The 230,686-nt window shown below is 40.8% G+C and carries 193 protein-coding genes, 2 tRNA genes, 3 rRNA genes, 1 pseudogene and 1 riboswitch (2 of these 200 only partly in view); of the genes and pseudogenes, 91 read left to right on the top strand and 108 right to left on the bottom strand.

Annotated features, from left to right (window positions below; translation table 11 throughout):
- The 3 genes from ABE954_RS02340 to ABE954_RS02330 all read left to right on the top strand — a co-directional run.
- Positions 1–466, top strand: the end of a protein-coding gene (locus ABE954_RS02340) for a TonB-dependent receptor plug domain-containing protein (protein WP_371025717.1). It extends 1,529 nt beyond the left edge of the window; the window shows 466 of its 1,995 coding nt (coding positions 1,530–1,995); the start codon falls outside the window, past its left edge; it ends in the stop codon at positions 464–466.
- A 454-nt stretch (positions 467–920) separates the two neighbouring features.
- The gene (locus ABE954_RS02335) at positions 921–1,757 is read left to right on the top strand and encodes a transcriptional regulator (RefSeq protein ID WP_371025716.1); all 837 of its coding nucleotides are present in this window, start codon (positions 921–923) and stop codon (positions 1,755–1,757) included.
- Entirely contained in the window at positions 1,758–2,234 is a 477-nt protein-coding gene (locus ABE954_RS02330) for a FidL-like protein (RefSeq protein ID WP_129466974.1), read from the top strand.
- 70 nt (positions 2,235–2,304) lie between these two features.
- Here the strand turns inward: ABE954_RS02330 and ABE954_RS02325 are convergent, their stop codons facing one another.
- The 7 genes from ABE954_RS02325 to ABE954_RS02295 all read right to left on the bottom strand — a co-directional run bounded on the left by ABE954_RS02325 (position 2,305) and on the right by ABE954_RS02295 (position 8,736).
- Entirely contained in the window at positions 2,305–3,162 is an 858-nt protein-coding gene (locus ABE954_RS02325; RefSeq protein ID WP_042848508.1) for a hypothetical protein, read from the bottom strand.
- A gap of 63 nt (positions 3,163–3,225) precedes the next feature.
- Positions 3,226–3,765: a fimbrial protein gene (locus ABE954_RS02320; protein ID WP_042848509.1), complete on the bottom strand. Its 540-nt coding sequence runs from the start codon at positions 3,763–3,765 to the stop codon at positions 3,226–3,228.
- Complete coding sequence (locus ABE954_RS02315; protein WP_042848511.1) at positions 3,765–4,259, bottom strand: fimbrial protein; 495 nt, start codon at positions 4,257–4,259, stop codon at positions 3,765–3,767. Before ABE954_RS02315 ends, ABE954_RS02320 begins: the two co-directional genes overlap by 1 nt.
- Positions 4,260–4,269: 10 nt before the next feature.
- Positions 4,270–4,719 carry a fimbrial protein gene (locus ABE954_RS02310; protein WP_226693422.1) on the bottom strand — a complete coding sequence of 150 codons (450 nt, stop codon included), beginning with the start codon at positions 4,717–4,719 and terminating at the stop codon, positions 4,270–4,272.
- 68 nt (positions 4,720–4,787) lie between these two features.
- Entirely contained in the window at positions 4,788–5,525 is a 738-nt protein-coding gene (locus ABE954_RS02305; protein ID WP_042848512.1) for a fimbria/pilus periplasmic chaperone, read from the bottom strand.
- Between the two features lie 34 nt (positions 5,526–5,559).
- Positions 5,560–8,046 carry a fimbria/pilus outer membrane usher protein gene (locus ABE954_RS02300; protein WP_129466971.1) on the bottom strand — a complete coding sequence of 829 codons (2,487 nt, stop codon included), beginning with the start codon at positions 8,044–8,046 and terminating at the stop codon, positions 5,560–5,562.
- 93 nt (positions 8,047–8,139) lie between these two features.
- Positions 8,140–8,736 carry a fimbrial protein gene (locus tag ABE954_RS02295; protein WP_042848515.1) on the bottom strand — a complete coding sequence of 199 codons (597 nt, stop codon included), beginning with the start codon at positions 8,734–8,736 and terminating at the stop codon, positions 8,140–8,142.
- A gap of 939 nt (positions 8,737–9,675) precedes the next feature.
- Here ABE954_RS02295 and zur point away from each other — a divergent pair.
- Entirely contained in the window at positions 9,676–10,191 is a 516-nt protein-coding gene (gene zur / locus ABE954_RS02290; RefSeq protein WP_042848516.1) for a zinc uptake transcriptional repressor Zur, read from the top strand.
- 197 nt (positions 10,192–10,388) lie between these two features.
- Here zur and lexA read toward each other — a convergent pair whose 3' ends face one another.
- Together lexA and ABE954_RS02280 are read right to left on the bottom strand one after the other, a co-directional pair.
- The gene (gene lexA / locus ABE954_RS02285; protein ID WP_042848518.1) at positions 10,389–11,006 is read right to left on the bottom strand and encodes a transcriptional repressor LexA; all 618 of its coding nucleotides are present in this window, start codon (positions 11,004–11,006) and stop codon (positions 10,389–10,391) included.
- 135 nt (positions 11,007–11,141) lie between these two features.
- Positions 11,142–11,516, bottom strand: coding sequence for a diacylglycerol kinase (locus ABE954_RS02280; RefSeq protein WP_042848519.1), 375 nt, complete (start codon positions 11,514–11,516; stop codon positions 11,142–11,144).
- 126 nt (positions 11,517–11,642) lie between these two features.
- Here ABE954_RS02280 and plsB point away from each other — a divergent pair, with 126 nt between their 5' ends.
- Positions 11,643–14,144, top strand: a complete 2,502-nt coding sequence (gene plsB / locus ABE954_RS02275) for a glycerol-3-phosphate 1-O-acyltransferase PlsB (protein ID WP_042848520.1) — start codon at positions 11,643–11,645, stop codon at positions 14,142–14,144.
- Between the two features lie 85 nt (positions 14,145–14,229).
- Here plsB and ubiA read toward each other — a convergent pair whose 3' ends face one another.
- The 3 genes from ubiA to pgi all read right to left on the bottom strand — a co-directional run bounded on the left by ubiA (position 14,230) and on the right by pgi (position 17,706).
- Positions 14,230–15,084: a 4-hydroxybenzoate octaprenyltransferase gene (ubiA, locus tag ABE954_RS02270; RefSeq protein ID WP_042848521.1), complete on the bottom strand. Its 855-nt coding sequence runs from the start codon at positions 15,082–15,084 to the stop codon at positions 14,230–14,232.
- A gap of 152 nt (positions 15,085–15,236) precedes the next feature.
- On the bottom strand, positions 15,237–15,740 hold the full coding sequence (gene ubiC / locus ABE954_RS02265; protein WP_131680234.1) for a chorismate lyase: 504 nt from the start codon (positions 15,738–15,740) through the stop codon (positions 15,237–15,239).
- Positions 15,741–16,059: 319 nt separating this feature from the next.
- A complete protein-coding gene (gene pgi, locus ABE954_RS02260) occupies positions 16,060–17,706 on the bottom strand; it encodes a glucose-6-phosphate isomerase (protein ID WP_048608830.1) in 1,647 nt (548 codons plus the stop codon).
- Positions 17,707–18,193: 487 nt separating this feature from the next.
- Between pgi and ABE954_RS02255 the strand changes: the two genes are divergently transcribed.
- Both ABE954_RS02255 and lysC read left to right on the top strand, forming a co-directional pair.
- Positions 18,194–18,355 (top strand): hypothetical protein, encoded by a 162-nt coding sequence (locus ABE954_RS02255; RefSeq protein ID WP_155405749.1) that lies wholly within the window; start codon positions 18,194–18,196, stop codon positions 18,353–18,355.
- A 40-nt stretch (positions 18,356–18,395) separates the two neighbouring features.
- Positions 18,396–19,772, top strand: a complete 1,377-nt coding sequence (gene lysC / locus ABE954_RS02250) for a lysine-sensitive aspartokinase 3 (protein ID WP_042848527.1) — start codon at positions 18,396–18,398, stop codon at positions 19,770–19,772.
- 52 nt (positions 19,773–19,824) lie between these two features.
- Here lysC and ABE954_RS02245 read toward each other — a convergent pair whose 3' ends face one another.
- The 3 genes from ABE954_RS02245 to metH all read right to left on the bottom strand — a co-directional run bounded on the left by ABE954_RS02245 (position 19,825) and on the right by metH (position 25,805).
- Positions 19,825–21,288 carry an SEL1-like repeat protein gene (locus ABE954_RS02245; RefSeq protein ID WP_042848529.1) on the bottom strand — a complete coding sequence of 488 codons (1,464 nt, stop codon included), beginning with the start codon at positions 21,286–21,288 and terminating at the stop codon, positions 19,825–19,827.
- A gap of 175 nt (positions 21,289–21,463) precedes the next feature.
- On the bottom strand, positions 21,464–22,054 hold the full coding sequence (locus ABE954_RS02240) for a hypothetical protein (protein WP_371025715.1): 591 nt from the start codon (positions 22,052–22,054) through the stop codon (positions 21,464–21,466).
- A 67-nt stretch (positions 22,055–22,121) separates the two neighbouring features.
- Positions 22,122–25,805: a methionine synthase gene (gene metH, locus ABE954_RS02235; RefSeq protein ID WP_371025714.1), complete on the bottom strand. Its 3,684-nt coding sequence runs from the start codon at positions 25,803–25,805 to the stop codon at positions 22,122–22,124.
- Between the two features lie 202 nt (positions 25,806–26,007).
- Between metH and iclR the strand changes: the two genes are divergently transcribed.
- Positions 26,008–26,838: a glyoxylate bypass operon transcriptional repressor IclR gene (gene iclR, locus ABE954_RS02230; RefSeq protein ID WP_042848533.1), complete on the top strand. Its 831-nt coding sequence runs from the start codon at positions 26,008–26,010 to the stop codon at positions 26,836–26,838.
- 89 nt (positions 26,839–26,927) lie between these two features.
- Here the strand turns inward: iclR and ABE954_RS02225 are convergent, their stop codons facing one another.
- The 3 genes from ABE954_RS02225 to ABE954_RS02215 all read right to left on the bottom strand — a co-directional run bounded on the left by ABE954_RS02225 (position 26,928) and on the right by ABE954_RS02215 (position 29,886).
- Positions 26,928–27,785, bottom strand: coding sequence for an N-acetylmuramoyl-L-alanine amidase (locus tag ABE954_RS02225; protein ID WP_042848535.1), 858 nt, complete (start codon positions 27,783–27,785; stop codon positions 26,928–26,930).
- Positions 27,786–28,352: 567 nt separating this feature from the next.
- Positions 28,353–28,616 (bottom strand): helix-turn-helix domain-containing protein, encoded by a 264-nt coding sequence (locus ABE954_RS02220; protein ID WP_173424841.1) that lies wholly within the window; start codon positions 28,614–28,616, stop codon positions 28,353–28,355.
- A gap of 448 nt (positions 28,617–29,064) precedes the next feature.
- Positions 29,065–29,886 (bottom strand): N-acetylmuramoyl-L-alanine amidase-like domain-containing protein, encoded by an 822-nt coding sequence (locus ABE954_RS02215; RefSeq protein ID WP_272579443.1) that lies wholly within the window; start codon positions 29,884–29,886, stop codon positions 29,065–29,067.
- Positions 29,887–30,177: 291 nt separating this feature from the next.
- Here ABE954_RS02215 and edd point away from each other — a divergent pair, with 291 nt between their 5' ends.
- Both edd and ABE954_RS02205 read left to right on the top strand, forming a co-directional pair.
- Positions 30,178–32,028: a phosphogluconate dehydratase gene (gene edd / locus ABE954_RS02210; protein ID WP_048608838.1), complete on the top strand. Its 1,851-nt coding sequence runs from the start codon at positions 30,178–30,180 to the stop codon at positions 32,026–32,028.
- Between the two features lie 27 nt (positions 32,029–32,055).
- Complete coding sequence (locus tag ABE954_RS02205) at positions 32,056–32,697, top strand: bifunctional 4-hydroxy-2-oxoglutarate aldolase/2-dehydro-3-deoxy-phosphogluconate aldolase (RefSeq protein WP_166686092.1); 642 nt, start codon at positions 32,056–32,058, stop codon at positions 32,695–32,697.
- A gap of 94 nt (positions 32,698–32,791) precedes the next feature.
- On the opposite strand, the gene aceK is transcribed toward ABE954_RS02205, so the two are convergent.
- The 8 genes from aceK to ABE954_RS02165 form a co-directional block, all read right to left on the bottom strand.
- Positions 32,792–34,534, bottom strand: a complete 1,743-nt coding sequence (gene aceK, locus ABE954_RS02200; RefSeq protein ID WP_371025713.1) for a bifunctional isocitrate dehydrogenase kinase/phosphatase — start codon at positions 34,532–34,534, stop codon at positions 32,792–32,794.
- Positions 34,535–34,641: 107 nt separating this feature from the next.
- Positions 34,642–35,949, bottom strand: coding sequence for an isocitrate lyase (gene aceA / locus ABE954_RS02195; RefSeq protein WP_042848540.1), 1,308 nt, complete (start codon positions 35,947–35,949; stop codon positions 34,642–34,644).
- A 55-nt stretch (positions 35,950–36,004) separates the two neighbouring features.
- Positions 36,005–37,603: a malate synthase A gene (gene aceB, locus ABE954_RS02190; protein ID WP_042848541.1), complete on the bottom strand. Its 1,599-nt coding sequence runs from the start codon at positions 37,601–37,603 to the stop codon at positions 36,005–36,007.
- A 365-nt stretch (positions 37,604–37,968) separates the two neighbouring features.
- Positions 37,969–38,898 carry a homoserine O-succinyltransferase gene (gene metA, locus ABE954_RS02185; protein WP_048608842.1) on the bottom strand — a complete coding sequence of 310 codons (930 nt, stop codon included), beginning with the start codon at positions 38,896–38,898 and terminating at the stop codon, positions 37,969–37,971.
- 1,626 nt (positions 38,899–40,524) lie between these two features.
- Positions 40,525–40,640 (bottom strand): 5S ribosomal RNA (gene rrf, locus ABE954_RS02180).
- Between the two features lie 146 nt (positions 40,641–40,786).
- Positions 40,787–43,697: ribosomal RNA gene (locus tag ABE954_RS02175) — 23S ribosomal RNA — on the bottom strand.
- 357 nt (positions 43,698–44,054) lie between these two features.
- A tRNA-Glu gene (locus ABE954_RS02170) sits at positions 44,055–44,130 on the bottom strand.
- 133 nt (positions 44,131–44,263) lie between these two features.
- Positions 44,264–45,802: ribosomal RNA gene (locus tag ABE954_RS02165) — 16S ribosomal RNA — on the bottom strand.
- The 16S, 23S and 5S rRNA genes sit together here with 1 tRNA gene alongside, the layout of an rRNA operon.
- 731 nt (positions 45,803–46,533) lie before the next feature.
- Between ABE954_RS02165 and purH the strand changes: the two genes are divergently transcribed.
- Together purH and purD are read left to right on the top strand one after the other, a co-directional pair.
- Positions 46,534–48,123: a bifunctional phosphoribosylaminoimidazolecarboxamide formyltransferase/IMP cyclohydrolase gene (purH, locus tag ABE954_RS02160; RefSeq protein ID WP_042849013.1), complete on the top strand. Its 1,590-nt coding sequence runs from the start codon at positions 46,534–46,536 to the stop codon at positions 48,121–48,123.
- Between the two features lie 17 nt (positions 48,124–48,140).
- Positions 48,141–49,424 (top strand): phosphoribosylamine--glycine ligase, encoded by a 1,284-nt coding sequence (gene purD, locus ABE954_RS02155; protein ID WP_042849014.1) that lies wholly within the window; start codon positions 48,141–48,143, stop codon positions 49,422–49,424.
- A gap of 270 nt (positions 49,425–49,694) precedes the next feature.
- On the opposite strand, the gene ABE954_RS02150 is transcribed toward purD, so the two are convergent.
- From ABE954_RS02150 to nudC, 6 genes are all read right to left on the bottom strand, one after another.
- Positions 49,695–50,336, bottom strand: coding sequence for a DUF1481 domain-containing protein (locus tag ABE954_RS02150; protein WP_306804129.1), 642 nt, complete (start codon positions 50,334–50,336; stop codon positions 49,695–49,697).
- A gap of 74 nt (positions 50,337–50,410) precedes the next feature.
- Positions 50,411–50,683 (bottom strand): HU family DNA-binding protein, encoded by a 273-nt coding sequence (locus tag ABE954_RS02145; protein ID WP_004264522.1) that lies wholly within the window; start codon positions 50,681–50,683, stop codon positions 50,411–50,413.
- Between the two features lie 199 nt (positions 50,684–50,882).
- Positions 50,883–51,470: a YjaG family protein gene (locus ABE954_RS02140; RefSeq protein WP_042849016.1), complete on the bottom strand. Its 588-nt coding sequence runs from the start codon at positions 51,468–51,470 to the stop codon at positions 50,883–50,885.
- Positions 51,471–51,544: 74 nt separating this feature from the next.
- The gene (nfi, locus tag ABE954_RS02135; RefSeq protein WP_048605386.1) at positions 51,545–52,216 is read right to left on the bottom strand and encodes a deoxyribonuclease V; all 672 of its coding nucleotides are present in this window, start codon (positions 52,214–52,216) and stop codon (positions 51,545–51,547) included.
- Between the two features lie 109 nt (positions 52,217–52,325).
- Positions 52,326–53,390, bottom strand: coding sequence for a uroporphyrinogen decarboxylase (gene hemE, locus ABE954_RS02130; RefSeq protein WP_042849018.1), 1,065 nt, complete (start codon positions 53,388–53,390; stop codon positions 52,326–52,328).
- A gap of 92 nt (positions 53,391–53,482) precedes the next feature.
- Positions 53,483–54,274: an NAD(+) diphosphatase gene (gene nudC, locus ABE954_RS02125; RefSeq protein WP_371025712.1), complete on the bottom strand. Its 792-nt coding sequence runs from the start codon at positions 54,272–54,274 to the stop codon at positions 53,483–53,485.
- Positions 54,275–54,517: 243 nt separating this feature from the next.
- Here nudC and ABE954_RS02120 point away from each other — a divergent pair, with 243 nt between their 5' ends.
- From ABE954_RS02120 to thiH, 14 genes are all read left to right on the top strand, one after another.
- The gene (locus tag ABE954_RS02120) at positions 54,518–55,570 is read left to right on the top strand and encodes an ABC transporter substrate-binding protein (protein ID WP_042849021.1); all 1,053 of its coding nucleotides are present in this window, start codon (positions 54,518–54,520) and stop codon (positions 55,568–55,570) included.
- A 32-nt stretch (positions 55,571–55,602) separates the two neighbouring features.
- Complete coding sequence (locus ABE954_RS02115) at positions 55,603–56,424, top strand: alkaline phosphatase family protein (protein WP_042849022.1); 822 nt, start codon at positions 55,603–55,605, stop codon at positions 56,422–56,424.
- Positions 56,417–57,319: an ABC transporter permease subunit gene (locus ABE954_RS02110; protein WP_042849023.1), complete on the top strand. Its 903-nt coding sequence runs from the start codon at positions 56,417–56,419 to the stop codon at positions 57,317–57,319. Before ABE954_RS02115 ends, ABE954_RS02110 begins: the two co-directional genes overlap by 8 nt.
- A gap of 43 nt (positions 57,320–57,362) precedes the next feature.
- The gene (locus tag ABE954_RS02105; RefSeq protein WP_094301225.1) at positions 57,363–58,136 is read left to right on the top strand and encodes an ABC transporter permease; all 774 of its coding nucleotides are present in this window, start codon (positions 57,363–57,365) and stop codon (positions 58,134–58,136) included.
- Positions 58,136–59,152 carry an ABC transporter ATP-binding protein gene (locus ABE954_RS02100; RefSeq protein ID WP_042849026.1) on the top strand — a complete coding sequence of 339 codons (1,017 nt, stop codon included), beginning with the start codon at positions 58,136–58,138 and terminating at the stop codon, positions 59,150–59,152. Before ABE954_RS02105 ends, ABE954_RS02100 begins: the two co-directional genes overlap by 1 nt.
- 18 nt (positions 59,153–59,170) lie before the next feature.
- Complete coding sequence (locus tag ABE954_RS02095; RefSeq protein ID WP_131680936.1) at positions 59,171–59,833, top strand: HAD family phosphatase; 663 nt, start codon at positions 59,171–59,173, stop codon at positions 59,831–59,833.
- A 210-nt stretch (positions 59,834–60,043) separates the two neighbouring features.
- Positions 60,044–62,083: a hypothetical protein gene (locus ABE954_RS02090; RefSeq protein WP_371025711.1), complete on the top strand. Its 2,040-nt coding sequence runs from the start codon at positions 60,044–60,046 to the stop codon at positions 62,081–62,083.
- 53 nt (positions 62,084–62,136) lie between these two features.
- Positions 62,137–63,363, top strand: coding sequence for a hypothetical protein (locus ABE954_RS02085; protein ID WP_131680935.1), 1,227 nt, complete (start codon positions 62,137–62,139; stop codon positions 63,361–63,363).
- Positions 63,364–63,545: 182 nt separating this feature from the next.
- Positions 63,546–63,658: riboswitch (TPP riboswitch) on the top strand.
- A 141-nt stretch (positions 63,659–63,799) separates the two neighbouring features.
- Positions 63,800–65,773 (top strand): phosphomethylpyrimidine synthase ThiC, encoded by a 1,974-nt coding sequence (gene thiC / locus ABE954_RS02080; protein WP_048605394.1) that lies wholly within the window; start codon positions 63,800–63,802, stop codon positions 65,771–65,773.
- Positions 65,757–66,422, top strand: coding sequence for a thiamine phosphate synthase (gene thiE / locus ABE954_RS02075; protein ID WP_042849031.1), 666 nt, complete (start codon positions 65,757–65,759; stop codon positions 66,420–66,422). The genes thiC and thiE overlap by 17 nt, the downstream gene beginning before the upstream one ends.
- A 70-nt stretch (positions 66,423–66,492) precedes the next feature.
- Positions 66,493–67,251: a HesA/MoeB/ThiF family protein gene (locus ABE954_RS02070; protein WP_042849032.1), complete on the top strand. Its 759-nt coding sequence runs from the start codon at positions 66,493–66,495 to the stop codon at positions 67,249–67,251.
- Positions 67,239–67,439, top strand: coding sequence for a sulfur carrier protein ThiS (thiS, locus tag ABE954_RS02065; RefSeq protein ID WP_048605395.1), 201 nt, complete (start codon positions 67,239–67,241; stop codon positions 67,437–67,439). Before ABE954_RS02070 ends, thiS begins: the two co-directional genes overlap by 13 nt.
- A gap of 2 nt (positions 67,440–67,441) precedes the next feature.
- Complete coding sequence (locus tag ABE954_RS02060) at positions 67,442–68,212, top strand: thiazole synthase (protein WP_042849034.1); 771 nt, start codon at positions 67,442–67,444, stop codon at positions 68,210–68,212.
- Positions 68,209–69,330 carry a 2-iminoacetate synthase ThiH gene (gene thiH, locus ABE954_RS02055; RefSeq protein ID WP_048605397.1) on the top strand — a complete coding sequence of 374 codons (1,122 nt, stop codon included), beginning with the start codon at positions 68,209–68,211 and terminating at the stop codon, positions 69,328–69,330. Before ABE954_RS02060 ends, thiH begins: the two co-directional genes overlap by 4 nt.
- A 58-nt stretch (positions 69,331–69,388) precedes the next feature.
- Here thiH and ABE954_RS02050 read toward each other — a convergent pair whose 3' ends face one another.
- Complete coding sequence (locus tag ABE954_RS02050) at positions 69,389–70,690, bottom strand: uracil/xanthine transporter (RefSeq protein WP_129467290.1); 1,302 nt, start codon at positions 70,688–70,690, stop codon at positions 69,389–69,391.
- A gap of 854 nt (positions 70,691–71,544) precedes the next feature.
- Positions 71,545–72,620 (bottom strand): IS3 family transposase gene (locus tag ABE954_RS02045; RefSeq protein ID WP_104768132.1). Its coding sequence is split into 2 segments (ribosomal slippage): positions 71,545–72,371 and positions 72,371–72,620, totalling 1,077 coding nucleotides; the frame shifts between segments, so codons are not numbered across the junction.
- 139 nt (positions 72,621–72,759) lie between these two features.
- Here ABE954_RS02045 and pepT point away from each other — a divergent pair.
- Positions 72,760–74,013 (top strand): peptidase T, encoded by a 1,254-nt coding sequence (gene pepT, locus ABE954_RS02040; RefSeq protein WP_042849037.1) that lies wholly within the window; start codon positions 72,760–72,762, stop codon positions 74,011–74,013.
- Entirely contained in the window at positions 74,010–75,383 is a 1,374-nt protein-coding gene (gene dcuC, locus ABE954_RS02035) for a C4-dicarboxylate transporter DcuC (RefSeq protein WP_129467291.1), read from the top strand. Before pepT ends, dcuC begins: the two co-directional genes overlap by 4 nt.
- A gap of 70 nt (positions 75,384–75,453) precedes the next feature.
- On the opposite strand, the gene ABE954_RS02030 is transcribed toward dcuC, so the two are convergent.
- The 19 genes and pseudogenes from ABE954_RS02030 to fkpA all read right to left on the bottom strand — a co-directional run bounded on the left by ABE954_RS02030 (position 75,454) and on the right by fkpA (position 97,759).
- Positions 75,454–76,326 carry a VWA domain-containing protein gene (locus ABE954_RS02030; protein ID WP_241105347.1) on the bottom strand — a complete coding sequence of 291 codons (873 nt, stop codon included), beginning with the start codon at positions 76,324–76,326 and terminating at the stop codon, positions 75,454–75,456.
- A 423-nt stretch (positions 76,327–76,749) separates the two neighbouring features.
- The gene (gene rpoC, locus ABE954_RS02025) at positions 76,750–80,970 is read right to left on the bottom strand and encodes a DNA-directed RNA polymerase subunit beta' (RefSeq protein ID WP_042849041.1); all 4,221 of its coding nucleotides are present in this window, start codon (positions 80,968–80,970) and stop codon (positions 76,750–76,752) included.
- Between the two features lie 109 nt (positions 80,971–81,079).
- Positions 81,080–85,108 carry a DNA-directed RNA polymerase subunit beta gene (gene rpoB / locus ABE954_RS02020; RefSeq protein ID WP_042849042.1) on the bottom strand — a complete coding sequence of 1,343 codons (4,029 nt, stop codon included), beginning with the start codon at positions 85,106–85,108 and terminating at the stop codon, positions 81,080–81,082.
- A 358-nt stretch (positions 85,109–85,466) separates the two neighbouring features.
- Entirely contained in the window at positions 85,467–85,835 is a 369-nt protein-coding gene (rplL, locus tag ABE954_RS02015) for a 50S ribosomal protein L7/L12 (RefSeq protein ID WP_042849043.1), read from the bottom strand.
- A 60-nt stretch (positions 85,836–85,895) separates the two neighbouring features.
- Positions 85,896–86,393, bottom strand: a complete 498-nt coding sequence (gene rplJ / locus ABE954_RS02010) for a 50S ribosomal protein L10 (RefSeq protein ID WP_042849044.1) — start codon at positions 86,391–86,393, stop codon at positions 85,896–85,898.
- A gap of 329 nt (positions 86,394–86,722) precedes the next feature.
- A complete protein-coding gene (rplA, locus tag ABE954_RS02005; RefSeq protein WP_042849045.1) occupies positions 86,723–87,424 on the bottom strand; it encodes a 50S ribosomal protein L1 in 702 nt (233 codons plus the stop codon).
- Between the two features lie 4 nt (positions 87,425–87,428).
- Positions 87,429–87,857 carry a 50S ribosomal protein L11 gene (rplK, locus tag ABE954_RS02000; protein WP_042849046.1) on the bottom strand — a complete coding sequence of 143 codons (429 nt, stop codon included), beginning with the start codon at positions 87,855–87,857 and terminating at the stop codon, positions 87,429–87,431.
- 177 nt (positions 87,858–88,034) lie between these two features.
- Positions 88,035–88,580, bottom strand: coding sequence for a transcription termination/antitermination protein NusG (gene nusG, locus ABE954_RS01995; RefSeq protein WP_004264378.1), 546 nt, complete (start codon positions 88,578–88,580; stop codon positions 88,035–88,037).
- Positions 88,581–88,967 carry a preprotein translocase subunit SecE gene (gene secE / locus ABE954_RS01990; RefSeq protein WP_042849047.1) on the bottom strand — a complete coding sequence of 129 codons (387 nt, stop codon included), beginning with the start codon at positions 88,965–88,967 and terminating at the stop codon, positions 88,581–88,583. It abuts the gene before it with no gap.
- A 247-nt stretch (positions 88,968–89,214) separates the two neighbouring features.
- Positions 89,215–89,400, bottom strand: a complete 186-nt coding sequence (locus tag ABE954_RS01985; RefSeq protein WP_129467292.1) for a hypothetical protein — start codon at positions 89,398–89,400, stop codon at positions 89,215–89,217.
- 167 nt (positions 89,401–89,567) lie between these two features.
- Positions 89,568–90,753 (bottom strand): annotated as a pseudogene (tuf, locus tag ABE954_RS01980) (elongation factor Tu).
- 78 nt (positions 90,754–90,831) lie between these two features.
- Entirely contained in the window at positions 90,832–92,958 is a 2,127-nt protein-coding gene (gene fusA, locus ABE954_RS01975; protein WP_129466963.1) for an elongation factor G, read from the bottom strand.
- Positions 92,959–93,043: 85 nt separating this feature from the next.
- Entirely contained in the window at positions 93,044–93,514 is a 471-nt protein-coding gene (gene rpsG / locus ABE954_RS01970; protein WP_004262486.1) for a 30S ribosomal protein S7, read from the bottom strand.
- 98 nt (positions 93,515–93,612) lie between these two features.
- Complete coding sequence (gene rpsL, locus ABE954_RS01965) at positions 93,613–93,987, bottom strand: 30S ribosomal protein S12 (protein ID WP_004923923.1); 375 nt, start codon at positions 93,985–93,987, stop codon at positions 93,613–93,615.
- Positions 93,988–94,123: 136 nt separating this feature from the next.
- On the bottom strand, positions 94,124–94,411 hold the full coding sequence (tusB, locus tag ABE954_RS01960) for a sulfurtransferase complex subunit TusB (RefSeq protein WP_042847582.1): 288 nt from the start codon (positions 94,409–94,411) through the stop codon (positions 94,124–94,126).
- A gap of 39 nt (positions 94,412–94,450) precedes the next feature.
- Positions 94,451–94,780, bottom strand: coding sequence for a sulfurtransferase complex subunit TusC (gene tusC, locus ABE954_RS01955; RefSeq protein WP_208292484.1), 330 nt, complete (start codon positions 94,778–94,780; stop codon positions 94,451–94,453).
- 55 nt (positions 94,781–94,835) lie between these two features.
- Complete coding sequence (gene tusD / locus ABE954_RS01950; protein ID WP_042847585.1) at positions 94,836–95,240, bottom strand: sulfurtransferase complex subunit TusD; 405 nt, start codon at positions 95,238–95,240, stop codon at positions 94,836–94,838.
- Entirely contained in the window at positions 95,237–95,941 is a 705-nt protein-coding gene (locus ABE954_RS01945; RefSeq protein ID WP_042847586.1) for a transcriptional regulator, read from the bottom strand. The genes tusD and ABE954_RS01945 overlap by 4 nt, the downstream gene beginning before the upstream one ends.
- Positions 95,942–97,015: 1,074 nt before the next feature.
- Positions 97,016–97,759 carry an FKBP-type peptidyl-prolyl cis-trans isomerase gene (gene fkpA, locus ABE954_RS01940; protein WP_042847796.1) on the bottom strand — a complete coding sequence of 248 codons (744 nt, stop codon included), beginning with the start codon at positions 97,757–97,759 and terminating at the stop codon, positions 97,016–97,018.
- A 252-nt stretch (positions 97,760–98,011) separates the two neighbouring features.
- Between fkpA and ABE954_RS01935 the strand changes: the two genes are divergently transcribed.
- Positions 98,012–98,233 (top strand): SlyX family protein, encoded by a 222-nt coding sequence (locus ABE954_RS01935; protein ID WP_371025710.1) that lies wholly within the window; start codon positions 98,012–98,014, stop codon positions 98,231–98,233.
- 57 nt (positions 98,234–98,290) lie between these two features.
- On the opposite strand, the gene slyD is transcribed toward ABE954_RS01935, so the two are convergent.
- The 4 genes from slyD to kefG form a co-directional block, all read right to left on the bottom strand.
- Positions 98,291–98,890, bottom strand: coding sequence for a peptidylprolyl isomerase (gene slyD, locus ABE954_RS01930; RefSeq protein WP_042847590.1), 600 nt, complete (start codon positions 98,888–98,890; stop codon positions 98,291–98,293).
- An 88-nt stretch (positions 98,891–98,978) separates the two neighbouring features.
- On the bottom strand, positions 98,979–99,182 hold the full coding sequence (locus ABE954_RS01925) for a YheV family putative zinc ribbon protein (protein WP_042847592.1): 204 nt from the start codon (positions 99,180–99,182) through the stop codon (positions 98,979–98,981).
- A gap of 11 nt (positions 99,183–99,193) precedes the next feature.
- Positions 99,194–100,999 (bottom strand): glutathione-regulated potassium-efflux system protein KefB, encoded by a 1,806-nt coding sequence (gene kefB, locus ABE954_RS01920; protein WP_042847594.1) that lies wholly within the window; start codon positions 100,997–100,999, stop codon positions 99,194–99,196.
- Positions 100,999–101,553: a glutathione-regulated potassium-efflux system ancillary protein KefG gene (gene kefG / locus ABE954_RS01915; protein WP_042847597.1), complete on the bottom strand. Its 555-nt coding sequence runs from the start codon at positions 101,551–101,553 to the stop codon at positions 100,999–101,001. The genes kefB and kefG overlap by 1 nt, the downstream gene beginning before the upstream one ends.
- Before the next feature lie 222 nt (positions 101,554–101,775).
- Here kefG and ABE954_RS01910 point away from each other — a divergent pair, with 222 nt between their 5' ends.
- Entirely contained in the window at positions 101,776–103,710 is a 1,935-nt protein-coding gene (locus ABE954_RS01910) for an ABC transporter ATP-binding protein (protein WP_042847598.1), read from the top strand.
- A 75-nt stretch (positions 103,711–103,785) separates the two neighbouring features.
- Here the strand turns inward: ABE954_RS01910 and adiA are convergent, their stop codons facing one another.
- Positions 103,786–106,053, bottom strand: coding sequence for an arginine decarboxylase (gene adiA / locus ABE954_RS01905; RefSeq protein WP_129466961.1), 2,268 nt, complete (start codon positions 106,051–106,053; stop codon positions 103,786–103,788).
- Between the two features lie 109 nt (positions 106,054–106,162).
- Positions 106,163–107,023: a MurR/RpiR family transcriptional regulator gene (locus tag ABE954_RS01900; protein ID WP_042847601.1), complete on the bottom strand. Its 861-nt coding sequence runs from the start codon at positions 107,021–107,023 to the stop codon at positions 106,163–106,165.
- A 256-nt stretch (positions 107,024–107,279) separates the two neighbouring features.
- On the opposite strand from ABE954_RS01900, the gene murQ reads away from it, so the two are divergent.
- Together murQ and murP are read left to right on the top strand one after the other, a co-directional pair.
- Positions 107,280–108,191, top strand: coding sequence for an N-acetylmuramic acid 6-phosphate etherase (gene murQ / locus ABE954_RS01895; RefSeq protein ID WP_042847603.1), 912 nt, complete (start codon positions 107,280–107,282; stop codon positions 108,189–108,191).
- A 27-nt stretch (positions 108,192–108,218) separates the two neighbouring features.
- Complete coding sequence (murP, locus tag ABE954_RS01890) at positions 108,219–109,688, top strand: PTS N-acetylmuramic acid transporter subunit IIBC (RefSeq protein WP_129466960.1); 1,470 nt, start codon at positions 108,219–108,221, stop codon at positions 109,686–109,688.
- A 57-nt stretch (positions 109,689–109,745) separates the two neighbouring features.
- On the opposite strand, the gene ABE954_RS01885 is transcribed toward murP, so the two are convergent.
- Complete coding sequence (locus tag ABE954_RS01885; RefSeq protein WP_048605414.1) at positions 109,746–110,351, bottom strand: LysE family translocator; 606 nt, start codon at positions 110,349–110,351, stop codon at positions 109,746–109,748.
- Positions 110,352–110,453: 102 nt separating this feature from the next.
- On the opposite strand from ABE954_RS01885, the gene ABE954_RS01880 reads away from it, so the two are divergent.
- Genes ABE954_RS01880 through ABE954_RS01870 form a run of 3 tightly spaced genes read left to right on the top strand, consistent with a single transcriptional unit; the run spans position 110,454 to position 112,567 of the window.
- Complete coding sequence (locus ABE954_RS01880; protein ID WP_042847799.1) at positions 110,454–111,437, top strand: hydrolase; 984 nt, start codon at positions 110,454–110,456, stop codon at positions 111,435–111,437.
- The gene (locus tag ABE954_RS01875) at positions 111,434–111,643 is read left to right on the top strand and encodes a YheU family protein (RefSeq protein WP_034783253.1); all 210 of its coding nucleotides are present in this window, start codon (positions 111,434–111,436) and stop codon (positions 111,641–111,643) included. Before ABE954_RS01880 ends, ABE954_RS01875 begins: the two co-directional genes overlap by 4 nt.
- Positions 111,644–111,700: 57 nt before the next feature.
- Positions 111,701–112,567: a phosphoribulokinase gene (locus tag ABE954_RS01870; RefSeq protein ID WP_042847611.1), complete on the top strand. Its 867-nt coding sequence runs from the start codon at positions 111,701–111,703 to the stop codon at positions 112,565–112,567.
- A 90-nt stretch (positions 112,568–112,657) separates the two neighbouring features.
- On the opposite strand, the gene ABE954_RS01865 is transcribed toward ABE954_RS01870, so the two are convergent.
- Complete coding sequence (locus tag ABE954_RS01865) at positions 112,658–113,059, bottom strand: OsmC family protein (RefSeq protein ID WP_042847613.1); 402 nt, start codon at positions 113,057–113,059, stop codon at positions 112,658–112,660.
- Positions 113,060–113,414: 355 nt separating this feature from the next.
- On the opposite strand from ABE954_RS01865, the gene crp reads away from it, so the two are divergent.
- From crp to ABE954_RS01850, 3 genes are all read left to right on the top strand, one after another.
- Complete coding sequence (gene crp, locus ABE954_RS01860; protein WP_004262556.1) at positions 113,415–114,047, top strand: cAMP-activated global transcriptional regulator CRP; 633 nt, start codon at positions 113,415–113,417, stop codon at positions 114,045–114,047.
- Positions 114,048–114,238: 191 nt separating this feature from the next.
- Positions 114,239–115,225 carry a hypothetical protein gene (locus ABE954_RS01855; protein WP_371025709.1) on the top strand — a complete coding sequence of 329 codons (987 nt, stop codon included), beginning with the start codon at positions 114,239–114,241 and terminating at the stop codon, positions 115,223–115,225.
- A gap of 175 nt (positions 115,226–115,400) precedes the next feature.
- Positions 115,401–116,750 (top strand): hypothetical protein, encoded by a 1,350-nt coding sequence (locus tag ABE954_RS01850; RefSeq protein ID WP_166696966.1) that lies wholly within the window; start codon positions 115,401–115,403, stop codon positions 116,748–116,750.
- A gap of 60 nt (positions 116,751–116,810) precedes the next feature.
- On the opposite strand, the gene ABE954_RS01845 is transcribed toward ABE954_RS01850, so the two are convergent.
- The 3 genes from ABE954_RS01845 to ppiA all read right to left on the bottom strand — a co-directional run bounded on the left by ABE954_RS01845 (position 116,811) and on the right by ppiA (position 119,706).
- Positions 116,811–118,025: an aspartate aminotransferase family protein gene (locus ABE954_RS01845; RefSeq protein WP_042847617.1), complete on the bottom strand. Its 1,215-nt coding sequence runs from the start codon at positions 118,023–118,025 to the stop codon at positions 116,811–116,813.
- 129 nt (positions 118,026–118,154) lie between these two features.
- Complete coding sequence (locus ABE954_RS01840; RefSeq protein WP_042847620.1) at positions 118,155–118,730, bottom strand: aminodeoxychorismate synthase component II; 576 nt, start codon at positions 118,728–118,730, stop codon at positions 118,155–118,157.
- Between the two features lie 403 nt (positions 118,731–119,133).
- Positions 119,134–119,706: a peptidylprolyl isomerase A gene (ppiA, locus tag ABE954_RS01835; protein ID WP_042847622.1), complete on the bottom strand. Its 573-nt coding sequence runs from the start codon at positions 119,704–119,706 to the stop codon at positions 119,134–119,136.
- 330 nt (positions 119,707–120,036) lie between these two features.
- Here ppiA and yihA point away from each other — a divergent pair, with 330 nt between their 5' ends.
- A complete protein-coding gene (gene yihA, locus ABE954_RS01830) occupies positions 120,037–120,648 on the top strand; it encodes a ribosome biogenesis GTP-binding protein YihA/YsxC (RefSeq protein WP_042847624.1) in 612 nt (203 codons plus the stop codon).
- A 475-nt stretch (positions 120,649–121,123) separates the two neighbouring features.
- On the opposite strand, the gene polA is transcribed toward yihA, so the two are convergent.
- From polA to ABE954_RS01810, 4 genes are all read right to left on the bottom strand, one after another.
- Entirely contained in the window at positions 121,124–123,916 is a 2,793-nt protein-coding gene (polA, locus tag ABE954_RS01825) for a DNA polymerase I (protein ID WP_131680831.1), read from the bottom strand.
- A 422-nt stretch (positions 123,917–124,338) separates the two neighbouring features.
- Positions 124,339–124,959 carry a thiol:disulfide interchange protein DsbA gene (gene dsbA / locus ABE954_RS01820; RefSeq protein WP_226693573.1) on the bottom strand — a complete coding sequence of 207 codons (621 nt, stop codon included), beginning with the start codon at positions 124,957–124,959 and terminating at the stop codon, positions 124,339–124,341.
- A gap of 33 nt (positions 124,960–124,992) precedes the next feature.
- Positions 124,993–125,988 (bottom strand): serine/threonine protein kinase, encoded by a 996-nt coding sequence (locus tag ABE954_RS01815; RefSeq protein WP_131680830.1) that lies wholly within the window; start codon positions 125,986–125,988, stop codon positions 124,993–124,995.
- 6 nt (positions 125,989–125,994) lie between these two features.
- Entirely contained in the window at positions 125,995–126,264 is a 270-nt protein-coding gene (locus ABE954_RS01810) for a YihD family protein (protein ID WP_042847634.1), read from the bottom strand.
- Positions 126,265–126,480: 216 nt separating this feature from the next.
- Here ABE954_RS01810 and mobA point away from each other — a divergent pair, with 216 nt between their 5' ends.
- The 8 genes from mobA to ABE954_RS01770 all read left to right on the top strand — a co-directional run bounded on the left by mobA (position 126,481) and on the right by ABE954_RS01770 (position 135,099).
- Positions 126,481–127,068 carry a molybdenum cofactor guanylyltransferase MobA gene (gene mobA / locus ABE954_RS01805; protein ID WP_131680829.1) on the top strand — a complete coding sequence of 196 codons (588 nt, stop codon included), beginning with the start codon at positions 126,481–126,483 and terminating at the stop codon, positions 127,066–127,068.
- Between the two features lie 2 nt (positions 127,069–127,070).
- Positions 127,071–127,589 carry a molybdopterin-guanine dinucleotide biosynthesis protein MobB gene (mobB, locus tag ABE954_RS01800; RefSeq protein ID WP_042847638.1) on the top strand — a complete coding sequence of 173 codons (519 nt, stop codon included), beginning with the start codon at positions 127,071–127,073 and terminating at the stop codon, positions 127,587–127,589.
- Between the two features lie 232 nt (positions 127,590–127,821).
- Positions 127,822–128,658: a BglG family transcription antiterminator LicT gene (gene licT, locus ABE954_RS01795; RefSeq protein ID WP_042847639.1), complete on the top strand. Its 837-nt coding sequence runs from the start codon at positions 127,822–127,824 to the stop codon at positions 128,656–128,658.
- Between the two features lie 177 nt (positions 128,659–128,835).
- Positions 128,836–130,731: a PTS beta-glucoside transporter subunit IIABC gene (gene bglF, locus ABE954_RS01790; RefSeq protein WP_131680827.1), complete on the top strand. Its 1,896-nt coding sequence runs from the start codon at positions 128,836–128,838 to the stop codon at positions 130,729–130,731.
- An 11-nt stretch (positions 130,732–130,742) separates the two neighbouring features.
- Positions 130,743–132,137 (top strand): glycoside hydrolase family 1 protein, encoded by a 1,395-nt coding sequence (locus tag ABE954_RS01785; protein WP_042847642.1) that lies wholly within the window; start codon positions 130,743–130,745, stop codon positions 132,135–132,137.
- 175 nt (positions 132,138–132,312) lie between these two features.
- Positions 132,313–133,617 carry a carbohydrate porin gene (locus tag ABE954_RS01780; protein WP_071547625.1) on the top strand — a complete coding sequence of 435 codons (1,305 nt, stop codon included), beginning with the start codon at positions 132,313–132,315 and terminating at the stop codon, positions 133,615–133,617.
- Between the two features lie 137 nt (positions 133,618–133,754).
- Positions 133,755–134,453, top strand: a complete 699-nt coding sequence (locus ABE954_RS01775) for a YafY family protein (protein ID WP_187550763.1) — start codon at positions 133,755–133,757, stop codon at positions 134,451–134,453.
- Positions 134,454–134,502: 49 nt separating this feature from the next.
- On the top strand, positions 134,503–135,099 hold the full coding sequence (locus tag ABE954_RS01770; protein WP_042847644.1) for a glutathione S-transferase family protein: 597 nt from the start codon (positions 134,503–134,505) through the stop codon (positions 135,097–135,099).
- A gap of 79 nt (positions 135,100–135,178) precedes the next feature.
- On the opposite strand, the gene gorA is transcribed toward ABE954_RS01770, so the two are convergent.
- Positions 135,179–136,531 carry a glutathione-disulfide reductase gene (gorA, locus tag ABE954_RS01765; RefSeq protein WP_042847802.1) on the bottom strand — a complete coding sequence of 451 codons (1,353 nt, stop codon included), beginning with the start codon at positions 136,529–136,531 and terminating at the stop codon, positions 135,179–135,181.
- 139 nt (positions 136,532–136,670) lie between these two features.
- Positions 136,671–137,513, bottom strand: a complete 843-nt coding sequence (locus tag ABE954_RS01760) for a 23S rRNA (adenine(2030)-N(6))-methyltransferase RlmJ (RefSeq protein ID WP_048605429.1) — start codon at positions 137,511–137,513, stop codon at positions 136,671–136,673.
- 234 nt (positions 137,514–137,747) lie between these two features.
- On the opposite strand from ABE954_RS01760, the gene ABE954_RS01755 reads away from it, so the two are divergent.
- Positions 137,748–138,152: a DUF1090 domain-containing protein gene (locus ABE954_RS01755; protein ID WP_042847646.1), complete on the top strand. Its 405-nt coding sequence runs from the start codon at positions 137,748–137,750 to the stop codon at positions 138,150–138,152.
- Positions 138,153–138,357: 205 nt separating this feature from the next.
- Positions 138,358–139,350 (top strand): inner membrane protein YhjD, encoded by a 993-nt coding sequence (gene yhjD, locus ABE954_RS01750; RefSeq protein WP_370661209.1) that lies wholly within the window; start codon positions 138,358–138,360, stop codon positions 139,348–139,350.
- 47 nt (positions 139,351–139,397) lie between these two features.
- On the opposite strand, the gene ABE954_RS01745 is transcribed toward yhjD, so the two are convergent.
- Entirely contained in the window at positions 139,398–140,459 is a 1,062-nt protein-coding gene (locus ABE954_RS01745) for a nitronate monooxygenase family protein (protein WP_166696970.1), read from the bottom strand.
- Between the two features lie 85 nt (positions 140,460–140,544).
- Between ABE954_RS01745 and ABE954_RS01740 the strand changes: the two genes are divergently transcribed.
- Together ABE954_RS01740 and ABE954_RS01735 are read left to right on the top strand one after the other, a co-directional pair.
- On the top strand, positions 140,545–141,426 hold the full coding sequence (locus tag ABE954_RS01740) for a LysR substrate-binding domain-containing protein (RefSeq protein WP_071547624.1): 882 nt from the start codon (positions 140,545–140,547) through the stop codon (positions 141,424–141,426).
- A gap of 36 nt (positions 141,427–141,462) precedes the next feature.
- A complete protein-coding gene (locus ABE954_RS01735) occupies positions 141,463–142,470 on the top strand; it encodes a serine hydrolase (protein WP_071547623.1) in 1,008 nt (335 codons plus the stop codon).
- Between the two features lie 41 nt (positions 142,471–142,511).
- On the opposite strand, the gene ABE954_RS01730 is transcribed toward ABE954_RS01735, so the two are convergent.
- From ABE954_RS01730 to glyQ, 11 genes are all read right to left on the bottom strand, one after another.
- Entirely contained in the window at positions 142,512–144,002 is a 1,491-nt protein-coding gene (locus tag ABE954_RS01730; RefSeq protein WP_129466952.1) for an insulinase family protein, read from the bottom strand.
- 168 nt (positions 144,003–144,170) lie between these two features.
- On the bottom strand, positions 144,171–144,869 hold the full coding sequence (locus ABE954_RS01725) for a HAMP domain-containing protein (protein ID WP_071547621.1): 699 nt from the start codon (positions 144,867–144,869) through the stop codon (positions 144,171–144,173).
- A gap of 195 nt (positions 144,870–145,064) precedes the next feature.
- Positions 145,065–146,069, bottom strand: a complete 1,005-nt coding sequence (gene dppF / locus ABE954_RS01720) for a dipeptide ABC transporter ATP-binding subunit DppF (RefSeq protein ID WP_042847655.1) — start codon at positions 146,067–146,069, stop codon at positions 145,065–145,067.
- Positions 146,066–147,046, bottom strand: coding sequence for a dipeptide ABC transporter ATP-binding protein (gene dppD / locus ABE954_RS01715; protein WP_371025708.1), 981 nt, complete (start codon positions 147,044–147,046; stop codon positions 146,066–146,068). The genes dppF and dppD overlap by 4 nt, the downstream gene beginning before the upstream one ends.
- A 12-nt stretch (positions 147,047–147,058) precedes the next feature.
- Positions 147,059–147,961 carry a dipeptide ABC transporter permease DppC gene (gene dppC / locus ABE954_RS01710; protein WP_042847657.1) on the bottom strand — a complete coding sequence of 301 codons (903 nt, stop codon included), beginning with the start codon at positions 147,959–147,961 and terminating at the stop codon, positions 147,059–147,061.
- A 10-nt stretch (positions 147,962–147,971) separates the two neighbouring features.
- Positions 147,972–148,991 (bottom strand): dipeptide ABC transporter permease DppB, encoded by a 1,020-nt coding sequence (gene dppB / locus ABE954_RS01705; RefSeq protein ID WP_048605437.1) that lies wholly within the window; start codon positions 148,989–148,991, stop codon positions 147,972–147,974.
- Between the two features lie 304 nt (positions 148,992–149,295).
- Positions 149,296–150,903, bottom strand: coding sequence for a dipeptide ABC transporter periplasmic-binding protein DppA (dppA, locus tag ABE954_RS01700; RefSeq protein ID WP_042847660.1), 1,608 nt, complete (start codon positions 150,901–150,903; stop codon positions 149,296–149,298).
- Positions 150,904–151,508: 605 nt separating this feature from the next.
- On the bottom strand, positions 151,509–153,083 hold the full coding sequence (locus ABE954_RS01695) for a ShlB/FhaC/HecB family hemolysin secretion/activation protein (protein ID WP_166686798.1): 1,575 nt from the start codon (positions 153,081–153,083) through the stop codon (positions 151,509–151,511).
- Between the two features lie 228 nt (positions 153,084–153,311).
- Positions 153,312–153,388, bottom strand: a tRNA-Pro gene (locus ABE954_RS01690).
- A 220-nt stretch (positions 153,389–153,608) separates the two neighbouring features.
- Positions 153,609–155,678: a glycine--tRNA ligase subunit beta gene (gene glyS / locus ABE954_RS01685; protein ID WP_042847662.1), complete on the bottom strand. Its 2,070-nt coding sequence runs from the start codon at positions 155,676–155,678 to the stop codon at positions 153,609–153,611.
- A 9-nt stretch (positions 155,679–155,687) separates the two neighbouring features.
- Positions 155,688–156,596, bottom strand: coding sequence for a glycine--tRNA ligase subunit alpha (gene glyQ / locus ABE954_RS01680; RefSeq protein WP_004262647.1), 909 nt, complete (start codon positions 156,594–156,596; stop codon positions 155,688–155,690).
- Between the two features lie 199 nt (positions 156,597–156,795).
- Between glyQ and ABE954_RS01675 the strand changes: the two genes are divergently transcribed.
- Positions 156,796–157,359, top strand: a complete 564-nt coding sequence (locus tag ABE954_RS01675; protein WP_042847664.1) for a DNA-3-methyladenine glycosylase I — start codon at positions 156,796–156,798, stop codon at positions 157,357–157,359.
- Between the two features lie 206 nt (positions 157,360–157,565).
- Positions 157,566–158,822, top strand: coding sequence for a valine--pyruvate transaminase (locus ABE954_RS01670; RefSeq protein WP_042847666.1), 1,257 nt, complete (start codon positions 157,566–157,568; stop codon positions 158,820–158,822).
- Between the two features lie 265 nt (positions 158,823–159,087).
- Here the strand turns inward: ABE954_RS01670 and ABE954_RS01665 are convergent, their stop codons facing one another.
- Complete coding sequence (locus tag ABE954_RS01665; RefSeq protein ID WP_042847668.1) at positions 159,088–160,746, bottom strand: putative transporter; 1,659 nt, start codon at positions 160,744–160,746, stop codon at positions 159,088–159,090.
- A 387-nt stretch (positions 160,747–161,133) separates the two neighbouring features.
- On the opposite strand from ABE954_RS01665, the gene ABE954_RS01660 reads away from it, so the two are divergent.
- Positions 161,134–161,442: a YceK/YidQ family lipoprotein gene (locus tag ABE954_RS01660; RefSeq protein ID WP_042847670.1), complete on the top strand. Its 309-nt coding sequence runs from the start codon at positions 161,134–161,136 to the stop codon at positions 161,440–161,442.
- Positions 161,443–161,755: 313 nt separating this feature from the next.
- Here ABE954_RS01660 and ABE954_RS01655 read toward each other — a convergent pair whose 3' ends face one another.
- On the bottom strand, positions 161,756–163,084 hold the full coding sequence (locus ABE954_RS01655) for a DUF3748 domain-containing protein (RefSeq protein WP_048605442.1): 1,329 nt from the start codon (positions 163,082–163,084) through the stop codon (positions 161,756–161,758).
- Positions 163,085–163,206: 122 nt separating this feature from the next.
- Between ABE954_RS01655 and ABE954_RS01650 the strand changes: the two genes are divergently transcribed.
- Positions 163,207–163,821, top strand: coding sequence for a trimeric intracellular cation channel family protein (locus tag ABE954_RS01650; RefSeq protein WP_042847674.1), 615 nt, complete (start codon positions 163,207–163,209; stop codon positions 163,819–163,821).
- 111 nt (positions 163,822–163,932) lie between these two features.
- On the opposite strand, the gene ligB is transcribed toward ABE954_RS01650, so the two are convergent.
- A complete protein-coding gene (gene ligB, locus ABE954_RS01645) occupies positions 163,933–165,642 on the bottom strand; it encodes an NAD-dependent DNA ligase LigB (RefSeq protein WP_371025707.1) in 1,710 nt (569 codons plus the stop codon).
- Positions 165,643–165,957: 315 nt separating this feature from the next.
- Between ligB and gmk the strand changes: the two genes are divergently transcribed.
- Genes gmk through recG form a run of 5 tightly spaced genes read left to right on the top strand, consistent with a single transcriptional unit; the run spans position 165,958 to position 171,866 of the window.
- Positions 165,958–166,581, top strand: coding sequence for a guanylate kinase (gene gmk / locus ABE954_RS01640; RefSeq protein WP_042847679.1), 624 nt, complete (start codon positions 165,958–165,960; stop codon positions 166,579–166,581).
- Between the two features lie 56 nt (positions 166,582–166,637).
- Positions 166,638–166,913: a DNA-directed RNA polymerase subunit omega gene (gene rpoZ, locus ABE954_RS01635; RefSeq protein WP_004262665.1), complete on the top strand. Its 276-nt coding sequence runs from the start codon at positions 166,638–166,640 to the stop codon at positions 166,911–166,913.
- Between the two features lie 19 nt (positions 166,914–166,932).
- Positions 166,933–169,050 carry a bifunctional GTP diphosphokinase/guanosine-3',5'-bis pyrophosphate 3'-pyrophosphohydrolase gene (gene spoT, locus ABE954_RS01630; protein ID WP_129466948.1) on the top strand — a complete coding sequence of 706 codons (2,118 nt, stop codon included), beginning with the start codon at positions 166,933–166,935 and terminating at the stop codon, positions 169,048–169,050.
- Between the two features lie 5 nt (positions 169,051–169,055).
- Positions 169,056–169,769 carry a tRNA (guanosine(18)-2'-O)-methyltransferase TrmH gene (gene trmH, locus ABE954_RS01625; RefSeq protein ID WP_042847682.1) on the top strand — a complete coding sequence of 238 codons (714 nt, stop codon included), beginning with the start codon at positions 169,056–169,058 and terminating at the stop codon, positions 169,767–169,769.
- Positions 169,770–169,784: 15 nt separating this feature from the next.
- Complete coding sequence (gene recG / locus ABE954_RS01620; RefSeq protein ID WP_042847683.1) at positions 169,785–171,866, top strand: ATP-dependent DNA helicase RecG; 2,082 nt, start codon at positions 169,785–169,787, stop codon at positions 171,864–171,866.
- A 107-nt stretch (positions 171,867–171,973) separates the two neighbouring features.
- Here the strand turns inward: recG and gltS are convergent, their stop codons facing one another.
- Positions 171,974–173,188 carry a sodium/glutamate symporter gene (gene gltS, locus ABE954_RS01615; RefSeq protein ID WP_042847684.1) on the bottom strand — a complete coding sequence of 405 codons (1,215 nt, stop codon included), beginning with the start codon at positions 173,186–173,188 and terminating at the stop codon, positions 171,974–171,976.
- 235 nt (positions 173,189–173,423) lie between these two features.
- On the opposite strand from gltS, the gene ABE954_RS01610 reads away from it, so the two are divergent.
- Positions 173,424–174,812, top strand: coding sequence for a uracil-xanthine permease family protein (locus ABE954_RS01610; RefSeq protein ID WP_042847810.1), 1,389 nt, complete (start codon positions 173,424–173,426; stop codon positions 174,810–174,812).
- Between the two features lie 125 nt (positions 174,813–174,937).
- On the top strand, positions 174,938–176,698 hold the full coding sequence (locus ABE954_RS01605) for an AsmA family protein (protein ID WP_210814530.1): 1,761 nt from the start codon (positions 174,938–174,940) through the stop codon (positions 176,696–176,698).
- Between the two features lie 76 nt (positions 176,699–176,774).
- Here the strand turns inward: ABE954_RS01605 and fabY are convergent, their stop codons facing one another.
- The 4 genes from fabY to ABE954_RS01585 all read right to left on the bottom strand — a co-directional run bounded on the left by fabY (position 176,775) and on the right by ABE954_RS01585 (position 179,921).
- A complete protein-coding gene (gene fabY / locus ABE954_RS01600; RefSeq protein WP_042847688.1) occupies positions 176,775–177,689 on the bottom strand; it encodes a fatty acid biosynthesis protein FabY in 915 nt (304 codons plus the stop codon).
- Between the two features lie 23 nt (positions 177,690–177,712).
- Positions 177,713–178,150 carry a D-aminoacyl-tRNA deacylase gene (dtd, locus tag ABE954_RS01595; RefSeq protein ID WP_042847691.1) on the bottom strand — a complete coding sequence of 146 codons (438 nt, stop codon included), beginning with the start codon at positions 178,148–178,150 and terminating at the stop codon, positions 177,713–177,715.
- Between the two features lie 64 nt (positions 178,151–178,214).
- The gene (gene yihX / locus ABE954_RS01590; protein WP_042847693.1) at positions 178,215–178,829 is read right to left on the bottom strand and encodes a glucose-1-phosphatase; all 615 of its coding nucleotides are present in this window, start codon (positions 178,827–178,829) and stop codon (positions 178,215–178,217) included.
- A gap of 165 nt (positions 178,830–178,994) precedes the next feature.
- Positions 178,995–179,921 carry a LysR family transcriptional regulator gene (locus ABE954_RS01585; RefSeq protein ID WP_071547616.1) on the bottom strand — a complete coding sequence of 309 codons (927 nt, stop codon included), beginning with the start codon at positions 179,919–179,921 and terminating at the stop codon, positions 178,995–178,997.
- A 265-nt stretch (positions 179,922–180,186) separates the two neighbouring features.
- Between ABE954_RS01585 and ABE954_RS01580 the strand changes: the two genes are divergently transcribed.
- The 3 genes from ABE954_RS01580 to abgT all read left to right on the top strand — a co-directional run bounded on the left by ABE954_RS01580 (position 180,187) and on the right by abgT (position 184,551).
- Positions 180,187–181,509: a M20 family metallo-hydrolase gene (locus ABE954_RS01580; RefSeq protein WP_206226946.1), complete on the top strand. Its 1,323-nt coding sequence runs from the start codon at positions 180,187–180,189 to the stop codon at positions 181,507–181,509.
- Positions 181,502–182,950 (top strand): M20 family metallopeptidase, encoded by a 1,449-nt coding sequence (locus ABE954_RS01575; RefSeq protein ID WP_042847700.1) that lies wholly within the window; start codon positions 181,502–181,504, stop codon positions 182,948–182,950. Before ABE954_RS01580 ends, ABE954_RS01575 begins: the two co-directional genes overlap by 8 nt.
- A 74-nt stretch (positions 182,951–183,024) precedes the next feature.
- Complete coding sequence (abgT, locus tag ABE954_RS01570) at positions 183,025–184,551, top strand: p-aminobenzoyl-glutamate transporter (protein ID WP_042847702.1); 1,527 nt, start codon at positions 183,025–183,027, stop codon at positions 184,549–184,551.
- 46 nt (positions 184,552–184,597) lie between these two features.
- Here abgT and typA read toward each other — a convergent pair whose 3' ends face one another.
- Positions 184,598–186,421 carry a ribosome-dependent GTPase TypA gene (gene typA / locus ABE954_RS01565; RefSeq protein ID WP_042847704.1) on the bottom strand — a complete coding sequence of 608 codons (1,824 nt, stop codon included), beginning with the start codon at positions 186,419–186,421 and terminating at the stop codon, positions 184,598–184,600.
- A gap of 433 nt (positions 186,422–186,854) precedes the next feature.
- On the opposite strand from typA, the gene ABE954_RS01560 reads away from it, so the two are divergent.
- Together ABE954_RS01560 and ABE954_RS01555 are read left to right on the top strand one after the other, a co-directional pair.
- Entirely contained in the window at positions 186,855–187,667 is an 813-nt protein-coding gene (locus ABE954_RS01560) for a PadR family transcriptional regulator (RefSeq protein WP_247603825.1), read from the top strand.
- 146 nt (positions 187,668–187,813) lie between these two features.
- Positions 187,814–188,212 (top strand): hypothetical protein, encoded by a 399-nt coding sequence (locus ABE954_RS01555; protein ID WP_371025706.1) that lies wholly within the window; start codon positions 187,814–187,816, stop codon positions 188,210–188,212.
- 39 nt (positions 188,213–188,251) lie between these two features.
- Here ABE954_RS01555 and ABE954_RS01550 read toward each other — a convergent pair whose 3' ends face one another.
- The gene (locus tag ABE954_RS01550) at positions 188,252–188,518 is read right to left on the bottom strand and encodes a colicin Z C-terminal domain-related protein (RefSeq protein WP_210814128.1); all 267 of its coding nucleotides are present in this window, start codon (positions 188,516–188,518) and stop codon (positions 188,252–188,254) included.
- A gap of 443 nt (positions 188,519–188,961) precedes the next feature.
- Between ABE954_RS01550 and glnA the strand changes: the two genes are divergently transcribed.
- The 13 genes from glnA (at position 188,962) to ABE954_RS01485 (ending at position 201,609) form a co-directional block, all read left to right on the top strand.
- Entirely contained in the window at positions 188,962–190,371 is a 1,410-nt protein-coding gene (glnA, locus tag ABE954_RS01545) for a glutamate--ammonia ligase (RefSeq protein ID WP_042847713.1), read from the top strand.
- Positions 190,372–190,526: 155 nt separating this feature from the next.
- Positions 190,527–191,576, top strand: coding sequence for a nitrogen regulation protein NR(II) (glnL, locus tag ABE954_RS01540; RefSeq protein WP_042847714.1), 1,050 nt, complete (start codon positions 190,527–190,529; stop codon positions 191,574–191,576).
- Between the two features lie 9 nt (positions 191,577–191,585).
- Positions 191,586–193,052, top strand: a complete 1,467-nt coding sequence (glnG, locus tag ABE954_RS01535) for a nitrogen regulation protein NR(I) (protein ID WP_210814127.1) — start codon at positions 191,586–191,588, stop codon at positions 193,050–193,052.
- Positions 193,053–193,699: 647 nt separating this feature from the next.
- Positions 193,700–194,224: a fimbrial protein gene (locus ABE954_RS01530; protein WP_042847716.1), complete on the top strand. Its 525-nt coding sequence runs from the start codon at positions 193,700–193,702 to the stop codon at positions 194,222–194,224.
- A gap of 59 nt (positions 194,225–194,283) precedes the next feature.
- A complete protein-coding gene (locus ABE954_RS01525; RefSeq protein ID WP_371025705.1) occupies positions 194,284–194,952 on the top strand; it encodes a molecular chaperone in 669 nt (222 codons plus the stop codon).
- Between the two features lie 26 nt (positions 194,953–194,978).
- Positions 194,979–197,489, top strand: coding sequence for a fimbria/pilus outer membrane usher protein (locus ABE954_RS01520; RefSeq protein WP_048605456.1), 2,511 nt, complete (start codon positions 194,979–194,981; stop codon positions 197,487–197,489).
- A gap of 13 nt (positions 197,490–197,502) precedes the next feature.
- Positions 197,503–198,474 carry a fimbrial protein gene (locus ABE954_RS01515; protein ID WP_206226952.1) on the top strand — a complete coding sequence of 324 codons (972 nt, stop codon included), beginning with the start codon at positions 197,503–197,505 and terminating at the stop codon, positions 198,472–198,474.
- A 9-nt stretch (positions 198,475–198,483) separates the two neighbouring features.
- Positions 198,484–198,999 carry a fimbrial protein gene (locus ABE954_RS01510; protein ID WP_042847720.1) on the top strand — a complete coding sequence of 172 codons (516 nt, stop codon included), beginning with the start codon at positions 198,484–198,486 and terminating at the stop codon, positions 198,997–198,999.
- 14 nt (positions 199,000–199,013) lie between these two features.
- A complete protein-coding gene (locus tag ABE954_RS01505) occupies positions 199,014–199,511 on the top strand; it encodes a fimbrial protein (protein WP_042847721.1) in 498 nt (165 codons plus the stop codon).
- A 51-nt stretch (positions 199,512–199,562) separates the two neighbouring features.
- Positions 199,563–199,853, top strand: a complete 291-nt coding sequence (locus tag ABE954_RS01500) for a helix-turn-helix domain-containing protein (RefSeq protein ID WP_048605457.1) — start codon at positions 199,563–199,565, stop codon at positions 199,851–199,853.
- Positions 199,840–200,805 carry a fimbrial protein gene (locus tag ABE954_RS01495; protein WP_131680890.1) on the top strand — a complete coding sequence of 322 codons (966 nt, stop codon included), beginning with the start codon at positions 199,840–199,842 and terminating at the stop codon, positions 200,803–200,805. Before ABE954_RS01500 ends, ABE954_RS01495 begins: the two co-directional genes overlap by 14 nt.
- 204 nt (positions 200,806–201,009) lie before the next feature.
- Positions 201,010–201,249, top strand: coding sequence for a helix-turn-helix domain-containing protein (locus ABE954_RS01490; RefSeq protein ID WP_042847724.1), 240 nt, complete (start codon positions 201,010–201,012; stop codon positions 201,247–201,249).
- A 72-nt stretch (positions 201,250–201,321) separates the two neighbouring features.
- Positions 201,322–201,609: a helix-turn-helix domain-containing protein gene (locus tag ABE954_RS01485; protein WP_129466941.1), complete on the top strand. Its 288-nt coding sequence runs from the start codon at positions 201,322–201,324 to the stop codon at positions 201,607–201,609.
- Between the two features lie 67 nt (positions 201,610–201,676).
- Here the strand turns inward: ABE954_RS01485 and ABE954_RS01480 are convergent, their stop codons facing one another.
- Positions 201,677–202,558, bottom strand: coding sequence for a LysR family transcriptional regulator (locus ABE954_RS01480; RefSeq protein ID WP_042847728.1), 882 nt, complete (start codon positions 202,556–202,558; stop codon positions 201,677–201,679).
- Between the two features lie 182 nt (positions 202,559–202,740).
- On the opposite strand from ABE954_RS01480, the gene ampC reads away from it, so the two are divergent.
- On the top strand, positions 202,741–203,883 hold the full coding sequence (gene ampC, locus ABE954_RS01475; protein WP_166686792.1) for a class C beta-lactamase: 1,143 nt from the start codon (positions 202,741–202,743) through the stop codon (positions 203,881–203,883).
- Between the two features lie 796 nt (positions 203,884–204,679).
- On the opposite strand, the gene hemN is transcribed toward ampC, so the two are convergent.
- The 14 genes from hemN to greB form a co-directional block, all read right to left on the bottom strand.
- Positions 204,680–206,053, bottom strand: a complete 1,374-nt coding sequence (gene hemN / locus ABE954_RS01470) for an oxygen-independent coproporphyrinogen III oxidase (protein ID WP_131680891.1) — start codon at positions 206,051–206,053, stop codon at positions 204,680–204,682.
- Positions 206,054–206,384: 331 nt separating this feature from the next.
- Positions 206,385–206,900, bottom strand: a complete 516-nt coding sequence (gene yihI, locus ABE954_RS01465; protein WP_048605465.1) for a Der GTPase-activating protein YihI — start codon at positions 206,898–206,900, stop codon at positions 206,385–206,387.
- Between the two features lie 474 nt (positions 206,901–207,374).
- Positions 207,375–208,709 carry an NCS2 family permease gene (locus ABE954_RS01460; protein ID WP_042847736.1) on the bottom strand — a complete coding sequence of 445 codons (1,335 nt, stop codon included), beginning with the start codon at positions 208,707–208,709 and terminating at the stop codon, positions 207,375–207,377.
- A 184-nt stretch (positions 208,710–208,893) separates the two neighbouring features.
- Positions 208,894–209,646 (bottom strand): amino acid ABC transporter permease, encoded by a 753-nt coding sequence (locus ABE954_RS01455; protein WP_042847738.1) that lies wholly within the window; start codon positions 209,644–209,646, stop codon positions 208,894–208,896.
- A gap of 1 nt (position 209,647) precedes the next feature.
- Positions 209,648–210,400, bottom strand: coding sequence for an amino acid ABC transporter permease (locus ABE954_RS01450; protein WP_240133371.1), 753 nt, complete (start codon positions 210,398–210,400; stop codon positions 209,648–209,650).
- A gap of 89 nt (positions 210,401–210,489) precedes the next feature.
- Positions 210,490–211,329 (bottom strand): ABC transporter substrate-binding protein, encoded by an 840-nt coding sequence (locus ABE954_RS01445; RefSeq protein WP_042847740.1) that lies wholly within the window; start codon positions 211,327–211,329, stop codon positions 210,490–210,492.
- Between the two features lie 548 nt (positions 211,330–211,877).
- Positions 211,878–212,591, bottom strand: coding sequence for a phosphate signaling complex protein PhoU (gene phoU / locus ABE954_RS01440; protein ID WP_036958602.1), 714 nt, complete (start codon positions 212,589–212,591; stop codon positions 211,878–211,880).
- A gap of 13 nt (positions 212,592–212,604) precedes the next feature.
- Positions 212,605–213,381, bottom strand: a complete 777-nt coding sequence (gene pstB / locus ABE954_RS01435) for a phosphate ABC transporter ATP-binding protein PstB (protein WP_042847741.1) — start codon at positions 213,379–213,381, stop codon at positions 212,605–212,607.
- Positions 213,382–213,418: 37 nt separating this feature from the next.
- On the bottom strand, positions 213,419–214,300 hold the full coding sequence (gene pstA, locus ABE954_RS01430) for a phosphate ABC transporter permease PstA (RefSeq protein WP_042847744.1): 882 nt from the start codon (positions 214,298–214,300) through the stop codon (positions 213,419–213,421).
- Position 214,301: 1 nt separating this feature from the next.
- Positions 214,302–215,258 (bottom strand): phosphate ABC transporter permease PstC, encoded by a 957-nt coding sequence (pstC, locus tag ABE954_RS01425; protein WP_042847813.1) that lies wholly within the window; start codon positions 215,256–215,258, stop codon positions 214,302–214,304.
- 114 nt (positions 215,259–215,372) lie between these two features.
- Positions 215,373–216,416 carry a phosphate ABC transporter substrate-binding protein PstS gene (pstS, locus tag ABE954_RS01420; RefSeq protein ID WP_042847746.1) on the bottom strand — a complete coding sequence of 348 codons (1,044 nt, stop codon included), beginning with the start codon at positions 216,414–216,416 and terminating at the stop codon, positions 215,373–215,375.
- Positions 216,417–216,826: 410 nt separating this feature from the next.
- Positions 216,827–218,158, bottom strand: a complete 1,332-nt coding sequence (gene envZ / locus ABE954_RS01415; RefSeq protein WP_042847749.1) for a two-component system sensor histidine kinase EnvZ — start codon at positions 218,156–218,158, stop codon at positions 216,827–216,829.
- A complete protein-coding gene (gene ompR, locus ABE954_RS01410) occupies positions 218,155–218,874 on the bottom strand; it encodes a two-component system response regulator OmpR (protein WP_042847751.1) in 720 nt (239 codons plus the stop codon). The genes envZ and ompR overlap by 4 nt, the downstream gene beginning before the upstream one ends.
- A 116-nt stretch (positions 218,875–218,990) precedes the next feature.
- Positions 218,991–219,476 (bottom strand): transcription elongation factor GreB, encoded by a 486-nt coding sequence (greB, locus tag ABE954_RS01405; protein WP_042847754.1) that lies wholly within the window; start codon positions 219,474–219,476, stop codon positions 218,991–218,993.
- A gap of 170 nt (positions 219,477–219,646) precedes the next feature.
- On the opposite strand from greB, the gene ABE954_RS01400 reads away from it, so the two are divergent.
- From ABE954_RS01400 to ABE954_RS01385, 4 genes are all read left to right on the top strand, one after another.
- Entirely contained in the window at positions 219,647–221,977 is a 2,331-nt protein-coding gene (locus ABE954_RS01400) for a Tex family protein (RefSeq protein ID WP_042847756.1), read from the top strand.
- 332 nt (positions 221,978–222,309) lie between these two features.
- Positions 222,310–222,540: a ferrous iron transporter A gene (feoA, locus tag ABE954_RS01395; RefSeq protein ID WP_048605471.1), complete on the top strand. Its 231-nt coding sequence runs from the start codon at positions 222,310–222,312 to the stop codon at positions 222,538–222,540.
- 29 nt (positions 222,541–222,569) lie between these two features.
- Positions 222,570–224,888: a Fe(2+) transporter permease subunit FeoB gene (feoB, locus tag ABE954_RS01390; protein WP_129466936.1), complete on the top strand. Its 2,319-nt coding sequence runs from the start codon at positions 222,570–222,572 to the stop codon at positions 224,886–224,888.
- Positions 224,889–224,899: 11 nt separating this feature from the next.
- Positions 224,900–225,133 (top strand): FeoC-like transcriptional regulator, encoded by a 234-nt coding sequence (locus ABE954_RS01385; protein ID WP_042847763.1) that lies wholly within the window; start codon positions 224,900–224,902, stop codon positions 225,131–225,133.
- A gap of 238 nt (positions 225,134–225,371) precedes the next feature.
- On the opposite strand, the gene bioH is transcribed toward ABE954_RS01385, so the two are convergent.
- Positions 225,372–226,151 (bottom strand): pimeloyl-ACP methyl ester esterase BioH, encoded by a 780-nt coding sequence (bioH, locus tag ABE954_RS01380; RefSeq protein WP_131680894.1) that lies wholly within the window; start codon positions 226,149–226,151, stop codon positions 225,372–225,374.
- A gap of 54 nt (positions 226,152–226,205) precedes the next feature.
- Here bioH and ABE954_RS01375 point away from each other — a divergent pair, with 54 nt between their 5' ends.
- From ABE954_RS01375 to glpD, 6 genes are all read left to right on the top strand, one after another.
- Positions 226,206–226,889, top strand: a complete 684-nt coding sequence (locus ABE954_RS01375; protein ID WP_272663704.1) for a phosphoribosyltransferase family protein — start codon at positions 226,206–226,208, stop codon at positions 226,887–226,889.
- 63 nt (positions 226,890–226,952) lie between these two features.
- Positions 226,953–227,531, top strand: a complete 579-nt coding sequence (nfuA, locus tag ABE954_RS01370) for a Fe-S biogenesis protein NfuA (RefSeq protein ID WP_042847770.1) — start codon at positions 226,953–226,955, stop codon at positions 227,529–227,531.
- 88 nt (positions 227,532–227,619) lie between these two features.
- Positions 227,620–227,943: a thiosulfate sulfurtransferase GlpE gene (gene glpE, locus ABE954_RS01365; RefSeq protein ID WP_042847772.1), complete on the top strand. Its 324-nt coding sequence runs from the start codon at positions 227,620–227,622 to the stop codon at positions 227,941–227,943.
- Between the two features lie 16 nt (positions 227,944–227,959).
- A complete protein-coding gene (gene glpG, locus ABE954_RS01360) occupies positions 227,960–228,805 on the top strand; it encodes a rhomboid family intramembrane serine protease GlpG (protein ID WP_042847773.1) in 846 nt (281 codons plus the stop codon).
- Positions 228,806–228,833: 28 nt separating this feature from the next.
- Positions 228,834–229,592 carry a DeoR/GlpR family transcriptional regulator gene (locus tag ABE954_RS01355; protein ID WP_004262881.1) on the top strand — a complete coding sequence of 253 codons (759 nt, stop codon included), beginning with the start codon at positions 228,834–228,836 and terminating at the stop codon, positions 229,590–229,592.
- Between the two features lie 295 nt (positions 229,593–229,887).
- On the top strand, positions 229,888–230,686 hold the 5' portion of the coding sequence (gene glpD, locus ABE954_RS01350) for a glycerol-3-phosphate dehydrogenase (protein ID WP_131680895.1). It continues 707 nt past the right edge of the window; the window shows 799 of its 1,506 coding nt (coding positions 1–799); its start codon is at positions 229,888–229,890; the stop codon falls past the right edge of the window.

Below are 230,686 nucleotides of genomic sequence, written 5' to 3'. Positions count from 1 at the left end.
ACACCATATTGGCAAAAATGCTGATGGCGGTGATTTGCTACAAAACCGCAATAGTGGCAAAGTCGACTACTTTGGCATTGATATAGGAACAACAGGGCAAATCACCGATTGGTTAGAAGCAGGCTTAAGCTACGGCTATATTCATGCTGATCCAAAACACTACAGTGTCAAACATGTCGCCGAGCTACCTACCCACAAAGCCTTTGCTTGGGTGAAATTGACTCCTTACGAACCGTTTAGCATTACGCTTACCGAAGAAGCAAGAAGTTGGGCATTTAACTATGTCGATAATGACAGCAAAGTACGTGGGTTCGCCAAAACTGACCTTCGTTTCGATTATGAATTAGGGAAAGGTATTTCAGTCAACACCTCTGTAAATAATCTATTTGATAAATCCTACGAATACACCAATGGCTATATAGAAGAAGGTCGTAACTATTGGTTAGGTATTGAATATAAATACTAACATTTAATATATTAGGCAGAGATTTAATCCTTTGCCTAATATAAATTGCATTAGAGTTTAAATTATAGCATAAGTAAAACCTCAAAAACTAAGTATATTTACTTACTGCAAATCCCAAATAATGAAATTATTTCTAATGCCATCAACTCTATAGGTTTATATATTTTTTTTACAACATAGATGATTTAAATTAAGACTTAAATCTCACCAAAATAAAAAAATTCAGCGTTAAATAACGATAATCAGTTCAATTCAATAAATTTGTTAACAAACCACAAAAATGCTCACCCCACAATACTTGAAGTTAATTGATTCCCTATTTAGACTATAAGAACAAAAATAAAAACTCAAAAAATCACTTACCTCAAATTAATTAAAGATAACTTTAAATAATTATATTTTTTATAACTTAATGCTGTTTAAGCCTTTAATTTAGAGAGAACAGAAAGTATTTATGAATAATTTACATGGTTACACCATTGATGATAAATATATTTTCGAGGAAAACTCAAGTTTAATTTTCTTAAAACTTGATCGCAGTCAATATATTGAGTTATCAAAAACAGCATCTCGATTGTTCGGTGAGATTATTTCATTAAATCTGAAAAAAGGAATCGCAACACGAGATGAACTTCTTACTAATGTGTGGGAAGAGTACGGTCTTGTAGGTTCAAATAATAATTTAAACACTTACATCAGTGAAATAAGAAAAAAGCTTGAGCAGATTGGTATTGATCCTAAATCAATCGTGACGGTACCTAAAAAAGGGTTCCGCCTTGATAGTCATATTTCTATCCACGAAAATGAAATTATCGATAAAGATTTAGATAAGCAAGAAACTGAAATAAAATTTGGTCCAACTCCAGTCAATAAGCAAAAAATAATCACAGTACAAAATCATCAAGTTAAAAGTTCACAAATAAATAAAAAACCTATCAAATTGATATTACTAGCAATATCAACGTTAACAGTTTGTTACTTAGCCTATCTATTTATTTATAACTTAACACCTAAAGCTAATGCTACAAGTAGTTATTTAACTTTAAGTGCTCGGGAAAACTGTGTTATACAGACCCCCCTAGGCATGATAGGAAAGGTTTCAAATGAAAACATAAGCTTTATACAAGCCAGACTCGATAAATATAATATCTCCTGTAATGAACCAAAACGTATTATTCTTTTATCTAATTTAAACAGAACATATTCATTTGATAAAAATTTTTCCCTTAGTATCTGCAAAGAAATTAATAATAAATATGATTGTGTATCAATAAACGATCAGAGAATTTAAATGAAAAAATATATTATTGCCTCTATTCTTCTAGTCTCCACTGCATCAATCACTTCATATACCTTGAAACAAAAACAAAATGAGATAAAAATATGCCACTCTGAAATTGTTTGGATTAAAGATAATGGAACTCAAGATGGATTGAATATGAAATCAAAAGTTGCCATCCAATTAGATCAAGATAATCATGGCCGAATGAATTTATACGGTTATATTAAAAATAATGAGGTAACCTATCGTTTAGATAGAGCCGTTTACTTTGATTATCACGCCGTTGATTATAAAAATAATTATGTTATTAACTTTAAAACTTTGTCTATTACATCATCCGATAGTACACCCGAGTCCATTTTTTCCAAGTTCATTCAGTTAGAAAAAGATAAAATAAAATACTATGTCAATATTACTAAAATGGATGATAACATTTATATATTAAATGATGAAAGCTACTCTTCCTTTACCTGTAATATCAAGTAAAAAAAAGCCTACTAAATAGTAGGCAAAACCGTCAACATGGGAAAATGACGAATACAAAATATAGTTTAAATTATGGTATAGTAAGAACCAGTGTAATGCGGCCACTAAACTTCCCTGGAATAACAGTACCATTTGTTTTCAAAGTCGACTCTACACGCACAGGCCAAACTTTATTCTCTTGAACCGACTGTACAATTCCAATCGCTGCGGAACGGTTATTTAATGTAACATGTGATTTTAATGAACCATCTGGTCTTAAATTTACATCATCATATTGTAAGTTTGATGAGACTTTCACACTCATATCTTGGTTACAAATAACATAAAATAAGCTTGTTTGCATGTTGCCATTTAATTCATTAGCGTTTAATGACCCATGATTGAGTTCAAGTATACCTCCGTTACCATCAGGAGAAGTAAAGTAACATTTACCTGCTGGTGGCGGAGCAATACCACAAATTCCCCCAGGTAACATTGTTGCATAGCTTTTTTTCGCAGTTTCTCCTACAAAAATCCCCACACATTCATCAGTAGTGATCGAACCACTATGGCGGCTCTCTCCTCTACGAGGGAATGTCAACCCACACTGTGATTGTGCTGCTTCAATTATCGAAGCCATAGTAGGATAATTAGCAAAATTAATCCCACATGACCAATCAGCTCGGGAAGCTATTCCCCCTTTAGTTTTTCCTGAATGCAAATGGTTTATACTAAAATAACAATTCTTAGCCCCTTTGCTACCTAATACGGAAACACAAGGATTCGGCTCCGTAGGTGAGTTTGCTTTCCAATAATCCATCTGATAGTAATAGGTATATCCATTTCCTTTTACTATATCTTCCACATATGAAAAATATGTTGAACCATAGCTTATTGATGTAATTAAAAAAAGAGGTATAAATAGTAATTGCTGTATTCTTTTTCCCATTTTAAATCTCTTTATAGTTGAATTAGAGGTTATTTCTATAAAAGTAGGCGTCTGAAAATAGAATTACTCATACTCAAATAAAAACGTAGCGATTGCCGAAATATGCCCGGTTTTAATTTGCTGGTTAGCAATAGAATCAGGTGTCGCTTTGAGAAAAGTATCAAACTTCAACTCATTTTTTCCTGACTGAGTAATAGGAATTAATGGAGAAACCTGATTGATTTTAATTTCCTCACCACTACTGAGCTTAAAACCAATGCCTAAGCCTGGATTAGATTCTGCACCTGTCAGGGCGATAAAACCTGGCATCTGACCATGTTCAGCCCCAGAAATTTTTACTTTCATTCTCTTTGCAATACTGAGATCACAATTAGATAGAGTAAGCGTCATTTCACGTCGCGGTAATTGATATGTTGGGTCATAAATATCCAGTAAACGGATATCACCAAAATCCACCTCAACATTCTTATTTTCAGGCAAAACCACACAAGGTGAGTTAACCAACCTTCCTTTTATTTTGACATTATTTGTTGCTGCTACAACAATATGGCTAGCTGTAAAGCTAAAAAATCCGATTAATAATAGCTGGTTGATTTTTTTCATTACTCGTACTCCACAACCATCGTTGCATTGGCAACAAAATCACCTGTTTTTATTTCATTATTTCCATTACGTATTAAAACAGCCCATAAAACGCCAGGAGAACTTGGGTCAATCAAATACTTTTTTCCAAGCTCTAAATCTTGGTCTGCTAATTGAAACTTAACAGCAAGATTATCGACCCCTGTACTTATTCCATTAAGGTCAAAAGCGCTTTTCGCACCATTTAATTTTAAGTACATGGCCCAATTATTTTTATTGTCACCGCATTGAATTTGGTAATTTACTTGTTTTTTCTGATCATTACCTTGTATCGATTTAACTGAAATAGTCTCGAAATCTACTTCAATATCTTTGCCATCATCAATGTGGCATGGTGGTGGCGTGATTAAATTACCTTTTATACTGATTTCAGTCTCATAATCCTTTGCATTTGAAACAAAAGGCAATGAGACCATCAATAAGACTGCACTCATAATCATTTTTACATTCAACATGTTTCAGTCCTTATTGATATTCCACTTTCAATGTTGCTGTCGCTGTAAAACTCTTTGCAGGAAGGTCTGTTCCACTTTTTTTAACTAATATCGCATCAAGCTTTGCAGGATTTGCAAAATTAAAAGAACGTTTACTTCTAAGTGGAAAATCTTTTGAATCTGCTGTAAAACGCACAGCCAAATTTCCAACGCTTGTTTTTAATAACCCCTGATCAAATGAAGATGAGAGTCCATCAATAAATATGTTTAATTTAGGTTTAATTCCATCCTTACAACTCACCGTATACTCTATGGGCTCTTTGTAAACTTCATCTTGAACACGAGTCGTCATAACATCGCCAAAATCTATTTCGATGGTTTGTCCATTATTGATTGTGCAAGGTTTGGATAAAACTTCACCTTTAATATCAATATATAAGAATCCTGAAAATCCAAATACATTTGATATATTAAAAGTCATTAAAACCCCCAATATCCGCATTACATTTTTTCTGGATATCATAAAATTAATGGACATAATCATTAGCCTTATTTTCTAGGTACTACGGAACATTCTGTTGCTTGACAACTAAATTTCAAATCAACCGCACCACCAAAATCATTAAGATAAACTAAGGTTGGCATAGAGCCTAAGCCTCCAGAAACCTTACCTAAACTGGATTCATCAAAAGGGGCTATCATGACCGGCTCAAAATTTGTAACGTCTGTATTACCTTTTTTCAATTTAGTAATTGATAAAAAATAAGGTGATGGGTTTTTTACTAAATAATCAGCACCACGCTTAACAATTTTTATATTATTTTCTTGTGGAATAAATTCCATACGCTCTTTTATCATTATCGTTATCGGTCGATAAAAAATCTTAATTTTTGTTTGTAATGCAATTTGTAGGACATTGGCCTTTTCGCTACGTGGTGGAATTTCCCTTACATTCAAATAATAGATACTTTCCCTGTCCTTTGGTAACTGAGAAATAGCCGGCAAAGATTGGATTTTAATTTGACTTTTAGAATTTGCTTCTATTCTATGAACCGGCGGAGTCACAATAAAAGGCGATGTAACTTTCTCATTATTATCATTTTCTATCCATGCTTGTGCTAAGTATGGGCTTGTTGAGTGTTCATTTGTAAGCCCCATACTCACCGATTTATCATTTTCATTATAAATAACACGAGTTCTATCAAGCGCAATAGCCGCATAAGCCGATTGCATTAATAAAAACAAACTCATTACTGTTACTATTTTAGCATTTAGACTTATATTCATATTTTCACCGTTGACGTTAATACATTACTTATAATTATTTGCATGGTAATAATATTATTTTTTCCATGCCAATTTCTATTTTTTCAGGTATTTGAATATGACATGATGATTTATCACCCCATTTAACTTTAAGGATATCTGATTGATTAATACCTGCTAAATAAACAAACCCATTATCTGATACAATTCCAACTTCAATATTTTTCTCATTGATAACGGATGATCCAAAAGGTGGATAACTATTATTTTCTAAACTGATAGTTCCTAATATTTTTTCACCTTTAATCACATTGAATTTCCGATAACCAATCGCCCCCTCAGTTAAGGTTGCATATTGGTTTGAATCCAATGCTTCGGCATTATCCGGTATGCTATTTATATCAATCCGTAAATTATTACGGTTGAAATCCATGATACTCGTGATAACAGCCTTACCATAACGATTTGTTTTAATGGGTGTTACTCCAGTTCGAACAGGGATCCCCTCAATACCATTCGTATCGATTAAGACTCTTGACCCTCCATTTATTGAGGTATTACGATGCAATGCTCCACCTTCTGGAGTAACTGTTAGCCCACCTTTTAGTTGCATAGATAATGCAGTTTGATTGTCCTGAGTGTACGTTCCATTGATATTAACTTGTGCTGCATCACCATCATAGTTATACATACCTGATGTCGTTACTTTATTTTTATCCCACGTTCCCGCAGAAATAGAATATGTGCTTCGCTCATTAATACGGTCATAGTAATTGACATTATGACTACTATTACTAGAAAATGAGCCTGAATAACTAATACTTGCTTGATTATCATTTAATGGCACATTTAAATTTAAATAAACGCCATTATCATCATTTTGATGAGATTTGGTTTTATATGCAGTTAAACTTAAGCTTAAATTTTTTATTTTCCCTATATCAAAATAATTAGAAACCGTTAGGTTATATTGGTCAGTTGAAGAACGGTTCCAATAAGTTTGATGCGAGTAATTTAAATACATATTTGTATTATATTCAGGAAACGCCGTGCCAAATATAATGGTATATAATTCTTTACCACTATCCATCGTGCTATCATTATAACGCCTATCAATAAATTGACTCATATTCATATAGTTTCTTTCAGAAAATCGATAGCCTGCAAATGTAATTTGGCTATTGATATCATCGAACTGTTTAGAATATGTTAAATTATAGGAGTTCCCTGTCAAAGTACGATGATTATCCGCTCTTCCCATCTCCGCTCTAGATACACTAATATTACCTGAAAGCACACCAAATGGAGCGAAATCACGCCCTATCCCTAACGCAATATTTTGATATTCTGAAGAACCTAAAACCCCACCATAAACAGTCGTGTTATTTGTTGCTCCCCACGATAAAGAACCTAAACTAAATACAGGCCCTTGAGTACTATGCTCATTTTTACTTGGCTTACCCAAAACAAGTTTATAAATAAGTTGCCCTGGTCGCGTTAATGTTCCCAACCTCGAAGTTTCAACTTTATAATTTGTGACATTACCATCCTGTTCTTGAACAGAGACGTCTAATGTCCCTCCTCCAAAAGAGTTAACATCCTGAATTCTAAATGGACCAGGGCTTACTTCTGTCTGGTAAATAATTCGGCCATCTTGTTTAACAATCACCGTTGCATTTGATTTTGCAACTCCCGCAATTTCAGGGGCATACCCCTGTAAACGAGGTGGAAGCATAGATTCATTAGTTTCTAAGCTCGCTCCCACATAACGTATGCTATCGAATAATTCAGAAGATAAATATTGCTCACCAAATGTTAAGCGTGAATTTAACGCTCGAATTGCGCGATACAGGTAAAGTTGGTTCCATGACCATGATTGGCCACCTTTATTTAACTCACCCTTTTGAGTCTGCCAGTCTGCTCTAACGCGCCATGCACCGATATTTGTCCCCATGGTTCCTGTCGCAGTAATACCAGACTCAGTCCCTTTATCACCAGTACGCTTATTAACAATACGCCCAGTTGCATTGTAATCAATAAACGCACCTAAAATACCATCATCCCAACGAGATGGAGGATCCCAATTAGGGTCTTGATACTCCATAAATGCTTGAGGAATATTTATATCGACATTATTTTTTGCTAAGTCACCCTGAATACTCATATCAGGAATAGAACGAATATCTAAGCATTGGTCATTATGCAACCACGTTACTTTTTTACTCCAATTACTTTGTAAACCGAGTTGCTTATAAAGCTCTGGTGTAATACATGCAAGAGATATTTTATCGTCATAATCAGGTGTAAAAAAAATAATAGGTTGCTCCATAGAAATTTTAACTCTATTAACAGATACCGCTAATGAGTAATTTCCAGGAGGAATATAATTTGCGTGAGAGAATTTACTGAAGTCGACATTTTCAGTGCTGTCTGTTTCAAGAAAGTCCGTGTTAAAATCAATAGCCTCTTCGGAAAATACAAACATCGGCGTTAATATTAAAAGCATTAATTTTGTAATTAAATTGAGTCTTATGCTTTTCATTTAATTATGCGCCTATCAAACAAAGTAAAAAGGTATAGAAACATATGGCCTTCCATACGCCACATGTTTCTATTTATCTAACTCAAATAAGTCTTATTGATATACGATTTTGAAGTTAGCAACAGTATTGAAACTACCCGTTGTTGCTTTAGCGTTAGCATCTTCATTACCTTTAACATATGCTGCAAAATGTAGGGTTGTTTCTTTGCCATCTCCTGCATTTAACGCATAACCGTCACCAGTACCTGGGAATGCTTTACCAAATTCAACAACTTTGTCTGCACCGTTAGTAATTACGATACCTGCGTTTTTAACTTTTCCGCCTAAACCAAGTAATTCACCTGTAAAGCCTTGGAATCCAGAGATTGTTGGACCAGTAAACGTGATTTTTGCGTTTTTGTAAGTTTCAGTTGAACAATTTTTCAATACGATATCGAAATCTTTGCTGTCTGAACGATATTGGTTTGATGTCAGTTCATGTAATGCGATTTCACCAAACTCAACTAGTTGTTTTAGGTTATTTGCATCAATTGAACATGGAACATCGTTAATGAAACCAGTGAAACGGATTTCACCTTGTGAGCTTTCTACTGTTTTTGCTGGAACGACAGGATCTTCAGCTAATGCAGCTCCAGAGAAACCAATCCCAAAACCAATAGCTAGAGTTAATGCTAATTTATTCAATTTCATAAACATTTCCTTAAATAAGTAGGAAGGATTTTCCTCTTTCTGATTTTTATTGATAATTTGCGCTTATCAGTAAAGTTTTTCAGCACTCCAGCTTTATAAACTTCTTTCAGATTAGAGGGTTATATATAAATAAGGTCCTTCTCATTTATCATCTTTTTTAAAAACGTAAATCCATTACACTAGTTTTCTTGCTTTTTAATTAACAACTCAATTTTCGCTGTAACTTTTAAAAATTGACGTAGAAAACTAAATGAATATTTATACATACGCTTCAATTCTTTCTGATGTCAATTCTACAATCTCAATATATATTGTCAAAAATAACACTTAAGATGAGTTTATACAGAACAATAACCCTATACTTACTTAAATATAAAATAAAAAACCAAAATAACTCATTTATATATAAATCAAATATGTCATTTAGGAAAATTTATATAAAACCTTCACTTTCTATTTATAAGATTTTCAAAATATTTCATAATAAACAAAATTAGCCACTAAAATATAAAACTATACAGCAGAGAAAATTAATATATTTAATCTATAAATAGTAACTTAATTGAACAAAATCCAAGGGAAAAAAATTTTATCACTCATTTATAGGAAAAATAAAATTTCAGATAAGATAAATCTTAATTAAAATTTATATCAAAAGGTAACACTTAGTTTCAAAGAATTTTTTTAGACTAGTTACTCTTTTAAAAATTAAATGTTTAATTTTTGTTATTTATATATTGATAATGCTGTATATAAAAAATATCTTCTTTATCTCCTTCATGAGTTATAAATTTTATTTTTCATTTTTTATCTAACAAAGCATAGCTAGATAGCTGTCTTCATCCTTTCACTTTTTCTTTTCAAGCTATTTCAGTCAGAAAACTATGATAAACTTGTTACCATAGTTGATACTTTGTTTTCGAAGTTGGGGTCAGTAAAATGAAAAAAATGAATGAAGATAAGATACTGGTAATGGCAGAACGCATTTGCCAGTCAAGAGGCGTTAGATTGACTCCACAGAGAGAAACTGTATTACGCCTTATCGCGCAACAACACGGTGCTATCAGTGCCTACGATTTATTAGACTTATTACGTGAAGTTGAACCACAAGCAAAGCCCCCTACCGTTTATCGTGGGCTTGAGTTTTTAATGGAACAAGGCTTTATTCATAAAATAGAGTCAACCAACAGTTATGTCGTTTGTCACCACTTTGATAACCCTAGCCATATTTCAGTGATGTTAATTTGTGACCACTGCGGTAGCGTAACTGAAAGTGATTGCACAACCATTGAAGCCGCTATTATCAGCCTAGCGGAAACCAACCAGTTCCGTTTGCGTCATACTGTGGTTGAAAACCATGGCTTATGTAAAAACTGTGATGAGATTGATAGCTGCCAAGATCACGCACATTGCCACCATGACCATCAACAGCCTATTACTACAAAGAAAAAGTAATAAATAGAAGTGGTAGAGTTAACGGTGTTGCTTATATAAGAAAAGAATATTCGATGAGATGCAAAGAAAAGAGACAAAAGAAAAGGAACAAGTAAAGCAGGCAGATCTCTACACATCAATTTGAAATCTGCCAGCAATCATTGAATTATCAAACAAGCAGCGTCAACTTACCGCTTACCAACCTGATAATTTAAGAATTAATACCAATCACTATTGCGGATCACGCCAACCGCTAAACCTTCAATTGTGAAGCTTTGTTCGCGTAAATCGACAATAATTGGTGCAAATTCAGGATTTTCAGCAATTAACTCAACACGATTACCTTGCTGTTTAAAGCGTTTAACAGTCACTTCATCATCAATACGCGCAACAATCACTTGGCCATTGTGTGCATTTTGTGTTTTATGAACCGCTAGTAGGTCACCATCCATAATACCGATGTCTTTCATCGACATACCATTCACACGTAATAGAAAATCTGCGTGAGGTTTGAAGAGTTCTGGATCAACTTGATAGTGACTTTCGATATGTTCTTGCGCTAATAAAGGTTCGCCAGCGGCAACACGCCCAATCAAAGGTAGCCCTTGATCATCAGCTTCTTCTTCAAGAAGCAAGCGGATACCCCGTGATGCCCCAGAAACAATTTCAATTACACCCTTGCGAGCCAAGGCTTTTAAATGTTCTTCTGCCGCATTAGGCGAACGAAAACCCAGGCTTGCTGCTATTTCAGCACGTGTAGGAGGCATACCCGTCTGCGAAATGTGATCACGCACCAGATCATAAACCTGCTGTTGTCGAGCCGTCAGTGCTTTCATTCCGTTCCCCTGTTTGTTTATACAGTCAGACTGTGAGTATATACAGGTAAATGAAGATTTGGAACAGTTAAATTGCTGAATTTAGGCATTTGTTATCGATTGACTTCTTTTTCGACTTTAAACTGTTTTTATTAACTAGCTGGCAAAATAACGTTGCCATAAAACCAGAGCCCAAATAAAAAGTGCTAAACCAATACTGACAAACACTGCGGCAGAGCCTATATCTTTCGCGCGGCCTGAAAGCTCATGGTATTCACTACCAATACGGTCAACAACAGCTTCTACGGCACTATTTAATAGCTCAACAATCGCCACCAGCACCACTGAACTAATTAACAGTATTCTATCTATATAACTGATATCTAAGAAAAAGGCGATAATAATCGCAATTACTGCTGCAACAGATTCTTGACGAAATGCCGCTTCGTTTACCCAAGCGGCTTTTAGCCCTTTAAGGGAATATCCCGCGGCTTTAATTACACGGGTAAAGCCCTTAGTTTGACTTGCCATATTTATTCCTTAAAAAATACAAACAATAATCGATTTTTACGGTCAAAGTGAATTGTCAGTAACAGATCTGCCAGTAGATTTCTGGTATGATTGCGCAGCATTGTTAACAAGAGGCTATAATCATTTATGTCACTATGGCGTAAAATATATTACAACACGTTGAATTTACCACTTAAATTATTGGTAAAAAGTAAACTAATTCCATCGGACCCCATTGCAGAGTTGCAGCTTGATACTAACAGGCCAACACTGTATGTATTGCCTTACCACTCTAAGTCCGACCTCCTAACGCTACGGCATCAATGCTTGGCTATCGGTTTACCTGACCCTTTGGTTGATAACGACATCAATGGCACTAAGCTCCCTGCTTATGTGTTTATCGATGATGGCCCTCGCGTATTTCGCTATTATTCACCGGACCCGCGTAAAGATTCCGTCAAAACATTCCATGCTTATTTAGATTTGCACAAAAACAACCCTAATCTAGATATTCAAATGTTACCCGCGTCTGTAATGTTCGGGCGCTCTCCTGGTCGTGAAGGGCATACCCCTGCACCACCACTGAAACTATTAAATGGGGTGCAAAAGTTTTTTGCTATCCTGTGGTTAGGTCGTGACAGTTTTGTTCGCCTATCGCCACCCGTTTCTATTGGAAAAATGGCTCAGGACCACGGTACTGACACCATTATTGCCAATAAACTGGCACGTGTCGCCCGTATTCACTATTCACGCCAGCGCCTTGCTGCGGTTGGCCCGAAACTGCCGGCACGCTATGAACTATTCAATAAGCTTCTGACCTCAAAAGCAATTGAAAAAGCCGTCGAAGACGAAGCACGCAGTAAAAAAATTCCATTGAAAAAAGCGCAGCAAAACGCAGTGAATATGATGGAAGAAATTGCTGCGAACTTCTCCTATGAAGCCGTGCGTTTAACTGACCGTGTGCTCAGTTGGACATGGAACCGCCTCTATCAAGGTATTAACGTGCAGCATGCTGAGCGCGTTCGCCAATTAGCGCAAGATGGTCATGAAATTGTGTATGTGCCCTCCCACCGAAGTCACATGGACTACTTACTGCTCTCCTATGTTCTTTACCATCAAGGTCTCGTTCCACCGCACATTGCTGCTGGTATTAACCTAAACTTCTGGCCTGCCGGTCCGATTTTTCGCCGTCTTGGCGCATTTTTTATCCGCCGTACTTTTAAAGGCAACAAATTGTATTCCACGGTTTTCCGTGAATATTTAAGTGAACTGTTTGCTCGTGGTTACTCTATCGAGTATTTCGTTGAAGGTGGGCGCTCCCGAACAGGCCGTTTATTGCAGCCCAAAACCGGGACACTATCAATGACGCTGCAAGCCATGCTACGTGGCGACTCACGCCCTATTACTATTGTGCCTATCTATATTGGCTATGAACACGTAATGGAGGTAGGGACCTACGCAAAAGAACTGCGCGGGGCAGAAAAAGAGAAAGAAGGTTTATTTTCCATGATCCGCGGGTTGCGCAAACTGCGTAACTTAGGTCAAGGGTATGTGAACTTTGGTCAGCCAATTTCTCTTTCTCATTATCTGAACCAGCGTGTCCCAGATTGGCGTGACTCAATTGATCCAATTGAGCCACAGCGCCCATCGTGGCTAAACCCAACAGTTAGCTCGTTAGCGGATAACATTATGGTAAATATCAATAATGCTGCCGCCGCTAACGCGATAAATTTATGTGCAACGGCTTTACTGGCCTCACGCCAACGTTCATTAACACGTGAACAACTCATTGAGCAAGTGGAATGTTACCTGCAATTATTACGTAATGTGCCGTATACGCCTGATGCGACAACGCCTAATAAAACGCCGGAACAACTGCTCGAACATGCATTGCAGATGGATAAATTCGAGGTAGAAAAAGACAGCATGGGGGATATTATTATTCTTCCTCGCGAAAATGCCGTTTTAATGACCTACTACCGTAACAATATCCATCACTTACTGGTACTACCGTCATTAATAACCAGTATTGTGCTGCATCATGAACGCATCAGCCGTCAAGAAATTTACTATCAAGTGAGCCAAATCTACCCGTTCCTAAAAGCAGAATTGTTTATGCGTTATAACGATGAACAGCTGCGTGAAACGGTAGATACTCTAATTGATGAACTAAATAATCAAAAGCTTATCTGCTTAAGAGACGACGATATGGTAGTGTTGAACCCACGCCGTATTCGCCCATTACAGCTCTTAGCTGCAGGTGTCCGTGAAACACTACAGCGCTACGCAATCACGCTGTCATTACTCAATGCCAGCCCTGAAATCAGCCGTAATACGTTGGAAAAAGAAAGCCGTATCCTTGCTCAACGCCTTTCTGTGCTGCACGGTATTAACGCCCCTGAGTTCTTTGATAAAGCAGTGTTTTCAACTCTCGTTGAAACGCTTAGAGAAGAAGGCTATATCGATAATAATGAAAACGATATTTTTACCACTAACGCCAAGAAGCTGTATGCAGTCCTTGTGCGCTTAATGTCCCCAGAAATTCGTTTAACCATTGAAAGTGTTAGCCAAGCTGATGAATTTTCAGAAGAAAAGAAAGAAGCAATACCCGAGGTAACGGCACAAACTACTGAGCCAGAAAAAGACTAGTTCGGTTTTGTGAAGCCTATAAAGCAAAAAGGTAATGTTTTTCAACATTACCTTTTTTGTTGGCTCATGGAAAATGATTTACTCGCTAAAAATAGCTCACCATAATGCCAATAAACAAAATCAAACCAACGAAATTATTATTCATAAAGGCTTTAAAGCAAGGAGCACGCTCGCGGTTCACCATTAGTTGTTGTTGATAAATAAATAACCCTGCAACAAGCGCCAAAGAAAGATAATAAGTTATCCCTAAGCCTGCTAAAGAACCTACAACCACCAGCAAACCCACCATCAGCAATTGCAATAAGCCGATAATTAATTTGTCATATTGGCCAAATAAGATTGCTGTCGATTTCACACCGATTTTTAAGTCATCATCACGGTCAACCATGGCATACTGTGTATCGTAAATCACAGACCAAATAATATTCACTAAGAATAATAACCAACACACCAGAGGCAGTGTTTCATTGACTGCAGAGAACGACATCGGAATTGACCAACCAAATGCAGCACCTAATACTACCTGAGGTAAATGACTGACTCGCTTAACAAAAGGATACACCCATGCTAAAGCTAGGCCCGCAATAGATAGCCAAATTGTCATTGAGTTAAGCGTTAAAACGAGTAAGAAGGAAAAGCCAACAAGCCCCGCAAACAGTATTTTAGCTTCCCTTTCAGTCACATCCCCACTAGGGAGTGGCCGATGCTTAGTGCGTTCTACGTGACCATCAAAATGACGATCGGCAAAATCATTAATGACGCAACCTGCGGCACGCATAAAAAACACCCCAGCAGTAAACACGATCAAAAGATGTAAACTTGGTGTGCTTTGAGCTGCAATCCATAATGCCCAATACGTTGGCCACAAGAGTAATAGTGAACCAATGGGCCTATCTATACGCATTAAACGGCTGTATGCATGCCATTTACTTAGCGTCATACTTCCCTCCACTTTGTCGTGCTCCTTATTCGATTCCATCATACTTCAAATTGGGTATATGTTTATACCACTCAATTCTGTAAGCCACTGATTTATGTTTGTTGGTGTTGCGTACTTACTGAATTTATGAAAATTTAAAATATTTAGGATAATTAACGATATGCAGGTGATTCAGGTAAAAATATTTCTGTTAATAACAATGGTTTAGCCGATAGTTTTAATCGAGAACTGCGAACCCAACGACCAGCACTAGAACCTATGCGAATATAATCCCGAGTTAAGCCATCACGGCTGAATAAATAACGCCCTAGAGGCATTCTACCTATATCAACCAATTGCTGGTCTTCATCAGTCAATGTTTCTTCTGGAATGACAGTACGGCCTAGTAACCAAGGAATACCATCCCCATACATGACGACTTCCCTGACCCAATAACGAGGGCTTTCAGGTAAAGATTGTGCCTCTTCAGTGCTCAACATACCTTGCGATACATAGCGTTCTAAATAAGGTATCACGGTAACTTGCTGGCTGTGTTGTTCAAAGCGTTTTGTCATGGAACCAAGTTCTAACAACCAATCTAACGTATTGGCAGGAACTATTTTATCATCCTCAGCCAACCAATGAATGGGATGGGAGGTAAATAGTGTTTCATCCATTACTTAAATTTCCACCATGGATAACATGGTTATGATTTACTGTATTTCTTAGACGGTAGGATATCACGTTGTTTTGCTACAGGGTTAAAGTTAGCTAACAATTTATATAAAAAGTCACATTTTCAACACAAAATGTAAAAAAATAGTGAATAAATTTTTAATTACTAACGAGTTATAAACGATAATAAAATTTATTAACATCGTAATAACAAGAATTTATTAGGCAAGTCTCCGTCATTCATTATCTCAATAAAGCGGGAAGTTTTTACAGCTTCCCGCTTTTTCTTCATAAGACAGTGATATGACGTAATAAGAAAGGTTAACGCCAAGCTTTATAGTTATTAATCAAACCATTAGTCGAACTATCATGGCTATTGACTGTTTCGCTATTTTCTAACTCAGGCAAAATACGGCTGGCTAATTGTTTTCCTAATTCCACACCCCATTGATCGAAAGTGAAGATATTCAAAATCGCCCCTTGCGTGAAAATCTTATGTTCATACATTGCGATCAATGCCCCCAGTGAATAAGGGGTAATGGATTTCAATAAGATTGAGTTGGTTGGGCGGTTACCTTCGAATACCTTATACGGTGCCACATATTCCATGTCAGAGACATTTTTACCTTGCGCAGCAAATTCCGCATCAACAACTTCACGAGTTTTTCCAAAAGCTAGCGCTTCAGTTTGCGCAAAAAAGTTAGATAATAATTTTTCATGGTGATCGCCTAACGGGTTATGGGTCACCGCAGGCGCAATAAAGTCACAAGGGATCATTTTTGTCCCTTGGTGAATCAACTGATAAAAAGCGTGTTGACCGTTGGTTCCTGGCTCCCCCCAAATAATTGGGCCCGTTTGGTATGAAACTGGTTTTCCATCTCGGCCTATATACTTACCATTTGATTCCATATTGCCTTGCTGGAAGTACGCTGCAAAACGGTGCATATATTGGTCGTATGGCAGAATCGCTTCAGTTTCTGATTCAAAAAAATTGTTGTACCAAATGCCAATCAAACCTAACAGTACAGGGATGTTTTTTTCTAGTGGTGTTTGGGTGAAATGTTTATCCATAGCATGGGCACCATTCAATAACTGAACGAAATTGTCAAAACCCACGGATAAAATAATCGATAAGCCAATTGCTGACCATAAAGAGTAACGGCCTCCAACCCAATCCCAAAACTCAAACATATTATTAGTATCAATACCAAACTTAGCAACTTCTTCACTATTCGTTGATAGTGCCACAAAGTGTTTGGCAATATGCTGTTCGTCTTTTGCGGTAGCCAATAACCATTCACGTGCTGAATGCGCATTTGTCATGGTCTCTTGGGTCGTAAACGTTTTTGATGCAATTAAAAATAATGTCGTTTCAGGGTTCAGTTTCTTCAGCGTTTCCGCAATTTGTGTGCCATCCACATTAGAAACAAAATGCATATTTAAATGGTTTTTATATGGACGCAATGCTTCTGTAACCATAAATGGCCCAAGATCAGAACCACCAATACCGATATTAACAACATCTGTTATCGCTTTACCTGTATAACCTTTCCACTCTCCGCGAATAATGCGCTCGCTAAATTTCTGCATTTTTTCTAATACAGCATTAACATCTGGCATTACATCTTTACCATCAACATAAATCGGTGTGTTATCACGGTTACGTAAAGCCGTATGTAACACCGCTCGGTCTTCGGTACGGTTGATTTTTTCACCACTGAACATGCTCTTGATCGCGCTTTCTAGCTCAGTTTCTTTTGCTAACGCTAACAGGTTATCTAATGTTTCTTGTGTAATTCTATTTTTGGAGAAATCCACTAAGATTTGACCATCGAACGTTGCCGAAAAATGAGTAAAGCGGTCTTTATCCTGCGCAAACAAGTCACGCATATGAACATCCTTCATTTGCGCAAAATGTTGTTCTAGCGCCCGCCATGCAGCCGTTTGGCTTGGATTAATACTTTTCATGGATAACACTCTCCAAAATAATTTAAAATATAAATATATTGTACCTCGTCAAAGATACGAGACTTATCGGTTTTCTGCGTTATGTTGATATTCCCCAATTCCACGGCACTTTTCCAGACATAATTAACTCTTTCACTGAAATACACACTTTCAATGTCATTTAACTTTAACAGTAGCGCGTACACGCTAAATCATCCGAGTTGCATGTAGCCGGCAAGGGAAGATAGACCGATGAGCATACAAAAGTATGTGATTCGGCTATCTGAGCGCAGTCAACACCCATGCAGCTTGAAGGATGACCACCGCCATATACGCTAAATCATTCGAGTTGCATGTAGGCGACAAGGGAAGATAGACCGATGAGCATACAAAAGTATGTGATTCGGCTATCTGAGCGCAATCAACACCCATGCAGCTTGAAGGATGACCACCGCCATATACTCTAAATCATTCGAGTTGCATGTAGGCGACAAGGGAAGATAGACCGATGAGCATACAAAAGTATGTGATTCGGCTATCTGAGCGCAGTCAACACCCATGCAGCTTGAAGGATGACGAGTATATTGAGAAAACCGATAATGAATTACCTATCATTAGAATTACTGATTTACTTCGATTCTTGATTGACGCAACGCTAATTACCCGATAAATCTATATAAAAATATAGTTTAACGACAGGGATCGATACCATGAATACAGTAGCGTCTTTATCAGACAACAGTCAGTTTGTTATCGCAAAATTTGGCGGCACTAGTGTCGCGAACTTTGAGGCAATGAACAATAGTGCCAATATCATTCTTTCTAATCCAAATGTTCGAGTCGTTGTGCTTTCTGCCTCCGCTGGAGTCACTAATTTGCTAATAGAACTCGCTGAAGGTTGTGATATTGATAAACGCAATGAGCTACTGAAAAAAGTTAAAGATATCCAATATGCGATTATTGATAATCTGCAAACTGCTGATGTGATCCGTGAAGAAATCAATCGATTACTTGATAATATCGCTCATTTAGCTGATTCCGCGTCTCTCGCCACTTCTGACGCATTGACGGATGAAATGGTTAGTCATGGTGAATTAATGTCGACCCTATTATTCGTAGAAGTCCTCCGCCAGCGCAATACCGAATCACAATGGTTTGATGTCCGTAAAGTCATGAGAACCAATGAAAGTTTTGGTCGTGCAGAACCTGAGTTGGAGCAGTTGAAAACCCTTGCAGAACAACAGCTGTTACCTCGCTTAGCAGAATCGGTAGTTATTACCCAAGGGTTTATTGGCCGTGATCCAAAAGGCCGTACAACAACACTTGGGCGTGGTGGGAGTGATTATACCGCTGCACTGCTAGCTGAAGTCCTAAGCTTATCTCGCGTTGATATTTGGACTGACGTTCCAGGTATTTACTCTACTGACCCACGCGTCGTGCCAAATGCACAGCGTATTGATGAAATAGCTTTCGATGAAGCTGCTGAGATGGCAACCTTTGGGGCAAAAATTTTGCATCCGGCAACACTACTCCCCGCTGTACGTGCTGGTATCCCGGTTTTCGTTGGTTCAAGTAAAGCCCCAGAAGCAGGTGGCACCATTGTTTCTGATAAAACCAGTAACCCACCACAATTCAGGGCATTAGCGCTACGCCGTAAACAAACATTATTAACTCTGCATAGCCTAAAAATGCTACATGCACGTGGTTTTTTAGCTGAAATATTTACGATTTTACTACGTCATAATATCTCGGTAGATTTAATCACAACTTCCGAAGTGAGTGTCGCTCTAACCTTAGATACAACCGGTTCAACAGGGACAAATGGCAGTTTGCTAACTAATGCACTGATGACTGAGCTTTCGGCTCTATGCCGTGTTGAAGTTGAAGAAAACTTAGCCTTAGTGGCCATCATCGGTAATGAATTATCGCAAGTAAATGGGTTAGGGAAACAAATCTTTGGTGCTTTAGAATCTTTCAATATTCGCATGATCAGCTACGGGGCCAGTAGCCACAATATTTGTTTACTGGTTCCCGGTGACGATGCTGAAAATATCGTTCGTACATTACATAGTAATTTATTCGAGTAACCAAACTACCGCTCTAAAACAAAGAAGGCGATATTCATAATCGCCTTCTTATTCAATCAGTTGACTTATTTTTCGTTTTAACGCTGTCAGTGTACTTTAACATTGCGGCTTTCACACCTTTGTTCTGCTGTAATAGTACTAAATTATGTTTGGCAGTGGCATTACCGAGTTCGACTGCGCGCTCAAACCACATGACTGCACGGAAGATATTTTTTTCTCCCCCTTCGCCACGAGCATACATTACAGCAAGGTTATTCTGTGCATCACTGTTTTTCTTAAATGCCGCATTTTCCAAAAGCTCTCGGGCCTTTAACGAGTTTTGCGCAACGCCAGTCCCCGTTAAATAGAAAATTGCTAATTGGTTTTTCGCCTCAATGCTATCCCCTTGTGCCAGTATTAACCAATTTGCAATTTGCGTAACATCGGCTTCTTTCCATTCACCAGCCAAATATAATTTGGCGAGCTTAATTTGTGCTGCGTTATAATCCTGATTGGCTAAATTTTGATACCATTCTACTGCCTTTACAGGGTTCTTTTGAATGCCACCTAACCCTTTCTCATAAAACTCAGCGACCTTCATTCCTGCTTCAAATGATTTGTTTTGTGCAGCTCGTTCATACCATGTGAATGCTTCAGCTAAGTCTTTAGTTACCCCATTGCCAAGCTCATAAACTTTTGCAATAGCCAGTTGCGCCGAAGCATTGTTTTGCTGCGCAGCCCTTTTATACCAATACATGGCTTGATAACTATTTTTCTCAATCGAGTTATGGCCTTCCTGATAAAAATCGCCCATATTGACTTGCGCAATTGCTGAACCCATATTTGCGGCTTGTCGATACAAGTAAACGGCCGTATCATCATCCTGCTCTACCCCGTCACCGTTTTCATACATAACAGCAAGGTTATTAACCGCCGCTGCAACATTATTTACCGCACTTCTTTCATACCATTCACGAGCCTTTGAATAATCAACTTCGCCACCAAGCCCATCATGATAAAATAACCCCATGGCAAACTGTGCATTTGCATGCTCTTGCTCCGCAGCCTCTGAATACCACGCTTTAGCCTGCTGATAGTTTTGCTCAACTCCTACACCATGTTCATATAAATACCCCATGGCATATTGGCAATAAGCATCCCCTTTTTCAGCGCCTCGGCGATACCAGTACTCCGCTTGTTTAAATTTTTTTTGATTTTGCAGCAGCATACCTAAATAATAATCGCCATCTGTATTATCTAAATCAGAAACTTTTTTAAACCAGCGATAAGCTTCCTGATCATTGCTCTGCAAAAAATCGGTTCCATCCATATAGGCTAGCCCGACATCCACCATCGCATCGACATCCCCTTCCTTAGCAGATTTTAATTTAGCTTTAAAATCATCAGGAAATACGACATCGTTGGCCTGACTTGCGGTTTCTAGCGGCTTATTTTTTGTAGAAGGAGCTTCCGAAGTCGCTTGAGCCAAAGACGCGGTGCTCAAACACACTGCTAGAAATAAATACCGTAATTTCATCACCATTACCCATTCATTGGCGTTATGTTATTAACATAACATTCCAATAAAAAATTCATAAGGGATTCAAGCTGAAAAAACGCTATTAGGAAGAAATTTCGTCGAAAAATTTAGGTAGTGTTCATTCATCGCTAAAACGGCCACTACCTAAACCAAAGATTAACCTATCAAAGGCTTAATTAACGCGGTAACCACCATGTTTACTGGCAAATAAATTAAATTTACCCCACTCAATCAGTAAATGTTCCAGTTTTTGGTGACTAATTTTGCATAACTCAGAAATTTGCGACACAACAAAGTGGTTTTCACTCACTAATTCTGGGGCGAAAACTTCAGCTATCCATTCACATTCTTTAGTCGTGACCAACCAACCATCATTGGTAGAAAATTTATGGACTGGGATCATGCCTTCTTTACTACTTTCTTGCGATAACAGTTTGTTTTCATCTAGTTGTGCTTGATAAAATGCAGCTATTTCGTCTTGTGAAGGCACTGGTTCTACGGCTAAACGCTCTTCCAGAAATAAATAAATTTCTTCTGCACGCGCCGGTGTTAACTCGCTTTTTAGCCAAATTTGGTTAAAACAGTGCTCATCAAGGGACTCATCCGTATCGAGTTTGTCCATAATTTGTAAGATACTCATCATCGCACTGACCGCATCTTCGCTCATGAGAAATGTTTCAGGCGCCGCACTGTTTTGGATCTGATAAGGAAATGCCACTGAATGCGGCAGTTCATTTTCAATAATAAATTCATAGCTCATCATTAGACCCCTTTAATGTCTTTACCCATAAGATGGTGCCGAACACCTGAAAAATCAATACACTGTTTTATTAATCTTCTGGGTCATAGCCTAAATTAGGTGCTAACCAACGCTCAAGTTCCGTCACCGACAGCCCCTTACGTTTTGAATAATCTTCAATTTGGTCTTTCTGTAATTGAGCCACTGCAAAATATTTGCTATCTGGATGACTAAAATACCAACCTGATACAGATGCCCCAGGCCACATCGCATATGAACTAGTGAGTTTCATTCCCACTTGGTTTTCAACATCTAATAGCTGCCAAATCTTCTCTTTTTCTGTGTGCTCAGGGCAAGCTGGATAGCCCGGTGCAGGCCGAATACCTTGGTAATTTTCACGGATCAACTCGTCATTACTTAAATTTTCATCTTTCGCATAACCCCAATACTGCATACGAACCTGTTGATGTAAAAATTCAGCAAATGCCTCTGCAAGCCTATCCGCCAGCGCTTTAACCATAATTTTATTATAATCATCATGCTGTTTTTCGTATTCATCCGCCAGCGCATCCTCTTCTAAACCACCAGTAACAGCAAATGCACCGATATAATCGGCTTTACCACTGTCTTTAGGTGCCACAAAATCAGATAAACAATAATTCGGGAAATCCGTCTTTAAGGTTTGCTGACGTAGGTTCAAACTCACTGCTTGCACATGATGGCGTGTTTCGTCTGTATAGATTTCAACATCGTCACCAACACAGTTCGCGGGGAATAAGCCAAAAATACCTTTTGGTGTCAGTAAACGTTCTTTTTCGAGCTTATCTAACATCGCGTTAGCATCATTCAATAATTTACGTGCTTCTGACCCCACGACTTCGTCGTCTAAGATACGTGGGTACTTCCCAGCGAGCGACCACGTCATAAAAAATGGCGTCCAGTCAATATATTCACGTAAGGTTGTTATTGATGCATTGACCTCTTGAATACCCAAAAATTTCGGCACCGGCGGCTGATAATTAGACCAATCAATTTTCACCTTATTGGCTCGGGCAATATCAAGAGTGACTGGTGGTGTTTTTGGTCGTCTACGCCCATGTTGTAAACGTACCGTGTCATATTCACGGCGAGTACGCTCAACAAAATCTGCTTTTTGAGTATCAGACAATAACGCTGAAACCACACCAACAGTACGTGATGCATTTTGGACGTACGTGGTTGGTCCACTGTAGTTAGGTTCAATTTTCACTGCGGTATGTGCTTTCGACGTTGTTGCCCCCCCAATCAATAACGGCAACGTAAAGCCTTGTCTTTCCATCTCTTTTGCCACATGAACCATTTCATCAAGGGATGGCGTTATCAAGCCTGACAGGCCGATAATGTCGACATTTTGCTCACGTGCCGTTTTTAAAATTGTTTCGCATGGCACCATCACGCCTAAGTCGATGATTTCATAGTTATTACACTGAAGCACTACGCCAACAATATTTTTACCAATGTCGTGAACATCCCCTTTGACTGTTGCTAACAACACTTTACCAGCACTACTTCCCGATTGTTTAAGTTCTTGAATATACGGTTCTAAATACGCAACTGCTTGTTTCATCACCCGGGCAGATTTCACCACTTGTGGTAAAAACATTTTTCCTTCACCAAACAGATCCCCCACAACATTCATCCCGTTCATCAGCGGGCCTTCAATAACCTCGATGGGGCTTGATGCACGTTGGCGAGTTTCTTCTGTATCTTGAATGATAAATTCAGTGATCCCCTTAACAAGCGAATATTCAAGGCGTTTTTCTACGTCCCAACCTCGCCATTCCGCCTGTTGGATTTGCTGTTCTTGAGCACCAGCCCCGCGGTATTTTTCCGCTAATTCCAGTAACCGCTCAGTACTATCATTACGGCGATTTAATACCACATCTTCAACTGCATCTTTCAACTCAGCGGGTAGGTCGTCATAAATGGCTAATTGCCCTGCATTCACGATCCCCATATCCATTCCATTACGAATGGCGTAGTACAAGAAAACGGCGTGGATAGCTTCACGGACTGGGTCGTTCCCCCTGAAAGAGAAGGAAACATTCGATACCCCACCGGATATCATGGCATGTGGTAGTTGTTGTTTAATATCCTTACAAACATCAATAAAATCAACAGCATAATTATTATGCTCTTCAATCCCTGTCGCGACAGCAAAAATATTTGGGTCGAAAATGATATCTTCAGGGGGAAAGCCAACCTCTTCGGTCAACACCTGATAGGCGCGTCGGCAAATCTCAATTTTACGCTCACGTGTATCGGCTTGCCCTACCTCATCGAAGGCCATAACAACCACCGCAGCCCCGTATTTACGCAGCAGTTTGGCGTGTTCGACAAAGGTTTCAACCCCCTCTTTCATGGAGATAGAGTTAACAATTCCCTTACCTTGTATACACTTAAGCCCAGCTTCGATGACTTCCCATTTTGAAGAATCAATCATAATAGGAACACGAGCAATATCAGGTTCACCCGCGATTAAATTCAGAAAACGTACCATAGCAGCTTGGGAGTCCAGCATCCCCTCATCCATATTGATATCGATGATTTGAGCACCGCTTTCCACTTGTTGGCGCGCCACATCTAACGCTTCTAAATAGTTTTCCTCTTTAATCAGCCTTTTGAATTTTGCTGAACCCGTTACGTTCGTTCTTTCCCCAACATTTACAAACAGTGACTGTTTGCTGATATTCAATGGTTCTAAACCTGATAAACGACATTCAACAGGCAATTCAGGTAACTGACGCGGCATCACCCCTTTCACCGCTTCCGCCATTTTTTTAATATGTAATGGTGTTGTGCCACAACACCCACCGACGATATTTAAAAAACCTGCTGTTGCCCATTCATGAATTTGTTCAGCCATATTTTGTGCATCAAGGTCATACTCACCAAATGCATTTGGCAGGCCGGCATTTGGGTGAGCACTGACATAACACTCAGCAATTCTTGATAGCTCTGAAACATACTGACGAAGTTCATCAGGACCCAGTGCACAATTCAAACCAAATGAAAGTGGGGCCGCGTGACGCAATGAGTTATAAAATGCTTCTGTCGTTTGCCCCGATAAAGTACGCCCAGATGCATCAGTAATAGTGCCTGAAATCATAATAGGCAGCGAAACACCTAGCGCGTCTAATTCTGTTTCAACTGCAAAAATCGCCGCTTTAGCATTTAAGGTATCAAAAATAGTTTCGATCATAATTAGATCGACCCCACCTTTAACTAAAGATCGTGTAGATCCCCTGTAAGCTTCAACAAGTTGATCAAAAGTAACATTTCTATAAGCAGGGTCATTTACATCCGGAGAAATAGAAGCCGTACGATTGGTTGGGCCTAAAACACCCGCCACATAGCGAGGCTGCTCTGGCGTTTTTCGTGTCCATTCATCGGCACATTCGCGCGCAATACGTGCAGCAGTTTCATTAATTTCATCGGAAATGTCTTCCATTTTATAGTCAGCCATCGCAATAGGCGTGGAGTTAAAGGTGTTTGTCTCAACGATATCTGCACCTGCTGCAAAATATTGATGATGTATATCTCTAATAATCTCAGGCTGGGTTAGTACTAATAAGTCATTATTACCTTTCACATCACAGGGCCAGTCAGCAAACCTATCCCCACGAAATTGTTCTTCCGACAACTTATGTTGTTGGATCATTGTTCCCATTGCACCATCTAATACCAATATACGTTTTTTTAATTCTTGTTCTAATTGATTAATTTTTTCGGACACTGCACTGCCCTCCTAAAATGGAACACTGAGAAATAAGTCAAATTTTTACTTATAACATCCTATCACAACTTTTAACTCGAAAATTCGCTGTTATGATGAGAGTTTTTCAGGTTGCATAAAATCGGTCTTTCAACTGATCCGATGAGTATTTTTAGGTGAGATAGTACATAATAGAAACAAAATTACCGTCAGGAGAGACTTAATGGCAACGGCACCAATTACTAAAAAGATAAAAAAAGCAAAAGGGCCAGCAAGTGGAGCTACCGCTGCGGGGCAAGTTCAATCATTAAGTCGTGGGCTGACACTGTTGGAATACATTTCTGAATCCACCGGTGGCATTGCACTCACTGACCTTGCATTACAAGCTGGCTTACCAAATTCAACGACACATCGACTGTTGATGACATTAGAACAGCATGGTTTTGTTCGCCAAACGGGCGATCTTGGCTTATGGGTTATTGCATCTCATGCCTTTATTATTGGAAGTAGCTTTTTAGAAAGTCGTAATTTATTAGCGTTGGTTCACCCTATATTACGCCGTTTAATGGATGGGTCAGGGGAAACCGTCAATTTAGCTATCCTCGACCACTCGGAATATGATGCTGTTATTGTCGATCAAGTGCAATGCAACGCATTAATGAGGATGTCAGCACCTATTGGCGGGAAACTGCCTTTACACGCCTCTGGAGCCGGTAAGGCGTTTATTGCAAACTTACCCGAAGAAAAGCTAATCCCTCTTTTAAGCCGCAAAGGGTTACATGCCTATACTCCATACACGTTAACTAACCCATCAGCCTTAAAAGAAAACTTGCAACAAGCTAAAAAACAAGGGTTTTCCTATGATGATGAAGAGCATGCTTTAGGCTTAAGGTGCATTGGTGCCTGTATTTATGATGAACATAAAGAAGCCTTTGCTGCTATTTCTATTTCAGGGCCGTTATCACGTATTACAGATGACCGCATTACTGAATTAGGTGCGATGGTTATCAAGGCTGCAAAAGAAATTAGCCGTGAGTACGGCGCAAACCGTTAAATGACAAAAAGTGAAATGAGGCCCAAACCTCATTTCACTTTTATTATACTCATCAGCAATGTTAACCATTATGTAGCTTATATTTATAACTACTCCGTTTGCTCAAATAATTTGAAATTTTCCATATCTCGATATTTTTCAATTAAGGCTAACGCAATTGCCTCTGTTTCTGCATCGGCTAACCCTTCAATATCCCGCTGACGAAAGTGCAGCTGAAAGGCACGCAATGTCTTTTTGGTTTGGTCATCCAACTCGCCAGATAGAGGGATCGCCGAATAACCATAAAATTTCAGAGCCTTTTGAACACGTAACACATTAGCGGGTTCGTTAGCATTTCGCCCCGCTAAGTATTTACTAACTGTTTTAGCATCAGGCCATGCACCAATTCCTTGCTGAGCAAGACGCTGCCATGGAAATGCCCTACCTGGATCTTGTTTACGTAATGGTGCAATATCGCTATGACCGATAATATTTTCAGGCGGTATATTATACCGTTGCATAATATCTTGAACTAATGGAATCAATGCAACAATCTGCGATTCATTAAAAGGTACCCAAGTTTGGTTCCCAAGGCTATTTTCTTGAAGACCGGGATTTACTATCTCAATACCGATGGAAGTGTCATTCAAACCTTTTTGATGTTGCCAACGACTATAACCAGCATGCCAAGCTTTTAGCTGTTCGGGTACCAATTGTAATACAACTGGTTTACCGTATTTAAATTCAGGTTTACTGGGAATAAGATAGTGTGAACTCACATTCCCTTTTGTTAAAAGCTCTATCGAACGTGCATCATTAGAAACAGTGTAGTGTAAAATAATATATTGAATCCGTTCACTCGTATTTCTTGATGGGTAACGATTATCAAGGTAGTAGCCTTTATTAGATGCTGAAATCGAGCAACCAACAAGCAAAAACACAAATAATATCCCTATATATTTGAACATAAAACCATAACCTTAACTCATAATTAGTTAAGTTTTATTTAAGCATAATGTTATAGGGAACACTATTAAATAATGACATCTTAAAGAAAAAAAGTAGGAAAAAACGCAGGGTTCAAGATAAAAAGTAATAATATAAAATAAATAACAACTAGTTATGTATAATAATAAAGGTTACTTATAAATAAGAAATTTGATAAAATGCACATGAATATTCACGTTAAACCTTTTAAGCCCTTTACTGAAACTGAAAAGGTTTATTGATCAATAGCACTATATTTTATCTATAATAATCAGTTAGCTACAACCCCGTCCCTAACCATATATAAAATCATAAAAATTCAATTTAAAAATACAATTGATTATTTATATTTATAGAATTTATTTTAAAATCAGTTTTTTCCTTTAAGTAATTACCACAATAAATAGTGCCAAAGGAGATTAGTCAAATTAATTGGTTATTTCCTATAAATTAAAATTATGATTCAAAGCATGTTTTTTAAGTTTAATACTTTTCTAATAATATAAAATAGTTATAAAAACTTACCAAAATAAAGATACTAACCCCATCTAACTCTTTTTTTCATTCTCTACCTGTTTAGAAATAATTTTAGTTATTTCGTTAATATCAATATCGAGAAAAATGACAATTTCAATTAATTTATCTAAACTTAATTTATTAATCCCTAGTTCATAGCGTGATACTTGCTGCTGGCTCAAATGAATGACCGAACCTAATTCATTGCCTGATAACCCCTTGCTCACCCTAGCTTTTCGTAAATAATTTCCTAATAAAGCATAAATATTTTCCTTTTTAACTATATGCATATGCATACCATCTCCTAAATAAGAAAAAAAATTTTTAGCTAGTAATATTCATTATAAAATTAATCTTCATCATTTAAAATAGTTATGAACAATCAAATATATATCAATTGATAGGTAAACATGTTTTTTATATACAAAAAAATGAGACCTTTGTATTATTTATGTAGCAATGCATTGCTTTATAAAAAGTTTTTCACTTCTTAATTACATAATTTCTTTTGTTGGTTTTTCTTGATCAAATCGATAATTTAATATAATTTTACACTTTAAATGTCACTAGAAATAATTAGCAACCAATAAAAACGATTATGTTTTTCAATTCTTAGAATATTTTAATTTAAAATATATTTTATATTCGCAGCTAAACCATATAAAAACAAAGATTAACTCATATTTATACAATATAATTAGGTCAAAAGTTCATTTTTCAATTCAATAACCACCAATTAACAGATTAATAATCTATTTTTGACCTAAATACAATAATGCCTTCTTTTCCTTGTATGTAGTGCTGTAATTCAACATCACTAACTTTGAAATTTTCACGTAATGAAGAAGCATTTCTAAAAATTGTTTTGTTTCCTTTTTGTATTACAATACCAACGTGACTAACATCCAAGCCTCTATTCGTTGAGTACACACCAATATAATCACCGGTCTTAAGCCTTGTAATCAAATCATTATCTATATGTTTAGATGGAATATAGTTTATATCTCTATAGGTGATGGGCAACCCTAAAATATACGTCTTTCGATTACCTTTTAAATTAAGCTGCTTAGAAACGTTAACGGCATATGGGCTAATTTTAGCCGTAATGTCCTCTGCAACCGCGCTATCACCTTGTGCCCAATCCGAAAAAAAGTGGCGGCGGTTTTTGTATGTAATATCTTGATTAAAATAACGAATACTAGTCAGGTTCCTAAAAAATTGTGCACTATTTTCAGCCCCTTTAAATGCCTCAACGTACTCAATAAAGGTCATACAATCCATCGCTTCTAAATTAACGACTAAGTTTTCAGCAAAGAGTGGGCTCATATTTAACGTTTGTTTATCGTAGGGGGTATTTAAAAAATACTGAGTGAGCACATCAATTTTTTCTGCCGATGTTGGATGATATCGCTGCATTTCATTTTGTTGGTTGAATATACTGGTTAAAATTTTATGCGACCCCGATGTCAACACTACCTGAGCTTGGACATAATTAACCATTAGCAACATCAAGGTTGCAGTAACTAAGCGACGCATTCGCCCACTATTTGAATTTTTAGTATACACATTAACAATATTCCCAATTTACCTTAATTTTGCAGGCAACTGCTTCTATTTAATGACTATAGCATGAGTTTTAGTCCATTTCTTGTTCGATTTATTCCATAGTCAACCTTGATTAAGATCACATATAACTTCAAATATTCATTTTGAATATTGCAACTGTTCTATTTTCATTTAACAATGTTACCGGTAACATTTATTTTGTAACGTTATCTGGAATAGGTATAACGATAAGCACAACTTACATGACTTGCAGATTAATTGACTATAGGTCTGCATGATGGAGCAATTACCATGAGTTCTAATATCTCTGAAGTGACAAAATCTCCAGCACTCAATGAGGAACTTGAGCGCATTACACAGCGCATTATCTCTCGTTCTGCACAAGCTCGAGCAGCTTTCCTCAATAAAATTGAACGTGCTCGTAGTACAACTGTCCATCGAGCCTCGCTGGCTTGTGGTAACCTTGCTCATGGTTTTGCTGCCTGCCAAAATGATGAAAAGCAGATCCTTAAAAGTATGACGCGTTCTGATATTGCTATCATCAGCTCTTACAATGACATGCTTTCTGCTCACCGACCTTATGATAAATACCCTGAACAACTAAAAAAAGCGTTACTTGAATCGGGTTCTATTGGGCAAGTTGCAGCTGGTGTCCCTGCCATGTGTGATGGTGTAACTCAGGGGCAAGATGGGATGGAGCTCTCTATGCTAAGTAGAGATGTCATCGCGATGTCTACAGCAATTGGTTTATCCCATAATATGTTTGATGGCGCTCTTTATTTGGGTATTTGCGATAAAATTGTTCCAGGCTTATTACTTGGAGCCCTCTCTTTTGGGCATTTACCTGCTATATTTGTCCCTGCTGGGCCGATGGCCACGGGCCTACCGAATAAAGAAAAAGTACGTATTCGCCAACTGTATGTGGAAGGAAAAGTCGATAGACTTGCGTTATTAGAAGCTGAAGCAGCATCATACCATGGTATTGGTACCTGCACATTCTATGGTACCGCTAATTCAAACCAAATGATGATGGAAGTCATGGGGTTACACTTACCAGGTGCATCGTTTGTCCCCCCTGATTCCCCATTACGCTATGCGCTAACAGATGCAACAGCACAGCAAATTACCCGGTTAACCGAGCAATCTGGCCATTATTTACCAATTGGTCGCCTCATTGATGAAAAAGTTATCGTCAATGGTATTGTTGCCTTACTAGCAACTGGCGGCTCTACCAATTTAACGATGCACCTTGTTGCCATCGCTAGAGCTGCCGGGGTCATTATCAACTGGGATGATTTTTCTGATATTTCTGCAATTGTACCGCTCATTTGCCGAATTTACCCTAATGGCCAAGCTGACATCAACCAATTTCAAGCCGCAGGTGGCGTCGCATTACTAGTCCACCAACTGCTGCAAAAAGGCTTGTTACACCAAGATGTTCATACTGTAGCAGGCTTTGGTTTAACGCGTTACACATTAGAGCCTTGGTTAAATAACGGACAACTTGAATGGCGAGAAGGCCCCAAACATTCATTCAATACAGATGTTATTGCTGAAATTGACACGCCTTTTTCACCCCATGGAGGTACTAAATTACTCTCAGGTAATTTAGGCCGTGCTGTGATGAAAACGTCCGCGGTCCCGGAAGAAAATCAAATTATTGAAGCGCCTGCTGTAGTATTTAATAACCAAAATGATATCGCAAAACACTTTGAGTCAGGCAACCTTAATCGAGATTGTATCATCGTAGTTCGCTTCCAAGGCCCATCCGCTAACGGGATGCCTGAACTTCATAAATTAATGCCACCACTGGGGGTGCTTATCGATAAAGGTTATAAAGTTGCCTTAGTGACTGATGGCCGGCTATCAGGAGCATCAGGTAAAGTTCCATCCGCAATCCATGTCACTCCCGAAGCCTATAACGGTGGATTACTCGCAAAAGTAAAAGATGGCGATATCATTAGAGTAAATGCGTTAACTGGTGAATTACAATTACTTGTCGATGACACTGTATTAAACAAACGACAATCTTTCAAACCGGACTTAATCGCAGAACGTAGCGGTTGTGGCAGAGAACTTTTTGGCGCATTAAGAAGAAACTTGTCTGGCGCAGAAGAAGGTGCTTGTAGCATTGATTTTTAATCTATTGGTATTAAATAGGAATAAAAAATGAATAATTGGAACATAACCGCTGAAAGCGTGCTCAAACAAGGCCCTGTGGTCCCAGTCATTGTCATTAAAAAACTAGAACAAGCCGTCCCTCTCGCTAAAGCCTTGGTGAAAGGCGGCGTTAATGTACTTGAGGTCACATTACGTACCGAATGTGCAATTGAAGCAATTCGCCTGATTGCTCAAGAAGTCCCTGACGCCATTGTTGGGGCAGGGACTGTACTCAATGCGAAACAACTTGCTGATGTGACAAAAGCTGGCGCTAAATTTGCTATTAGCCCCGGTTTAACCGAAGAATTATTGAGTGCTGCAACCCAAGGAAATATCCCACTGATCCCCGGCATTTCAACGGTTTCAGAACTAATGCTGGGTATGAATTATGGTTTGAAAGCATTCAAGTTTTTCCCAGCAGAAGCGAATGGTGGCGTTAAAGCCTTAAAAGCCATTGCCGGCCCTTTCTCACACGTAAAGTTCTGCCCAACAGGGGGAATTTCACCAGAAAACTATCGTAGTTATTTAGAACTAGAGAGCGTTCTGTGTATTGGTGGCTCTTGGTTAGTGCCCGAAGAGGCTTTAACTACTGGCAACTACGAAAAAATAACCCAACTTGCCCAAGAAGCAGTATTGGGTGCAAAGCGTTAAAACAGCGAAATTCTATTTACCGTTGAGAACGATTCGATACTACTGACTGAGTCGTTCTCAATGTAGCTTTCTTTAACCCTATCAATTTCCTATCTCATGAATCATAAGCTATTTCATTAAACCTATGGCAAAAACGTAGCTCTTCTCGATATGCATAAACATCCTCGACATGACCTGCCAAAATTCGCTTTTGCAACTTTTGCCAGTAATCTGCCGAAAATAAATCAGCATGATAACGTCGCAGATAATCACCAATTTCTGCCGTTTGACAAATAAAAGAAACAAATTCTTCAGGAAAAACATCCTGTTCACCAATGCTATACCATGCCTCATTAGCGAGCTCTTGCTCAGGATATAATGCCACAGGAATTTTACGGAAATTAACTTCTGTCATATAACAAATTTCATCGTAGTCATAAAAAACAACCCGACCATGACGCGTAACACCAAAGTTTTTAAATAACATATCACCAGGGAAAATATTCGCCGCCGCCAACTGTTTAATTGCCAAGCCATACTCATTCAAAACACTTTTTAGCTGTTCCTCATTTACGTTATCCATATAGATATTTAAAGGCACCATCTTTCTTTCCATGTACAAATGGCGGATCAACACTTGGTCTCCTAAATCTTCAATTTGTGAAGGAGCCTCGTTTAATAGCTCTGTCATCAATTCTTCACTAATAGCGCTTTTATCAATCACAAAATTTTCAAATTCTTGTGTATCTGCCATACGCCCAACTCTATCGTGTTCTTTGACAAGCCGATAACATTCCTGCACCCTTTCTTTCGTGACATCCTTTTGTGGGGCAAACTTATCTTTGATAATTTTGAAAACACGGTCAAAAGAAGGCGCTGTAAATACAAGCATCACCATTCCTTTAACGCCTGGTGCAAGCGTAAATTGCTCTCGGGCAAAATTAATATAAGCAAGATACTCACGGTAATACTCTGTTTTTCCATGTTTTTGACAACCAATCGCCATATATAATTCAGCAATGGATTTACTGGGCAAAATTTCCCGCAGCCAAAATACTAATGCCGCAGGGAAAGGTGCATACACCATAAAATAAGAGCGAGCAAAGCCAAACACAATACTCGCTTCATCAAATTCGGTGAGGCAGGTATCGATGTAAATTTGCTTATCATCATCATGATGAATGGGAAGTAAAAATGGATAGACTTCATCATCAATATAAATTTTACCAACTAACCAAGCAGCTTTGTTACGATAAAACAGTTCATTGGCAATATGAAAACAGACTTTTCGCTTTTCAAATCCTGAAAACCGTGAGTGCAATATATTGATAATACAATGAATATCAAACTCTAAATTTCGCCATTTTATTCTTAATGGTAACCCACTTAGAATCGAAAATAGTAACCCATACAGATTATCATCAACCTGATACTCCCAAGCCAATGGCCGAGGGGAAATAGAAAACCGCCTTACAGGCTGAGAAGTAAAAATGAATAAGTTATCTTGTGTAAGGTCTCGGTGTTGAAATAAACGGCAATAAACTGAATTAAAAAAACTTTCTGCTATCTCGAAGCGTGGGTAATCTGGCAACAACGTTTTATACACATTTTTTATTTCTGATAGTTTGTTTGGTGTTAAAGATTGAACTAACCCCATGAATTGTAGCTGGGCAACAACCAAACCAACATGGTGATCATAAAGTTGGATCCTTCTTTTCATTGCATGTTGGATAGCATGCCAATCCCCTTGCTCAAACCTTTCCTGAGCTCCTGAGGTTATCTCTAGAAAACGCCCATATTGCGCATCAAATCCTTGTAGAATGGTTTGGGCTATTATCTGTTCAGTCGTGAGTATCATACTCGCTCCTATTTGAACTAATTTAAAAAAAACAGGCACTCAACGTGCCTGCAAATTAATAGATACACCTAACCAATAAGGACACCGAATGAAATGAAGCCAATTAACTAGAATTGTTCTTCTTCTGTCGACCCTGTTAAAGCAGTGACTGAAGAAGTCCCCCCTTGAATAACCGTTGTAACTTTATCAAAATAACCAGTACCTACTTCTTGTTGGTGAGAAGAGAAGGTATAGCCTTTATTTATCGCCGCAAATTCAGGCTCTTGCACTTTTTCCACGTAATGTTTCATACCTTCACCTTGTGCATAAGCATGTGCAAGGTCAAACATGTTGAACCACATACTATGAATGCCCGCTAAAGTAATAAATTGGAAGCGATAACCCATGGCTGACAACTCATCTTGGAAACGTGCGATTGTGGAATCATCTAAATTTTTCTTCCAATTAAATGAAGGTGAGCAGTTGTAAGCCAATAATTTACCTGGGTATTTAGCATGAATTGCTTCAGCAAACTGGCGCGCAGCATCTAAGTCTGGTTTTGATGTTTCACACCACACGAGGTCTGCATAAGGCGCGTATGCCAAACCACGACTAATCGCTTGCTCGATACCTGCGTTAGTCCGGAAGAACCCTTCAGAAGTACGCTCACCAGTGACAAATGCCGAATCATATGGGTCACAATCAGATGTCAGAAGATCAGCTGCATCGGCATCAGTTCTTGCGATCAGGATCGTTGGTACACCAGAGACATCAGCGGCTAAACGTGCGGCAACTAATTTTTGAACAGCTTCTTGAGTCGGAACCAATACTTTACCGCCCATATGACCGCATTTTTTCACCGCAGCCAATTGGTCTTCAAAGTGCACAGCCGCTGCCCCTGCTTCTATCATATTTTTCATTAACTCAAAGGCATTCAATACCCCACCAAAACCGGCTTCTGCATCTGCAATAATCGGTAAAAAGAAATCAATATATTCTTTATTATCTGGCCCAATGCCATTCGCCCATTGAATTTGATCTGCCCGGCGAAAAGTATTGTTAATTTTCTGAACGACAGAAGGAACCGAATCAACTGGGTAAAGTGACTGATCAGGGTACATACTTGAGGCTGTATTTGCATCAGCAGCAACCTGCCAACCAGAAAGATAAATGGCCTCAACACCAGCTTTCGCTTGTTGTAATGCCTGCCCACCTGTCAATGCACCTAGTGCATTGACGTAGCCTTTCTTAGATTTGCCATTCAGTTGTTCCCAAAAGCGCTCTGCCCCCCTACGAGCAAGGGTATGCTCCGGATTAACAGAACCGCGAAGTTTGATAACTTCCTCAGCAGAATACGGGCGATTAATGCCTTTCCAACGTGGTTTCTTCCATTCATTTTCTAATTGGGCAATTTGGTCTAAGCGCGATGTCGTCATGATTAACTTCCTTTATAAGAATATGTAGGGTTTATCGAATTTATATTTGTTGTTACTAATCTAATAATTGGTAACCAGGAATAGTTAAGAACTCAATAAGCTCATCTTGTGTCGTAATTTGGCGCATTAGCTCCGCTGCTTCACGGAAACGACCATGCTGAAAACGCTTATCACCAAGTTCTTTTTGAATAACTTGAAGCTCTTCATCTAGCATTTCTTCGAACAACGCTTTTGTCACTTTTTCGCCGTTGGTTAGTGACTTTTCATGCCTGATCCATTGCCAAATCGAAGTTCGAGAAATTTCAGCGGTAGCAGCATCTTCCATTAACCCATAGATAGGAACGCACCCATTACCTGAAATCCATGCTTCAATATATTGCACAGCGACCCGAATATTTGCCCTCATACCTGCATCGGTTCGTTCACCTGCGCAAGGTTTTAATAGTTGCTCCGCTGTGATTGGTTCGTCAGAATCACGAGTAACATGCAGTTGATTGGTGTTCTCTCCTAGAACTTGATTAAAGACATCCATCACTGTATCTGCAAGACCTGGGTGAGCAACCCACGAACCATCGTGACCATTTTTTGCTTCAAGCTCTTTATCTGCTCTTACTTTAGCCAATATAGCTTGGTTCTCTGTTTCATCTTTACTTGGGATAAATGCGGACATTCCCCCCATAGCAAAAGCCCCACGACGATGACAAGTTTTAATAAGCAAACGTGAATAAGCACTTAGAAAATCTTGGGTCATCGTAACCACTTGGCGATCGGGTAGTACCCTATCTGGGTGCTCTTTTAATGTTTTGATATAACTAAAAATATAATCCCAACGACCACAATTTAACCCGACAATGTGGTGACGCATGTGATACAAAATTTCATCCATCTGGAATACCGCAGGTAAAGTTTCAATTAAAACTGTTGCCTTAATTGTTCCACGAGGCAAACTGACAGCATCTTCTGCAGCACTAAATACATCACTCCACCATTTTGCTTCCTGCCAAGATTCCAATTTAGGGATATAAAAATAAGGCCCACTTCCTTTCTTCAACAACGCTTGATAGTTATTAAAAAAGTAAAGTGCAAAATCAAATAGCCCCCCCGGAATATTTTTTCCCGCAAGTGATACATGCTTTTCGTCTAGATGTAGCCCTCGTACACGTGCAATTAAAACAGCAGGGTCAGATTTAAGCTGATAAACCTTACCTTTTTCATTGGTGTAAGAAATATCGCCATTAATTGCATCACTTAAATTGATTTGCCCATCAATCAATTTTTCCCATGAAGGAGAAAGAGAGTCTTCAAAGTCAGCCATAAATACTTTAACGTTAGAATTCAAAGCATTAATAACCATTTTTCGTTCGACAGGACCTGTTATTTCAACCCGGCGGTCACGTAAATCCTCAGGTATATTCTGTATTTTCCATTCTGATTTTTTAATGGAATCAAATTCCGAAATAAAATCCGGCAATTCGCCCGCATCAATTTTTTGTTGCCTTATGGTTCTTTGTTTTAGTAACTCTTCACGACGTGGTAAAAACGCCTCAACCAAATTTGAAAGAAACTCAATAGAATCATTATGTAAGACCCTAGTATCTTGCTGAGATATTTCCTTTGAAAATGCTAACTTTGATATTAACAATTGATTTTCCATTGACCTTTCCTCATTCACATCTGACTATGAATTAAGCTTACGATCAAATAACAAATAAATCAAAAACCGTTTCCATTTTATATAAAATACACCTTATCTTTATGATATTAATGGAATTTTACAATTATTTATTTTTGAACAACGATTCTTATAACAAGATAAATAGTGTTAAGCACTTGTTAAATAAAACAATTACTAAAAAGTAAAATTGTTAAATAATTTACCCCAAAAATAAAAAAAGCAGCCATAAATGGCTGCTTTAGTTTTAAATATTGTAAATTTTCTGGGATATTAATCTAAATAAAATGCTAAATATAATTAGTTAGAGTGACATAACAAACATTTTAAGCTTAATATCCCTTATTTTAATCTAGTGTAGGCTCCATGTGAGTAAGATCGAATGGTGTGATCTGGTACACATAATAATTAAGCCAATTCGAAAAAAGTAAGTGCCCATGGCTTCGCCAGCTAATTGTTGGGCCTTTATTAGGATCATTATTTTTAAAATAATTACATGGGATTTCTGGTGAAATACCTGCATCAACATCTCGCCAGTATTCTTGAGCGAGCGTATCTCTATCATATTCAGGGTGGCCAGTAACAAATGCCAAGCGTTTATCTTTTGATGCAAATAAATAAGCACCGGCTTCTTCTGAACTGGCTAAAATTTCAAGATCGGTATGCTTGCGGATAAGCTCTTCAGGAAAATCCGCATAACGAGAGTGTGGAGCATAGAATGAAGCATCAAACCCTCGCGTTAATAATGCATACGGCTCCAATGTATCATGCTGATATACGCCTGAAAGTTTTTCTTCTCTAGTCCATTTTGGCAAATCATAAAGAACTTTCAATGCAGCCTGTACGGCCCAACACACAAAGAGCGTTGAAGTAACATGGCTTTTCGCCCATCTAATTACCTTTTCTATTTGTTCCCAATAACATACATCGGTAAATTCAACTAGCCCTAACGGAGCTCCTGTTACGATTAAACCATCAAAATTTTGATCTTTAATATCTTCAAAATCACAATAAAAATTATTCAAATGCTCTGTAGGAGTATTTTTAGATTCCCTTTGGTCAATACGCAATAACTGGATATCAACCTGTAATGGTGTATTAGATAAAAGCCTTAAGAACTGATTTTCCGTTTCTATTTTTTTAGGCATTAAATTCAGTATTAACACTTTCAAGGGGCGGATCTCCTGAAGGCTAGCTCTTGTCGTTGTCATGACAAAAACATTTTCTTCACGTAAGAAATTAACTGCGGGTAACTCGTCTGGTAAACGAATTGGCATCATTCATCCCCTTTTATATACTTTTATACGTTTAGACTTCTAGAATGCTAAATAATCTAACCAATGTTACTTACCTTGTCGAGCTTTTCAAGACTAATTGAAATAATTTCACGTAGATTCATTTGTCATGGCATTAACTTGAGTATACCTATCTTATAATGTATTGATTTTATATATTTTTTAATCAATAGTGATATTTTATAGATAGATATTCTACTTAGACGTTTTAAGCATTAGGTAAAACTAGGGCAGTATTCATCGCTGCTGAGCAGTGACTGTATTATTTAGTTATACATCGCAAAATTATTTCAAAATACTGTACCAAAAATTATTTAATAAACGCCTTTATGTCATTATCAAATGGCAGCTTTAGCTATTACTAAAATAATATGTAGTCGTTAATTTAAGCTCTAAAATGCCCTATATCCCAAAACTTGTGAGTTGTTACTTACTACTTTAAATACGACACACCTATTCACCATACCAATATCATTACACTTTCCGCATAAACTAGTACCAAACTTCTCTACTCCCAGCTTAGCTCCTCCCGTAGGTAATTGATTTAATTTTATTTTTCAGCATATTAAACTAACCCCGATAAGTGAGTTGTTACTTACTACTTTAAATCCGACATGCCCATTCAACACATCAATATCACTGTGCATTCAGAGTGAACTGATGCCCAACTTCCTCATGCCTTGCTCAGTCCTTACTCTACAGCCAAACTCACGCTAGCTTCACACTGCATTTGATCCCCCCAACTCAGTGAGTTGTTACTCACTACTTTAGGTCCGACACACCTATTCACCACACCAATATCATTACACTTTTCGGATGAGCTGATGCTAAACCTCTCTACTCCTAGCTTTAGTCTCTCCCCTAGCTGATTGATTTATTTTTATTTCTCAATGTATTAAACCAACCTCGATAGGTGAGCTGTTACTTACTACTTTAAATTCCACACACTTATTCAACATAACAATGTTATTGCACCGTTGAGGGAGGATTAACACCGCCTCAAATCACGGCCAGACGAAAACTTGAGGAATAAAAAATCAGGATGATGGGTTACAAAAACAGAGTCCGCTCAGTTCATAAGGAATAAAGGAATAAACAAGTTAAAACGAGATGGGCAGGAAAAGAATATCTCTGTACTAATGAGGGGTTAACCTAGTCCTCTGCTAATCAGACTGTTAATTTAAAAGCTAGACATTAGCAGTTAGCAGTTAGCAGTTAGCAGTTAGCAGTTAGCAGTTAGAAGTTAGAAGTTAGAAGTTAGAAGTTAGAAGTTAGAAGTTAGAAGTTAGAAGTTAGAAGTTAGAAGTTAGAAGTTAGAAGTTAGAAGTTAGAAGTTAGAAGTTAGAAGTTAGAAGTTAGAAGTTAGAAGTTAGAAGTTAGAAGTTAGAAGTTAGAAGTTAGAAGTTAGAAGTTAGAAGTTAGAAGTTAGCCTACAGGATAATAAAATATGCAGTGGTGTCAATACCTCATTACCCTAGGCAGAGCCCTCACAATCAGAGTCGCCCTGAGACTGAACACCTCACTCTTCGCTCCACACTGCCACGCCTCATCACCTAACCCCCAAACGCAAAAAAGCCACCCAATGGGTGGCTTTCTCACTAATTTAATGTCTGGCAGTTCCCTACTCTCACATGGGGAGACCCCACACTACCATCGGCGCTACGGCGTTTCACTGCTGAGTTCGGCATGGGGTCAGGTGGGACCACCGCGCTATTGCCGCCAGACAAATTCGGTTCGTTCCCGTTTAGCACATTTCGTCACTAAACCAGAACTGCAATCTTGAACAAGCTGCTGTGTCCCTCGCCTCTCGGCTTCTCACACTCATTGAATCAACGTCATCTCTCAATCTCTAAAACACCTTCGGTGTTGTCAGGTTAAGCCTCACGGTTCATTAGTATTGGTTAGCTCAACATATCGCTATGCTTACACACCCAACCTATCAACGTCTTAGTCTTAAACGTTCCTTTAGGACCCTTAAAGGGTCAGGGAAGACTCATCTCAAGGCAAGTTTCCCGCTTAGATGCTTTCAGCGGTTATCTCTTCCGCACTTAGCTACCGGGCAATGCCATTGGCATGACAACCCGAACACCAGTGGTGCGTCCACTCTCCGTCCTCTCGTACTAGGAGCAGCCCCTTTCAATCTTCCAACGCCCACGGCAGATAGGGACCGAACTGTCTCACGACGTTCTAAACCCAGCTCGCGTACCACTTTAAACGGCGAACAGCCGTACCCTTGGGACCTACTTCAGCCCCAGGATGTGATGAGCCGACATCGAGGTGCCAAACACCGCCGTCGATATGAACTCTTGGGCGGTATCAGCCTGTTATCCCCGGAGTACCTTTTATCCGTTGAGCGATGGCCCTTCCATTCAGAACCACCGGATCACTAAGACCTACTTTCGTACCTGCTCGAGCCGTCACTCTCGCAGTCAAGCTGGCTTATGCCTTTGCACTAACCGCATGATGTCCGACCATGCTTAGCCAACCTTCGTGCTCCTCCGTTACTCTTTGGGAGGAGACCGCCCCAGTCAAACTACCCACCAGACACTGTCCGCACCCCGGATAACGGGGCAACGTTAGAACATCAAACATTAAAGGGTGGTATTTCAAGGTTGGCTCCATGCAGACTGGCGTCCACACTTCAAAGCCTCCCACCTATCCTACACATCAAGGCTCAATGTTCAGTGTCAAGCTATAGTAAAGGTTCACGGGGTCTTTCCGTCTTGCCGCGGGTACACTGCATCTTCACAGCGAGTTCAATTTCACTGAGTCTCGGGTGGAGACAGCCTGGCCATCATTACGCCATTCGTGCAGGTCGGAACTTACCCGACAAGGAATTTCGCTACCTTAGGACCGTTATAGTTACGGCCGCCGTTTACTGGGGCTTCGATCAAGAGCTTCTCCTTACGGATAACCCCATCAATTAACCTTCCAGCACCGGGCAGGCGTCACACCGTATACGTCCACTTTCGTGTTTGCACAGTGCTGTGTTTTTAATAAACAGTTGCAGCCAGCTGGTATCTGCGACTGGCTTCAGCTCCATGGGTAAACCACTTCACCTAGCGCCAGCGTGCCTTCTCCCGAAGTTACGGCACCATTTTGCCTAGTTCCTTCACCCGAGTTCTCTCAAGCGCCTGAGTATTCTCTACCTGACCACCTGTGTCGGTTTGGGGTACGATTAGTGATAATCTAGAGCTTAGAGGCTTTTCCTGGAAGCGGGGCATGAGCTACTTCGCCACCGTAGTGACTCGTCATCAGACCTCAGCATATAGTGAACCGGATTTGCCTAATTCACCTGCCTACATCCTTAAACCGGGACAACCGTCGCCCGGCCAGCCTAGCCTTCTCCGTCCCCCCATCGCAATTATCACCAGTACGGGAATATTAACCCGTTTCCCATCGACTACGCATTTCTGCCTCGCCTTAGGGGTCGACTCACCCTGCCCCGATTAACGTTGGACAGGAACCCTTGGTCTTCCGGCGTGCGGGTTTTTCACCCGCATTATCGTTACTTATGTCAGCATTCGCACTTCTGATACCTCCAGCATACCTCACAGTACACCTTCACAGGCTTACAGAACGCTCCCCTACCCAACAATATTTTTATATATGCTGCCGCAGCTTCGGTGCATAGTTTAGCCCCGTTACATCTTCCGCGCAGGCCGACTCGACCAGTGAGCTATTACGCTTTCTTTAAATGATGGCTGCTTCTAAGCCAACATCCTGGCTGTCTGAGCCTTCCCACTTCGTTTCCCACTTAACTATGACTTTGGGACCTTAGCTGGCGGTCTGGGTTGTTTCCCTCTTCACGACGAACGTTAGCACCCGCCGTGTGTCTCCCGTGATAACATTCTTCGGTATTCGTAGTTTGCATCGAGTTGGTAAGTCGGGATGACCCCCTAGTCGAAACAGTGCTCTACCCCCGAAGATGAGTTCACGAGGCGCTACCTAAATAGCTTTCGGGGAGAACCAGCTATCTCCCGGTTTGATTGGCCTTTCACCCCCAGCCACAAGTCATCCGCTAATTTTTCAACATTAGTCGGTTCGGTCCTCCAGTTAGTGTTACCCAACCTTCAACCTGCCCATGGCTAGATCACCGGGTTTCGGGTCTATACCCTGCAACTCATTCGCCCAGTTAAGACTCGGTTTCCCTACGGCTCCCCTATACGGTTAACCTTGCTACAGAATATAAGTCGCTGACCCATTATACAAAAGGTACGCAGTCACCCTGATAAATCAAGGCTCCCACTGCTTGTACGTACACGGTTTCAGGTTCTATTTCACTCCCCTCGCCGGGGTTCTTTTCGCCTTTCCCTCACGGTACTGGTTCACTATCGGTCAATCAGGAGTATTTAGCCTTGGAGGATGGTCCCCCCATATTCAGACAGGATAACACGTGTCCCGCCCTACTCGTCGAGTTCACAACACTAGCATCTTCAGATACGGGGCTATCACCCTTTACTGCCGGACTTTCCAGACCGTTCTCCTGATACTAATGCTGATTAAGACTCTGGGCTGCTCCCCGTTCGCTCGCCGCTACTAGGGGAATCTCGGTTGATTTCTTTTCCTCGGGGTACTGAGATGTTTCAGTTCCCCCGGTTCGCTTCGTTTGACTATGTATTCATCAAATGATAGTGCAACGAATTGCACTGGGTTTCCCCATTCGGAAATCGTCGGGTATAACGGTTCATATCACCTTACCGACGCTTATCGCAGATTAGCACGTCCTTCATCGCCTCTGATTGCCTAGGCATCCACCGTGTACGCTTAGTCGCTTAACCTCACAACCCGAAGGTGTCTTCTTATCAGACGACACTTAACGTCATGGCTGTGCGTGGTGAACTTCTTCGTTGGGTAGTGCTCGCAATGCTCACGTACTATTGTACGCTGCGCTTGCTGCGCGCTAGCCGCCTTGAATTTCACACTGCTCGCTCATGCCACTCGTTTGTGTGTTTGAAAAACACTTCAAGTTGAGATTTTTGAGAGACTCTCACATTGTTTAAGCGATAAACAATGTGCGTTGTTTTCAATTTTCAGCTTGTTCCAGATTGTTAAAGAGCATAATTGTTAAACCAACTACAACGTAATTGGCTTAATCATTATTGGGGACATCGTCTTTCACTCGATATCGGCGCAATTGGCGTCCCCTAGGGGATTCGAACCCCTGTTACCGCCGTGAAAGGGCGGTGTCCTAGGCCTCTAGACGAAGGGGACACAAGATATTGCACATACTACTGCGGTATCTTATGTAAGTCCTATTCTCTCGAATAAGTCTCCCACGTATAGCCTATTGCTCTACTTTCTATCAGACAATCTGTGTGAGCACTTCACAAAAACACTTCAATGGTAAGGAGGTGATCCAACCGCAGGTTCCCCTACGGTTACCTTGTTACGACTTCACCCCAGTCATGAATCACAAAGTGGTAAGCGCCCTCCCGAAGGTTAAGCTACCTACTTCTTTTGCAACCCACTCCCATGGTGTGACGGGCGGTGTGTACAAGGCCCGGGAACGTATTCACCGTAGCATTCTGATCTACGATTACTAGCGATTCCGACTTCATGGAGTCGAGTTGCAGACTCCAATCCGGACTACGACGTACTTTATGAGTTCGCTTGCTCTCGCGAGGTCGCTTCTCTTTGTATACGCCATTGTAGCACGTGTGTAGCCCTACTCGTAAGGGCCATGATGACTTGACGTCATCCCCACCTTCCTCCGGTTTATCACCGGCAGTCTCCTTTGAGTTCCCGACCGAATCGCTGGCAACAAAGGATAAGGGTTGCGCTCGTTGCGGGACTTAACCCAACATTTCACAACACGAGCTGACGACAGCCATGCAGCACCTGTCTCAGAGTTCCCGAAGGCACCAAAGCATCTCTGCTAAGTTCTCTGGATGTCAAGAGTAGGTAAGGTTCTTCGCGTTGCATCGAATTAAACCACATGCTCCACCGCTTGTGCGGGCCCCCGTCAATTCATTTGAGTTTTAACCTTGCGGCCGTACTCCCCAGGCGGTCGATTTAACGCGTTAGCTCCGAAAGCCACTCCTCAAGGGAACAACCTTCAAATCGACATCGTTTACAGCGTGGACTACCAGGGTATCTAATCCTGTTTGCTCCCCACGCTTTCGCACCTGAGCGTCAGTCTTTGTCCAGGGGGCCGCCTTCGCCACCGGTATTCCTCCACATCTCTACGCATTTCACCGCTACACATGGAATTCTACCCCCCTCTACAAGACTCTAGCTGACCAGTCTTAGATGCCATTCCCAGGTTAAGCCCGGGGATTTCACATCTAACTTAATCAACCGCCTGCGTGCGCTTTACGCCCAGTAATTCCGATTAACGCTTGCACCCTCCGTATTACCGCGGCTGCTGGCACGGAGTTAGCCGGTGCTTCTTCTGTCGGTAACGTCAATCGTTGATGATATTAGCATCAACGCCTTCCTCCCGACTGAAAGTACTTTACAACCCTAGGGCCTTCTTCATACACGCGGCATGGCTGCATCAGGCTTGCGCCCATTGTGCAATATTCCCCACTGCTGCCTCCCGTAGGAGTCTGGGCCGTGTCTCAGTCCCAGTGTGGCTGATCATCCTCTCAGACCAGCTAGGGATCGTCGCCTAGGTGAGCCATTACCCCACCTACTAGCTAATCCCATATGGGTTCATCCGATAGCGCAAGGACCGAAGTTCCCCTGCTTTGCTCCTAAGAGATTATGCGGTATTAGCCACCGTTTCCAGTGGTTATCCCCCTCTATCGGGCAGATCCCCATACATTACTCACCCGTCCGCCGCTCGTCAGCGGGAAGCAAGCTTCCCCTGTTACCGCTCGACTTGCATGTGTTAGGCCTGCCGCCAGCGTTCAATCTGAGCCATGATCAAACTCTTCAATTAAAAAGCTTGATGCTCAAAGAATGTTTACTGTCGCCTGATTTCCGAAGAAACCAGATTACCTATTAGTTCATATATATGAATTAACGTGTTAGTCACTCTTCAAGACTTAAAATCAAATATTTTTTTGATAGTGTCCTGTGAGTGCCCACACAGATTGTCTGATAAATTGTTAAAGAGCGTTGCGACATTTCTTTTGGAAATTTGACTCAGTTTTTATTAACTTAGGTCGTTGTCGCGAGGTGGCGTATATTACGCTTTCCTCTGTGAGAGTCAAGCAATTTTTTGCTTTTTCTTTTCAGAATCTCTCGCTGCCGTTTCAGTGTTCATCGCGCTTTGCGTTGTCTTGTTCCCGGTCAGTGGATGCGCATTATAGGGGGTCTCAGAAATCTCGCAACCTTTTTTTTAAGATTTTTTGGCATTTTTAGTTCAACTGCTGCATTCCACAGCAAAACCCCCACTTATACTGAGTTATCCACGAAATTATCCACAGGCTAAAAATAATTTAAAATTTATCGCGCATTACGCAAACGTTTGCGTTACAATTAGCGCGAAATTTCAGCATTGATTTTATTTTTATGTTCTGAAATTGTTAGTGACTTATATATTGCTATTGAAGAAGCTTGCAAATTCCGCACTGCTTTTATAAATAGGTATATAAGAAGAGCACTCTGGCTTTTCGCTAATTAGATATTGTTATTGCCTTATTTATTCAAATCCAAGGGATCTATCTCATGCAACTGCTTCGTCCTATTCGTCGTGCCCTGCTTAGTGTGTCTGATAAAACAGGGGTTGTTGAATTCGCTAAGGCGCTATCTCAACGTGGTGTTGAGCTTCTATCTACTGGTGGTACTGCAAAGTTACTAGCTGAATCAGGACTTAAAGTAACTGAAGTGTCAGATTACACAGGGTTCCCTGAAATGATGGATGGTCGGGTAAAAACATTGCACCCAAAAGTGCACGGAGGGATCTTAGGTCGCCGTGGTACTGATGATGCCATCATGCAATCCCATGATATTGCACCTATCGACATGGTAGTTGTGAATTTATATCCTTTTGCTCAAACAGTAGCAAAACCAAACTGCACACTTGAAGATGCTGTTGAGAACATCGATATCGGTGGTCCAACAATGGTACGCTCCGCAGCAAAAAACCATAAAGACGTTGCAATTGTGGTAAATAGTAATGATTACCAAACCATTATTGATGAAATGGATGGTCACGAAAACTCCCTTAATTGGTCAACACGCTTTGACCTTGCTATCAAAGCATTTGAGCATACAGCTGCTTATGACAGTATGATTGCTAATTACTTCGGTGAATTAGTTGCCCCTTATTATGGTGATACCACACAACCTTCTGGCCGTTTCCCTCGCACATTGAATCTAAATTTCATCAAAAAACAAGATATGCGTTATGGGGAAAATAGTCATCAAGATGCGGCGTTCTATATAGAAGAAAGCCCAAAAGAAGCGTCTATCGCGACTGCACAACAAATTCAAGGTAAAGCACTCTCTTATAATAATATTGCTGATACTGATGCAGCCCTTGAGTGCGTTAAGTCATTTGATGAGCCTGCGTGTGTGATCGTTAAGCATGCTAATCCTTGTGGTGTCGCAATTGGCAATAATATTCACACCGCTTATGACAAAGCGTTTAAAACTGACCCAACTTCTGCTTTTGGCGGTATCATCGCTTTTAACCGCCCATTAGATAAAGAAACTGCACAGGCAATTATTGAGCGCCAATTCGTTGAGGTGATTATCGCGCCTTCGATTGCTAAGGATGCACTGCCAATTCTTGAAACCAAACAAAATGTACGCGTACTTGAATGTGGCGAATGGAGTAAACCTGTTGCTGGCTTAGATTTTAAACGTGTCAACGGTGGTTTATTAGTCCAAGACCGCGATTTAGGTATGGTTGAAGCCGAAGAGTTACGCATAGTCACAAAGCGCCAACCAACTGAGCGTGAATTAAAAGATGCCTTATTCTGCTGGAAAGTCGCTAAGTTTGTGAAATCAAACGCCATCGTTTATGCCAAAAATGACATGACAGTGGGGATCGGTGCTGGTCAAATGAGCCGAGTATACTCAGCAAAAATTGCTGGGATCAAAGCTGCCGATGAAGGCTTAGAAGTTGCAGGTTGTGCAATGGCATCTGACGCATTCTTCCCATTCCGTGATGGTATTGATGCCGCTGCCGCTGTTGGAGTGACTTGTGTGATCCAACCTGGCGGGTCGATTCGCGATAATGAAGTCATTGATGCTGCAAATGAACATGGCATCGCAATGATTTTCACAAATATGCGTCATTTCCGTCACTAGTTATTAGGAGTTTAATAATGAATATATTAATTATTGGTGGCGGTGGTCGTGAACATGCTTTAGCGTGGAAAGCGGCTCAGTCTCCTCTAGCCGATAAAGTCTATGTGGCACCGGGTAATGCAGGTACCGCATTAGAACCAGCTATTGAGAACGTTAATATTTCTGCTACTGATATTGATGGATTACTACAATTTGCGAAAGATAATCAAATCGATTTAACCATTGTAGGTCCTGAGGCTCCTTTAGTTATTGGTGTTGTTGATACATTTACACAAGCTGGGCTAACTATTTTTGGTCCAACTCAAGGTGCTGCCCAACTTGAAGGCTCTAAGGCGTTTACTAAAGACTTTTTAGCTCGTCATCATATTCCAACCGCAGCATATGAGAACTTTACTGAAATAGAACCCGCTTTGGCTTACTTAGATAAAGTTGGTGCGCCAATCGTGATTAAAGCGGATGGGCTTGCGGCCGGCAAAGGCGTTATTGTTGCGATGACTCTGCAAGAAGCTAAAGATGCAGTACATGATATGTTGGCTGGCAATGCGTTTGGTGATGCAGGGCATCGGATCGTAATTGAAGAGTTTCTTGATGGTGAAGAAGCTAGTTTTATCGTGATGGTCGATGGTGAAAATGTCATCCCAATGGCAACAAGCCAAGACCACAAGCGTGTAGGTGACGGCGATACTGGCCCAAATACAGGCGGAATGGGCGCTTATTCCCCGGCTCCTGTTGTTACTGACCAAGTACATCAGCGCGTTATGGAACAAGTTATTTACCCAACAGTTAAAGGTATGGATAAAGAAGGAAACCGCTATCAAGGTTTTCTATACGCAGGTTTAATGATTGATAAAGCAGGAAACCCCAAAGTGATTGAATTTAACTGCCGCTTTGGTGACCCTGAAACTCAACCTATTATGATGCGTTTACAGTCAGACTTAGTCGCTCTATGCTTAGCGGGTGCAAAAGGTGAACTGGCAGGCAAAGATTCATTATGGGATGAGCGCCCGGCTTTAGGTGTTGTGATTGCTGCCGGCGGTTACCCAGGTGATTACCGCAATGGCGATATAATTTCTGGATTGCCAACCAGTGAAGCAGCTGATAGCAAGGTATTCCATGCTGGTACTCGCATGAAAGAAGGCGAAGTGGTTACTGCCGGTGGCCGTGTATTATGTGTTACCGCACTGGGTGATGATATTGAAAAAGCCCAAACAAAAGCATACGAGACAGCTAAAAACATTCACTGGAATGATAGCTTCTATCGTAGCGATATTGGCTACCGCGCTATCGCCCGTATTAAGTAATAGAACAAATAATAGAAACAAAAGACCATAAGCTGATAAGAGGAAACTTTTATCAGCTTTTTTATTGCTTATCTTTCTTTTTATTTCTTTCTATCTTTTTATTTTTTGAACTTGTTTTTGCCTTTTACCTTCACACCGCCAATGGCTCTAAGTATTTCGAATCACAGCAAAGCTGCAAGAGAGAGAATCTCTAGGAGCATACATAAGTATGTGACTAGGGTGAACGAACGTAGCAATGCAGCAGTGGTTCGAAAAACGACGAGCGGTTATTTATAAACTATCTCTAGAAGGTTGCCAGCGGCAAAAATCAGTATCCGCTACCATCAAAAGTTGTGTCCCCTCAGGAGACTCTAACCACGCTAAATTTAATTGTGAGTGCCAAATTTTTGCACGACTTTCTATCCAATTTTGTGCATAGGGTTCGAAAGTGACATCCCGAACCTCCCCTTCACAAGTTGTCACCTTCCCTTGCTGCCAATGCCCTTGATAAAGTTTTACATCGCCAACAATCAAAGCGGTATTAGTTTCAAGAATACGTTCAGCCTCAAAACGCCAACGCGCAATCTCATCTGTTGAAAGTGGGGTTTTACTATTTTGCTGGACACGCTGCATAAAAATAACTTCATCATTTTTATTAAAGCGTAATTGTTCCATGATATCGCCACTTTGTTGGTTTAGAACTTGGCTGCGGATCTGCCAGAGAGCACCTGAGCGATATTCAAAGAAATTAACGGAAGTCCCCGTACCTTTATAAGGACTATAAACGACCATTAAGACAAGAGGTTGGCTTTTTGCATCGTTGAGCCGCCACATACGAATGACGCCATCATCAGCAATAAAACCACTTGCGCTAAATTCAGGGAGTTTTGGCGCATTAGAAGAGCAGGCGCTTAGTATTGAGATGACTCCCAATACCAGCAACCCTTTTTGAATAAGCAAAAGGGGTAGTTGTTTACCCCTTCTGGCAATTCGTCTGTACAATGTACTTATTTTACTGCTTCTTTCAATGCTTTACCGGCAGAGAAAGCAGGTACAGTTGTTGCAGGAATTTGGATTTCTGCTTTAGTTTGTGGGTTGCGACCAGTACGAGCTGCACGATGGCTAACTTTAAAAGTACCGAAACCGACCAGTTGGACTTGCTCGCCTTTTTTCAGCGTTTCTGAAATAGCATTTAAAGTAGATTCTAATGCTGCTTTTGCCTGAACTTTGGTCAGGTCCGCTGATTCTGCGATAGCATCAACTAATTCAGTCTTATTCATAAATTATCCTTACACAGTGTGTTTATCGTTTGCAAAGCATCGAGTGCGTCGGATATGCCAAATTGACAGCCCCTGATACACGCCCCCGATAGCCACTTCTTCTTGCCCCTAAATGTAGACCAGAGTCGGGGCAAATGTGAAGCCTTAGTACTCAGCATTACTGCGCTAAGTCACGTTTTCGATAATGAAAACATGAATATTAGCTTAAAGTAATACCTATATTGCTCACCCCCGCTTCACGGAGGTCAGATTTTAATCCTTTAATTAACTCTAAGTCGCGCTCTTCACAAGCTGCCAGTAAACGGAAAATGTCCCACTGGATATCCCACTCTTCTTCTATAGCAGGTATGTCTTTGAGTTCTTCTTCTGTCATTTCCCGCCCTGCTTGAGTCATTTCGAGCATGGCAACTGTACGAATGGATGCTTCGCTAACCAATATTGCATGTTCGAGTGTTTCACCACTCAATTTTGAGTGAATGATTTCCCCTAATGCAATACAGGCATCAATAGCTGGATATACACCATACATATCGAAATCATCGGCTGTAGGGATAATTTCTTCTAATTTTTCTAACTGATTGTCGAAATTAACTTTGCTATCTTTGATAACCAATGTTTCCCATACTATATCGAGAATAGAGCGGTACACTTTGGCATCTGCAAATTCAGTTTGCTGACAAAACATTTGAAAGTTGGGATACATTCTTTCGCATAAGCTTGCCATAAATGTGACATGCTGCCAGCTTTCTAATTTTTCCAACCTCAAATGAATGGGATTTCTTAACATAATTTCTGACTCATCAATCTTAATACTTCGCAGTTTACCTGAAAATCTGTCAATGCCACATATTTTGCTGATAATTAGCTGATTTTCTCATTCATTCGCTTAAAAAACGTTCGATTTGATGCAATTCCATCAGCAAAACGGGTTGGTTCTGGCAATTTATATCCTCTTAGACACTGCTTAACCCATGTTAATGATGATGAAAAACCTATCTTATGACCTGGCGAAACATACAAGGGTTTGCAGCGTTTCTTGCTACGTAATACCCAACCTAATTGATTTTCACCCATCATTAATGGGCAACAACTTTCAGGCTCTTCACCTAATACAACATCATCACCACATAAACGGCTTTTGGCGACACCAATTGTTGCCACATTTGCTTGTAAGCCAAAGTGACAAGCAACACCAAAACGCCGAGGATGCGCAATCCCTTGGCCGTCAACTAAGACTAATTCAGGTTTGTGCTGTATTTTTCCCCAAGCCGCCATTAACCCAGGTACTTCCCGAAATGAAAGTAACCCCGGGATATAAGGCAATTGGGTAGGGACTCGCGCTATTTGGTACTCAACCAATTCTAATTGTGGCCACGATAAAACAACAATGACGGCTCTCGTGACTGTGCCTTGTTGCTCAAAACCTACATCTGCCCCACCAACCCATTTTGGATGCAACATTTCATCATGCAAAATAATTTGTGAAGCTTGGTCAGTTTGTTGTTGTCGTAATGATTGAGTATCTAGAACCATAATGCGTCCAATGCTTATCGAACTTAATTATTCTTAATCATAGATGATAATGGTGTACTTACAAGGTTCAATAAATACACCACAAATCAAGAACATCAATAAATGATAATTACTGATGGTATTGGCGAGAAAAACGGTGAACTGCGTCCACAAAAGCACCAGCGTGCTCAGGTGGAACATCTTGATGGATGCCATGACCTAAGTTGAATACATGACCCTCACCTTGGCCAAAGCCTGCAAGTATATTTTTCACCTCTTCTTCTATACGAGCAGGGGGAGCATAGAGCATTGATGGGTCCATATTTCCTTGCAGAGCGACCTTATCACCGACACGGCGACGAGCATCGGCAATTTCAGTTGTCCAATCTAGTCCTAAAGCATCGCAGCCTGTTGCCGCCATTTCTTCTAACCATTGACCGCCACCTTTGGTAAATAAGGTAACAGGCACACGGCGACCATCGTTTTCCCTGATCAACCCATCAATAATTTTTTGCATATAGTTTAGGGAGAACTGCAAATAATCACGCTTAGTGAGCACCCCACCCCAAGTATCAAAAATCATGATAGATTGCGCACCAGCTCGAATTTGCGCATTAAGGTATAAAATGACGCTGTCCGCCAGTTTATCCAATAATAAATGTAACGTATTTGGATCTTCATACATCATTTTTTTGATTTTGGTAAAGGCTTTGCTGCTACCACCTTCCACCATATAGGTCGCCAATGTCCAAGGGCTTCCTGAAAAACCAATTAGAGGTACATTACCTTCGAGGGCTTTACGGATGGCACGTACTGCGTCCATCACATAACCTAGTTCCATCTCAGGGTCAGGAATAGGAATATTTTTCACATCTGCCGCACAAGTAATGGGCTTGTGAAAACGAGGGCCTTCGCCAGTTTCAAAATAAAGGCCAAGCCCCATAGCATCGGGGATTGTTAAAATATCAGAAAATAAAATAGCCGCGTCTAATGGAAAACGACGTAATGGTTGTAACGTAACTTCACAAGCCAACTCTGTGTTCTTACACAAAGCAATAAAATCACCAGCTTCAGCACGTGTTGCTTTATATTCAGGCAGGTAACGCCCCGCTTGACGCATCATCCATACAGGGGTTACATCTACAGGCTGACGTAGCAAAGCACGTAGATAGCGGTCATTTTTTAACTCAGTCATTATTTACTCCATTATTATAAGTGGCCGCCGCAAATGGCTAAAAGCGAATATACCTATTGTAACATGTAAAAAGTAACATTATCAGCGCAGTACTATTTACTTATTTCATATTCCTGTTGGCGGCATAGCGCTACCGTGTCTTCAATCAAGCGCCTTGCAATTGTATCCCCCGGAGGGATAAGCGGTAATTCATTGTAATGATACCAATTTGCACTCACTAATTCTTTTGGATCAACTTGGATTTCACCACTTTCATAATCTGCTAAAAACCCCATCATTAATGAATGAGGAAAAGGCCATGGCTGCGAAGATACATAACGAATGTTTTTTATCTTTATATTACTTTCTTCCATGACTTCGCGGGCTACAGCTTCTTCTAATGTTTCTCCCACCTCAACAAAACCAGCAAGTACAGTAAATAATGAGTTTTGTGAGTGTCGTCGGTGCTGGGCTAATAGAATATGATCATCACGGCGGATCCCGACAATAATGCAAGGCGCAATTTGTGGGTAATATCGCTCATGGCAATGGTCGCATAAGCACGCCCATTCGGTGCTACTATGGCGCATCGCGGTACCACAATATCCACAATAACGATGTGAGCGATGAAATTCAGCGAGTTGCACCCCGCGTCCGGCTAAACGAAATAACCCCTCATCTTGGGAAGCGACTAAGCGTGGAGAGGCCATATCCGATGGCATTTTTTCCGCAATTAACCAAACAATTTCACCTTGCCACTCACCAATTGGTGTCGCTATTTTTCCAATTAATGAATAGTCCTTAGCCGTTCCTCTAGGAATATCCCCACGAGGTAGCCATAAGCGACCAGCGAAACAGACGAACCACCAGCCACTTTCTGTTCCTACTAATGTTAATTTATCCATTTTTAGTATCTTTCGTTAATTTGTATATTGATAAAAACGAGACAATTATTCACACAATACACTTCTTTTAAAGAATGTCATTCAAACGTTTGTTTCATCTTTTTTCATCACTAATTTTGACACTTTTTAGACGAACCATTCCATAAAATGTCTAAAAAGTGTCACAAAAAGGTCAACTGTCTGTCACCTGTTAAAATTAGGATGCTAGGTAACCAATACGGCTCCTCAAGAGTGAGAACAAAGATGAAAGCAATTGTACCGGCAATTTTCCTATCACTAACAACCTCCAGCGTGGCATTTGCCTCAGATGCTAACCTAACAGAATTAATCAATGCCGCGAAAAAAGAAGGCCAAGTTTATAGTGTAGGCATGCCTGATACTTGGGCAAATTGGAAAGGCACTTGGCAGGATTTAGCTTCTCAATATGGTTTAAAACACCAAGATACCGATATGAGCTCGGCGCAAGAAATAGCGAAATTTGCTGCTGAGAAAAATAATGCCACTGCCGATATCGGTGATGTGGGCGCAACTTTTGGGCCAGTTGCGGTGTTAAAAGGGGTCACCCAACCCTATAAACCAACTACTTGGTCACAGATCCCCGATTGGGCAAAAGATAAAGATGGTCATTGGGCGTTGGCCTATACCGGCTCCATCGCTTTTATGATTAACAATGAGTTAGTCAAAGATGCACCAAAGAGCTGGGATGATTTGCTAAAAGGTAAATATAAAGTCACCGTTGGTGATGTCGGGATTGCTGCACAAGCAAATAATGCCGTTCTAGCTGCTGCATTTGCTCGTGGTGGTAACGAAAATAACCTAAAACCTGCCATTGAATTTTTTGCCGAACTGGCAAAACAAAAACGTCTATCCGTTAATGACCCAACCGTAGCTAATATTGAAAAAGGTGAAGTCGAAGTTGGGATCTTGTGGGACTTTAATGCCTTGAATTATCGTGATCAGATCAACCGCGATCGCTTTACTGTCGTGATCCCATCTGATGGTTCTGTGATTTCCGGCTACACCACTATTATTAATAAATACGCGAAAAACCCAAATGCAGCAAAACTAGCCCGTGAGTTTATTTTCAGTGATAAAGGGCAAATTAACCTTGCCGAAGGCTACGCTCGCCCAATTCGCGCACAATATCTAACTTTACCAGCAGATATTCAAGCTAAGTTACTACCAGAAGAACAATACAAAAATGTTCAGCCAATCAAAGATGCTGATGGTTGGGAAAAATCCTCTCGCAATTTACCGAAAATGTGGCAACAGCAAGTGCTAATCCACCAGCAGTAATCTAATCACTTGATTTTAGGAATAAAAGTCTGATGTCTGATAAAGTCATACTTGTTGTCCTAGACGGTTTAAATTATTCAGTAGCCCATCATTGCATGGGCTATCTCAATGGTCTTATCAAAGCCGACAGCGCAACACTATACAAGTTGGAATGCGAACTCCCTTCAATGTCCCGCCCACTGTACGAATGTATTTTAACGGGAGTTCCCCCCGTTAAAAGCGGTATTGTGAATAATGATATCGTACGGTTATCAAATTTCGATAGTATTTTCTCCCTCGCTCGTCTTGCTGGTAAAACTACGGCGGCAGCAGCTTATTACTGGGTTAGTGAACTATATAACCGAGCACCATTCGTTGCTGTTCGTGACCGCTTTACTCAAAATGAATTGCTACCTATTCAATATGGCTGTTTTTACCAAGCAGACCATTACCCTGATGACCACTTATTTATGGATGCCGAGTATCTTCGCAACCAATTTTCCCCTGATTTTTTATTAATTCATCCAATGAATATTGATGATACTGGGCATAAATTTGGTTTTGATTCTTCTCAATATCGCAATGCAGCACGTCATGCGGATATCATCCTGTCAAATTATATTCCCGAGTGGATCAAGCACGGTTATCAAATCCTCATTACTAGCGATCATGGTATGAATAACGACCGCAGCCATGGTGGCACGTTACCAGAAGAATGCTCAGTACCACTGTTTGTTATTGGTTCAAAATTTTCACACCAACCTTGTGATATAGAACAAACTGCCATCTGTGGCACTGTTTGCCGTTTACTTGGCGTGGACCCTATCGATAAATCAGTTTGTGAATCCCTATTACAAGGAGAAAATCATGGCTGATATTATCGCCCCCTGTGAGCAGGCTAACCAACAACAGGGAAAAATAGCCATGTTAAAAAAACGATTATCTCGTTTTCATTGGCATGCCTCACTATTACTACTGCCATTTATCATACTATTTTGCTTATTCCAGATAGCCCCTATGGTTTGGGTACTAGTGAATAGTTTTATTTATGAAGAAACTTGGTCACTAGGTAACTATCTCGAAGCCTTTAGTAATGACTTTTATCTGCAAGCTTTCGAAAATACCTTATGGCTTTCTGTCATTTGTAGCGTGATAGGCTTATTTATCGCCAGTATAACCGCCTTTTCCATCTATAAAATGCAGGGAAAAGTACGCCGGATTATGATTTCTTTCACCACTATGGCAAGTAACTTTAGTGGTGTCCCACTTGCCTTCGCCTTTATTATTATTCTGGGATTTAATGGCGCTATCACTCTACAACTTAAAGCATGGGGGATTATTGAAGACTTCAATATTTACAGTGCGAGTGGCTTGATGCTGCTGTATATCTATTTCCAAATCCCATTAGGTATTTTATTACTTTATCCTGCATTTGATGCTTTAAAACCTGAATGGGAAGATGCCGCAAAAACGATGGGCGCCAGTAAGCTAACATACTGGCTAAAAGTTGCGATTCCGGTGCTTTCTCCCGCTTTACTTGGCACATTTATTATTTTGATTGCGAACGCGATGGGGGCATATGCCAGTACTTATGCACTGACAAGTGGTAATTACAACCTTGTGACTATTCGTATCGCCAGTTTAGTCTCTGGCGATTTGTTCTTAGAACCCAATATGGCCGCTGCATTATCTATGTTGCTTATTACTATTTTGGGGTTCATTACTGCAATCCATCACTGGTTAATAAAACGGAGCTACCATGCAAAGTAACTCTGCTATTGGCTCTGCTAACATACATAATCCCCATTCCAAAATGTGGGTTCATAAACTGATATTAATTAGTGTTGCTAGTCTACTAGCCCTACCTATATTAGCGACTTTTCTTTACTCAATTGCCAGTTCATGGGGCGCAACGGTGCTACCCGATGCTCTATCCATAAAATGGTATCTGCAATTGTGGCAAGACCCGCGCTTTTTAATGGCGTTTGGTCGCTCACTCATTATTTGTTTTGGCACATTGCTAGTAAGTACGCTAGTCATTTTACCGATGACTTTCGCGGTATTTTATCGTTTTCCAAAACTCAAAGGTTTAATGGATTTATTGGTCATTTTACCTTTTGCTATTCCTCCCGTGGTGTCCTCTGTCGGTTTACTGCAAATTTTTGCGGATGAGCCATTTATGATAGTCGGCACACCGTGGGTCCTCATTGGTACCTATTTCACTATCACTTTACCTTTTATGTATCGGGCACTCGCCAATAGCTTCCAAGGTATTCATTTACATGACTTAATGGATGCGGCTCATTTACTTGGTGCCAGTAGTTTTAAAGCGTTCATGATGATAGTGCTACCTAATATTCGTAAAGGTATGTTGGTTTCATTATTAATTTCATTTTCTTTTTTAATGGGTGAGTTTGTGTTTGCCAATATTTTGGTGGGAACACGCTATGAAACCTTGCAAATCTACCTTTTCAATATGCGCCAAACGAGTGGGCATTTCACTTCTGCACTCGTGATGTCTTATTTTCTGTTTACATTATTGCTGACATGGTTAGCAATGCGGTTAAATCGTTCAGGAGATGAATGATGAGTTATGTTATTGCTGATAATTTAACGAAGTCCTTTGGTTCAAACAATGTATTTTCTGATATCCAATTTACGATTGAAAAAGGCGAGTTTATTACTTTATTAGGGCCTAGTGGCTGCGGGAAGTCGACACTGTTACGTTGCATTGCAGGGCTTGAACAGCTCAACCATGGTGAACTTTACATTAATCGTAAAAATGTTACACAACAAGCTGCACAACAGCGTGGTGTCGGAATGGTATTTCAAAGTTATGCTTTATTCCCCAATATGACTGTGGCTGAAAATATTTCGTTTGGTTTAAAAATGCGTAAGGTCGATAGTAACGATAGAGTCAAAGCCGTTGCTGAGGTAATTGAAATGGTGGAATTACAAGGCAAAGAACAGCAATATCCACATCAATTATCTGGAGGTCAGCGCCAACGCGTTGCCTTAGCGAGAGCCTTGGTCATGAAGCCACAAATTTTGTTACTTGATGAGCCATTATCTGCACTTGATGCACGTATTCGTAAGCGTTTACGCCAACAAATTCGCCATATTCAGCGTGAATTAGGTTTAACCACCATTTTTGTTACCCACGATCAAGATGAAGCCATGATCATGTCAGACCGAATTTTTCTGATGAATAAAGGGCAAATAGTACAAAGTGATAGCGCAGAAAATATTTATACTCAGCCAGCTAACGAGTTTGTTGCTCGCTTTATGGGTCATTACAACCTTGTTGATTCGGAAAAAGCAAATGCAATACTAGGCCTTAACTTGCAAGGGTTACTCGCGATTCGACCTGAGTCGATTTATGTCAAAGAATCGGGTCGTCAATACGGTGAACATATATCGCACCCTGTTGATGCTATTATTGTAGATCACCAATTACTGGGGAATATTATTCGTTATAATGTAAATACGCCTGTCGGGGTCATGACTGTCGATTTACTCAATCGCTCATCAGAGCGTTTATTCGAGCCAGGTACTCACCTTGAATTAATGTTTAATAAAAACGAAATTCGCGCACTTAGCTAATAATTAGATAGGAATATAATGCAAAACCAATTAGCCATTTTCGACTTGGATGATACCTTAATTCAAGGAGATAGCAGCGTACTGTGGACACAATATCTGTGGGATAAGCAAATTATCCGCGACCCACAATTTGTAGAAGCAGATAAAGCCATGATGGCGCAATATAATGCAGGCACATTAGATATGCCAACTTACTTACGCTTTAACCTACAAACTCTCGCCAATGTAAAAGTTGAGCAAGTAGATATCTGGTTGGACGATTTTGTACAAACCGTGATTTTACCGCGGATCTACCCTGAAGCGATTAGAACGATCGCAAATTATCGAGCGAAAGGTTTGCCAATTATTGTGATCTCCGCAACGGTGGCCTTTATCGTGAAAAAAATTGCAGATCAATTAAATGCAGATGTCGCAATGGGGATCGATATCAAACAAAAAGATGGCTGCTACACCAGAGAGATTGACGGCGTTCCAACCTTTAAAGAGGGCAAAGTCAAACGCCTGTTAGCTTGGGTTCGCCACCAGCTAATTACTGATGCCTACATTTATTTCTATACTGACTCAGCTAATGACCTGCCAATGTGCCAATTTGCTGACGAAACCTTTATCGTCAACGGTGACTCTCGTTTGCAACAAGCTGCTACGGAATATAACTGGCCACAATATACTTGGCACTTATGACTTATAAAAAATAACCCCTTGGGAATAGTGTTAGAGACTCTAAAATATAACGAGTATGATATGCAGACTGTACAACTTTCATTTTACTCACACTATTTCCTGTATCAGATCAGAATCTAATTACAGAAAATTTGTTCTGCCTTTTCGAAAGAAATAGCTTTTCCGCTAATAGACAATGTCCTCCTATTCACAATACCCATTGAGGACAAAATGCCAAATATTAACAACACTCACTTACTACATGCCAATACTGACTATATTATTGCATTAGCGCAGGCAGATACTGATGATGGTATTAAGAATTTTTTTATTGATAACCATACAAATACGGCTTATCAATTAGTTTCATTGAAAAACCGTGAAATCCAGTTTCATCAAACAGCCCCATCAATATTAGATATCTTAAAAAAAAATGGTTCTCTTCTAGCAAACAGGATGGTTCACGTTAACCTTTCAGAATTAATTCAAGGTATTAATTTAACGGGTAATTCAAGCTTAACTACAAACCCAAATTTCACGAAATTAATTCTTAGCCAATATAATACTGTTATTACACAGCCCAATAGATTCAAAGCTATCTCTGAATTAAGTCAAGTTGAAAAAAACCAATACCAACAACTCACAAGATCAACTGATACCGCACAACTCCGAGCCGCTTTACTCTCGCTCATTGATGATGAGGTAAAAGGTGAGCTGAATATAATGGCCAAAGAATGGGGGATGTATGGCATGTCTGCTTGTGAAGTTGATAAGAAAAGCTATGCCCTATTCAAGGAATTCTATGACGAAAAAATGAAGGAACATGCCGTCTGTAAGGATGACTACAAAAAACTCGACTTTGCTACCCAAAACATCAAAACCGCCATTACAGACCCCCGCTGCCTTAATGCTAAATTAACCCCACTTCAAATATTCAAAGCAGCCTATCAGTTAGGTGATATTCCTGCCGTTTCTAACTTTCGTTTTATGTTCAACCCTGCAAGTAAAGACGATGGCAAATACCGCGAGTGGATGTATCACTTTGATAATAGTAATTATGCTGCTGAATTTAAGCTGATCACCACGCGCACTGCAAATAGCCTTGAAGCAAATACCGAACAATGCTTAGCCGCATTTCCATATGATACAGAAAGTACAATCCGCTTTACGAAAAACGAAGCCGCCACCAAATTCCCAACAATGGACAACCTACAGCATGAGTTTAGCCATGTTCCAGGTGCGCACTATACTGTTATTCGCAACCCCAATAATACAACACCGATTGAAACTGGCATTCGCACTGAAATGATTGTCCACCACCGTTCTGCTAGCGGTCAAAATGAAACCCAATCACGAGATGCTGAATTGATGACATTTCATGGTACAGAACGCTGCCAACCTTTTCTTTCAATACAAGAGCTTGCGAGTGCACCACACCTGACATCACTACAACGCTTTGTATTAGGTGGATTCATTGATACTGACCCCAACGAATTTATTGACAAGTTAAGGGAGGAAAAAGAGACCTTAAATGCACAAGTCAAACAAAGCATTCAACATCAGCATTTCGTCCCTTTAGATAACATTACTGTTGCTAAATTCAGTGAACAAGGCATACAAGTCACTAATCAATCATTATTTAATAAACAAGTGTCAACCTATGATAATTTACCCGAAGTATTAGATAAAATTCCCAAACTGAAACTTGACCACCCATTAACTGAGCAACAAAAAACGGTTCTCGCGATAGTCCCTTTGCTAATGAATTACGACCAAAATGCAGAACTGAAACCTGACTGTTCTGAAAATAAAGCGTTTCCCGCAAGAACACAGCTAAGAGAGCGCACTAAAGAAGCTTTTACAAAACCGCTCCTACGTGACCTACCTAATATAACGTTTCACGATCCCGCCGATCACTTAATCGCGAATCAACATATTATTCAGTTGGCCAAAGATATTCAGCAGTTTTACCAAGATGTGGTTCAATCCCTGACGATATCCAATACCGAGCCAAAACAAATTGCCTTATATGAAAGCCGAGCGGCACTAGCGGAAGAATATATCGGCCAGTTTGATAAACGAGCGACATACCCTGAGACTCATCAGGTATTAGCATTATTTACTTATTATATGATTGAAGATTTAAAATCAGATTCTGAGCTTCAACGTAACAACCAAGCGCTATTCCATAAAATTGAAGCCCAACAGCGCCCTTTATTACAACATTTTGCCAGTCACCGCTTACTCAACGACATGCTCTCGGATGGCTAATGCAAGTCAAGCCCTCAGCCGACCCAATGATGTAATATAGGAAATACATTAATATGATGAACCATGATTACCGTACGATGATTGCCCAGTTTACAAGTCTTCCCCCAGATAATACCCAGCCATACACGGCTAGGCTCTCCATTGAGAGACCTTCTAGTGAATATATTAAATTAGATGCTGTACCCGGAAGCAGTTCGAGTAGTATAGAAAAAATGACACATCCATTAGCGGGGAGCCATAAATCGACAGAGATGTCCCCCTATATGATATCGTTACTCGGCGACCAAGCAAGCTTACGCTTTGCTGAAAAAGTGTTTCAATCGCCAAAACAGCGCCTGTTCGACCAATGGGGAATAGATAATACATGCCAAAGCTATACTGATAAATGTACTCAGCTAGATACCATTGTTCGTTTTTACTTTCGTGATCAACAGTCACAATTAAAAAAGATTGAGCTAAATGGCCAACCATTTATTGAACAACAGCCAACCAAACCTTATTTTCTTGGTCAGAAAGTTATAACCCCTGATTTTACAATCCATAGAGCACAAGAACAGCAACAGAAAAACACGTTATTACAGAGTAAAACGCGTGATGATTGTGCCTTATACTTTAATAAACAGCCTATCCTTGATCTGCAAACCTATAATGATCAGGTATACAAGCAAGAATCCCAAATACGTCAGGGTAATAATTTTTTAAATGAAGCTAAGTATTTTATTCCTATGGTGGAATACCTGACTCATTTTGGTCAAATAAAAGATCTCTTAGTACAAAATTCGCTAGAGTGTAGTAGTGACGAAAATACCCCTCATTTTCAATTTATTCCGCATGATGTGAAGTTACCGCTGTTACAGCAAAAAACATTGCCCTCTGACAATGAAAAATATAAATGGGTGGATTGGTTTTTACCAACGCTATGCATTGAAATGGATAGCGCAAAAGTTGACTGGCAGGAACAGACCTTATTAATCCAAGACTTTTGCCAAAAATTATCAGGCGAAAAACATATTAGTACGACATCAGTGTTCCAACATTTGGGGGATAGGCAAGTCAATATGTATTTAATATTCAAAAACGATGAATCTCGACTCACGCCAGAGCAACTTAAGCAATCACCGGGCTGGCTTGAATCCTGTGGGGTATTTATTACGGATACGCCAAAAGCAACATTATTTACTCATCAAGGCGCAGAACAATACTACGCACCTTATGGTGAGCTAGAAATAGATAAGCAACAAATATTGGCTGCCCTTGAACAACATATTAATTATAACTGACCACTTACTTTAGACTTGGTTCCTCTAAACCAACCACTATCCACTTCCTCTAAATTATTCAAGTAAGAAGCAGGCGGCAAGCGAGGGTATTCCAAGGAGCATACATCAGCATGTGACTTGGATAGCCGAGTGCAGCCAACGCACTTATCGCTTGAAGAATGACGAGGAAGGCTTATACTGATTAATTCTTGTCGGAGTGCCTAGTATGTGAAAACATCAGGCTGAGACCGTTAATTCGGGATCCGCGGAACCTGATCGGGTTAATACCCGCGAAGGGAACAAGAGTAATCATTTAGCGCAATTATCACTGCCTTGTAAGGTGATAAATTAGCCGCAATATCTTTTTATTACTCCTCCGAACTCCTGACAAGCAACTTTCTTTCGATAAACCCGCTACACAAAACTGTGATAGCCGAGACAATGTCAGGAAATTGCTATGTCCAATAATACACAACAAAACGTCATCCCTACTGCAGACTTATCGCCACAAGCGGCACCGGCACGTACACGTAAAGCTCAAAGAGATGCAGCAGAAAACTTTATTAATACAGTTTCTGGTGTATCATTCCCTAACTCTAAACGCATTTATTTACAAGGTTCTAGAGAAGATATCCAAGTCCCTATGAGAGAAATTCAACTCTCTCAAACTTTAATTGGGGGTGATAAAGACAACCCACAATTTGAAGATAACGAACCTGTTCCTATCTATGACACTTCTGGCCCATACGGCGACCCAACTTCTGAGTTAAATGTCCACATAGGCTTAAAAAAAATTCGAGCCCCTTGGATAAACGAACGAGCAGATACCATTACCGTAGAAAGCTTAAGCTCAGACTTCACACAACAACGCTTAGCAGATGCAGGCCTTGACCATCTCCGCTTTAACAACCGCCCTAAACCATTAAAAGCGCAAAATAATAAATGTGTAACCCAATTACATTATGCGCGCAAAGGGATAATTACCCCAGAAATGGAGTTTATCGCTATCCGTGAAAATATGGGCCGCGAACGTATTCGCGGCGAAGTGTTATTACAACAACACCCTGGACAGGCTTTTGGGGCAAATTTGCCCGAAAATATTACACCTGAGTTTGTCCGCCAAGAAGTGGCGGCTGGTCGAGCAATTATTCCTGCGAATATTAACCACCCAGAATCTGAACCCATGATAATCGGTCGCAACTTCTTAGTTAAAGTGAATGCGAATATCGGTAACTCATCCGTGACTTCATCTATCGAAGAAGAGGTGGAAAAACTGATTTGGTCAACCCGCTGGGGGGCTGATACCGTTATGGACTTATCAACTGGGCGTTATATTCACGAAACTCGCGAATGGATTTTACGCAATAGCCCTGTGCCTATCGGGACGGTTCCTATTTATCAAGCGCTCGAAAAAGTAAATGGTGTAGCTGAAAACCTAACTTGGGAAATGTTCCGCGATACCCTGCTAGAGCAAGCCGAACAAGGTGTTGACTACTTTACCATCCATGCGGGAGTGCTACTACGTTATGTACCAATGACGGCTAAACGCCTTACGGGAATTGTCTCTCGCGGTGGCTCTATCATGGCAAAATGGTGCTTATCTCATCACCAAGAAAACTTCCTATACGAAAACTTCCGCGAAATCTGTGAAATTTGTGCCGCTTATGACGTTTCCTTGTCATTAGGCGATGGCTTACGTCCAGGATCAATCCAAGATGCGAACGACGAAGCACAATTTGCTGAACTTCATACCCTTGGCGAGCTGACCAAAATTGCATGGGAATATGACGTCCAAGTAATGATCGAAGGCCCAGGTCACGTCCCGATGCAAATGATCCGCCGCAACATGACGGAAGAATTGGAACATTGTCACGAAGCCCCATTCTATACCTTAGGGCCACTCACGACAGATATAGCTCCGGGTTACGACCACTTTACCTCGGGTATTGGTGCAGCAATGATCGGCTGGTTTGGCTGTGCGATGCTTTGTTATGTAACACCTAAAGAACACTTAGGATTGCCTAATAAAGACGATGTAAAACAAGGGCTAATCACCTATAAAATTGCCGCCCATGCCGCTGACCTTGCCAAAGGCCATCCCGGAGCACAAATTCGAGATAACGCCATGTCTAAAGCGCGTTTCGAATTCCGTTGGGAAGACCAATTCAATTTAGCACTTGACCCTGAAACCGCACGCAAATACCACGATGAAACCTTGCCACAAGCATCTGGAAAAATTGCGCATTTCTGTTCAATGTGTGGGCCGAAATTCTGCTCAATGAAGATTTCCCAAGAGGTCCGCGACTATGCTGCTAAAAAAGAAGCTGGCATGGAACAAATGTCCGAAGCATTTCGCGCACATGGCAGTGAGCTTTACCATGGTGCTGAAATCGTCAATGCAGAGGTGACTAATAATGAAAAAATCGCCTAGCGCTGTCACTATTCCTAGTACACCTTTTCCAGCTACCGAAAAATACCTCGGGCTTTATCCTGTTGTCGATTCGGTTGAATGGATTGAACGCCTGCTCAATGCAGGTGTTTCCACCATCCAATTGCGCATCAAAGATAAAACTGATGAAGAAGTACGCGATGATATTCAACAAGCAATTGCCTTAGGGAAAAAGCATAACGCCCGGTTATTTATCAATGATTACTGGCAATTAGCCGTTGAATTAGGAGCCTACGGCGTACACTTAGGCCAAGAAGACTTAGAAACCACGGACTTATTGGCAATTCATCAAGCAGGCCTTCGATTAGGCATTTCAACCCATGATGAACATGAACTCACCATCGCAAAATCAGTGCGCCCTTCCTATATTGCGATGGGACATATATTTCCAACACAGACCAAAGAGATGCCATCTTCCCCTCAAGGATTGGAAACATTAAGGCAAATGGTTGCTGCAACACCTGACTACCCAACCGTCGCAATCGGGGGAATTTCTATCGACAGAGTTCCTGCAGTGCTTGCAACCGGCGTCGGTAGTGTTGCCCTCGTGAGCGCAATTACGCTGGCTGACGATTGGTTAGCCGCAACACAGACACTGTTAGATTTAGTTGAAAACAAGCGTTTATATTAATACTTGATAATCATGGAGTTATTGCGATTTTTCGTAATTTCTCCATGATGATAACTCGAAAGGATCTATCATGTTGAGTGACCAAGAATTTATGCGTTACAGCCGCCAGCTCTTACTCGAAGATATCAGCCCTGAAGGTCAGCAAAAGCTCAAAAATAGCAAAGTGCTGATTGTTGGATTAGGGGGATTAGGTTCACCTGCCTCTCTCTATTTAACTGGGGCTGGTGTAGGAGAACTATGGCTAGCCGACCATGATGACTTACATGTATCTAATTTACAAAGGCAGGTTTTATACGATAGTGACGATATTTCGCTATCAAAAGCTCAGTTAGCAGCCAATAGACTCAACCAGCTCAATCCGCTGGTAAAAACACATGTCATAGCCCAACAACTTGATGTTAAAAGCTTAATTCCATTAGCTGAGCAAGTCGATCTTGTCCTTGATTGTTGTGACAATATGGCGACCCGCCATGCAGTCAATGCCGCCTGTGTTATGACAAGTACTCCTCTCGTTAGTGGTAGTGCTGTTGGGTTTGGTGGGCAACTGATGGTGCTCGAACCGCCATTTCGTTCAGGCTGTTATGCATGCCTCTACCCTGAACAAAGCGAACCGGAACGTAACTGCCGCACCGCCGGTGTCCTAGGCCCTGTCGTCGGTGTTATTGGCACATTACAAGCATTAGAAGCCATAAAACTCCTTGTCGGCCTTCCTTCCTCTTTGAGCGGTAAGTTGCGGTTATTCGATGGCAAGCAGCAGCTCTGGAACACATTGCAACTCTCTCCATCCTCGCAATGCCCAATCTGTAGGGAGGAAATATGCATATCATAATTAACGACCAACCCATGGATTTTGATGCACCGCTTACGGTCAATCAATTGTTTGCCGCTCTTCAACGACAAACAGCAGGAACCGCACTTGCCATTAACCAAGTGATTATTCCTAAAAGTCAGTGGGATTCTCATGTCATCAATGACCAAGACAATATCTTGTTATTTCAAGCTATCGCTGGGGGCTAATGATGTTAAAAATTGCAGATTTTACTTTTCAATCACGTCTGTTTACTGGAACAGGCAAATTTGCCAGCGCGAGCCTGATGCAAGATGCTATTCAAGCCTCAGGGAGCCAATTAGTGACTATGGCAATGAAACGTATTGATTTACGTGGAAAAAATGATGGTATCTTACAGCCACTTCAAGAACTTGGCGTAAAACTATTACCCAATACCTCTGGAGCAAAAAACGCACAGGAAGCCATTTTTGCCGCACAACTCGCCCGTGAAGCATTAGGCACTAACTGGGTTAAACTCGAAATTCACCCTGATATGCGTTATTTGCTACCAGACCCAATTGAGACCTTATTGGCCGCAGAACAATTAGTTAAAGAAGGCTTCGTCGTTCTACCTTATTGCAGTGCAGATCCCGTACTTTGCCGACGCCTTGAAGAAGTCGGTTGTGCTGCAGTTATGCCGCTAGGTGCACCTATTGGCACCAATAAAGGCTTAGCTACGAAAGAAATGTTACGCATTATTATCGAACAAGCTACTGTGCCTGTTGTAGTAGATGCAGGGATTGGTGCTCCCAGCCATGCGGCAGAAGCTATCGAAATGGGGGCCGACGCGGTCTTAGTCAATACGGCAATTGCTGTCGCTAAACAGCCGGTCTTAATGGCAAAAGCCTTCAAGCTCGCCGTCGAAGCCGCTGAACTTGCTTACCAAAGCGGGTTAGCTGCGCCTCAACAACAGGCTCAAGCATCTAGCCCATTAACTAGTTTCTTGGGAGCATTATCATGATCCCGAGTTTCAAAGAACGCTTAGAAACACTGAATTGGGATGATATTACACTGCGTATTAACAGCAAAACGTCTCATGATGTGGAACGGGCTTTAGCCAATGATATGCTCACACTCGACGACTTTATGGCATTGCTATCGCCTGCTGCGCAGCCTTTCATTGAAACGATGGCGCAAAGAGCACAAATGCTGACTCGTCAACGCTTCGGCCATGCAGTTGGGTTTTACGTCCCACTTTATTTATCGAATTTATGTGCAAATGACTGTACTTATTGTGGTTTTTCAATGAGTAATAAAATAAAGCGTAAAACCTTAAATGATAATGAGATAATTAATGAATGCGAAACCATCCGTAAAATTGGCTTTGATAGCTTATTATTAGTCACAGGTGAGCACCAAAATAAAGTCGGAATGGATTATTTTCGTCATACACTCCCAATTATTCGCCAATACTTTAGCTCGTTAATGATGGAAGTACAGCCATTGCACACTGACGAATATAAGGAATTGAAATCATTGGGGCTTGACGGGGTAATGGTCTACCAAGAAACCTACCATGAACCGACCTACCAATTACATCACCTAAAAGGTAAAAAACAGGATTTTCACTGGCGTTTAGCAACACCTGAGCGCTTAGGGGAAGCGGGTATTGATAAAATTGGCTTGGGCGCTTTGATTGGTTTATCAAATAGTTGGCGTACTGACTGTTATATGGTGGCTGAGCATCTACTGTATTTACAACAATATTACTGGCAGAGCCGCTATTCTATCTCATTTCCACGCTTACGCCCTTGTGCGGGGGGAGTAGTCCCAGCATCGATTATGAATGAAGCGGAACTCGTCCAGCTTATCTGCGCCTTTCGCATCCTTGCGCCCAATGTAGAGCTATCACTTTCTACACGTGAATCCCCCTACTTCCGTGACCATGTTGTGCCTCTCGCAATTAATAACATAAGTGCTGGCTCGAAAACCCAGCCGGGTGGATATGCGGATACCAAAGAAGAATTGGAACAATTTTCGCCAAATGATAATCGCAGTGCAGCACAAGTCGCAGACGTACTTGTTAAAGCAGGGTTACAACCTGTTTGGAAAGATTGGGATGGTTATTTAGGACGCTAAGTATCATCAGTATTAATGGAAAGCATCCCATTAATACTGATTAATTTTGTTTTTATTCCTAAGCAATTTTATCCCAGTTAATCGTATTTTCTAAAACCAATGCCAATATGATCCCCATTAATAAACCATTTCCTAACAGAGAGCTGAACATAATGGGTAAGGAATCCAGTACAGCTGCGGGCGCTGACATTAAAAATATGCCAATAAAAATAGGTAAGGCAAGACGATAGATGTTGCGTGCGTTCAGTTTTATATCTGCGAGAAATGAAAACGACGAAAAAAGTAAAGGTAGATAAGTCGCTAACATGACCGCACTTCCGATAGCAAGCGGTAATGAACGAAAAAACTGCGTTAATATGGCAACCCCACCAACACAAAATAAGATCAGACTACCGATACAAAAAGAGAGCCGTGAACTGTCTTTGGTTTGCGTAATTAACCCAATGGAGGAAACAAAAGGAGAATAAGGCACTACCCCTATCGGGGCCGACAACATAGTGACCAAACCCGACATAATAAAACTTCGGCGATATAAGGACTTAGTCGGTAATGAATGAGGATAAAACACATCCGTCCCCCGCATAGCCCCAAACGTGTTTGACGTATTTAATATTCCAGCCAAAATAGCTGTGAGTACAATACTGATACTGATTTGATCAGATTTTCCTAATGGAAATAACATCCATTGGGCAGAAGAAACTGATGACACTGTATTACCAAATAGCCCGCTATATGTAACCCAACCAATAATGGTCCCCATTAATAGTGCATACTTACTGATATTCGAAGGCAAATAAATAATCACCCCAATAACAAAAATAAGTACTGCTAATGCCAGAAAGAAAACTGGGTAATTAACTGTAACACTGTCCCCTGCTACACCAAAAGGTAAACCTAGCATCCCTTTTAAGAAAATAGTGACTAACTGGGCCCCAAGTAAAAACATAAATACTACAAGTACCCCAGGTTTAAATAATTTAGCTAGCCAACCACCTACCCCACTTAGACCAATTAAAACAGTCAGTAATCCAGACAAAAAAATACCAATAGCTAAGCTCCACCCCACCGTCTCAAGCGCTGTTCCTTGCATAGATTCTGATAATGTCACCGTTAAAATAGTTGCCCACCATAACCCTGTAGGACCTTCCATTACAGCGCGTTTATGACCTAAAAAAGTTTGAAGTAGACAGGCTAATGCCGTTAAGAGAAAAGCATATTGCGTGATCACAAATGTGGTCTGTGACGATAAATGGAAAGCGGATTGTAATGTAGGGGGAATAACGACCGTGTTACAAAAAATAAAAAAGAACCATTGAAAACCAGAAATAATATTATTTTTTTTAATGAGGGAATATTGCATATTGGTTCCTTGCTTTATCTTACTTAGCGTACTACAGCGTAGTAATATTTAATTTTTGTTCTATCTACTTAAGTATTTTCAATGTTATCTATTTGCATCATGACAAAAAAATAGCGCAAGTACCATTAAAATACATTTTAATCTATATATTGAATTTTATGGTCTCTTTATATTAATTAATCAATTTTATTTATTCATTGTTAGGTTATCGATAAATTTACCATAGTATAAATCAAACCACCTTCACGTATTTTTATAATCACATATAAAAACAAGATACTCCTTTTTAGATTACACCTTCCATAATCTTCGTTTTTTTTCGAAAACGAAAATAATTAATAATACTTAAATGCATGATTATTATAAAAATAATCTCAATATAAAAAGACGTTCACGATGTAAGGAATTAGCTTTTTGTACTTAATTATTGTTATAAATCAGAATTAACATCTACTTAAAGTTGTATTTATATATTGTAAAATTAACATATAAAATTAACTATATTATTTAAAATATTTTTATTCATTAAGAAGGATGTCTTTATTAATATATTTAAGATAAGTGAATAGGAAATAGTTTGTTAAATATAACATACAATAGAAGGATAGTTATTACGCTTTAATATCAATACATTAACAATAAAACATGAGGGTGAAATAAAGTATCTCATTTTAATTCATTACGCAAATAAAGCCACTATTAATTATCAAATTTATATTGTAACTAGCATTTCTTAAAAAAAATGAACAGGTCTGATATTCAAAACCTCTTTCTTCGTGATAAAAGAATGATGTTGTGAAATCAAATGACCTATCCCCGGAATTAGTACCAATCCCGTGATGAGATTTTCCAGCTTATGCTGCCTGCTTTGCATACTCAACAGGCGACATGTAATTCAACGAACTGTGCGGACGAACATGATTGTAATGCTCGCGCCATAAATCTATTTCGTATCTGGCCTCGTCCATCGTTCTAAACCAGTGTTGGTTCAGGCATTCGTTTCTGAACTTGCCATTCAAACTTTCAACAAATGCGTTTTGTGTTGGTTTACCTGGCTGAATAAAACCCAGAGTAACGCCGCTTTCTTTGCTCCAGAAGAACATCGCCTTACTTGTAAATTCAGTGCCATTGTCACAGATCACCTTATTTGGTTTGCCGCGTTGCTCAATCAGCAAACTCAAGAATCTGGCGACTTGCCTGCCACTGATGGAAACCAAAACCAATTGGCCTACCATTTCACGCGAATAATCATCCACCACATTTAAAACCCTAAAGCGCCTGCCATTGCTGAGTTGATCCGATACAAAGTCCATAGACCAACGTTGATTCACAGCTGTTGGCACTTCCATAGGCTGTCGTGGCCGAGTCAGCTTTTTGCGTTTTTTCGTACGCACCTGCAAACCTTCTTCGGTATAAAGGCGATAGGTATGCTTACGGTTTTTAACCCAACCTTCGCCCCGAAGCAGACTATGCAACATCAGATAGCCATAACGCGGATATTGGGTTGCCAATGCTTTCAACCGCTGTCGTATGCTGTTATCTGCATTCGTTTTGGGCTGATACCGCAATGCCGTTCGGCTTAATCCCGCCAACTTGCAAGCCACCCGTTCACTCAGGCGAAAAGCTTCTATCAAATGCTGAGCAACAGGTTTCCTTGCCGCTGGCGTCACCACTTTTTTGACAGTACATCCTTCATTGCTTCGACTTCCAGCATCTTGTCGGCCAGCATTTTCTTAAGCTTGTTGTTCTCTGCCTCAAGCTCCTTCAATCGCTTGGCTTCGTTCACTTCTAGGCCTGCGTACTTACTGCGCCAGTTGTAGAAGGTCCCGACGGATATCGCCATCTCACGGCATAAGTCCTCGACCTTCGAGCCTGCTTCATGCTGCTTGATGGCTTTGATGATTTGTTCTTCGGTGTAACGTTTTTTCATTTTGAGATCTCCATTGGTTCCATTTTATTGGAAATCTCATCAATGTCATGGTCTTAAATTGGGGGGATAGGTCACAAATTACAACCGCAGAAAAAACTAATGTAAAACACATTCGATAAAATATCGGAGAATTAAAAGAATGAATATTGTTGATCGGTTTATTTCTTATACAAAAATTAACACCACCACTGACAGGGAAAAGGGCGCAGCTGGGATCATGCCATCTTCAGAAGGACAGCGCGTTCTAGCGAAACAACTTGTTCAAGAGTTAGAGGCTCTTGGCGTTGAAGATATTAAATTGCGAGATACGGCTATTGTTACCGCCACTTTACCTTCCAACCTTGATTATGATGTCCCAACAGTCGCTTTCTTCGGCCACTTAGACACCAGTGCAGAACAAACCAATGACACTAAAGCACAGATTTTGCCATACACTGGCGAAGACCTATGCATGAATAAAGAACTCAATATTTATCTACGTAAGAGTGAGTTCCCTGAACTGGTGAATTACATTGGTGATGACATCATCGTCACCGATGGAACCAGCCTATTAGGCGCTGATGATAAAGCGGCAATAGCCTCTATCATGGATATGCTGCAATATTTCAAACAAAACCCAGAAATCAAACATGGCACCATCAAAATTGGCTTTGTTCCAGATGAAGAACAGGGGCTCCGCGGCGCTAAAGCTTTTGATGTGCAAGAATTTGGGGCGGATTTTGCTTATACATTAGACTGCTGCGGGATAGGTGAATTAGTGTATGAAAATTGGAACGCTGGCGATGCCGAAATTATCTTTACCGGTAAATCAGCACACCCAATGTCTGCAAAAGGTAAATTAATCAATTCACTATTAATGGCGCAGAAGTTTATTGCTATGTTACCAGGCGGTGAAGCACCTGAATATACCGATGGCCGTGAAGGTTATTATTGGGTAAAACAAATGTCAGGTAACAGCGCACGTACTGTCCTAAAAATGGATGTGCGTGATTTTACAGAAGAAGGTTACCGCACCCGTATGGCTTTCTTAAAAAAATTAGCAGAAAGCTGTGAAGGTTTATGGGGTAAAGAGAGCGTTGTTTGTAAATTATCAGACCGTTATTCTAACGTTTATAACAGCTTGCAAGGTGAAAACCGCTATCCGATCGATATCGCCGTTGAGGCGTACCAAGCTTGTGGTATCACGCCTAAAGTGATCCCAATGCGTGGTGGGTATGATGGCGCAGCATTGTCACAAAATGGCTTGCCTTGCCCAAATATTTTCACTGGTGCACATAATTTCCACTCCATCTATGAATATTTGCCAGTAAAATCACTGTATGCTGCAAGTGACGTATTAAAACAAGTCGTACAAATTACTGCTGAGCGCTTCAAACCAGGAGCTAAAGCATGATCCCAATCCTAACGGTTCTGATTATCGTTGTTTTGGTTGCGCGGTTTATTTTGAAGGGATACAAAGCTGAACCAGTATTATTAATTGCTGGTTTAGTATTGATGATATTCACCCTAGCCCTTGGCTGGGGGCCTATCCTCCCTAAAAATGTCACCACCACAGGGATAACTTGGCTCGACCCATTTGAGGTCATGCGTGATTTATTCAGTAGTCGCGCTGCTGATCTCGGTTTAATGATCATGGCATTGATGGGCTTTGCGCACTATATGGACCATATCGGTGCCAATGAAGCGGTAGTGCGTGTTGCAACCAAGCCACTGAAAAATATGCGTTCACCTTATGTACTACTATTTTTCTCTTTCTTGTTGGCGAGTATCTTGCAATTAGCCATTCCATCAGCAACAGGCTTGGCCGTATTGTTAATGGGTACCATGTTCCCAATCATGATTGGCTTGGGGTTATCACCGGCATCTGCGGCTGGGGTTATCGCGACATCCCTTGGTGTTGCCTATACACCAACGGCGATTGATGCTATCCGTGGCGCAAAAGCTGTTGATATGTCTGTCGTTGAATATGTACTTTATTACCAAGGCCCTGCCGCATTAGCAACCGTCCTTGTTGTAGGAATTACACATATATTTTGGCAGCGCCATTGTGACCGTAAACAAGGCTTTGTACCAGAGATTGGAAAAGCGGTACAGTCTCACGAAAAAGAAGAAAACAAAAAATCCGTACCCGGATACTATGCATTTCTTCCTATGTTACCTATCGTGATGGCTGTTGGTACTTCAAACTTATTCTTTAATGGTATTCACTTGGATGTCGTCACAATCGTATTAATTGCTATGGCAATCTGTATGGTGATTGAAACTGCACGAGTCCGTAATTTCAAAATAGTTTGTAATGGCTTCCAAACCTTTTTAAATGGAATGGGCCATGCGTTTAGTAATGTCGTCGGGTTATTAGTTGCGGCTGGTGTTTTTGCTCATGGTATTAAAGTCAGTGGTGCTATAGACCAACTTATCCTTGGTGCAGAATCAGTCGGCTTACCGCCATTTGCAATGGCAATTGTGTTTGCCTTAGTCACTCTTGCTGCAGCAATTATTATGGGTTCAGGTAATGCACCATTCTTAGCATTCGTGGAATTAATCCCACAAATTGCTCACAGTATGGGCGTTAACCCAATCGCTATGATCCTGCCGATGCAACAGGCTTCTCATATGGGGCGTGGTATGTCCCCTGTTGCAGGGGTTATCATTGCGGTTTCCAGTGGAGCTAAACTACAACCTTTCGATGTAGTCAAACGTACTGCTGTACCATTGATGGTCGGGTTTGTTGCCCACTGTGCAATTATAGGTATTTTTTATTAATCACGAAACTTATCAATAATAATGACAAAGCGGGAAAATATTCCCGCTTTTATTTTTTAATAACATAACATTAATGCTGACACTGGCATGGCTCATCATGTTTTGTATCTGAGTCTATTGGGCAACAAGAGTTGATTGTTTTATTGATGATATTGGATAATGTGTTTACCGTATTAATAATTAATGGCAAGTTGTCACACACCGCATCACAACTTAATAAACCTTTATCTGGTTTTACTGGTGGGGTTAAGCTATCGCACAGTATTTCCTGTAAAACCAACGAGAAATTCGCAATTCCTGTGGTGTAAATGTACGCACGTCCGTCGGTTTCTTTGGCGAGTCGTTCATACTCTCTCGTCACGTTATCTCTATCAGCAAGAGTTGGAAAACGATCTAGATTGGTGGGGCTATCGTCTGGCGTACCTTGGTAGGTATATACTTTAATTCCTCTTTCTTGAGCCACAGATATAGCTTCATTATTTTTGGCGATAGCAGCACGAGTGAGAATTCCGCCGCCCCCTTCCATTCCTTCATCACCCAATACAAATATAGCCCTACGGGCATCATCGCGCCAATCAAAATATTTACTAATATCAATAACCGCGCGACATAAATCCTCTTTATTTCCAGCGTGATCTCGCCCGTCAGATTCTTTAAACGGCAATCTAGCTTGTAGATCCCTTTCGTTTGCACCTATCTTGATTAAATATTCGCTGGCAGATTGATCAAACTTTGTGTTTGCCCAATTCCCTTCTATGCCTAAAAATGTCGCTCTAAGATGGGATGGACACTTTGCTGATGCCGCTTCAATCGTCGCATCAATCTGTTGACTTAAATCCCCTGCTTCATCAGCCATTGAACCGCTGGTATCAATAATAACGACTAAATCTAAAGCAATAGGGCCGTTACCTGTCACTATTTGTGCTGTATTTTTATTATGCATAATAGATGCTTGGGATGTCTGGATATTCGGTGGGAAAATACTATCTTTACTATTATCTATATTTTTATTCAAAATGATTATCCTATCGTTTATTAATTAATATTTTTATAATTCAAACTTATTAATAATAAATTAAAAGTGAAATTATAAGTTTATCGTCACACATCGGAGATAAACATTATTAATTTATTTCCCTCAATAATCACTTAATTTATAAAATCAGCTTATAGTTAAATTTAACATTCAATATTAAATTTAATTAACGCTATTATTTATAAATAAAAATCAAAATAATAATACAGCAAGTCATATAGCTACCAATTGAATAATTAAAAATACTATCGGTTGATATTTAATTTATATATAAAAAAACCGATGCACATAAGGCATCGGTTTTTTCTAGAAAACTAAGACTAATAGGTCTTAATTTTTGTCGCTAGTAAAGCCAGCGTTTAACAGTTCAGCTAAGTTCGCTGTTGCTTCATCTGCACTCACTTGTGGAGCTTCCACAACATCATTCAGATGACGGCGACGGATACGGTCTTGGTGATACGCAAAACCAGTACCTGCAGGGATCAGACGTCCAACAATAACGTTTTCTTTCAGACCACGCAGTTCGTCACGTTTACCTGCAACCGCTGCTTCAGTCAGTACGCGTGTTGTTTCTTGGAACGATGCTGCCGAGATAAAGGATTCTGTTGCCAGAGATGCTTTAGTAATACCCAACAGGTCACGAGCATAGTTAGCTGGAATTTTACCTTCAACTTCCAGTTTACGGTTAGAAACTTTAACACGTGAGTACTCAACTTGTTCACCTTCGAGGAATTCTGAACTTCCAGCATCCGCGATGGTAACTTTACGCAGCATCTGACGCACGATAACCTCAATGTGTTTATCGTTTATCTTAACGCCTTGTAAGCGGTAAACTTCCTGAACCTCGTTAGTGATATAACGTGTCACTGCATGAACACCACGCAGACGCAGAATATCATGTGGAGATTCTGGACCATCGGAAACAACATCACCGCGTTCGACGATCTCACCTTCAAACACGTTGAGCTGACGCCATTTAGGGATCATCTCTTCGTATGGATCACTACCATCTAATGGTGTGATAACCAAACGACGCTTACCTTTGGTTTCTTTACCAAACGAGATAATACCGCTAATTTCAGCCAAGATAGCTGGTTCTTTCGGACGACGAGCTTCAAACAAGTCAGCTACGCGTGGCAGACCACCCGTGATATCTTTTGTACCCACAGATTCTTGTGGAATACGTGCTAAAGTATCACCCGCGCTGATAGCAACACCATCATCTAACTGAACAATCGCTTTACCCGGTAAGAAATACTGAGTTGGCATATCAGTGTTAGGAATAAGAACATCGTTACCTTTTGCGTCAATAACACGCAAAGCAGGACGTAAATCTTTACCACCACTAGTACGTTCAGCGCTATCCAGTACAACGATTGAAGACAGACCAGTTAATTCATCAGTCTGACGCGTCATCGTTTGACCATCAAGCATGTCAGAGAAGCTGATAAAGCCTGAAACTTCACTGACGACTGGCATCGTATGTGGATCCCAGTTAGCAACAGTTTCGCCACCTGTTACCGCAGCGCCATCGCCTTTCGTCAAGTGCGCACCGTAAGGGACTTTATAGCTTTCTTTCGTACGACCGAACTCATCGATCAGGCGAAGTTCTGTATTACGTGAAGTAATAACCAACTTACCTTCTGAGTTAGTAACATATTTCGCGTTAACTAATTTCAGCGTACCTGTGTTACGAACTTGAATGCTAGATTCAGCTGCCGCACGAGATGCCGCACCACCGATGTGGAACGTACGCATCGTCAACTGTGTACCCGGCTCACCGATTGATTGTGCCGCGATAACACCGATAGCTTCACCTTTGTTGATGATATGACCACGAGCAAGGTCACGACCATAACAGTGAGCACACACACCGAAGTCAGTTTCACAACTTACTACTGAACGAACTTTAACGCTGTCGACTGAGTTAGCTTCTAACAAGTCACACAGTTTTTCGTGCAGTAATGTGTTACGTGGAACTAAAATATCCGCAGTACCTGGAACCAGAATGTCTTCCGCAGTCACACGACCCAGTACACGCTCACGCAGTGGTTCTTTCACGTCACCACCCTCGATAACCGGAGTCATCAGGATACCTTCATGAGTACCACAGTCGTCTTCAGTAACAACCAAGTCCTGTGCAACGTCAACTAAACGACGAGTCAAGTAACCGGAGTTCGCTGTTTTCAATGCGGTATCGGCAAGACCTTTACGCGCACCGTGCGTCGAAATAAAGTACTGGAGAACGTTCAGACCTTCACGGAAGTTTGCCGTGATTGGTGTTTCGATGATTGAGCCATCTGGCTTAGCCATCAGACCACGCATACCCGCTAGCTGACGGATCTGAGCAGCAGAACCACGAGCACCGGAGTCGGCCATCATAAAGATACTGTTGAAAGAAACTTGTTGTTCTTCTTCACCATCACGGTTAATAACCGTTTCAGTTGACAAGTTTTCCATCATTGCTTTTGCAACGCGTTCGTTTGCAGCAGCCCAGATATCGATAACTTTGTTATAACGTTCGCCTGCTGTTACCAAACCAGATTGGAACTGTTCTTGAATTTCAGCAACTTCTGCTTCTGCTTCTGCGATGATCCCAGCTTTTTTCTCTGGAATAACCATATCGTCGATACCAACCGATGCACCAGAACGTGCCGCATAGGCAAAACCGGTGTACATGATTTGGTCAGCAAAAATAACGGTTGGCTTCAGACCCAATACGCGGTAGCAGGTGTTCAGCATTTTGGAAATCGCTTTCTTACCGAGTGCTTGGTTAACCAATGCATAAGGCAGACCTTTCGGTACGATCATCCATAAAATTGCACGACCAATCGTGGTATCAACTAAACCAGTATTAATCGTAATGTTACCTTCCGAATCTTTAACTTCTTCAGTGATACGGACTTTAACACGGGCATGCAGTGATGCATGACCTGAACGGTAAACACGCTCAGCTTCTTTAGGGCCGGCTAACACCATGCCTTCGCCTTTCGCGTTTACACAGTCACGAGTCATGTAGTAAAGACCTAATACAACGTCCTGAGAAGGAACGATGATAGGCTCACCACTTGCAGGTGACAGAATGTTGTTTGTTGACATCATCAACGCACGTGCTTCTAACTGAGCTTCCAGAGTTAGAGGAACGTGTACCGCCATTTGGTCACCATCGAAGTCGGCGTTATATGCCGCACAAACGAGTGGGTGCAATTGGATAGCTTTACCTTCGATCAAGATAGGTTCGAAAGCTTGGATACCCAGACGGTGAAGTGTTGGTGCACGGTTCAGCATAACTGGGTGTTCGCGGATAACTTCATCCAAGATATCCCAAACAACGGCTTCTTCGCGCTCAACCATTTTCTTCGCAGCTTTAATGGTTGTTGCCAGACCACGTAATTCTAATTTGCCATAGATAAATGGTTTGAATAACTCAAGTGCCATTTTCTTAGGCAGACCGCACTGATGCAGACGTAGGTATGGACCTACGGTGATAACAGAACGACCTGAGTAGTCAACACGCTTACCAAGTAAGTTCTGACGGAAACGACCTTGTTTACCTTTGATCATATCAGCCAAAGATTTCAGAGGACGTTTGTTAGAACCAGTGATAGCACGACCACGACGACCGTTATCTAACAGAGCATCAACCGCTTCTTGCAACATACGTTTTTCGTTACGTACGATGATGTCTGGCGCAGCCAGATCCAGAAGACGTTTCAGACGGTTATTACGGTTGATTACGCGACGATACAGATCGTTGAGATCGGACGTTGCGAAACGGCCACCATCCAATGGAACTAATGGACGCAGATCAGGTGGTAATACTGGCAGCACATTTAGGATCATCCACTCTGGTTTGTTGCCAGATTGAATAAATGCTTCCAGTAGTTTGATACGCTTAGTCAGCTTTTTACGCTTAGTTTCAGAGTTAGTTTCGTTTAACTCTTCACGCAGCGTTTCACACTCGTTCTCAAGATCGAGGTTTTTCAGCAGGCCTTGGATAGCTTCCGCACCCATTTTCGCATCAAATTCGTCACCGAACTCTTCTAGCGCATCTAAATATTGCTCTTCTGTCAGAATCTGTGCACGCTCAAGGCTAGTCATACCACCTTCAACGACGACATATGATTCAAAGTACAGAACGCGTTCGATATCACGCAGTGGCATATCGAGCAACAAACCGATACGTGATGGCAGTGATTTTAAGAACCAGATATGTGCAGTCGGAGAAGCAAGTTCAATATGACCCATGCGCTCACGACGGACTTTGGTCTGTGTAACTTCAACGCCACACTTCTCACAAATCACACCACGGTGTTTTAAACGTTTGTACTTACCGCACAGACATTCGTAATCTTTTACTGGCCCGAAAATACGTGCACAGAAAAGACCGTCACGCTCAGGTTTGAACGTACGGTAGTTAATGGTTTCTGGCTTTTTCACTTCACCGAATGACCACGAACGGATCATATCAGGTGATGCCAGAGCAATTTTGATCGCATCAAACTCTTCGGTCTTGGTTTGCGCTTTCAGAAACTTTATTAAGTCTTTCACAAAATGGCTCCTGTCGGAGTTAGACCTGTCAGGTGAGTGTTCAAAGCCACTCTCCCCAAATCCCAGTGCTTACATAGGCCGGAAGGCGAGCCCTCCGGCACAAAACGAATTACTCGTCTTCCAGCTCGATGTTGATACCCAGTGAGCGGATTTCTTTCAGCAATACGTTGAAAGATTCCGGCATACCAGGTTCCATCTGATGGCTGCCATCGACGATGTTTTTATACATCTTCGTACGGCCGTTAACGTCATCCGATTTAACTGTAAGCATTTCTTGAAGAGTATAGGCTGCACCGTATGCTTCCAGTGCCCACACTTCCATCTCCCCGAAACGCTGACCACCGAACTGCGCTTTACCACCCAGCGGTTGCTGAGTAACCAAGCTATAAGAACCTGTTGAACGGGCGTGCATCTTATCGTCAACCAAGTGGTTCAGTTTCAGCATGTACATATAACCAACAGTAACTTGACGTTCAAAACGCTCGCCAGTACGACCATCGAATAATGTAATCTGACCTGAAGTTGGTAGACCACCCAATTTCAGTAGTTCTTTGATTTCTTTCTCTTTCGCACCATCAAATACTGGTGTTGCAATTGGCATACCTTTTTTCAGGTTCTCAGCCAAACGCATAACTTCTTCGTCAGAGAAAGTGTTCAAGTCAACTTTCTGGCGCGGGTCATCACCTAAATCGTATGCTTTTTGGATAAACTCACGCAGTTTGGCAACTTCTTCTTGCTGTTTAAGCATAGCATTGATTTTCTCACCAATACCTTTCGCAGCCATCCCTAAGTGGGTTTCCAAAATCTGACCGATGTTCATACGTGATGGTACGCCCAGCGGGTTCAGAACGATATCAACTGGGTTACCGTTTTCATCGTAAGGCATGTCTTCAACTGGGTTGATTTTTGAGATAACACCTTTGTTACCATGGCGACCCGCCATTTTATCACCCGGTTGGATCTGACGTTTAACAGCCAGATAAACCTTAACAATTTTCAGTACACCCGGTGCTAAGTCATCACCTTGAGTAATTTTACGACGTTTCGCATCGAGTTTTTTCTCAAACTCAGATTTCAGTTCATCGTACTGTTCAGCTAACTGTTCTAACTGGTTTTGCTTCTCTTCGTCTGCTAAAGATAGTTCTAACCAACGATCACGAGGCAGTTTATCCAGTTTTTCAGCTTCAATTCCGCCGTTAACCAGTACAGAACGGATACGAGCAAACAGACCTGCTTCAAAAATACGCAGTTCTTCTGTTAAGTCTTTCTTCGCATCACGTAACTGAGTTTCTTCGATCTCTAATGCACGTTTATCTTTCTCTACGCCATCACGAGTAAATACTTGTACGTCAATAACCGTACCAGAAACACCGTTAGGAACACGTAAAGAAGAGTCTTTAACGTCTGATGCTTTTTCACCGAAGATAGCACGTAACAGTTTCTCTTCTGGCGTTAATTGTGTTTCACCTTTAGGTGTCACTTTACCGACCAGAATGTCGCCGCCTTTCACTTCTGCACCGATATAAACGATACCGGATTCGTCAAGTTTAGAAAGTGCAGCTTCACCGACGTTTGGAATATCCGCAGTGATTTCTTCAGGCCCTAATTTAGTGTCACGAGACACACAAGAAAGTTCCTGAATGTGAATAGTTGTGAAACGGTCTTCTTGAACAACACGCTCAGAGACTAAGATGGAGTCTTCGAAGTTATAACCATTCCATGGCATGAATGCCACACGCATGTTTTGACCAAGCGCTAATTCACCGAGGTCTGTTGAAGGACCATCAGCTAACACGTCACCACGTTCAACTGGTTCACCTAAAGATACACAAGGCATCTGGCTAATACAGGTATTTTGGTTCGAACGTGTATATTTGGTCAGGTTATAAATATCGATCCCAGCTTCACCCGGATACATCTCATCTTCGTTAACTTTAATCACGATACGAGAAGCATCAACGTACTGAACTGAACCACCACGTCTTGCAACAGCAGTAACCCCTGAGTCAACCGCTACTGCGCGTTCCATACCTGTACCTACCAACGGTTTGTCAGCACGTAAAGTAGGAACCGCTTGACGTTGCATGTTCGCACCCATCAATGCACGGTTAGCATCATCGTGTTCAAGGAATGGGATCAGTGACGCCCCTACAGAAACAACCTGTTGGGTCGAAACGTCCATATATTCAACTTGTTCACGGCTGAATAAGCTTGATTCACCTTTGTTACGACAAGTGATCAGTTCTTCAACAAAGCTACCATCATCACCTAAAACGGTGTTCGCCTGAGCAATGATAAAGTTGCCTTCTTCGATTGCAGACAGATAGTGAATTTCGTCAGTAACTAAGCCATCACGAACTAAACGGTATGGGGTTTCCAAGAAACCGTACTCATTGGTCTGTGCATAAACAGATAATGAGTTAATCAGACCGATGTTCGGGCCTTCAGGCGTTTCGATTGGACATACACGACCGTAGTGAGTTGGGTGAACGTCACGTACTTCGAAGCCCGCACGCTCACGAGTCAGACCACCTGGACCTAACGCAGAGATACGACGTTTGTGCGTAATTTCAGATAGCGGGTTGTTCTGGTCCATAAATTGGGACAGCTGGCTGGAACCAAAGAACTCTTTAACTGCCGCTGAAATTGGTTTCGCGTTGATCATGTCTTGTGGCATTAATGCATCAAGGTCGCCCAGAGAAAGACGCTCTTTCACTGCACGCTCAACACGGACCAGACCTACACGGAACTGGTTTTCTGCCATCTCACCAACAGAACGAATACGACGGTTACCTAAGTGGTCGATATCATCAACTTCGCCTTTACCGTTACGGATATCGATGAGTTTACGCATAACATCAATGATGTCTTCTTCACTCAAGATACCAGAACCTTCGATTTCTTCGCGGTTCAGTGAACGGTTGAACTTCATGCGGCCTACTGCAGACAAGTCGTAACGGTCTTCAGAGAAGAATAAGTTTTCGAACAAGTTCTCAGCAGCTTCACGTGTTGGTGGCTCACCAGGGCGCATCATACGGTAGATTTCTACCAGTGCACTTAAACGATCGTTAGTTGGGTCGACACGAACAGTTTCAGAAATGTAAGCACCGTGGTCTAAGTCATTAGTAAACAATGTTTCGATTGTTTTATGACCTGACTGGCTTAAACGCGCTAACATATCTAAAGAAAGTTCCATGTTCGCTGCACAAATCAGCTCACCAGTACTTTCATCAATGTAGTCTCTTGCAACAACTTTACCTGCAATATATTCAACAGGTACTTCGATGTTACTAACTTCTTCTTTTTCTAACTGACGAATGTGACGTGCTGTGATACGGCGGCCTTTTTCTACATAGACTTTACCGTTCGCTTCGATATCAAAAGAAGCTGTTTCACCACGTAAACGCTCAGGAACTAGCGTCATCATCAGTTTGTTATCGCGGATTTGGAAGACAGTTTTTTCGAAGAACAGATTTAAGATATCTTCAGTACTGTAATCCATTGCACGTAGAATAATGGTCGCTGGTAATTTACGGCGACGGTCAATACGTACAAATAGGTTATCTTTCGGGTCAAATTCGAAATCAAGCCATGAACCACGGTAAGGGATAATACGTGCGTTATATAGCACTTTACCTGAAGAGTGTGTTTTACCTTTATCGCTGTCAAAGAATACACCAGGGCTACGGTGTAACTGAGAAACGATAACACGCTCAGTACCGTTGATAACGAAAGTTCCGTTTTCAGTCATGAGTGGAATTTCACCCATGTAGACTTCTTGTTCTTTGATGTCTTTAACTGTACCTTCTGGCGCTTCACGCTCATAAACGATGAGACGTAATTTCACTCGTAAAGGTGCAGAGTAAGTTACACCGCGAATTTGACATTCTTTAACATCAAAAACAGGCTCGCCTAAACGATAGCTGACATATTGTAGTTCAGCATTACCGCTATAGCTCTGAATTGGAAACACAGAACGGAAAGCTGCTTCTAGCCCATTCTGGCCATCTGGATCTTGCTCGATAAACTTCTGGAACGAGTCAAGTTGGATAGAAAGGAGATATGGTATGTCCAAAACTTGTGGACGTTTACCAAAGTCCTTACGAATACGTTTTTTCTCGGTATAGGAGTAAACCATAGGTTTCCTCAGCTCGTTGATCAGTGACCCAAGTGGTTAGCTCTTTTAGTAAGAGTCTGAACCGCAACGCGTTTTTTATTAGAAACGGAAAATGAATACTTTCCTTAATACTCATTGCTATTACTCTTAAATCATTTCATTGCGTTACATTTGCTACCGAGCTACCCGAGCGGGTCGTAGCTAAGAACACAGTATATTAAGTCGTCAATAGAAAGAAGTATTGGAGGGTTGTTGTTAACATTAAAACTGCGTGAAAAGCTGTTAACACCCATCACGCTTTACAGCGCAAAAAGGCTGGTGATTAAAAAATCACCAGCCGTCAGCCTAAATAAACTAGGCTGCGTTCTTGAAGTTAAACTTATTTAAGTTCAACAGAAGCGCCTGCTTCTTCAAGAGCTTTCTTCAGAGTTTCAGCTTCGTCTTTGCTTGCGCCTTCTTTGATAGTCGCTGGAGCTGATTCTACCATGTCTTTAGCTTCTTTCAGGCCAAGACCAGTTGCGCCACGAACTGCTTTGATGACTGCAACTTTGTTGCCGCCAATACCAGTCAGAACAACATCAAACTCAGTTTTTTCTTCAGCAGCTTCAGCAGCAGCACCTGGTGCAGCAGCAACAGCAGCAGCAGCAGAAACGCCGAATTTTTCTTCCATCATAGTAATCAGTTCAACAACGTCCATTACAGACATTTCTGCAACTGCATCAAGGATTTGGTCTTTAGTGATAGACATAACAAGTGTTCCTAAAATTCAGAAATAGTTTATACGTTAAAAAGCAACGAAGGAAAGGGCTTATGCAGCTTCTTTCTGATCGCGCAGAGCAGCCAGAGTACGAACCAGTTTGCCGGCAGCGGCTTCTTTCATGGTTGCCATCAGGCGTGCGATTGCTTCTTCGTAAGTTGGGAGAGTTGCCAGACGATCGATATCTTTCGCTTGGATTAACTCACCTTCAAAGGCCGCAGCTTTAATCTCAAATGCTGGATTCGCTTTCGCGAACTCTTTGAACAGACGAGCAGCAGCGCCCGGATGTTCGTTAGAGAAAGCAATTAAGGTTGGACCAACAAACGCGTCTTTCAGTACATCATAAGAAGTACCTTCAACAGCACGGCGGATCAGTGTATTACGAACAACACGGATATAAACGCCAGCTTCGCGACCTGCTTTACGCAGTTCAGTCATTTTTGCTACAGTTACGCCGCGTGAATCAGCAACAACTGCAGAAAGCGCGCCTTTGGCTACTTCGCTGACTTCAGCAACAATCGCTTGTTTGTCTTGAAGATTTAGTGCCATTAGCTTCTTGCTCCTGGATTAACCGGGAAACCCCCGGGACTCACATCACTCAGACACAACATGTGTTTGAGCGCTAAAACACGGTGAGCAGAATCCAGAATAAAATTCTAGGTATCTCTGTCACCGTCTACGCAGGCAAATTAAGTAGCTATTAATAACTAATAAACTACACCTGCGGTCTTGGACGGGGTCTGGAAAGGCCAGACTCCATACCGAAATTCGTGGTTTGTTGAGCATATTTCTATACCCAACAAACTCAAGGCGTCAAATTCTATACAAAATTGACGCAAAGGTAAAGCCTAATTACCAATTAGCCAAAGCTATGGAAATTAAACTGTCGCTGATAAACCAGCTTGGTCAACAGCAACACCTGCACCCATCGTCGTAGACAGGCTAACTTTCTTGATGAAAACACCTTTAGCTGAAGCTGGTTTTGCTTTTTTCAGAGCAACCAACAGAGCTTCTAAGTTTTCTTTCAGTTTGTCAGCATCGAAATCAACTTTACCGATAGTGGTGTGGATGATTCCGTTTTTGTCATTACGGTAACGAACCTGACCTGCTTTAGCATTGTTAACTGCTTCAGCAACGTTTGGTGTTACAGTACCAACTTTCGGGTTTGGCATCAGACCACGTGGGCCTAAAACTTGACCTAATTGGCCAACAACGCGCATTGCATCTGGAGATGCGATAACAACGTCGAAGTCCATTTCACCAGCTTTGATTTTATCAGCCAGATCTTCCATACCAACCAGTTCAGCACCTGCAGCTTTAGCAGCTTCAGCGTTTGCGCCCTGTGCAAATACAGCAACGCGAACTGAACGGCCAGTACCGTGTGGCAGTACAGTAGCACCGCGAACGTTTTGGTCAGATTTACGAGCATCGATGCCCAGGTTGATAGCTACGTCAACGCTTTCTACGAATTTAGCAGTTGCTAATTCTTTCAGCAGTGCAACGGCTTCGTTGATGTCGTACTGTTTAGTTGCATCAACTTTCTCACGGATATTGCGCATGCGCTTAGTCAGTTTAGCCATTGTCTTAGTCCTCCACTACCAGGCCCATGGAACGAGCAGTACCTTCGATTGAACGCATCATTGCGTCAATATCAGCACCAGTCATGTCCGCAGCTTTAGTTTCAGCGATTTCGCGAATCTGAGCAGAGGTCACTTTACCAACTTTGTCTTTGTTAGGCTTGCCTGAACCAGACTTAACGCCAGCTGCTTTTTTCAGCAGAACTGCTGCAGGTGGAGTTTTGGTAACGAAAGTGAAAGAACGGTCTGCATAAACAGTAATAACAACAGGAATTGGTAAACCTTTTTCTAGGCTGTCTGTTTTTGCGTTGAACGCTTTACAGAATTCCATGATGTTAACACCTTGTTGACCCAGAGCTGGACCAACTGGTGGACTTGGGTTCGCCATACCAGCTGCAACTTGCAGCTTAACGTAGGCTTGAACTTTCTTAGCCATGATATTTCCTCTAGATGGGTGATAGCGCCTTACGATTTGCAAGGCTCCCCGTTACATTAAACATGCCCCGCCCTATATTAAGCCAGTTAAGAGGCTAAATTGGCAAAGCATAAAAACAAAAGGCGCGAAATTGTAGTCAAATTTCACGCCTTTTGCAAGTCAGTTTTGTCGTTTAGATTAGGCTTTTTCGACTTGGCCAAAATCCAATTCGACTGGAGTTGCACGACCAAAGATAGAAACAGAGACTTTTAAGCGGCTCTTTTCATAATCGATTTCTTCAACAACACCGTTAAAGTCAGCAAATGGACCTTCACTAACGCGAACCATTTCACCAGGTTCAAACAGTGTTTTCGGACGTGGCTTATCACCAACTTGTTGTAAGCGGTTCATGATCGCATCAACTTCTTTATCGCTAATAGGTGCAGGTCGATCTGACGTTCCACCAATGAACCCCATTACACGTGGTACACTACGTACTAAGTGCCAAGAGTCATCGTTCATGACCATTTGGACTAAGACATAGCCTGGGAAGAATTTACGTTCACTCTTACGGCGCTGACCGCTACGGATTTCAACAACCTCTTCTGTTGGAACCATAACTTCGCCAAAAGAATCTTCCATAGCATGTAATTTGATATGTTCACGTAAAGACTGTGCTACGCGACCTTCAAAACCAGAGAATGCCTGAATGACATACCAGCGCTTTTTAGGTGAATCGGACATTTAGAATAACCTCAGGCTTGTAATAAATGAAACTAAACGCACCAGGATACCATCTAATCCCCACAGTATTAATGACATAACCGCCGTTACTGCGGCAACAATCAATGTAGTTTGTAATGTTTCCTGGCGAGTAGGCCAAATGACTTTTCTCATCTCAATGCGAGCTTCGCGCGCAAACGCCAGTGTTGCTTTACCTTTTGCAGTCCATAAAGCGACAGCACCCGCAATAGCGACAACAGCCACGACCGCAAAAGCACGCAGGGCGAGATTATATTGACGGAAGTAATAGTTGCCGACAATAGCAATTATTAATAGGGCACAGACAATTACCCATTTGAAGATGTCTGCACTGCGTCCACTTCCTTGAGCTTCGCTATTCGCACTCATAATTCAACCTGTTACCATGAAGTATGTACAAAGCCAGCTTGTTTACAAAGGTAAAACAAGCAAGCCAAACCAATAGAATATGCCAACATATCCCCCAAATACTACCAACTCAACCTGTAGCACCTGATAAGGATATCAATAACATCACCTGCGAGTTAAAGGCGATTAGCCTTGTTTAATGGAGTTAAATTAGCGCTATTGGTTCTGCAAATACGACTAAATGCAGTCACATTCTATTTCGCAAGTACTATTTGTTGGCCAGTACTATCCATTTCACAAGTGCTATCCATTCCGCAGGAATTTCAGCATGCTCAGCAAATTTTTCAACCACACCAATAGGAAAATAACCTTCTTTTTTGTGGCAGCGGTAAAATATACCATATCTTCTGAGCAAAACCTTAATAAATCTCATATAACTGCGTAAAGTAAACAACGCAGTTACCAATTTATTGTTTCAAATCGTTGTTTCAGAGCCTATCTCACCAATAATTATATAAACGATTGATGAGATAGGTTCTTAATTTTGCAACGTATAAAAAGGACGTCTAATAGACGCCCTTTTTTACTAAAGTAGTTCTTTCTTATTCAGAAAGAGCGGTATTATGCAATGATTTTTGCAACAACACCCGCACCTACAGTACGGCCACCTTCACGGATTGCGAAACGTAAACCGTCGTCCATCGCGATTGGGTGGATCAGGGTAACGATCATGTTGATGTTATCACCTGGCATTACCATTTCTACGCCTTCTGGCAGTTCGATAGTACCTGTTACGTCAGTTGTACGGAAGTAGAACTGTGGACGGTAACCTTTGAAGAATGGAGTATGACGACCACCTTCATCTTTGCTCAGAATATAAACTTCTGATTCGAACTGAGTATGTGGCTTGATTGAACCTGGTTTAGCCAATACTTGACCACGTTGAATTTCTTCACGTTTTGTACCACGTAACAGAACACCAACGTTCTCACCTGCACGACCTTCGTCAAGCAGTTTACGGAACATTTCAACACCAGTACAGGTAGTTTTTACAGTGTGTTTGGATACCAACGATTTCAACTTCTTCACCAACTTTGATGATACCACGCTCAACACGGCCTGTTACTACTGTACCACGACCTGAGATTGAGAATACGTCTTCGATTGGCAGCAGGAATGGCTTGTCAATTGCACGCTCTGGCTCTGGGATGTAAGAATCCAAGTAACCTGCTAATTCAACAATTTTCGCTTCCCACTCTGGGTTGCCTTCCAGCGCTTTCAGAGCTGAACCACGAACAACTGGAGTGTCGTCGCCTGGGAAATCGTATTGAGACAGAAGTTCACGAACTTCCATTTCAACTAATTCTAACAGCTCTTCGTCGTCTACCATGTCACATTTGTTCAGGAAAACGATGATGTATGGAACACCAACCTGACGACCTAACAGGATGTGCTCACGAGTTTGTGGCATTGGGCCATCTGTCGCAGCAACAACCAGGATTGCACCGTCCATCTGAGCAGCACCAGTGATCATGTTTTTAACATAGTCGGCGTGTCCTGGGCAGTCTACGTGTGCGTAGTGGCGAGTTGGAGTATCGTACTCTACGTGAGAAGTAGAGATGGTGATACCACGCGCTTTTTCTTCTGGTGCGTTATCGATTTGATCGAATGCACGCGCTGCGCCACCGTAAGTTTTAGCCAGAACAGTAGTGATAGCTGCTGTCAGAGTAGTTTTACCATGGTCAACGTGGCCGATAGTACCAACGTTAACGTGCGGTTTTGAACGTTCAAATTTTTCTTTAGACACGACTCTATTCCTTATGGAGTTCCCTCTTCACTATAAAGAAGGAACTTAAATTAAAGTAGTTAATCGATAAAAAACCGATTATTTAGCGTTACGAGCTTCGATAACAGCTTGTGCAACGTTGTTTGGTGCTTCATTGTACTTCAGGAACTCCATAGAGTATGAAGCACGACCTTGTGTCTGAGAACGCAGGTCAGTAGCATAACCGAACATTTCCGACAATGGTACTTGTGCACGAACGACTTTACCAGTAGGTAGGTCATCCATACCTTCAATCATACCACGACGACGGTTCAGGTCACCAATAACATCACCCATGTAGTCTTCTGGTGTTTCCACTTCGACTTTCATGATTGGCTCAAGCAGAACTGGTTTAGCTTTTTTGAAGCCATCTTTAAACGCGATTGATGCCGCAAGTTTAAACGCCAATTCAGAGGAGTCAACATCATGGTAAGAACCGAAATGTAGACGAACACCCATGTTAACCACAGGATAACCCGCTAATGGGCCAGATTTCAGCTGCTCTTGGATACCTTTGTCAACCGCAGGGATGTATTCAGTAGGAATTACACCACCTTTGATTTCGTTGACAAATTCGTAGTCCATTGGAGCACCGTCTTTATCGTTTTTGTCCAGTGGGAACATATCGATAACGACATGACCATACTGACCACGACCACCAGACTGTTTAGCGTGTTTACCTTCGATATCAGTCACTTTAGCAGTGATTGCTTCGCGGTAAGCTACTTGAGGTTTACCAACGTTCGCTTCAACTTTAAATTCGCGACGCATACGGTCAACCAGAACGTCCAAGTGCAATTCACCCATACCAGCGATGATAGTCTGATTCGTCTCTTCATCACTTGATACGCGGAAAGATGGATCTTCTTGCGCCAAACGGCCCAATGCGATACCCATTTTTTCTTGGTCAGCTTTAGTTTTTGGTTCGATTGCAACAGAGATTACTGGCTCTGGGAATTCCATACGCTCTAGGATGATTGGTGCATCAATCGCACATAAAGTATCACCTGTAGTAACGTCTTTCAGACCGATAGCTGCCGCGATGTCACCAGCGCGAACTTCTTTAATCTCTTCACGTTTATTAGCGTGCATCTGTACGATACGGCCAAAACGCTCTTTTTTCGCTTTAACTGCGTTCAGTACTGTGTCACCTGAGTTAACAACACCAGAGTAAACACGGAAGAACGTCAAGTTACCCACGAATGGGTCAGTTGCAATTTTAAATGCTAATGATGAGAATGGCTCATCATCACTTGCGTGACGCTCAGCTGGAGTGTCTTTACCGTCGTCCAGAATACCATTGATTGCAGGTACATCTGTTGGCGCAGGTAAGTAATCGATAACTGCATCCAGCATCGCCTGAACACCTTTGTTCTTAAATGCAGAACCACAGGTAACCAGGATAATTTCACTTGCAAGAACACGTTGACGTAATGCAGCTTTAATTTCTGCTTCAGTCAGTTCTTCACCGCCCAGATATTTCTCCATCAGTTCTTCTGATGCTTCTGCTGCGGTTTCGATTAGGTTGTTGTGCCACTCTTCAGCTGCTTCTTGCATGTTCGCAGGGATATCTTCGTATTCGAAGGTAACGCCTTGGTCTTCATCGCTCCACTTGATTGCTTTCATTTTCAGCAAGTCAACAACACCAGTGAACGACTCTTCTGCGCCTACTGGTAATTGCAGTGGAACTGCGTTAGCTGCTAAACGTGTTTTTAATTGCTCAACAACACGTAAGAAGTTCGCACCCATACGGTCCATTTTGTTAACGAACGCAATACGTGGAACTTTATATTTGTTAGCCTGACGCCATACAGTTTCAGACTGTGGCTGAACACCACCAACCGCACAGTAAACCATTACTGCGCCATCAAGAACACGCATAGAACGTTCTACTTCGATGGTGAAGTCAACGTGTCCTGGGGTGTCGATGATGTTAACACGGTGTGGCTCATACTGTTTTGCCATACCAGACCAGAATGCAGTAGTCGCAGCAGATGTGATAGTAATACCACGCTCTTGCTCCTGCTCCATCCAGTCCATTGTTGCAGAACCTTCGTGAGTCTCACCAATTTTATGGTTTACACCAGTATAGAACAGAATACGTTCAGAAGTTGTGGTTTTACCGGCGTCGATGTGTGCACTGATACCGATATTACGATAACGTGCTATGGGCGTTTGACGGGCCATTTTTTCCTCTCTCGTGGGCGTTCATTTCTTCATATAAAGGGTAGCAAAGGCTACCCTGAGATACAGCACTAAGGTCGATAAAAAATTACCAACGGTAGTGTGCGAACGCCTTGTTAGCTTCTGCCATACGGTGAACGTCTTCACGTTTCTTAACAGCGGAACCTTTGTTCTCAGCAGCATCTGATAATTCGTTTGCCAGGCGCAGAGCCATAGATTTATCACCGCGTTTACGAGCAGCATCAACGATCCAACGCATTGCCAGGGCATTACGACGAACCGGGCGAACTTCAACTGGAACTTGGTAAGTTGAACCACCAACACGGCGGGATTTAACTTCCACAGTCGGACGCACGTTATCCAGTGCTAATTCGAATGCATCAAGTTCAGTTTTACCAGAACGCTGAGCAAGGGTCTCAAGTGCGTTATATACGATTGCTTCAGCAGTAGATTTTTTCCCGTCTACCATCAGGATATTTACAAATTTGGCCAGTAATTCTGATCCGAACTTAGGATCTGGAAGAATTTTACGTTGACCTATTACGCGACGACGTGGCATGGATATGACTCCGTTGTTAATTCAGGTTTGTCCAAAACTCTACGAGTTTATTTTGACATTAAGATTAAAAATGTTTGGCCTTACTTAACGGATATCCATTAAGCCTTAGGCTTTTTAGCGCCGTACTTAGAACGTGCTTGTTTGCGGTCTTTAACACCAGAACAGTCCAGTGCTCCGCGAACGGTGTGATAACGCACACCTGGCAAGTCTTTAACACGACCACCACGGATAAGAATTACGGAGTGTTCCTGCAAGTTGTGGCCTTCACCACCAATGTAGGAAGAAACTTCATAACCATTAGTTAAACGAACACGGCATACTTTACGTAATGCTGAGTTTGGTTTTTTAGGAGTAGTAGTATATACACGTGTACATACACCACGTTTTTGCGGGCAAGCTTCCAGTGCTGGAACGTTGCTTTTCACAACTTTCGAGCTACGGGATTTGCGTACCAGCTGATTAATAGTTGCCATTATTAAAAAAGCTCCTGGTTTTTTTGCTTCGTAAACACGGATTTCGACCTCGTTCGCCAACATGACGATACACGAGGACGCGAAATTTTATTGCTGACTGGCTCAGGTGTCAAGAAATATACAACTTTTAGTGCCTTTATATGGCAAAATGTTGTTTTTGGACTTCTGTTAGCTTCACAAAACCTTGATAAGTGATTACAGAAACTGCGTTTGAGAGGGAATTTTGTAACCCCCGCGCGTTGATGTCTACATCTAATGCATACAACTGAGCCCCTGTTTTTTGCAATGCATCAAGGTAAGGCGACTGCTGTACCGCGACAACCACGCCATCTTGCATCAGTAAAACTACGTCTTTATCAGTAATTAAACGTAACACTGCCGAAAAATCACAACTAAACGGAGATGTTGCTAATGTATACAGCATAGAAAAGATCCTATCATAGATCAAAAACCACACAAAAGATTAAAATCTAAGCACCACATCGCATTCCGCAATTTTCTTGCGAATCTCTTCAACGCCAAGGATCTTAGGCGGGACTACCCATTCATGATGTTCATCCAACCCTCTTTCTTGCATAGAAGCGCGGCAAAGATAAATATTTTCAATATCATACAGCGGTAAAATTTTAAACGTAGCGATGTAATCTCGGGCCAGAACTTTGCTAGGTTGTTGTTTTGCAAGAAGCTGAAAAATACCATCAGAAATAAAAAATACATTAATGTCTTCTGTCAGCGCTGAAGTCGCCAATAAGGCATCTAACCCTTCTCGGCCACTTGCATTTCCATGAGGCATAGTTGTAAAGACAAAGGCAATTTTTTTCACACAATACCTTAGTGTTGGGCTGTTCTTAGAATTGGACTGTTCTGTCTGTGGTCATCATAGCCTCAGCTAAGCTCCCTAAGCCGCTCATGATGAAGCCATTTGCAAGATTAGCGACGGGCAGCGTTAAATTTTGCGCTTGTTCTTGGTCAACGATACCCCGTCGTAATGCGGCAGAAACACAAATGTGCATTTCACACCCTGATTGCTCTGCCAGTTCCTGCCATGCTGCAACTAAATTAAATTCATCCGTTGCAGGCGAGGTCAACAAATTAGCATTGGTCACCCCTTCCCGATAAAAAAATAGGGTTTTCAATTGGTGCCCTTCTGCAAGAAGGGCTTTCGCAAATTGGAACGCACTTGTGGCTTGTTGCGTTCCATAAGCCGGACCAGTAACTAATAAACAGTAACTTAATGAATTTACGTGACTCATTCACCGCTCTTGAATTGACGAATATATAAATAAACTGTGTGTTTAGAAATATTCAGGCGATCAGCAACTTGGTTTATCGCGTCTTTGATATCGAAAATCCCTTTTTCATAAAGGTTAAGTACTACCTGCTTGTTTTTCGCATTATTCGAAACATTACGGTCATTACCGACTTCTTCGATAGTATATTCCAGTGTTTGTGCAACAAGATCGTCAACAGAAGATGCAAAGTTAACATCTGAAGTGACTTCTTGTTTTGTTTCTGGAACAAACGATTGAATAATTTCAGAGAATGGCACATCCAAGTTCATATTAATACATAGCAAGCCAATAACACGCTGCTTACGATTACGGATAGCAATCGTCACTGATTTCATTAAATCGCCACTTTTGGCTTTCGTAAAATAAGCCTTGGAAGCGTTGGATTCTTCATCTGCCATATCATGCAACATGCGCAGTGCGAGATCCGTTATCGGCGAGCCAATTTTACGACCAGTGTGTTGCCCATTCGCTATTCTCACTGCTGAACAGTTTAGGTCTTCCAAAGAATGAAGAACAATTTCGCAGTGCCCACCAATTAACATTGCTAAGCCATCAACCGCCGCTTCATATGATTTTAAGATTTCGTGGTCGGTCTCAGTAAACGGCTGGTTATCCAGTATATTGATATCGCTGAGGTCGTGTGACTGTAAAGAATCTGACATTTTCAACATCATCCTTCTAAATGTAAAAATTCATCCCGTTGACTAATAAGGCATTCATTATTCGACTAATTTACCTTAATTATACGACTTGTAATCAACAATTATGATGATAAAAAATAAAATAGAGTCTTGTGAAGTTAAAACTCCAAGACGTTGCCGTCAAGCGAATGAATGCAAGACAGTCTGTTTTATCACAAGTTTTAAACAATTTGAGGATTTTTTTTACAGAAAGTTCATCAAGGTTTGCTTCTGTCGCCACTATCATGGTGTGGCTTATCTGCAACTTACTCATTAGCCGTAAGCACCTCGACTTAGCAGGATCTATAACAGAGTAAATTTAGTTTTTTCGTTATTCATATAAATGGGACTATTCGCGATAGTGATTTATTATTAATAATATATGTAAAACCAACTCATAATTATTAATTAAATAATAAAGGTATAATTATTTACAATTTTACTTAGCTGAAATAACATCAAAAACTCACCATTATAATTAAAAAGCAATTTCACTAAAAAATTTTATTAATTCGTAAGGTTTCTTATACCAAAATACAAATCTATAGTTCTAACTATTTACTTTCTAATAGTTTCATTCAATGAAATATATGACTTATTACTGTTAATCACCGGCATTGTAACAGTGTACATCGATGAACTGACTATCTATTCAATAGCCTTTACTTTACTAATTATGGTAATGCGCTCACTGTTACTTACCTCTGTTCTAAATTATTCATTACATATCAAATCCATAATTAAACGTATTTTTATGTTAGCTATTTCATTAGTATTAATCGTTGATGCGATTAACCTTTTTGTTTTTTATTTATCAGATATTGACATTTCATATTTTACGCCTTTCCATATCATTAGAAACTCACCTAAAACATTTATATTTTTAACCGTATTATCTACTGTATTTTCTTTATTTTTAAATAAGGAGCTTTCATGGCAGGAAACAAAGATATCTTATAGATGCTAATGAGTCGCCATAGAGATAATTAAAATGCTTTATACAAAAAAAACCCAAGACCTGACGCCTTGGGCTCTTGAAACAAACTTTATTTGCGCTTATTTAGCCGCTGGTTTGATATCTAATAATTCAACATCAAAGACTAAAGTTGAGTTTGCAGGGATACCCGGAACGCCGTTTTCGCCATACGCTAAATCAGCAGGGATCACTAACTGCATTTTACCGCCTTTTTTCAGGTTAACTAGACCTTCAGTCCAGCCTTTAATGACTGAGTTTAAAGGAATAGTCAGTGGCTCATTACGTGTGTATGAGCTGTCAAATTCAGTACCATCAATCAGAGAACCTTTGTAGTGAACAACAACGGTTTCGTCTGCTTTAGGTTTTGCACCTGTACCTTCTTTTTCAATTTTGTACAGTAAGCCAGACTTAGTTTTTACTACGCCTTTTTCTTTCGCATATTTTTCGCGGTACTCAGCACCTTTTTTCTCATTGCTTGCTGATTCTTCTTTCATTTTTTTGTCGGCAGCTTCTTTGACTTGCCCTTCAAATTGACGCAGTGTTTCTTCAACCTCTGCATCCGTCATTTTGCTTTTGCCATTGAAAGCATCTTGAACACCCGCCAGTAATTGAGCGTTATCCAAGTTAATACCAATGGTTTTTTGTTCTTCTAAAGAATTCTGCATGTAGCGGCCTAATGAAGCACCTAATGCATACGCATTACGCTCTTCTGCGTTTTTGAATGCGCTGCTTTGTGCTTTGGCTTCCGCTGCCATCACCTGTGGAGCAGCGAAAGTAAATGCTAGCGTAGTTGCTAAAAGGCTTGCCTTAAACAGTGATTTCATCCTAATCTCCGATAACTTTTATTCGAGTATGTTCGAATAGCGAACTATTCGTTTTTATGTTTATTGATAATCAACTTTTAACTTTAGAAACTGATTACCAATTAGTATAGAAAAAAATAAGAATTTCTTAGACTACATTAACAAAAAGAGGTTTCATCGCCTACATCTTTAACTAAAACTTATCTATGGATTTGTAATGTTCGGTTATTATGATGGTTTAATTATGACAAATACATCTAAGGAGAGTCGAAGATGGGCTCATCTGATACATTAGAACAACGTTTAGAACTTTTAGAAAGCAAAGTCGCCTTTCAAGAATTGTCGATTGAACAACTCAACCAAGTTATCACCGACCAACAAATGCAACTTAACCGTATGCAAGAGCATTTACGCATTGTGACGGAAAGGCTGAAATCTTCGCAAAATAGCCATTTAGCAAGGCCAGAAGAAGAAACACCCCCTCCTCATTATTAATGAGGCCACAAAAAAGGAAGCTTTCGCTTCCTTCTAATACTTAGCTATTGCTAGTTATTAATGGCAACCGCAGCCGCCTTGTTTGTGACCATGGCCTTCGCCGCCGCCACAACAACCGCCTTCTGAGCCGTGGCTATGACCGCCACCGCCACAGCAACCACCTTCGTGGTCGTGGTCATGGTCGTGACCGCCTGCACCATGAACGTGCCCATGTGCAATTTCTTCTTCTGTTGCTTCACGAATAGCCATGACTTCAACATTAAATTTCAAGTTTTGGCCTGCTAACATGTGGTTACCATCAACGATAACTTCATCACCTTCAATACCGGTGATTTCAACAGGAACTGGGCCCATGTCAGTGTCAGCTAAGAAACGCATACCCACTTCTAGCTCATCAACGCCCATGAATACATCTTTAGGAACGCGTTGAACTAAGTTGTCATCGTATTGACCATATGCATCGTCTGAAGCAACTTCAACATCAAAGTTTTCACCGACAGCACGGCCTTCTAATGCTTTTTCTAGACCTGAAATTAAAGACCCACGGCCATGCAAATAGTCCATTGGCGCGCTTGCTGGGGACTCATCAACTAAAACACCGTCTTCTGTTCTTACTTGATAAGCCAAGCTGACCACCAAGTCTTTTGCTACTTTCATGACATCTCCTACTACCCATATGGGGAAAATTTTTCTGCCAATTGTACCGAAAAACTATAGTGATGTATTGAGAATTGACAAAATTCTCTCATTCAGGTGTAAAAATCCCTATAACTTGCTCTTTTTCCCTAATATGCCCAGTTGTTTCATCCCCAGCTTGACGCTGCTGATCGCCACAATTGACACATTCAACTACATCAATTTTATCTTCACGCCACATCATTAACGTGTCTTGTGACTTACATTTAGGGCAAATTGCACCTGCAATAAACCGTTTACGTGTTGACGACATGTTGGTTTCCTTTATTCATCTTTATTCCAGCCATGTGGCTGGCGATGCTCTCTAAGCATTTCTTTTTCAAACAGCTCATTTAACTCGCGCCTTGCCTCTTTGACACGAGAAACTTGGCCGCTATCCCCTTCATTTTCAGGAATAATCTCTCTAAGCACACGCATATCTAGACGGCGGAAATGTTGTTTAGCTCGGTATGCTTTATGTGGATGCATACCGGTACTAATTAATGCCTTACTCCCCAATTCTAATGCGCTAGAGAAGGTTTCTCGACTAAAGTCAGTGACACCACTTTGCAATAATTCGTGTGCCTCTACACGGCCTTTCGCGCGTGCGATGATATGTAAATTAGGGAAATTCTCTTGGCATAAATGTACAATTTCCATAACTTCTTCGGGCACATCACTAGTGATCACAATTGCCTTCGCTTTTTCTGCTCCCGCTGAGCGCAATAATTGTAGCTCACGCGCATCCCCATAATAAACAGTATAGCCATAGCGCCGCATTGTACCTATCGCTGTAACATCCTGTTCAAGTACGGTAATTTTGACTTTATTGGCCATTAATAGGCGGCCTACCACTTGCCCCATACGACCAAAACCAACCAAAATAACATGAGGGTCGTTATCTTCGACAAATGGTTTTTCACTTGACGTTGGTTGCCGATTATAGCGGTAGTTCAGATAAGCATCTATCAACTGCATCACAAGTGGTGTTGTCATCATAGAAAGGGTGACGACCACCAATAAGAGGTCCATTTGGCGCTCGTCAATCACACTTGCACCAGATGCGGTTGCGTAAATGACAAAAGCAAATTCCCCGCCTTGACTTAAAACACCAGAAAATTGTGCTCTAGCACCATTCCTAAGCCTTGCTGCATGGCTCAGGCCATAAAGGACAAGGGCTTTTACCGCGACAAGAATGACCACAGCAACCAAAACTTGTGGTAAATACGCCCAGAGTATTTGTAAATTTAGTGACATCCCAACTGAGATAAAAAATAACCCCAGCAATAGCCCTTTGAATGGCTCAATATTAATTTCGAGTTCATGGCGAAATTCTGTTTCTGCTAGCATCACACCTGCCATAAACGTCCCTAATGCCATTGAGAACCCAAGGCTTTCCATTATTAATGCAGACCCTAACACTACCAATAGTGCTGCAGCTGTAAAAATTTCATGTACGCCTGATTTCGCCGCTAATTTAAACATTGGGCGTAACAAGTAACGCCCCACCACCCATAAACCGGCAAATGCGATAACTTTTAAGCCAATCTTTTGCCAATCACTTGTGGCTGAATCCCCAGCTAATAAGGGGATCAATGCCATAATGGGGATCACCGCCATATCTTGGAATAACAACACAGAAAAACCAAGCTGCCCGCTTTCTTTGTTGGACATGCCTTTTTCATTCATGAGTTGCAAAGCCATAGCGGTTGAAGACATTGCCATCCCCAGCCCACCAACCACAGCAGCTTGCCAAGAAAACTTCGCTAAAAATAACAGTGATGCCATTATTGCCGCAGTAACAACCACCTGCACGGTTCCTACACCAAAAATAGAGCGCCTAAGTTCCCACAGTTTAGATGGCTTTAACTCTAAACCAATTAAGAACATTAGGAATACCACCCCCATTTCAGAGAAATGTAAAATGTCATCGACGTTATGAATAAAGCCCAAAACAAATGGCCCAATCATAATCCCCGCGAGTAAATACCCAAGCACCGCCCCTAAACGGATTTTTTGTGCAATAGGTACCATCACCACACCGGCACATAAAAAAATAATGACAGATTCAAATAGCCCCAATTCTGACATTAGGAGAGCCCTCCCGCGCTTAGCGGTTGTTGTATCCATTGACGGTAGTCATCAATCAGCTGTTGAAACCGCTCAGTGGGCTGCCGACGTGCTGCATAAATAATGATAGGTTCCAACCATTGCATATCACACATCAATGCGGTCAATTCAAATGGTCGAAGTATTTCGTTAAGTGGGTAATGATTATAGCCGTCATGTTGATATGCATGAATGGGTTCGCCTGTCGTGATCACAGAACGCCAGTATTTCCCTTTCAGTTTTTGATAGCCCATCTCCGTTGCAAAACGGCGCGTTAAAACACGGTCAAACCATTCTTTCAACAACGCAGGGCAACTATAAGTATAGAGAGGGTGTTGAAAAACAATGATATCGTGCTGGCACAGTAATTCTTGTTCCGCAGTTACATCAATAAAATAATCAGGATAGGTTGCGTATAAATCATGGACTGTCACATGTTCAAAACCACACACCACACTAAGTAATGCCTTGTTAGCAATAGACTCATCAGGGTCTGGGTGAGCGTAGATCACCAGTACTTTAGGTGTATTTGACATCTTTCCCTCCTCAAAGGCGTGTCAGACGGAACATTTTCCGTTACCATGCAGCCTGCTATACTCGTCATACTTCACGTTGCTGTGTTGTTGACTACGCGCATTCGCACTAGTCACCTACTTAAATAGGCTCCTAGCGACTCATTTGTTTGTCGCCTAACAGCACCGTGAATTATTTAGAGTATATACGTTGATAATTTAACATATTTTTAATAGACGGTTGCTATGATTGTTTTCTCTTCACTCCAAATTCGCCGAGGTGTTCGTGTCCTACTGGATAACGCCACTGCGACGATTAACCCTGGCCAAAAAGTTGGTTTAGTGGGTAAAAACGGCTGCGGTAAATCGACCCTTCTAGCACTATTAAAAGGCGAATTACAAGCTGAAGCAGGTTCTGCAACCTTCCCAAGTAATTGGTCCATGGCATGGGTCAACCAAGAAACCCCTGCCCTTGATGTCCCTGCCCTTGAGTATGTGATTGACGGTGACCGTGAGTTCCGTGCTCTAGAACAAAAGCTACAACAAGCCAATGAAAAAAATGATGGCCATGCCATTGCGGTTATCCATGGGCAACTCGATGCAATTGATGCATGGACAATCCGTTCTCGCGCCTCCAGCTTGCTACACGGCTTAGGCTTTAGCCAAGCGCAATTAGACTCACCAGTGAAATCTTTTTCTGGTGGGTGGCGTATGCGTTTGAACCTCGCTCAGGCTCTACTTTGCCGTTCTGACCTATTACTACTCGATGAACCAACTAACCACCTTGATTTAGATGCGGTTATTTGGTTAGAAAAGTGGCTTAAAGGCTACCAAGGTACATTAATTTTAATTTCCCATGATAGGGATTTCCTTGATCCAATTATTGATAAAGTCCTGCATATAGAACAAGAAAGCCTGTTCGAATACACGGGCAACTATTCTTCTTTTGAGCGCCAACGTGCAACTAAATTAGCACAACAACAAGCGTTGTATGAAAGCCAACAAGCAAAAGCCGCTCATTTACAAAGCTATATTGACCGTTTTAGAGTGCAAGCGACAAAGGCCAAGCAAGCGCAAAGCCGTATTAAGATGTTAGAAAAAATGGAAATGGTGGCGCCCGCTCATGTGGATAACCCGTTCCATTTTTCATTCCGCAAACCTGAAAGCTTACCTAACCCATTATTAAAAATGGAAAAAGTCAGTGCGGGTTATGGCGAAAAAGTCATTTTGCAATCGATAAAATTGAATTTAGTGCCTGGTTCACGTATTGGTTTATTAGGCCGTAATGGTGCTGGTAAATCCACCTTAATTAAAATGCTAGCTGGCGATTTACCACCATTACAAGGGGAGATCTCCCTCGCTAAAGGTATTAAGTTAGGTTACTTTGCTCAGCATCAATTAGAGTATCTACATCCTGAAGAATCGCCCTTGCAGCATCTAGCTCGTTTGGCTCCTGAGCAAACTGAGCAGCAGTTACGCGACTATTTAGGCGGTTTTGGCTTTAAGGGTGACCAAGTGACAGACCCTAGTGGCCGTTTCTCTGGCGGTGAAAAAGCACGCTTAGTCTTAGCGTTGATTGTTTGGCAGCGCCCGAATCTGTTGTTACTCGATGAACCAACCAACCACTTGGATTTAGACATGCGCCAAGCGTTGACAGAAGCCTTAATGGCATTTGAAGGGGCTTTAGTGGTGGTTTCCCATGATAGGCATTTATTGCGCTCAACTACCGATGAGCTGTATTTAGTTCACGGCGGCGCGGTCGAGCAATTTGATGGTGATTTAGAAGATTACCAACAATGGCTTGCCGAGCAAAACAAGCTGGAACTACAGCAAGTCCGAGATCAACAAGAAAAAGATAAGCCTGCGGCAACTTCAACAGTCACCGCCCAAGATAGAAAAGACCAAAAGCGCCGCGAAGCAGAGTTCCGTCAACTGACTCAGCCAATCCGTAAAAAAATCACGGAATTGGAAAAGCAGATGGATAAACATTCCAACGCCCTGAGTGAGCTAGAGGCAAAACTTTCTGATGCAGCTATCTATGAACAAGATAAAAAAGCCGATTTGGCAGAATGTTTGAAAAAGCAGACTGAGCACAAATCAGCACTTGAAGACGTTGAAATGGAATGGATGGAGCTGCAAGAACAGTTAGAAACCATGACCAGTGAGTTTGAAATAAATTAGTTATAAAACATCACAATTCCTTAAAATCACGAAAAGCTATCTTTGATAGCTTTTCGTTTTTATCATAGTTGAATCTTATCCTTTCACACACATCACATAATACTGCCCATCGATAATTTCAGTCCCTTCGGTTTCGTGTTCAAAACCGGGGAACTCACTGTCCCACGCTTGCAAGCTATGCAAGTAACCGATATGTGGACTATTTTTATCACCGAAGCTTTCACCTGATAACAACATTGGGATACCCGGTGGATACGGAATTATTGAGTTAGCAGCAATGCGCCCTGCCAGTTTATCAAGGGGCACCGCTTCAACACGGTTAGCGACAATCTCTTGGTACGCATCCCTTGGGCTCATCATTACTTCAGGCAGTTGCTCATAAGCTTGGTTCAGTTGCCCTCCGGGGTTATTTTTTTGCAGATAAGTGAACATTTTATCACCTAAGTCACGTAACCCCATATGACCATAAATCTCAGGAGCGGTTTCCACCACTTCCGGTAATACCTTCTTCAGCCCAGTATTATTGTCATAGTGGCGTTTAAAAGACAGCAGCGCATTGACCAAAGTCCCCCACTTCCCTTTGGTGATCCCCATAGAAAACAAGAACATAATCTGGAAGTCAGTGGTGCGGGTCGGCACAATACCATAATGATTTAGCCACGCGGTCACTAGTGCCGCGGGTACACCTGTACCCAGCAGTTTGCCATCCTCCCCCATTCCCGGTGACAAAATACTGACTTTAATTGGGTCAAGCATCGCCCAGTTTTCAGGGATATCCTTAAAACCGTGCCATTTATCTTCAGGATTCATTACCCAGCAGCTTTGCTCTTTCATCAACAATTCAACAGGGGCTTCTTCAAAGGCATAACCTTTACCTGTTGCAGGGTCTTTCACCATTTCCTGATTCCATGGTTTAAAGAACCATTCATCATCGTTAAGAAACTCTTTATACAAGTAACCTAATGATTGGCGAAAATCGATAGCTTCACGAATAACTTCATCTGTCAAAGAACGCCCACTATTACCATCCATCATATCTGCTGCGATATCATTCGAGGCACAAATCGCATACAGCGGTGAGGTGGTGGCATGCATATGATAAGCCTGATTAAAGCGATTGAAATCAATAGCATTACGGCCATTTCGGATATGAATAAATGAGGCTTGTGAAAGCGCGTTAAGTAATTTATGAGTGGAGTGTGTAGCAAAGATGGTCGGTTCATCGCCATTTCGTGGTTCATCCCGCATGGCAAAATGGCCATGATAAATTGGGTTAAAACGTGCATAACCGTACCATGCCTCATCGAAATGGATTCTATCTAAGGATTTATCGAGTAAATCTTGCACCTTACGTGCATGGTAGCAAACACCGTCATAGGTGCAATTGGTTACCACGCTATAAGCTGGGCGTTTGCCGATTTTATCCGATGTTAGTGGATTTTGAGCGATTTTTTCAGTGATCGCTTCCGGCGTCATCTCTGTCGGGTAAATTGGCCCAATAATTCCGTAGCGGTTACGACTCGGGGTCATGTATACGGGCTTAGCTCCGGTAAGGATCAGCCCTTGTTCGATAGATTTATGGCAATTTCGGTCGATTACCACCACATCTTCATCAGTCATACAGGCTTGCATAATGGTTCGATTGGAGCCCGAGGTTCCCACAACCACGGAATAAGACTGGTCAGCCCCGAAAATACGCGCTGCATTTTTTTCGCACTCACCAAAAGCACCGGTATGATCCAGTAAAGAGCCTACTGCGACGCGTTCAATACCAATATCAGTACGAAATAAATTTTCACCAAAAAAATCATGATAAATGCGGCCCGCAGGGGTTTTGGTAAAACCAACGCCACCTTGGTGACCCGGTGCTGCCCACGAGTATTCATGTATATCGCTATATTTAATTAAGCTTTTCATCAGTGGCGGCAATAATTGCGCACGATAACGAATAATAGCGGCGAGGACGCGCCCTGCGATAAAATCAGCTGAATCTTCTAAAATCCATGCAAACTCATCGACTTGTTCCATCATTTTTCGGTCAAATGCCGTTAAAGCTTCTTCGCGATCACTCAATAAAAAAACGGGGACATCTTCTTGGCGGCGATGAAGTTGAGTAATTAATTGATGTGCTTGTGTTTGTTCTTGTTTGTCGGACATATCACGCCCATATAACAAACAATCAATGCTGGTATTCGAGCGAATGTATGCCATTCCATCTTCAAAATCGCGGATAATCACGGTCTCTACGTGTTCATCATTAAGCTCACTAGCAAGCCTTGCTACGGCATGGCTGATAACGGAATCTTCGTCGGTTAACTCAGTATAAACAATGAGTGCTCTCATCAATAATTCCTCTTAAACTAGTTAAAATTAAAATACTTATATCGTTAGTCTTAACGTAAATAAGGATTTTTTGCAAAGTTATCGATGAGCCCGTTCTTCCTTTTCAACGCTATTCATCTAATTTATTAATAACAACTCTTGCATTCATTACTAGCGATTTTGCTTTGGCTTCTCGCCTTTGTAATAGCGCCATAAAGATTAAATCGGTCAGCGTATTCTGAGCAGTTCTCGATGAAATAGAAGAACTACGCCATTCATCTTCTTCTGCGACACTTTCAAGAATGTAATCAGAAATTTGTGCAAGAGGTGAATGTCGGTCCCGGGTAATGGCAACCACACAGGCTCCTTGTTTACGTGCAATATTAGCCGCTGTTAGCATGTCTTTGCGTTTACCTGTAAAAGAGATAACTATCTGTATGTCATTGGCATTAAGTGTTAAAGCGGCGGCAATTTGCACATGATGGTCGGATTCGACGAGTGTCGTAATACCTATTTTTTGTAACTTGTAGCTCAAGTCCTTTGCCGTCAGCCCTGACCCACCAATGCCAACAATTTGTACTCGCTGAGATTGGTCTATTCGTTCGACAATTTTTTCAAATTGCTTGAAATCAATTAATTTTGTTGTTTCCGTGATGGAATGGTTCTTTTCCATCGCTAATTTTTGAGCTACCACCATCAAGTTATCATTCGGTGCAATACGGTTATGCAAAGCCACGTGAGGGGCACTTTCATTAAGCTGTTGACGCCCAATAATCTCACTTAATGCCAGTTTTAGCGCTGGGTAGCCTTTTACCCCAACTTTTTGACTAAACTTAACAATAGCTGATTGGCTCACATCTAAGATTTCTGCCAATTGTTGAGAAGATAAGTTCAGTACGTTTTCCGGATTTTCAATAATAAATTGTGCAATTTTACGTTGATTTTCGGCTAATCGCGGTAATGAATAAGTAATGATATCCAATAATGTCATGACAACCTCAGCTGATAATCGCTATATCAGGGTTCATAAAAATAAAATAATAATAAATTATTCCTCTTTTAATTCTCTGATGAATCAAAAATAATAACTATAATTCAATCGCATACAATTTAAAGCCATTAAAAAAATAACAAAATATTCTTTTATATTCGCAAGTTAGAATAGATAACACCGTGATTCCAATCACACCATTGGAATAAATAATTCCTTAATATTAATCCAATTATGGATTTAGGAGCAATTTTTTATGGCTATCGATTTAAGCAAAATGGTAACGGAAAGCCGCAATGCGGCGAGTACGCATATTGACCAACTACCGACCTTGCAAATGCTGCAAGTGATTAACAACGAAGACAAACAAGTCCCTTTGGCAGTCGAGAAAGTTCTTCCTGAAATTGCACAATTGGTTGATAAGGTCGCAGACGCATTTCTAAACGGCGGGCGGTTAATTTACTCGGGAGCAGGAACATCAGGGCGTTTAGGAATACTTGATGCCAGCGAGTGCCCACCAACGTACGGTACCCCCCATGAGCAAGTCGTTGGGCTTATTGCAGGCGGTCACCAAGCGATTTTCCGTGCCGTTGAAAATGCAGAAGATAAACCCGAATTAGGTGAGCAAGACCTGAAAAATATTCAATTTAATGAAAAAGATATACTCGTTGGTATTGCTGCGAGTGGGCGTACCCCATATGTGTTAGGTGCGTTAGCCTATGCAAACAAGATTGGTGCAACCACAGCTGCCATCAGCTGTAACCCAAATAGCCCTATCGCTAATGCAGCAGATATCGCTATCACCCCTGTTGTGGGCGCAGAAGTGGTCACAGGCTCTTCACGCATGAAAGCGGGAACCGCTCAGAAATTAGTGCTGAATATGATCACTACTGGCGCGATGATCCGCATTGGAAAAGTATTTGGTAATTTGATGGTCGATGTAGAAGCCACCAATGCCAAATTAATTGAAAGGCAAACGAAGATTGTCATGGAGGCAACAGACTGCGACCGAGCAACCGCAGAAACCGCGCTTCAACAATGTGATAGGCACTGTAAAACGGCCATTTTGATGGTGTTAACCGGCCTGAATGCCGATGATGCACGTCAACTACTCTCGGACAATCATGGTTTTATTCGTACAGCACTCAATATGGCACCTTCCGCCTAATTCGCGGATTTTAATGAGATAAATGGTATGGCTAAAATAACAATAGAAATGATGCAGCAGATCCTGCAACAGGTTGGGGGTCGTCGCAATATTAAATTAGCGGGTAACTGTATGACCCGTTTACGACTCACACTCAATAATGATCAATTAGTCGATAAAGCCGCACTAAAACAAATCGCAGGTGTGCTTGGCGTTATCGAAAGTGATGAACAACTGCAAATTGTTCTGGGCCCCGGTAAAGCCCAAACTGCCGCGGACTTAATGAACCAAATGCTAGAAGATGCTGAAGATGATATCGACGAGTCTTCTCATCAGACCCAAGACCTTAACCAAATCGCTTCTACTAATAAACAGCAGTTAAAAAAGAAACAAACTAGCGCAGTACACCGCTTTCTCTCAAAATTCGCCACCATATTTACCCCATTGATTCCAGGATTCATCGGAGCGGGTCTTTTGATGGGGATAGCCTCATTGCTTGGGTTGTTAGTCGCCAATGAAAACTTATTTCCACCGGACTCCCAACAGTTGGGCTGGTTAAAAAGTGCCATTGCCTATCTCGCGATATTCGGCAAAGGTTTATTTACCTTTATGGGACTATTAATTGGCTATAATGCCCAAAAAGCCTTTGGAGGTAGTGGCGTTAATGGTGCCATTATTGCCGCTTTATTTATTTTAGGTTACGACCCAGAAGCAACAAAAGGCTTTTATTCGGGGATGTCAAACTTCTTCGGCTGGCACATTGACCCTCGAGGCAACATCATTGGAATTTTAATTGCCTGTATTTTTGGGGCATGGGTTGAAAAACAAGTTCGCAAAATTATCCCATCCAGCCTTGATATTATTTTAACCTCAACCATAACTCTGTTAATTGTGGGCGCAGCAACCTTTATCTTTATCATGCCGATTGGTGTTTGGCTGTTTGATGGAATGTCTTGGTTATTCATGCACTTAAATGGCAATCCTATTGGAACAGCTATTTTGGCTGGGGTGTTCTTAATCGCCGTGATGTTTGGTGTTCATCAAGGGTTTATTCCTGTCTACGTTGCCCTCGTTGATGCACAAGGGTTTAACTCACTATTTCCGATATTGGCAATGGCGGGCGCTGGTCAAGTGGGTGCAGCCCTCGCCTTGTATGTGAAAGCGAAAAAAGGTTCAGTCACCCGTGGGCAAATTGGTGGCGCCCTGTTCCCCGGTTTCTTAGGGATCGGTGAGCCGCTGATTTATGGTGTCACACTCCCGCGCGTCAAACCGTTTGTCACCGCCTGTTTAGGTGGCGCAGCTGGTGGTTTCTTTATCGGGGCCGTCGCGTGGATGGGGTTACCTGTCGGTTTAAATACTGTGTTTGGGCCATCTGGGTTAATTGCCATTCCATTAATGACATCCGGTCAAGGTGTCCTCGCCGGGATGGCAGTGTACGCGGGGGGAGTATTGGTTTCCTATGTGTGCGGCTTCCTATTTACCTACCTGTTTGGTAGTAAAGGCGTAGATTTAAGTTAATCATGCCCTAAACAAAAAGCAGCTCTTAGGGCTGCTTTTTTCAATCAATAAAAAACGCTATTCCAACCAAATCAATGGGACACACAGCGCAGTTAGCAGCCCCATCGCTAAATTAAAGATAAACCAAGCTTGGCGACTACGTAAAAATAAGCTAATCAATGAGCCAAAGCCCATCCAAATCAAACCTGCCACTAAGTTGACGATTACAAATGCCACGCTCATGACTAAAATAGATTGGCTGAATAACTCACCAGGCAGGCTAAAGCCACCAACTGCCCCTAGCCCCATCATCCAAGCTTTAGGGTTTAGAAATTGTAATAAGCCCCCCTGATACCATGTTACGCTTTTCCCCACTTCGCTATCCGTCTTAATTGGTGCATAATTAGCTGTTGCTGTTTTCCATGCCAGCCAGAGAAGATACACACTGCCCACCACTTTTAAGGCAATATGAATCGCAGGATAGAGCAATAAAAGTGCAGCAATACCAAATGCTGAGAGGTAAAGTATCGATTGCATACCTAGCATAATACCTAAGCATAATGTAATCGCATGACGAAAACCGTAGTTTGCCGCACTTGATGTTAGCAACATATTATTAGGGCCGGGTGTGACTGCTGCAATGAATAGAAATGTAAAAAGAGAAAAGATCAGCCCCAGTGTCATTTATAATTTAATCCTCAAACCCAAATTTGTTTACTTGCATCACAAAAAAATAACAGTATGTTATGTGACTCACAAGAGCTCCTATTAAATAAAAATAAGGTTATGTCTGAAAACTTTCGTCCAATCAGTTGGGCTAAAAATCCACACCTCCAAACTCTACTGCCTAGGATTTTTCGTAGAACCCCGAAAATTAAACCTATTTGGCAGCGACTTGAATTGCCTGACGGTGATTTTATTGATCTCGCATGGAGTGAAAAACCTGAGCTTGCAGCTCATAAACCACGCTTAGTCATTTTTCATGGGTTAGAAGGTAATTTTAAGAGCCCTTACGCTCATGGAATGTTAGAAACAGCGGAAAAACACGACTGGCTAGGCGTTGTCATGCACTTTCGTGGGTGTAGCGGCGAACCCAATCGCCAACAGCGTATTTATCATTCAGGTGAAACCGATGATGCTCGCTACTTCTTACGCTGGTTAAAACAAACTTTTGGTGATACGCCAACGGCTGCTGTGGGGTATTCCCTTGGTGGGAATATGTTGGCTTGTTACTTGGCTGAAAGTGGTCAAAATGCGGATTTAGATGCGGGAGTGGTTGTATCTGCCCCATTAATGTTAGAGGCTTGCTCCCTACGAATGGAAAAAGGCATTTCCCAGTTTTATCAGCGCTATTTATTAAATGGCTTAAAACGTAACGCAACTCGTAAACTCGTACGCTATCCTGGGTCATTACCACTGAATTTATTGCAGCTTAAGCAAGTTAAACGCATTCGTGATTTTGATGATGTTATCACTGCACGTATCCACGGTTTTGATGATGCCTCAGATTACTATCAGAAATGCAGTGCATTACCTAAATTGGCTCACATTACTAAACCAACATTAATTATTCACGCCAAAGATGATCCATTTATGGCTCCTGAGGTTGTTCCTGATTTATCTTTTCTTCCCCATAATGTGGAATATCAAATGACAGAACATGGCGGGCACGTTGGTTTTGTCAGCGGGACCTTTAGAAAACCGCAAATGTGGCTAGAAACTCGAATTCCGCAATGGTTAACCCCTTATTTAAATAAGGAAAACCCATGATTATCCCTTGGCGTGAGTTATCTCCAGAAGCACTGGAAAGCCTCATCGAAAGCTATGTTTTACGAGAAGGAACTGACTATGGGGCACATGAGAAAAGCTTACAAGACAAAGTTAATGATGTGAAACGGCAGTTAGTTTCTGGCGAAATTGTGCTAGTCTGGTCTGAATTGCATGAGTCGGTTAATTTCATGCCTAAAACCCGCTAACCCGCTTTGTTCGCTATTTTGCCATAGTGGACATAAGCGCAACACAGGGAGTTCGCTATGTCCAAAAAACATCCGATTATTGCTATCACCGGTTCCAGTGGTGCAGGCACAACCTCAACTAGCCAAGCATTCCGTAAAGTTTTCCACCAACTCAATATCCAACCAGCTACATTAGAAGGGGACAGCTTTCATCGTTACACGCGGCCTGAAATGGACATGGCTATCCGCAAGGCGAGAGAACAAGGTCGGCATATCAGTTATTTTGGTCCTGAAGCGAATGACTTTGCTTTGCTAGAACAAACTTTAATTGATTATGCAAAAACAGGTTGTGGACAATCACGAAAATACCTACATACCTATGATGAAGCGGTTCCGTACGGTCTACAACCAGGTACTTTTACACCTTGGGAACCACTCCCTGAAAAAACTGATGTGTTATTCTACGAGGGTCTGCATGGTGGGGTTGTTACACCTGAGCATAATGTAGCGCAACATGTTGATTTACTTGTTGGCGTTGTCCCGATTGTCAATCTTGAATGGATTCAAAAGTTGGTTCGTGATACGACCGAAAGGGGCCATTCCCGTGAAGCGGTTATGGACTCTGTTGTGCGTTCAATGGGGGACTATATCAACTACATTACCCCTCAGTTTTCGCGTACTCATATCAATTTCCAACGAGTTCCGACTGTAGACACTTCCAACCCATTTTCAGCCAAAACTATCCCTTCACAAGATGAAAGTTTTATTGTGATCCGCTTTAGAGGGCTCGAACACATCGATTTCCCCTATTTGCTTTCAATGATCTGCGGTTCTTTTATTTCGGCTATGAATACCATTGTCGTACCCGGAGGAAAACTCGGTCTAGCAATGGAATTGATCATGATGCCATTAGTTGAAAAGTTAATTAATCAGAAAAACAGTTAAATTATTTCTCAAATAATAAGTAAGACGCTTACCATTAATTAAGGTAAGCATCTTTTTATTAAAATTTTAATATAAAAAATAAATTTATTTTTAATTTTTTATTTCAAAGCTATGAGTGACTTCAACCGTTTTTTCTAGCATCAGTGCCACTGAGCAATATTTTTCAGCCGAGAGCTGAACAGCTCTTTCAACCGTTTTTTCCGTTAATTCATTTCCTGTTACGATAAAATGCAAATGTATTTTAACAAAATAACGTGGAGCTTCTTCACGGCGCTGCGATGTTAATTTAACTTCACAATCAGTAATATCATTTCGTCCTTTTTGTAAAATTGAAACGACATCTATTGCACTACATCCACCTGCCGCCATTAGCACCATTTCCATTGGGCTAGGTGCTTTATCACCTGCATTACCATCCATCATGACTTGATGCCCTGAAGCTGACTCACCTAGAAAGGAAAGTCCTTCTACCCATTTTACTCTTGCTTCCATTTTATTCCCCTTGAAATGAAATCGGTTTAAAGGCTACATTGTTCCATAGATATAATGAATGTTATATCAGCTTTATTAGGCTGAAGCGATACAGGGGAGACTTTCTTCATTGGATATGCTACAAACAATACTTAGTTGATAGGACTAAGATCAAAACTCAGCGGTTTAATTGATTATATTATAGTGTTGATATCAATTTGTTTACCCTAGCCTATCGAATGCGCTGAAGTTATTCAGCTCTTCACATTATTTAGGGTATATAAGGCAAATTAATATGCTAAGCTAGTGACTTTAAAGCCAGCCTTTCTGGTAAGCTTTTCCGGATGGCTGCAATAACATACAGAGGATAACGCTAATGGTTCTCGGCAAGCCACAAACAGACCCTACTCTTGAATGGTTTTTGTCACACTGCCATATTCATAAGTATCCATCCAAGAGCACACTGATCCATCAGGGTGAGAAAGCAGAAACCCTTTACTATATCGTTAAAGGTTCAGTGGCTGTTTTAATTAAAGATGAAGAAGGCAAAGAAATGATCCTCTCTTACCTGAATCAAGGGGATTTCATTGGTGAACTGGGGTTATTTGAAGAAGGGCAAGAACGTACTGCGTGGGTGAGAGCTAAAATCGCTTGCGAAGTTGCTGAAATTTCTTACAAAAAATTCCGTCAATTGATTCAGGTTAACCCTGATATTTTAATGCGTCTCTCAGCGCAAATGGCCAGTCGTTTACAAACAACATCCGAAAAAGTCGGCAACCTTGCCTTCTTAGATGTCACAGGCCGTATCGCTCAAACCCTATTGAATCTAGCGAAACAACCTGACGCAATGACCCACCCAGACGGTATGCAAATCAAAATTACCCGTCAGGAAATTGGCCAAATTGTCGGTTGTTCCCGTGAAACTGTTGGCCGTATTTTAAAAATGCTGGAAGATCAAAACTTGATCTCTGCACACGGTAAAACCATCGTTGTTTACGGTACACGTTAATTAACCTTTCAGCCTCGCTCTCTTGGCGAGGCATGCAATTTAAAATAGCTTTATATCGTCGATATAAGGCTATTTCAGTTTAATTATAGCAACATATTTATATGCTTATATTAATGAGTATCGTTTCTTTATATTTTATCTATTTAGCTCTCTATAAAATAATAATCATAATATTAAGTAGGGTTATATTTATGAAAATTACACTTAGCAATTTGTCAGGCTATTCCGAACTTTTTAAAAACATTAGCAATTCCGATGATTTTATAAAGAAAATCTTTGCTGTGACTGCCTCATCGAGAAAAGAGCCCTTATCCACTCAGCAACAATCTAAACTATCAGATGCTTATAGCCTAGAAAGCATTGACTCAGCTTATGAAAGTGATTCAGAAAGTATAAATAATACTAAATTATTGAGCGCTGACGAATTTAAGCATAAAGTTAATCAATTGAAAGTCCGCTTGTATAAATTTTATGCATCTACTTTTTATAATGAACAAGATGCAGACTCACTAATAACAGAAAACCAGACAGTTTTTGAGGATTTTAATAGTGCTGATAAAGAAATTCATAAATATGCTGATTTTTTGTATCGGTACGTTAAAACTCCAGGGATTAACATCAAAAACTCAGAAATAAAAAACGAAATCATAAAAAATCACCATCATCCTAAGCAACTAGAAAATAAAAATAGCACTAAAACCCCTTTAATAACCAGAACAAACAAAAAAAATACCAATAATATTGATTTACCTTTGGAACCAATGAAACAAAAAACAAAGAATTCCTCTCAGAAAAAGTTTAAATATGTGCACTATAAAGTCGCTGATAATAATCAAGATAATTCCAAATACATTCCTCTACCTAAAAGCACTTTTGAATTCAAGGGAAATATACAACAAACAAAAACTTCAGTATTAAGAACACAATATATCATGCAACATTACAAACTATCTAACAAATCTATGCCATTAGACTATAAACCACGAAAAAATCACTTTAATAGAAGTGTTAATTCAATTAAAACCGCTGACTTAATAAAAATAAGCAATAGCATTGAAAAAGAAAAAAGACTAACCATGGAAATGAAGGCACTTAAAGATAATATATTTGAAATACAAAACCAAATTCATATTAACGATAATTTATTGAAAGAATTAAAAAAACAAACCATTAAATAAAACATCTCTATTTTATTTAAGATCATTATTAATTCAAATGATTAATAATACATTATTAGTAAAATCATAATGCCATAAGATAAAATCAATGCATTGAATAAATTAATTATTTCAATATTAAGCATGAATATTTATTTAGCAAATTACTTTTTTAATATTAATATAGGATATGACTATGAAAACCACCCCCCTAGATACCACCACAACTAGCTCACTATACAGAAAAAACTCATCAACTGGGGCTAAGAAAGAAACACCCACTATTACACAAAAAATTAAAAATTTGAAAATAAATAATCCATTCTCATTTTTTCATTTTAACAAAAAAAATACGGAATCAAAATTCTATATTAGCTTACCAGAAGCTGGTTCAAAGGGAAGTGATTTAAATTTACTTAATAAATTAAACTCAAACAAAAAAACAATTTCTTCCCTTGAAAATAAGCTTATAAATAATTCATTTAATATCCCACAATTCATTAAGGATTTAAAAAATAAAACAGAAAACTCCATTGATAATTTACTAGGTAAGAATGATTTTTTTAGCGAAATTCCAGCTACAGATAAAATCATAGAGAAACAAAATGAAACAATAGGCTATCTTAAACATTACCTAGATTTATTAGACAAAAATAAAAAATTGACCAATAAAAGCGAAGAGCTAAAAAACGAAATTGATGATCTGAAATCAGCCATAAGATATGAATCAAAAATAAGAGGAATTGCATACTTAAAAAAAGAAAGTAAATACTTAGTGTCATTAGAAAAAGAAATACCAATGGAAAATAACATAGAAGGAAAAAATAAAAAAATCGAAAAATTAATTAAAATACAAAACTCAGTAAAAATTTTATTGAGTAATGAGTTAAAAGATATAAGAAATAAAGTTCACAATATTACATTGGATAAAAATGCTCTAGAAAAAAATATTTTAGCTCTGAAAAAACCGATAATATGTGAATCTTTCATTACCTACGATGAAGATAATACACCTATTTACCACAATGAGTCTCACGACTTTGATTTTGATGACCTATTTGAAAAAAAATTAGAAACTGAAAACACAAAAAACAATAGAATTATTAAAAACTTAATATTAGAAAATGACTTGTTATATAATTCAATTGAAGAGTTAGATAATGATAACCTTGATTATAGAGGTTTAGTCCAAGACTTAAGAATTGATAATAATAATAAAAATCATGAAATTAGAGCACTACAGGAAAAGCTTGCCAACAAAGCGCTATCCATGGCCTCAATTAGTCTCACCTCGTTATCTTCTGGCTACCATTCCGATAATGAAGACAATAACCTTACATCAGATCTTAAGGTTAGTGAGGAAAAAATAGCTCAAAAAGAAGAGACACTAAAAAATAAATATCCTTTAGCCAATAATAAAGGAGTAAAAAAATATTTATATACACATAAAGTTCAATGCCTAGCTGCTGGAATACCAATTAGTAGTTCAAAAGAGCAATTACAAGCACGATTGAAGGCAATAAAAATACAATTACCAACTCAGTAAATGCTATAAAAATTAAATTTTCAATAAGTTGCAGAAATTATTCTGCAACTTATCTCTTAGTTATTTCAACAACTTCCCAATCGCTGTCTCTAATTTCACCATACCGCTATTAATTTCTTCTTCAGAAATAATCAGTGACGGCGTAAACCGCAATACATTAGCACCCGCATTAAGCATCATTAAACCTTCTACTGCACTGGCTTGCAGGATATCTTTCGAACGGTTCAATAGTTTGCCGTCTAACTCAGCACCAATTAATAAGCCCATTCCTCTGATCTCAGAAAAAACGTGGTATTTATCATTCAGTTTATTTAAATGAGCGATAAATAATTCACGACGCTTTTCGACACCATTTAGTACTTCCTCAGTATTAATAATATCAAAGGCCGCGTTCCCTACCGCACAAGCCAATGGATTACCACCATAGGTAGTACCGTGAGACCCAACTTCCATTGTTTTAGCAATTTCTTCTGTGGTGATCATAGCACTAATAGGAAAGCCGCCCCCCAGTGCTTTTGCCGTGGTTAAAATATCGGGGGTCACATCATAATGCATATATGAAAATAATTTCCCTGTACGCCCCATACCACTTTGTACTTCGTCAAAAATTAACAGTGCATTATTTTCATCACACAGCTTACGTACACCTTGTAAAAATGCAGATGTTGCCGCGGTCACCCCACCTTCACCTTGTACAGGCTCAAGCACTACCGCACAGGTATTTTCATCTATAACCGCTTTTACTGCTTCAAGATCGTTGAAAGGGACATGGATGATATCGGCAGGTTTTGGCCCAAAACCATCTGCATATTTCGCTTGCCCACCAACAGAGACCGTAAATAATGTTCTGCCATGGAAAGCTTGCTTAAATGCAATAATCTTAGTTTTATAAGGATTATATTTGGTGATGGCATAACGACGCGCTAACTTAAATGCGGCTTCATTCGCTTCAGAACCTGAATTAACAAAAAATGCACGGTCAGCAAAAGTAGCGCTAGTTAATTTTTGCGCTAACTTAAGTGCTTGCTCATTGGTAAAAATATTACTGACATGCCACAGTTTTTCGCTTTGTTCACGCACTGCCGACACTAAGCTAGGATGGCAATGGCCAAGGGCAAGAACGGCAATCCCCCCTGCAAAATCAATATATTCTTTACCTTGCTGATCCCAAACACGGCTACCTTCACCTTTAACTGGGATAAACTCAGCGGGTGAAAAAATAGGCAACATAACTTGATCAAAAGTCTGCCGATTGACTGATTGTTGTTCTGACATACCCCTCACCTACCCTTACTCTCTGCTAAAATGAAAATATAATCATCAAATATGAATAAAAAATCAAAAAAGAGCAATAGTTAACGGAGAAATATGCATAATTAATTTGTTATCAATGATATTCGCAAACTAATACTTCAGAAAATTATTCAGTAATTCATGACCTTGTTCACTTAGAATACTTTCTGGGTGGAATTGAACACCTTCTATAGGTAAAGTTTTGTGCCGTATTCCCATGATTTCATCAACATCACCGTTATTTAATGACCATGCTGACACATCAAAAGAAACAGGAAGTGTCTCTGCTGCAATAACTAAAGAATGGTAACGAGTCACAGTCAAAGGACGGTTTAAACCTTTAAACACACCTTGGTGATTATGATGGATTGCTGATGTTTTGCCGTGCATAACTTGACGAGCCTTAACGACTGATGCGCCAAAAGCTTGCCCAATCGCCTGATGCCCCAAGCAAATACCCAAAATAGGGAGTTTACCCGCAAAATATTTTATTGCCTCAAGGGAGATACCAGCCTCATCAGGCGTACATGGCCCAGGCGAAATCACAAGATGGGTAGGCGAAAGCTGTTCAATTTCTTCGATGGTAATTTCATCATTACGTTTTACAACAACCTCAGCACCTAACTCACAGAAGTATTGGTATAAGTTGTAGGTAAATGAATCGTAATTATCAATAAGTAGAAGCATATTAGGCTATCCGACTGATTTTTATCATTATATATTATTTTCTTATGCATATTTTTTAGGTCTTGGCAATCAGAACGATGATTAAAAACGCTAAAAAATAATAAGGTCGGCTATCATAGCACAGCCAAGACAAGAAAATAGCATATTTAAGTCAATGAATGCTTTTATCAGAAATAATTTTCCATATAAAAATCATGGAATTATATTTACATTACGATAACAAAATGATATTGAAGTTAAGAATTACTTTAAATACAAGGAAGTAAAAGCCACCTCAAAAAATAGAAAATTCGGATTAACTTTTAGTGGATAATACAAGTAAGGTGCATCAGAACATGTCACAGAACCGATATTTACAACTCAAGCGGGCAGGTAAATTCACCTACCCACTGTGTATATAAGATTAAGGCTTTTTAATCACTTCTGCTGAAATGATAGTAACGGGTTCAACAGGAACATTTTGATACGGACCAACATTCTCTGTTTTCACTTTAGAGATTTTATCCGCTACATCCATACCTTTTACCACTTTACCAAAAACCGCATAACCAAAGTCACGTTGACCATGGTCTAAAAACGCGTTATCAGCAACGTTAATAAAGAACTGGCTTGTTGCGCTATCTTTATTTGCAGTACGAGCCATAGAGATGGTGCCACGTAGGTTACGTAGCCCGTTATCTGCTTCATTTTTAATTGGCGCTCGAGTTTGTTTTTGCTGCAAATCTTTATTAAAGCCACCGCCTTGGATCATAAACCCAGGAATAACACGGTGGAAAGTGGTTCCGTTGTAATAACCTTCATTAACATATTGAACAAAGTTTTCTGTCGAAACAGGGGCTTTCTTACCATTCAGTTCTAATTCAATATCACCCGCTGAAGTGACTAATTTAACATAAGTCTCACCCGCCGATAATGCAAAAGAGGACGCGCTAATTGCGCAAATGGCCAAAATTGGCACAAAAATTCGTTTTAACATGTAAGATCCCTTTCATTGTGACTCATTACAACTACAATCAAGCAATTCTAGAGCGAAGCTAGCAAGATTGCTGAAGATTTACCTATATTTACGCCAAAAACGGTCAAACCTACCAAGCGTGTTAGATTGTAGACTAATTTAGACAAAAAACTTCACAGATAATGATTATTTATCAATTAGCTAGATTTTACGATTTATATCACGCTAAAGGTAAAGCATTTCACTATTAAGTCAGTAAAACCAATACAAGGGATATTTCAAGTTGTCGGGATGGCGTAAGCAAAGCTATAATCCCCCAGCCTTTTGAGGCTAACTCAGGGAGAACGACAAATGGCAATTAAGAATCATAACTACCAGATGGCAAAATTTGTCATCAGTGCACCGGATATTCGGCATTTACCAAAAGATACCGGTATCGAGGTTGCTTTTGCTGGCCGCTCAAATGCGGGTAAATCAAGCGCTTTAAACGCATTAACTCAACAAAAAGGTTTAGCACGCACCAGTAAAACCCCAGGAAGAACTCAGCTAATCAACCTATTTGAAGTTGAGGAAGGCATTCGCCTTGTTGACCTTCCCGGTTATGGTTATGCCGAAGTTCCCGAAGAAATGAAACGCAAATGGCAACAAGCGCTCGGTGAATACTTACAAAAGCGGGAATGTATTAAAGGGCTTGTGGTGCTAATGGATATTCGCCATCCATTGAAAGATCTTGATATGCAAATGATAGAATGGTCTGTTGCAATGAGTGTACCAGTCCTCGTTTTACTGACTAAGGCGGACAAACTTGCCTCTGGCGCGAGAAAAAAACAGCTGACGGAAGTGCGTCAAGCTCTTGCACCACTTGAGGGGGATATTGAAGTTGAATATTTCTCAGCACTGAAAAAAATAGGCGTTGATAAACTTCGTATTAAGTTAGATAGCTGGTATAACACACCAATTTAATCCCATCACTGTGTGAGCTAGAAATAGCTCACTAAGCCTTTGATAGTCTAATCTACTGAATTTTAGGCAAAAAAAATGCTCCAATCAAAAAAATTGACTGGAGCAGCTAATATTCAGCTAAATCCGATTACGTGAAGTAAAAGGTCTGAAAGATAGAACATCTTACCTCTGTACCCTACGCCTATTAATGTACTTTATTTTTCGCTCGAAAAAAAGGCTTTTTGTAGTTTTTTTTCAAAGCTTACTACGATTCAGCAAGTACATCTTAAAAATACAGCCCTAAAAACGTATTTTAATTACATATTTATGAGAGGTAAGTCGCATAAATATGTCATGAAATCATTCTGTTTTCATTGTTAGTTTAGTGGTTTATCGGGTAGTTATATTCAATTTATAGTGAATAATGTCAAATGCATAAAAAACGCCTAATGGTTTTATTAGGCGTTTTTTATTGTCAGTCAGATAAAACTAATAATTAATGAGCTTCATCCCAATTATTACCTATTCCAATATCTACTTTTAACGGAACATCCAGTTTCATGCTTTGCTCCATTAATGTCTGAACCTGTGCTTGTACCTGTTCGAGTTCTGACTCCTTAACTTCAAACACTAATTCATCATGAACTTGCATTAGCATATCAGCATGGGGTTTCTCTGTTTGTAGCCACTCATCGACAGCAATCATTGCCTTTTTAATAATATCAGCAGCTGTTCCTTGCATTGGAGCATTGATAGCTTCACGTTCAGCAGCTTTACGGCGCATACCATTACTTGATTTTATATCAGCCAAATAAAGCCTGCGCCCTTCTAGTGTTTCAACGTAGCCTTGTTCTGATGCTTGTAGACGTGTATTTTCCATATAGCGTAAAACACCCGGGTAACGTTCAAAATAGAGATCCATATAACGTTGAGCTTCACCACGCGGGATACCTAATTGCCTTGCTAGCCCGAATGCGCTCATCCCATAGATAAGACCGAAGTTAATTGCCTTAGCACTACGACGCTGATCACTGGTTACTTGTTCAAGTGGAACACCAAATACCTCTGCTGCCGTTGCTTTGTGAATATCCTTGCCTTCCGCAAATGCAGTGAGTAGGCCTTTATCTTGAGATAAATGTGCCATGATACGTAATTCAATTTGTGAATAGTCCGCAGCCATGACTTTATAGCCTTCGCGTGCAACAAAAGCTTGGCGAATACGGCGGCCTTCTTCTGTTCTTACTGGGATATTTTGTAAGTTTGGGTCCCTTGAAGACAAACGCCCAGTCGCCGTAACGGCTTGATGATACGACGTATGCACACGCTGCGTACGTGGGTTTATCATAAGCGGTAGTTTATCTGTGTAAGTCGATTTCAATTTAGCTAAACTACGATGCTCCAGAAGTAATTTTGGTAAAGCATGGTTTAATGCAAGTTCTTCAAGTACTTCTTCATTGGTCGAGGCTGCACCACTTGGCGTTTTTTTGATAACAGGTAGTTGTAATTTTTCAAATAAAATTGCCTGTAATTGTTTTGGTGATGCCAGATTAAACTCTTCACCAGCGAGCTCAAACGCTTCTTTTTCAAGTTCTGCTAAACGCGCAGTAATGATTTTCGACTGTGCGGCTAATACTGTTGCATCAATCAAAACCCCTTTACGCTCCATTCTGACTAAAACAGGAACTAATGGCATTTCGATATTCTTAAAAATATGGTTAAGTTTTGGCTCAGCTTCCAATTGAGGATACAGTGCTTGGTGCAGTAATAATGTTACATCAGCATCTTCTGCCGCATAGTTCGAGGCCTGCTCTAACGCGATTTGATTGAAAGTTAGCTGTTTTTTGCCTTTGCCCGCAATTTCTTCAAAACTCACTGTCTTATGGTTCAAATGACGCTCAGCCAAACTGTCCATATCATGACGGCCCATCCCCGCAACGCTATTGAGCACATACGACTCCAACATCGTATCGTAGCCGATACCTTTTAACTCAATGTCATAATTTTCAAGAACTTCCGCATCGTATTTCAAGTTTTGCCCGATTTTGAGGATTTTTTCACTTTCCAGTATCGGTTTCATTGCTTGTAAAACTTCATCCAGTGGCAACTGAGCTGGTGCATCAAGATAATCATGGGCTAACGGTAGGTAGGCGGCATGACCCGCTTCAATTGCAAATGACATCCCCACAAGGCGCGCTTCTTGTGTGTCTAAGCTATCTGTTTCAGTATCAAAAGCAAACAAAGATGCTGAGCTCAATTTTTCCACCCAGCGGTCTAAGTCTGCCTTTTCTAAAATTGTTTGGTAATTTTCAGCATTTAAGGTGGGGGCCGTCGGTACTGAGACTTTTGCCGTAGATGTTGCTATAGCCGGATTTGCTTTAGCAGTTGAACCTTTACCTTCCATCCACGTCCCATTTTCTACATCAGACAACCAGCGCTTGAATTCATAACGGCTAAACAACTGATGCAATTTGTCTACATCAGGTTGATCGACGCGTAACTCTTCACAGGTTTTGTCTAACTTAACATCCGTTTTAATAGTGGCCAGTTGGTATGATAAGAAAGCTAATTCACGATTTTCAGCCATTTTTGGCGCTAATGTTTTAGACCCTCTAAAGCCCAAAGGCGCTATAGCTTCTAGGTTCTCATATATTTTTTCTAAGCTGCCAATCCCTTGTAATAAAGCCAGCGCTGTTTTTTCACCAACACCAGGCACACCTGGGATATTGTCTGATGAATCCCCCATTAACGCTAAGAAATCGATGATAAGCTCAGGTGGAACCCCATATTTTTCTTGAACCTCATCCGGACCTAAAATAGTGTTATTCATGGTATTGATGAGCGTAATATTAGGCTCCACAAGTTGTGCCATATCTTTATCACCAGTACTAATCAAAACAGGTGTACCGTTACGACTAGCTTCACAGGCCAAAGTACCTATTACATCATCAGCTTCTACACCAGAAACAACGAGCAACGGTAGCCCCATAGCTTCAACCATACTGTGTAGTGGTTCAATTTGTGCGCGTAAATCATCTGGCATCGGCGGGCGATGAGATTTATAACTTTCGAATAACTCATCACGAAATGTTTTTCCCTTCGCATCAAAGACAACAGCAACATGGCTAGGTTTATATTGCATGACCAAGCTACGCAGCATATTAATTACGCCATACATAGCCCCTGTAGGTTCACCAGCACTGTTGGTCAAAGGTGGAAATGCATGGTAAGCACGGTATAAGTAAGAGGAACCATCAACCAAAATAAGAGGGTTTTCTGCAATCTGAGCCATAATCTGTCATCATCTTTTATCGGGAACGAATGCTAATAGGATGCCATAATGTCGCTTCAGATACATCCCAAGTTTTTTCCACTTAACCACTTTGTTAAAATCTCGCCGATCAGCATCTTCTTTCAAGTAAACGACCTAGCTATAGTTAACCTAAGTGATTACTTTCATTAACTCTAGTCACTTAATGTTACTAGCTGCTTTGACAAAACCTGTGGATAACCGTGTGTATAAATTTATGTTGCTCAGTAAATTCAACAAGTAACATGCATTAAAAAGACTAAAACAAGAAAGTAATATCAATGACTTAGTGTAATGAAGAATTGCTTTAATGCAAAGAAGAGGAGATTAAGTAATTGTGGATATTGATTCAATATACTTTATATGACAGTTGATGGTGGCGATATTACCACCATCAATCATACTTATTTTTTATTGACTAAAAAATTCACAACGTTAGAGAATTCTTTACCATAGTCTTCGGCGTTATCTACAGTGATGCCGTTATTACGTACTTGGTATTTACCATTAACAAATACAGCTGGAACGCCTCTAAGCTTTAAGTTCTGCGCGGCTTGTCTTTGTTGCTCAACAAGACCTTTAACAACGAAACTATTTAAAGCTGCATCATACTTCTCAGCAAGAATACCAGCTTTGATAAAGGTATTACGGATATCTTCTTTGGTGTTAATAGTTTGCGTTTTTTGAATACCTTCAAACAAAAGAGGGGTCATTTTATCTTCTACTTTCAGAACAGTAGCAACCACCCAAGCTTCAGTTAAATCAGGCCCCAAAGGACCAAGGAAATCGACGTGATAGCGCGCTTTTGTTACATTGTCTGGTAAGTTTTTTTCTACTGTTGCAGGTACTTTATACACAGTTTCAAATTGGTAACAGTGTGGGCAATAGAAAGAGAAAAACTCAATAACTTGTGGTAAACCTTGCACAGGTTGTACCTCAGTGTACTCTTTACCTTCGGTATAATTTGCCGCAGCAGCACCAAATGACATAGCAATACCAAGCAAAGCCAACATAATTTTTTTCATATACTACATTCTCCAAAAACAAAGACTTAAAAGTTAAAACTGAGGGGTTAACTGCAAAGGGGGATCTTTCAATCGTTCGGTTTGTTGTATAAATTCGAGTGATTGTTTTTTCCAAAAATCATCAGCTTGCAGCCATGAAAATGCACGAGGGAATGCAGGGTCTTGCCAGCGACGGATAACCCATCCAAGATAATGCACCATACGCATAGCCCTGAGAGGTTCAATAAGCTTTAGCTGTTTTACATCAAAGTCACAAAACTCATTATAACTTTCTAATAATGTATCTAATTGAATGACCTGCTCTTGACGAGGGCCATTTAATAACATCCATAAATCTTGGATTGCGGGACCATTTCGAGCATCATCAAAGTCCACCAGCCAAGCCTCATCTCGCCATAAAATATTACCGGGGTGGCAATCACCTTGTAAGCGAATTGACGACAATGTTGTAGGCCACAGTAATTTTACTTGTGCAATTAATGCATCCAGTGACTCAATAAACTGCTCTTTATAACGTGCAGTTATCAGTGGGCTAGATGTAATTATGTGCCGAGGTTGATCAAGGTATTCCTCAACACCCATTGTAGGACGAAATGCAAAGTTTTTACGTTTACCAATCTGGTGTATTCGCCCTAATAAGTGCCCTACACTTTCTAATTGAAATAAATTATCAGTTTCATATTGCCGACCACCGATACTCGGAAAAACAGCAAATAAAAAACCACCGAACTCTAATACTGTTTGCCCTGCAAATTCAATTGGTGCAGCTATAGAGAGACCTTCCTCGACTAATTCCAATGTAAAGTCGTGTTCTTCTTGAATTTGTGAGCGGTTCCAACGTTCAGGGCGATAAAATTTCACCACATAACGCTGACGGTTTTCGTCTTGAAATTGATAAACTCGATTTTCATAGCTGTTTAACTCTGTTAAGCCCGATTCAGGGTAAATCCCCACTTCCATCAAGGCATCTAGAATCAAATCAGGAGAAATTCCACTGAAATGGAAATTCGAATGCTCTATTTTATCCATCACAGTTTAATCTTTAATGATGCCGCGAGCGCGCAAAATGGCTGTTTTAAAGTCATCTTCATAATCTTTTTTTAGACCAGGGATCACTTCATTACTGTTCGTGCCACGCATTTTTAAATGATAAATTAGTACATCATCTGTCAATTCAGACAAACTGCCTTTAAAACCTGCTTCATCTGCCAGCTTTTGTAATAACTCTACTAGGTTTAAATCTGAATTATCTTTCCAAACAGGATGTAGTAGCTCAATAACTTCATTTAAACGATGGCATTTCATGTTTATTCCTTTATCACGAATATTCGATACAAGTTACCAATAATCATACAAGAGAAAAAGCGAACTGTTGTCAATCTACGTAAAGTTTAACTGCAATTGTGACGAATATTCATTGATTTTATAACCAAATAGAATAAATTTTAGCAATTACTATACTCGAAGGTGTTTTCTGGGAATGTTAAAACATTTTATTGAAGATATTCAAGGATATTGAACATGACGTTTCGCCAGTCAATAACAGGTGTCATACTTGCAGGTGGCCTAGGCACCAGAATGGGGGGGCAAGATAAAGGTTTAGTCCCTTTGATGGGTAAACCTCTTTACCAACACATATTAGAGCGCCTAAGCCCACAGGTAGGGTCAATAATGATCAATGCCAACCGTAACCAAGCTCGTTACAATGAAAGTCAGTTAACGGTTATTTCTGATTTAGAGAATAACTTTTCTGGCCCTCTTGCAGGTATGCAATCTGCAATGCATTATGCCAAAACTGATTGGTTGCTATTTGTCCCCTGCGATGTCCCCGCTTTTCCGCTAAATTTAGCTGAAAAAATGTTTAACGAAAAAGGCAATCATTTAGCCTGTTATGCACAAGATGAAAGACGCGAGCACCCTACATTTGCCTTGCTCCATCGTTCATTAAAAATACAACTTGATGATTACCTTGCAAGAGGTGATCGTAAGTTGATGATATTTATGCAAGAAGTTAATGCAAAAGGGATTATTTTTTCATCAGAATTCGATGCATTTGCAAACCTAAATACCTTAGAAGATAGTCGTAATTGGGAGTTACAACAAAAATAACTATGAAGCAAAATACTCTACCTCTACTAGGAATTACTGCTTATAGCGGTACCGGTAAAACAACATTGTTGAAAAAAGTGATCCCTTTGCTCCGCCAGCGTAACTTACGTGTTGGCTTAATCAAACACACACACCATGATATGGAAGTAGATAAACCGGGCAAAGACAGCTTTGAACTACGCAAAGCTGGGGCTGACCAAACCTTAGTCGCCAGTCAAAAACGCTGGGCACTGATGACTGAAACCCCTGATGCCAATGAAATGGATTTGTATTATTTAGCGAGTCGCTTCGACCCTGCGTCATTAGACCTTATTTTAGTCGAAGGGTTTAAACAGGAAACGATCGATAAAATTGCCTTGTTTCGTTCAGAGGTCGGTAAGCCACTCAACGGCTTGATTGACAACTATGTCGTTGCTGTTGCTAGTAATGAAATTATCGATACCAATGTGCCACAGTTAGATATTAATAACCCTGAGCAAATTGCTGATTATATTGTATCTTGGTGGCAAAAGAGCCATTAGCTTGCTAATTTTTGTGTAATTAATAAACAAGTAAATTTGGATTAACTATACATAGCAATACGAGGTTCCTCACATTTTCAAGCTTTGGCATTTGAATTCATATCCCAATTTGATTAAAGTGCAGAAAAGTAAGAATACTGGATTGTTACTGTCATTACTGACAGGCAAAACCTGATATACCAATGATTTGTCATTGGGCTATCGGGTTTTTTTCGTTTCTAAGGGATTGAAAGTGAAGATCGCAAAAATATTAAACAACAATGTGGTCATTGCCCTGAATGAGAAACAACAGGAAATCGTTGTCATGGGGAGGGGCTTGGCATTTCAAAAAAAAGCACATGACGATGTCGATATAACAAAAATTGAAAAAATTTATGAGTTACGTAGCGACGAGTTAACTGCTCGGCTTAGCGAATTACTTAGCCATATTCCCATTTCCATCATGAAAACCTGTGATGAGATAATTCAACGAGCTAAATACCAGTTAGGTGAATTAAACGAAAGTTTATATATTGTATTAACCGACCATTGTAATTATGCCATTGAAAGGCAAACAAAAGGCTTAGCAATCACTAATACCATGCTATGGGAAATACAACGTTTATATCCAAAAGAGTACCAATTAGGCTTAGATTCATTAGCTCTAATTAATGAAAAACACGGTATCGAGCTACCTGTTGATGAAGCGGGGTTCATTGCTTTACATTTTGTAAATGCACAACTTACTGGGGAAATGCCCGTTGTCATACAAACAATGAAAGTAATGCAAGAAATCATTAATATCGTGAAATATAACCTCAAAGTTGACTATCATGAAGAAACTTTGAGTTATCAACGTTTTATTACTCACTTAAAGTTTTTTGCCCATCGCATGATGAATAATACACCCGTGCCAAATGATGATGCTTCGATGCATCTTGTCATTAAAGAAAACTATTCAACATCTTGGCGATGCGCCGAAAAAATAAGCCAGTTTTTACAAAAAAAATACCAACGCACTTTAACGGATGAGGAATGTATGTTTCTTACTATCCACATTGAGCGTGTCAGAAAAGAGAACTCGATATAACTTAATTAAATACGCTATGTGACTGACTTATAATAAAAACCTAATGGATTGTTACCGCCAATTCTGGTGGGCAAAACCTGATAATGACTCTTCTTACTGATAAGAAGAGGGTATCAGGTTTTTTTTTTGCACATTCATAGCACTAATGTTTATCATCATGTGATAAAGGAATATTTTATGAAGTACCAACCTTTAGCAGAACAAATCATTCACGATGTTGGCGGTCAAGACAATATCGTCAATGTTATTCATTGTGCCACTCGCTTACGCTTTAAACTTAAGGAAATAAAACAAGCCAACCCTGAACATTTGAAACAAAATTCAGAGGTGATTACCGTTGTTGAAAGCGGTGGGCAATTTCAAGTTGTCATTGGCAATCACGTTCATGAAGTCTATAACGCAATAAATCAATTAATTGGCAAAGAAGATACAACCGTAGTGTCTCCCTCTAAAAAAGATAAAAACCTATCCAGCGAAAAAGAGGATAAAGAAAATATTTTTAGCCATTTTATCGATATTGTTTCCAGTATATTCACGCCAATACTGGGAGTTATGGCTGCATCAGGGATTTTAAAAGGCTTTCTTTCTTTATTTGTTACGCTTCATTGGCTATCAGAACAAAGTGCCACCTATAAATTATGGTTTGCAGCCAGTGATTCACTATTTTATTTCTTCCCGCTAGTGCTCGGTTATACCGCAGGGAAAAAGTTTGGGGGTAGCCCATTCTTAACCATGGCTATTGGAGGTGCGCTAGTACATCCATCCATGTTAACTGCGTTTCAACAAAGCCTTGCGGGCGCAGCTCCCGAATATTTTTTAGGAATTCCACTCACATTTATTAATTACAGTACGTCTGTTATTCCTATTATCTTTGCAGCTTGGCTGAGCTGTTTATTAGAAAAAAGGCTGAACCTCTTATTACCTGCGGCGATGAAAAATTTTATTTCACCATTTTTATGTTTATTAATTATCGTCCCCCTCACTTTCTTGGTTATCGGCCCGTCAGCAACTTGGTTAAGCCTATTAATTGCAGATACATTCCAAGCTATTTATAACTTTACCCCCATTATTGCTGGCGCATTTATGGGCGCAATTTGGCAGGTGTGTGTTATTTTCGGTCTACACTGGGGAATTGTTCCAATTAGTATCAATAACCTCAGTGTATTTGGGCAAGATGCACTCGTGCCATTACTTCTCCCTGCTGTTGCTGGGCAAGTCGGTGCAGCACTTGGCGTCATGTTAGCAACCCATAATGCAAAAATGCGAATTATGGCAGGCTCTTCCGTCACCGCGGGGATCTTTGGTATCACTGAGCCCGCTGTGTACGGTGTTACCCTACCACTACGCCGACCTTTTATCTTCGGCTGTATTGGAGGCGGTGTCGGTGGTGCAATCATCGGCTACAGCCAAACGCTAACTTACTCTTTTGGGCTAGTGAATATTTTTACCTTTACCCAAATCATCCCTGCAAGCGGCTTTGACAAAACCGTTTGGGGAGCAATCATCGGCTCATTGATTTCATTTACCTTCGCTTGCCTAGCAACCCGTTTTTTTGGCGTTAAAAAGCAGCCACAACAAGCTCAACCTACTGATGTTCAAGTGCAACCCGTTGCTCCGAATGACATTCTATCGCCAATGTCTGGCCGTACATTACCTTTAAATGAAGTTCCCGATGAAACCTTTGCAAGTGGATTACTCGGCCAAGGTACTGCAATTATTCCAAACATTGGTGCGGTATATGCCCCATTTGATGGGGAAGTGGCCTCATTTTTTAAAACTGGGCATGCGCTAGGTCTATTAAGTCAAAGCGGTATTGAGGTGTTGATCCATGTGGGTATAGACACTGTGAAACTAGACGGTCTCTACTTTACTCCTGAGGTAAAACAGGGGGATACGTTCAAAGCCGGTGACCTGTTACTCACCTTCGATTTAGAAAAAATTATTGAATCTGGTTATGACGTAACAACACCAATCATTGTTAGTAATAGTGATGACTATGCTGCTGTTAAAACCATCACGCTCAACCAAACAATCAATCCCGGTATTACATTCATGACAGTTAATCCGAAATAAGGAATAAAATGATGACAAAATTTCCTGAGACATTTTTATGGGGAGGCGCCATTGCAGCAAACCAAGCCGAAGGCGCTTATTTGACAGCAGGAAAAGGGTTAAGTACCTCTGATGTTCAACCAAATGGTATTTTTGGTGGAGTCGTTAAACGCACCAATAATGACCAATATATTAAAGATATCGCTATCGATTTTTATCATCGTTACCCAGAAGATATTGCTCTTTTTGCTGAAATGGGGTTCACCTGTTTACGTACCTCTATCGCATGGAGCCGTATTTTCCCACGTGGCGATGAGCAAGAAGCAAATGAAGAAGGGCTGGCTTTCTACGATAAATTATTTGCAGAAATGGCGAAATACCATATTCAACCTGTAGTTACTTTATCTCATTATGAGATGCCCTATCACTTAGTCACGGAATATGGTGGTTGGGGAAGTCGCCAAGTCATTACATTTTTTGAACGCTATGCACGCACTGTTTTTCAACGGTATAAAGACAAAGTCAAACTTTGGCTCACATTTAACGAAATCAACATGTCACTTCACGCCCCGATGACAGGTGTAGGATTAGCAGAGACCAGTTCAAAAACAGCGGTTTATCAAGCTATCCATCACCAACTTGTTGCCAGCGCAAGAGTGACAAAAGCCTGCCATGAAATTATCCCTGATGCCAAAATAGGGAACATGTTGCTCGGTGGGTTAGTTTATCCCCTAACATGCAAGCCCAATGATATTTGGGAAGCCATGACTGAAAATCGCACATGGTTATTCTTTGGTGATGTTCAATGCCGTGGGGCTTACCCCGGTTATATGCTACGTTATTTTAAAGATAACCAAATTCATCTGAATATTACCGAAGAAGATAAACAAGATCTTAAACAAACTATTGATTTTATCTCTTTCAGTTATTATATGACTGGCTGCATTACCGCAGATAAAGAAGAATATAATAAGAAACGAGGTAATATTCTCAGTATGATCCCAAACCCTCATTTAGAAAGCTCACAGTGGGGATGGCAAATTGATCCTCAAGGGCTAAGAACAATATTAAATTTATTATGGGATAGATACCAAAAACCATTATTTATTGTTGAAAATGGGCTAGGGGCTATCGACCAAGTAACTCCTGAGGGAGATATTATTGATGATTACCGCATACAATATATTAACGACCATTTAGTCCAAGTACATGAAGCCATTCAAGATGGTGTAGATGTTATGGGTTATACTAGTTGGGGACCGATTGATATTGTTAGCGCCTCAAATGCGCAAATGTCTAAACGTTATGGGTTTATTTATGTTGATAGAGATGACCAAGGCAATGGCACGCTTGAACGCAAACGGAAAAAAAGTTTTTATTGGTATCAAAAAATCATTAAGTCAAAAGGGGAGTTATTAATTCGTTAATTAACCTAATTAAATATTGAGGGGTTTATACTTTATAAGCCTCTCTAGTAATATTACAGATATTATATAGGTAGTTTCTACATCCTATATTTAATATATAAAATTTACGTAGATATTAATAAATACTATTTTGTATTTATTAGTTTTTTGCGCCTTAAAATAGGTTCCATAATAAATGAATAAAAAAATTATATTTCCCCTGTTATTTTTAACATTACCCGCTATTGCTAATGAACAATCATGGGATGGTACTGTATTAGGGTTTGAACCTGCCCCTAAAGGGCTATTTGGCGACATGCTTGGCATTCGCCCTATTTTATCGGATCATGGTTTTTCATTTCATAGTAATTATTTAAGCCAAGTTGCCTATAATGCAAGTGGCGGTTATGATGATGATAAATACACCGCTTATATTGACCAATTTGCCTTCACCTTTACCCAAGACCTAGAGCGGTGGACAGGCATCCCAGATGCTCGTATTGAAGGGAATATTGTTAACCGCAATCACAATGATGACCTCACCTTAAAACGGGTTCAAGACCCACGAACTCCTAATTATGACCAAACCCAAGAAAGTGCTGGCGGTGGTTCTATTACACGCTTAGGTTGGCTAACTTTCGCCCGAAGTTTTGACGAACGCCGTCTCACTTGGCGTATTGGCATGATGAATAAAGTACAAGAATTCGACCAAATTATTCCATGTGATTTTCAATTGCGCACCCAGTGTGGTGGTAAATCTGCAAATGCTCTTGTCTGGAGTAACTGGAATATTCACACGTGGGGAACCACTGTCAGCTATAAAATCACACCAGAGGTGACTATTAAAACAGGGGTTATGGAACAAAATCCTCAAGCAACTGATAGAAGCCACGCTTGGAGCTGGTCAACTAAAGGCAGTAAAGGCATTGTATTACCTTTAGAGGTCGAAAGCCGCACTTTCGTCAATGGGTTACCGGGGGCCTATAATGTAGGATTATTGTACACCAATGCCAAACAGCAAGATCTCTACAAAGATAAAACCTACCACAGCACATGGTTTATCTATGGTGGCATGAACCAACAATTAACTCGCCACCAAGACGACCCCAATAGAGGTTTAAGTTTATCCTTAAGTGGAAGCTACCACGATGAACGTAGTAATTTTATGAATTATGTGGTTTCAAGTTCCTTGCGTTATCGTGGATTATTCGATGCAAGGCCTGAAGACTGGGTGGGTTTAGGTGTTTCTTATATTGAATTAAGTGATCACTTTGCCAAAGGCCAAAAACAGTATAACCAACAATTTGGCATCACAGATTACCATGACCCTTTCTTTCGCCCTATAACCTCTAACGCGTTTAACGCAGAACTGTATTACCGTTTCAAACCGGTTTCTTGGCTAGAGCTACAACCTGATGTCCAATACTGGCACAATCCAGGGGGGATTAAGCAAACCTCTGATGCATGGGTACTCGGCTTAAAAACCGTCGTCACTTTCTAAACATATCAGGCCTGAAAGCTAAACTTACCGGCTATCAGGCCAATAATTTTCCGCCATCTTTCGCAGCTTTGATTTTTCCCTGTAATACCCTATTCTGTGTTTAATTTCTTAATCTATCGTTCTAGCTAGGCTGATAAATGACTCGCACTCAACGCTTACTGACTTTATTGCAAATACTCAAAGAAAACCGCTACCCCATTACGGCAGAAGCTCTTGCTTCTCAGCTACAAGTCAGTATCCGCTCTATTTACCGAGATATTGAGTCGTTACGCAACCAAGGCGCTGAAATCTTAGGTGAGGCGGGTATTGGTTACCAACTAAAAACCGGCTTATTATTGCCTCCACTCACTTTCGATGAAAATGAACTGGAAGCACTGGTTTTAGGTTTGCGCTGGGTTAAAAGTAATGCCGATAGAGAGCTAAAAAACTCAGCAATACGTGCCATTAGTAAAATAAATGCTGTCGTAGCAGGTAATTCACAGAAAATCTTAAACCAAAACACCTTGTTTGCGCCCACCACACATTTCCATGAAATAAACGATATTATTGCTAAAGACTTGCGCCTAAGCTTGCGCGAAGAATGTAAAGCTCAAATTATTTACCTAGATGGCCAGAACCAACAGAGTGAACGAATTATTTGGCCGATTGCAATTGGTTATATGAAAGATTCCCAAGTACTCGCCGCTTGGTGTGAATTACGGGAAAGTTATCGCCATTTTCGTTTAGACCGCATTCAATCCTATCGTGCCCTTGAGCATAAACTCCCCTACCCTAAAAATTATTTGCTTGAACGATGGAGTAAAGAAATCCTCTGCGTGTCTACTGACAATTTCTGACACAGCTCTACCTTATAGTAAGTGCTCAACTTCTTATAAGGGAATAATCATGAGCGAACTGGTGCTTTTTACTAATTCAATGTCACGCGGTAATACTGTTGACCTACTGTTAAAAATTTTAGATGTTCCTTATAAACGTATTGAATTAGATTATGGTGCAGATATGCACACGGCCGAATATTTGGCAATTAACCCAATGGCAAAAGTCCCAGCATTGGTTGATGGTGAGGCTATCGTCACTGAAACAGCGGCGATTTGTTTATATTTAGCGGACAAATTTATTGAAAAAGGCTTAGCTCCTGCACTTAACGACGCCAAGCGTGCTGATTATTATCGATGGTTCCTCTTTACCGCGGGCCCAATAGAAACTGCGTTCACAATTAACGGCCTTAATATTCAGCTCAATGAAGAACAACAAAAATCATCTGGATTTGGTTCTGTTGAACGCACAATGGCGTGCTTAGAAACCGGTTTAAATAACGCTAAACCTTTTATTTGTGGCGAGCAATTCACCGCAGTGGATGTGTATGTAGGGGCATTTGTAATATTCTTCACTAAATACAATATGATGGAAGTCACACCAGCAATGAAAGCTTACATGAAAAGCTTGTCAACTATTCCTGAAATTGCCGAGCTACTCGCGTAATCCCCATGTAAAAAGAGCCAAGTTATTAACTACTTGGCTCTTTTATTCATTAACAGTATAACCAATATTATTCGTATGCTTAACGCATAGTCACAAACTCTTCCGCTGCGGTTGGGTGAATAGCCACAGTGTTATCAAAGTCTTTCTTGGTTGCGCCCATTTTTAACGCTACTGCGAAGCCTTGCAGAATTTCATCCATACCAAAACCAATGCCATGAATACCGACAATTTTTTCTTCTTCACCCACACAAATTAACTTCATACGGCAAGGTTGACGATGAGAAGTTACCGCAGTATACATGGCTGTGAAAGACGATTTATAAGTTTTCACATTTTCAGCGCCATATTTTTCAACGGCTTCTGGCTCAGTTAAACCCACAGTGCCAATTGGTGGGTGTGAAAATACTACCGTTGGGATATTACTGTAATCTAAATGTTCATCTGGTTTATTATTAAATAAACGTTCGGATAAACGACGCCCTGCCGCAACAGCCACAGGAGTCAATTCAACAGCACCAGTATTATCACCCACTGCATATACACCAGCGACATTGGTATTTTGGTATTTATCCACTTTGATGTAGCCTTTCTCATCCAGCTCAACACCCGTGGCTTCAATATTCAGGTTATCCGTCATTGGCTCACGACCAATAGCCCAAATCAATGCATCAACTGTATGCTCTTGGCCATTTTCCAATTTTAACGTTAAAGAACCATCGGCATTTTTTACCACTTCTTTTGGAATAGACTCTGTGTGCAGTTTTGGCCCTTCCGTGTTCATAACTTCAACCAGCGTTTCTACAATCAGAGGGTCGAATGAACGCAGTGGCGCATGTTTACGAACAAATAAGTGTGCTTGCGCACCGAGTCCATTTAAAACACCTGCCAATTCAACAGCGATATAACCCGCACCCACCACTGCAACACGCTTTGGTAGCGCTTCCAGCTCGAAGAAACCATCAGAAGTCATACCATACTCTGCACCAGGGATAGCAGGGATCACAGGGCGACCACCGGTGGCAATTAAAATATGATCCGCGGTATAAGTTTCGCCATCCACTTCAACAGTATGTGCATCAACAAAACGAGCAAAACCACTGATCACATCAACTTTATTATTGCCAAGAACGCGGTCATAAGATTGATGAATGCGATCAATATAAGCAGTACGGCTATCAATTAATGTTTTCCAATCAAAACGATTAATTGTCGTATCGAAACCATAGTCAGGACCATAATTACGAATGGCTTCAGAAATTTGTGCCGCATGCCACATAACCTTTTTCGGTACGCAACCTACGTTCACACAAGTTCCACCTAATGCTTTAGCCTCAATTAAGGCACATTTTTGCCCATACATTGCTGCACGGTTCATCGACGCAATACCACCGCTTCCGCCACCAATTGCAATATAGTCGTAATGTTTGCTCATAATTTGGTTATTCCCATTGATTGAATGACTCATTGATTCATTTTCTCGCATCATGCTATTGATTGCCATGGCATGAATAGCGTTTTATGATAGCTAATACCTGTTAATTCAATTGGCTATACCTATCCTATTGTGCGAATTATTCTGGTACAACCCACTCAACTAAAGTATGCCCTATACCTTCAGGCACCAGTGTTTTATGTAACCAAGGCAGCACATTTTTCATTTGCTGTTCCAATTTCCACGGTGGGTTGATGACAATCATACCCGATGCCGTCATGCCGCGTTGGTCGCTGTCAGGTCGCACAGCCAATTCGATTTGTAAAATTCTGCGGATCCCTGTTGCTTCTAATTGATTAAGCATACGTTTTATTTGTTGGCGCAACACGACGGGATACCAAATTGCATAGGTTCCCGTTGCAAAACGTTTGTACCCTTCAACCACACCTTTAACGACCGCTTCATAGTCTGTTTTCATTTCATAAGGTGGGTCCATCAACACAAAACCTCGACGACTTTGTGGTGGTAACTTTGATTTTAATTGTTGATAGCCATCTTCTTTAGAAACTTGTGCTCGATTATCACGTGAAAACTCAGTACGTAATAACGGATAATCGCTCGGATGTAATTCCGTTAATACCAGTTTATCTTGCTCACGCAATAAATATTTGGCTAATAAAGGCGAGCCCGGATAATAACGCAAACGGCCATTATCATTGAGCTTACGTACAATACTCATATAGGGCTGTAATTCCTCAGGTAAATCTGGTTGCTCCCATATCCGCGCAATCCCTTCGAGGTATTCACCTGTTTTTTCTGCATGTTCACTGGTTAGTTGATAACGACCTGCACCTGAATGCGTGTCTAAATACAGAAAAGGTTTTTCTTTCTCTTTTAGAGACTCAATAATCAAACTCTGTACCGTGTGTTTTAACACATCGGCATGGTTGCCTGCGTGAAAGCTGTGACGATAACTTAACATGTAACGTTTATTTCCTGAGGAAATTCAACACTAGCCAAATAAGATGACTACTATTAAATAGGTGCTTTAAAGAGTGCCTTTTTGAACAAAAAATAGGCCGGATTAATTCTTCAGCCTCATTATAGCTAAATTTAGCCACAATTGTCACAGTGAAGGCAGCGCTAAAATTCACATGACCTAAATGAAATAAAACGCTATCCTAAATACAAATTTCAACATAACCAGGGGTAAATCATGAAGAAGCTACTGATAGTAACCACAGCTTCCGCTTTGTTTTTTGTAAGTTCATCAGTCATGGCAGCTAAAACACAAAATGGCTGCGACATTAAAAAACAAAGAATTGAAGCACAGATAAAATACGCGAAACAGCATGGCAACCAATACCGTGTTCGCGGCTTAGAAGAAGCATTAGATAACGTTAATCGTTATTGCACCCCAGAGTCTTTATATCGTGATAGCCAAAAGAATGTCGACGAAAAACGTGAAAAAGTGCAAGAACGCGAAGCTGAATTAAAAGAAGAAAAGCAACAAGGTAATGACCTCAAAAAGATTAAAAAACGTGAACGCAAATTAGCTGAAGCGCAGGCTGAATTAAAAGAAGCACAAGACGAGATGCAGATATACAAAGGGGCTCTTTAATTTTGATATATTCCCTTTTTCCTGATTAATGAATTGGTTACTTTCACTGCACAATATCATTCCAATGACATTTGTTTATCTAAAAAATAGGCATTGGGATGAAGTTACCCTTTATTTTAGGCTATAGTATTGTGCATATCATTCATAACTAGCCACTGAACAAGGCCAAAGTAAGACAGTTTTCGTTGCAGGAAAAGGGGATTAAATGTCGAATATGCAGGAAGAAGAACAAAAAGATAGCAACAAGCTGAAAGCGACACTGAATAAAAGTATTGATGGCAGTAAAAAAGCGCTCACATTCTCAATGCGTGTTGTTAATTTTATTTGTGCAATTCCATTTATTGCACACCTCATTCGAACCGCACAACGTTTTACTGACCGTATGGGAAACCAGTTTGGTGCCGCAATTACCTATTTCTCATTTCTATCGTTAATTCCTGTTTTAATGTTTTCATTTGCAGCTGCGGGTTTTGTCTTAGCCAGTAACCCTGAACTACTTGAAAAATTAGTCCGAGGAATTTCTGCAAATATTACTGACCCAACCCTAGCTAATACATTAGAAAGAACCATCGATACTGCAATTCGCCAACGTACGACGGTCGGGTTAACCGGTTTAGCCTTAGCGGTATATTCAGGGGTCAACTGGGTAAATAACTTACGTTTAGCTATTTTGGCTCAATCGCGCCCTGTATGGGAGCGAAATGAAGATGAGCACGAAAACATTATTTTCCGCTATATCCGCGATTTTTTTGCTTTGATTGGTTTGCTGATCGCATTGGTTGTCACAATCATGCTCACTTCAGTGGCCGGTTCTGCACAAGCAACCATTGTCAGCACATTAGGGCTTGATGGTATCGAGTGGTTAAAACCTGCGTGGACACTAATAGGGTTAACTATTTCTATCATGGCTAATTTCCTATTATTTTTATGGATTTTTTGGATTTTACCTCGTATGCAACATCGTCGTCGGTCCCTCATCAAAGGGACTTTTCTGGCTGCCATCGGGTTTGAAATTATTAAATCAATCATGACATGGATTTTACCGAACCTAGCGTCATCTCCTTCCGGTGCAGCATTTGGTTCAGTACTAGGTTTAATGGCTTTTTTCTACTTTTTTGCCCGTTTAACCCTATTTTGTGCAGCATGGATAGCTACCGATGAGCAAAAAGACTCATTGCCTACCGAAACAACGCTTTAATCATCCAATTAGGGCAGCGATAATCGCCGCCCTACTATTTACACAATTTATCCATTCATCTCTTCAACCCACGTTTTCACAAGCAAGGCGGCTGGCATTTCGCGTATTTTCACTAGGTTTTTCCCTGCCCAATGAGCAGAAAAGTCATCACACCCCAACTGACTTGCTGCGGCATTTAACTGTTTTGCAATATCATAAGCAATTGGATAATCAGGTAATTCATTTATTTTATAATCAAGGCCTATTTGCGTAAATTGATTCGCAATCCCCCTTGCCGGCCGCCCTGAGATTACAGTTGTTAAAGTGGTGGTATCCGTTGTCTGGCTTTTCAATTTTTGCCGATAGCTACTATTTGCGGCAGATTCAGGACACAAAATAAACGCCGTTCCCAACTGCGCTGCGGCTGCACCGCCATCTAATGCCCCTTTGATATCATAACCATCCATCATTCCCCCTGCTGCAATAATAGGTAACTGGGTCTGTTTTATAAGTAATGATACCAATGCGTTAGTCGTTAATTGTTCATCTTGCATATTTACATCAAATATACCGCGATGCCCACCAGCCTCAATACCTTGAGCAACAATTGCATCAATCCCGGCCTGTTCTATTAACTGGGCTTCTTGCAAATTAGTCGCGGTGGCTAAGGTATAAATGCCTTGCGACTTTAATTGCTGTACGACCTCGGCTGAAGGGATATTAAAATGAAAGCTGACTGAAGCTGGTTTCATCTCTAACAACATCGCCAACATTTCAGAGTTACCTAAAAAAGTTTGGTAGATTTCATTAAGATGAGTTGGAGGAGCCGTATTAAACTGAGCAAAGTAAGGCGCCAGATATTCTATCCATGCGCGTTCATTAGTTTGGTTGCGTTTTGGTGGTTGATGACAAAATAGATTCACATTGAATGCCTTATCTGTCAGTGCCTGTGTTTGAGCTATCATCTGACGTGCTTGTTCAACTGTGCTTGCCCCTAACCCTAATGAACCTAACCCACCGGACTCAGAAACTGCCGCCACTAATGCAGGTGTAGACACCCCCACCATCGGTGCTTGAATGATAGGATAGCGTAAGCCTAACCGGTGTAAAAATGCATTTTCTTTAGCCATTTTCTTTCCTTTATTGTAATGTCGGGATACACTTTACTTTCTTGCATTGAGAATGAATATAGCACTATATTCACATAAAGAGAAAATGAACACTGAAACTCTTAAAATATTCTGTACCGTTGCTGCTGAGCTCAATATCACCCGCGCAGCTGCACGTTTAGGTCGCGTACCATCGAATATCACAACACGAATTCAACAATTGGAGTCAAATCTTGGCGAACTGTTGTTTATTCGGCAAAATAAACGCCTTGAACTTTCAGAGGCTGGTAGGCAATTTCTTGATTATGCTCATCGGTTATTAGCCCTTGAGGAAGAAGCTCGCCATGTCATTAGTGGGGGGCGAGAAGGTGGGCAGTTGCGTATTGGAAGCATGGAAAGTACGGCGGCTTGTCGGCTACCCATACCTTTAGCACAATTTCATCAGCAAAACCCAAATACTAAATTGTTATTACGTACTGGGTCTTCACTTTCATTGCTAGAACAAGTCAATAGCGGCAAACTGGATTGTGCGTTTGTCGCACTGCCTTCTGCGCTATATGAACCTAACCAACTCTCACAAATGGGGATCAAGACCGAGGTCATTTGGCAAGAAGAATTGCAATTGTTGCTTCCTGAACATGAACATTCAGCAACCATTGTAAATCAAGTTAAAACCCGTTGTTTAGCGGCTTTTGCACAAGGGTGTAGCTATCGGAATATTGCGGAGCAATGGTTAAATATTCCAGCAAGTTTCGATTGGAATGTACAAGAAATGAACTCTTATCACGCGATGGTGGCTTGTGTTACCGCAGGGAGCTGCGTGGCACTTCTTCCAAAAAAATTAATCGAATCAATGCCTGTTTCATCTTTAAAATTAGGCAGAATTACAGTGACTCACTGTGATACCCTTTTGATTTACCGCGAAAATTACCATGTCCCTGCTTTTAGCGCATTTAAAGCGTGTATTAGTGCATCTAGTCATGATTAATATAGTGCCTTCATTATAATTACCTAACATGGGGTCATGATGACTAGCTTTGTGAAACAACTTGAAGAATTAACCTGTGGGGTTGTTCTCTATTATCACAACCAGACGAAAAGCAGTGTTGCTAGTTTCTGTTCTAGGGGATCAGACCTTGCAGGCTCCCCACTCACTGTCGATACACCACTACGGATAGCGAGTAATACAAAAACCTTTACCGCGGCAGCGATTTTACGACTTGCTGAATTAGGCAAACTGAGCATCAATGATGCTATCTCTAAACATATCGACCCAAAATATAATTTATTACTAAGTGCCCAATATGACACGAATGCAATTACCGTGCGTCATTTACTCAATCACAGTAGCGGGCTATTAGACCATGCTGATGCCGACTACCTAACTGAAGTTCTCAAACGCCCTAATTATCAGTGGAGCCGTGCAGAGCAATTAGAAATGTACATCCACAAGCAGTTTCCATTTTTTCCACCTGCTAAATCGTACATCTACTCAGATACTGGCTATATTTTGTTGGGGGATATTATTGAGCGAATAACAGGCAAATCACTTGGTCTAGCAGTAAGAGAATTACTCAAATTTGATTCAATTGGACTAGAAACTGCCTATTGGGAACACCTAGAATCTCCCCCAACAATAGCAGCACCTAGATCACGCCAATATTTAGGGAAGTTGGAAGGGACACATATCCACGCCTCTATGGATGCTTATGGCGGTGGTGGTTTAGTGATGTCATCAAAGCAGATGGCAGTGTTTTTAGAGGCGCTTTTCGGGGGGGCTATTTTTTCATCGCCAGCGACCCTAACAACCATGTTAAGTACCGGCCCCCATGATGGAGCAGAAAATTATCGACTCGGCATTATGGCAAGTGTTGTTAACGGCATTACCTTATATTCTCATTTAGGTTTTTGGGGCTCTGTGGCTTATTACTCCCCTCAAACAAAAACAAGTGCCGCAGGGTTTGTCGATAACAGGGGTTCACGAGAAATACTAATAACGGCTATTGAATCGTTACTAAGCCAACAAGTTTGAAAAAGGATAGCCAATGGCGACCAACGGCTACCCTTCATCATTTATTGTGCAACGGCCGGTTTAGCAGGCACGAGATCTGTTTGCGTGGCAGTTGATGTGGAGGCTTGAGGCCAAAGTGCTTTAATAAATTTTTGGCGAATTTGTTCCGCATCCATTGTTTGTTTATCTTTTGGCTGCGCTAAAACAAAAGCTGCTTCTTGCGATAATAAGCGACGCGCTTCCATGTTAACTTGCTCAAGGCTTTGCGATGCTAAAAAAGACTGCCTTAAACGTTGATACTGTTCGGGAGCAATATCAACGACCCCATTTTGCTGGGAAATCAAACGCTGACTAATCAAAACATCAGTGCTAGTGCGGGCATAGGCAGCAAACAATTGCGATAGCTGCACCTGTTTTTCTTTCATCATGTCATCAAACAGCTCGGCAGGGATACCATTTTGGTTAATTGTAGCTAACTCATTAATGACAATATCAGTCACCGCGGCCATTTTTTCGGGTGCAGCACTGACAGATAGCGTACAAGTGGCTTTCTGGTATTGCACACGACAATCAAGCCCGGGGACCACTTCACCTTGGTTAAATTTTTGATTAAACGTTTTTTGCAAAGAACGATAAACCGCTTCGCGCGCTAAGTCACTTGCCCAATAACGTAATAATATATTTGAGTCTTTAATTGGTAACCAATCGATATCCCAAATCAAAGAAAGGGTATCCTGCGCCAGTTGCTCTTGTAAAATATCAATAGATTGTGGTTTTACCGTCGATAGCACCGCGACAGAAACAGGCTCAGAGCGTCTGCCTTCTAGAGATGAAAAAGTTTGCGATATCGAGTCAGATAACATCCGAGAATCCACATGACCAGCAACGTATAACGTCATCACATCCGGCGTATACCATTTTTGGTAAAAAGCGTTCACGCTTTCGAGATCGACATTGTCATTTGGTTTTTGGCCAGGGTCATAACCCATCATCGCAGAACCTTTTAAACGAGCTCGCCAAACTGGGTCGCTTGCATTTAAAGGCAGTGTTGCAACAGGCACGTTTTCAGCTGTTAAGCCATTATGCAGTGTCGTTTCGGTATATTCGGCTTTCACTACAGAGGTAGCTAGCCAACTCAATGCTTGCTTGATTAAATCAGGCCTGTTGTTAGGTAAACTTAAGCTGTAAGTTGTGTAATCATAAGAAACAACCGCAGGTGGAATTGGCATGTCTGGGTCTGTTGCCTGACGCCAAAACTCTTGTAACGTTGCGGTTGGAAATGTTTCAGTCTGATGATACAACGCCATTTTAGGAATTAAATAACTGTACCCTTTCTCACTCGCTTTTTCTGTTAATGAACCTGTTTTAATTGCTAATCTGAGTTGGATACGGTCATTTGGACGCTGTGGTGTTTGTAATAATTGCCAGCTAAAGCCATTTTCTAGCTTTCCTTGCTGCCATGCTGGATCAGGTTGCAGAGATTCAGCGCTTGCAAATTGAGTCACTGATAATAATACAACACTGATAATATACCGAACTTTCAAGCCCTGCATGTAAACCCCTATGTGTTTTATATCTTTATATTTAACCGCAAATTACGACAGGTAAATTAACGAAAAGCGTGAATTTACCGGGTTAAACAATACCGTTTGGCTTTATCCAATTTTAATTTTCACCACTATAACGATATTAGACCATAAAGCTGAGTTCATGTTCATGGCTTAGTCTGAATTTTGCTGTTTTCTTTGACGGTTGTAACCTTTTGCAAGTAACCCAAGCTCATCATCATGATGATATTCAGAAACAACCAGCTGATTAACTTGATCATTTGTCTGTAACTCGATAGCCATTTTACGCAATGGCCTGACAATCATCCTGCTGACACACCACGTCATTGCAATAGCAATGATAAGCACCAACAATAAGTAAGTCGTTGTCATCAATGCCAGTGTGTTTAAAGCAAACCGATATACACGATTAGGGTCGACTTGTAAGGTTAAATACCCTTGAGGCTTCGCTTGCAATACAGCATTGCCGTATGCATATAAAGGTACCGTCATTTCGACTGGAATGCCGACAAAGTAAGTCGCCCACTCGGGGATTGGCTTCGGTGTTGCAAAACTTAAATTCATCACCGTTGCATTATCAACCGTCACAATCGCATTACCCATAATACCTGATGTCTTTAAGCTAATGAGTAATCTTTTCGCCTCGCTAAGGTCCGAACTTAGCAATGCGTCGGTTAATGGTTTCTGAATTTGTACAACAGCATTACTAAGCTGGTCTAAATAATCTTGCTTACGTTGTTCGATTAAGTAGCTGAATTGGATAGCTAAAAAAAGCGCGAGAGAGAGTAACGTAATTCCAAAGAATACGATCATACTTTTTAACGTTAGTGAGCGTTGGACCTGTGTGTTCATTTGACCACAACCTTCCTAATCAAGCAGCTTTTTAAAGAAAAATAGAAACGTCAATCAGTATACTTGATTTTATCCCCAAAAGAGTAATTTAAAAAGAAAGATTGGATATTTAGGATAAACGATATCCTAAAGAGAATTAAATATAAAATAGAAGAGAAAAACGGCAGAAAGTCAGACTTTCCGCCGTATTAAACATTAACTCACGACAACAGATTGTTTCTCGTCTTCATCAACAGCAAAACACGCTACCAACTGTTGGTCATACTCATTTAATGTCGGCTGGAACTGAGTACATTGGCCAAAAGCTCTACGGCAACGAGCCGCGAAAGCACAGCCTGGAGGTGGGTTCAGTGGGCTCGGCAATTCCCCTGTTAACTTAATACGTTCACGCCTTGAGTCTGGGTTTAACCTTGGTGTTGCAGATAACAAGGCTTGTGTATAAGGATGCAAAGGGTTATTAAAAATCTGCTCTTTCGTGCCTTTTTCAACGCAACGTCCTAAATACATTACCATGACCTCATCAGCAATATGCTCAACCACAGATAAGTCATGGGAAATAAACACATAAGACAAGCCAAGATCCTGTTGTAAATCCATCATCAAGTTTAATACCTGAGCGCGAACAGAGACATCCAGCGCAGAAACAGGCTCATCTGCAACAACAATGTCTGGGTCAAGCATTAAACCTCGTGCTATCGCAATACGTTGTCTTTGCCCTCCCGAGAACATGTGTGGGTATCGGCTATAATGTTCTGTTTTTAAACCTACTTTTGCCATCATTGATAATACTTTTTCTTTGCGCTGTTCTTTCGATAGCGAAGTATTAATCAATAAAGGTTCTTCTAAAATTTGCCCCACCTTTTTACGGGGATTCAATGAGCCGTATGGGTTTTGGAAAACAATTTGAATTTTCTGACGGCGCAGCTTCTCCGCTGATTTATCTCTAATCAGCAAATTTTGATCTTGATAATACAATTCGCCATCAGAAGGTTGCTCTATCATCGTTAACAAACGACCAAGTGTGGATTTACCGCACCCCGACTCCCCAACTACGGCTAGCGTTTTACCTTTCTCTAATTCAAAAGAAACCCCATCTAACGCTTTAAGGGTTTTCTCCGCAGAAAAAAAACCACTTTTAACAGAATAATACTTTTTCAAATCCACGGCTTTTAGCAATGGGGTATGTTGTTTGTCACTCATAATGTTGGCCTCCCCATATCATCTAACGGCATATGGCATTTGACTTGGCGATCACCAACGGTTTGTAACATTGGCTCCTCTTGACGGCACTTATCCGTTGCGTATGGGCAACGTGGATTTAATAAACAACCGACAGGCCTGTCATATTTACCGGGAACAACACCAGGGAGTGATGCTAAACGTGATTTATTCGTTGCAAACTCAGGTAATGCTCTCAATAGTGCTTGGGTATAAGGGTGACGTGGGTGTTTAAAAATATCACTCGCTTTTGCTGATTCAACCACCTGCCCTGCATACATCACGATGATATGGTGTGCAGCTTCAGCCACAAGTGCAAGGTCATGGGTGATCAACACTAACGCCATGTTTTCTTGCTGTTGTAGCTCCAAAAGTAGCTCAATAATCTGCGCTTGAATTGTGACATCCAAAGCTGTTGTTGGCTCATCAGCAATCAACAGTTTAGGGCGACAAGCAATCGCCATTGCAATCATCACCCGCTGACTCATCCCACCTGATAATTGATGGGGATAGACATCCAAGCGTGATTGAGGATCAGGGATACCTACCATGTCGAGTAAATCGATAGCCCGCTGTTTCCGTGTGCTTTTACTGCCACCTTGATGCACTTTGAGTGCTTCCATGATTTGATAACCCACGGTAAAACATGGGTTTAGGCTGGTCATCGGGTCTTGGAAAATCATCGCGACATCCGCACCAATAATTTGTCTACGTTCTTTTTCAGGCATAGACAATAAATCGCGTCCATCAAACTCCAACGATTCTGCCATCACTTTCCCGGGGTAATCAATTAACCCCATGATGGCAAGTGAGCTAACCGATTTCCCAGAACCAGATTCACCGACGATACCAACGACTTGCCCTTTATCAACGCTATAACTGATACGATCAACCGCGCGAAATGGCGCTTTTCCATCGCCAAAATGAACCGAGAGTTGTTCTACATTTAACAGTGCCATTAGATTACCTCATCACTGCTTGAGTTTTGGATCGAATGCATCGCGTAAACCATCACCCATCAGGTTAAACGCAAGCACCGTCAGTAAAATCGCCAGTCCTGGGAAAGTCACCACCCACCATGCACTCTGTGCAAACTGCAGCACATCAGACAGCATAGTTCCCCACTCAGGAGTTGGTGGCTGAGCGCCCATACCGAGGAAACCCAAAGCAGCCATATCTAAGATAGCATTCGAAAAACCTAAAGAGGCCTGTACAATCAATGGAGCCAAACAGTTAGGTAAAATATTCACAAACATTTGACGTATTGAGCCTGCACCAGCAACTCGAGAGGCCGTCACATAATCACGGTTCACTTCCACTAAAACGGCGGCACGCGTTAACCTGATATAGTGAGGTAAAGCAACAAAAGTCAGAGCAATAGACGCATTAACAATAGAAGGCCCAAAAATTGCGACTAAAACTAAAGCCAATAGCAAGCTAGGTAATGCCAACATGATATCAACTACACGCATGATTAGCGCATCAACAATACCACCGAAGTAACCTGCAATTACGCCAATGGTCACGCCCATTATCAAGGACAGCACGACAACCAAGCACCCAACTAATAAAGATAAACGAGCGCCATACATCAAGCGAGAAAGTAAATCACGCCCAACATCATCCGTTCCTAGAATAAACTGCCAGCTCCCACCCTCATCCCAAACTGGTGGAGCCAATAAAAAATCACGAAACTGTTCATCAGGGGCATGTGGTGCTAATACACCCGCAAAAATAGCAATTAGTACCATCAGGATGATATAAAACATCCCAACAACGGCCCCTTTATTACGTTTAAAATAATGCCAAAATTCTTGTAATGGTGTCATCGGCTGTGGGGCGCTGACAACAGTTGGCTCAGTAGATTGAGACATTTAGCGCTCCTTATTTTTTATGACGAATGCGTGGATTTACAATGCCATATAGCAAGTCGACCACTAAGTTAACAAAAATGATCAGCGTTGCCACGAGCAGTACGCCACCTTGTACGACAGGGTAGTCACGACGTTGCAGCCCTTCGATTAACCAACGTCCCAACCCAGGCCATGAGAAAATAGTTTCTGTTAAAATAGCGCCTGCTAACATGACGCCAACTTGTAAACCGATAACCGTTACAACGGGAAGTAAAGCGTTGCGTAGTGCGTGGATTAGGATCACGCGTGCACGGCCAAGGCCTTTCGCTCGCGCTGTTCGAATATAATCTTCGCCTAACACTTCCAACATTGATGAACGCGTCATGCGAACAATAACCGCCAGAGGGATCGTCCCTAATACAATAGAAGGCAATATCAAGTGCTCAACAGCATCAATAAAGTTACCTTCTTCACCCCAAATCCAAGTATCGATTAACATAAAACCGGTCAGTGGGTTTGAATCATCAAGGAAGACCATATCACTCACCCGCCCAGCAACTGGGGTGAGGTCTAATTGCACCGACACTAACATGATGAGCATAATCCCCCACCAAAATATCGGCATTGAATAACCCGTTAAAGAAAGACCAATCGCGGTGTGGTCAAAGATTGACCCACGTTTTACAGCGGCTAAAACCCCAACAGGGATACCAACAGAAACCGCAAAAATCATTGCACAAGTGGCTAATTCAACTGTCGCTAAAAAGCGAGGTAAAAACTCTTCCCAAACACCAATACGGCTTTTTAGAGAAATCCCTAAGTCACCATGAAATATCCCATTAACATAATGCAGATATTGCTTCCAAAGTGGCTGGTCAAGGCCTAACTCAGCCATTAAGTAGGCGTGCCTTTCAGGAGAGATCCCCCTCTCCCCAGCCATGATCATAACTGGGTCACCGGGGATCATGTGAACAAAAGCAAAAGTAAGTAGTGTGATACCGATAAACGTCGGGATCACAAGCCCCAATCGTCGGAGGATAAATTGCAGCATATCCTGAATCTCTTTAATAATGCCGTTGACGGCTCTTAGTCCGTTTGGCTACTCAGAAAATAAATTTTCCGGGTGCTCACAAACAACTGAACTTCTCTGTTTCTTCTAAGTCTTTGGGTTATTGATCCTTATGGGTGCTGCTTACAGCACGCTTAGATGCAAGAAACCGTTAACATGATTAATTTACAGACTACTTAATACAAAACTCACCGTGCAAAATTATCATCTAGAAGAATACCCCTTAGAGGAGAAAACGCCCCGCGCTGCAAATTAGCAACGAAGGGCATTAACAGATTAGATACGATTACTTCTCAATGTCGACGTTTTCGAAGTGATGTTTACCTAATGGATCAACCACATAGCCTTTCACTTCCTTACGTACAGGTTCAAACACCGTTGAGTGTGCAATGATAAGCGCAGGAGCCTGCTCATTCATTACGACTTGTGCCTGTTTATACAATTCGACGCGTTTGTCATGATCAGCCGTCTGACGTGCAGGTTGGATCAAGTTTTCAAAGCTTTGATTACACCATTTTGAATAGTTAGAACCTTGTTCTTTTGCTGCACAGCTAAATAATGTTGCGAAGAAATTATCAGGGTCACCATTATCACCAGTCCAACCCATCATCACGGTTTGAGGCTCACCATCTTTCGCACGTTTGAGATATTCGCCCCACTCATAGCTCACAACTTTAGATTTAACACCGATCTTTGACCAATCCGCTTGGATCATTTCAGCCATACGGCGCGCATTTGGGTTATACGGACGTTGTACTGGCATTGCCCATAAATCAATCTCAAAGCCATTAGGGAAGCCTGCTTCTGCTAATAATGCTTTTGCTTTTTCAGGGTTATATTCATAATCCTTCACAGCGTCGTTATATCCCCACATTGTTGGCGGGATTAAGTTTTTCGCTTTCTGACCTGCGCCTTGATAAACCGCATCAATGATGGCGTCTTTATTCACTGCCATTGAGAGGGCTTGACGAACTTTTTGGTTATCCAGTGGTTTTTTCTCAACATTATATGAAAGATAGCCAACGTTCAGACCTGGCTGCTCCATCAATGTAATGTTTTTATCTTGCTTCATCCGCTCTAAGTCAGCCGGGTTTGGATATGGCATAACTTGGCATTCATTTTTTTGTAACTTAGCATAACGTACTGAAGCATCCGGCGTGATTGAGAAAACTAAGCGGTCAAGTTTCGGTTTTGTACCCCAATACTGATCATTGGCTTTATACAGAATACGAGAGTCTTTTTGGTATTGCTGTAAAACAAATGGGCCCGTCCCTATTGGGTTTAAGTCCACTTTTTCTGGCGTACCTGCTTTGAGCATTTGGTCCGCATATTCCGCAGAAAGGATTGATGCAAAGTCCATAGCCATATCCGCTAAGAATGGAGACTCAGGGCGAGTTAGCGTAATTTTTACTGTGTTATCATCAACTTTTTCAACTTTATCAATGATTTTGTCCATATCCATGCCCATAAAGTACTCATAGCTACCACCTGATACTTTATGATATGGGTGATTAGCGTCTTTTTGGCGCATAAATGTGTAGATCACATCATCTGCATTGAAGTCACGGCTTGGCTTAAATTGTTTATTAGAGTGCCATTTAACCCCTTTGCGTAAATGGAAGGTATATACCTTGCCATCATCACTTACTTCCCAGCTTTCAGCTAAGCCAGGTGCGATCTCTGTTGTCCCTAATTTAAATTCAACTAAACGGTTATATAATGGGATTGAACTTGCATCATACGTTGTTCCGGAAGTAAAGAGTTGAGGGTTAAAACCTTCAGGAGAACCTTCTGAACAATAAACTAATGTTTTTGCTTGTACTGAGGCCGATACAGCCAATGCTGCTAATGTTAACCCTACAGTAAGTAGACCTGTCTTTTTAATAGAGCGCATCTGTATGCTCCTATGTTGTTTTTGCTTAATGCCTAAACCCGTCATATAAATGACAGATGTAGTATCTGTATTTTTTGTTATTCATTGTGCAATTAATCAACTGTCACTCACTTCGTCAATAGCCGTATTTGCTACACACCCACAACTCTCGTAACATATTAGAAACATTTGTCACGCTAAATTAGCTTAATATATTACCAATCAAGACAAAAGGCAGACGTTATAACCACATTATTATTGATGATTAGTGTTTTATGTTTGAGCTATTTATTTTTATATTTGTGATTAAGTGCTGAATTAGTGAACGAATATAGCGTGCTATACGGAGGTATGCAAAATAAAACTCTAAAGGAAATAAAGTTAGAAACTATTTTAGTTTGTTATTATTTAGCTTGTTTTTCATGCAGACAAAAAACATTCAACTAAACAAGCTAAACATAATTTTAACTATTTGATAACTTAAAGAATAAAATCGCTATATGTCACTTTTTTATTTAATTAGACTGAATACAGAAAATGCTTTTATACCCACCATAAAAGATATAATTATCCAAAATTAAAATATATAGAATAAAAACAAATGGATACAGGAAAAACCAATTAAGTTAATAATGAAAACTGAATTTAATACCGGAACTGACTGTATTGAAAGCAAGCGGCTGAGATTGCCATAAAGGGGTATCAATGAATAAATGGTAAGACAAGCCCTTTAACTGACCTTTCGCGCCTATTTTACAGCCTAACAGTAGGTTCTCTTTCCAAAATGTCGCTCGGTCATTCGCCGTTGTTCCTAAGCCTAATGACGAATACAACTGTACATGTGGCCAAGGAGTCTGCCACCGCAGCTCATTGTGAAATTTTAAGCTATGATCCCCCATTTCAAAATGTTTTACCCCCGTAAGAAAACCACTCACACCGCCATTTCCTATGAATGTATCACGTTCTAATAAAGCATCTAGATTGGAACGACTTAACTGCACATCAAGTTGGCTTAGATAATAAAACGGCTGTATTTCTCTCAAGTTAGACAGTGAAAACTGAAAGATTTGTGCTTTATCCAAACCTGTCGTTTTTTGTGCATTAGCACCAAACCAATCTACCCCTTGTTTGTATTTTAAAGAAACAAGCGTATTCCCCTTTAAAAAATCAACCTGATGGGAAAATTCAGCAATAGCATAGCTCGCCAGACGTTTTTGCGTCTGTAAACGTAAGTCGGATAAAAAAGTATCACTTTTTTGAACTTGGCTACCAATACCGAATGAAGTAACTGCGTTTTCAGTGCGATTCAGTATGCGCTCAATTTGTAGCAATAAACCCCAGCTACGCTGTTGAAAAGGTAAATTAACATCATAATTTGTTATTACTACTTGGTTTTTATGGTACTCAGCAGATACAGAAAATAGCCAATAGTGGTATGGGAGAGAATATAACAATACCATTGATTTCATTTCGCTTCCGTTAAAAGCATTTAAGTGATGGTTAACCTCTGAATACAAAAAATCACTTCGTAGTAAAGGATTTGCAAGCATCCATATATGGCTTATAACATTAGTCGTTTGCCCAGCAGCCCTGTGAGCTTCATAAGAAATCACCCCATTTAATGCACGGCGTTGCTGGCCAACAACGATAACTTGAGTGGCATTTTTATCGACGTCATCAGGCACTAGATTTATATGAAATGGAAGTAAAGATACATTCTGTAAATTAGATAAGCCTTGTTCAATATGGCGGAGATTTAATAGATCCCCTGGCTTCAGTGGAAAAATAGATAATAAAGAGCGATCTTTGTTTTTTTCATTTTGGTAACTCACCGCAGAGATAGTCCCCTCAACGATTTTTATACGCAAAATACCAAACAAAAATGTTTGCTCAGGATAGTATAAATATGAGGTTAAATAACCTGCGCGGACAAGGTCAGCTGTAATATAATCGGCATACTCCAATAGCTTACGATCATCAACGCATTGCCCTTCAATTTGCTGCCTCCATGCATTAATACGTCTTGGCTCTACTTTAGTTAACCGCTGGGAATTTACCAAATGAACTTGATTAATAAGAATGCATTGCGCGGTATTAATAGGTTGAGTTATAGCGGAACTATAAGCGTGAGAAGTAACAAGAATATATAACCCTAACAATAAAAAACGAATGTGTTTTGGTACAACGTATTTTGCTTTCATTAACAGGTCCTTGTCATGAAAAACTGTTTTATTAGCTAAAACCACCCTAATAGAGGGAGTTGCCAGCAAAAAATACGTAACCCATGAGATATTCTCAAACCGTATGCTTTTATCTATATCAGCAGAATCTAGGTGTTGGATGCAAGTAAAGTTATTCTTAAAAATGGAGAGGAAATGAGAAGTGCCATAAACGGAAAAACCCACCTCATTGAGGTGGGTTTTAAAATTTGGTCGGCGAGAGAGGATTCGAACCTCCGACCCACTGGTCCCAAACCAGTTGCGCTACCAAGCTGCGCTACTCGCCGAAAACGGTGTGAATAATACTGCCAAGAATGGGGGTCGTCAACCCATTTTTTATTAATTTGGCTCGAGTGCTGATAAAACCACCAAAATGGTAAGGTTTATAGGCAACTCACCTTATTTTACTAAAAAAATAAGCACTAAATTAATTTAGTGCTTATTTATCAAACAGATTAACTTTTATAAAAATAGCATCATAAAACCAGTTTATGGCCTAATTTTAAGTTATTGCAGTAAAGAAATATCTGCTACCTTTAAAAACAGCTCACGTAATTGGCTTAATAGCGTCAAACGGTTAACACGAACCGCTTGGTCTTCGTCCATTACCATCACATTTTCAAAGAATTCATCCACTACATCGCGTAAAGAAGCTAGCTCAGCTAATGCTTCTTGATAATTTCTTTGCGCAAACATTGGAGCAAGCTTTTCTTGTAGAACTACAACATGAGTTGCTAGTTTCACTTCTTCTGGTGTTTTCAGTACAGAAGCTAAGACAGTATCCGCTAATTTTTCTTCTGATTTACTCAGAATATTAGAAACACGCTTATTTGCCGCTGCAAGCGCTTGTGCTTCATCTAGCGTACGGAAGTGAGTCACAGCTTTCACTCGTGCATCGAAGTCAGCAGGTTGAGTTGGGTGACGAGCTAATACAGCTTGGATGGTATCAATGCTATAACCTAATTCTTGATACCAAGAACGGAATCGGCCAAGCATAAATTCGACCACATCATTAACGACGTCTTTATTCGTTAATTTATCGCCGTATAAACGAGCTGCTTCGGCGGTCATTTCAACGAGATCAAGCTGATAGCCTTTCTCAACGATAATGCGTAACACACCCAAAGCCGCGCGACGAAGAGCAAATGGGTCTTTATCACCTTTAGGGTGCTGCCCAATACCAAAGATACCGGCAAGTGTATCCATTTTCTCAGCAATGGCTAATGCAGCAGAAACATCAGTAGAGGGAAGTGCATCACCGGCAAAACGTGGTTGGTATTGCTCTTTCAGAGCCAATGCGACGTCTTCTGATTCACCATCATGCCGAGCATAATGCATACCCATTACACCTTGAGTATCTGTGAATTCAAACACCATATTGGTCATTAAGTCGCATTTAGCGAGTAAGCCAGCACGAGTCGCATGATTAACGTCTGCACCAATTTTATTGGCAACCCAACCCGATAGTGCTTCTAAACGGTCTGTTTTATCACGCAAAGTACCTAATTGCTTTTGGAATAGCACCGTTTCTAAGCGCGGTAAGTTGTCTTCTAAACGTTGCTTACGGTCAGTTTTAAAGAAAAACTCCGCGTCAGCTAAACGAGGGCGTACAACTTTTTCGTTACCTGAAATAATTTGTTGAGGATCAGAAGATTCAATATTCGCCACAAAGATAAAATTAGGCATTAATTTACCCGCATTATCATAGACGGGGAAATACTTCTGGTCACCTTTCATGGTATAAACCAATGCTTCAGATGGGACGTCTAAAAATTTCTCTTCAAACTTCGCCGTTAAAACAACTGGCCACTCAACCAATGAAGCAACTTCTTCAAGTAAACTATCAGTTAAATCAGCGTTACCACCTAAAGCTTGAGCCGCCTTTTCTGCATCCGCTTTGATTACGGCTTTACGCTCTTCGTAATCAGCCATCACTTTACCGCGTTCACGTAGGATAGCAGGATATTGCTCGGCGTTATCAATGGTGAATTCTGCTTCACCCATAAAACGGTGCCCACGAATTGTGCGCCCACTCTTAATACCTAAAATTTCACCCTCAATGACATCACTACCTAACAGCAATGTTACAGTGTGAACAGGGCGAACAAATTGGGTGTCTTTATCTGCCCAACGCATTAATTTAGGAATAGGTAGTTTAGCAAGTGAGCGGCTAACCATATCAACCAGTAGTTCATTCACGGCTTGCCCTTTAACTTGGGCACGATAAAGTAACCACTCGCCTTTATCGGTTGTTAAACGCTCAGCTTGGTCAACGGTGATACCACAGCCTCGAGCCCAACCTTCTGCGGCTTTAGTTGGTTGGCCATCAGGGCCAAAAGCCTGAGAAATAGCAGGACCACGTTTTTCAACCTCACGGTCAGGTTGGGAAGATGCTAAATCAGCAACTTTTAGTGCCAAACGACGGGGTGCAGCAAACCACGTTACCGCGCCATGCGCAATATTCGCGCTATCAAGTTCGCTGGTAAAATTTGCAGCAAATGATTCAGCTAATGAACGAAGAGCCTTCGGCGGTAACTCTTCGGTGCCGATTTCCACAAGGAAAGTCTGTTGAGTCATGACAGCCTCTTAATTCTTATGACACATAGGGAATCCAAGCGCTTCGCGTGAAGCATAATAAGCTTCAGCAACCCCTTTCGTCAGGGTGCGGATACGTAAAATATAGCGTTGGCGTTCAGTAACAGAAATAGCTTTACGCGCATCAAGTAAGTTAAAAGTATGAGCAGCTTTCAAGATACGTTCATAAGCCGGCAGTGGAAGTGGAGTTTCCAAAGCGAGCAGATGTTGAGCTTCTTTTTCATATTCTTCAAAGCATTTGAAAAGAAAATCAACATTTGCATATTCGAAGTTGTAAGTTGATTGTTCAACTTCATTTTGATGGTAAATGTCACCATAAGTGGTTTTGCCCAGCGGACCATCACACCATACAAGATCATATACGCTATCAACACCTTGGATGTACATCGCCAAGCGTTCCAAGCCATAAGTGATTTCGCCAGTCACAGGTTTACACTCAAGCCCACCCACTTGCTGGAAATAGGTAAATTGAGTCACTTCCATACCATTTAACCATACTTCCCAACCTAAACCCCAAGCCCCTAAAGTTGGGTTTTCCCAGTTATCTTCAACAAAGCGAATGTCATGAACAGTTGGGTCAACACCCAGCTCTTTTAAAGAACCGAGGTATAATTCTTGGATGTTATCTGGTGATGGTTTAATAATCACCTGAAATTGATAATAATGCTGCAAACGGTTTGGGTTTTCACCATAGCGGCCATCTGTTGGCCGGCGAGATGGCTGAACATAAGCCGCCGCAATAGGCTCAGGGCCTAATGCTCGCAAACATGTCATTGGGTGGGAGGTTCCTGCGCCGACTTCCATGTCCAGTGGTTGAACAATGGTACAGCCTTGGCGCGCCCAGTAATCCTGCAATGTCAGGATAAGACCTTGAAAGGTTTTGGTATCAAACTTTTGCATGTTAGATCCGCACGCGATACGTTAAATTAATGAAAGTACGTCAGTATACCCTTTGACCGCAAGATATACAGCATTGAATATGTCTGTATTTATTCTAAAAATAAAAAAAAATACTTTCACCCCTTTTAAGCTGGTTATTTATACAGTATAAATATCTCATTTTTAAAAAAGATTAATATGATTGTAAAAAGGATGAAAAATGAATACAGCATCAACACGTTGCCATTGGGTTAATAAAGACCCTGAATATATTGCTTATCATGATCATGAATGGGGCAAACCAACCCATGATAACCAAGCCCTGTTCGAAATGATCTGCCTTGAAGGGCAACAAGCAGGTCTTTCTTGGTACACTATTTTGAAAAAACGCCAAGGTTATCGGGAATTATTCTATCAATTTGATCCTAAAAAAATCGCCTTGATGAACGACAGTGATATAGAACGCCTTATGCAAGAGCCCCGTATTATCCGTAATAGGTTAAAAATTAAAGCGATAATTGCCAACGCAAAAGCCTATTTAGCAATGAAAGAAAGCGGAGAGGACTTTTCCACTTTTCTTTGGCAATTTGTTAATGGCCAACCTATTGTCAATGGCTGGGAAAACTCGTCCCAAGTCCCCGCCGAAACAGAACTTTCTATGCTGCTTTCTAAAGCGCTCAAAAAACGTGGGTTTAAGTTTGTCGGTTCAATTACTTGTTATGCCTTTATGCAAGCCACTGGCATGATAAATGACCATTTAATACATTGTTGCCAGTTTAAATAAATTAGTGTTTATGGATGATACTTAGCGTATAAAAAGAAAAAGAAACTATCAAACCATTAACATCGCAGAATTTTCATCCATTAATTTATCCATTACCAGATATTTAAATCACAAATATATGCAAATGAGCGGTTGAACTCTAAGGTTCAGCAGAGTATGTTTTAAATCCTATTAACAATTTATATAGACATATGTGAATAAATGCGATGATATTCTCTAAATTTGGTAATAAATTTGCTCAAAATTCAGGTATTTCATTATTAATGAAAGACTTGAATGAAGGCATAAGAACCCCCGGCTCCATAATGTTAGGGGGAGGGAACCCAGCTCATATCCCTGAAATGGACAAGTATTTCCAAGATCTGTTAACTGAAATGTGTGCTAATGGCCAATTGACGGACACTTTATGTAATTATGATGGTCCTCAAGGCAAAGATGCCATGTTGAAAGCGCTTGCTGCAACACTAAAAGCAAAACTAGGTTGGAATATTAGTGCGAAGAATATCGCTCTATCAAATGGTAGCCAAAGTGCGTTTTTCTACCTATTTAACTTGCTAGCTGGTCGCTTTGAAGATGGTATCACCCGTAAAGTTCTATTTCCTTTAGCGCCTGAATATGTGGGTTATGCGGATTCTGGGCTCGACGATGATTTATTTGTCGCCAACAAACCGCAAATTGAATTTCTACCTAATGGTCAATTTAAATACCGTGTGGATTTCAATACACTAGAAGTCACTGATGATATTGGTGTTATTTGTGTTTCTCGTCCAACAAACCCAACTGGTAATGTAATTACCGATGAAGAAGTTGAACACTTAGATCAATTAGCTAAACAAAATAACATTCCACTATTAATAGATAATGCTTATGGTGTTCCTTTTCCAGGTATTATATTCAGTGAAGCCACACCATTTTGGAATGAAAATGTCATTCTGTGTATGAGCTTATCTAAACTTGGTTTACCGGGGACTCGTTGCGGTATTATCATCGCGAATGAAGAAATCATAGAAGCCGTCAGTAACATGAATGGCATTATTAGCTTAGCTCCCGGTGGGATTGGGCCTGCCCTAGCTTTAGAGATGCTGAAAAAAGACGACCTTATATCGCTGTCCCAAAATGTCATAGGGCCTTTTTACAAACAACGTGTAGAAGAGGCAATTGACATCATTCGCCGTTATATCCCTGAAGATAAGTGCTTAATACATAAGCCTGAAGGGGCTATTTTCCTGTGGCTATGGTTTAAAGATTTACCTATTAATTGTTTAGAATTATACCAACGCTTGAAAAAACGGGGGGTCTTAATGGTTCCCGGCCACTACTTTTTTCCTGGTATCGAGCAAGATTGGCCACATGCACACCAATGTATGCGTATGAACTATGTTCCTGAACCCGCAAAAATTGAACAAGGCATTAAAATACTGGCTGAAGAATTAGAAAAAGCTTATCAAGAAGTCACTTCTTAAATTGAAGTAAAAAAAAGCCCTTTCAATGATAGAAAGGGCTAAAATTAGCGAGAACTCCGTAATTGAAATCAAATTTATTTTTCAATACGAATATCATTCAAAACTATTAAAACAGGTTTTAGACTTGGTGATTGCTTGAACAACGGTACTTTTTATCTCTATATATCGTGATACTAACTATTATTTTTTATGTACCTTATCAATCACAGCCCTTCTAACTCACCCTATCAAATTGAAAAATATATATTTATTTTATAAGAAAACGCTAAACTGCCCAAAATAAGATTGCAAGTAATTGAGGAGAAATAATCCTTAAAAACATCGCCAATGGATATACTGTCGCATAAGATAATGCAGGGGCACCACTCGTCGGGTGAATACCATTTGCAAATGCCAGTGCCGGAGGGTCAGTCATCGAACCCGCTAATACCCCACAAAGGCTTAAATAATTCATTTTGCCAAAAATTCGGGCAACGACCCCCGTAATAAATAAAGGCACAAACGTAATCAACAAACCATAGCCAATCCACGTTAACCCATCACCTTTAATTAAGGTATCAATAAACCCACCACCAGAATTTAGCCCCACCACAGCTAAAAACATCACAATACCGAGCTCCCTTAAAGCAAGGTTAGCGCTCGGTGGCATAAACCAATATAAGCGGCCAATAGTCCCTATCCGGCCTAAAATTAATGCGACAACCAGCGGCCCACCAGCTAAACCTAATTTAAGTGCGGCAGGAAAACCTGGTACAAAAACGGGAATAGACCCCAATACAACCCCAAGACCAATACCAAGAAAGACTGGAAGCATTTGTACTTGTTGAAGCTTTTGTTTCGCATTACCTAATAAAGCAGTCACCGCTTCAATAGATTCAGGCCGTCCAACAATATTTAGAATATCGCCAAACTGTAAAACTGAATTATTATTTGCCACCAAATCAATACCTGTACGATTTAGGCGTGTAACCACAACATCATATTTTTGTTTTAAATTTAGCTCTTTAAGCCGTTTACTTAGTACAGCATCATTGGTCACTACCACTCTGACAGAATGTAAAGTTGAATTTGATGTCGATAACGAGGCATCGACTTCTTCACCCAAAATTAAACGAACTTTGTTTAAATCTTCTTTCTGACCAACAACATGAAGTAAATCACCCAAGTGAATCTCTGTTGTTGGTTGAGGGACAACAAGCATATCGCCACGCTTTAACCTTGAACAAACAATGGCTTCACTACCAAGCAATGGAACATCTTGCATCATCAAACCATCAAGATTCGCGTTACGAATAGCAATGTTCATTGTTTGTAGGGCATCGCGCTGTTGAAAATTAGAGCTATTGAATGCAGACGCTTCTTTATCCACTGAAATTCGAAAGATAATTCGTACAAGCCACATCACCAATAAAATACCGCAAATCCCCATAGGATATGCCATGGCATACCCCATTCCCATTTGGTCAACAAGATTTGGGTCTGAGCCTAAATCTGTTAAAATTTGCTGCCCTGCCCCCAGAGATGGAGTATTGGTTACTGCGCCTGAGAAAATACCTAATATGATTGGCAAAGGAATATTAGCGACTTTATAAATAATTGCGGTTACAACAGCCCCTAATACAACGACCATCAATGCAAAGCCATTAAGCTTCAAGCCCGAAACTCGAAGCGAAGAGAAAAAACCGGGTCCAACTTGAATACCTATCGTGTATACAAAAAGTATTAAGCCAAACTCCTGAATAAAATGCAGCATGTCTTTATTGAGTTGTAAACCATAACTTTGAGCAAAGTGCCCAACGATGATCCCTCCAAAAAGGACACCTCCGATACCTAACCCAACATTACGGATTTTCCAATTACCAATCCATAATCCAAGCGCGGCAGCCAACGCCAACAAACTTACAGTAAGAGCTAATTCACTCATAGACCGCATCCTTTTGACGATAAGTAACCCATTACCTCAACCTAAATAGGCGAGAAAACATACTACTGAATCGATTATGCCAAATAGCACAGCAGTAATATGTGCCATAGAGCACAGTTCAGGATGAATTAAAATGGCTATTTATTTGAGTTTTCAATCTGATAACAAATATAGAATAGTAAACCTTTATTCTTTAACGTTATTCACAGTCTATATAGATACACAAAGAATAAACAACCTCAGCTAATACTTAAAAATAATGCATTAACATAAAAAATATATCTTGTTAAATTCGATAATAATATCGCTCTGTCATTGTGAATTTTTTGTTTTTAGTTATTATAACTACAAGTTAGAACTAACAAACCAATTTAGGTTAACTAGCATATGTCGAGTTTAATTTCAGCACGGTTACTTACCCTTATAATACCTGTTATTTTAAGTGGTTGTTCAAGTATTATGACTCATGCCGGCCCTTCAGAAGGCTATTATCCGGGTTCTAAAAATAGTATTAAAATGATTAAAGATGATGAGACAGGTTGGGTTGTTAGGCCGCTACTTGCTATTGACCTTCCATTTTCTTTCATAATGGATACCCTTTTAATTCCATTAGACTATTCTAGGTCGAATAACGACTCAAAAGAAGATTCCCCCAAAAAGCGCTTGGAAGAATTAGATAAAAAAACAATAAATTAATGAATTTATTTAATGTTACCTGTTTTTTAATGGTAATGACTTAATTTAAATAATTATATACCCACTAGTTTTATGGGATTTTTGTAAACTTAAAGGCAACTAACAACCTATTTTTTATAATAGTTTTGATTAGAATTATCTTTTTATTGGGTCAAAGTAATTAAACTATAGATGCTTATTTATATAGCCTAAATTAAATGTTATCTTCCTACTTTGACGAGAAATAACAACAGAATAAAATAAAGCAAATTATGAATAAAAAAGTTAACTAGAACATTTTTATTCATAATAATAGTGAATACCTTACTAAAATTTAACAAGATAACCCTGTTTCTACGATATAAATTTGCCTGAAACCATCTAGGTCACGCATAAAAGCAATCAGTTTATTGTTAGGAGAAAAAACAACAGCATCTGCTACTGGAGGTTGCTGGGTTCTCTCTGTTAATCTTTCTATAGCCCCAGATGCAACATGACAACGAACTACACTGTTATCCCAGATAAAAGCGATATACTCACCAGTGCTATCCCAATTAAATGCTGATTGAATTGGAGATAAGCTATGAGTAATTTGTAATATTCCCCCTGTAAGTGTATCTACTAAATATAACTGAGCATTACCGTGGTCGTCTGCCATCAAACAGGCGATTGATTGACCATTCGGTGAGGCTCTAAGCCAATGCCTTGGCTGCTTTGCTAGCCCTGGGAACTTTCTGTGATGTGTAAAGGTTAAACGCCTTTGAGACACCCCTTTTGGTGGAAAGGGCATCCGTGACTCCGTGCCTTGAATGGGGAACTCCCCTGCTATTGTGTATTTTTCAGGCTTTGCTGGGAGATCAACAAGATAAACCTCTGGCACAATGTCCCCATTTATAGAATGGGTATCACCAATAAATGCTAATGCCCTTTCTTGCCACTCCCCATTGCTTTTTTGATACCCTCTAACCCCGACCCACCCCTCTTCATATGCTCGGCTAATTTGATCGCTATTTGGCGCAGGCTCTAATGTGGTTTGCGTTACTACGCAACAGAAATAATCCCCATTATATTCCCTACAATGCTGTTTCACAGCGACCTCAACAGGCCCAGCTGGAACGGCTACAGCTACATTCCGTTGGTCTAATTTTGCATCTAATTCATGCATTACATGGTCGTTATAGGTAAAACTCAGCCATTTTCCATCAGGACTAAAAACATGTACATGAGTGCCTCCCCTTAACGCCCCCACTAAATAAGGAGGTGTAATACACATGGCATCAATAGGATAGGCAACATTTAGCTGTTCATCATGAACGTATACTCCTCGACGATGATGAAAGTCATACTGCCAATGCTCATCTGGATATTCAGGGCCGTGTATAAAGGCATATTTGGCCGGTGAATTTGGGCTGACAGTAACAACACCGACATGAGCCCCGTGACTCGCACGATAAATCTCAACCAGTTGTAACGTATTTACATGAATTTTTTCTATCGATAAACCAGTAAAAGAGCTCCCGCTTGGACGGACATCATAAGCTAACCATTCGCTATCAGGCGTCCATACATTAATATTAGTCAGCTGATGACATCTATTATCATAGGTTAAACGTGTTTCTTTATAAGGTAATTTGCTATTCAATCTGTTATCCTTTGGCATCATTAACTATCACTATCGGATTACTTTAACTAATCTACCCTATTGAGTACTAGAAAATCTCAGTCGAGAAGTTATTAAAGTAATAATACCCTTTAGTAATAACCTTAGCATCGAATAAAACCATCATGTTATTAAGTGTACTTTATATCATTGGTATCACCGCCGAAGCCATGACTGGGGCGCTTGCTGCTGGTCGGAGAAAAATGGACGTCTTTGGCGTCATCATTATTGCATCTGCCACTGCGATTGGCGGTGGCTCCGTCCGTGATATTTTACTTGGTCACTACCCTCTTGGTTGGGTCGAACACCCAGAGTATATTCTGACTGTTGCTGGAGCCGCTATTGTAACAATTTGGATAGCTCCGATGATGAAACACTTAAGACGGTTATTTTTAATTTTGGATGCTATCGGGCTTATTGTTTTTTCTATACTTGGCGCTCAAATTGCGTTAGATATGAATTACAGCCCAATCATTGCAGCAATCGCCGCAGTGATTACTGGTGTTTTTGGTGGTGTTTTAAGAGACATGTTGTGTAATACCATACCTTTAGTGTTCCAAAAAGAAGTCTATGCGGGTGTCTCTTTTGCCGCTGCTTGGATTTACATCGGTTTGGTGCATACCCCACTCCCCAAAGATATTGTCGTTATCATTACCCTTGTTGTTGGCTTAAGTGCTAGGTTAATAGCAATTCGCTATCGCCTTGGGCTGCCCATTTTTAATTATGAAAGCCAAGATTAAATACCTCTATAACCAAACTTCTCGCCCCAAAGTGAACTGAACGACGGGGCTCTGCCGTATGTTGAATAACAACTTTTGAGTGATTACTTACTCCCCATTAACAACACTAAATTAAGGGGAGTTTACTTGTCTACCCGCCAACACTTGTAGAATCAATTGGACTTCAGGCTCTGCTAACCATTTGCTAAGTTTTTTCTTTTGATTGGCGGTTAATTTCATTTTGTTAATCACAGATTGGTTATCCAACATTTTCAAATCAGTAATTCGCCCTATATATTCTTTTGGTAAAGGGATCGCTAGCCCCCTTAACCATGCAGAAAGTGGTTGGACACTGGCCAATCTTAATTGCTCAATTAATAACTGATTTCTTTTATTTTTAGGTAAACTATTTTGCCATGACTCTGATAGCCATGTTGTTAGCTGAGTGAGGTTATTATGAGTGACCCACTGCTGCCATGTGGCTTCACTGATCCCTTTCATATTTAATTGCTTACCTAACCAAACGAGCCTCGCAACAAACTGTTGCAGGCAAGACCTCGTATAAGTAAAACAAGTTAATGAGTGGAATTGTATAAAATTGGTGGTATCAGGATAAAGTCGTTCTTCTCGCCGCCAAACAACTTCTTCAATTTTCGGTGTCCCCAACCCTGAAAGGGAGACAAGGACTTTATCTCCGACTAACAAATCACGTTTTTTCCATGAAGACAGCGACCCTAGACTTACCCTAGAAATTTTTTTTGAATCAATCGTCACTGGGCTAATGACTGCGACAACACTGACCCGCCCTGTTCGACCTACTTTGAACTGTAATTCGACGATACCTGACAACGTGCTACGAAACGGGTATTTCCACGCTATCGCCCAACTATTTTGCTTAGCCTGCCAAGCCTGTGCGCTTGGGGCAGGGAAACTTTTTAATACTATGCCGTCGGTTACGAAAGGTAATTTACTTTGATAGTAATATTCACGTAATTGCTTAACGTCAGCTTTACTTTCAATCTTATGGCTATATTGCTCTGCAAGTGGGAAGCCGATTTTAGAAAGTAATGACAGCTGTGCTTTGGGGTCAGTATTTCCCGATGGCCACGCCCAAATGAAAATGCCAATATTATTTTCATTGGATGTTGGCAAATTTTTTCGCATTAACCACCCAGCGACTTTATTTCTCGCATTTATTCCCCCATATTCTGCTTGAATATGTTCATGCATTTGCCAAAAAAGCTCCCCCTGAAGGATTAATGTCCCCTGATGTTTAATTTTTTTAGGTACTGTAGGGATAAAATCCGCTTTTGCTCGCCACTCTATGCCTTCAAGGTTATTACCTCTACTTATCATTGAAATAAGTTGCCTATTTTCATAAACCAAGCTGACTGCTACACCATCGATTTTTGGTTGAAGCCAAATATCCTTGCGTGTATTTATCCAGTTATAGACTTCTCGTTCATTAAGTTTTTTTAACCCTGTATGGGGGATTGGGTGTTTAGCCAATAACACTTTTTCAGGAAGAGGGACAGGGGGAAGTTTTTCTGAAAGCTGGCGACACCGCTGCATAGAGCGCCATAGGTTGAGTAATTGGTCATAGGCTTCATCACTAATTGGGCTACTACCTGATAACTGATAAGCCTGATCCCACTTCTGTAATTGTCCCCCTAACCTATTACTCTCTTGAGCTATTAAGGTGAGGTTTTTTGCTTCGCACAGTCCGTCAACTGAATGATTACTCGCCGCCTGCACCACATTTACACCAACCACTAACCCAACAATTAATTTGCTTAGCCTATAAACTAAAACCAATATATACCTACAGATAATAGAAAACATAAACATTCCTTGTCGTTATCCACCGATGACGGTGCCTTCATTTAGCTCTTTTCTACCCCCTTAAGCATGAAGCTATTTTTTGTAGCACTCATATCAAAATGCCGTTATTTGCAAAAGTCTTCGCAAAAAAAATGTGATTTTCATAAGTAAAAGACTAATTTCTGGAACCGGCTCACAACTTGATCGCAAATTAAATATTTTTATCTAAAATTCATGGTTTATTGTTATCGCTGCATGTTAGCGCAAGTATGTGTATACTATGTCGGGTTTATCACCATCTTTTATGTTTAATCCTCGACTATTCAAGAAATCATCATGATACAAGGCACGTTATATATTGTTTCTGCGCCTAGCGGTGCGGGTAAATCAAGTCTCATTCAGGCTTTATTAAAAACACAACCATTGTATGACACTCAAGTTTCTGTTTCTCATACAACACGAGCAGCACGTCCTGGGGAAGTTCATGGCGAACACTATTTCTTTGTATCTGAAGCTGATTTTTTAGGTATGGTCGAAAAAGGTGAGTTCTTAGAACATGCTTGTGTTTTTGGTAATTATTATGGAACGTCTAAACCTATCATCGAAGATGTCCTAAATAGTGGTGTCGATGTTTTTTTAGATATTGATTGGCAGGGAGCGCAACAAATTAGGGCAAAAATGCCTGAAGCCCGTAGTATTTTTATTCTCCCTCCATCAAAAGATGAGTTATATCGCAGGTTACGAGGCCGTGGGCAAGACAGCGATGAAGTGATTGAAAAACGGATGTCGCAAGCAGTAGGTGAAATTGAACATTTCAACGAGTATGATTACCTTATTGTTAATGATGATTTCAACACGGCATTAAGTGATTTACAATCTATCATCCGAACTGAACGTTTGAAATTAGAGCGCCAAGTTCAAAGACATGGTGCTTTAATCAGCAAATTACTAGCAGACTGAGAATAGTTTCAGTATCATATCAGGTCATTTTTTTATTTCTTTGGAGTAGCACACTTATGGCACGCGTAACTGTTCAAGACGCAGTAGAGAAAATTGGTAACCGTTTTGACCTCGTATTGGTCGCAGCACGTAGAGCTCGTCAGTTACAAACGGGCGGAAAAGACCCTTTAGTTCCTGAAGAAAACGATAAATATACTGTTATCGCGTTACGTGAAGTAGAAGAAGGCTTAATCAACGGTCACATTTTAGATGTGCGTGAGCGCCAAGAGCAGCAAGAGCAAGAAGCGGCTGAAATGCAGGCAGTTTCTGCAATCGCTGAAGGTCGTCGCTAATCACTAAGGTGGGTCTGCCTTGTATCTGTTTGAAAGCCTTAATTTAGTCATTCAAAAGTATCTCCCTAAAGAACAAGTTGAATTACTAAGAAAAGCCTATGTTGTCGCGCGGGATGCCCATGAAGGACAGACCCGCTCGAGTGGTGAGCCTTATATAACTCACCCAGTTGCTGTTGCTTGTATTCTTGCTGAAATGCGGCTGGATCATGAAACACTTATGGCAGCGCTACTTCATGATGTGATTGAAGATACTCCAGCGACATTCCAAGATATAGAAGAGCTGTTTGGTACCACGGTGGCCGGTTTGGTCGAAGGGGTATCCAAACTAGACAAGCTTAACTTTCGCGACAAAAAAGAAGCTCAAGCAGAAAACTTCCGCAAAATGATCATGGCGATGGTAAAAGACATCCGGGTCATTTTGATCAAACTGGCAGACCGCACTCACAATATGCGCACCTTAGGGTCTTTAAGGCCTGATAAACGCCGTCGCATTGCTCGTGAAACCCTTGAAATCTATAGCCCTTTAGCTCATAGATTGGGTATACATCATATAAAAACAGAGCTCGAAGAACTCGGTTTTGAAGCGTTATATCCTAACCGTTACCGCGTAATCAAAGAAGTTGTAAAAGCGGCTAGAGGTAACCGTAAAGAGATGATCCAAAAAATCCTCTCTGAAATTGACGGTCGCCTAACCGAAGCTGGTGTACCTTGCCGAGTCAGTGGGCGGGAAAAGCACCTTTATTCCATCTATCGTAAAATGCACCAAAAAGAGCAGCGTTTCCATTCCATCATGGATATCTATGCTTTCAGGGTTATTGTCAAAGATGTGGATACTTGCTACCGCGTGTTAGGCCAAATGCATAGTCTATATAAGCCACGTCCGGGGCGTATAAAGGACTATATTGCTATTCCTAAAGCTAACGGCTATCAATCGCTACATACCTCTCTAATTGGGCCTCACGGGGTACCTGTTGAAGTACAAATTCGTACTGAAGACATGGACCAAATGGCTGAAATGGGGGTTGCTGCACACTGGGCTTATAAAGAACAAGGTGAACAAGGCACTACAGCGCAAGTTAGAGCACAGCGCTGGATGCAAAGTTTGCTTGAATTACAACAAAGTGCGGGCAGTTCATTTGAGTTTATTGAAAGCGTTAAATCAGACTTATTCCCTGATGAAATTTACGTTTTTACACCGGAAGGGCGAATTGTTGAATTACCGACCGGAGCAACGCCTGTTGACTTTGCGTATGCCGTGCATACTGATATTGGCCATGCCTGCGTAGGCGCCCGTGTTGACCGCCAGCCTTATCCTCTATCACAGTCACTCACTAGTGGTCAAACTGTCGAAATCATTACTGCTCCTGGTGCGCGGCCAAATGCAGCTTGGCTTAATTTTGTCGTGAGTTCGAAGGCTCGCGCCAAAATACGCCAATTATTAAAGAATTTAAAACGTGAAGATTCTATCAACTTAGGTCGCCGTTTACTGAATCACGCTTTAGGAGCCGGAAATAAATTAGCGGATATCCCCCAAGGGAACATCGATGCTGAACTGGCACGCATGAAACTACACTCAATTGATGACCTACTGGCAGAAATCGGGTTGGGGAATGCAATGAGCGTAGTCGTTGCCCGTAATTTACAAAATAACGCTCAAACGACACCTGAAGAACAACCTGTCGTAGAAAGTCGCAACAAATTATCAATCAAAGGGGCTGATGGCGTTTTAATTACTTTCGCCAAATGTTGCCGCCCTATTCCCGGCGACCCAATTGTCGCACATATCAGTCCCGGTAAAGGTTTGGTTATCCACCATGAATCTTGTCGCAATATACGCGGTTATCAAAAAGAACCCGATAAATTTATGCCGGTCGACTGGGATAACGACACTAATACCGATTTCATCGCTGAAATTAAAGTGGATATGATCAACCACCAAGGTGCTCTTGCAAACTTAACTGCCGCAATCAATGATGCAAACTCTAGTATTCAAAGTATGAATACTGAAGAAAAAGATGGTCGCGTGTATTGTGCCTTTATCCGCCTAACAACTAAAAACCGTGTTCAATTGGCGAATGTCATGCGTAAAATTCGTATCATGCCAGATGTCCTACGTGTTAGCCGAAACCGTAATTAACTACTATGAATGAACGCCGCTATCGCCGCATTTGCCAAATGATGGCGATGCGGCAACCTGACCTAACTCTCTGTCTTGAAGAAATTCACAAACCTCACAATGTTTCCGCTATTGTACGTAGCGCTGACGCCGTAGGGGTCCATCAAATTCATGCTATTTGGCCCGACCAACAGATGAGGCTCTCTGTCTCCTCAGCCGCGGGAAGCAATAGTTGGGTAAAAATCATTTCGCATCAATCAACTGAAGATGCGATTACCCAAATAAAATCACAAAATATGCAAGTTCTAGCAACCAACTTATCTGAGCATGCGGTTGATTTTCGCGAGATTGATTATACCCGTCCAACTTGTATTATGATGGGGCAAGAGAAAAAAGGAATTTCACAACAAGCTCTCACATTAGCGGATAGCCATATCATCATTCCAATGGCAGGCATGGTGCAATCTCTAAACGTTTCAGTTGCTTGTGCATTAATCCTATATGAAGCACAAAGGCAACGGCAGCAAGCGGGCATGTATGAACGCGAATACAGCCTACTATCGCCACATGAACAACAAGAATGGCTATTTGAAGGTGGCTACCCTGTACTGGCAGAGGTTGCTAAACGTAAAGGCCTTCCTCGCCCATTTATTAATGATCAGGGGCAGATTGAAGCTGATGACGAATGGTGGGTACAAATGCAATTAACTGAAAAAATGAAAAGACGGCAATTTGGTTAAGGAAAAGGACATAATATGAATAATGGGCTACTTGATACCATTTCTCTGACCTCATTGCATGGAATTGGTGCAAGCCAGTCAGAAAAGATGCGTAAAATCGGTTTGAACACCGTTCAAGATCTGCTCCTCCATTTTCCTCTTCGCTACGAAGACCATACCCGCCTTTACCAAATCAAAGATCTTTTACCTGGAACTACAGCAACTATTACTGGCGAGGTGTTACAAACAAAAGTTGTCTTTGGACGACGAAGGATGATGACTTGCCTGATAACAGATGGAACCGGCAACCTCACCTTACGTTTTTTCAATTTTTCTGCGGCGATGAAAAACAACTTAGCCGAAGGGCGTCGGGTTACAGCTTATGGTGAAGTACGTCGAGGAAATACAGGCCCAGAAATTATTCACCCTGAATATAAAGTTTCTCAAGATGCCGATAATGTTACTTTACAAGAAAATTTAACACCGGTTTACCCCACAACAGAAGGGGTACGCCAAGCCACATTACGCAAAGTCATCGATCAAGCTCTTGCTCTGCTTAGTAATGGGAAAATTAAAGAACTACTTCCTGAAGAACTTAGCCGGGGGATGATTAGCTTACCAGATGCAATACGCCTGTTGCACACCCCTCCACCAAACGTCGCGTTGAGTGAACTGGAAAAAGGTCATCACCCAGCCCAAAAACGTTTAGTGCTTGAAGAGCTACTCGCTCACCACCTAAGTATGTTAGCGATCCGTGCAGGTAATGAGCGTCTGTATGCAGAGCCATTAATCAATAATGGTAAGCTAAAAACACAACTCTTAGCCCAACTTCCTTTTTCACCCACCAAGGCTCAAAATCGAGTTGTCAGTGAAATCGAAGCAGACCTTGCTAAAAACGCGCCTATGATGCGCTTAATTCAAGGTGATGTCGGGTCAGGGAAAACCCTTGTCGCGGCCTTAGCGGCTCTCTGTGCTATCGAGAATGGCAAACAAGTTGCCTTAATGGCACCTACCGAAATTTTAGCGGAGCAACATGCTAATACATTTAAGCAATGGTTCGAACCTTTAGGTATCAAAGTTGGCTGGCTCGCTGGGAAGCAAAAAGGTAAAGCACGCCAACAGCAACAAGAAGCGATAGCCAATGGTGAAGTGGCAATGGTTGTTGGGACGCATGCTATTTTCCAAGAACAAGTCAGCTTTAAAGCTTTAGGGCTGGTAATTATTGATGAACAACACCGCTTTGGGGTTCATCAGCGGCTCGCTCTGCGTGAAAAAGGCGAAAAACAAGGCTTCCACCCCCATCAATTAATTATGACCGCAACGCCCATTCCACGCACGCTAGCAATGACCGCCTATGCAGACTTAGATACATCAATTATTGATGAACTTCCACCGGGTCGAACACCTGTAACTACGGTTGCAATACCGGATACACGGCGTAATGATATTATCGAACGAGTTCGCCAAGCTTGTATCGAAGAAGGCCGCCAAGCCTATTGGGTATGCACTTTGATTGAAGATTCGGAATTATTAGAAGCTCAGGCCGCTCAGGTAACAAGTGAAGAATTAGCCCTAGCATTGCCTGAATTGAAAGTGGGTTTGGTACACGGTCGTATGAAACCCGCAGAAAAACAAAGCATCATGGCTGCTTTTAAAAATAATGAAATTCAGCTACTTGTTGCGACCACGGTTATTGAGGTCGGTGTAGACGTGCCTAATGCCAGTTTAATGATAATCGACAACCCTGAACGTTTAGGCCTCGCACAACTGCATCAATTAAGAGGGCGTGTAGGGCGAGGGGCTATCGCCTCCCACTGTGTATTACTCTATAAAACACCGTTAACTCACACCGCAAAGCAAAGGTTGCAAGTCTTACGAGACAGCAATGATGGTTTTGTGATCGCCCAAAAAGACCTTGAAATTCGCGGGCCTGGGGAGCTATTAGGGGCGAAGCAAACGGGTAATGCCGATTTTAAAGTCGCTGATTTATTACGCGACCAATATATGTTGCCAGAAGTGCAACGCATTGCTCGTCATATTCAGCAACACTACCCTGAAAACGCGCAGCAAATTATTGATCGCTGGTTACCAGAGCGGGAACAATATAGCCACGCTTAATTATTACATAGCAACCTATCATTATTGTTTATTCATATCTTAAAACGAAAATTGCCGTGAAAAATTTCACGGCAATACCTGCTTTACTTATTATTATTTAATCTATGTTATCCAGCAATCGTTGGAAATATCGGTAGCAATAGATACAGTTTAATCACGATTGCATTAACGATATCAATAAAGAATGCTCCAACCATTGGCACGACTAAGAATGCTAGGTGAGATGGGCCTAGCCTATCTGTTACCGCCTGCATATTTGCAATTGCAGTCGGTGTTGCACCAAGACCGAAGCCACAATGACCCGCAGCTAAAATAGCAGCGTCATAATTTTTGCCCATCACTCGGAAGGTGACAAAAATCGCATACCCTGCCATAACACAAGCTTGAACAGCCAAAATAACTATCATCGGAATTGCCAATGATGCTAATTCCCATAATTTTAAGCTCATTAATGCCATTGCTAAGAATAATGAAAGGCTGACGTTCCCCATGACGGAAACCGCGCGATCAAATACACGGTAAAAACCCAGCAATGATAAGCTATTACTTAAAATCACACCGACAAACAGCACACACACAAATTTCGGTAACGCGAACACTGTGTCCGCTAATAAACCTGCAATATAGCTTCCCACCAGCAAACAGATAGCAATTAATGCAATAGTTTCAATTAAAACCATTGAAGTGATCATTCGCCCTGATTGCGGTTTTTCAAATGCGCTAGGAACGTCTTTATCATCGTCAGTATTTCCCGGCGTTGGGATATTTCGAGTTAAGAAGCGAGCAACAGGCCCACCGATTAACCCACCCAGAACCAAACCAAACGTTGCACAAGCCATAGCAACTTCTGTTGCACTCTGGAAACCGTAACTCTCGGTAAAAATTTTACCCCATGCCGCACCAGTACCATGACCACCGGATAAAGTTACAGAACCCGCTAACAGCCCCATTAATGGATCTAGGCCAAGTAACTCAGCAAGAGCAATACCCACCGTGTTTTGAACAAGCAGTAACCCTACAACAACAAAAATGAAAATAAACAATGCCTTACCACCTGCCTTCAAACTCGCTAAGTTAGCATTTAGGCCGATTGTGGCAAAAAATGCCAGCATCATTGGTTCTTGCAGTGATAAGTCAAAAGAAAGGCTCCAGTCAAATAATTGCTTCAGCAATAAAAGACTAAAAGCGACTAACAACCCGCCCGCAACGGGCTCTGGGATAGTGTATTTTTCAAGAAAGGGAACTGATTTTACCAGTTTACGCCCAAGCAATAATACTAAGGTAGCAGCTACTAGCGTACCGTAGACATCGAGATGATACATTTACGTACCTCGTCTGTTGTTAAAATTATTAAAAACCAATAAGACGTTAATATCTTCCTTAAAACGCCAAAAGCAGGTTATAGGATTAGAAAAAAAAACTGTTATAAATACAAGTTAAAAGATATAAAAATGTGACAGCGTTATTTAACTATCGTATAAAACTTTTTCTGCGCAAACGATTGCTTTTTAATTTCGCCGCATTACAATGCGTTTTTTGGTGGGGGAAATGAAGGCAATGAATACTGCAACGTCTGAAAAACAAACTACAGAAGCAACCATACAAACACAAAGTGAGCTTATCTATAAATTAGAAGACAAACCACCGCTACCACAGGCTCTGTTTGCCGCGGGGCAACACCTTCTGGCTATGTTTGTAGCTGTTATCACGCCAGCAATGTTAATTTGCCAAGCGCTTGGGCTACCAGCTCACGACACCCAACGTATTATTAGTATGTCCTTATTCGCTTCAGGGATTGCTTCTTTAATTCAAATTAGAGCATGGGGCCCTATTGGTTCAGGTTTACTTTCTATTCAAGGCACCAGTTTTAACTTTGTTGCACCTTTAATCATGGGCGGAGTCGCACTAAAGCAAGGTGGGGCAGATATTCCCTCAATGATGGCAGCACTATTTGGTACTTTACTCGTTGCCGCACTAACTGAAGTGATTCTTTCCCGCTTCTTACATTTAGCTCGCCGCGTCATCACACCGTTAGTGTCTGGTGTTGTGGTCATGATCATCGGGTTATCGTTAATTCAAGTTGGCCTAACATCCATCGGTGGTGGCTACGGTGCAATTAGCGACAATACCTTCGGTTCCCCCGATTATTTAATTTTAGCGGGAGTGGTACTCGCCGTTATTATTTTATTAAATCGCCAGAAAAACCCGTACTTACGTGTTGCTTCACTCGTCATTGCCATGGCTGTCGGCTATATTGTTGCTTGGTGGATGGACATGTTGCCAACTGCGCAACCAGCAGAAGCTAACCAAGCGATAATTACCGTACCAGAACCGTTTTATTATGGGTTATCATTTGATTGGAACCTACTCGTCCCACTTATTCTTATTTTTATGGTGACCTCTTTAGAAACGATTGGTGATATCACTGCGACTTCGGATGTATCAGAACAACCCGTTCGTGGTCCTTTGTATATGAAACGTATTAAAGGTGGGGTGCTCGCTAATGGTTTAAACTCAATGGTTTCTGCTGTATTTAATACCTTTCCGAACTCCTGCTTTGGGCAAAATAACGGGGTGATCCAGTTAACAGGGGTCGCTAGCCGCTACGTCGGTTATATCGTCGCCTTAATGCTCGTATTGCTAGGTTTATTCCCTGCTGTTGCAGGCTTTGTACAGCAAATCCCTGAACCTGTTCTGGGTGGCGCGACCATCGTGATGTTCGGCACTATCGCCGCGTCAGGTGTACGTATTGTGTCTAGAGAGCCATTAAATCGTCGAGCAATCATGATAATCGCCCTTTCACTTGCGGTAGGAATGGGGGTCTCACAGCAACCTCTGATCCTACAATTTGCGCCCGACTGGCTAAAAACCTTATTTTCTTCTGGAATTGCTGCCGGTGGTTTAACTGCAATTGTTCTGAATTTAGTCTTTCCTCTCGAAAAATAAGCTTTCATTTTAACCGTCAGAGTTGAATATTCTGGCGGTTCTTCTGTATGCTATCCTTAAACTGCCGCGATATTAAACAAGTCTCTATCTTGTTATCCACCCACATGATGAAGGAGTAGCAAGCCGTGAAATGGTTAATCAAATTTGTTACCTATGCACTTTTGCTACTATTACTTCTATTTATTTTTGCCTATATTGGCTTACAGACGCGTCTAGGAGCCTCCTATTCCAGCCAATTTTTAAGTCAATTTACCCGTTATGATATTAATGTCGGGGTCATGGGGCATGAGTTTTCCAACCCTGGGGAATTTATCTTTCAAGATGTTAAGTTAGCTTCAGAAGACAAAAACCTCGCCTTGGATGCACGGCAAATTGTCGTCGATATCAACTGGCGTAATTTATTCAGTGGAAATGCTATTCGGCGTTTTGTTATTACACAAGGTGACTTGTCAGCTGCCATCACACAAGGGGAAATGCCCTTACCTATCACTGCGGATATCTTGCAATTCGAGAACAGTAAAATTCTGCTAAAACAAGGTGATGATGATATTCAGGTTGATGGGTTCACTGGGGGAATAACACCTTGGCAACCAACAGTTAACTCCCCTTTTGGCTATGGTGATTTTCGTTTTACAGCCAACCAATTAAAAATGAATAAACTGTCGTTAAAAAATGTCGCAGTGACAGGGAAACGGCAAACGCAAGCCACTGAAATTAGCAAAGCAAGTGCCTACCTAAATAATGGCTATGTCTCAGGGGAAGGTAAACTATTTGCTGATGGTTCAATCACAATCGGTTCTCTCATCATGAATAAAGTGGGCTGGGAAAACAGTATTGATTTCGATACATTATTTACTGCGATTAAAAGTGATAGAACCATAAAAATCAAAAACCTTGAATTAGCCAATATTGATATTCAAGGTAAAGATTGGGCTCTTTCAGGGCTGAGTACTGAAATCGACCACCTTGACCTCGTTCGGGGAAGTTGGTCTAGCCCTAAAAGTAAAATCAGTTTCAATGTTGAGCAACTGGTTGTGAAAAACCAACAACTCAGCACACTGATTGGCGAATTAAATATTGATGGCGATGCCCTTAATATCGATAAGCTATCTGGTTACTACAATAAAGGGGTATTCAACCTAAACGGCACTTGGCAACGTAATGACCAAGTACTGACCATCAATGAAGGCAAGCTAGCGGGTATTTTGTACACATTACCTGAAACATGGCTATCCTTCTTGGCAGAGCCAGCTCCTGCATGGTTATCTGGGTTATCCATCAAGAAATTTAGCTTATCTCAGTCTCTGTTAATGAATATCCAACCCGAGTTCCCTTTCGAGTTTACAGCGTTAAGTGCCAACATTGAAAACGTTGATTTGGTCAAACAAAAACAATGGGGAGTTTGGAGCGGTAAAGCGACGTTTAATGCAGATAGCGGCACAATTAACCAAGTTCCAGTTCGACGTCCATTCTTAGAAGTTCGTCAAAGTGGCAAATCTTCAGCCGCTGCAAGTTTAACGGTCAGTACTGATAAAGGTATCAGCAAAATCGGTTTGCTGGTTAAGCAAACGCCAAATAAAGTGCCATTCCTGTTACGTGCATCCGGTTCTAATATTGATTTAACTGATTTAAATCAGTGGGGCTGGTCTGGTTTCCCAGCACAGGTTATTGGTGATTTTGATGCGACTCTACAAGGCGATTTACTCGCACCGTCTCTCTCAAAAAGCCTAAACGGGGAGCTAATGGCCGTTCCGTTACAAGGTAAACGTATGTTCAGAACCGTTGTTAACGGGGTAGTGACTTCTTCAGTTGAAACCGAAGCAGAACAACCGCCAATGGAAGGAGCAATACTTCAAGAAGAGGTCCCTGTACTAGGTACGCCATAATAAACACAAAACTAAGGCAGGTAACGCTAATTATATAAATTACCTGCCTCTGTTATTTAATAATCAAAAATATACTTTATTTTGTTGTTTCAATGGGTAATACCATATAAGTCCCACTAAAAACAGCACCCACTTGGTTATCAGTATTACTTACCTCGACCTTAAGTTTCACTCGGGCTCGGCTGCCACGAGCTAATCGGTCAAGGTCACCACTCATATTTGCTAAATCAGCAGTGGCGGTTGGCCTACCACTGACAGGCTTACCGTAGCGGATATTCGCATCCACTAACACAATCTCACCGCCTAACTGGTGTTCCTGCATCAATAACCAAATTAACCCCCAACCCGTTAATGTTGCTAACGAAAATTGGCTGCCTGCGAAAATAGTTTCATGGGGATTTTGATTGCCCGCTTCGGGCATGGTTGTTATAAAGCGAGTCCCTGTGTACTGCTCTATCCGTACTCCCATTTTCTCGCTCAATGGTATGTATTTATACCAAGCTTGTTGCAATTCACCGCACCAATCTGGACGGTGTAAAATTTGATCTAAGGTTTCAATCGGTTTAATCATCAAATAATGACGAACTGGTGTTTTTAACTGCCCTGCGACTATCCCGCGATTTGCAAACCCCATTTTATCGAAAAAAGGAACCGCTTCTTCACGCACACTGGATACAATCCGCTTCACCCCTTCTTGGCGTGCAACAGACTCAAGTGCCATGATAATCAGCTTCCCCAGCCCTTTACCTTGCATTACTGGGTTGACGGCTAAAAAACGGATCGCACCTTCGTTATCTGCATTAATATATAAGCGGCCGATCGCAAGAATACGGTTTTTATCATCAACAACCATTTGATGATGTGCAGTGGCATCATAGCCATCTTTCTCTGAACCTAGGGGTTGATTAAAAGGTTTTCTCAACATTTCCCAACGAAAATGGTAGTAAGTTGCAAACTCAAGTTCATCTTTCGGCGTACGTAGATGGTACATCGTTTCCCCCTTAAAAAGTTGATTCACACCTGTAGCCAGAAGGTGACCGGTCCATCATTAGTTAAATTGACTTGCATATCTGCAGCAAACTGGCCTGTTTGCGTATTAATGCCTTGTTGGCGGCTTTGCTCAACAAAGTATTGATACAAGCGGTCTGCACGCTCTGGCTCTGCCCCACCAGAAAAGCTGGGTCTCATACCCTTTTTGGTATCTGCGGCTAAAGTAAATTGCGAAACAACCAGTAAACTACCGCCAGCTTGTTGGACGTTTAAGTTCATTTTTCCTTGTTCGTCACTAAAAATACGGTAGCCCAGCACCTTTTCACATAAACGCTTTGCCTTTTGCTCATCATCGTCTTTTTCGACACCAAGCAAAACCAGTAGACCTGAATCAATTTGCCCTACGGCGGTTTCATCAACAACGACACTCGCGTGAGTGACTCTCTGAATTAATGCAATCATGTTTACTCTATAACAAAAAGATGGAGCAACGTTTTACAGTTACTCCATTATAAAAACCAGTAAGTTACTTAACTTCGGCACTAAAATCGTAAGTCCGGAAATATTCGGGAATGGTGTCTTTACTGGTAACATGGATACTGCGAATGCCAAGTGCTTCCGCGGCTTTTACATTTTCCTCAACATCATCAAAGAAAATAGCATCTGCAGCATCAAATTCTTCAGATTGCAGAACATATTCATAAATTTCCGGGTCAGGCTTACGCATGCCTAAATCTTGGGATAGGTAAAGGAAATCAGAGCTAGCTGCAATTTCTGGGTAGTGTTCTGGCCAATAGTCTAAATGTAGGCGATTCGTATTTGATAAGACGACAACACGGTGCCCTTGTTCGCGCAAGCGCTCCATGATATCAATCACTTCAGCTCTTAACGAAATAAAAATAGCATGCCAGCCTTCAGCAAAATCTTCAAAGCTCAGTGTAATGCCCATTTCTTCACACAGAAGCTCTGCGAACTCGATATCTGAAATTTTGCCACATTCATGCAATTGAAAGATATTACCAAAAGAAAACCGCGATTTGATTTCTTCACTTGGTGTACCACTAAGCTCAGCCCATTTATCAAACACACGATTAAAGTCGATATCAATAATCACATTACCCATATCGAAGATATACAGCATAAATTTTCCTCATTGTTATTCACTAAATTTACTTTAATCATTATTCATGCAACTGAACAGCCCTAATTGGTGATATTTCACGTTATTTTGTCAAAATATTGGTGAACCACTGACTCAGGAAACCGCCTTACTTAACCATTCCTTTAATAGATAAATGCAAAAATATTATCTGCCTACCTTATTCCCATCATCATTATTACGGCAATAAATACGAAATAATCGGGCTAGGTGCTCCCCTGCGGGTGTCAATGTGGCATCTCTTCGTTGAACCAAAGCAAAGGTGGCATAGGGTAATTGTTCTTTTAAATCTAAAGCGATATACCTTTGTTCGAATAACGGCTCGTCGATCGTATCCACAGAAACAATGGTTAGAAAATCGCTTTGAGCAACTAAACTTAAGCAGCCAATTAACGTTTCGCAAGTTACGCTAAAGACCATGGGACGCTCCATCAACGAAAAAACGTCAGCAAGTTGCTTATAATACGTCCCCTTGGGAGTTGGCATCGTCCAATCACAATCAACCAACTCACTCAAAGATTTCGCATGCCGTAAAGGATGGTCTTTACGCATAATCACCTTGTACTCTTTTTGCATCAGCCGCTCAAAATTAAATTCTGCGTCTAAACTGCCTGGGTAATATGTATTAATCGTAAAATCCAGCTCTCCTTGCCTTAGCTGAGTTAACATGGTTAGTAGCTGCCCTTCCATGATACGCAATTTAATATTGGGGAAATCGCGGTGAAATTGTGTGACGACTTTAGGCATCAAAGAACGAGCGATACTCCCTGCCACACCAATATTGACAGTCCCGCCAATCAAACCAATCCGTTGGGAGATTTCCTCCTGCCCAACCCTTAACTCTTCAAGAATTAAGCTCGCACGCCTTAAAAAACCCTCACCGCATTCTGTTAAGTAAATCCCTTGGTTGCTGCGAATAAATAACTTTGCCCCTAACGTACTTTCTAATTCACGAATCGATTTCGTTAGTGCCGGTTGGGAGAGTTGTAAAAAACGGCTAGCGGCTCGAATGCTGCCATGACGGCTTACCTCTACAAATGCCCTAAGCTGATTCAATTTTATTGCTGGAGCCATGTGTTTACCCCGATAACTTTTAGTTATATAGCGAAAGATAATTGTATCTTTTTTGCTCTGATTTGATTGTGTAAAGTCTAAAAACAAAGAAACAAATAATTAACATTTAGCCTTTTAAAATAATTTTTAAAGGTAAAAAATACATCAGCATCTAAATAAATTTATTTTTAATTAATAAACAAAATTTTATCTCGCTAAATGTTAATAATTCGTAATCAAACATAACAGAATTTACTTTTTTTGTGATAACTAAAAGAGATAAAAAATGGATACTGACTTATATGCCACTATCAATCAAATGGCACAGCAGTTACAGACATGGCGTCGAGATTTTCACCAATATGCAGAGTCTGGTTGGTTAGAATTTCGTACTGCGACTCTAGTAGCAGAAGAGCTGCATCAGCTTGGCTACCAATTACAACTTGGCAAAGAAGTGATTAAAGCTGACGCTAGAATGGGGCTCCCTTCTCCTGCTGAATTAGAAAAACAAGAAAAAAGAGCAATTGAGCAAGGGGCTCTTACCCAATGGCTAGGGCATTTCTCTGGGGGGTTTACAGGAATTGTCGCGACATTAGATACCGAAAGACCCGGTCCAACTCTAGCTTTCCGAGTCGATATGGATGCCCTTGACCTAAACGAAGACCTTTCGTGCCAACACCGTCCTTACAATGAAGGGTTTGCCTCTTGTAACCCACACATGATGCATGCCTGTGGTCATGATGGCCATACCGCTATTGGATTAGGGCTTGCGCATGTTCTCAAACAATACGAATCCAAACTCTCCGGTCGTATTAAAATTATTTTCCAACCAGCGGAGGAAGGCACTCGCGGCGCGAAATCCATGATGGAGGCAGGTGTTGTCGATGATGTCGATTTTTTTGTTGCTATTCACCTTGGAACTGGAGTCCCACAAGGCGAAGTCGTTTGTGGCAGCAGAAACTTTTTAGCGACAACTAAATTTGATGTTACTTATCAAGGTGTTGCTGCTCATTCAGGTGCAAAACCTGAAGATGGTAAAAATGCATTACTGGCCGCAGCCCATGCGACTTTAGGCTTATATGGCATTCCACGCCATAGTGAAGGTAGTTCTCGAATAAATGTTGGGGTTTTACAAGCAGGGATCGGTCGAAATGTCATTCCAGACTCTGCGTTATTAAAAGTAGAAACTCGAGGTGAAACTAATGAAATTAATGAGTTTATCTATCAAAAAGCCCTAAATATCGTCGAGGGTGCAGCCAAGATGCAAGATGTTTCCGTTGATATTAAATTAATGGGCGCTGCACAAAGTAGCCATCCAAGTCCACAATGGGTTGATTTTATTTGCGATTTGGCTCAAGCCCACCTCCCTGAATTCACATCTGTGGTGAAAGACCGCTCCCAAGCCGCGGGCTCTGAAGATGCGACCTACTTTATGGAGCGCGTCAAACAACTCGGGGGACAAGCAACTTATATGATTTTTGGCACCCAGCTCAGCGCGGGTCACCACAATGAGCGCTTTGATTTCGATGAACAAGTGATGACGACCGCCGTTAAAACGCTGTCCACTATCGCCCTGCATTTACCTGAATTCGGAGCTCAAAATGGATAATACATTTACATCATTTATTAATGATTATATTGAAAAAAACCAACATCAATTCACTACATTAAGTGATGATATTTGGGATCATCCAGAAACACGTTTTGAAGAAACTTACTCATCGACTCTGCTCGCTGATGCGTTAGAAAAGGAAGGTTTTCACGTCGAAAGAGGCGTTGGTAATATCGAAACCGCTTTTATCGCAAGTTACGGTTCAGGCACTCCCGTTATTGCACTACTCGGGGAATTCGATGCCCTTGCAGGCCTGAGCCAACATTCGGCATGCAGTGAACCTAGCCCAGTTATTGAAAATGGAAATGGCCACGGCTGTGGTCACAATTTGTTAGGTACCGCTGCCTTATCCGCCGCTTATGCAGTCAAAGCATGGCTAAAAGAAAATAACTTATCGGGTACGGTACGTTTCTATGGCTGTCCGGGTGAAGAAGGCGGTTCAGGTAAAACCTTCATGGTGAGGGAAGGACTATTCAATGATGTTGATGCCGCAATTACTTGGCATCCAGAATCTTTTAGTGGCGTCTTCAACGTCAAGTCTCTTGCTAATATTCAAACGGCTTTTCGTTTTAAAGGTATTGCATCACATGCAGCAAACTCACCTCATCTTGGACGTAGTGCTTTAGATGCAGTAACGCTCATGAATGTCGGCGTTCAGTTTCTACGCGAACACATTATTCAAGAGGCACGCATTCATTATGCCGTCACCAATACGGGCGGTGCCTCTCCAAATGTCGTACAAGCAGATGCAGAGGTTCTTTACCTTGTGCGCGCTCCGCAGCTCGATGAAGCGCAAGATATTTACCAACGCGTTATTAAGATTGCTGAAGGCGCGGCCTTAATGACCGGCACTCAGTTAGAGGTGCGTTTTGACAAAGCATGTTCAAACTATGTACCGAATCGCACTCTAGAACATGCGATGTTTAATCATATTACGGAATTTGGCATCCCTGAATATACAGAACAAGAACGCCAATTCGCTGAACAAATCTATAGCACTCTGACTAAAGATGATTTGCGCAATGCCAAATTGAATGCAGCTCGTAGTGGCGGTGAAAAAGGGGTGCTTTGGTGTGAAAGGCAAGGTAATAAAGTACTCACTGACGAAGTGCTACCTTACGTTGAGTCAAAAGAATTAATGTATGGCTCAACAGATGTAGGAGATGTCAGTTGGGTGACCCCTACTGCGCAGTGTTTTAGCCCATGCTTCGCATTCGGTACCGCACTACATACATGGCAGTTAGTCGCTCAGGGGCGCACATCCATTGCTCATAAAGGAATGCTGCTCGCAGGAAAAATTATGGCATCCAGTGCACTTGAGTTGTTCTTAAAACCAGAATTATTAGCACAAGCTAAAGCTGAGTTTCATCAACAAAGACAAACCGCACCCTATCAATGCCCTATCCCTAAAGATGTAACGCCTTCAAAATTAAAGTAGTTCCTTATACTGGCGGGATTTATCCCGCTCAATAGTCATAACAATAACAATGAATACAGACACAAGGAAATTCTATGAGTGACACAACAACTCATCACAAAAGCCCCGGTGCGATTTTTCGCTGGATAGAGCGCGTGGGAAATAAAATACCTAACCCGTTTATTTTATTTGTTTATTTGATTGCGGTACTCATGATTGCTACTGCAATTTTGTCTTGGTTTGGTTTATCCGTTAAAAACCCAGCCAATGACGAAATGGTTAGCGTTAAAAATTTATTAAGCGTTGAGGGATTACAATGGATTTTGCCCAATATTGTTAAAAATTTTAGTAGTTTTGCCCCTCTTGGTGCCATTCTTGCACTGGTGATTGGTGCCGGTTTAGCCGAAAAAGTCGGTTTACTCCAAGCTCTGATGTATAAAATGGCTTCCGGCATTAATAAACGTTATGCCAGCTATATGGTGCTATTTATTGCTTTTTTTAGCCATATCTCTTCTGATGCTGCGCTGGTCGTCATGCCACCCTTAGGGGCGCTAATTTTTATTGCTGTAGGCCGTCATCCTGTTGCTGGCTTACTAGCTGCAATTGCAGGGGTCGCTTCAGGTTTTACTGCTAACTTATTGATTGTCACGACGGATGTCTTATTGTCAGGGATAAGTACAGAAGCGGCCATGATCATTGACCCAAGCCTTCATGTTAGTGTTATTGATAACTGGTATTTTATGGCTACGTCAGTGATTGTACTCACGATTGCGGGGGCACTACTTACTGATAAATTTATCGAACCTCGCCTGCCTATATGGGAAGGCACATCCCATGACCGAATCGAACAATTAACACCAATTCAAAACCGTGGATTATTGATGAGTGGGCTGTCTGCATTAGTTTTTATCGGTCTAGTGGCTTTACTTGTTGTGCCTGAAGGTGCCCCACTACGCGATCCAATCACCAATACAGTGATCCCATCCCCTTTCATTAAAGGGATTGTTCCTGTCATTATTATTTTCTTTTTCGTGGTCTCCATTACCTATGGTGTATCAACAAAGCAAATCAAAAAGCCTAATGATATTCCTGATTTATTAGTTGACCCAATGAAAAGTATGGCAGGGTTTATTGTTATGGTTTTCCCCCTTTCACAATTCGTTGCTTTTTTTAACTGGAGTAACATGGGGAAATTTATGGCGATTGGGTTAACCGACTTACTGGAAGCCCTTGGTATGACCGGAGTACCTGCGTTTATTGGTTTGATGTTCCTATCCGCTTTCCTTTGTATGTTTATCGCAAGTGGTTCAGCTATCTGGTCGATCCTCGCCCCAATATTTGTTCCTATGTTTGTGCTACTAGGTTTTCACCCTGCATTTGCTCAGATTGTGTTTCGTATCGCAGATTCAGCGGTGCTACCACTTGCACCTATGTCACCTTTTCTTCCTCTCTTTTTAGGTTTTTTACAACGCTACTATAAAAATGCACAGCTCGGAACTTATTACACCTTAATATTACCGTATCCTATTGTCTTTTTTATAGTTTGGATGTTATTGCTTGTTGGCTGGTACTTTGCAGGACTGCCTATAGGGCCGGGTGTTTACCCACAGCTCAACCCATAAAAAAGGCGCCTTTCGGCGCCTTCTTATTAACTAATTTAACTAAAAATTAGTCTTCTTTTGTACGGCTCGCGCGACGACGATCGTTTTCAGTCAGGTGACGCTTACGCAGACGAATAGACTGCGGAGTCACTTCAACTAATTCATCATCATCAATAAACTCAAGAGCTTGTTCCAGAGTCATTTTAATTGGTGGTGATAATGTTGTCGCTTCATCAGTACCTGACGCACGCATGTTAGTCAGTTTTTTACCCGTTAAGCAGTTAACTGTTAAGTCGTTAGAACGAGAGTGAATACCAATGATTTGGCCTTCATACACTTCTGCACCGTGACCTAAGAATAACTTACCACGATCTTGTAAGCTGTACAGTGCATAAGCAACTGCTTTACCTTGACCGTTAGAGATCAGAACACCGTTCTGACGACCACCGATTTCGCCTGGGCGAACATCGTCGTAATGGCTGAATGTAGAGTACAGTAAACCAGTACCTGAGGTCATCGTCATGAATTCTGTACGGAAACCAATCAAACCACGGCTTGGGATAATGTAGTCAAGACGCACACGGCCTTTACCATCTGGCATCATGTCACGTAGGTCACCTTTACGCTCACCTAACGCTTTCATCACATCGCCTTGGTTTTGCTCTTCAACGTCTAAAGTAACTTGTTCGAATGGCTCTTGTTTACGGCCATCGATTTCACGAATGATAACTTTCGGACGAGAAACGGCTAATTCGAAACCTTCACGACGCATATTTTCAATCAGAACAGATAAGTGAAGTTCACCACGACCAGAAACACGGAATGCATCTGGGTCTTGAGTTTCTTCAACACGTAGTGCCACGTTGTGCACCAGTTCTTTATTCAGGCGGTCAAGGATTTGACGTGAAGTCACAAATTTACCTTCTTTACCGCAGAATGGTGAGGTGTTAACACAATAGAACATGCTAACTGTTGGCTCATCAACGGCTAATGCAGGCAGAGCTTCAACGCTACCCACTTGGCAAATCGTGTCAGAAATATTCAGTTCACCTAAACCAGTTAGAGCAACGATATCGCCCGCATCGGCTTGCTGTGAGTCAATTCGCTCTAAACCTAAGTGTGTCAGAACTTTACCGATTTTACCGTTGCGAGTTTTGCCTTCGCTATCGATAACAGTGACTTGTTGGTTTGGCTTCACAACACCACGTTTAATACGGCCAATACCGATTACGCCTAAGTAGCTGTTGTAATCTAATTGCGATACTTGCATCTGGAATGGACCATCGATGTCAACTGCTGGCGGCGCAACGTGCTCTACGATAGCTTCGTACAGTGGCGTCATGTCTTCAGCCATTTCAGTATGGTCAAGACCTGCAATACCGTTTAATGCAGATGCATAAACGATAGGGAAATCGAGTTGCTCATCCGTTGCACCTAAGTTCACGAATAAGTCGAATACTTGGTCTACAACCCAATCAGGGCGTGCACCTGGGCGGTCAACTTTGTTGATAACAACAATAGGACGTAAGCCGTGGTCGAACGCTTTTTGCGTTACGAAGCGAGTCTGTGGCATTGGGCCATCCATCGCATCAACAACCAGCAGAACGCAGTCAACCATAGACATAACGCGCTCAACCTCACCACCAAAGTCGGCGTGGCCTGGGGTGTCTACGATGTTAATGTGATAACCATTCCATTGGATAGCGGTATTTTTAGCAAGGATGGTAATACCACGCTCTTTCTCCAAGTCGTTGGAGTCCATAACACGCTCATCAACAGTTTCACGTTCACCGAACGTACCTGACTGCTGCAGTAATTTACCAACCAGTGTGGTCTTGCCATGGTCAACGTGAGCGATGATGGCGATGTTTCTTAAATTTTGAATTGACAAGGATTTTTACCGTTTAATTGACAGGAAAGGAATATGCTTTTTTAGCCGTTATTATCGACCAAAACATACTTTCTACGTTAATTTGCTGTTATTTTACACGTTTTTCCGCAGAAGTGGAATAAATGTGAAACCCATCACTGTATAAAAAGTTTTTAACGAAAAAACATTCAGTTGCATAACAGCGCCAAAATACCCAATAAAATAGTGAGTATCAGCACTAATAATTCACAAAGTAGCAGAATAATACGCTAAAAACTCAATATTAGCAGCCAAAAAAAAGAATATAAAATAGACTTTCTTTCTTAACTACCTTTTTTAATGTCTTTTTGTGTAATTTAGATATATCTAAATTGACTAATTAGATATATCTAAATATAGTGAAACGACAAAATAGATTCGATATATCTAAAGTTACAAGCTAAGGAATAACTATATGCTAATTAAATCTTGTCGTCATGTATATTATGCACAGCATGACGAAAATCAGCATGACCACCACCATAACGGCTGTCATGGTAATCATCGTCATGAACACAAAGAATGTTGCCATGGTGAAGGCCGTCATAGTCACAGACACAGTGAAGAACGCTGCCACGGTGAAGGCCGTCATAGTCACAGACACAGTGAAGAACGCTGCCACGGTGAAGGCCGTCATGGTCACGGACATGGTGAAAAATGCTGCCACGGTGAAGGCCGTCATGGCCACGGACATGGCGGTGAGCGCCAAAGGGGTCGAGGAAGAGGCAAAGGTCTGCGTCGTCTATTTGACCATGGTGACCTTCATATTATGGTTCTTTCATTAGTTGCCAAAAAACCAAGTTATGGCTATGAGATAATTAAAGATATTCAAGAAGCCTCTAACGGTCTTTATGTGCCTAGCCCTGGTGTAATCTACCCAACTCTTACACTACTAGAAGAACAAGGCTTCTTGGAATCACAAATTGTTGAGCGGAACCGTAAAAGCTTTACTATCACGCCTGAAGGAGCATCGCATTTAGCTCAGAATAAAGACATCGAAGTGGTGATTGCCCGTAAACTGGCAAAAGCACGCGATATGCAACAAGGTGGTAATTTAGCGGAAGACATTGAAATGGCGGTCAGTCGTTTTAAAGCATTATTACGCCATAAAATGGTTTTAAAGCAACTCAATGAAGAACAAACTCGCCAAATTGCATCCATCATCAATGATGCAGTAAAACAAATTGAAGAAGTGAATACGTTACTAACCAATAGTAACGATGAATAATGTAAGAGGCCCATATTCTTTGTTATATGGGCTTTCTTTATATATACGAGTTCTACTCTTCTCGCATCTCAGAATAAATAACATGAAATATTCTGTTTATAGTTTATACTATAAACAATTGAGTATTTGGAATGATAATAACATTTATGAATAATTCAAAAAAAATCTTTTTTATTTCATCTATAGCAATTATAACGGGGCTATTGCTCATTAGTTGCAAAATTAAAAGCGATAACATTTTATCTTACTCTACAAATAATTTTTTTTTTCAATTAGATAAAGAATGTATCGAATCATATAAGGATGAATCAAAAAATAATGAACATATTGTTTTTATAACACTTAGCAATACAAATAATTGCCGACCTAAACTATATGATTTTCTAACCAAAAATAAAAATAAAAAAATGAATGTTTATTTTAATAACGTTCTTATTCAAAAAAACATTCATTTAGGAAACATCCATTCATTAGATTATGGTTTTTACCAAAATCTAAACAATCAATCTAATTTAAATTTATTTAAATCTTTGATGAATAAGTAAAGTTAGCATAAAGCCACTTTTATATTTAGTACCTAACTTCTATCGTCGCCCTACTGAATGGCTCTTAAACCTAATCCGCTCTTGTCCTGCCCCATTATTTCCATTAATTCTATATGAGCCAGGCCCCATAGTACGAACGGTTCTATCACCTGAATTGGTTACATATTGTATTTCAGCATCAAATGTTGATTGCAGACTTGATACTGCATCAAATGAAACAGTATAAGCGCTATTCCCTACGTGCGTATGAAGATTAACCCACGGTCCCCATGCTAATGGTGGAGCCCAACCTTGAGATCTTGCCATATATTTATACCCCTATTAACTATGTCGTCACTTTTCCACATAAATATTATGTAAAGTACAAAAATATATTTAGATTCAATACTCAATGTTGCTCAAATATATCCTTATTAATACTGGCATAAGCGAAGAACATAAAATATTATATTTATGATGAATGCATGACATAAATGATTCACATTTAAAAAAACGCACCAAAATAGTGCAAGCAACTAACAAAAAGCACCAATTTAGTGCATTTCATTCCATTTTATCATTTTCTCTCCCATCATTTCTTTGTAACAATCAGAATTTACTATAATTTAAAAAGTTGGCATGATTTTCGCTTATATATTTACAGAGCGAATAACAGTGCCTCGTTTTACACGACTCACTACCGCTAGACAAAAAACAACAAGCGCATCATCTAGACGATTGTTGATTAGACCCGACCAGGAGAGCCGAGAATGTCCGCTGAACATGTTTTATCGTTAATAAAAGAGCAAAATGTTAGATTTATTGATCTGCGCTTTACCGACACTAAAGGTAAAGAGCAACACATCACTATCCCTGCTCACCAAGTTGACGAAGACTTCTTTGAAGAAGGCCAGATGTTTGATGGTTCATCTATCGGTGGATGGAAAGGGATTAATGAATCAGATATGGTATTGATGCCAGACCCATCAACCGCGGTTATCGACCCATTCTTTGCTGATATAACCTTAATTATCCGTTGCGATATTTTAGAACCAGGCACTATGCAAGGTTATGACAGGGACCCGCGTTCAATTTCAAAACGCGCTGAGGACTTTTTACGTTCTAGCGGTATCGCTGATATCGTTCTGTTTGGTCCAGAGCCTGAATTTTTCGTTTTTGATGATATCCGTTTTGGCAATAATATGCATGGTAGCTACTACCATATCGATGATATCGAAGCAGCGTGGAATACTGGCACAAAATACGAAGGCGGCAATAAAGGTCATCGCCCAGCAGTACAAGGCGGTTATTTCCCAGTTCCCCCCGTTGATTCATCACAAAACCTGCGCTCTGCAATGTGTACCACAATGGAAGAAATGGGCTTAGTGGTTGAAGCGCATCACCATGAAGTGGCAACAGCAGGTCAAAACGAAGTTGCTACCCGCTTTAATACCATGACCAAAAAAGCGGATGAAACCCAGATTTATAAATATGTTGTTCATAATGTTGCCCATGCATACGGTAAAACCGCAACCTTTATGCCAAAGCCACTCGTCGGTGATAACGGCTCAGGTATGCACTGCCATATGTCTTTGTCTAAAGACGGTGTTAACCTGTTTGCTGGTGACAAATACGGCGGTTTATCTGAGATGGCGCTGTATTACATTGGTGGGATTATCAAGCACGCACGTGCGCTGAACGCATTTACCAACCCAACAACCAACTCATACAAGCGTTTAGTTCCGGGCTTTGAAGCACCAGTCATGCTGGCTTACTCAGCGCGTAACCGTTCTGCATCTATCCGTATTCCGGTGGTTGCCAGCACTAAAGCACGTCGTATTGAAGTACGCTTCCCAGACCCTGCGGCTAACCCATACCTCGCGTTTGCTGCACAGTTAATGGCAGGCCTTGATGGCATTATCAATAAAATCCATCCAGGCGATGCAATGGATAAAAACTTATACGACTTACCACCTGAAGAAGCCAAAGAAATCCCAACAGTTTCAGGCTCTTTAGACGAAGCCTTGGCTGAGTTAGATAAAGACCGTGAATTCTTAACCCGTGGCGGTGTATTCACGAATGACGCCATTGACGCTTATATCGAATTAGTTCGCAGCGATATCCAGCGTGTCCGTATGGCACCACACCCTCTCGAATTTGAAATGTACTACAGTGTGTAACACGCCGTTCCACTGCTAGTCTTTGTTGCCGTGAAGCACTTGCCCCATCTTTTGATGGGGCCTTTTCTCTGTAAAATATTAGCGGAACAAAATCAAATATCGGTTGTTTGGTCTATCAGGTATAATGCACCAAAATAGTGCAGGAGCAACATTACATGAAAACCGAACATTTGCCAGCACCAGAACAACTTCTCGATTCACTAATTAATAGCGTGCTGATTTTGGATTACGACCTGGTTATCCACTATGCCAATCATGCTGCACTCCAGATTTTAACTCAAAGCCAGCGTAAGCTATATGGTACCCCTCTCCCTCTTCTCTTTAGTTATTGTTCACTCAATGATGAACTGATGTTGAGTAGTTTAAAGGAAGGGCATAGCTTTACAGAAAATGAGGTCACACTGGTGTTTAATAACCATTCCCATGTGATGTCTTTCAGTGCTCAGCCATTTTCTGAACAATTTATTTTAGTTGAGCTTTCTCAACTTGATAGTCAACGGCGTCTAAGCCAAGAATTAGCGCAAAATGCCCAACAACTTGCAGCCCGCGAGCTCATTCGCGGACTTGCCCATGAAATAAAAAACCCACTAGGCGGTTTGCGAGGTGCTGCGCAGTTATTATCTAAAGCACTGCCTGACCCTCAACTGAATGAATATACTCAAGTTATCATTGAGCAAGCTGACCGCTTAAGGGCACTTGTCGATAGGTTGCTTGGTCCGCAATATCCGGGTCCTAAAACCCAGCAAAGCATTCATCATATAATGGAAAATGTGACGCGTTTGCTATCCTTAGAAAAGCCGGATAACGTCACACTGGTTCGTGATTATGACCCAAGCTTACCTGAACTCGAATATTACCCTGATCAAATCGAGCAAGTACTACTAAATGTAGCACGCAATGCGCTGCAAGCTCTCGCGGTAACTGGGGGAAATATTACGCTACGGACACGCACCGCATTTCAGGTGATGTTACAAGGTGAACGCTATCGACTAACAGCGCGTATTGATATTGAAGATAATGGCCCAGGTATCCCATTAGCAATTCAAGACACTTTATTTTACCCAATGGTTAGTGGGCGACCTGATGGTACAGGGCTCGGTTTATCTATTGCTCGAAGCTTAGTCGACCAACACGCGGGTAAAATCGAATTTACCAGTTGGCCTGGGCATACCGAGTTTTCTATTTATCTACCAATCAAAAAATAGGAGATATCTATGGCACAGGGAAAAATTTGGGTTGTTGATGATGACAGTTCTATTCGCTGGGTATTAGAACGGGCACTTAGCAGTGCTGAATTTTCATGCACCTGTTTTGATAGCGCTGATGCTGTTCTCGCTGCCTTAGAGACCTCACTTCCTGACGTGTTGTTATCTGATATTCGTATGCCAGGCACAAATGGTATTGAATTACTAAATACTATTAAGCAATCTCATCCCTTACTGCCGATTATTATCATGACGGCGCATTCAGACCTTGATGCCGCGGTCAATGCTTACCAATCTGGGGCCTTTGATTATCTACCAAAGCCATTTGATATTGATGAAACAGTGGCACTGGTCGAACGGGCACTCAATCACAGCCGTGAACAAAATCACACTGATCGGGATACTAAACAGCAGGCTCCTATTGTGTCTTCAACCATGATTGGTGAAGCCCCTGCTATGCAGGAGGTTTATCGAATCATTGGTCGCTTATCTCGCTCATCCATCAGCGTGCTAATTAATGGTGAATCAGGAACAGGGAAAGAGTTAGTTGCTCACGCCTTACATCAGCATAGTCCTCGTGTTAATCAGCCATTTATTGCACTGAATATGGCTGCGATCCCAAAAGATTTAATTGAATCCGAACTATTTGGTCATGAAAAAGGGGCATTTACCGGTGCAACCCAAGTGCGCCAAGGCCGGTTTGAACAAGCCAATCATGGGTCATTATTTTTAGATGAAATTGGCGATATGCCCCTCGATGTGCAGACTCGATTACTACGCGTTCTCGCTGAAGGGCAATTTTACCGGATTGGTGGTTATACTCCTGTAAAAGTGGATGTGCGTATTATTGCAGCAACCCACCAAGATCTCGAAAAACGCGTCAAAGAAGGGCTTTTTCGTGAAGACTTATTTCACCGGTTGAATGTCATTCGAGTACAATTACCAGCATTACGCGAGCGTACCGAAGATATCCCACGCCTTGCGCATTACTTCTTACAAAATACCGCTAAGGAGTTAGGTGTAGAGAGTAAAGTGCTACATGCTGATAGCGAAAAAATCCTCCAGCGCTATTATTGGTCGGGTAATGTCCGCCAATTAGAAAATGTTTGTCGCTGGCTCACAGTGATGGCCGCTAGCCAAGAAATTTTACCGCAAGACCTACCGGAAGATTTGCTGGAAGAGCGCCCGATACAAAATACTGAAGAAAATAACCTGAAGGCCAATGAATACGTAATTTTACCTACACATCAAGCCAACTCAGAAGCACAATGGTTTGAATTATTAGAAAAGTGGGCTAATAACGCGTTATCAGCAGGTAAAGACGATTTATTAGCACAAACAATTCCTATATTAGAGCGTACTATGCTAAGTTGCGCATTGACATATACCAAGGGCCATAAACAAGAAGCTGCCCGTTTATTAGGCTGGGGAAGGAATACTTTAACTCGAAAATTAAAAGAATTAGGGCTTGAGTAATTCATTATTTGTTTATGTAAGCCTAATTAAAACAAAAGCATATCATTAAAATAAGGTGGTGAAATAAAAGAATACATCTCCATCTTATTTATGATAATTAGCTTAACATTTAATTTTCTCTCTCAGCCATTGATAATAAAAACAATAAACAATCACTTATATAGACCATTGAAATGCGATGGTTAATAAATGATATCCATAATAAAAACACCAAAACAAGCATATTTAGACCATCGTGATTTGATATTTATAATGATTTTTCATTTTTAGATAATATAAATGACAAACACTTCAAGTATACTCTATATGCTAACGCCTGATAAACCCAAACAATCACCATATAAGAGATAAATTAAATTTATCCACCACTTTATAGGTAATCTTAGTTTTATATCGTTATTTAACTTTAGTAAAAAACCCAGTAAAAATGAAATTTACCTTAAGTAAGCACATGGAGTTAATTATTAACCCATAGTGTGTTAATTACTTATTATGATATTAATCATATTAAAATTTAATTATATTTCACCAAATATAACAAAACTTGTTTATTTTAAAAAATAGATTCAAAATACTCTTCAGTTGAGTAATTGATATTTTCAACCACTCAATGAAAAATAAATAAATTATATTCCGGAGAAAAACAGATGAAAAAGAATTTACTTGCATCATTAATTGCTGCATCCTCAATCTTTGCTATTAATAATGCATTAGCAGCGGATGGTACTATTGATTTTACTGGTGAAATTATTGACCAAGCCTGTGAATTAGCTGCTGGTTCTGATGCATTAAAAGTTAATTTAGGTAAAGTTTCAAAAACCGCATTACCAAGTGCAGGTAGTACTGCTGCCGCCACTAAATTTACCATTAAATTAATTAATTGCCCAACGACTGTAACAAGTGCTTCTGTTAAGTTTGATGCGGATTCTTATATCGGCGATGATGAAGTTATTAAATTAAAAGAAGAAACTGGTGTTGCAACTGGTGTCGGTATTCAAATTACTGATGATGCTAATAAAGTAGTCCCACTATTTACTGCCTCTAAAACATACCCATTAAAAGATGGTGTTGAAAATAATTTAGACTTCAGAGCACGTTATATTGCTAAATCTGACACTGTAACTCCTGGTCCTGCTAACGGCACTGCAACATTTACAATCAATTATAACTAAATAACAAATAAGGTTTAAAAGGAATTAAGCCTTATATAATTATAATCAATGGTGGTATTATGAAATTCATTATCTATATTTTCATTTCTGTATTTACACTATTAAACACTGCATATGCAGGTGTCATTATTGGTGGAACTCGTGTTATTTACAATGAGGGAAACAAAGATGTCAGCATTAGTGTAGAAAACCCAGATAAGATCCCTTATTTAATTCAGTCTTGGATTGATAATATCGATGAAAAAAAACAATCTGATTTTGCTATAACACCACCATTATTTAGGTTGAATCCAGATAGCACAAATGCACTTAGAATCTTTCTAACTGAGAATAAACTACCTAATGATAGAGAGTCATTATTCTGGCTGAATATAAAAACGATCCCTGCGACAGAAAGAACAGAAAATTCATTGCAAATTGCATTTAAAACACAAATGAAGCTGATCTATCGTCCAAAAAGCTTAAAGAATGTTGATTTTATTGAAGAACAAAAAAAATTAGTATGGTCTAAGTCAGGAAATAACATTATTGTTAAAAACCCAACTCCCTATTTTATGAACTTTCAAAGCATTAGCTTTAATGGAACTAAAGCAAATGATGTTTCTTATGTCGCACCATTTGCAAGTGCATCTTTTGACGTTAATAACCCTAGTTCTAATGGAATAATTAAATGGGAAGTTATTAATGACTATGGGTCTGCACCAGAAACACTCGAAAAGAAAATATAAACTTATAAAATGAGTTAGGTTACGATATGAAATTAAATAAAATATTTCTTGGCCTATTATTATATTTAGGCTATACGACGGCATTATATGCTGAAGAAAAACCAGATGATACAGTCTATTTTGACCCTGATTTTTTAGAGCTACCTAATAAAGATTCAGTTGACTTATCACAATTTGAAAATGATGAACAATTAGCAGGGGATTACTATGTTGATATCTATGTTAATACCAACCTAATTGGTGCTAAAAGCCTTAAGTTTGATAAAGACAGTAATAACAAGTTAGCTCCTTGTTTATCTCTTAATGATCTCAAAGAATTTGGCATTAAAGTTAATGATTACCCTGAATTGCAACATTCAGGAAGCCACTGTATAAACCTTGCTGCCATTCCTGATGCAAAAAGTGATTTTGAATTTGGTTCACAACGTTTATATCTTAGTATTCCTCAAATTGCCTTGGATAGAAACCCAAGGGGATATGTTGATTTAGCTAACATTGACAATGGAATCAACGCGTTATTATTAAACTATAGCTATAATGGTTCAAAAAATTACGACCGAAAAAATAATGATTCAGATAGTACATCTCATTATGTGAATTTAAGACCCGGTATAAATCTTGGGGCCTGGCGTTTGCGTAACTATACAACATGGTCCAGTAATAATGACCAATCCGGTAAATGGGACACCATTTACACTTATGCATCGCGTGGCATTAATAGTATCAAAAGCCAATTAACTTTAGGTGATAGTGTTTCGCCTTCGATGGTTTTTGATAGTGTGCCCTTTCGTGGTGCACAATTGGCAACAGATGACGATATGTCCCCTGAAAGCTTGCGTGGTTATGCGCCTGTAGTTCGCGGGATAGCACGTAGCAATGCACAAGTAACAATCCGCCAAAATGGCTACATTATCTACCAAACTGAAGTGGCTGCTGGTCCTTTTGAAATTACAGACCTCTACCCAACAGGGGGGAGCGGCGATTTACATGTCACAATAAAAGAGTCTAATGGTAGCGAGCAATACCAAATTGTTCCTTTCGCTTCATTACCCGTATTACAACGTGAAGGGTATTTTTCTTATAGCGTAACTGGCGGTGAATACCGCGCTTATGATAATAGCATTGATAAAACAAAATTTGGTCAGTTCACCTTAATCTATGGCTTGCCTTATGGCATCACCGCATATGGAGGAAGCCAAGTTAGTGAACATTACCAGTCTTATTCCATTGGTGCAGGGCAAAACCTTGGGCGCTTTGGTGCCTTATCAATTGACGTTACTCATGCAAATTCAACGCTAAGTAATGATGTTAAGGAAAAAGGCCAATCATACCGTTTCCGCTATAACAAAAATATCAATGATATTGGTACTAATATCGCATTGGCAGGTTATCGTTATTCCACCAAAGGCTTTTATAGTTTAGCGGAAGTGTTTGATGGTTATAGGGATACAAACTATGCCCCTGAAATTGAACGACGCCGTAATCGTGGTGAAATTACCCTCAGCCAAAACTTAGGGGATAGTTTTGGTTCAATTTCTGTTGGTTATATTAATGAAGATTATTGGAACAGTGACCGAAAAACGCAATCTGCCACGGTGGGTTATAACAATAGTTGGCAAGGTGTCAGTTATAGTTTGAATTATACCTATAACAAAAATACCAATAGCTATTCTTATCGGTCAGGAAGTCGTTCAAAAAGCGAAGATGACCATCAATTAGCGCTTTCCGTCAGCGTACCCTTTTCGGTATTTGACGATACCTTCTATTACAACTTTAACAGTAGTAGCAGCAGTAATAGTGCAAGTACCGGAAGCATTGGTCTTTCAGCATCACAGTTAAATAACCGGTTAAATTGGAGCGTTCAACAAGGCTTTACTACTCGAGATCAAGGCACTAACGGTAATATGAATGCTTCTTATAAAGGCCAATATGGTGAAGTCTCAGGCGGTAGTGGCTACAGCAAAGACAGCTATAACCTCTATTACGGGGTTAACGGTAGCTTAGTCGCACATTCTGGCGGCCTTGTACTTGGCCAACAGTTGGGAGAAACCGCGGCGCTTGTTGAAATTCCTGATGCAGGTGATGTACCGATCCTAAACCAAGCTGGGGTGACTACAAATAACCAAGGTTACGCATTGGTACCTTATGTCACTGCTTATCGCAAAAATATGATCGATATCGATACCTCTGCATTACCTGAGAATACTGAGATGGATTTATCCAGTCGAAGTGTTTCACCAAGCCGAGGGGCTTTAGTCAAAGCGAGCTTTACCGCAAACGTTGGCTACCGCGCAATTATGCTGCTGACTTTTACTGACGGTAAACCTGTACCTTTTGGCGCCCAAGCTATCTTTAACGATAACCCGCAGTTAAACAGTATGGTGGGGAATGATGGCGAAATTTATTTATCAGGCTTAGCTGAAAACGGCAATTTTATTATTCAATATAACGATAAACAACAATGCCAAGTCAATTATAACTTAGCAGGTATATCGAATTATATGGGGTTATATAAAACAGCAGCAGTTTGCCGATAATAAGGAATAAATAATGAAAAATTTTATTTATAAATCGATATTGGCTATGAGTTTTATATATTTATACTCAGGGTATGCTAATGCAGCTTGTACCTTAAACCCAAATTTAAATAATAAATTCGCTAACGTACCGACCGCGGTATATAACATTCAATATGATGATATTACACCTAGAGATTTAGGGTCTCTCCGTGCTGATTTTTCATCTACATCTCAGTGGGTAGCTAGTGATTCCAGTTCTTGTGCTACTTCATACTTAACGGGGAGTTTTATCAATAGCTGGTCACCAAATGCCAATAAAGTTGCCCTATCTAATATTCCGGGTATTGGCATTTCTGTTACAACCGCAGGCATTGGAGCGTTTAATGCTTCATGGGATAAAAACAACTCCAATTATAATATATTAACAACGCATTGGGGCATCACAGTAAAAAAACTTGGTTCGGTAACACAAGGTGGCACATTAAGAGCCGGAAATGTCGCAAGGTTAACCGTAACTTACCGTGCACCAACCAGTGTGACGTGGACTTTAACAACCTTAAATATGCCAACTAATGCTATTCGTATCAATGTGCTTAGCTGTTCATTAAAGAATAATCAGTCAACCTACAATATTGATATGCAAGATTGGTATGATACACAATTTCCTAGTATAGGCTCAACCAGTACACCGGTTGATATTCCAATTACATTAACCTGTGCGGCAGGTACCAATATTAAAGCGACTGTCACAAGCTCTAAATATGAAGATGCGGCGACAGGAAAATTAGGGCTAACAGGAGCTGATAGTGCTACTGGTGTCGCAATACAATTATTGGATAAAAATAATAATCCAATCAAGCTAAATACCAAGAACAGCCTGCAAAATAATGTTCCGGCTGGAGACTACATGTTTAATTGGAAGGCTCGTTATATCAAGACGGCAGATAACATCACGCCAGGTACAGCGAATGCCTCTGCTACTGTAAATATTCGCTATGAGTAGGAATAAAAAATGAAAATAATAGTTAATAATTTAATTTTACTTAGTAGCTTAATAATCAGTGGGAATTTATTTGCTGCTAGCACAGTGACATTGAATTTTACCGGAAATATTAAAGCGGCTACTTGTAATATTACTGGTGGGAATAATATTGATATTGACCTAAAAAGTATTTCTGCAGATGTCTTTAAAAATACCAATTCAGGTTCCCCATGGAAAAACTTTAATATTAGCTTAAATAACTGTTCTACCTATATTAACCAAGTAAAACTGACGTTTACAGGAACCGCGGATACTGCGGATGCAACAAGTTTATACAAAAACCAAGGTACGGCAAGGAACCTAGCTGTACAACTACAAAATGGTAATGGAACAACCGCTTTAGGTAACCAAAAAGTATTGCAAGTCACTACAAATGGACAAACAAATATTAACATCCCATTAAGAACACGTGCGTTTAGCTCATTAGGTAATGTCACCCCTGGGACTATTTCTGCAAATATTACAGCAACAATTACCTATTTATAAACAGGGAAAAGAATATGAGACACTTTATTTTATTTCTATCACTAATGAGCTGCTCTTTCATTGTTTTTGGGCAAGCTGCGAATATTAAAGTACACGGTACTGTCATAGCTGCGCCTTGTGAACTTGAAAAATCTAATTACCTTATTGATTTAAAAAAGATTAATATTTGGAATATTAAGGATACACAAAAATCGTCATGGGTTGATTTTTCAGTTAAGCTCAAAAATTGCCCTGTAGGAACAAGCCAAGCTGTAATGGCTATATCAGGTACTCCAGACCCAACAACTCCAGAGTATTTTATAAACAACGGGACAGCAAAAAATGTTGCTTTGAATTTAGCAAGAACTGCAAATAAAGCGACTATAAAAAACGGCGATACCATTACAACAAATGTCAACACACAAACTAGAAGCGTAGAAATTCCGTTATCAGCTAGAGTTTCAGGTTATGGTAATGGAATGATTGCAGGGTCTTTTAAAAGCCACTTAGAATTTACATTTACTTATCAGTAATTAAATATAATTTCTTATTACGCCTATATTTATTTTAATAGGAGATACATTATGTCTAATTACTACCCTATTTCCAAAATAGTTGGAAGTAAAATAACATATTATAGAAAAATGAATGGAATGACATTAAACCAGATTGCAAACATAATTGGTGTGAGTGAACAACAACAATCAAGATATGAACATGGTATTAACCGAATAAATTTAGATAGGCTAAATCAGTATGCTGAGATATTTAACATTAGTATATTAGAGTTTTTCATCTTCACTGAAATAGAGAAAGAATATATTAAAAAAGAATTCCCTATAAAAACCAGAGGAAACATCTATGAAGAAATCTAATATAAAAGCATTATTAATGACAACACTATTGTATTCTACATATTCATATTCTGCTTGTATTCAAAACCCAAACTTAAGGAATATTAATGTCAATGTTCCTACACAAACTCATACTATTCAATATGATGATAATTCAACAAGGAATTTAGGTACATATACAATTCGTTTTGCTAGTGATAATATTACGACATTCTCAGGAAAAGACGGCCAATGTGGACAGGCAAGATTACATGCCAGCTATATAAATGGCTGGGTGCCAAACTTAAATAAAATAGCTGCCACTAATATTCCAGGTATCAGTGTAGAGATTCGAGCCGTAGCAGGGGCATTAGATTATTATAGCCCATACCCTATCGGAGATAGAATGCCATGGCGTATTGCAGTGCCCAAATGGGTTTTTATAGTAAAAAAAACCGGAAATGTAACACAGTCTAATACCCTTAAGGCCGGGGCTGTTGCACGATTAATCCAAGAAAACCCTAACCATATAAATTGGAATATCAGTACATTAAATATACCGATGAATGCCGTGCGAATAAATGTAGCAAAATGCACAACAAAGTCGAACAACTATACCGTTGTTTTAGGTGATTGGTATGACACACAATTTAAGGATATTGGCGCAGTAAGTGCTAGTGTTAATATCCCGATCACCTTAAGTTGTGCTGCCGGAACTAATATTAAAACAACCATTACCAGTAGTGCGGGGTATGTTGATACGCAAACAGGGAAAATCAAGTTATCTGGCACGGGCTCTGCAACAGGTATTGCCATACAACTACTAAATGCAAGTAATGCCCCTATAAAACTAGCTACTAAAAACAATACCATAACTAATTCAGCTGCTGGAGATATCCGGTTCAACTGGAAAGCTCGCTATATTAAAACGGCAGCTAAAATAACGCCTGGGAAAGCGAACAGTACAGCAACAGTCAATATTCGATATGAATAATTGGCCTAGTTTTAAGTATCATATTACGACCATCTAAAATGGGTGGTCATTAAATAATACCATTCCATATAAAAATACAATATCTTGATTTAAACACATGCTTTTTTTTAAATTATCTATATATTAACTATTAAGCTCTAGTTTTTGCCTTATCTATATCTAGTGTAGCCCTGTTGTTTATGATTTATTTTATAAAGGGAAAACATGTCAAAAAATTATTCAATATCCAAACAAATTGGATATCAAATTTATTATCATAGAAAAAAGTTAGGTATTCCTATATCTATTATATCTAAGGAAATAGGAATTAGTCCACAACAACAATCTAGATATGAACGAGGAGTGAATAGAATAAATATAGATAGGTTATCTCAATATGCAGAATACTTTAAGATTGATATTAAATCTTTTTTTCATTTTTTTAGTACTAAAAAAGAGAATTAAACCACATAAGAAACATTAATAATATTAAAAATCCTTAATTAATTTTGTGTTATTAAAATTAGAGAGAACATTATGAAACGAAAAATATCAAAATCTGTTGGTCTAAAAATTAGAGCATTAAGAGAAGCTAATGGTATGAGCGGAAAAGAATTAAGTAGCTTATTAGGTATTAGCCAACAACATCAATCACGTTATGAAAATGGCGAAGTCAATATCCATGTTGATACGATATATCAATTATCTCAGATATTTAATATTGACCCTGCCTATTTTTTAACTGACGAGACAGAAATAAATAAAAATACAGACACCCCACTTAGTAAAAAAAATTATTTTTCTGCTGAGGCGTTAGTATTTTAATATTTAAATATGAGCATCATTATATGCTGATTTATTAAATATCGGTGCATGACATTATTGCACCGATTTATCTTTGTTGGGATTCATCCAATAACCAATTACGGAATATCATCATCGCAGGTGTACATGGTTTGGACTTCAAACGACTAAGCCAATAGCCCCCTAATGTCACTGAAATATCAAATGGCTGCACTAAACTCCCAGCACTCAACTCATGTTCAAACATACAACTCGGTACCAATGCCACACTATCCGTTAATAACGCAGCTTCAACCATTAGACGAGACGAGTCAAACACAGGCCCTTTCACTCGCCACGGCTCTAAACCTGCGGCAAGAAACCATTTTTCCCATTCATCTTTACGGTATGAGCGTAATAAATGATGCGCTTTTAAATCTAGGGGAGTCGTTAAGCGGTTAGCCATTTTCTCAGAGCATAACACAGTATGCGATGCGCTAAATAATGGAATATTCTCAGCCAGAGGCCATAACCCCTCCCCAAAGCGTATGGCAAAATCAACACCTTCTGCCGCCAAATTGACTACGTTATTATGTGTCATAATCCGTAAATCAATATACGGGTATAAATTAGAAAATTTTGATAATTGAGGTAGTAACCAACCCACCGCAAATGTTCCCACTACTGATATACTCAACACTTCATGGTAGTGCCCATCATCAAACTGCTGCAATAAAGACTCAATTTGGTCGAAAGAACGACTCAACACAGGTAGGAGAGCTAAGCCTTCATCTGTTAAGGCCAACCCTCTAGGTAAGCGGATAAATAATTCTAAACCTAGTTGCTCTTCTAATAACCGAACCTGCTGGCTTACCGCCGCTTGGGTCACATTCAATTCCATACCTGCTCGCGTGAAACTTAAATGGCGGGCAGATGCTTCGAATGCACGCAAAGCATTTAAAGGTAGTCGATGACGATAATTCCCTGACATAAGATTTTCTTTTACCTCATCGAACTTTATATCGTTTTAAATGAAGGCGTAAAACACGCATACTGCTATACAACAACGGTATAACAGCCTAGAAATCTATACTAAAGCACTTCAGTTATGCAATGAAGTTCTTCCTTATTTATATTAGCAACAACTTAAACTTTTATTTAATTGGACTACCTATGAGAAATGTTTTTCGTCAGGGGCGGATTTTTGCCGCTCTTAGCTTAGCCTTAACCACAATTTCAGCCAACGCGCTAACTCAACAAAACGTTGATAACATTATTAAACCACTAATGAAACAACAACAGATACCCGGAATGTCGGTGGCAATCTCGATTGAAGGAAAGCACTATTTTTATCATTACGGTGTATTGTCTAAGCAAAACAAAGCCCCTATCAATAACAACACATTATTTGAAATTGGCTCTCTTTCGAAAACATTTACAGCAACATTAGCCGCTTATGCACAAGAACAAGGTAAATTAGATTTCTCACAAAAAGTGAGTCATTACCTACCCGAGTTAACAGATTCAGCATTTGACCATATCACCGTGATGAACTTAGCCACCCACACCTCTGGATTACCATTATTTGTGCCGGAGACCATTACGAATTCAGCTGAATTAATAAGCTATTACCAACATTGGCTCCCTGAAAAAACCATTGGAGAATATCGTTCTTACTCAAATTTAGGTACTGGATTATTAGGCATCGTCACCGCTAAACAACTCAAAATGCCATTTGAACAAGCGATGGAAAAATTAATGCTGCCTTCACTGGGGCTCAAACATACCTATATTCATGTCCCTAAACACCAAATGAAAAATTATGCTCAGGGTTATAATAAGAAAGATCACCCAGCGCGAGTGGCACCACAGATTTTAGATGCCGAATCCTATGGTTTGAAATCTACTGCCAAAGATTTGATCCGTTTCTTAGATATTAATATGCAGACGGTAAAAGTCGCAAAATCATGGCAAGAAGCGGTAGAAGATACCCACACAGGCTTTTATCTAACAGATTCATTTGTACAAGATATGATGTGGGAAAGTTACCCGTGGCCTGTCTCTTTATCACAATTACATCAAGGTAACCGTGATGAAATGGCATTACAACCACAGAAAATCGAAGCAATTAAACCGGCAATGCCGCCAGAAACGCGAGCGTTCTACAACAAGACAGGCTCCACAAATGGTTTTGCAGCTTATGCCGCCTTTATCCCTGAAGAACAAATCGGCATCGTGATTTTATCCAATAAATGGTACCCAATTTCCGACCGCATCACCGCAGCTTATCAATTAATTGAAAAGATTAATGAATAAATTAGATTTCTGACGAAGAGTAGATGTTCTAAATAGTTCGTTCTGTAGCTAGGCGGCAAGAGAAACTAAGCCCTAGGTGCATACATAAAGTATGTGACTAGGGTTAGTGAACGTAGCCAACAACGCTACAGCATAAAATATGACGAAGAGTAAATGCTCTAAATAGTTCGTTCTGTAGCTAGGCGGCAAGAGAAACTAAGCCCTAGGAGCATACATAAAGTATGTGACTAGGGTTAGTGAACGTAGCCAACAACGCTACAGCATAAAATATGACGAGGAGTAGATGCTCTATATAGTTCGAGTGCCACTAGGCGTCAAAGTGAAAACAGCGCGGGGAGCATACGCTAAGTTGTAACTAAGGTTAGTGAACGTAGCCAACAACGCTACAGCATAAAATATGACGAAGAGTAAATGCTCTAAATAGTTCGTTCTGTAGCTAGGCGGCAAGAGAAACTAAGCCCTAGGAGCATACATAAAGTATGTGACTAGGGTTAGTGAACGTAGCCAACAACGCTACAGCACGAAATATGACGAGGAGTAGATGCTCTATATAGTTCGAGTACCACTAGGCGTCAAAGTGAAAACAGCGCGGGAAGCATACGCTAAGTTGTGACTAAGGTTAGTGAACGTAGCCAACAACGCTACAGCATAAAATATGACGAAGAGTAAATGCTCTAAATAGTTCGTTCTGTAGCTAGGCGGCAAGAGAAACTAAGCCCTAGGAGCATACATAAAGTATGTGACTAGGGTTAGTGAACGTAGCCAACAACGCTACAGCACGAAATATGACGAGCATTCAGATGACGCGGGAAAACTGCCGCTGCCTCATCTGCCTACGCAAATACACATCAAAACACATGCAAATATTACGAATAAGTAAACGTCCTTGAGGAGTCACCTTAATCCCTGTTTCGCTAATTTCGACTAGGTCATCTTCTGCCATTGGTATCAATAAGTTTAAGTCTTCTGCAAAGTAAGATTTAAAATCAATTGGATATAGTGCTTCTATTTGTGCGAAATTCAGTTGGAAATTACAAATTAAGGTTTTGATAACATCACGACGTAAACAGTCATCATCCGTTAATACCAACCCACGCCACAGCGCATGCCCCTGCTCTTCGACTTGTGCATAATAGGTTTTTAAATCTTTTTGGTTTTGAGCGTAGTTATCCCCTAACATGCTAATCGCCGAGACGCCGAGCCCTAACAAATCACAGTCCCCTTGGGTGGTATACCCTTGGAAATTACGGTGCAGTATGCCTTCACGCTGGGCTACCGCAAGTTCATCTTCTGGGCGTGCAAAGTGATCCATACCGATAAATTGATAACCATTTCCAGTGAGTGTAGCTATCGTATCTTGAAGAATATCCAGTTTTTGCTCTGCGCTTGGCAGATCTTCATCTTTAATTTTACGCTGCGCTGCAAACAAATTAGGTAAATGTGCATAATTAAATACACTTAAGCGGTCAGGTGACAGCTCTGCCACTTTTTTCAGGGTAAAAGCAAAACTTTCTGGCGTTTGCTTTGGCAAGCCATAGATAAGGTCAATACTGGTTGAAGTAAACCCTGTTTCTTTTGCTCGCTTAATTAGAGCAAAAATAAACTCTTCATCTTGCTCTCGGTTAACCAATACTTGTACTTCTTTATTAAAGTCTTGTACCCCCATACTCAGGCGGTTAAACCCTTCAGCCCGTAAATGGTCTATCATATCCAACTCAATTTCACGCGGGTCGACTTCAATCGACATCTCTACGTTATCTGCAAAATGAAAGTGCCTTTTCAATAAACCGACTAGATGGCTAACTTGCACTTTATCAAGATAAGTTGGTGTACCGCCTCCCCAGTGCATCTGAGTAACAAGACGTCCTTTTAATAAAGCTGCACGCTGAATAATTTCTTTTTCAATGACTTGTAGGTATTCATCTGCTTTATGTTTTTGGCGAGTAACTAATTTATTACAGCCACAGAAATAACAAAGCTTATGGCAAAAAGGAATATGAACGTAGAGCGATAAAGGACGGTCGGGATAACGCTGAGTTGCTTGAACAAACGCACTTTCGTCATAATCTTGGTTAAATTCCAAGGCAGTGGGGTACGATGTATAACGCGGCCCTGAATAATTATATTTTTGAATGAGAGCGAGGTCCCAAACAATATTTTGCTCTGACATAACATTCCTCAATTGACCAAAAGCTTAAACCATCACAACGGGTTGCACCTTATTTAATTTGTTATTCGGTGATGTGAAAATTTTATAGCATACATAACGTTATAGACTCTAAATATTTCAAGTTGTGGCTAGGCGGCAAGTGAATGAGTCGCTAAAAGTATACATAAGTGTATGACTAGAGCGAATGAGCATAGCCAACAACGCTACAACTTGAAATATGACGAGTATAAAGATGTTAAAGAAAAGAGACTTGATGCAACATCAAAGAAAAGTGTATTTATGAAAAATAATAGCGACATCCCCCGAATATACGAGGGATGGTTAAACGAAGTTATTTACTTTTTAAGATACGCATGATGTCATCGAGTTTTTCTTCGTCTTCTTCCTCTTCTTCTTCAGCATATTCTATGCCTAAAATGTTCATCAGCTCATCAATACGGTCTAAACAAGTATTGATATATTTCTGTTCTTCTGCGGTAACGGTCTCACCATCTTCCAAACGTGCTAACAAACCATCTAAACGGTCATCACTTTCTAACAATGCTAACTCAGCTTCAGGGGTTAATTTTTCTTTAACCACTGGCTGTTTTTTCTCAACCACAGGTTTAGTCGCTGAGTTATCATCAACAATTAAAGGCACTGGTTTTTTACTGCCTAAGCGTGGGTCAACAATGTTATTTTGCCCATTATTTTGGCTGCTTGATGACTTATCTTGGTAGCGACTACCTGATTTATTACCACGATGTTTACTTTCGCGCTTACGCTCACGACCTTCTGCGTTCAATTCTTCTTTCGTTTTACGGTATTTTTTCTTTGGCTTACTTGCCGGTTTTTTTGGTGAATTCATGGCCTGATACCTTGATAAAGTCAGTTTCTGCTGCGAAATCTAGCAGTTTCCCATGAAGGGGGAAAGTACTTGTTTGCAATTTCAGTAGATTTTTATCTCACCTGACCTTCACAGCAGTAGTTTATTAATTATACCCTAAATAATTTGCGTTGCATGTACGCTCATGCAACACAAATTATTTAGGGCATGGAGGGGGCAAATAATAAAAAGAGAAATGATTAACTCATTAAATAATGCAAGTTGTGACTAGGCGCCAAGCGAGGTTATCTCGGGGAGCATACACAAGTATATGGCCCGAGTAACCAAGTGTAGGCAACAACGCCACAGCTTGAAGTATGACGAATATTAATGCGCTAAATAGTTTGAGCTGTAGCAAGGCGGAAGAATTTCTAATTCCTAGGAGCATACAAAAGTATGTGACTAGGGTTAGCAAACGCAGCCAACACCGCTACAGTTCAAAATATGAAGCACATGTTAGGCGTCGACTAGGATCATTTTTAACAGGAACATCGCCGCAACTAAAATGACGCACAGCCCCAGATCACGCCAGCGCCCCGTACCAATTTTCATTGCGCAGTAGGCAATAAAGCCCAGTGCGATACCTTCGGTAATAGAGAAACTAAACGGCATCATTACTGCGGTAATAAATGCAGGCACAGACTCGGTTAAATCGTCCCATTTCACCCGCGTTAAGCTTGAAGTCATCAACACACCCACGTAAATCAGGGCACCTGCGGTTGCATAAGCAGGAACCATACCTGCAAGAGGTGAGATAAACATGGTCAATAGAAATAGAACGCCCACAACAATTGCGGTTAAGCCAGTACGCCCACCAACAGATACCCCTGAAGAGCTCTCAATATACGCAGTCACTGATGATGTTCCCATTGCAGAACCTGCTACCGAACTCAAACTATCCACATACAGGGCTTGTTTCATTCGTGGAAATGTCCCGCGTTCATTGGTAATCCCAGCCTTATCCGTCACGCCAATCATAGTGCCCGATGAGTCAAACAGGTTTACTAACATAAAGGCGAAAATAACACCTGATAGCGCTAAATCTAAAGAACCAGCAAAATCGACTTGCCCAACCACACTAGTGATACTTGGTGGCATGGAAAACACACCCGAATATTTCACATCACCCAGCGCAAGACCGATCAATGTAGTCACGGCAATAGACACCAAAACTGCTGCATGAATATTACGCGCTGCCAGAATTGCGATGATAAAGAAACCCAGCGCCCCCAGCCAAACGTTATGGTGAGTTAAGTTACCAATTGAGACCAGTGTATCTGGGTTTGCAACAATAATGCCTGAGTTTTTTAACCCCATCATGGCAATAAATAAACCGATACCACTGGTGATCCCGACACGAAGACTAAGCGGGATATTAGCAATAATCCAATAACGAATACGGAACAATGTCAGAATAAATAAACCAACCGCTCCCCAGAATACCGCGCCCATAGCGACTTGCCACGAATACCCCATGGCCCCAACGACGACAAAAGCAAAAAAGGCATTCAGCCCCATTGCAGGTGCTACCGCGATTGGTAAGTTTGCTAATAGCCCCATCAAGATACTACCAATAGCAGCAATCAAGCAGGTGGTAACAAACACCGCTTTAATGTCCATCCCTGCAACAGAAAGAATTTGTGGGTTAACAAAGACGATATACACCATCGTCAGAAAGGTCGTGAAGCCTGCAACAACTTCTGTTCGTGCGGTTGTGCCGTGTTCCTGTAATTTAAAAACACGCTGAAACAAGCCCTGCGGTTGTGCCGAGCTAGAAGATTGATTACTCATTAGATATAGCGCCCAAAAAAAGTTTTTTTCGCCCTATACTACAATTAAAAATCACAAAAGAAAACGATTGCGTAAACCATAATAGGCAAAAATGTCCTAACTAACTGATACGGCAAGCCGAAATAAAAAAATAATCAGATAAGTGTTGTTGAGATAATAGCGGTTATTACACCGCTATGTTGACTTAAGACAGCGCCAATAGCTTTTGCCTACGCCAAAACAATAAGCTACGCTTCGCGGCTCGTTTTTGAGGTTCATTTTGTGCGCTTAGCCTTTTCGCTACCCTATTCGCAATAATTTCCACCGCAAAACACATCACAAAATAAATAAACGCCACAAATAAGAAAACCTCGAGCGGGTATACCATTTCACGGTTATTCACTTGAGTAGCTAAAAATGATAATTCAGCAACCCCCACAATATAAGCTAGAGAGGTATCTTTAATTAATGCAACCCATTGATTAATAAATGAAGGTACCATCATTCGTAACGCTTGTGGTAAAACAATGTGCCAAAGCACCTGCCAACGGCTAAAACCCAAAGACATGCCAGCTTGCCACTGCCCTTTACCAATCGCTAAAATCCCCGCCTTTACCGCGTGAGCTAGATATGCTGAAGTAATCAACGCTAATGCACATACCACAGTAGCAATCCCAGGGATTTCTGCGCCAAGCAAAATAGGCAACAGAAAGTAGGTCCAAAAAATCAACATAATCACAGGAATTGCACGGAAAAAGCCTAAAATAGCGGCAAATAGGTTAACCCAGAAACCACGCAGCATGGCTAACGCAATACCACCCAACGTCCCCAATACTATAGAAGCCGCCCCCGCAAGTAAGCTCATGAGTAAGGTTAAAGCAGCGCCTTCGAGTGGGCCGTCAGGGAAAGTACCTAATAATAAATATTGCCAGTTTTGCTCAATAATCGAAAAATCCATTTTATGCCCCTTGAGCTAAATTACGTTGTTGGCGCCACTGCCCCCAGCCTTCCATTAATGCAATAATGGCAATGTACAACACTGTGGCAACACCAAATGCGGCGAAAGTTTGTAATGACTGGCTATCCACTTGCCGCGATACATAAGAAAGCTCCGCCACCCCAATCGCCATCGTTAACGATGAATTCTTTACCACATTCATATATTGGCCAAGTAAAGGCGGCATAGCGATTTTAACCGCTTGAGGCAACACCACGAGTTTCATCGCCTGCCAAGAAGTTAGCCCCAAAGCGAAAGCAGCATATTTTTGCCCCTGACGAACGCCCCTGATACCTGCTCGAATTTCCTCAGCAATAAAGGGTACGGTATACAAGGTCAAACCAACAAAACCCGCTAAAAATTCAAATGATGGCCACCCTACGGGTATCCCCAACAATTGGATTTCATGGGGTGTATTCAACCATTCCATTGTGGCAGATGGTAAAATTTCACCAGAAGCGAAATACCAAAAAAATAGCTGCACCAACAAAGGCGTGTTTCTAAAAATAGAAATATAGATGTTCACTCCCCAACGAAGAGGAGCAATCTGGCTATCCTTTGCTGATGCAACTAGAAAACCTAATAAAGTAGCCGCAATAATGGTACACACAGAGATCCAAACTGTGATCAAAAAACCATAGCCGAACCATTCAAGGTACTGTGGTGCCAGCAGATGTTCTGACCAAAAATTACCGCTGGAAAATTTCTCAAACATAGTCAATCACCATTCTACTTGGTTCTATTAACCAAGAACCCCGCACAATGTGCAGGGTAACCAACAAGTTATTTTTTTATTTCAGGCCATTAAGATTGAGGCTGTTGTTCGCTTAATGGTGCAAACTTAAAGTCACCACGTGGTTGGGCGGCTTTAGTTTCTGGGCCAAACCAACGGTTGTAAATCACCTCGGCTTTGCCGTCTTTCTCTAATTTCAACAGTGTTTCATTGACGTTTTCAACCAAACGTGTTTCGCCTTTGCTTGCTGCAAGTGCTTGATATTCTTTTGTTAGGCTGAATGGCGAAATTTCAAAATCAACTTTAACTTTCTCAGGTAAATTACCTAATAAACCCACCAATTTTGCATCGTCTTGGGTAATAGCTTGTACGTTACCATTACGCAGTGCAGCAAATGCCTGTGGGGTATCATCGTAAGAAATCACTTTAGTGTCTGGAAAACGCTCACGTAAAGTGACTTCTTGTACGGTGCCTTTATCTGCACCGATACGCAGAGGTTTAATATCATCAGGGGTTTTTAATACGCCTTTACGGGCAATAAATTTTTGCCCGGTAGCAAAATCAGGGATGGAAAAATCAACTTGTTTTGCGCGTTCATCGGTAATGGTAAAATTCGCCCCAATAAGATCAACTTTGCCAGAAGTTAAAAGTGGAATACGATTCGCAGGATTAGTCGGACGAAGCTCAAGTTTTACCCCTAGGCCATCAGCAATTTCTTGTGCGATATCCACATCATAACCAGCCAATTTCTTAGTTTGAGGGTCAATAAAACCAAAGGGCGGGTTGCTATCAAAGACTGAAATGCGGATCACTCCGGCTTGCTTGATATCATCTAATTTATCTGCGCTAGCGACATTCGCTGTCAGCGCCAAACCTGTGAGTAGAACAGTTGAGAGAATACGAGCTTTCATTGAACACCTCTGGCGGTAAATTTATGTAAATCGACCGTCACAAGCTATCAACTATCTCTTAGCACTTGAAATACTATTAAATAATATATTTATAACTAAGAGGAATAAATGAAGTGAATAAAGAAAGGGGGAAACTTTATACAAGGACCCCGAACATGGTTAAACCATCAATAGACTCTTATTGAGCAAGAAGAAAGTCGGTAGAAGAACGTTTTATACGCTAAACAATTTGTTCTAAAGTAAGCTGACGCCGATATTCAAGAGTAATACTCTAAATAGTTCGGGCTGTAGCTAGGCGGCAAATAAAATTATCCCTAGGGGCATACACAAGTATGTGACCCGAGTAGTCGAACTCAAATATCAGAACTACAGCTTGAGGTATGATAGGTATTTAATGCATTAACCTCATATATTAATACTCTAAATAGTTCGCGTTGTGGCTAGGCGGCAAGCGAGGATATCTCGGGGAGCATACATCAGTATGTGACCCGAGTAACCGAGCGAAGCCAACACCGCCACAGCACGAAATATGACGAGTATTCGAGTAATTATTTATTCGTTAACATCTTCTCAAGACTATCCCCACCGACGTGACGGAAATCTTGCCCCTTCACATAGTAGAAAATAAATTCACAGATATTTTGACAACGGTCGCCAATGCGCTCAATGGAGCGTGCGCAGAACAGTGCCGTTAATACACTCGGGATTGTCCGCGGGTCTTCCATCATATAGGTCATTAATTGACGTACGATACCCTCATACTCTTGGTCAACTTTTTCATCTTCACGGTAAATACGGATGGCTTCTTCAAGATCCATTCGTGCAAATGCATCAAGTACATCATGTAGCATTTGTACCGTATGACGGCCTAATGATTCCAAACTCACTAACAAAGGCTGATGTTGATGAGAGAATTTCTCCAATGCAGTTTGGCAGATTTTGTCCGCAACATCGCCAATCCTTTCCAATTCTGCAATGGTTTTTGAAATTGCCATAATCAGACGCAAATCACTCGCTGTTGGCTGGCGCTTGGCAATAATTTTTACGCACTCTTCGTCAATCGCCACTTCCATCATATTGACTTTATGGTCATTCTCAATAACTTCACGTGCTAAGGCTTCATCCTGATTATGCATGGCCGTAATGGCTTTGGTGAGCTGTTCTTCCACCAGCCCTCCCATTGTCATCAACTCAGTATGGATATGTTCCAGTTCAGCATTGAACTGCCCCGATATATGTTTGTTGTGATTCAGCGTATCCATCGTCGGCTCCATATCAACCGTAGCGGCCAGTAATATAATCTTCAGTTTGCTTCATTTCAGGGGTCGTAAACATCTTGTCAGTGTGATTAAACTCAACTAACTCCCCTAAGTACATGAATGCCGTATAATCAGAACAACGTGCTGCCTGTTGCATATTATGGGTAACAATCACCACAGTGTACTCTGATTTTAATTCACTAATTAATTCTTCAATACGACCCGTTGAGATAGGGTCAAGTGCAGAGCAAGGCTCATCCAGTAACAATACCTCTGGGCGAATAGCTATCCCACGAGCAATACATAAACGTTGCTGCTGACCACCAGACAAGCTATAACCACTTTGGTGGAGTTTATCTTTAGTTTCATTCCATAATGCAGCTTTTGTCAGTGCCCATTGCACACGCTCATCCATTTCTACACGCGATAATTTTTCAAATAAACGGACTCCAAATGCAATATTATCGTAGATAGACATTGGGAATGGAGTGGGTTTTTGAAAGACCATTCCTACTTTTGCTCGTAATAACGCGATATCTTGTTTGTCCGTCAGGATATTCTGACCATCTAATAAAATTTCACCTTCTGCACGTTGTTCGCCATACAGCTCATACATTTTATTAAAGGTACGTAACAATGTGGATTTACCGCAGCCTGATGGGCCGATAAATGCCGTCACTTTATTCTTTTCAATGTCTAAAGAGATATTTTTCAGCGCGTGAAACTTGCCATAGTAGAAGTTGAGGTCACGAACTTTAATTTTACTGTTTGCAATTTCGTTTGCATTAATCATGGTTTACTTTTCTCTCTAAATCTTTAGTTATCCGGGCTTAGTGTTTTTTCTGTGCAAACACAACACGCGCAATGATATTAATCAGTAGGACACATAGGGTAATTAATAACACCCCAGCCCATGCAAGCTCTTGCCATTCAGAGAATGGACTCATTGCAAATTTGAAGATAGTCACTGGTAAGTTGGCAATTGGCTCGCTCATATCTGTACTCCAGAACTGATTCGACAGTGAAGTAAACAGTAACGGTGCGGTTTCCCCCGCAATACGTGCAATAGCCAGCAAAATCCCCGTGATAATCCCGGATACAGATGCTTTTAGCGTAATAGATAAAATCATTTTCCATTTTGGTGTGCCGAGTGCATAAGCGGCTTCACGCAAGCTATCCGGCACTAACTTCAACATATTTTCAGTTGTCCGGATAACAATTGGAATTTGCAACAATGCAAGTGCGACAACCCCAGCCCAACCGGAAAAATGCTGCATCTGTGCAACCACGATGGTGTACACAAACAGACCTACAACGATAGATGGCGCTGATAATAAGATGTCATTAATAAAACGAGTTACCGAAGCTAACCATGACTTACGGCCATACTCTGCTAAATAAATCCCCGCTAAGATCCCTAAAGGAGTACCGATAACCGTAGCCCAGAGGATCAGTAAACCACTACCAACAATGGCATTTGCTAAGCCGCCACCTTCTGTATTAGGCGGTGGGGTCATTTCAGTAAACAGATTGAGGGACATCCCATCAATCCCTTTCGTCACTGTAGAAAATAAAATCCAAACTAACCAAAACAAGCCAAAAGCCATGGTTAACATCGAAACCAATAGAGCCATTCTATTGATTTGACGGCGCCATGCTTGACGGCGAGCGCGTTCTTTTTGATTGACGGCAATAGGTTGAGATAACGACATATTAACGGCCCTCATTCTTCGCAAGGCGCATAACCATCAGCTTGGAGATTGCTAGCACAATGAATGTGATAACAAATAGAATCAGCCCAAGCTCCATCAAGGCAGAGGTATGCAAGCCGCTTTCTGCTTCTGCAAACTCATTCGCCAATGCAGAGGTGATACTATTACCTGGCATAAATAATGACACGCTATCTAGTTGATAAGTATTACCAATCACGAATGTCACCGCCATGGTTTCACCCAATGCGCGGCCTAGACCTAACATCACACCCCCAATTACCCCATTACGGGTATAAGGCAGAACGATGTTCCAGATCACTTCCCATGTAGTACAGCCAATACCATAAGCTGACTCTTTCATCATCACAGGAGTTTGTTCAAATACATCGCGCATAACAGACGCAATGTAAGGAATAATCATAATCGCGAGGATGATCCCCGCAGCTAAAATACCGATACCGAATGCTGGGCCTGAGAATAACTCACCAACAATCGGAATACTCGACATCACATTCCCCACTGGTTCTTGGAAATATTCCGCAAACAACGGCGCAAAGACGAATAACCCCCACATCCCATACACAATACTTGGGATAGCAGCAAGGAGTTCAATTGCAATACCTAGAGGCCGTTTTAACCAGTTAGGTGCAAGCTCAGTTAAAAATAAGGCGATACCAAAACTCACTGGTACCGCAATGATCAGAGCAATTAACGATGTCACAATCGTGCCATAAATAGGCACAAGCGCACCGAACTCTTCCGCTGGAGCATCCCACTCTTTGGTCCATAAAAACGAAAAACCAAATTTTTGCATACTTGGCCAAGATGCAAAAATAAGGGAGATAATAATACCCCCAAGCATTAATAAAGTGATTAGCGCGGCAATCTTTACCAATGCACCAAAAATCACATCACCTGATTTGCTAGGAGCTTTAAATGCCGTTGTTTTTTCGGCCATGCGCTTTGTTCTCATTCCACACCTACTTGCTTACGTAGGATTTAATTTACTTCATTTAGAAAGCGGATGTTAGATCCTCTAACATCCGCCTGCCACTGCCAACCCGAGGTTCACTTAGAAAAGTGCTTTACCTTGGCTATCTTTTACTTCTGTTTTCCATGCTGCGCGAACAGCTGTCACCACTTCTTCAGGTAAAATTGCGTAGTCTAATGCTTCCGCTTGCTTACCACCTTTCTCATAGGCCCAGTTAAAGAAGTCGAGCGTTGCTTTGCCCTTTTCAGCATTAGCTTGCTCTTTGTGTACTAAAATAAAAGTTGTCGATGTGATTGGCCATGCATTGGCACCATCACGGTTCGTGAGGTCTTGAGCAAAAGATTTAGACCAATCAACTTTTTTCGCTGCTGCGCTGAAACTTTCACCTGTTGGCGAGACTGCTTCGCCATCCGCAGATATCAGTTTAGTATAAGCAAGATTATTCTGTTTTGCGTAAGCATATTCCACATAACCAATAGAACCTGGCAGACGCTGAACAAATGCTGCAACGCCATCGTTACCTTTACCACCTACGCTATTTTTTGGCCAGTTAACTGTTGAGCCCGCACCAATATCTGATTTCCAGCTTGCACTAACTTTCGCTAAGTAGCTAGTGAATACGAAAGTGGTACCTGAGCCATCAGAACGTCTGACGACTGCGATAGTTTGGTCTGGTAGGCTAACATTTGGGTTTAACTTAGCAATAGCAGGGTCATTCCACTTAGTAATTTTACCTAAATAGATATCCCCTAAAGTGTTGCCATCTAAAGTCAGTTGCCCTGACTCAATGCCTTTTACGTTGACAGCCAGGACAACACCGCCAATGACTGTTGGGAACTGAAATAAACCATCTTTTTTCAGTTTTTCGTCAGTTAATGGCGCATCAGAGGCACCGAAATCAACGGTTTTTGCATTAATTTGTTTGACACCACCAGAAGAGCCAATCCCCTGATAGTTTACTTTATTACCTGTTTCTTTCTGATAAGAGTCTGCCCACTTTGCATAAACAGGAGCGGGGAAAGTCGCGCCAGCTCCGGTCAGGCTGGTAGCAGCAAAAGAAGACATTGCGGTCAAAGATAAAGTTGCTGCCATTACGCTTGCTAAGGTGGTACGCGTCATTTTCATAATCCCTCCGGGGATGTATAGAAACAATCAAGTATAAAATTGTTGGGTGTATGTCACGGTAGGAAAAATAGGACAATTTAGTTACGACAACATGTCGTTTTTATGACAGTTTTATGACAATTGCTGATTTTTTCGCTGGCGAGAAAACAAAATCGAAGAAAAATACAATTTTACAACTTAAGATTCAATTAGTTATAAAAACAAAACTTCAAAACTAATATCAAAAAGAAAAATGACAGACTGTCATAAAAGCGAAAAATATTTTTATCCTGCAACTATAAAATAATACTCAAAATAATTTGTGTTGCAGCTAGGCGGCCAAAGAGGATATCTCGGGGAGCATACATAAGTATGTGACCCGAGTAGCCGAACGCAGCCAACAACGCTGCGGCGCAAAGTGTGAAGAGTATTTAGTCTTCTTTCTCTTTAAGGGGAAGCAAAGCCCTAATCGCAAACCCACCGCGCTCACTCTTATGGATTTCAATGCTCCCTTCATGGGCATCGACAATCCGGCGAATAATCGCCAAGCCTAAACCAGTCCCTTTATTGCTACGTGCTTTTTCACCTTGTACAAAGGGTTGGAATAACCGGTGAATATCTTCTTCTTTGATACCTACACCATCATCTTCCACTTGGAACCAAACAGAATCTTCCGTTTTACCACTACTTACTTTAATCCAGCCATTACCATAACGATATGCGTTGACAATCATATTCGTGATAGCGCGTTTGATAGCTAACGGGTTACCATTTACTATCATTGAGCCCGGCTCCAGCGCTGTTTCGATTTCACCGATCACATTGCTTTCTGAATTGACCGCTTCCATAAGGATTGAATTAAGGTCGCAGAATTCCATATCCATTTCTTGCCCTGTTTTCAGGTAGGACATAAATTGACCGATGATCGCATCACACTCTTCAATATCTTTATTGATAGACTCCGCAAGGTAGCTATCTTCTGGGCTCATCATTTCTGTTGCTAAACGAATACGAGTTAATGGCGTTCTTAAATCGTGGCTAACCCCTGCCATTAAAACAGTTCGGTCGTTTTCTAGCGTTTTGATTCCAGCGGCCATATGGTTAAAGGAACGAATTGCCGCCCTTACCTCAGTCGCGCCTTTTTCTTGCATGGGCGGTAAAATAACCCCTTTTCCAACCTCACCAGCATGGTATTCCAACTCAAGCAACGGCTTGTTCTGATAACGAATATACAGCCACACTCCGGCAAAAATTGTCAGGAAAATAGTCAGTGTATAACGGAAAACGAGGGAAAATTGATTTTGACCTATCTCAGTCAAGGGGACTCGCACCCAAATATCAGGCGCGAGGTAAGATGTCAGCCACAAAATCGGATATTCACGGCCTAATTCGAGGTGAACATTTGCCTTACCGCCTAAATAATCCGACATGTGTTCGCTTAAAAAATCATACTCTTTCGCCCAATTCAACCCTTCTTCCATTGCAGCTGAATGAGCGTAAAAGGTAATACCTAATTCATTATAGATTTTTTTACGTAACGCGGGTGATACCCGCACCGAGGTCCCATCCTGTAGAACCATTTTCTCTGTCATCAACGTCCTAACTTCATAAGCCAGTACTTTGTTAAACTGTTGTAAGCTAGGCATCACAACAAAATTCAACACGACCATATAGCTGGTCACTAGGCTTGCGAATAACAACGCAACGAACAAAAATAACGAGCGAGAAAATGTACTACGTCGTGAGAACCTCAGTCGCTTCATGCTTTACTTCCATCTGGAACAAACACATAACCCAAGCCCCAAACTGTTTGAATATAGCGTGGATGGGCAGGGTCTTCTTCAACCATACGGCGTAAACGTGAAATTTGAACATCGATAGAACGTTCCATCGCACTGTATTCACGGCCTCGCGCTAAGCTCATTAACTTGTCACGAGATAATGGTTCCCTTGGATAAGAAACCAACACTTTTAATACCGCAAATTCACCACTAGTTAATGGCATATTTTCATCACCTTGGAACATTTCACGAGTTCCAAGATTTAACTTAAATTTACCAAATGTAATGACAGCATCATCTTGAGATGGCGCTCCCGGTAGTTCATTTGCTTGGCGACGAAGTACCGCACGGATACGAGCCAGTAATTCGCGTGGATTGAAAGGTTTTGGAATATAGTCATCAGCACCAATTTCTAAACCAACAATGCGGTCAACCTCTTCACCTTTCGCGGTAACCATAATAATAGGGATTGGGTTATTTTGACTGCGTAAACGACGACAAATTGATAACCCATCTTCACCCGGTAGCATTAAATCTAATACTATCAGATGAATTGATTCCCTCGTCAGGATTCTGTCCATTTGTTCAGCGTTTGCGGCACTTCTTACCTGAAAGCCTTGCTCTGTGAGGTAACGCTCTAGCAGTGCACGTAAACGCATATCATCATCGACGACAAGAACCTTATAACTTTCCTGCATTTTGTAGCCCTCAAGATGTGCATCTTTCAAATTATTTTTTTAATCAAAGTAAGCAAAAAAATATTAATGCCTACTAATTTACCACTAACATAGGATTTAATGAATCATTTTACACTTCAGATGCTTAGTGGACGATAACTTATTTCTAATATGAAATAGGTTACTTGCCCTCCTGGAGTATTTACTATTATCTCATCATCAACTCGTTTACCAATCAGGGCTCGCGCCACGGGAGAGTCGATTGAAATCCATTGTTTTGTAGGGTTAAACTCATCAGCCCCGACTATCCGGAATATTCTGATATTTTCATTTTCATCTTCAAGTTTAACCCAAGCACCAAAAAAGACACGGCCTTCTTGCCGAGGGTCAGGTTCGATTATCCTTAGTTGATCCAATCTTTTAGATAAAAACCGGATACGCCGATCAATTTCACGTAACCTTTTTTTACCGTATATGTACTCTGCGTTTTCTGAACGATCCCCTTGGGCTGCTGCTTCAGAAACAGATTGGGTTACTCTAGGCCGTTCTTCTTTCCACAGATACTTTAGCTCTTTGTCTAACGCATCCCAACCTTCGCGCGTAATTAAAAGACTTTTTGTCATAACCTTAAAATATTCGTCAATAGAGACAGTGATTATAATAATTTATAGAACATAATCTGAGACTTTCCTACCAATAGGCTTAAATTCAGTCTGGAAATTATGGCTATCACCAAGTATAACAGTGCAGTAAATTTTTTTAATTGTTCTTTCAGTAGGTATTTAAACACGACATGAATGAAACTCTAAGCCAAATCATCGCAGCAGAACTGCATGCCCAACCGAAACAGGTTTTTTCTGCCATCACCTTATTAGATGAAGGTAATACTGTCCCGTTTATCGCTCGTTACCGTAAAGAGGTTACCGGAGGGTTGGACGATACTCAGCTTCGCCAGCTAGAAAGCCGCTTAGGGTACTTACGCGAACTGAATGACCGTAAGCAAACCATTCTGAAATCGATTGAAGAGCAAGGGAAATTAACCCCAGAGCTTGCCTCTGCGATTGATACTACCCTCAATAAAACTGAACTTGAAGACCTGTATTTACCGTATAAACCGAAACGTCGTACCCGTGGGCAAATCGCCATTGAGGCAGGGCTTGAGCCATTAGCGGATACCTTGTGGACAGACCCAAGCCAGTCCCCTGAAGAACTAGCCCAAGCTTACATCGATGCAGATAAAGGCGTAGCGGATATAAAAGCAGCCTTAGATGGCGCACGTTATATTCTTATGGAGCGTTTTGCCGAAGATGCCGCCTTATTGGCCAAAGTTCGTGACTATATTTGGAAGAATGCCCACCTTGTTTCTGTTGTTGCAGAAGGTAAGCAAGAAGAAGGCGTTAAATTTAGTGACTACTTTGAGCACCAAGAGCCTGTAGCTCAAGTCCCCTCGCACCGTGCACTTGCTATGTTCCGTGGTCGTAATGAAGGTATTTTACAGCTGTCATTAAATTGTGACCCACAATTTGATGAGCCACCAAAAGAAAGTTACTGTGAAGAGATCATCACTCGCCACTTAGATGTACATTTGAATAACGCCCCAGCTGACCAATGGCGTAAAGCGGTGATCAGCTGGACATGGCGAGTCAAAGTGCTTCTGCACTTGGAAACGGAAGTAATGAGTTCTCTGCGCGAAAAAGCAGAAGAAGAGGCTATTAACGTTTTCGCCCGTAATCTCAGTGATTTGCTGATGGCCGCCCCCGCAGGCATGCGTGCAACTATGGGGCTCGATCCTGGCCTGCGTACAGGGGTAAAAGTCGCAGTAGTTGATGCAACAGGTAAACTGATTGCAACCGATACTATTTATCCACACACTGGCCAAGCGGCTAAAGCAGCAACGATTGTTGCCGCGCTGTGTCAAAAACATCATGTGGAACTCGTGGCAATCGGTAATGGGACTGCATCGCGAGAAACTGAACGCTTCTTTGCAGAAGTCCAAAAACAATACCCTGAAGTAACAGCCCAAAAAGTCATCGTCAGTGAAGCGGGGGCTTCGGTCTATTCCGCCTCTGAGCTTGCTGCGCTTGAATTCCCAACATTGGATGTATCTTTGCGTGGTGCCGTATCTATTGCACGCCGTCTACAAGATCCTCTCGCTGAACTGGTAAAAATTGACCCTAAATCTATCGGAGTTGGTCAATATCAACACGATGTTAGCCAAACTCAGTTGGCACGTAAACTCGATGCTGTGGTTGAAGATTGCGTAAACTCCGTTGGTGTCGACCTAAATACAGCTTCAGTTGCCTTACTGACTCGCGTTGCCGGTTTAAGCAAGATGATCGCCCAAAATGTGGTGGATTGGCGTGATGAAAATGGCCAATTTAATGATAGAAAGCAGTTACTGAAAGTCACGCGCCTTGGGCCAAAAGCATTTGAACAATGTGCAGGTTTCCTACGTATCACTAATGGTAAGAACCCATTGGATGCTTCGACCGTTCACCCTGAGTCTTACCCAATTGTTGAAAAAATCCTTGAGTCTGTCCGTCAACCACTAAAAGAAATTATGGGTAACTCACAAGTGCTTAATGCCTTAAGCCCACGTGATTTCACCACAGAACAATTTGGTGTCCCAACCGTCACGGATATCATTAAAGAATTAGAAAAACCGGGTCGTGACCCTCGCCCTGAGTTTAAAACGGCCACCTTTGCCGAAGGGGTTGAGACCATGAATGACCTTGTCTCTGGGATGGTCTTAGAGGGCGCAGTTACCAATGTAACCAACTTTGGCGCGTTTGTAGATATTGGTGTTCACCAAGATGGGCTCGTTCATATTTCTTCTCTATCAAATAGTTACGTTGAAGACCCTCACAAAGTGGTAAAAGCGGGTGATATCGTAAAAGTCAAAGTGCTAGATGTCGATATCGCGCGTAAACGTATTGCGCTAACGATGCGTCTGGATGAGCAAGCTGGTGATACGAATAGCGCACCTCGTCGAGCAGCTCCAACGCAAGACAAAAACCCACGCAAAGCAGCACAACCAAGGGGTAATGCACGCCAAAACTCATCATCTTCTGGTAACAGTGCGATGAGCGATGCACTGGCTGCCGCATTTGGCAAAAAACGTTAATTACGTTAAATAGGCATCGCTATGAAATAATTGCGATGCCTATTATTTTTAATTAATTCACTTCACACTCGTTAATACACTTCAAAATACTCTTATACCCCAGCGTTTCAACAGCCCCACCGATTAAGAAAACAGGGCTAACTCAATGCTTCGTTGATCCACATCAAGTCAAATTGACGAAAAAAGAGGCTAAATAGAACAAAAGTAGATGATTATAATTCTCATTGTTAATTAGATTAATTTTTGTTGGGTTACGCTATCAAGTTATTGATACCCATATTTCTAGCAATAAGTATTGATATCATTATAAATTGAATTAATAGGAAGACACTATGGCTATACTTCCTCAATGCAGCTATAAAATAATTGGTTTTTCACCAGAGATAAGCCCCGCTTACCGACAAAAACTTCTTTCCCTTGGTTTGCTACCGGGTTCTGTATTTAAAGTCGTGCGCTTAGCGCCATTTGGTGACCCTGTGCAGATAGAAACGCATCGCGTGAGCTTAGTATTACGTAAAAAGGATCTCGCCCTGCTTAACCTTGATGAAGCGCCTACCGCTTAAGTATTCTTTTTATATTATTGGCAAACACTATGAAACGATTGACTATCGGCTTAATTGGCAACCCCAATGCAGGCAAAACGACCCTATTTAACCAGCTAACGGGCTCGAGACAACGCGTCGGTAACTGGGCAGGTGTCACGGTTGAACGCAAAGTTGGCCGCTTCCACACAGACGACCATAAGATTGAGCTTGTTGACCTTCCAGGGACTTATTCCCTCACCACAATTTCCGAGCAAACCTCACTAGATGAACAAATTGCCTGTTACTTTATCCTAAGTGGCGAAGCTGACATGCTAATCAATGTGGTGGATGCATCAAACCTAGAGCGCAACCTTTATCTTACATTACAGTTAGTTGAACTCGGTGTTCCTTGTATTGTTGCTCTTAATATGTTGGATATCGCACAAAGCCAACATATTGATATTGATATTGCTCAATTGGAGAAACAACTGGGTTGCCCTGTCATTCCAATGGTTTCAACACGTGCGACTGGTATTAATGAATTAAAGAAAACCATTGATACTCATCCACAAAATAGCCAAAAAGCCCTTGTCGAATATCCACCTCAATTATTACAAGCGGTAGACTCACTGTCAGATCAAATATCATCACAGCAATTTAGCCACCAACAACGCCGCTGGTTAGCATTACAAATCCTCGAAGGGGATATTTACAGCCGCCAACGTGCAGAAATAACAGAAGAGCAATTACTTTCGACACGCCAACAACTTAAAGAGAGTTTGAATGAAGAACCCGAGTTACTCATTGCAGACTCTCGCTATCAGTCTATTGCGACTATTTGCCATGCCGCTATTAATAATAGTGCTGCTGAACCCAACAAATTAACGCAATCACTGGATAGATTTATTCTCAGTCGCTGGCTTGGTGTCCCGATTTTCTTGTTTGTCATGTACCTGATGTTTGTATTAGCAATTAATATCGGAGGAGCGCTACAACCTTTCTTCGAGGGGGCATCAGAAGCCATATTTATTCATGGTCTCCAGTGGCTGGGAGATTATTTGAGTTTCCCTGATTGGCTAACCATCTTCCTTGCCCAAGGTGTTGGTGGTGGTATTAATACCGTTTTACCACTCGTACCACAAATCGGGATGATGTACCTATTTCTTTCAATACTCGAAGACTCCGGCTATATGGCTCGTGCGGCATTTGTAATGGACAGGCTCATGCAAGCACTGGGCTTACCCGGCAAATCATTTGTGCCCTTAATTGTTGGCTTTGGCTGTAACGTTCCTTCCATTATGGGCGCACGTACTCTTGATGCACCGCGTGAAAGGCTGATTACTGTTCTAATGGCACCATTTATGTCTTGCGGCGCAAGGCTGGCAATTTTTGCAGTATTTGCCGCGGCCTTTTTCGGTAAAAACGGCGCTAGTGTTGTCTTTTCCCTGTATATTTTAGGGATTGTGGTCGCTATCCTGACAGGATTGCTACTCAAACACACTTTAATGCGCGGTGAAGCCTCCCCTTTCGTTATGGAATTACCGGTTTACCACGTTCCTCACGTCAAAACGTTACTGATCCAAACTTGGCAACGCTTGAAAGGCTTTGTGGTACGTGCTGGTAAGGTTATCGTCGTTGCCAGTATCTTTATCGGTGCATTAAACAGCTTCTCCTTCTCAGGTAAACCCGTTGATAATATTAATGATTCGGCACTGGCTTCGGTCAGTAAAGTTATCACGCCTGCATTACAGCCAATCGGCGTTCACGCGGACAACTGGCAAGCCACCGTCGGATTAATCACGGGAGCAATGGCCAAAGAAGTGGTCGTGGGTACATTAAATACCCTGTATACCGCCGAAGCGATCACCGCCGAACCATTTGATGCTGAATCTTTCAATTTGTGGGAAGAGTTAGAGGATGCGGTATCCGATACTTGGGATAGCTTAAAAGAAACCTTTACATTAAGTGCGCTATCGAACCCTATCGAAGCCAGTAAAGGGGACGGTGAGATGGAGTCAGGCTCTATGGGTACCATGGCGGCGAAATTTGGTTCTGGCATCGCGGCTTATAGTTATCTAATTTTTGTCTTGCTATATGTGCCTTGCGTATCTGTGATGGGGGCTATCGCTCGCGAAACCAATAAAAGCTGGATGAGTTTTTCCATTCTTTGGGGGCTCAATGTGGCCTATAGCCTTTCTGCGCTGTTTTACCAAATAGCGACATTTAGTGAGCACCCACAAAGTAGCTTAATAACTATTATTGCGGTAGTTGCTTTCAATCTTGTTTTATTTATGTTCTTACGCCGTGTCCGTAGTCGGGTCACATTGAATATAAAAAGTAAAACTGCGGCGCAATGCTCTGGATGTTCAGGCAATGCCTGCCACTAAGGAATAACGTGATGGTCAGCTTGTTACAAGTTCGAGATTTAATCGCCTTATATGGGCAAGCTGACATCACTTTACTGAGTGAGCGCCTCAATACCCCAATTCCGTTAGTCCAAGCCATGGCTGAAAAGCTAGTGAGTCTAGGCAAAATTGAAAAAGTCGATGTGAGTGCTTGTTTGACAGGTAGCAGTTGCAAGGGTTGCCCCGAAAGCACCGACTGTGCGCACTTTGTGTATAAGATAAAGTGAGGCACCTTGAAGGAATGTCATAAACCTGCAATTCTTTTTATCGCATAGTTGAATTCTTAAAAAACCAGACCTCTGCCGGAATATTGGGGTTTAGTTTGTGTCAATAAATCATTAACCATCATCGATTCCTTTTGAAGTAAGGGGATAACATAAAGTGCTGTAATAAAAAGCCTGCTATGGAACTATAGTTAGCAGAATATACGCTTTAAAAAATCCCCTTAATGACTGATGGTTCTATTTACTCTTCCAATCGGCTTTGAAAGTCACATAAATACTCACAAAACTCATCAGGATGTGAAATAAACGGGGCATGAGCGCTATTGCGCATAATCACAGACGGAGAGTGTGGATAAAGCTCGTCCAATACGGGCACCACTTTACGTGGGACAAGCCCGTCAAGATAACCATAAATGCGTAAGAATGGCACTGGCAGTTTTTTCAATTCCTCACGCAAATCTTCGGTACGTAATGACTCAAGCCCCGCATTTAGCGTTTCTACCGTCGGAATAGGCTGCTCGAGAACAACTGATTTTAGCAACTTTGCATCATTTCTTGCGCTTTCTGTCCCAAGCGTTTGCAGTGCTAGAAAACGTTCAACGGTGCGGTGGAAATCAGCGGCGAGCTGATGCTCAAAACCTAATAAAACCTCAGGTCTGATCCCCGCCCAGTTACTGCCATCGGCTTTAAAACAAGGGGATGATGCTACTGTTATTAGCCCTGTCACTTCATAGGGATGGTCAAGAGCGATACGACTTGCCACCAGCCCCCCCAATGACCACCCTAACCAAATGGCATTTTTCGGAGCCTGTGCCCATAAAATATCCGCCATAGATTGAATACTCATTGGCGGAAAGCCTTGGCTACGACCGTAACCAGGTAAATCAACCAAGTGAATACGAAAATGCGAAGCGACCCGCGGAATAATGGTTTGCCAAACTTGCGCATTCAGCCCCCATCCGTGTAGTAACACAATATCTTGCTTTCCATCGCCAACGGTCTGCCAATATAACTTTGTCATGGTTACACTCTCTTCGTTCATTTCTTAGTCGAATATTTTTAACAGGACATTACCATGCTAACAATGGAAGGGGTCTGTTGGCTATGCCACCAATCACTAAAATTAAGTCATCAGGGCATTTGTTCATTTTGCCTCAAAGGGTTACCGAAAATGCCGGTGAGTTGCTCTCGTTGTGCTTTGCCCTGTGAGCTGCCTATTAATGAATGCGGTCGTTGCCTAAAGAGCCCCCCAGCTTGGCACCAGTTGGTCACTGTAACACCGTATCAAGCCCCATTACGTAAACTCATTCATTGTTTTAAATTTAATAAACAGCCACAACTTGCCTTTTCCTTAGCCCGAATTTTTGTTTTATTTTGGCTCACTGGTTACCGCCATCATCAATGGCAAAAACCCGATTTAATCATGACTATTCCCTTACATCGCCGTCGGTTATGGTTTCGCGGCTTTGATCACATGGCCTTAATTGGTGAAATATTGTCCAGATGGTTAAATATTCCCTATTCACAAAATTCATTATTACGCAGTCATGATACACTGGCACAGATTACACTAAAAAGAGAGCATCGCCGAGCTAACCTTAAAGGTGCATTTACCTTAGAAACGTCAGTTTCAGGCCTACATGTCGCTATTATTGATGATGTTATTACCACAGGTTCTACAATGAACTCCGCAGCAAAATTGTTGATTTGTGCGGGTGCGCATACTGTTGATGCGTGGTCACTCTGTCGCACCTTGTAGGAAAGGGGTAAATGGGCGTATTATAACCAACTAAAGCAGTCAACTATTATTGAGCAAATGATTATGATTAATATTACTGAAGCAGCACAGGCTCATTTTGCCAAGTTGTTGGAAAATCAAGAGCCAGGAACCCAAATCCGTGTATTTGTCATCAACCCAGGTACACCAACAGCAGAATGCGGTGTGTCTTACTGCCCACCGGGTGCCGTTGAAGCAACAGATAAAGAACTGAAGTTCGAAAAATTATCTGCTTATGTTGATGAAATTAGTGCCCCATTCTTGGACGATGCTGAAATTGATTTCGTCACTGACCAACTGGGTTCACAACTAACGTTAAAAGCACCAAACGCAAAAATGCGTAAAGTCTCTGATGATGCGCCATTAATTGAGCGTGTTGAGTATGTTTTACAATCACAAATAAACCCTCAATTAGCCAGCCATGGCGGCCGTGTTTCTCTGATGGAAATCACCGATGATGGTTTTGCTATCCTACAATTTGGTGGTGGTTGTAATGGTTGTTCTATGGTCGATGTCACCCTCAAAGAGGGTATCGAAAAAGAATTACTAAAAATGTTTGATGGTGAGTTAAAAGGCGTTAAAGACCTAACTGAGCACCAACGTGGCGAGCACTCTTTCTACTAATTGCCATTGATGTCTGGCACCTGTTTTTCTGCTTACAGGTGCCTAATTTTATCTTTTATGGGGGTTTCCCCACTATATTCGGTATTTTATGGACCATTTCGAGACACTAACACCCGAGCAAGCCTATCAACATTGGTTAGAAGGCACTGCTATACTTGTTGATGTACGTGATCCACAAAGCTTCCGTGCAGGCCATGCAAGTGGGGCTTATCACCTTACCAACGAGTCACTCAGTCAGTTTTTGGAACAAACGGATTATGAACAACCCGTCATGGTCATGTGTTACCACGGGCATAGCAGTCAAGGTGCTGCACAATATCTGATCAACATCGGCTATGAATCTGTTTACAGCATTAATGGCGGGTTTGAAGCTTGGTTAAGGGAATATCCACAAGCCGTCACGGCGCTCTAGATGAGAAAACGTATTCATGATCCACATCACTTCTTTTGCTAACCCGAGAATGGCGCAAGCATTTGTTGATTACATGGCAAGCCAAAATATTCATTTAAAAATGCAACCATCGCAGGAGCAACCGCTATTTGAACTTTGGTTAGAAGATGACCAACATCTTTCTCAAGTACGCAAAGAACTCGATATCTTTTTACAAGACCCTAACCACCCCCGCTATCTAGAAGCTAGTTGGCATACCGGTAGTGCAGATACCCAATTTCAGTACCGAAATTATCTCACATGGAATTACCTAAAAGAGCAATCAGGCCCTTTAACTATCGCTGTTATTGTGTTGTCGATTATTGTATATCTTTGGGTAGAAATAACAGATGCGCGTGAAGTTTTACGTTACCTAGCTTGGCCAATTGGCGACCAACAATCTGAACTTTGGCGCTGGTTTAGCCCTGCATTGGTGCATTTTTCGTTATCGCACATTGGCTTCAACCTTGCATTATGGTGGTTCCTTGCTGGGCAAGTTGAACGAAAACTGGGAACAGGGAAACTCTTCACCATTCTATTGGTCTCAGCCTTATTCAGTAATTGGGGTCAATCACTATTTAGTGAAAATAATTTTGGCGGCTTATCTGGTGTGGTATATGCCTTGGTTAGCTACGTTTGGTTAACCGGCGAACGCCGGCCAGAAAGTGGTATCAGCATCCCACGGGGGCTAATGATATTTTCAATTATCTGGCTCTTTTTCGGTTACTTCGATATTTTAGGGATGCATATTGCCAATGCCGCACATACTTCAGGGTTAATTATCGGCTTATTGATGGGAGTATGGGATAATAGGCAAAGTTTCAAACACCAGAGCTCCAGATAAAACATTTTAATAATTAGAGGCCAACGCTGTGAAACAAACCCAGAGACATGATGCAATCGTTGAACTTGTGCGTCTTCAGGGATATGTCAGTACTGAAGAACTTGTCGAACATTTTGAGGTTAGCCCTCAAACCATCCGACGAGACCTCAATGACCTCGCTGAACAAAATAAAATTCAGCGGCACCATGGCGGCGCGGCACTACCTTCAAGTTCCGTAAATGCCGCTTATAACGACCGTAAAATTATGTGGTCAGATGAAAAAGCGCGTATTGCACAACATGTCGCTAGTCAAATCCCTGATGGCGCCACATTATTTATTGATATTGGTACGACGCCTGAAGCGGTCGCCCATGCGTTAGTGAATCATAAAAATTTGCGAGTAGTAACCAATAACTTGAACGTTGCTACTCTATTGATGCCAAAAGAAGACTTTCGCTTAATTTTAGCGGGAGGTGAAGTCCGTTCCCGTGATGGCGGAATTGTTGGTGAAGCCACGTTGGATTTTATCTCTCAATTTAGGTTGGATTATGGCATTCTTGGTATTAGTGGTATTGATATGGACGGCTCCTTGCTTGAGTTTGACTACCACGAAGTTCGTACCAAACGCGCAATTATTGAGAATTCACGCTGTGTCATGTTAGTCACCGACCACTCTAAGTTTGGCCGTAATGCGATGGTTAATCTCGGTAACATGAACTTAATCGATTACCTATTCACCGACAAACAACCACCTGATAGCATTCTCAAAGTGATTGAACAACATAACGTCCAGCTCGAACTTTGCTAATCAAATCATTATGTTCATGATGGCAGCGCACCAGCCTGCCATCATGCTTCTGAATATCTGCCCCTCGCTTTAATTTTTTATATCCTCCGTTCCTTGTTCTTTTTCGCTCGAAACTCAAATTTCCCTTTGTAAATAACATTATTTTAAATGTGGGTATTGAAAAAAGTTTGTTACCAATATCACGCACTTGTTATTTTTTCTTCATTATTAGTTGGCATACTAATGGAATTTGATTACAATCAAATGAGCGAAAACGAACATTATTGAAAGTGTTTCGAACATCTCAGGGGGATGCATGGAAACTAAAGACTTGATTGTCATCGGCGGCGGGATCAACGGCGCTGGTATTGCAGCAGACGCTGCGGGTCGTGGATTATCGGTATTACTGCTCGAAGCTCAAGACTTAGCGAGTGCAACTTCATCTGCGAGTTCAAAACTGATCCACGGTGGCTTACGCTACCTTGAACATTACGAATTTAGGTTGGTAAGTGAAGCATTAGCAGAGCGTGAAGTGCTGCTACGCTTGGCTCCGCATATTGCTTTTCCAATGCGTTTCCGTTTACCTCACCAACCCCATTTACGCCCAGCTTGGATGATCCGTATTGGTTTATTTCTATATGACCATTTGGGAAAACGCGTCAGTTTACCAAGCAGTAAAAGTTTAAAATTCAACCAAAACTCCGTATTAAAATCTGAATTAACCAAAGGTTTTGAATATTCGGACTGTTGGGTTGATGATGCGCGTTTAGTTGTGTTAAACGCTCAAGAAGTAGTACGTAAGAATGGTGAAGTTCGTACTCGCACAAAAGTAACTCGTGCTTATCGCGAAAATGGCCTATGGGTGGTTGAAGCTCAAGACTTACGTACTGGTGAGACCCACACATGGAAAGCTAAAGGGTTAGTAAACGCGACAGGACCTTGGGTAAAAGAGTTCTTCGATGATGGCTTGAAACTGAAATCACCCTACGGTATTCGTTTAATCAAGGGTAGCCACATTGTGGTTCCTCGTGCACACGACGAACCACAGGCATATATTTTACAAAACGAAGATAACCGTATTGTATTTGTGATCCCTTGGATGGATGAATTCTCAA

The sequence above is a fragment of the Providencia sp. TYF-12 genome (genome assembly GCF_041344805.1).
Taxonomy (GTDB): Bacteria; Pseudomonadota; Gammaproteobacteria; order Enterobacterales; family Enterobacteriaceae; genus Providencia; species Providencia huashanensis.
The sequence above is the reverse complement of the archived record's forward strand: the minus strand, read 5'-3'. Positions and strand labels throughout refer to the sequence as shown.

What these genes read in the sequence shown, in the direction of transcription:
- ABE954_RS02110 (WP_042849023.1), top strand. Translation starts at nt 56,417, where the DNA reads ATGGCTGATATTATCGCCCCCTGTGAGCAGGCTAACCAACAACAGGGA.
- ABE954_RS01885 (WP_048605414.1), bottom strand. Translation starts at nt 110,351, where the DNA reads ATGACACTGGGGCTGATCTTTTCTCTTTTTACATTTCTATTCATTGCA.
- gltS (WP_042847684.1), bottom strand. Translation starts at nt 173,188, where the DNA reads ATGTATCATCTCGATGTCTACGGTACGCTAGTAGCTGCTACCTTAGTA.
- mobB (WP_042847638.1), top strand. Translation starts at nt 127,071, where the DNA reads ATGAAGCAAAATACTCTACCTCTACTAGGAATTACTGCTTATAGCGGT.
- ABE954_RS01880 (WP_042847799.1), top strand. Translation starts at nt 110,454, where the DNA reads ATGTCTGAAAACTTTCGTCCAATCAGTTGGGCTAAAAATCCACACCTC.
- ABE954_RS01530 (WP_042847716.1), top strand. Translation starts at nt 193,700, where the DNA reads ATGAAAAAGAATTTACTTGCATCATTAATTGCTGCATCCTCAATCTTT.
- pstA (WP_042847744.1), bottom strand. Translation starts at nt 214,300, where the DNA reads ATGTCGTTATCTCAACCTATTGCCGTCAATCAAAAAGAACGCGCTCGC.
- ABE954_RS01745 (WP_166696970.1), bottom strand. Translation starts at nt 140,459, where the DNA reads ATGGCTAAAGAAAATGCATTTTTACACCGGTTAGGCTTACGCTATCCT.
- thiS (WP_048605395.1), top strand. Translation starts at nt 67,239, where the DNA reads ATGCATATCATAATTAACGACCAACCCATGGATTTTGATGCACCGCTT.
- dppA (WP_042847660.1), bottom strand. Translation starts at nt 150,903, where the DNA reads ATGCGCTCTATTAAAAAGACAGGTCTACTTACTGTAGGGTTAACATTA.
- ABE954_RS01840 (WP_042847620.1), bottom strand. Translation starts at nt 118,730, where the DNA reads ATGCTTCTACTTATTGATAATTACGATTCATTTACCTACAACTTATAC.
- ABE954_RS01385 (WP_042847763.1), top strand. Translation starts at nt 224,900, where the DNA reads ATGGTCAGCTTGTTACAAGTTCGAGATTTAATCGCCTTATATGGGCAA.
- gmk (WP_042847679.1), top strand. Translation starts at nt 165,958, where the DNA reads ATGATACAAGGCACGTTATATATTGTTTCTGCGCCTAGCGGTGCGGGT.
- ABE954_RS01550 (WP_210814128.1), bottom strand. Translation starts at nt 188,518, where the DNA reads ATGGCAAGATCTCAAGGTTGGGCTCCACCATTAGCATGGGGACCGTGG.
- ABE954_RS02070 (WP_042849032.1), top strand. Translation starts at nt 66,493, where the DNA reads ATGTTGAGTGACCAAGAATTTATGCGTTACAGCCGCCAGCTCTTACTC.
- ABE954_RS01445 (WP_042847740.1), bottom strand. Translation starts at nt 211,329, where the DNA reads ATGAAAGCTCGTATTCTCTCAACTGTTCTACTCACAGGTTTGGCGCTG.
- ubiC (WP_131680234.1), bottom strand. Translation starts at nt 15,740, where the DNA reads ATGGATGAAACACTATTTACCTCCCATCCCATTCATTGGTTGGCTGAG.
- glyS (WP_042847662.1), bottom strand. Translation starts at nt 155,678, where the DNA reads ATGACTCAACAGACTTTCCTTGTGGAAATCGGCACCGAAGAGTTACCG.
- ABE954_RS02280 (WP_042848519.1), bottom strand. Translation starts at nt 11,516, where the DNA reads ATGGCAAGTCAAACTAAGGGCTTTACCCGTGTAATTAAAGCCGCGGGA.
- secE (WP_042849047.1), bottom strand. Translation starts at nt 88,967, where the DNA reads ATGAGTGCGAATAGCGAAGCTCAAGGAAGTGGACGCAGTGCAGACATC.
- ABE954_RS02245 (WP_042848529.1), bottom strand. Translation starts at nt 21,288, where the DNA reads ATGAAATTACGGTATTTATTTCTAGCAGTGTGTTTGAGCACCGCGTCT.
- ABE954_RS01865 (WP_042847613.1), bottom strand. Translation starts at nt 113,059, where the DNA reads ATGGAAGCAAGAGTAAAATGGGTAGAAGGACTTTCCTTTCTAGGTGAG.
- ABE954_RS01935 (WP_371025710.1), top strand. Translation starts at nt 98,012, where the DNA reads ATGGGCTCATCTGATACATTAGAACAACGTTTAGAACTTTTAGAAAGC.
- dppB (WP_048605437.1), bottom strand. Translation starts at nt 148,991, where the DNA reads ATGCTGCAATTTATCCTCCGACGATTGGGGCTTGTGATCCCGACGTTT.
- ABE954_RS01755 (WP_042847646.1), top strand. Translation starts at nt 137,748, where the DNA reads ATGAAGAAGCTACTGATAGTAACCACAGCTTCCGCTTTGTTTTTTGTA.
- rplK (WP_042849046.1), bottom strand. Translation starts at nt 87,857, where the DNA reads ATGGCTAAGAAAGTTCAAGCCTACGTTAAGCTGCAAGTTGCAGCTGGT.
- ABE954_RS01490 (WP_042847724.1), top strand. Translation starts at nt 201,010, where the DNA reads ATGTCAAAAAATTATTCAATATCCAAACAAATTGGATATCAAATTTAT.
- tusD (WP_042847585.1), bottom strand. Translation starts at nt 95,240, where the DNA reads ATGAGTCACGTAAATTCATTAAGTTACTGTTTATTAGTTACTGGTCCG.
- aceA (WP_042848540.1), bottom strand. Translation starts at nt 35,949, where the DNA reads ATGACGACATCGCGCTTAGACCAAATTGCCCAATTAGAAAATGAATGG.
- slyD (WP_042847590.1), bottom strand. Translation starts at nt 98,890, where the DNA reads ATGAAAGTAGCAAAAGACTTGGTGGTCAGCTTGGCTTATCAAGTAAGA.
- nfi (WP_048605386.1), bottom strand. Translation starts at nt 52,216, where the DNA reads ATGGTTCTAGATACTCAATCATTACGACAACAACAAACTGACCAAGCT.
- purD (WP_042849014.1), top strand. Translation starts at nt 48,141, where the DNA reads ATGAATATATTAATTATTGGTGGCGGTGGTCGTGAACATGCTTTAGCG.
- yihI (WP_048605465.1), bottom strand. Translation starts at nt 206,900, where the DNA reads ATGAATTCACCAAAAAAACCGGCAAGTAAGCCAAAGAAAAAATACCGT.
- ABE954_RS01655 (WP_048605442.1), bottom strand. Translation starts at nt 163,084, where the DNA reads ATGATGCCAAAGGATAACAGATTGAATAGCAAATTACCTTATAAAGAA.
- trmH (WP_042847682.1), top strand. Translation starts at nt 169,056, where the DNA reads ATGAATGAACGCCGCTATCGCCGCATTTGCCAAATGATGGCGATGCGG.
- yihX (WP_042847693.1), bottom strand. Translation starts at nt 178,829, where the DNA reads ATGCTGTATATCTTCGATATGGGTAATGTGATTATTGATATCGACTTT.
- plsB (WP_042848520.1), top strand. Translation starts at nt 11,643, where the DNA reads ATGTCACTATGGCGTAAAATATATTACAACACGTTGAATTTACCACTT.
- dsbA (WP_226693573.1), bottom strand. Translation starts at nt 124,959, where the DNA reads ATGAAAAAAATTATGTTGGCTTTGCTTGGTATTGCTATGTCATTTGGT.
- ABE954_RS01450 (WP_240133371.1), bottom strand. Translation starts at nt 210,400, where the DNA reads ATGTTTGAGAAATTTTCCAGCGGTAATTTTTGGTCAGAACATCTGCTG.
- fusA (WP_129466963.1), bottom strand. Translation starts at nt 92,958, where the DNA reads ATGGCCCGTCAAACGCCCATAGCACGTTATCGTAATATCGGTATCAGT.
- ABE954_RS02120 (WP_042849021.1), top strand. Translation starts at nt 54,518, where the DNA reads ATGAAAGCAATTGTACCGGCAATTTTCCTATCACTAACAACCTCCAGC.
- ABE954_RS01375 (WP_272663704.1), top strand. Translation starts at nt 226,206, where the DNA reads ATGCTAACAATGGAAGGGGTCTGTTGGCTATGCCACCAATCACTAAAA.
- ABE954_RS02140 (WP_042849016.1), bottom strand. Translation starts at nt 51,470, where the DNA reads ATGTTAAGAAATCCCATTCATTTGAGGTTGGAAAAATTAGAAAGCTGG.
- ABE954_RS01485 (WP_129466941.1), top strand. Translation starts at nt 201,322, where the DNA reads ATGAAACGAAAAATATCAAAATCTGTTGGTCTAAAAATTAGAGCATTA.
- pepT (WP_042849037.1), top strand. Translation starts at nt 72,760, where the DNA reads ATGAATATTGTTGATCGGTTTATTTCTTATACAAAAATTAACACCACC.
- ABE954_RS02295 (WP_042848515.1), bottom strand. Translation starts at nt 8,736, where the DNA reads ATGAAATTGAATAAATTAGCATTAACTCTAGCTATTGGTTTTGGGATT.
- rpoZ (WP_004262665.1), top strand. Translation starts at nt 166,638, where the DNA reads ATGGCACGCGTAACTGTTCAAGACGCAGTAGAGAAAATTGGTAACCGT.
- bglF (WP_131680827.1), top strand. Translation starts at nt 128,836, where the DNA reads ATGAAGTACCAACCTTTAGCAGAACAAATCATTCACGATGTTGGCGGT.
- ampC (WP_166686792.1), top strand. Translation starts at nt 202,741, where the DNA reads ATGAGAAATGTTTTTCGTCAGGGGCGGATTTTTGCCGCTCTTAGCTTA.
- rplL (WP_042849043.1), bottom strand. Translation starts at nt 85,835, where the DNA reads ATGTCTATCACTAAAGACCAAATCCTTGATGCAGTTGCAGAAATGTCT.
- ABE954_RS01650 (WP_042847674.1), top strand. Translation starts at nt 163,207, where the DNA reads ATGTTATTAAGTGTACTTTATATCATTGGTATCACCGCCGAAGCCATG.
- ABE954_RS01775 (WP_187550763.1), top strand. Translation starts at nt 133,755, where the DNA reads ATGACTCGCACTCAACGCTTACTGACTTTATTGCAAATACTCAAAGAA.
- ABE954_RS01735 (WP_071547623.1), top strand. Translation starts at nt 141,463, where the DNA reads ATGATGACTAGCTTTGTGAAACAACTTGAAGAATTAACCTGTGGGGTT.
- feoB (WP_129466936.1), top strand. Translation starts at nt 222,570, where the DNA reads ATGAAACGATTGACTATCGGCTTAATTGGCAACCCCAATGCAGGCAAA.
- ABE954_RS02060 (WP_042849034.1), top strand. Translation starts at nt 67,442, where the DNA reads ATGTTAAAAATTGCAGATTTTACTTTTCAATCACGTCTGTTTACTGGA.
- ABE954_RS01815 (WP_131680830.1), bottom strand. Translation starts at nt 125,988, where the DNA reads ATGGATAAAATAGAGCATTCGAATTTCCATTTCAGTGGAATTTCTCCT.
- rpoB (WP_042849042.1), bottom strand. Translation starts at nt 85,108, where the DNA reads ATGGTTTACTCCTATACCGAGAAAAAACGTATTCGTAAGGACTTTGGT.
- dppC (WP_042847657.1), bottom strand. Translation starts at nt 147,961, where the DNA reads ATGTCTCAATCTACTGAGCCAACTGTTGTCAGCGCCCCACAGCCGATG.
- abgT (WP_042847702.1), top strand. Translation starts at nt 183,025, where the DNA reads ATGAGTGACACAACAACTCATCACAAAAGCCCCGGTGCGATTTTTCGC.
- lysC (WP_042848527.1), top strand. Translation starts at nt 18,396, where the DNA reads ATGAATACAGTAGCGTCTTTATCAGACAACAGTCAGTTTGTTATCGCA.
- tusC (WP_208292484.1), bottom strand. Translation starts at nt 94,780, where the DNA reads ATGCCTCATGGAAATGCAAGTGGCCGAGAAGGGTTAGATGCCTTATTG.
- ABE954_RS02205 (WP_166686092.1), top strand. Translation starts at nt 32,056, where the DNA reads ATGAATAATTGGAACATAACCGCTGAAAGCGTGCTCAAACAAGGCCCT.
- ligB (WP_371025707.1), bottom strand. Translation starts at nt 165,642, where the DNA reads ATGTTTTCTATTATCTGTAGGTATATATTGGTTTTAGTTTATAGGCTA.
- ABE954_RS02320 (WP_042848509.1), bottom strand. Translation starts at nt 3,765, where the DNA reads ATGAAAAAAATCAACCAGCTATTATTAATCGGATTTTTTAGCTTTACA.
- nusG (WP_004264378.1), bottom strand. Translation starts at nt 88,580, where the DNA reads ATGTCCGATTCACCTAAAAAGCGCTGGTATGTCATTCAGGCATTCTCT.
- glnA (WP_042847713.1), top strand. Translation starts at nt 188,962, where the DNA reads ATGTCCGCTGAACATGTTTTATCGTTAATAAAAGAGCAAAATGTTAGA.
- thiE (WP_042849031.1), top strand. Translation starts at nt 65,757, where the DNA reads ATGAAAAAATCGCCTAGCGCTGTCACTATTCCTAGTACACCTTTTCCA.
- ABE954_RS01495 (WP_131680890.1), top strand. Translation starts at nt 199,840, where the DNA reads ATGAAGAAATCTAATATAAAAGCATTATTAATGACAACACTATTGTAT.
- tusB (WP_042847582.1), bottom strand. Translation starts at nt 94,411, where the DNA reads ATGCTGTATACATTAGCAACATCTCCGTTTAGTTGTGATTTTTCGGCA.
- murQ (WP_042847603.1), top strand. Translation starts at nt 107,280, where the DNA reads ATGGCTATCGATTTAAGCAAAATGGTAACGGAAAGCCGCAATGCGGCG.
- purH (WP_042849013.1), top strand. Translation starts at nt 46,534, where the DNA reads ATGCAACTGCTTCGTCCTATTCGTCGTGCCCTGCTTAGTGTGTCTGAT.
- polA (WP_131680831.1), bottom strand. Translation starts at nt 123,916, where the DNA reads ATGGCTCAGATTGCAGAAAACCCTCTTATTTTGGTTGATGGTTCCTCT.
- ABE954_RS02300 (WP_129466971.1), bottom strand. Translation starts at nt 8,046, where the DNA reads ATGAAAAGCATAAGACTCAATTTAATTACAAAATTAATGCTTTTAATA.
- ABE954_RS01675 (WP_042847664.1), top strand. Translation starts at nt 156,796, where the DNA reads ATGAATACAGCATCAACACGTTGCCATTGGGTTAATAAAGACCCTGAA.
- ABE954_RS01845 (WP_042847617.1), bottom strand. Translation starts at nt 118,025, where the DNA reads ATGTCAGAACAACAATCAGTCAATCGGCAGACTTTTGATCAAGTTATG.
- ubiA (WP_042848521.1), bottom strand. Translation starts at nt 15,084, where the DNA reads ATGACGCTAAGTAAATGGCATGCATACAGCCGTTTAATGCGTATAGAT.
- ABE954_RS01910 (WP_042847598.1), top strand. Translation starts at nt 101,776, where the DNA reads ATGATTGTTTTCTCTTCACTCCAAATTCGCCGAGGTGTTCGTGTCCTA.
- dppD (WP_371025708.1), bottom strand. Translation starts at nt 147,046, where the DNA reads ATGGCACTGTTAAATGTAGAACAACTCTCGGTTCATTTTGGCGATGGA.
- phoU (WP_036958602.1), bottom strand. Translation starts at nt 212,591, where the DNA reads ATGGATACGCTGAATCACAACAAACATATATCGGGGCAGTTCAATGCT.
- rpsL (WP_004923923.1), bottom strand. Translation starts at nt 93,987, where the DNA reads ATGGCAACTATTAATCAGCTGGTACGCAAATCCCGTAGCTCGAAAGTT.
- ppiA (WP_042847622.1), bottom strand. Translation starts at nt 119,706, where the DNA reads ATGTTAAAACGAATTTTTGTGCCAATTTTGGCCATTTGCGCAATTAGC.
- ABE954_RS02085 (WP_131680935.1), top strand. Translation starts at nt 62,137, where the DNA reads ATGATGAACCATGATTACCGTACGATGATTGCCCAGTTTACAAGTCTT.
- ABE954_RS01500 (WP_048605457.1), top strand. Translation starts at nt 199,563, where the DNA reads ATGTCTAATTACTACCCTATTTCCAAAATAGTTGGAAGTAAAATAACA.
- fkpA (WP_042847796.1), bottom strand. Translation starts at nt 97,759, where the DNA reads ATGAAATCACTGTTTAAGGCAAGCCTTTTAGCAACTACGCTAGCATTT.
- glnG (WP_210814127.1), top strand. Translation starts at nt 191,586, where the DNA reads ATGGCACAGGGAAAAATTTGGGTTGTTGATGATGACAGTTCTATTCGC.
- nudC (WP_371025712.1), bottom strand. Translation starts at nt 54,274, where the DNA reads ATGGATAAATTAACATTAGTAGGAACAGAAAGTGGCTGGTGGTTCGTC.
- edd (WP_048608838.1), top strand. Translation starts at nt 30,178, where the DNA reads ATGAGTTCTAATATCTCTGAAGTGACAAAATCTCCAGCACTCAATGAG.
- ABE954_RS02115 (WP_042849022.1), top strand. Translation starts at nt 55,603, where the DNA reads ATGTCTGATAAAGTCATACTTGTTGTCCTAGACGGTTTAAATTATTCA.
- ABE954_RS01855 (WP_371025709.1), top strand. Translation starts at nt 114,239, where the DNA reads ATGAAAATTACACTTAGCAATTTGTCAGGCTATTCCGAACTTTTTAAA.
- ABE954_RS01670 (WP_042847666.1), top strand. Translation starts at nt 157,566, where the DNA reads ATGATATTCTCTAAATTTGGTAATAAATTTGCTCAAAATTCAGGTATT.
- gorA (WP_042847802.1), bottom strand. Translation starts at nt 136,531, where the DNA reads ATGAGCAAACATTACGACTATATTGCAATTGGTGGCGGAAGCGGTGGT.
- ABE954_RS01740 (WP_071547624.1), top strand. Translation starts at nt 140,545, where the DNA reads ATGAACACTGAAACTCTTAAAATATTCTGTACCGTTGCTGCTGAGCTC.
- kefG (WP_042847597.1), bottom strand. Translation starts at nt 101,553, where the DNA reads ATGTCAAATACACCTAAAGTACTGGTGATCTACGCTCACCCAGACCCT.
- ABE954_RS02325 (WP_042848508.1), bottom strand. Translation starts at nt 3,162, where the DNA reads ATGGGAAAAAGAATACAGCAATTACTATTTATACCTCTTTTTTTAATT.
- aceB (WP_042848541.1), bottom strand. Translation starts at nt 37,603, where the DNA reads ATGGAAAATCAATTGTTAATATCAAAGTTAGCATTTTCAAAGGAAATA.
- glpG (WP_042847773.1), top strand. Translation starts at nt 227,960, where the DNA reads ATGATCCACATCACTTCTTTTGCTAACCCGAGAATGGCGCAAGCATTT.
- ABE954_RS01505 (WP_042847721.1), top strand. Translation starts at nt 199,014, where the DNA reads ATGAGACACTTTATTTTATTTCTATCACTAATGAGCTGCTCTTTCATT.
- ABE954_RS01785 (WP_042847642.1), top strand. Translation starts at nt 130,743, where the DNA reads ATGACAAAATTTCCTGAGACATTTTTATGGGGAGGCGCCATTGCAGCA.
- ABE954_RS01585 (WP_071547616.1), bottom strand. Translation starts at nt 179,921, where the DNA reads ATGGCTCCAGCAATAAAATTGAATCAGCTTAGGGCATTTGTAGAGGTA.
- ABE954_RS01575 (WP_042847700.1), top strand. Translation starts at nt 181,502, where the DNA reads ATGGATAATACATTTACATCATTTATTAATGATTATATTGAAAAAAAC.
- rplA (WP_042849045.1), bottom strand. Translation starts at nt 87,424, where the DNA reads ATGGCTAAACTGACTAAGCGCATGCGCAATATCCGTGAGAAAGTTGAT.
- fabY (WP_042847688.1), bottom strand. Translation starts at nt 177,689, where the DNA reads ATGTACCATCTACGTACGCCGAAAGATGAACTTGAGTTTGCAACTTAC.
- ABE954_RS02240 (WP_371025715.1), bottom strand. Translation starts at nt 22,054, where the DNA reads ATGATGAGCTATGAATTTATTATTGAAAATGAACTGCCGCATTCAGTG.
- ABE954_RS02330 (WP_129466974.1), top strand. Translation starts at nt 1,758, where the DNA reads ATGAAAAAATATATTATTGCCTCTATTCTTCTAGTCTCCACTGCATCA.
- murP (WP_129466960.1), top strand. Translation starts at nt 108,219, where the DNA reads ATGGCTAAAATAACAATAGAAATGATGCAGCAGATCCTGCAACAGGTT.
- ABE954_RS01560 (WP_247603825.1), top strand. Translation starts at nt 186,855, where the DNA reads ATGCTAATTAAATCTTGTCGTCATGTATATTATGCACAGCATGACGAA.
- ABE954_RS01580 (WP_206226946.1), top strand. Translation starts at nt 180,187, where the DNA reads ATGGATACTGACTTATATGCCACTATCAATCAAATGGCACAGCAGTTA.
- kefB (WP_042847594.1), bottom strand. Translation starts at nt 100,999, where the DNA reads ATGTCAGAATTGGGGCTATTTGAATCTGTCATTATTTTTTTATGTGCC.
- ABE954_RS01730 (WP_129466952.1), bottom strand. Translation starts at nt 144,002, where the DNA reads ATGCAGGGCTTGAAAGTTCGGTATATTATCAGTGTTGTATTATTATCA.
- ABE954_RS01510 (WP_042847720.1), top strand. Translation starts at nt 198,484, where the DNA reads ATGAAAATAATAGTTAATAATTTAATTTTACTTAGTAGCTTAATAATC.
- hemE (WP_042849018.1), bottom strand. Translation starts at nt 53,390, where the DNA reads ATGACTGAGTTAAAAAATGACCGCTATCTACGTGCTTTGCTACGTCAG.
- dcuC (WP_129467291.1), top strand. Translation starts at nt 74,010, where the DNA reads ATGATCCCAATCCTAACGGTTCTGATTATCGTTGTTTTGGTTGCGCGG.
- greB (WP_042847754.1), bottom strand. Translation starts at nt 219,476, where the DNA reads ATGACAAAAAGTCTTTTAATTACGCGCGAAGGTTGGGATGCGTTAGAC.
- yhjD (WP_370661209.1), top strand. Translation starts at nt 138,358, where the DNA reads ATGTCGAATATGCAGGAAGAAGAACAAAAAGATAGCAACAAGCTGAAA.
- ABE954_RS01480 (WP_042847728.1), bottom strand. Translation starts at nt 202,558, where the DNA reads ATGTCAGGGAATTATCGTCATCGACTACCTTTAAATGCTTTGCGTGCA.
- yihA (WP_042847624.1), top strand. Translation starts at nt 120,037, where the DNA reads ATGGCAATTAAGAATCATAACTACCAGATGGCAAAATTTGTCATCAGT.
- ABE954_RS02145 (WP_004264522.1), bottom strand. Translation starts at nt 50,683, where the DNA reads ATGAATAAGACTGAATTAGTTGATGCTATCGCAGAATCAGCGGACCTG.
- ABE954_RS02100 (WP_042849026.1), top strand. Translation starts at nt 58,136, where the DNA reads ATGAGTTATGTTATTGCTGATAATTTAACGAAGTCCTTTGGTTCAAAC.
- mobA (WP_131680829.1), top strand. Translation starts at nt 126,481, where the DNA reads ATGACGTTTCGCCAGTCAATAACAGGTGTCATACTTGCAGGTGGCCTA.
- iclR (WP_042848533.1), top strand. Translation starts at nt 26,008, where the DNA reads ATGGCAACGGCACCAATTACTAAAAAGATAAAAAAAGCAAAAGGGCCA.
- ABE954_RS01455 (WP_042847738.1), bottom strand. Translation starts at nt 209,646, where the DNA reads ATGGATTTTTCGATTATTGAGCAAAACTGGCAATATTTATTATTAGGT.
- crp (WP_004262556.1), top strand. Translation starts at nt 113,415, where the DNA reads ATGGTTCTCGGCAAGCCACAAACAGACCCTACTCTTGAATGGTTTTTG.
- glnL (WP_042847714.1), top strand. Translation starts at nt 190,527, where the DNA reads ATGAAAACCGAACATTTGCCAGCACCAGAACAACTTCTCGATTCACTA.
- thiH (WP_048605397.1), top strand. Translation starts at nt 68,209, where the DNA reads ATGATCCCGAGTTTCAAAGAACGCTTAGAAACACTGAATTGGGATGAT.
- feoA (WP_048605471.1), top strand. Translation starts at nt 222,310, where the DNA reads ATGGCTATACTTCCTCAATGCAGCTATAAAATAATTGGTTTTTCACCA.
- hemN (WP_131680891.1), bottom strand. Translation starts at nt 206,053, where the DNA reads ATGTCAGAGCAAAATATTGTTTGGGACCTCGCTCTCATTCAAAAATAT.
- zur (WP_042848516.1), top strand. Translation starts at nt 9,676, where the DNA reads ATGAAAAAAATGAATGAAGATAAGATACTGGTAATGGCAGAACGCATT.
- bioH (WP_131680894.1), bottom strand. Translation starts at nt 226,151, where the DNA reads ATGACAAAGTTATATTGGCAGACCGTTGGCGATGGAAAGCAAGATATT.
- ABE954_RS01660 (WP_042847670.1), top strand. Translation starts at nt 161,134, where the DNA reads ATGTCGAGTTTAATTTCAGCACGGTTACTTACCCTTATAATACCTGTT.
- envZ (WP_042847749.1), bottom strand. Translation starts at nt 218,158, where the DNA reads ATGAAGCGACTGAGGTTCTCACGACGTAGTACATTTTCTCGCTCGTTA.
- ABE954_RS02315 (WP_042848511.1), bottom strand. Translation starts at nt 4,259, where the DNA reads ATGTTGAATGTAAAAATGATTATGAGTGCAGTCTTATTGATGGTCTCA.
- ABE954_RS01460 (WP_042847736.1), bottom strand. Translation starts at nt 208,709, where the DNA reads ATGAGTAATCAATCTTCTAGCTCGGCACAACCGCAGGGCTTGTTTCAG.
- pgi (WP_048608830.1), bottom strand. Translation starts at nt 17,706, where the DNA reads ATGAAAAGTATTAATCCAAGCCAAACGGCTGCATGGCGGGCGCTAGAA.
- metA (WP_048608842.1), bottom strand. Translation starts at nt 38,898, where the DNA reads ATGCCAATTCGTTTACCAGACGAGTTACCCGCAGTTAATTTCTTACGT.
- ABE954_RS01925 (WP_042847592.1), bottom strand. Translation starts at nt 99,182, where the DNA reads ATGTCGTCAACACGTAAACGGTTTATTGCAGGTGCAATTTGCCCTAAA.
- ABE954_RS02050 (WP_129467290.1), bottom strand. Translation starts at nt 70,690, where the DNA reads ATGCAATATTCCCTCATTAAAAAAAATAATATTATTTCTGGTTTTCAA.
- ABE954_RS01520 (WP_048605456.1), top strand. Translation starts at nt 194,979, where the DNA reads ATGAAATTAAATAAAATATTTCTTGGCCTATTATTATATTTAGGCTAT.
- ABE954_RS01810 (WP_042847634.1), bottom strand. Translation starts at nt 126,264, where the DNA reads ATGAAATGCCATCGTTTAAATGAAGTTATTGAGCTACTACATCCTGTT.
- ABE954_RS02305 (WP_042848512.1), bottom strand. Translation starts at nt 5,525, where the DNA reads ATGAATATAAGTCTAAATGCTAAAATAGTAACAGTAATGAGTTTGTTT.
- pstB (WP_042847741.1), bottom strand. Translation starts at nt 213,381, where the DNA reads ATGATTAATGCAAACGAAATTGCAAACAGTAAAATTAAAGTTCGTGAC.
- ABE954_RS01780 (WP_071547625.1), top strand. Translation starts at nt 132,313, where the DNA reads ATGAATAAAAAAATTATATTTCCCCTGTTATTTTTAACATTACCCGCT.
- ABE954_RS01725 (WP_071547621.1), bottom strand. Translation starts at nt 144,869, where the DNA reads ATGAACACACAGGTCCAACGCTCACTAACGTTAAAAAGTATGATCGTA.
- ABE954_RS01555 (WP_371025706.1), top strand. Translation starts at nt 187,814, where the DNA reads ATGAATAATTCAAAAAAAATCTTTTTTATTTCATCTATAGCAATTATA.
- ABE954_RS01515 (WP_206226952.1), top strand. Translation starts at nt 197,503, where the DNA reads ATGAAAAATTTTATTTATAAATCGATATTGGCTATGAGTTTTATATAT.
- ABE954_RS01665 (WP_042847668.1), bottom strand. Translation starts at nt 160,746, where the DNA reads ATGAGTGAATTAGCTCTTACTGTAAGTTTGTTGGCGTTGGCTGCCGCG.
- ABE954_RS01875 (WP_034783253.1), top strand. Translation starts at nt 111,434, where the DNA reads ATGATTATCCCTTGGCGTGAGTTATCTCCAGAAGCACTGGAAAGCCTC.
- ABE954_RS02335 (WP_371025716.1), top strand. Translation starts at nt 921, where the DNA reads ATGAATAATTTACATGGTTACACCATTGATGATAAATATATTTTCGAG.
- pstS (WP_042847746.1), bottom strand. Translation starts at nt 216,416, where the DNA reads ATGAAAATGACGCGTACCACCTTAGCAAGCGTAATGGCAGCAACTTTA.
- ABE954_RS02310 (WP_226693422.1), bottom strand. Translation starts at nt 4,719, where the DNA reads ATGACTTTTAATATATCAAATGTATTTGGATTTTCAGGATTCTTATAT.
- ABE954_RS01760 (WP_048605429.1), bottom strand. Translation starts at nt 137,513, where the DNA reads ATGTTAAGTTATCGTCACAGCTTTCACGCAGGCAACCATGCCGATGTG.
- ompR (WP_042847751.1), bottom strand. Translation starts at nt 218,874, where the DNA reads ATGCAGGAAAGTTATAAGGTTCTTGTCGTCGATGATGATATGCGTTTA.
- ABE954_RS01525 (WP_371025705.1), top strand. Translation starts at nt 194,284, where the DNA reads ATGAAATTCATTATCTATATTTTCATTTCTGTATTTACACTATTAAAC.
- ABE954_RS01610 (WP_042847810.1), top strand. Translation starts at nt 173,424, where the DNA reads ATGAATACTGCAACGTCTGAAAAACAAACTACAGAAGCAACCATACAA.
- ABE954_RS02220 (WP_173424841.1), bottom strand. Translation starts at nt 28,616, where the DNA reads ATGCATATGCATATAGTTAAAAAGGAAAATATTTATGCTTTATTAGGA.
- aceK (WP_371025713.1), bottom strand. Translation starts at nt 34,534, where the DNA reads ATGATACTCACGACTGAACAGATAATAGCCCAAACCATTCTACAAGGA.
- pstC (WP_042847813.1), bottom strand. Translation starts at nt 215,258, where the DNA reads ATGGCCGAAAAAACAACGGCATTTAAAGCTCCTAGCAAATCAGGTGAT.
- ABE954_RS02090 (WP_371025711.1), top strand. Translation starts at nt 60,044, where the DNA reads ATGCCAAATATTAACAACACTCACTTACTACATGCCAATACTGACTAT.
- ABE954_RS01400 (WP_042847756.1), top strand. Translation starts at nt 219,647, where the DNA reads ATGAATGAAACTCTAAGCCAAATCATCGCAGCAGAACTGCATGCCCAA.
- glyQ (WP_004262647.1), bottom strand. Translation starts at nt 156,596, where the DNA reads ATGCAAAAGTTTGATACCAAAACCTTTCAAGGTCTTATCCTGACATTG.
- ABE954_RS02095 (WP_131680936.1), top strand. Translation starts at nt 59,171, where the DNA reads ATGCAAAACCAATTAGCCATTTTCGACTTGGATGATACCTTAATTCAA.
- ABE954_RS01945 (WP_042847586.1), bottom strand. Translation starts at nt 95,941, where the DNA reads ATGTCAGATTCTTTACAGTCACACGACCTCAGCGATATCAATATACTG.
- ABE954_RS01900 (WP_042847601.1), bottom strand. Translation starts at nt 107,023, where the DNA reads ATGACATTATTGGATATCATTACTTATTCATTACCGCGATTAGCCGAA.
- rplJ (WP_042849044.1), bottom strand. Translation starts at nt 86,393, where the DNA reads ATGGCACTAAATCTTCAAGACAAACAAGCGATTGTTGCTGAAGTCAGC.
- ABE954_RS02225 (WP_042848535.1), bottom strand. Translation starts at nt 27,785, where the DNA reads ATGTTCAAATATATAGGGATATTATTTGTGTTTTTGCTTGTTGGTTGC.
- recG (WP_042847683.1), top strand. Translation starts at nt 169,785, where the DNA reads ATGAATAATGGGCTACTTGATACCATTTCTCTGACCTCATTGCATGGA.
- thiC (WP_048605394.1), top strand. Translation starts at nt 63,800, where the DNA reads ATGTCCAATAATACACAACAAAACGTCATCCCTACTGCAGACTTATCG.
- ABE954_RS01695 (WP_166686798.1), bottom strand. Translation starts at nt 153,083, where the DNA reads ATGAAAGCAAAATACGTTGTACCAAAACACATTCGTTTTTTATTGTTA.
- dppF (WP_042847655.1), bottom strand. Translation starts at nt 146,069, where the DNA reads ATGAGTGACAAACAACATACCCCATTGCTAAAAGCCGTGGATTTGAAA.
- ABE954_RS02105 (WP_094301225.1), top strand. Translation starts at nt 57,363, where the DNA reads ATGTGGGTTCATAAACTGATATTAATTAGTGTTGCTAGTCTACTAGCC.
- ABE954_RS02255 (WP_155405749.1), top strand. Translation starts at nt 18,194, where the DNA reads ATGAGCATACAAAAGTATGTGATTCGGCTATCTGAGCGCAGTCAACAC.
- dtd (WP_042847691.1), bottom strand. Translation starts at nt 178,150, where the DNA reads ATGATTGCATTAATTCAGAGAGTCACTCACGCGAGTGTCGTTGTTGAT.
- ABE954_RS01850 (WP_166696966.1), top strand. Translation starts at nt 115,401, where the DNA reads ATGAAAACCACCCCCCTAGATACCACCACAACTAGCTCACTATACAGA.
- ABE954_RS01770 (WP_042847644.1), top strand. Translation starts at nt 134,503, where the DNA reads ATGAGCGAACTGGTGCTTTTTACTAATTCAATGTCACGCGGTAATACT.
- nfuA (WP_042847770.1), top strand. Translation starts at nt 226,953, where the DNA reads ATGATTAATATTACTGAAGCAGCACAGGCTCATTTTGCCAAGTTGTTG.
- ABE954_RS02030 (WP_241105347.1), bottom strand. Translation starts at nt 76,326, where the DNA reads ATGCATAATAAAAATACAGCACAAATAGTGACAGGTAACGGCCCTATT.
- glpE (WP_042847772.1), top strand. Translation starts at nt 227,620, where the DNA reads ATGGACCATTTCGAGACACTAACACCCGAGCAAGCCTATCAACATTGG.
- adiA (WP_129466961.1), bottom strand. Translation starts at nt 106,053, where the DNA reads ATGAGAGCACTCATTGTTTATACTGAGTTAACCGACGAAGATTCCGTT.
- lexA (WP_042848518.1), bottom strand. Translation starts at nt 11,006, where the DNA reads ATGAAAGCACTGACGGCTCGACAACAGCAGGTTTATGATCTGGTGCGT.
- ABE954_RS01870 (WP_042847611.1), top strand. Translation starts at nt 111,701, where the DNA reads ATGTCCAAAAAACATCCGATTATTGCTATCACCGGTTCCAGTGGTGCA.
- rpsG (WP_004262486.1), bottom strand. Translation starts at nt 93,514, where the DNA reads ATGCCACGTCGTCGCGTAATAGGTCAACGTAAAATTCTTCCAGATCCT.